Genomic DNA, 230,686 nt, shown 5'->3' with positions numbered 1-230,686 from the left:
CAGCGCCGCGTCCGACAGCGACATGCGGTGGTTGACGCCGCCGCCGCAGCGCACCGCGTACTTCTCCATGGCGCGCAGGCCCGGGGTGGTCTTGCGGGTGTCGCGGACCTTGGCCTTCGTGCCTTCGAGCACATCGGCCCAGGCGCGGGTGGCGGTCGCGATGCCGGAGAGCCTGCACAGCAGGTTGAGTGCGCTGCGCTCGCCGGTGAGCAGGTCGCGGGTGCGAGTGGTGACGGTCAGCAGCTTCTGGCCGGGGGCGACACGGTCGCCGTCCTCGACGTGGCGCTCGACCGCGAACTCGTCCGTGCAGACGATGGACAGGACAGCCTCGGCGACGCGCAGACCGGCCACGACGCCCGCCTCACGGGCGGTGAAGTCGCCGGTGGCCACGGCGTCCTCGGAAACGGTCGCGACAGTGGTGACGTCGACACCGCCGTCGAGGTCCTCCTCGATGGCGACGTGCGCGACGTCCTCGACCTGGACCGGGTCCAGGCCCGCGTCGGCGAGGAGCTGGGCGAGGTCGGGGTCGAGGCCGCACTCCAGGGGGTCGAGCTCGTAGAACTCGTCCCCGCCGCAGCCGCAGCCGTCCCCGCAGCCGCCCGCGGACGGTGCGGGCGCGCCGATCTGGATCAGCGGTACGTCCACGGGTGTGGGGCGCGGATTCTCTTCGGGCGTGCTCACGGTTACGACTCCTCGGTGACGTCGGCGGGGTGAATCAGTGGTGCTGCTGCGCAGTCTGGTGCCTGCGCCGGGCGTACGGGCCCGAATGCCTCGGTCTCCGTCCGACGGAGGACCGGTTGACGCTCCGGGGTGAGCCGGACGACGAGGTGGCGGCGCCAGTTCTCGTCGTCGCGCTCGGGCCGGTCCTCGCGCCAGTGGCAGCCGCGGGTCTCCTCGCGTCGGCGGGCGGCGGCGACCAGGACTCGCGAGACGAGGAGCAGGTTGGTGGCCTCCCACGCCTCGACACCGGGCACCGCGACCTTGGGCTCGGCAGCCCCGGCGGCCTCGGCAGCGCTGTTGTGCAGGGCCTCCAGCTCCTCGGCGGCGACGGCCAGGCTCTCGGCGGAGCGTAGGACTCCGGCGCCCCGGGTCATGATCCGCTGGATCGTGGCGCGTGCCTCGGGGACGAGCAGCGGCGAGGGGGCGGGAAGGGTGCCGGTTGTCGCGGCGCCCGCGCTGGGCCGGTCCTCGACGATGTCCGCCGCGATGCGCTCGGCGAAGACGAGGCCCTCCAGGAGGGAGTTGGACGCCAGCCGGTTCGCGCCGTGCACGCCGGTGCAGGCGACCTCGCCGCAGGCGTACAGGCCGGGCACGGTCGTACGTCCCCGCAGGTCGGTGCGGATGCCGCCGGAGGCGTAGTGCGCGGCGGGGGCGACCGGGACGGGTTCGGTGATCGGGTCGATGCCGTGGGCGCGGCAGGCCGCCAGGATGGTGGGGAAGCGCTGTTCCCACATCCGGGCGCCGAAGTGGCGGGCGTCGAGATACATGTGCTCGGTGCCGTGCAGCTCCATCTGGCGCGTGATGGCCTTGGCGACGATGTCGCGCGGGGCCAGTTCCGCCAGTTCGTGCTGCCCGGCCATGAAGCGCGTACCGGACGCGTCGACGAGATGGGCGCCCTCGCCCCGTACCGCCTCCGACACCAGGGGCTGCTGGCCCTCGGAGTCGGCGCCGAGGAAGAGGACCGTCGGGTGGAACTGGACGAATTCGAGGTCGGAGACCTCCGCACCGGCCCGCAGCGCCAGGGCCACGCCATCGCCCGTGGAGACCGCCGGGTTGGTGGTGGCGGAGAAGACCTGGCCCATGCCGCCGGTGGCGAGGACCACCGCGGGGGCGCGGACCGCGCCGACACCGTCGTGCTGCCCCTCGCCCATGACGTGCAGGGTGACGCCCGCGGTACGGCCTTCGGCATCCGTGAGAAGGTCCAGGACGAGGGCGTTCTCGATAGTGCGCAGGGCGGCTTCGCGGACCGCTTCGACCAGGGCGCGGGAGATCTCGGCACCCGTCGCGTCACCGCCCGCGTGGGCGATACGGCGGCGGTGGTGGCCGCCCTCGCGGGTCAGCGCGATGTCGCCGCTGTCCGTGGTGTCGAAGTGGGCGCCGGTCTCGATCAGCCGACGTACGGCGTCGGGGCCCTCGGTGACCAGGGTCCGTACCGCGGCCTCGTCGCACAGGCCCGCGCCCGCGACCAGGGTGTCGTCCAGATGCTGCTCGGGGGTGTCGCCGTCGCCGAGGGCGGCCGCGATGCCACCCTGCGCCCAGCGGGTGGAGCCGTCGTCGAGGCGGGCCTTGGTGACCACGACGGTGGCGAGGCCCGCGGCTGCGCAGCGCAGCGCGGTGGTGAGACCGGCCACGCCGGAGCCGACCACCACGACGTCGGCGTCGATGGACCAGCCGGGGGCGGGGGCGGTCAGCCGTATTCCGGTCACGTGGTGGCTCCGAAGGTCAGCGGGATGTTGTCGATGAGGCGGGTCTTGCCGACCTTCGCGGCGATGGCGAGGATCGCGTCACCGGTGGTGCGGTCGTCGGGGATCTCGGTGAAGTCGGCCGGGTCCACGAGCGCGAGGTAGTCCAGGGCGAGCGGCGGCTGTTCGGCGGCCGCGTCGTCGAGGATCAACTGCGCCGCGGCGCGTACCGCCGCGGGTCCGTCCACGGGGCGGGCCAGCGCCACCGCCTGGGTGTCGGCGGCCGCGCGGGTCTCACCGAGCGCGGTGAGCGCGGCGGCCCTGCCGGTGGTCGCCGCGGTGGTCTGCGCGCGGGCGTGCAGCGCCTGCTGGGCGGCGAGCCTGTCCCGCGCGGCGAACAGGGCCCGGGACAGGGCGAGGGCGGTGTGCCGTTCCTCGACGTCCAGGAAGCGGTTGCGGCTGGAGAGCGCGAGGCCGTCCGCTTCGCGGACCGTCTCCACGCCGACGATCTCCACGGGGAAGTTCAGATCGCGCACCATGCGGCGGATCAGCGCCAGCTGCTGGGCGTCCTTCTGCCCGTAGAACGCGACGTCGGGGCGGGTGAGGTGCAGGAGCTTGGCGACGACGGTGAGCATCCCGTCGAAGTGCCCGGGGCGACAGGCCCCTTCGAACCGCTCGCCCATGGGGCCCGCCGAGATCCGGACCTGCGGTTCGCCGCCGGGGTAGACCTCGTCGACGGACGGCGCGAAGACCGCGTCCGCCCCGGCGGCGCCGGCCACGGCGAGATCGGCGTCGAGGGTACGGGGGTAGCGCTCCAGGTCGGCGGCCTCGCCGAACTGGAGCGGGTTGACGAAGACGGTGACGACGACCTGGCCGTCCGGGCCCGCGGCCGCACGTGCGGTACGGATCAGGGTGGCGTGGCCCTCGTGCAGGGCGCCCATGGTCATGACCACGGCCCGCTGCCCCTTGAGGGGGGCGACCGCGGCAAGTTCGGCGGCCGTACGGAGAAGGGTGGCCGCGGGGGCGGTGCCGCGCGTGCGGGGCGGGGCGGCGGTGTGGGGCGTACCGGACGTGCCGGGCCTGCCGGTCCTGTTTGTCATCGGGACTCCTGTGATCCGGTGCCGCCCGTGGTGCCGGCGCCGTCGGCCAGGACTCCGAGCAGGTCCTCGGCCAGCTCCGGCTTGAGCATGCCGTGGGCGAGTGCGCGGTCGGCGGTGGCGCGGGCCATCGCGACATAGCCGGCCACGGCCTGCGGAGCGTGCCTGCGCAGCTCGCCGATGTGCGCGGCGACCGTGCCCGCGTCGCCGCGGGCCACGGGGCCGGTCAGCGCGGCATCGCCGGAGCGCAGGGCATTGTCGAGCGCGGCGCCCAGGAGGGGGCCGAGCATCCGGTCGGGGGCGGCGACCCCGGCGGTACGCAACAGCTCCATCGACTGGGCGACCAGGGTGACCAGGTGGTTCGCGCCGAGGGCGAGCGCCGCGTGGTAGAGCGGGCGGGACTCCTCCGCGATCCATTCGGGCTCGCCGCCCATCTCGATGACCAGCGCCTCGGCCGCGAGCCGCAGCTCCTCGGGGGCGGTCACGCCGAAGGAGCAGCCGGCCAGCCGCTGGACGTCGACCGAGGTGCCGGTGAACGTCATCGCCGGGTGCAGGGCGAGCGGCAGGGCGCCGGCCCGCAGAGCCGGGTCCAGCACCTTCGTCCCGTAACGCCCCGACGTGTGGACGATCAGCTGTCCCGGCCGCACGGCGCCGGTCTCGGCGAGGCCCTCGACCAGGCCGGGCAGGGCGTCGTCGGGAACGGTCAGCAGCACCAGCTCGGCGCGCGCGAGGACTTCGGCGGGCGGCACCAGCGGTACGTCGGGGAGCAGGGCGGCCGCCCTGCGCACGGACGCGTCGGAGACGCCCGACACGGCTACCGGTCGGTGCCCGGCGAGCTGCAGGGACGCGGCGAGAGCGGGGCCGACGCGGCCCGCGCCCACGACGCCGACCGTGAGGCGGGCGGGGCGGTCCCTGGCTTCGAGGGGGTCATTGGGGGCTGTTGCATTCACGCGGCAGTGGCCTTCCGTTCCAGTCCGCGGGGGGTACCGGACGATTTCTCTGCATGCTACGCCAGCGTTTCGTCCTGGCTCCTGGCTGTCCACAGCCTGTGGGAAAAGTCCGGGCGGGGGCGCGGCCCGAGGCCCGGGTGAACCCGGAAATCGTTCGGGCCCGAGCTGCGCTCTGCGTGATGATCGTCCCATGACAGACATGGCAGACACCGACGAGCAGGCACGACGGCGGCAGGCGCAGGACGGGCCGCGGAGCGACGCGAACGAGCCGGAGCAACCGCAGGAGTATGCGCAGCGGCTGCGCAGGATAAATGCCTGGCGCGCGGCCGAGCGGGTCCTGATCAGGCCGCCCATGGACCTCTCGCTCGGTGAACGCCTGGCCTCGCTGGCGGCGGGGGCCGGATCGGTCACCGATCTCGACCGCCCTGCGGACATCTACGGCGATGGCGTCGTCGCCGAGCTGGAGGGACGGATCGCGGACCTGCTGGGCATGGAGGCCGCCGCGTTCTTCCCGACGGGGACGATGGCGCAGCAGGTCGCGCTGCGCTGCTGGGCCGGGCGGACCGGCAACTCCACGGTGGCGCTGCACCCTCTGGCCCACCCCGAGGTGCATGAGCGCGGGGCGCTGGGGGCGGTGAGCGGGCTGCGTACCGTCCACCCGACGTCCGAACCCCGGCTGCCCACGGCGCAGGAGATCCGTGACTTCGCCGAGCCGTTCGGCACGATGATGCTGGAGCTGCCGTTGCGCGATGCCGGTTTCGTCCTGCCGACGTGGGAGGAGCTGGAGGCCGTGGTGGCGGCCGCACGGGAACGCGATGCAGTGGTGCACGTCGACGGCGCGCGGCTGTGGGAGTGCGCCCCCCATTTCGGGCGGGAGCTGCCGGAGATCGCGGCGCTCGCGGACAGTGTGTACGTGTCGTTCTACAAGACCCTCGGCGGAATCTCCGGGGCCGCGCTGGCCGGTCCCGAGTCGCTGATCGAGGAGGCCCGCACCTGGCGCCACCGGTACGGCGGGCAGCTCTTCCAGCAGTTCCCTGCGGCGCTCGCCGCCCTGATCGGCCTGGAGCAGGAGCTGCCGCAGCTGCCGTCGTACGTGGCACAGGCGAAGGTGGTGGCCGGGGCGCTGGCCGAGGGCTTCTCGGCGGCCGGCGTCGGGTGGTTCCGGGTGCATCCGGAGCCGCCGCACACGCACCAGTTCCAGGTGTGGCTGCCTTACGAGGCGGATGTCCTGACGGAGGCCTCGGTACGGCAGACGGAGGAGACGGGCGTGGCGCTCTTCCGCGTCTGGCACCCCTCGGCTTCCGGGCCGCCCGGGGTGTCGTTCACCGAGGTCACGGTGGGGCGGGAAGGGCTGGAGTGGACGGCGGGGGATGTACGGGCAGCAGTGGGGGAGTTCGTGAAGCGGCTGGCTTAGACCGACCGGCAAATGGGGGGTGGGAGAAGGAGCGGGGCTGGGTGCGTGCAGCTGCAAGGCGGAGGAGGGAGGCAACGCGAAGGGGGTCCCCCCATGCCTTTAGGGCTATGGGGGAGTTGTCGACTGACGACAACGCCGCAGATGTGCGTGCCCAGCCCCGCGACGCCGCCCCCCCCCCATTTGCCGGTCGGTCTAAGCGGGGGTTGGCCGGGCCGGCCGGGGGTGCCGGACACGTTTGCCCCCGGGGCCCCGCCCGGACGGTTCCGTCCTCAGCCGACGGGCGGGCTGGAATTGCCGGGCCGGGCGGACCATTTGCGGCGGTAGCGGTCACGGATGGCCCGCAGCACGGACCAGTCGTGCCGACCCGGCAGTGGCGGCGGCAGTTCCCCATGCTGAGCTGCGCGATGACTGTCGATCATGTGCTGCTGAATGGCGTCCATGGCCATAGCGTGGGCCGGTCCCGGCGCGTCCGGCCCGTCGATTGACGACCCCCGTCAAACGGCGCGTGGCCTGCTGCGCACACCCCGCACCATGGAGGGGTGAGCGTGCACATCGACATCGCGGGGCTGGCGCCCGAGCGCATCGTTTTCGAGACCTCCCCCCTCGCCGAGCTGGGGCTGGCCCTGCACGCCCTCTCCGAACCGGGGCACCACCCGGGCCTGCACGGCTGGGCGACGGCGACCGCGAGCGCGCTGGAGCCCGATCTCGCCGACCGGCTGCACGAGGCCGACTTCCTGTGGCGCCACACGTTCTCGGACGTCTTCATGCCGTTCGCCGGAGTCCGTGGCGGCAACGGCAGGACGGGGGCGAACCTCGCCGAGGACCTGGACATCCTCGACCGGTTGGACGACGAGCGGTTCGTCTCCGCCGCCCTGGAATTCACCTGCCACAGCCTGTACGGGACGGGCGCGCCCTCGCCGCTCAGCGACGCGACGATGCGCGCCCGCGCCCTGGACATGGCAGCGGCGCGCGGCCCCCGGCAGGTGGAGTTCACCAAGCAGCTGCTGGCCGACCCCGCTTCCGTACGCCGCTGGGTCCGGCGCCTGTTCGAGGACTGCGACCAGGCGTTCTTCGCCGACACCTGGCGGCGGGTGCAGGTCCAGCTGGTCGCCGACGCCCGGCACAAGACGGATCTGCTGCGGCGCAAGGGGCTCGGCGAGGCGGTGGGCGCGGTGTCCCCGGCCCTGTCGCTCGACGAGGCCGAGACCCGGATCAGCGCCGACAAGCTGACCGAGGGCCGGACCGACGCTGCCGACCCCGCCGTCGGCCCCGGGCTCACCCTCATCCCGTCCACCTTCGGTTGGCCGCACCTGAATCTGCTGCACGCGCCGGGCTGGCGTCCGGTGATCCACTACCCGGTGCACCACCCCGAGCTGCCCTCCCCCGCCTCCGTGGAGCTGCTCCAACTGCGCATGGAGGCGCTGGCCCACCCGATGCGGATGCGCCTGTGCCGCCACCTCGCCCGTTCCGCGCACACGACCGGTGAACTCGCCGACACGCACGGCATCACGGCGCCCGAGGTCTCCCGGCATCTCACGGTGCTGAAGAAGGCCGGCCTGGTCACCACGCGGCGGCGCGGCCGGTACGTGCTGCACCAGCTGGACCTGACCGTGGTGGCACGGCTCGGCAGCGACTTCCTGGAGGGCATCCTGCGCTGAGCCGTGGCCGGTTCGCGCGAAGCGGATGTGCTTGATCCCCGTCCAGGTACGCCGCACCCGGTGCCGCAGCGCACTTTCCCTGTCCGGCAGCGCGGTCAGCCCGGCCGATCCCGCGATCCGGTCGGCGACCTGCGGGATCATCAGCCGGTCGGTATGGAGGCGCTCGGCGAACTCCGGCTCCGCGGGCCGCTCAAAGCAGTGATCCAGCTTCCGTACGGCGAAGAAACTCTCCCGCTTGAGCCCACGCCCGAGCCCGCGTTCGCTCAGCCGGCGCAGCACCGTGGCCCGCCCGCCGAGCAGCGCGAAGTGGTGCACCGTGTGCCCGTCGTCGCGCAGCCCGATGATCTCGGCGAAGTAGCGGGGGTCGACGAGCGCCATCGGAACGATCACCGGCCCCGGATGACCCCGCAACGCCAGTTCCAGTACCTCGCGAACGCCGTCGCGCCAGGCCGTCGGATCAGCCCACCCCGCCGCCGGCCCGGACCAGCCCCGTCTCGTACGCGAGGACGACGACCTGCACCCGGTCGCGCAGGCTCAGCTTGGTGAGGATGCGGCCCACGTGCGTCTTCACGGTCGCCTCGGAGAGCACCAGGCGGGCCGCGATCTCGCCGTTCGACAGGCCCTGCGCGACCAGCAGCATCACTTCGCGTTCGCGTTCGGTGAGCCTGCCGATGCCCTTGTGCTGCGGTTCGCTGTTGCCGCTCGGCAGCATCGGTGAGAAGCGGTCGAGCAGCCGGCGGGTGGTGGACGGGGCGACGACGGCGTCGCCGCTGTGCACGGAGCGGATGGCGGCGAGCAGTTCGGCGGGCGGCACATCCTTGAGCATGAAGCCGCTGGCCCCGGCCTTCAGCCCGGAGAAGGCGTACTCGTCGAGGTCGAACGTGGTCAGGATGAGCACCTTGGGCGCATCCGGCTGCGCACAGATGCGGCGGGTGGCCTCGACGCCGTCCAGCCTCGGCATCCGGACATCCATCAGCACCACATCGACGGCGGTGGAGCGCAGGATCTCGATCGCCTCCGCGCCGTCGCCGGCCTCGGCCACGACCTCCATGTCCGGCTGGGCGGCGAGCACCATCCGGAAGCCGGTGCGCAGCAGCACCTGGTCGTCGACGAGCATCACGCGGATGGCCATGAGGTGTCCTGTCTCCTGTCTGTCCTGCAAAAAAATCCGAAGACCTAGTGGGCCGGCTTGAGCGGCAGCAGTGCGCTGATCCGGAACCCGCCGCCGGGCCGCGGCCCGGCGTCCAGCGTGCCGCCGACCATGCCGACCCTCTCGCGCATACCGATCATTCCGTGGCCCGCGCCGTCGGCGCCGCCGTCCTCGTACAGCTCGTGCGCCGCGCCACGCCCGTCGTCCTCGACCAGCAGCCCGAGCCCGTCGTCGAAGTAGACCAGCCGCACACTGGCCCCGACGTCCGGACCACCGTGCTTGCGGGTGTTGGTCAGGGCCTCCTGCACGATGCGGTACGCGGTCAGCTCGACCCCGCTGGGCAGCGGGCGCGGCGTACCCTCGATCTTGAAGTCGACGGCCAGTCCGGTCTGCCTGACCTGCTCGATCAGGTCCTCGATCTGCTCGACATCGGGCTGCGGGACGTACTCCCCGCTCTCCTGGCTGTCGCCGGTCCGCAGCACCCCGAGCAGCCGCCGCATCTCGGCGAGAGCCTGCCTGCCTGTGCTGGAGATGGTCTCCAGGGCCTCCCGTGCCTGGTCGGGGGCCGCGTCCATGACGTACGCGGCACCGTCGGCCTGCACCACCATCACCGAGACATTGTGCGCGACGACGTCGTGGAGTTCGCGGGCGATACGGGCCCGCTCGGCGGCCACCGCGACCTTCGACTGCGCCTCGCGCTCCCGCTCCAGCCGGGCTGCGCGCTCCTCCAGCTGGCTGAAGTAGGCGCGCCGGGTCCGCATCGAGTCGCCGAGCACCCAGGCGAGCACGAACGGAACGGTCATCACGATGACGACGAAGACCTGCTGGGGCCAGCTGGTCTGCGGTACGTCCTGCGGCCAGCGCAGCTGGGAGACACCGGCCGCGCTCAGACTGCAGACCAGTGCGAGCCGGGACGCCCAGCGCTCCCCCACGGTGGCCACGGTGAAGACGATCACCAGCATCGCGAAGTTCGCGATGCCCGGCTTGACTCCGAACACCAACTGCGCGACGCCCATCGCGACGGCGAGCAGCAGCATCCTCTCCGGCGCGAGCCGGCGCAACGCGACGACGGTGCAGAGGCCGATGATGATCGGCACTGCGGGAAGCCGCTCACTGCCGCGGCTCGGGTCCGCCACCATGGACAAGCCGGAGAGCCCGAGGAGGAAGACAGCCCAGAAGCTGTCGACGCCCGTCGGGTGTCTGCGGATGAAGTCGTAGAGGCGCTGCACGTAGCCCAGCGTAGGGACAGGCGGGAGGTGCTTGGGTCAGCCGAAGGGCCGATCCAGTTGCTGGGACCGTACTCCCCAAGGTGGAGACTTGGAAACGTGACGGATGAGTGGCGTGGGTGGCAGGAGGCGGCAGAGACCGCTTTGTACGGAGACGGGGGGTTCTACCGGAGCCCTGAAGGACCGGCGGGCCACTTCCGTACCTCCGTCCACGCATCCCCGCTGTTCGCCTCCGCCGTCGCCCGGCTGCTGGTCAGGACGGCGCGGGAGCTGGGCACGGACTCGATCGACCTGGTGGACATGGGGGCGGGGCGGGGCGAACTGCTGACGGGGGTGCTGGCGGCGCTGCCGACCGTGGGTGCCGACGGTCTCGCCGTACGGGCATACGCCGTGGAGATCACCGCCCGGCCGGCCGGTCTGGACCCCAGGATCGAGTGGTGCGCCGAAGCGCCGCCGGGGACACGCGGTCTGCTGTTCGCCAACGAGTGGCTGGACAACGTCCCGACCGACGTCGCCGAGACCGACGCGGACGGTGTCGACCGGTATGTCCTTGTCCGGACGGCGGACGGTACGGAACGGCTGGGCGAGCCGGTGACCGGGGCGGACGCCGAGTGGCTGCGCCGCTGGTGGCCGTCGGCCGGACCGGGCAGCCGTGCGGAGATCGGCCGGCCGCGCGACGAGGCCTGGGCACGGGCGGTGTCCACGCTGTCCGGGGGGCTCGCGGTGGCGGTGGACTACGCCCACGTAAGGGAGGCACGGCCCCCCTTCGGCACGCTGACCGGCTTCCGGTCCGGCCGCGAGGTGCGGCCGGTGCCGGACGGCAGCTGCGACCTCACCTCACACGTGGCGCTGGACGCGTGCGCGGCGGCGGTGGACGCCGGGGCCGGCGCACCGCCCGAGGTGCTGACGCAACGCGAGGCGCTGCACCACCTCGGCATCAACGGCGAGCGCCCACCACTGACCCTCGCGTCGACCGACCCGGCCGGATACGTACGGGCCCTCGCCTCGGCGGGCGAGGCAGCGGAACTGACGGCCCGGGGCGGCCTGGGCGACTTCGGCTGGCTGCTGCACCGAAGAATCAGCCCCACCGGCGCTTGAGGCGCGGAGCGATATCCAGCCCCTCCGGCGCTTGACGAGCGGGGTCCGTGGCAGCGCCCCGGTCAGAACCGGCCCCGGCGGTGCTTGAGCCGCGGGGCCCGGGGCGGAGCCCCAGACGCTCAGGGAATACTGGCCGTATGACGGAGACGACAGTCGGCATCGGCGGCGCAGCGGAGAGCACCGACATGGTGCTCAACATCGGCCCCCAGCACCCCTCCACCCACGGCGTGCTCCGTCTGCGCATCGTCCTCGACGGCGAACGCATCCAGCACGCCGAACCGGTCATCGGTTACATGCACCGCGGCGCGGAGAAGCTGTTCGAGGCCCGCGACTACCGGCAGATCGTAATGCTCGCCAACCGCCACGACTGGCTGTCGGCGTTCTCCAACGAGCTGGGCGTCGTGATGGCCGTCGAGCGCATGCTCGGCATGGAGGTCCCGGAGCGCGCGGTCTGGACGCGCACCCTCCTCGCCGAGCTGAACCGGGTCCTGAACCATCTGATGTTCCTCGGTTCGTACCCGCTCGAACTCGGCGGGATCACCCCGGTGTTCTACGCCTTCCGCGAGCGCGAGGAGCTCCAGGCCGTGATGGAAGAGGTCTCCGGCGGCCGGATGCACTACATGTTCAACCGGGTCGGCGGCCTCAAGGAGGACCTCCCGGCGGGCTGGCTCGGCCGCGCCCGGGACGCCGTCGCCTCGATCCGGTCCCGGATGGACGTGTACGACGACCTGGTGCTCGGCAACGAGATCTTCCGGGGCCGTACCCGCGGTGTCGGCGTGCTGTCCGCCGACATCGTGCACGCGTACGGGGTGTCCGGGCCGATCGCCCGCGCCTCGGGGGTCGACTTCGATCTGCGCCGCGACGAGCCGTATCTCGCGTACGGGGAGCTCCAGGACACACTCAAGGTCGTCACCCGCACCGAGGGCGACTGCCTGGCCCGCTTCGAGTGCCTGCTGGAGCAGACGCACAACGCCCTGGATCTGGCGGACGCCTGCCTGGACCGGATGGCCGGCCTCGCGCCCGGCCCGATCAACCAGCGACTGCCAAAGGTGCTGAAGGCCCCCGAGGGCCACACCTACGCCTGGACCGAGAACCCGCTCGGCATCAACGGCTACTACCTGGTGTCCAAGGGCGAGAAGACCCCGTACCGGCTGAAGCTCCGATCCGCCTCGTACAACAACATCCAGGCGCTCACCGAGCTCCTGCCGGGCACGCTGGTCGCCGACATGGTGGCGATCCTGGGCTCGCTCTTCTTCGTCGTCGGCGACATCGACAAGTAGGCCGACACCCAGGACGACCCGCGCAGCGCCTGCGCGCCTACGAGATCGCGCCGCGCAGCTCCGCCAGGTCCAGCTGCTCGGTCTCGTCGTGCGCGGTCAGGTCGACGACCTTGCCGACGGCCCGGTTCTCGGCCGTGCCCGTGCGGTGCGCGGCCAGTGCCTCCTCGCCCACCACGTCCGCGAGGTCCTCGTTCTGCACCGACTCGATCGCGGCGCGCGCCTTCTGCGTACCGAAGAAGTCGAAGCTGCCCTGCGGCACCAGATGACGGCGGGACGCCGCGTACGGAGCGACGGCGCTGGCGGCCGGCACGGTGCGCGCCGCGGGCAGCTCGGGAGACGGCCGGGTCGCGGGAAGGGCGGTCGGCGGGCGGAGGTGCTGCGCCCCGGACACGTCCGCGGCCGCCGCGTGCTTCCCCTGCCGCTCCTCCGCCTCCCGTGCCCGCTCCGCGAGATCCCGCTTCCTGGCCTGCCCGGCGGTACGGCGCGCCTCCTGAAGCGCTCCGTTGCGCGAGAGGTCCTCCAGCGCCTGGGCGGCACGCAGATAGGCGGCCGGTGTCGGTGTGCTGCGTGCGGCGGGCAGCTCCCGGGGCGCGGCGGCTTCGAGCGCGAGTTGCCTACGGCCCTCCAGCGCGCTGGCCCGCTCGGTCTCGGCGTTGGCATACCGCCGCAGCAGCGCGGCGTGCTCCCCGCGCAGACCGGCGAGCTCCGCCCGCTTGCGGCGCAGCTTCGTCTCCAGCCGTACGCGCAGCTCCCGCGACTCCTCCAGGTCGGCCTCGAGCTCGGCCACGCGCTCCTCGGCCCGCCATTCGTCGTCGGCACGGGCACGCGTCAACTCCGCGACACGACGGCCCGCTTCCCGGTCCCAGCTGCGCATCAGATACGCACCGGTCACGGCAGCGGCCGCCGCGGCGGCCACCAGACCGCGCAGGACCAGGGGCTCGGCGAGCAGCCAGGCGCCCGCGGCACAGAGGATCGAGACTCCGACGACGGCCGAAGACGGAAGGATTCTGTGCAGAGGTGGCGAATGGCGATGACGTCCACGTGGCATGGCCTGAAATTTACAGTGCGTACGGGGCGCTTGGGGGGCCGCCCGCCAATCTGTTCCCGGCCGGTTACCTGACGGCCCCCGATCCCGCCATTCCCTACTTCTTGATGAGGCCCTTGGACTGCAGATAGTCCTTGGCCACATCGGCGGGCTTTGCGCGCTCGGCGTCGACCTTGCGGTTCAGTTCCGCCAGATCCTCGGTCGTGAGGGCCTTGGTGAGCTTGCCGAGTGCGTCGGCAATGTCCCTCGAACCCGCGTCCTTGGCATTGACGACCGGCAGAATGTTGTCCGCGTTCTGGAGCTTCTTGTCGTCCTCCAGGAACACCAGGCCGTAGCCGTCCAGCACCGCGTCCGTGGTGGTGGTGAGGACCAGTTGGTCCTTGCCGTCCTTCACGGCCTGCTTGGACTGCGGCGTACCGACTCCCTTGGGGTCGATACCGGTGACATCGATGCCGTACGTCTTCTTCAGACCCGGTGCGCAGAACGGCCGCACCTCGCACTCGTCGCCCGCCGCGATCTTAACTCCGGCCTTCGACCTGCCGAGATCCGAAAGGGTCTTGAGCTTGTTCTCGGCGGCGAATTCCTTGGTCACCGCGAAGGCGTTCTGGTCGACGGCCTCGCCGACCGGGAGCACCTTCAGCCCGCGCGGGGTGGCGAGCTTCTCCAGTGCCGCGACCGTGGCGGCCGCGTCACCGGAGGCGACCGGCTTCTTCTCGGCCTCCTTCGCCCCGTTCACCTTGGCATTGAGGAATTCGGCGATCGTCGCGGCATATTCGGGGACGACATCGATCTCGCCCTTCTCCAGGGACGGTTCGTACAGTTCCCGGTTGGCCACCGTGGTGACCGAGGTGCTGTATCCGGCGTCGCCCAGTATCTGTGCGTACAGCTCCGCGAGCACCTTGGACTCGGTGAAGGAGGCCGCGCCGACGACGAGCGAACCCTTCTTGCCGGAGCCGCCTGAGGATGCCGAGCCCCCCTTGTCCTTCTCCAGGCTGTCGCCACCACAGGCGGCGAGCGAGCCGGCCAGCGCGACCATGCCGATGACCGCGCCCGCCATTCGAGAGGTCTTGCTCATGAGTTGTTCTCCGTCCACAGCAACAGGGTCTGTTCGAGATGGGATACGGGGATCGAGGGGTGCGATGAAGTGGGCCCGACGGGCGGTCGTACCGCGCCGTCATGCCGTCCTGCGGCGGCGCAGCGGTGACAGCATCCGGTCCAGGCCCACCAGCACCGCCTCCACCAGCAGGGCGAGCACGGCGACCAGCAGCGCCCCCGCGACCACCTGCGGCGTGTTGTACGTGTTGAACCCGGCGGTGATGATCCGGCCCAGTCCGCCCTGGCCGGCCATCGCGGCGATCGTCGCCGTGGCGACCACCTGGACCGCGGCCGAGCGCAGCCCGGTCATGATCATCGGGTAGGCCAGCGGGAGTTCGACCCGTGCGAAGAGCTGGCCCCCGGACATTCCCATGCCCCGCGCCGCCTCGGTCACCGACCGGTCGACCTCCGTCATCCCGACATAGGCGTTGGTGAGCAGAGGCGGCACGGCGAACAGCACCAACGCAATGATCGTCGGCACATATCCGGCGTTGCGCAGCGGCGAGACCATGAAGAGGGCCAGCACCGCGAAGACCGGGATCGCCCGCCCCACATTGGAGATGTTGACGGCCAGCGCGCCCCCCTTCCCGATGTGTCCGAGGCAGAGCGCGATCGGCAGGGCTATGGCGCAGGCCAGGGCGAGCGCGACACCGCTGACGTACAGATGCTCACCGAGCCGGTGGGCCGCCCCGTTCTCCCCCGACCAGTTGGCGCCGGTGGTGAGCCAGGTCCAGGCCTCGCCGAGAACTCCCATGGTCAGACCGCCTCCGCCGTGGCGCCCGCGACCGCACCCGCGCCTGCGTGAGCGGTGCGTATTCGGGTCCAGGGGGTCAACAGTCGCTGGAGGCCCAGCAGCAGCAGATCGGCGACGACCGCGAGCAGTACGCACAGGACCGAGGCGGTGAGCACCTGGGCCTTGAAGAAGCTGGGCAGAGCGTCCCCTATGAGGTTGCCGAGACCGCCTCTGCCGATGATCGATCCGACCGTAGTCAGCGCGATCGTCGAGACCGTCGCGATCCGCACCCCTGCCATCAACGCGGGCATGGCAAGGGGGAGTTCGACCTCCCACAGCAGCCGGACCGGCCCGTATCCCATTCCCTTGGCGGCTTCCTTCGCCTCCCGCGGGACCGCTTCGAGGCCCTCCAGGATGTTCCGTACGAGAATGGTCAGCGAATACAGCACCAGGCCCGTGACGACCAGCGCCGCGGAAAGCCCGAACAGCGGCAGCAGCAGCGAGAACATGGCGAGCGAAGGCACGGTGTAGAGCACCGTCGTCAGCCCGAGGACCGGTCCGGCGAAGCGGCGGCTGCGGCGGGCGAGCAGCGCCAGCGGAAAGGCCACCAGGAGTCCGATCAGCACCGAGACCGCGGTGATCCAGATGTGCTGGACCGTCGCATCGGTCAACTCCTGGCTGCGGGAACGGAGATACTCCCCACAGATCCAGTCGTTCGTCACCATGCAGTTCTGTGCGGCAGCCATCCGTCCCCCTCCGATTACCGCCTCGTACCGATGTTCTGGTGACCCTATCCTCGACCACTGACAATCGCCGAGGCCGTTGTATCCCAGCAACATGTCCTTCACAGAACACGCGCGACAATGGGGAACCATGATCCGTTTCGAGCATGTCACCAAGCGGTACGCGGACGGCACCACCGCCGTCGACGACCTTTCCTTCGAGGTCGCCGAGGGTGAACTGGTCACGCTCGTCGGACCGTCGGGCTGCGGCAAGACGACCACCATGAAGATGGTGAACCGGTTGATCGAACCGACCGAGGGCCGGATATTCCTCGACGGGGACGACATATCCGCCATCGACCCCGTCCGACTGCGCCGCCGTATCGGCTATGTGATCCAGCAGGTGGGGCTCTTCCCGCATCGTACGGTCCTGGAAAACACCGCGACCGTTCCTCATCTACTCGGCTGGAAAAGGGGAAAGGGCCGTGAGCGCGCGGCGGAACTCCTCGACCTTGTCGGACTTGATCCTTCCGTTTATGGCGACCGCTATCCGGAACAGCTCTCCGGCGGTCAGCGTCAACGCGTGGGCGTGGCGAGGGCACTGGCCGCGGATCCGCCGGTGCTCCTGATGGACGAACCTTTCGGCGCGGTCGACCCGGTCGTACGGGAACGGCTGCAGAACGAATTCCTGAAACTCCAGGCGCAGGTCCGCAAAACCGTGCTGTTCGTCACGCACGACATCGAGGAAGCGGTCCGGCTCGGTGACCGTATCGCCGTCTACGGACAGGGCTCCATCGAGCAGTTCGACTCCCCGGCGACCGTGCTCGGCGCCCCCGCCACCTCCTATGTCGCGGACTTCGTCGGCGCCGACCGCGGCCTCAAGCGGCTCTCCGTGACCCCCATCGAGGAGGGCGACCTCGACCAGCCGCCGGTCGTCCACCTCGACGACTCCCTGGCGAGGGCGACCGAGCGGCTGCGGGCCGAGGGAGCACGCTGGGCCGTCGTGCTGGACGGCGAGGACAATCTGCACGGCTGGATCCCGGCCGACGGCTTCGCCACCGGGACCAAGGACACAGTGCGCGCCCACGCCCGCAGGATGGAGGCGTGGCTGCCCGTCGGCGCCCCGCTCAAGCAGGCGTTCGCCACCATGCTCCAGCACGACGCGGGCTGGATCGCCGTCATCGACAAGGAGAGCAACGGCCGCTTCCTCGGCGTACTCACCCCGGCCCGGCTCCATGAGGCGCTGCGCCGCTCGATCGACGCGGACGCCCAGGACGTCCCGCGCGCCGAGGTGGCCGTCGAGACGGTGGAGAGCGTCACCAAGACCGCCGCACGGTGAGCCGGTGAACGGAAGCCGGGAAGCGGGCCCTGAACCGGGCCCGTCTCAGTTCTCGCTCAGCCGGCTGCTCATCCAGTCCAGCGCCGAAGGAATCTCCCGCCGCCAGGTGTTGAAGTTGTGTCCGCCGCTGTCGAGCACGATCGACGACACCTGGGCGGGCGGCTTCACCTTGGCGATGAACTGCCGCGTGGTGCGGTAGTTCCCCTCGCCGTGCTTGGAGGTCGTGACGAGGAAGGACGAGTCGGGCTGCGGCAGATTGTCCAGGCTCCACATCAGATCGGAGCGGTCGCGCGCCCCCTGGTCGCCGTGGAAGAGATCGCCGGTCGTCGGGTCCTCGGCCGCCTTGTAGTACGCGGAGAGCCCGGCGCTCGCGGCGAACCGGTCCGGATGGTGGAGCCCGATCTTCAGCGCACAGTAGCCGCCGGTCGAATTGCCCATGATGCCCCAGTTACGGGCCAACTTGCCGACCCGGTACGTATCCGAGACCGCCCGCGGCAGATCCTCGGCAAAGAACGTCTCGGTCTTCGGTCCGCCCTTTATGTCCACACACTCGGTGTCCCGCGGCGGCGCCACCGTCGGCCGCAGCATCACCAGGATCATCGGCTGCGACCGGCCGGCCTTCACCCGCTCGTGCGCCGTCCGCGGGTACTGAAGGCCCTTCAGGAGGTTCTCCGAGACACCCGGGTAGCCGGTGAGGACGACGACCGCGGGGAACTTCCGGCGGGCGAAAGCCGCCTGGAAGTACTCCGGCGGGAGGTACACATACGCCGAACTCTCGATCTTCGACTTCCGCCCCGCTATCACGACCTTGTCGATCCGGCCGCCCAGCGTGGGCCGCGAGCCGCCCGGCACGTCCGGCCGCTGTATCCCGACCCGCACGATGTTTTTGGATGCCAGTGTTCCGGCCGCGTGGTCCGTGACCACGCCCAGATCCTGCTTCTGGCCGAACAGATCGGCCCAGGAGCCGTAGAAGAGGAACGAGTTGTTGGCCACCAGACCGACGGAGACGAAGACCGTCACCTGCGTCGCCAGCAGCAGGCCGACCCTGCCGAACACCGCGGACACGCTTCGCCGGGCCAACCGCGGCCAGAGCCAGACCGTGGCGGCGAAGAACACCACGGCCAGCACGATGGCCGTGGCCAGAAGCGTCTTGCTGGTAAGACCCATGGGGGTGAGCTTTCTTGTCGGGAATTTTCCGGCCGGCGGGTGAACCCTCGCCCCGGAAGCCTCGTCCTACAGATCGCACATCGTCCGGAAGGCCTCGGCCGAAGGACTCAAAAATCTCTCGCGGAACTACGGGAAGCGATGTCTGTCACGCTAGATGGGGATAAATCGGGATCGGTTCCGAGTCCTGTACGCAAGTTCGTACGCGGCCCGCGTCCCGAATCGGTACCGACGCTGGTCGGTACCGCCTGCACCGTCGTCGGCCTGATCGATGTCGCCGCAGGAGTCTTCCCGCGCTTCCGGCACAGCCGGATGCACACTCTCGCCGAGGTGCTCCCCGGCGCCCTCGGGCCGTTCGCGGCCGCCCTCTCCCTGAGTGCGGGCGTCCTGCTGCTGCTTCTCGCCCACGGGCTCAAGCGGCACAAGCGGCGGGCCTGGCGGGCGGCCGTCGTGCTGCTGCCCGCCGGTGCGCTGGCGCAGTTCGTCTACCGGCACTCGGTCATCGGCACGCTCGTCTCGCTGGCGCTCTGCCTGCTGCTGGTTCGCCATCGCGGTGAATTCGCCGCGCTCCCCGACCCCAGGAGCCGCTGGCGGGCCCTGGCCAACTTCGTGCTCCTCGGTGCGGGTTCGCTGGGTCTGGGCCTGATCATCGTCAGCGTCCACCCCGGCCGGGTCGTGGGGAGCCCCAGCATCGCCGACCGGCTCCAGCACGTGCTGTACGGGCTGTTCGGCTTCGAGGGCCCAGTCGAGTACGCCGAAGTCACCTCCTGGACCGTGGCGTTCTCGCTCGGCGCCCTCGGTCTGCTGACCGCTGTCACCACCATCTACCTCGCCTTCCGCCCCGAGCACCCGGCCGCCCGCCTCACCGAGGACGACGAGGCCCGGCTGCGCGCCCTGCTGGAGAAGCACGGCGACCGCGACTCGCTCGGCCACTTCGCGCTCCGCCGCGACAAGGGCGTCGTCTTCTCCCCCAGTGGCAAGGCCGCCGTCTGCTACCGCGTCGTGTCCGGGGTGATGCTGGCGAGCGGCGACCCGATAGGCGACGTGGAAGCCTGGCCCGGCGCCATCGAGCGCTTCATGGACGAGGCCAAGGCCCACTCCTGGACCCCCGCCGTGATGGGCTGCAGCGAGACCGGCGGCGAGGTCTGGACCCGCGAGACCGGACTCGACGCACTGGAACTCGGCGACGAGGCGGTGGTGGATGTCGCGGATTTCTCGCTCGCCGGGCGCGCGATGCGCAACGTACGCCAGATGGTGAAGCGCATTGAACGTCTTGGCTACGAGACCCGGGTCCGGCGCATCCGCGACATCGGCGAGGCCGAGCTGGCCCGCATCCGGCGGGCCGCCGACGACTGGCGCGGCACCGACAACGAGCGCGGCTTCTCCATGGCGCTCGGCCGGATAGGCGACCCGGCCGACGGGGACTGCATCATCGCCACCGCCCACAAGACCGACGAGCACACCGCCGACTCCCCGTACGGCGACCTGAAGGCCGTACTCCACTTCGTCCCGTGGGGCAGGGACGGCATGTCCCTCGATCTGATGCGCCGCGACCGCTCCGCCGACCCGGGCATGAACGAGTTGCTGATCGTCGCCGCCCTGCAGGCCGCCTCCCGGCTCTCCGTCGAGCGCGTCTCGCTGAACTTCGCGATGTTCCGCTCGGCACTCGCCCGCGGCGAGAAGCTGGGCGCGGGACCGGTGCTGCGGACCTGGCGCGGATTGCTGATCTTTCTGTCGCGCTGGTTCCAGATCGAGTCGCTGTACAAGTTCAACGCCAAGTTCCGGCCCCGCTGGGAGCCCCGCTTCGTCGTCTACCGCGCCGCCCGTGACCTGCCGCGCATCTCCCTCGCGGCCATGCAGGCCGAGGGCTTCGTGAACCTCGCGCTGCCCCGCCCCCTCGCCCGCCGATTCCCGGGACGTCGGCCGCGCCCCTGCGCCCACACCCGGGCGCCGGGCCAGGAGCACCACGCCCGCGCGGCGTAACAGCACGCCGTACGGGGCCTACGCTGGTCGCATGAGTACCTTGCGTGGACGAGGCACGGTCCAAGGCCTGCCGGAGTGGGACCGCTGTGCGGTCATGGGTGTCGTCAATGTGACCCCGGACTCCTTCTCCGACGGCGGCCACTGGTTCGACACCACGGCCGCGATCAAGCACGGCCTCGACCTGGTCGCCGAGGGCGCCGACCTGATCGATGTCGGCGGCGAGTCGACCCGCCCCGGCGCCAGCCGCGTGGACGCGTCGGAGGAGTTGCGGCGCGTGGTCCCGGTGGTCAAGGGCCTGGCGTCCGAAGGGGTCACGGTCTCCGTGGACACCATGCGGGCCCGTGTCGCCGAGGAGTCGGTCGCGGCCGGAGCCGCCCTGGTCAACGATGTGAGCGGCGGCCTCGCCGACCCGGACATGATCAGGGTCGTCGCCGCGGCCGGCACGCCGTTCGTCGTGATGCACTGGCGCGGCTTCAGCGAGTCCATGAACAGCCGGGCGGTGTACGAGGACGTCGTCGCCGAGGTCGTCGCGGAGCTGCGGGAGCGGATGGACGCCGTGATCGCGGGCGGCGTCGCCCCGGAACGGATCGTGATCGACCCCGGTCTCGGCTTCGCCAAGGACGCCGGCCACGATCTCTCCCTGGTCGCCCACCTCGACGAGCTGCGAGCCCTGGGCCGCCCGCTGCTGGTCGCCGCCTCCCGCAAGCGCTTCCTCGGCCATGTGCTGGCCGGCGAGGGTGCCGCGCCGCCGCCCGCCCGCGAACGCGACGCCGCCACTGCGGCGATCTCCGCGCTCTCCGCCCGCGCCGGTGCCTGGGCCGTCCGTGTCCACGAGGTACGGGCCACGGCCGACGCGGTACGGGTCGCCCGCGCCGTCGAGGGAGCCGCGTGAGCAGGCCCCGCGACGAGCACGCGGAGGCGGCCGCCGACATCGCGGCCGTCGAGCAGGCCAACACCGCCTTCTACGAGGCGATGGAGCGCGGCGACTTCGACGAGCTCTCCGGGCTCTGGCTGCCGGGCGAGGACCTCACCATCTCCTGCGTCCACCCCGGCTGGCCGGTGCTCACCGGCCGCGGCGAGGTGTTGCGCAGTTACGCCCTGATCATGGCGAACACCGAGTACATCCAGTTCTTCCTGACCGATGTCGGGGTCTCGATGACCGGCGACACGGCCCTGGTGACCTGCACGGAGAACATCCTCAGCGGCGGCCCCGCGGAGGACGGCAACGCGCTCGGACCGCTGGTCGGCCAACTCGTCGTGGCCACCAATGTGTTCCGGCGCACGCCGGACGGCTGGAAACTCTGGTCCCACCACGGCTCGCCCGTCCTCACCGAATCCGATGAGGACGAGGACGAGGACACATCCTCCTGACCGAGGCATCCACCCGACAGGGGTTGGAATCCGGAACCGCGGGTAGAAGCGGCTACCAGCCCCGCAAGGTCCTGTCCACAGCCCCCGCGGGCGGGCACTGTCGGTGCTCGCAGGTAGATTCGAAAGAGAGCACCCAGCCGTCAGCACGCGGCCCCGTGTCTCTACGCCCAACGACAGCAGGAGTGATTCGCGTGGATCGTGTCGCGCTGCGCGGCCTCAAGGCCCGTGGACACCATGGCGTCTTCCCCCGAGAACGGGAAGAGGGCCAGACGTTCATCGTCGACCTGGTGCTCGGCCTCGACACCCGCCCCGCGGCAGCCGCCGACGACCTGACGAAGACCGTGCACTACGGCATCGTCGCGGAGGAAGTCGTCGACGTGGTGCAGGGGGAACCGGTCGATCTGATCGAAACGCTCGCGGAGCGCATCGCCCAGAAGTGCCTCAAGCACGAAGGAGTCGAGGAGGTGGAGGTGGTGGTGCACAAGCCGGATGCGCCGATCACCGTCCCCTTCGACGATGTGACCATCACCATCACCCGGAGCCGAGTATGACTGCATTTTCTACCGAGGGGCAGAGCGACCCGACCGTACAGCCGGTTCCCGCCTCCGTGGTCGAGCAGGTGGACGCCGCGGACATCACCCTCTCCAACCCCAAACGCGCTGTGATCTCCCTGGGCTCCAATCTGGGCAACCGCCTGGAGACCCTCCAGAGCGCCATAGACGCCCTGGAGGACACCCCCGGCCTACGGGTCAAAGCGGTCTCCCCGGTGTACGAGACGGAGCCCTGGGGCGTCGCTCCCGGCTCCCAGCCCTCGTACTTCAACGCGGTGATCGTCGTGAAGACGACGCTCCCCCCGTCCTCCCTCCTGGAACGCGGCCAGGCCATCGAAGAGGCCTTCGACCGGGTCCGTGAGGAACGCTGGGGCCCGCGCACCATCGACGTCGACATCGTGGCGTACGCGGACGTCGTCTCCGACGACCCGGTGCTCACCCTCCCCCACCCCCGTGCCCATGAGCGCGCCTTCGTGCTCGCCCCTTGGCACGACGTCGACCCCGAGGCTCAGCTGCCCGGCGCCGGCCCCGTCGCGCAGCTGCTGGCCGGTGTCGGCCGGGAGGGCGTACTGCCCCGGGCCGATCTGGAACTCCGTCTGCCCGAGTAGTCGTTAGGCTCGACGGAAACGGATCACTGGCGACACGGACCACTGGTGACACGCACCACTGGCGGCGAAGGGCGGATCACTCGGTGAAGCAACTACGGCTCGGGGTACTGGTCGGCCTCTTCGCCGCTGCCGGGGTGCTCTCCTGGGGCGGTGCCCGCCTCTGGGACTCCCTGGGCAGTCTGCCGAGCGTTCCCCTCGCCGCGCCGATCGTGCTCGCGGTGATCGCCGCCATCCTGCTCGCGACGGCCCTCTCCATCCGTTCCCGGCTGCGCGCCCAGCGTGAGCGCCGGCCGGGAGCCAAGGGCGTCGAGCCGCTGATGGCGGCCCGCGCAGTCGTCTTCGGCCAGGCCAGCGCGCTGGTCGTCTCCCTGGTCTCCGGCATGTACGGCGGCACGGGCGTCTTCCTGCTCGGCTCCCTCGACATCCCGGCCCGCCGCGACCAGGCGATCTACGCGGGCTTCGCGGTCCTGGCCGGCATCGCGGTGGTTGCCGCGGCCCTCTGGCTGGAGCGCATCTGCAAGCTCCCGGAGGACGAGGACAACGACAAGAGCTCGGCGGCCGCGTAGCGGTCACCGAGCTCTCCCCTCACAGCCGCTCCGGAGCTCAGCGCGCCATGATCAGGCTCATGGCCTCGGCGCGCGTCGCGGGGTCGCGGAGCTGGCCGCGTACCGCCGAGGTCAGCGTCTTCGCACCGGGCTTGCGGATACCGCGCATCGACATGCACATGTGCTCGCACTCGACGACGACAACGACCCCGCGCGGCTCCAGAATCTCCATGAGTGAATCGGCGATCTGCGTGGTGAGCCGCTCCTGGACCTGCGGGCGGCGGGCGAAGACATCGACGAGGCGGGCCAGCTTCGACAAGCCGGTGATCTTGCCGCTGGTCGCCGGGATGTACCCGACATGCGCGACACCCCGGAACGGCACCAGGTGGTGTTCACAGGTGGAGAACACCTCGATGTCCTTGACCAGCACCATCTCGTCGTGGCCGAGGTCGAACGTGGTCGTCAGAACGTCCTCGGGCTCCTGGTAGAGGCCCGCGAATATCTCCTTGTACGCCCGTGCCACCCGCCCCGGCGTCTCGCGCAGCCCCTCACGGTCCGGGTCCTCGCCCACGGCGAAGAGGAGTTCGCGTACGGCCGCCTCGGCCCGCTTCTCGTCGAACTCACCGATCGAACCCTGGCCGTCCAACGTCACCGGGTCGGTCATCTGTGCCTCGTTCCTCTGAGCTGTCACCCGCGCATACCTCCGCACGGGCGTACGAAAAAGCCGCGCCCCCACAGGCTAGAACCTGCGGGGGCACGGCATCCATTCCGGGCCCGGTGCGGCTCCCGTGACAGGGGCCACACCGGGGTCGCGGGACCTCAGCTCTCGGGGCGGTCCTCCGGGAGCACCTCGGTGGCCGGGACGGTGTCCGTGGGGACGACCGAGCCGTTCGCCGTGGTGGCACCGTTGGTGAGGGCGAGCTCCTTCGGCGAGAGCACCGGCGGCCGCGTCGACGGGGTGCGTCGGGCGGAACCGGTCCATGCCGGACGGGACGGGCGCTTCACGATCGGGGCGAAGATCTCGGCGATCTCCTCCTTGCCGAGCGTCTCCTTCTCGAGGAGCTGGAGAACCAGGGCGTCCAGCACGTCGCGGTTCTCGACGAGGATCTCCCACGCGTCGTTGTGCGCGGTCTCGATGAGCTTCTTGACCTCTTCGTCGACGAGGGCCGCGACCTCTTCCGAGTAGTCGCGCTGGTGGCCCATCTCCCGGCCCACGAAGGGCTCGGTGTTGTCGCCGCCGAACTTGATCGCGCCGAGCCGCTCCGTCATGCCGTACTGCGTGACCATCGCGCGGGCCGTTGCGGTGGCCTTCTCGATGTCGTTCGCAGCGCCGGTGGTCGGGTCGTGGAAGACCAGCTCCTCGGCCGCGCGCCCACCCAGCATGTAGGCCAGCTGGTCGAGCATCTCGTTGCGCGTCGTGGAGTACTTGTCCTCCTCCGGGAGCACCATCGTGTAACCGAGGGCGCGGCCGCGGGAGAGGATCGTGATCTTGTGGACCGGGTCCGACTGGGGGGAAGCCGCCGCGACCAGGGCGTGTCCGCCCTCGTGGTACGCGGTGATCTTCTTCTCCTTCTCGGACATGATCCGGGTCCGCTTCTGCGGACCCGCCACGACGCGGTCGATGGCCTCGTCGAGCATCTTGTTGTCGATCAGCTTCAGGTTGCCGCGCGCCGTGAGGAGCGCCGCTTCGTTCAGCACGTTCGACAGGTCGGCACCGGTGAAGCCGGGCGTACGACGGGCAACGGCGCCGAGGTCGACGTCCTTTGCGACCGGCTTGCCCTTCTGGTGCACCTTGAGAATCTCGAGACGGCCCTGCATGTCCGGCCGGTCGACCGCGATCTGCCGGTCGAAACGGCCCGGTCGCAGCAGCGCCGGGTCGAGGATGTCCGGTCGGTTCGTGGCGGCGATCAGGATGACGCCGCCCTTCACGTCGAAGCCGTCCATCTCGACGAGCAGCTGGTTCAGCGTCTGCTCGCGCTCGTCGTGACCGCCGCCCATTCCGGCACCGCGGTGCCGGCCGACGGCGTCGATCTCGTCGACGAAAACAATCGCCGGAGCGTTCGCCTTGGCCTGCTCGAAAAGGTCACGGACCCGGCTGGCACCGACACCGACGAACATCTCGACGAAGTCGGAACCGGAGATCGAGTAGAACGGGACGCCCGCCTCACCCGCGACGGCGCGTGCGAGCAGCGTCTTGCCCGTACCGGGAGGCCCGTAGAGCAGGACACCCTTGGGGATCTTGGCGCCGACGGCCTGGAACTTCGCCGGCTCCTGGAGGAACTCCTTGATCTCCTCGAGCTCCTCGACAGCCTCGTCCGACCCCGCCACATCGGCGAACGTCGTCTTCGGGGTGTCCTTGGTGATCAGCTTCGCCTTGGACTTCCCGAACTGCATGACCCGGGAGCCGCCGCCCTGCATCTGATTCATCAGGAACAGGAAGACGACCACGATCAGGACGAAGGGCAGCAGCGAGAGGAGGATCGAGATGAACGGGGACTGCTTCGACGGCGCGACAGTGTAGCCCTTGTCGATCTTGCCGCTCTCGAACTTCTGCTGCAGCGTGTCGGCCAGCTGGACACCCTGGTCGCCGATATAGCTCGCCTGGAACTTGCTGCCGGACTCGCCCGAAAGCTTCTGGCCCTTGTTCAACTCGATCTTGATGATCTGTTCGTCACCGGTGGTCAGCTTGGCCTGCGCCACCTGGTCCTTGCTGATCGCCTGGATCACCTTGCCGGTGTCCACCGATTTGTAGCCGCCCGACGAGCCGACGACCTGCATCAACACGACCACGGCGAGGACGGCCAGCACGATCCACATGACCGGCCCACGGAAGTATCGCTTCACGTCCATCCATACGGGGCGATGACGCCCCGTCCCTCCTGCCCGTAGGTAAATGCTGCTGTGAGAAAAGACTGTTCTTCGGACGGTACCCCAGCATTGTCGCCTGCGGCTGCCGGGGACGTCTGTCAAAACCCGCCTTCAAGGGCTCAACGGCGGGAATCCGGTAAAAGGTTCCCGCCGTCCGCCCCCGGACGGGCCGGGCGAGAGGTGCCGGGAGGTGGTCAGCCCCCGTAGACGTGCGGAGCGAGCGTGCCGACGAAGGGCAGATTGCGGTACTTCTCCGCGTAATCCAGCCCATATCCGACGACGAACTCGTTGGGGATGTCGAAGCCGACCCACTTGCAGTCGAGCGCGACCTTGGCCGCGTCCGGCTTGCGCAGCAGGGTGCAGATCTCCAGGGACGCCGGCTCACGCGAGCCGAGGTTCGACATCAGCCAGGACAGCGTCAGGCCCGAGTCGATGATGTCCTCGACGATCAGGACGTGCTTGCCCTTGATGTCGGTGTCCAGGTCCTTGAGGATCCGGACCACTCCGGAGGACTGGGTGCCCGCGCCGTACGACGAGACGGCCATCCAGTCCATGGTGACGGGGGTGGACAGCGCGCGCGCCAGGTCCGCCATCACCATCACTGCGCCCTTGAGGACGCCGACGATGAGCAGGTCCTTGCCCGCGTACTCCGCGTCGATCTTCGCGGCCAGCTCGACGAGCTTCGCGTCGATCTCTTCCTTGGTGAGGAGCACCGACTGAAGGTCGGTGCCCATGTCCTTCTCGTTCACCCGCGTCTCTTTCTTTGCCTGCCGGATCCGGGGTATTGGCCCGGACCTGCGCGGCCGCTCGCCTGCATGTCAGCCGCTCGTGCTTCAGCTCTGCCGAATCACCAGTCTGCCACCCTGTCGCATGGCTTCGACCCGGCCGGGCAGGTTGATGGCCCGCTGGCCGCGCCAGCCGGTGATCAGACGGTCGACTTCCTCGATGTGCCGGGCGAAGAGCGAACCGGCCGGGGAGCCCGCCTCCATGGCGGCCCGGCGCAGTACCCGGCGGCGCACGGCGGGCGGCAGCGCGTACAGCTTGGCGCACTCCAGCCGGCCCGCGTCGTCCCGCACGGCGCGGTCGGCCTCGGCGGCCCAGGTGTCCAGGGCGTCGGCGTCGTCGCGGGAGAGCTGCGCCGTACGGGCCAGGGCCTCGACGACCCCTTTGCCCAGGGCCTTCTCCAGGGCGGGCAGGCCCTCGTGACGCAGTCGGGAGCGGGTGTAGGCGGGGTCGATGTTGTGCGGGTCGTCCCAGACGGGCAGCGACTGGACGAGGCAGGCCTTGCGGGCGGTCTGGCGGTCGAGCTGGAGGAAGGGGCGGCGGTAGCGGTCGGCCGGGCCGGATGCGGCGGCCATGCCGGAGAGGGAGCGGATGCCGGAGCCGCGGGCGAGGCCCAGCAGCACCGTCTCCGCCTGGTCGTCACGGGTGTGGCCGAGCAGGACGACGGCGGCGCCGTGCCGCTCGGCCGCCGCATCGAGGGCGGCGTAGCGGGCGTCGCGGGCCGCGGCCTCGGGTCCGCCTTCCTGGCCGACCTGCACGGCGACGGACTCGACCGGGTCGAGGTGCATGGCGGTGAGGCGGTCGACGACCTCGGCGGCCCGGGCGTCGGATCCGTCCTGGAGGCCGTGGTCGACGGTGATGCCGCCGGCCCGGACGTCGAGTTTGCGGGCCTCGAAGGCGAGGGCGGAGGCGAGTGCCATGGAATCGGCGCCGCCGGAGCATGCCACCAGCACCAGTGGGGTATCGGGGCGTTCGGGGAGTGCGGCGCGCTGCCTGCCCGCGCCGGCGTCGGCGAGCTCGGGGTGTGGGGTGCGCCGGGTGTGCTCGGCGGCCCGGGTGTGTTCGGTGAGTACGTCGTGGAGTACGCGGCGGACCGCCAGGCGTATCGCCGCGACCGCAGGATGGGGACCCATGTCCGGTGCCCTTCGTGAAGTTTTGGGAGGTGCCTCGGAGTGGCGGGACGGGAAGAGTGCCGTCACTCAGAGTGCGTCGATGGTGACAGAGGCAAGCCGTCCATCGAGCATTGCACGCCTTCCCATGCCTCTACGGTCCCTCGGATGGGTGAATACCGGCGCGTTCGTGTTCTGTCGTTCGCCGTCGGGCCCGTCGTGATCAGGACTCTGCCTTACGGTGCACCCTCGCGATCCAGTCCGTCGGTTTCGCGATCTCCGCCTTGGTCGGGAGGGTGTTCGGTGAGGTCCAGACCCGGTTGAAGCCGTCCATGCCGACCTCGTCGACCACGGCACGGACGAATCGCTCGCCGTCGCGGTACTGGCGCAGCTTGGCATCGAGCCCGAGAAGCTTGCGCAGCGCCTGGTCGAGACGGCTCGCACCGCGCGCCCTGCGCTGCTGGAACTTCTCCCGGATCTCGCCGACGGAGGAGACGACCTCGGGGCCGACGCCGTCCATCACGTAGTCGGCATGGCCTTCGAGCAGGGACATCACGGCGGTGAGCCGGCCGAGGATCTCGCGCTGGGCGGGTGTCTGGACCAGTTCGACGAGGCTGCGGCCGCCGTCCTCGCCGTCCTCGCCCTCGGGGCGGCCCCCGGCCAGGGACTGGGCTGCCTCGCGGAGCCGTTCCAGCACGGCCATCGGGTCGACGTCGGTCTCTTCGAGGAACGACTGGATCTCGCCCTGCAGATGGTCGCGAAGCCAGGGCACACCGGTGAACTGGGTGCGATGGGTCTCCTCGTGGAGGGCGACCCAGAGCCGGAAGTCGTGCGGGTCGACCTCGAGTTCGCGCTCGACGTGGACGATGTTCGGGGCGACGAGCAGCAGCCTGCCGCCGCCGTCGGCCGAGGCCGGGAGCTCACGGGTGGCGGGGGCGAACGTCTCGTACTGGCCGAGGACCCGGGAGGCCAGGAACGACAGCAGCATCCCCACCTCGACGCCGGTCACCTTGCCGCCGACCGCACCGAGCACGGCGCCGCCCGGGCCGTTGCCACGCCGGTCCTGCATCTTCCCCAGGAGCGGGCGGAGCAGTTCGCGGAAGCCCGCGACATTGGCCTTGATCCAGCCGGCCCGGTCCACGACCAGGACCGGGGTGTCCTCCGGTTCGGTCCCCTCGGGGATCATCCGGGTGAAGGAACGGACGTGCTCCTCCGCAGCCTTGGCATGCCGGCGCAGCTCCGCGACGACCTCGCGGGCGTCCTCGCGGCTGATCTCGGGCCCCGGCCGCACAAGTCGGGTCGCGGTCGCGACCGCGAGATTCCAGTCGACCATCTCGGCACCACCGATGCTCGTCATGCGTCAACCGTACGTGCTCGGGTGCGTCCGCGGTGTGGTGTTGACCGGCTCATCGGGTACGGGCGGCGAGGCTGGTGGCGAGGGCGTCGAGGGAGGACTGGGCCTCGGACGGAGATGTCGTACCGGATGCCAGGAAGGCGAAGGCGAGCAGCCGGCCCTGCGTGTCGACGACCGTCCCGGCGAGGGTGTTCACGCCGGTGAGGGTGCCGGTCTTGGCGCGGATCAGGCCGGTGCCTGCGGACTTCTGGGTGTAGCGGCCGCTGAGGGTGCCGCTGAATCCGGCCACCGGGAGGCCGGTGAGGACGGGGCGCAGTTCGGGGTGGTCGGGGTCGGCGGCGCGGGCGAGGAGGCCGGCCAGCAGTCCGGCGGTGACCTTGTCCTTGCGGTTCAGCCCGCTGCCGTCGGCGAAGTTCGCACCTTTCAGCGGCAGGTGGAGCTTCTTGAGCTGTGCGGTGACGGCCCGTCGGCCGCCGTCGAAGTCGGCCCGTTCGCCCGCGGCCAGGGCGGTCTGCCGGGCGAGTGCCTCGGCGATGTCGTTGTCGCTGTTGGTCAGGGCCCGTTCGACCAGCGCGGAGAGCGGGGCGGAGAGGTGTTCGGCGACCGGCCGGGACTTGGCGGCCGGCCTGCCGGGCGCCGGGCCGGACCGGGTGGCGATCCCGGCGTCGTGGAGCATTTCGCCGAAGGTCCGGGCGGCGTCACCGGCCGGGTCGTCGCTGCGTGGGGCGGGTCCGCTGTCGGTGCTGTCGAGCCTGCCTTCGTCGGTCATCAGGGCGCTGACGGGCGCGATGTTCTCGTTGGGGCCGATCGGGTGCCGGGCCGGGCCGGAGTAGCGGGAGGTGTCGTACGTGAGGCGGACCGTTTTTACGCCCCGGTCCTTCAGGGTGCGGGCGGTGTCGGCGGCCAGTGCGCGCAGAGCGGCCTTGTCGAGGGTGGGGTCGCCGCCGCCGACCAGGGCAATGCTGCGGGAGTCGGGGGACGCCCGGACCGTCGTGGCAATGCGGTGGTCGGGGCCGAGCGCGCTCAGGGCGGCGACCGCGGTGGCGATCTTGACGGTGGAGGCGGGTGTCATGGGCGTGTCGGCGCCCTGGCCGTACAGCCGCTCGCCGGTGGCGGTGTCGATGACGACGGCGGTACGCACGGTGCCCAGGGCGGGGGCCTTCAGCAGCGGGCCCAGGGTGGCACGGAGGGCGGCCGCTGCGCCGTCCGGAGCGTCTCGGGCGTCCGGGGCGGCGTTGTCGACGACGGAGGAGAGGGGCGCGAGGACGGCCGGGGCGCTGGGTGCGGGCTCCGGTCCGGACGGTGCGCCGGGTTCGTGATGTACGCCACCTGTACGGCTCCGGGCGGCTGCCCAGTCCTGCTCGGCCTTACGCTGACCCGAGTCCCAGGGGCCGGCGGCAAGGACGACGCCGGCTGCGAGCGCCAGGCCGAGGCCGGCGGAGACAGCCGTGAACTGCCGATCGTTCAGTCCCTTCAGCCTGACCACGCTGGCCTGCCGGGTGAGCCTGCTCAGCTTGTCGAGCGGATCGACCGACGGTCTTTTCACCGGCTCGTCCACCGTTGACCAGCCCCTTTCGCGAGCACACATCTGCGTGGGGGACACTTAATCACCAGTCGTATGTCTTGATCATGGAGGAGCCACCCGTGGAGTTCGACGTCACCATCGAGATCCCGAAGGGTTCGCGGAACAAGTACGAGGTGGACCACGAGACCGGTCGGATCCGCCTGGACCGTCGACTCTTCACCTCGACCAGCTACCCGGCGGACTACGGCTTCGTCGAGAACACCCTCGGCGAGGACGGTGACCCGCTGGACGCGCTGGTCATCCTGGACGAGCCGACCTTCCCCGGCTGCCTCATCAAGTGCCGCGCCATCGGCATGTTCCGGATGACGGACGAGGCCGGCGGCGACGACAAGCTGCTGTGCGTGCCGGCCTCCGACCCCCGGGTGGAACACCTGCGTGACATCCACCACGTGTCGGAGTTCGACCGCCTGGAGATCCAGCACTTCTTCGAGGTCTACAAGGACCTGGAGCCCGGCAAGTCCGTCGAGGGCGCCGACTGGGTCGGCCGCGCCGAGGCCGAGGCCGAGATCGAGGCCTCCTACAAGCGCCTTGAGGCACAGGGCGGCGCGCACTGACCCAAGGGTCGCGGCCGGATTCCGGCCGGGGTACATCGCACGGTTCCGTTTACGGTTCCGTGCCGGAGACGGGCGGCACTCCTTCCCACGGGGTGCCGCCCGTCTCGTCTGCCCGTCCGCGTGCCCGTCCGGTCCGTGGTTCCGCCCTCCTCGCATCCGCACCCTTGCCCGTGGCCATACTGGGCAGAAGCGCAACCGAAGACGCGCAGCCGATGAGGAGCGAGGTCGAGTGGTGGCGGAACCGGGCGGTCCGGAGGACCAGAAGCCCCAGTCCGACGAGGCGCGCAGCGCCTTCGTCCCGCCGGCCGGGGTGGGGAGGCCCACGTCTGCCTCCGACGACGATCACCCGACGTCGGAATTCGCCATTCCGACCGGTCTGACGACCGAGCCCCAGGGGTCGGGGACAGGCTCCGCTTCGGGCTCCGGACCCGGTTCCGGTCCGGCCTCCGGCTCGGACACGATCGGCTCCGCCTTCGCCCCGCCGCGCACCTACAGCGCCCAGCATCCGCCACCCGCGTTCACTCCGGCGCACGGCAGCCCGATGATCCGGCTGACCAAGGAGGCCCCTTGGCAGGACCGGATGCGCACGATGCTGCGGATGCCGGTCGCCGAGCGCCCGGCACCCGAGCCGGTGCAGAAGTCCGACGAGGCGGGGCCCGCGGTGCCGCGCGTGCTCGACCTGACGCTGCGTATCGGGGAGCTGCTGCTCGCCGGCGGTGAGGGCGCCGAGGACGTCGAGGCGGCGATGTTCGCGGTGACACGCAGCTACGGCCTGGACCGCTGCGAGCCCACGGTCACCTTCACCCTGCTGTCGATCTCGCACCAGCCGTCGCTGGTGGACGACCCGGTGACGGCGAGTCGTACCGTACGCCGTCGTGGCACCGACTACACCCGGCTGGCCGCCGTCTTCCGGCTCATCGACGACATCACCACCGAGGATGTCGAGGTCTCGCTGGAGGAGGCCTACCGGCGCCTGGCCGAGATCCGGCGCAACCGGCACCCGTACTCCGGCTGGGTGCTGACGCTGGCCGCCGGCGGTCTTGCGGGGGCGGCATCGGTGCTGGTCGGCGGTGGTCCACTGGTGTTCCTGGTGGCGGCGATCGGCGCGATGCTCGGCGACCGGCTCGCCTGGCTCTTTGCCGGGCGGGGGCTGCCGGAGTTCTATCAGTTCGTGGTGGCCGCGATGCCGCCCGCCGCGATGGGCGTGGCGCTGACCCTCACCCACTGGTCGGACGTACGGCCGTCCGCGGTCATCACCGGTGGGCTGTTCGCGCTGCTGCCGGGGCGGGCCCTGGTGGCGGGTGTGCAGGACGGGCTGACCGGTTACTACATCACCGCCGCCGCGCGCCTGCTCGAAGTCATGTACCTGTTCATCGGCATCGTCGTCGGTGTGCTCCTGGTCCTGTATCTGGGACTTCAGCTGGGCGCCCAGCTGAACCCCGAGGCCAGGTTCATCGCCAACGACCGGCCGGTGGTGCAGATCCTGGCATCGATGGCGCTCTGTTTCGCCTTCGCGATCCTGCTTCAGCAGGACCGGTCCACGGTGCTGGCGGTGACCCTCAACGGCGCCGTGGCCTGGGTGATCTACGGGGCGATGGCCAGGACCGGCGGTATCTCGCCGGTGGTGGCGACGGCGACAGCGGCCGGTCTGGTGGGCCTGTTCGGGCAGTTGCTCTCGCGCTACCGGTACACCTCGTCGCTGCCGTTCATCACGGCGGCGATCGGCCCGCTGCTGCCCGGCTCGGCCACGTACTTCGGTCTGCTCGGCATGGCACAGGGCAACGTGAACACCGGGCTCGCCTCGCTGTCGACCGCGGTGGCAACGGCGCTGGCCATCGCGATCGGGGTGAATCTGGGAAGCGAGATCTCCCGGCTGTTCATGCGGGTGCCGGGGGCGGTCGGCGGGGCGAATCGCCGCGCGGCCAAGCGGACACGCGGCTTCTGAGGCTGCCGCCGGTACGGCTCCGGGTCAGCGCTTGGCGTGGCGGCCGCGCTGCCCCGTGGCCGGGCTGCCCCCGGTGGACGGGCCGTGGCCCTCGCCGCCACCGGCCGCCGCTTCCTTCTTCGTCCTGGAGCGGGCCCGCAGGAACTCGATCGCGATCGGCACCACCGAGATGAGCACGATCAGGATGAGTATCGCCTCGATGTTCTTGCGGACGAACTCGATCTGCCCGAGCGCGGCCCCGAGCAGCGTGACCCCGACGCCCCAGAGCACACCGCCGATGACGTTGAACGTGATGAACGAGCGGTAGTTCATCCGGCTCACACCGGCGATGATCGGCGTGAACGTACGCACGACGGGCACGAAGCGGGCCAGGATCAGCGACTTCGGTCCGTACTTCTCGAAGAACTCGTGGGCCTTCTCGACGTTCTCCTGCTTGAAGAGGCGGGAGTCCGGGCGCTTGAAGAGCGACGGGCCGACCTTGCGGCCGAAGAGATAGCCCACCTGGTCGCCGATGATCGCCGCCAGCGCCACCAGGACGCAGACCAGCCAGAGCGGATACTTCAGCTGGCCCGTGGTCACCAGCAGACCCGTGGTGAACAGCAGGGAGTCGCCGGGCAGGAAGAAGCCGATCAGCAGTCCGGACTCGGCGAACACGATGAGGAGGACACCGATTAGTCCGAAGGTGCTGATCAGATAGTCCGGGTCCAGCCAGCTCGGTCCGAGCGCAAGCGTATTCAAGGGTCCGGGCTCCTGGATCGATCGATGGCGGCTGCGTGGCCGCCCAAAGCTATCAACGCAGGATGACGCCCCCGGGTTCCAGTGGCCCGCGCGAGGATACATACTCCGGCGAACCGGGGCAAAAGCTTTCCGCAGGAGGTGCCACGCGATGGGCATCGAGGAATACGGCGGCGGACAGACGGCCCAGTCCGACGGTGTGCGCGTACAAAACGGCCGCCGTGATCAGCAGGAGCTGAGCGACGCGGCTACGGGGGTGAGAGCGCCCCACCCCCGTGCCGGTTACGCGAGGCGCTCCGCGTTGGCGTCGATCGCGTCCCGCAGGTGCTCGGCCAGGCCCGGCCGCATCGACTCGTAGTACGCGCGGAACTGCGGGTCGGACACATACATCTCGCCGAGTCCCCGGTGGATCTCGGGGGTGCACTCGTAGAACCACTTGGTGATGTGGAGCCGGTGGGCCTCGGCGAGGTCCATCGCCCGTTCCCCGGTGGCCGGTTCACCGGTCTCCATCAGGGCGTTGTAGGCGGCGCCCCAGTCGGCGACCTCCGCCTGCATCCGCTTCCAGTCGTCCTTGGTGTACCGGGCGACCCGGCGCTGCGACTCGGCGTACGTGGCAGTGCCGCCCCAGCGGCGTTCGGCCTCCTCCGCGTGCTCCTCGGGGTCCTTGCCCCCGAAGACCTCGAACTTCTCCTCGGGCGTGAGGTTGATGCCCATCTTCCGTGCCTCCATGGCTGTTTCGACGGCGGCGGCCATCTTTCGCAGTTCGGCGATCCGGTCGGACAGCAGCCGGTGCCGGCGCCGCAGATGCTCCTGCGGGTCCGCGTCCGGGTCGTCGAGCAGTACCGCGATCTCGTCGAGCGGGAAGCCGAGCTCCCGGTAGAACAGGATCTGCTGCAGCCGGTCGAGGTCACCGTCGTCGTAGCGGCGGTGACCCGCGTGGCTGCGCCCGCCGGGCGAGAGCAGTCCGATGCCGTCGTAGTGATGCAGGGTGCGCACCGTGACTCCGGCGAATCCGGCGACCTGGCCCACGGAATAGTCCACGACTCCCCGCTCCCTTCTCCGTTCCGGGTACGTACTGAGCCTGCGTCCTGACGCGACGCGAGGTGCAAGCCCGAGGCGCCATCGCCGCCGGCGCCATGCGAGGGGAGTTATGCCGCTTGTGCATCGTTATGGTGATCCGATGGTCATAGATTCTCCCGATCCTGTCAGTACCGCTCCTGCCGATGCCGCTCCCGCCAGAGCCGATCCCGTCAGAGCCGATCCCGCCAAAACCGATCCCGCCAAAACCGATCCCGTACGCCGGCTGCTGCCCGTCATCGTGCCCGCACTGGCCGTCGGGGTCGTCTCGGCCCTCGTCCTGCTCGGCGTGAGCCTGCTCGCGGAGAAGCTGCAGGACGTGCTCTGGGGGACGCTCCCCGACGCGCTCTCCATCGGCCGCTACTCCACGCTCTGGATAGTCGTGGTGCTCACCGCGAGCGGGCTGGCGGCCGGGCTGCTCATCCGGGTGATGCCCGGCCATGCCGGTCCCGATCCGGCCACCAGCGGGCTGGTCGATCCGCCGCTCGCGCCGGGCGTGGTTCCGGGTCTGCTGCTCGTCACGGTCGTCACCCTGGCGGGCGGGATCAGCCTCGGTCCGGAGAATCCGATCACGGCCGTCAATATCGCGCTGGCCTTCTGGCTCGGCCGCCGGTTCGCTCCCGGCACGTCGGCGGAGCTGTGGGTCTCCCTCGCCGCGGCCGGCACCATCGGCGCGCTCTTCGGCACCCCGGTCGCCGCCGCACTGATCCTCTCCGAGATCCTCGCCTCCCGCGCCGGACCGGGTGCGCTCTGGGACCGGCTCTTCGGCCCACTCGCGGCGAGCGCCGCCGGTGCGCTCACCATGACGCTGCTGGCCCGCCCCAGCTTCGACCTGTCGCTGCCGCCCTACACCCACCCGCACTGGGGCGATCTGCTCTCCTCGGTCGTCATCGCTGCGGCGGGCGCGCTGCTCGGCCTGGCGGCGGTGTACGCCTTCCCGTACGTGCACCGGGCCTTCCGGGCCCTGAAGCACCCGGTCCTGGCACTGACCCTCGGCGGGCTGCTGCTCGGCCTGCTGGGCGCGCTGGGCGGCCGTCTCACCCTGTTCAAGGGGCTCGACGAGGTGATGGAGCTCGCCGCCGACCCGAGCGGCTGGTCGGCCGGGCAGTTCGCGGTCATGGCCGTGGTGAAGACGGCCGCGCTGCTGATCGCGGCGACCTGCGGCTTCCGGGGCGGGCGGATCTTCCCCGCCGTCTTCGTGGGTGTCGCACTGGGGTTGTGCGCCCATGCCCTGGTCACGTCCGTGCCGGTGACGCTGGCGGTGACCTGTGCGGTACTGGGGGTGCTGCTGGCCGTCACCCGGCAGGGCTGGCTGAGCCTGTTCACCGCGGCGGTGCTGGTCGGCGACACGGCTGTGCTCCCGATGCTGTGCATCGCCTCGTTGCCGGCCTGGCTGCTGGTGACCGGGCGGCCGCAGATGCAGTTGCACGAGGACGGTACGCCGCTGAGGTGAGCCCGGACCGGGCACCTTGCCCGACCCCCTGGTCCCCGCCGCTCGACGCGCCGGATGCCCCTGCTTTCCGTATCGTCACATCCGTATGGATTCGCATGGGTACGTCCCGTAAGGCCCTGTCGGAGGATTCCGCAATGCCCACGTCCGTCAACGTCGCCGTCATCTACTACTCCTCGACCGGCACAATCGCCGCGATGGCCAAGGCCACCGCGCAGGACGCCGAGAAGGCCGGTGCGGAGGTACGGCTGCGCAAGGCCGGCGAGCTCGCCCCGCAGGCGGCCATCGACTCCAACCCGGCCTGGGCCGCCAACGCGAAAGCGACCGCGGACATCGCCGAGGCGTCGAAGGACGACATGCTCTGGGCGGACGCCGTGATCTTCGGTACGCCGACCCGGTTCGGCAATGTCGCCGCCCAGCTCAAGCAGTTCATCGACACCCTCGGCAGCCTCTGGCAGGCAGGCCGTCTCGCCGACAAGGTCTACAGCGGCTTCACCTCCACCAGCACCGCGCACGGCGGCCAGGAGTCCACACTGCTCGCGCTCTACCACACGATCCACCACTTCGGCGGCATCCTGGTCGCCCCCGGCTACACGGACCCGTCGAAGTTCGTCGACGGCAATCCGTACGGCACTTCGCACGTCGCGGGGCAGGGCGACATCCCGGTCGGCGTGCAGACCCTGACCGCCGCCCGGGTCCAGGCCGAACGGGTCGTGAAGTTCACCCGGGCCATCAAGGACGGCCTCGCCGCCGAGAGCTGAACCACCGCACACCGACAGGACCGTCGCGGGTCACGATGACCGCCGAGAGCCGAGAAGGGCTGTCCGCCGATGCCTCTCCACAAAGGTTCGCCCCAGGGCACGGAACCGTCCGAGGAACGCCGCAGGCTGGCCCTCAACCCGTTCTTCGGGGAGGCCGACCCCACCGCCGGAATGGAGTCGGCACCGCCCCGGCACCGGCTGCCCGACGGGCCGATGCCGCCCTCGACCGCGTACGGCCTGGTCCATGACGAGCTGATGCTCGACGGCAATGCGCGGCTCAACCTCGCCACCTTCGTCACCACCTGGATGGAGCCCCAGGCCGGGGTGCTGATGGGCGAGTGCCGCGACAAGAACATGATCGACAAGGACGAGTACCCGCGCACCGCCGAGCTGGAGCGGCGCTGTGTGGCGATGCTCGCCGATCTCTGGAACGCCCCCGACCCTTCGGCCGTCGTGGGCTGTTCGACCACGGGCTCCAGCGAGGCCTGCATGCTCGCCGGCCTGGCGCTCAAACGCCGTTGGGCGGCCAGGAACCCCGACCGCTACCCGGCGACCGCCCGGCCGAACCTGGTCATGGGCATCAATGTGCAGGTCTGCTGGGACAAGTTCTGCAACTTCTGGGAGATCGAACCGCGCCTGGTCCCGATGGAGGGCGAGCGCTTCCACCTCGACCCGCAGGCCGCGGTCGACCTCTGCGACGAGAACACCATCGGCGTCGTCGGCATCCTCGGTTCCACCTTTGACGGTTCGTACGAGCCGGTCGCGGAGCTCTGCGCGGCCCTGGACGCCCTTCAGGAGCGCACCGGCCTCGACGTCCCCGTCCATGTGGACGGGGCGTCCGGCGCGATGGTGGCGCCGTTCCTGGACGAGGACCTGGTGTGGGACTTCCGGCTGCCCCGGGTCTCCTCCATCAACACCTCCGGGCACAAGTACGGCCTGGTCTACCCGGGCGTCGGCTGGGCACTGTGGCGCTCGCCCGCAGAGCTGCCCGAGGAGCTGGTCTTCCGGGTCAACTACCTGGGCGGCGACATGCCGACCTTCGCACTGAACTTCTCCCGGCCCGGCGCACAGGTGGTGGCGCAGTACTACACCTTCCTGCGGCTGGGCCGGGAGGGCTACCGGGCCGTTCAACAGGCGTCCCGGGACGTCGCCGGCGGGCTCGCAAAGCAGATCGAGGAGCTCGGGGACTTCCGGCTCCTCACCCGGGGCGACCAGCTGCCCGTCTTCGCGCTGACGACCGCGCCGGATGTGCAGGCGTACGACGTCTTCGACGTGTCGAGACGGCTGCGCGAGCACGGCTGGCTGGTGCCCGCGTACACCTTCCCCGCCAACCGGCAGGACCTGTCGGTGCTCCGGGTGGTGTGCCGCAACGGCTTCTCGTCGGACCTCGCCGACCTTCTGCTGGAGGACCTCAGGCTGATCCTGCCCGAACTGCGCCGCCAGCCGCACCCGTTGAGCCATGACAAGCAGGCGGCAACGTCCTTCCATCACTGAGAGCCGGGCAGCGGATCTCAGCGGTCGATCCGCCCGAACCTCCTTACCGCCAGCGGGAGGAACACCGCGATCAGCGCCAACGGCCAGGTCACCGCCAGCAGTTCGGCGTGGTCGGACGCCCAGGTGCCGCCGGGCCCGCCCGGGTTGCCGAACAGGCCGCGTACCGCCGTGGCCGTGGCCGACATCGGGTTCCATTCGACGACCGCGCCCAGCCAGCCCGGCATCGAGTCGGGGGTGGCGAAGACGTTGGAGAGGAAGCCGACCGGCCAGACCAGGATCTGCACCGCCTGCACCAGCTCCGGCTTCCCGGCCACCAGCGCCAGCTGGATGCCGATCCACAGCATCGCGAAGCGCAGCAGCAGAAGCAGCCCCAGCGCCCCCAGCGCCGCGGCCGGCCCGTGGTGCCAGCGCCAGCCGACCGCGTATCCGACGCCGGTCATCACGGCGAGCGCGGCGGCCGACTGGAGCATGTCCGCGACGCTGCGGCCGACCAGCACCGAACCGGAGACCATCGGCATGGCACGGAACCGGTCGATGACGCCCTTGTCGAGGTCCTGGGTGACCGCGAGCATGGTCGACTCCAGGCCGAAGGCCATGGTGAGCGCGAGCATGCCGGGCACCAGGAACTCGGTGTTGTCGCCGTCGACGCCCTGCCCGCCGCCGACCAGATAGTTGAACATCAGCAGCAGCATCACGGGGAAGACCAGGCCGACGACGATCCGCACCGGCTGCCGCGCCCAGTGCGCCAGTTCGCGTCGCGTCATCGTCCAGGAATCGGACACCGCCCAGCTCATCGCGCTCATGCCGCCGCCTCCGCGTGCTCCGGCCTCCGGTCGGTCAGCGAGAGGAAGACCTCGTCCAGTGTCGGGCGCCGCACCGCGATGTCCTCCGCCTCGATGCCCGCCTCCTCCAGCGCACGCACGACCCGGGTCAGGGTCGCCATCCGGTCCGGCGCCGGTGCCCCGATCAGCCGCCGGTCCGCGTCGACTACCGCGCCGTCACCCAACAGCAGGGCAGCGGCCGCCAGTTGCGAACCGTCCCGGATCACGACATCGATGCGGTCCCCGGCCACCATCGCCTTCAGCTCGTCGGCCGTCCCCTCGGCGGCCACCCGTCCGGCGTCGATCACCGAGATCCGGTCCGCCAGCTGATCGGCCTCCTCCAGATACTGCGTGGTCAGCAGTACGGTCGTGCCGCCGCCCACCAGTGAGCGCACCGCCGACCACACCTCGGCCCGGCCGCGCGGGTCGAGTCCGGTGGTCGGCTCGTCCAGGAAGAGCACCTCCGGGTCGGTGATCAGCGAGGCGGCAAGATCGAGCCGTCGCCGCATGCCGCCGCTGTACTCCTTGACCGGCCCCCGGCCGGTGTCCGCGAGCCCGAAGCGGGCCAGCAGTTCGTCCGCCCGCGCACCCGCCCGGCGTGCGCCCAGGTGGTACAGACGGCCGAACATCTCCAGGTTCTGCCGGCCACCGAGCTCCTCGTCGACCGCCGCGTACTGCCCGAGCAGTCCGATGCGGCGCCGGACCTCGCCGGCCCGGTCCCGTACGTCGAATCCCGCCACCTCGACCCGCCCCTCGTCGTGCCGCAGCAGCGTCGACAGAATGCGTACGGCCGTGGTCTTGCCCGCGCCGTTGGGGCCGAGCACGGCATGGACGGTGGAACGGCGGACCGTGAGGTCCAGGCCGTCCAGGGCGCGCTTCTCCCCGTATCGCTTGTGCACACCTTCGACAACGATCGCGTCGGTCAAAATCGCCACACCCTCTCGTAGTCAAACTTGACTAGCGGGTCGAAGGTAACCGCACCGACCCCATTCGTCAAACTTGATTACTCGTCGTCGCCCGGATCGTGGACACCCGTCGCGTACGGGTTCTCCTGCCCCTCGGCGAGCACGCCGACGAAGGGTTCACCCTCCCCCGCGAAGGTGTATGCCCCGTCCTCGATGCGGGCGATCAGCCCGCGCGTCCACTCGGCCCCGGCATCCGCCGAGTGGACCCACATGTTCATGATTTCGCCGATGTGACCGATCGACTCGGGCCCGGCCTCCGGCGTGTAGTACTCGGTGACCGAGGCCCGCCAGGCCGCGAGGCCGGCCACTCGCTCCTTGAGCAGCGCGATCGCCTCGGACCTCTCCAGGTCGACGATGCCACCGAGGCCCGCCGACAGCACGTCCAGCTTCTGGTCGTACGAGGTCAGCGCCGCGCGCAGCAGAGTGAGGTACTCCTCGTTGCCCCGATCGGTGATCTCGTACTCGGTACGGGGCGGGCCGCCCGCCGTACTCGGGGCGGTCTCATGGGCGACCAGCAGCCCCTGCTTCGCCATCTGCTTCAGTGCGTGGTACACCGACCCGGGTTTGGCGTTGGACCACTCGTGAGCGCCCCAGTACTCCAGGTCGTTGCGGACCTGATAGCCGTGCGCCCGGCCGTGCTGACGCACGGCACAGAGGACCAGCAGCCGGATCGCGGACATGTCGCGCACCCTTTCTATTCAACTTTGATGAGAGTATCCCCCCGCCTCGGCGACCAGCTCGAACGCGGTTCGGCCGTCCAAGGACTCCCGGATGATGTCGGCGTGCCCGGCGTGCCGGGCATGCTCCTCGACGAGATGGAGCAGCAGCCAGCGCATCGAGACCCGCCCCTCCTTCGGGAACCAGGGCGCGTCGGGCAGCGGGAAGGTGTCGTCCATGCCGGGCACCGAGCGGATGAACTTCTCCACCTCGACCGCGACGCCGTCCCAGAACTCCAGCATCCGCTCCACGGTCTCGTCGCCGACGAGCCGGAAGCTGTCCGCCCAGGTCTCCTCATTGCGGGATGTCTCGCTCGGCCGCTGCTGAGCCATCCGCAGCCAGTTCAGCTCGGTCTCGGCGACGTGCTTGAGCAGCCCGGAGAGGGAGAGCTCACTGGCGCTGGGCCGGCTCGCCGCCTGCTCCTCGGTCAGACCGATGAGCGAGCGCCGGATCGCGCCGCGCTGCGCCTCGACGAAGGAGAGGAGCGCGCCGCGCTCGTCGCCGGAGGCTTCTGCGGGAACGTGAGTGACCATGATGTCCGCCTTGGGGAACCGTGCCGGTTTCTTCCTGACACCGACCACGCTACGGACCCTTGCGGTCAGCTCCTGTCCTCAACCCATCGGTGTCAGAAGGGGAATGCGGTCCGGCCGTGCTGAATGGACATCCACTTCTGGGTGGTGAAGGCGTCCACGGTCGCCTCGCCGTTCAGTCGGCCGATCCCGGAGGACTTCTCGCCCCCGAAGGCCACCAGCGGATCGTCCTGGACAGTGGAGTCGTTGACGTGGAACATCCCGCTGACGACGCGCTGCGCGAACCGCACCCCTCGTTCGGTGCTGCGGGTGTGCACAGCGCCGCTGAGTCCGTACGGGGTGTCGTTGGCGATCCGTACGGCATCGTCCTCGCCGTCGAACGTCACCAGCAGCGCCACCGGGCCGAATATCTCCTGGGACAGCAGCGGGGAGCCCTCGGGGAGCCCGGTGAGCACGGTCGGTTCGACGAGGTTGCCGCGGGTCCGGCCCCGTACGAGCGCGGTGGCCCCCTCGGCGAGTGCCTGATCCACCAGGGCGGTGAGGGCGTCGGCCTGGAAGGTGTTGATGACCGGGCCGATCTGGGTCTCCGGGTCGCGCGGGTCGCCGGTCCGCAGCGCGGCCACCCTGGCGGTGAACTTCTCGGTGAACTCCCGCTCGACGCGGCGGTCGACCAGGATGCGGTTGGCGGCCATGCAGACCTGCCCCTGGTACACGAAGCGGCTGAAGACGGCCGCATCGACCGCGTAGCCGATGTCGGCGTCGTCCAGCACCACCAGGGCGCTGTTGCCGCTGAGTTCGAGGATCGTCCGCTTGAAGTGTCCGGCCGCGATCGCGCCGACGTGGCGGCCGACCCGGTCCGTGCCCGCGAAGGAGATCACCTTGGGCACGGGGTGCTCGATGAACGCGTCCCCTATCTCGGCGACATCGGTGATCAGGATGTTGAGCAGTCCGGCGGGCAGCCCGGCATCCTCGAAGATCTTGGCGATCAGCCCGCCGCCGACGACCGGGGCATTCTGGTTGGGCTTGACGACGACCGCGTTGCCGAGCGCGAGGGCCGGTGCGACGGACTTCATCGTCACCAGGAAAGGGAAGTTGAAGGGGCTGATCACCCCTATGACGCCGACTGGCTGCCGGTGGAGACGGTTCTCCTTGCCGTCCACCGGGGAGGGCAGGATGCGGCCCCGGGGGCGCAGCGCCTGCTGGATCGCGTCGCGCAGGAACTCCTTGGCGACGCGCACCTCGTACTGGGCCTTGAGTCGGGTGCCGCCCAGCTCGTCGACGATCGCCTCGACGATGTCGTCGTGCAGCTCCTCGGTGATGCGCAGGGCGCGCTCCAGGACGCTGCGGCGCTCGTACGGGCCGGTGGTGGCCCAGGACCGCTGGGCGCGCTCGGCGGCGCGGTAGGCCAGGTCGACCTCCTGCGCGGTCGCGATGGTGATCGCGGCGAGTTTCTCCCCGTTGTAGGGATTGAAATCGATGATGTCCCACGAGCCGGTGCCGGTCCGCCACTCACCGTCGATGTACTGGTCGGCCAGCTCGTAGAAGAAGGACATGCGATCCCTTAACTCAGGTGCAGACTCCGTCGAACCGTCATCGTACTTATGAATCAGATGAGTTGGAGTAGACCGCGGAGCAGATCGCGGCTCTCCTCGGGACCTGGGCTGTCCTCGTGCAGTCGCACCATGGCCTTTTCGTACTGAGCGACTTCTTCGGCCTTGTCCAGATAGAGCGCACTTGTCAGCTGCTCCAAATAGACGATGTCCGACAGATCGGATTCCGGGAATCGGAGCATCGTAAAAGAACCACCCTCCCCCGCATGCCCGCCAAAACTGAAGGGCATCACTTGAAGAGTGATGTTGGGCTGTTCCGACATTTCGATCAGATGCCGCAATTGTCCGCGCATCACTTCACGGTCGCCGTACGGCCGGCGCAGCGCCGCCTCGTCCAGCACGGCGTGGAAACGGGGTGAGCGTTCGGAGACGAGGGCCTTCTGGCGCTCCAGCCGCAACGCGACCCGGCGGTCGATCTCGACGGCCGGGGCGTCGCCCATGCCCCGGGTGACGACCGCGTGCGCGTAGGACTCGGTCTGCAACAGACCATGGACGAACTGGACTTCGTACACCCGGATGAGCGATGCCGCTCCCTCCAGACCGATGTACGTCTGGAACCACCCGGGCAGCACATCTCCGTAACTGTGCCACCAGCCCGCCACATTGGCCTCGCGGGCCAGGCCGAGCAGGGCGTCGCGCTCCGCCTCGTCCGTGACGCCGTAGAGCGTGAGCAGGTCCTCGACGTCCCTGGCCTTGAAGCTCACCCGTCCCAACTCCATGCGGCTGATCTTCGATTCGGAAGCCCGGATGGAGTAGCCGGCCGCCTCGCGGGTGATCCCGCGCGAGTCGCGCAGCCGCCTGAGCTGCGAGCCCAGCAGGATGCGCCGCACCACAGATCCACTCGACTCGCCTGCCGCCACCGGCCCGATCCTCCCCATCGCTTCCTGGACACCGGGGCTCCCCCTGAACCCCAAGTGCCGGATTCTGCCATCAAAACGCTTCAGCCCGTACTCGTTCGATTACGGAAATGAGAAGACTCCCAGAAAGCTACGAAAATGCACGCAGGAAGAAATGACCAAGAACCGGCACGGGTTCGGACAGGTCAGGCGCGTGCACGTGCATCTGCCCTTGCATCTGCCCTGCGCATTCGGAACCATGGTCCTCGCGCACCTGCGTGCTCGTTCGTGTTGTGCCGCTGTACCCCGCAGTACCGATACAGCCGCGAATCCCGGGAGTGCCTCGCATGGGGACGAATGGATCGACGATGCTCGAGCCGTTACGGCAGGGGCTTCCCCCCATCGATCCCTCAGCCGTCTCCGGATCGGCCACCTGCACCCTGCCCGCCCGCTACGAAGCCGTAGGCGGTGCACGGCAGTTCACCAGGACGACGCTGAGCGGCTGGGGACTGGACGAGCGCTTCGACGACGTCGCACTGGTCGTCTCCGAACTCGTGACCAACGCTCTGCGGCACGCCCTGCCCGCCGGCACCGCACCGGAGCCTCAGGAGCCGCCCGTACGGCTGCACTTGATGCGCTGGAGCTCGCGCCTGGTGTGCGCCGTGCGCGACCCCAGCCAGGAGAGCCCGGTGGCCTCCGAGGCTCCCGACTCGGCGGAGTCGGGCCGCGGCCTCTTCCTGGTGGAGTCCTTCAGCGACTCCTGGGGCTGGCACCCCTCTCCCGCTCCGGGAGCGGATCACCCGAACACCGCGGCGACACCGCGCGGCAAGGTGGTCTGGGCACTGTTCCGGCTGTCCGACGACGTGTGACCCGCGCGGCGGCCGCGCGGGCTGCCGACGGGTGGTCGGACACCGCCCCGCGGGACGCGGTCAGCCGCCCGCTACGAGGTGGTCGAACTCCCCGTCCTTCACCCCGAGCAGCAGCGCCTCTATCTCAGCCGGCGTATAGACCAGGGCCGGCCCGTCGGGGTGGCGTGAATTCCGCATCGCCACATCCCCGTCGGGCAGTTTCGCGAACTCCACGCAGGATCCCTGGGAGTTGCTGTGTCTGCTCTTCTGCCAGACGACTCCGCGAAGCTCTGTGGCCGCCATGCCGTTGTACACGTGGTGCACAGGACGCTCCCCGAGTTGCAAGGTGCAAGTGTCAACTGTCTCGGATCATAGCTCTGTTCAATTGTCCCCGCATGAGCAGATGCATGAGCGGATGCACGTGCACGCGGGGTGTTCCCGCGATTACAGCCTTGGACGCAGAGATAGACGTACGGGACGCCTGTTTGGCTCCGCCCAACCCGAGTCGGGCAGCCCATCCCCGTGGCACGCGCTGGTAGCTTGGCGCGGTCTTTTGCCAATAAGGGGGAATTCCGCATGCGCAAAGTCGTACGTACCGGCGCCGTGATCATCGCCGGACTCGTCACCGCCGCAGCACTGACCGGCTGCAGCAGCGACGGCAAGAAGAGCGACCCGGACGGCAGCTCCGACGCCGCGAAGTCCAGTCAGGCTCCCGGTGACAGCGGCAGCAGCAGCGACTCCGGGGCCGACGCCGCGGCGCTGGAGGGCGGCTGGGCCGGGAAGACCGATGGCAAGGCCGTGGTCCTGTCCGTCGCGTCCGGGAAGGCCGTGCTCGTCACCGAGCAGCGCGCCTGCACGGGCACCGTGAAGGACATGGGCAAGGTGATGCTGGCGCTGAAGTGCGCCGACGGCGACACCGACCGCACCATCGGGTCCATCGTGTCCAACGACGGCAAGACCGTCGTCGTGTCCTGGGACGGCGGGACGAAGGACACCCTGGCCAAGACCGACCCGGGTGCGATCCCGTCGGGTCTGCCGGACCTGCCGACCCCCTGACGGCAAGCCGTTCCGTCCCCTCAATCGGCTTGATCCGAGGGCGGGTTCGGCTTCGACGTCCCGTCCAGTCCCCGGGAGAACTCCTCCAGGGCTTCGAGGAGGAGGCCGGCCCCGTTCCGTACGAACGGGTCCTCCCCTTCGCCCGTCCGCTGCTGCGCGTCCCACTGCGCCAGCGCCTCGCGCACCTCCGCCCAGTCCGGTACACGCCTCTCCCGCAGTTCCTTCGCGCCCTGTTCGGTGGCCCGGCGCAGCGCTTGCGCCAGACGCGCGGCAGCCGGTACGGGGGTTGCGCTGCCGCACGGGAGGTGGGCCTCCAGCAGCATCGCGACCCGGCCGAGCTGGGCGAGGGCGTGCTGGGTGTCCTCGGCGGCGGCGCGGGAGAGGCCGCGGTTGCGCACCGGTTCGTGCTGGGCGGTGGCAAGCGTCTCCTGCCAGGCGACGCGGGCCTCGCGGGTGTCCAGCAGGGCGGAACGGACGTCGTCCTGGCCGCGCTCGGCCGGTTCGGCGTACTGGTCGACGACCGCGGCCGCGTACCGCCCGTCCGCCTCCAGCCAGTCGCCGAGCCTGCCGCGAAGCCTCGGGGTCTCCCACGCCGGGTAGGCAGCGTACGAGATCATCGCGAGGAGACCGCCGACGAGGGTGAGGACGACCCGTTCGTGTACGGTCTGCGACCAGTTGTCGCCCGCCATGCCGAGCAGAAAGACGACGTACGCGGAGACGCACGCCTGGCCGACCACGTACCCGGTGCGCATCAGCAGATACATCAGCAGGGCGCAGAGCACGGCGAGCAGCGCGGACCCGGTCACACCGGGGTCGGTGGTCCGGCCGATCGCGGTGGCGAGCGAGACGCCGACGATCGTGCCGCCGAAACGGGCCACGGAACGCCCGTACGTCTGGGAAAACTCCGGCCGCATCACCATGACGGCCGCCATGGGTGCCCAGTAGCCGTGGCCGAACGGCAGCGCGGCACCGATGAGATAGCCGACGGCGACGACGACGGAGACCCTCACGGCGTGCCGCAGGATCGGTGAACCGGGGCGCAGTTCGGCGCGCACCGCCCTCCCGACGACAGGGACCAGCCGCAGGAGGGTGGGGCGGCGGCGGTGCGGAGCGCCGGGGGCCCCGTCCCCGGTGGCCCTGATGGTCTCGGCGGCCTCCTCGGCCTCGGCCTGTTCCTCCTTCGTACCCTCGCCCTCGGCCGTCTCGATGACATCGGAGAGCAGCGCGCCGAGCCGGGCGGCGGCGCGGCGGGACGGGCCGGTGAGGAGAGTGCCGGTGTCGGGGGTCTTCAGCGCGGCGACGGCGGACGGGGAGAGCTTCACCGGGTCGCCGTTGCGGATCGCCCACGCCGCCGAATCGAGCACGGATCCGGCGGCGGCGAGGAGTTCGCAGACCCGGTCCCGCTCCGGCCCCTCGGACGGGACGCCCATCGCCGGGTCCGCGAGCGAGGCGAGCACCGGCCTGATCCGTTCGGCAACACCGCGGGAGCCATGCAGCTCGGGCGGCCGGCGGCGGGCCTGCCGCGGGGTGACCGCGGCTGCGCTGCGGGCCGTCATCAGCGGCACCGGATCGAAGGCGGCGAGCGGGTCATGGCGCAATCGGCGGGCGTAGTCGGCCTCGGCGACCAGGGCGTCGGCGAGGGCATCGCGCTGTGCGCCCCATCTCCGTACCGGGAACAGGACGATCAGCGCCGCCTGCACCACACCGCCGAACAGGATCATCACGACATGCACGGCGGAGTTCGCGACGGAGGTGGGCAGGGTGACCGTCACCAGCATGATCGCCACGTTGGACGACGCGATGAGGCCGCCCGTCGGTCCCGCCGCCCAGGCCAGGCCCGCGAGGAACGTCCAGAGCACCAGCAGGGCCAGGAACAGCGGCATTCGGGGGCCGGCGAGATAGCCGAGGAATGTCGATACGGCGAGGCTCGCCCCGGAGACCAGGGCGAGGACGGGCCGGGGACGCCAGCTGCGCTGGAACGTGGCGATGGCCGCCTGGAACGCACCGAACGCGGAGCTCGCGGCGACCACCGGCCCGAAGAGCGCGAGGCCTACCCCGATGACGAGGGCGAGACCGGCCGCACCGCGGATCGCGATGAGCGGTTCGAGACGCCGCCGCTCGATCGTCAGCCCCGAGCGGGCGGTCTCCTTCAGCGCCCGGAACCAGCTCATGCCCAGAGCCTAGCCGGAATGACCGATAAGCCCGAGTTGCCGTAATTCATAAGGCATCTACGGTTTCTACAGGTATCTACGGTTCCTAAGGTATCTACCGGTTCCTACAGGTTCCCGCGCCTGCCGTGGATCTCCGGCCCGCTCCCGCCCATCCTCGCCCGGTCCGCGGCGGCCGTTCCATGGGTCCAACCGTCGAGATCCGTGGCGCCCCGGACGCGCGTGGTCGTGGTCTCGGGGAACATCCGCTCGGCGGTGTCCGTGACGGCCATGTCGCGGGCGGCGAGGACCGGGAGCAGATGGGGTGCTGCCACCCCCGCGGCTTCGGATCCGGTCTCGGTTTCGGCGGCCGCCGTGACGCGGGCGGTGTCGGCGGCGAGCCGGCTGCCCAGGCGCTGGGCGTACGCCATCAGGAAGGACTGCCGGAACGTCTTGGTCCGCTTGCGTCCGCCGGCCCGCTGGCCCGCCTCCGCCTTCGTCATCGCCACCGTGCCCTGGACCAGCAGGGAGGTGTACAGCAGCTCCACGGCCTCCAGGTCCGGCTCGAAGCCGACCACCGTGGAGAAGCCGAGGTCACTGTTCCACACCGCACGGCAGCGGTTCGCGGAGGCGACCGCGTCGAGCAGGATCGCCTTCGCCGTCTCGTACGGGGCATCGACCCCGATCCGGCACGCTCCCGGCGCCTCCTTGCTGTGGGTTCGGGCGGCGAGCAGGGCCTCGTCGATGGAGTGCCGGGCCATCAGCTCCTGCGCCTTGGTGGTGAGGGCTTCCGCCTCCTCGGGGAAGCCGGTCGCCTCCGCCTTGGCGAGCAGGGCACGGATCCGGGTCAGCATCCGGGGTTCGTCGTGCACGGGCGGCAGGTGGAGCCCGTGCGGGGAGGTGCCGGGCGGTGGACCGACCGGTTCGAGGGCGGGGATCCTGAGCAACAGCCGGTACAGGCCGAGGAGCACGGAGGCGTAGGAGAACCGGTCGGGCCGGTTCCGGGGCGGCGCGGCGGGGAGCCCGTCGAGCTGGGACCGCCAGCGGGGCGGCAGCTGCTCGTACCGTCCGGTCTCCGATGCGATCAGCCCGGCGGCGAGGCCGACCGCGGTCTCGTCGAGTTCGCGGCGGACGATGCGTACGACATCGGCGGGCTGCCAGCCGCGCTCCCAGGCACGGCGGACGAACTCCTCGCCGCGCCGGAACAGTTCCGCGTCGGCCGCCGGATCGGCGGCCAGGAGGGAGGCTCCGGTGTCGAGACCGGCGTCGCCCTCGGAGTAGAGGGCTGCCGCGAATGCCTGGTCGATCACCGGTTCCATGAGGCCAGGGTAGGCAGGACGGTGCGACCGGGGTATGCCTGGCCCTACCCCGAGGACGGGCTCTGATGGTCGTGATCGCGGAGCGCGGAAACGGTTCGATCGAGGACATGACTCCCCCGCACGCATCCGCTGCATCCGCGCGTGCCACCGATGCCGTACGGCTCCGCTCCGTACGCCGTACCCATGGAGAGGTCGACGCCCTCGACGGCATCGACCTCACCGTCCGCCCCGGCACCTTCACCGCCGTCATGGGCCCGTCCGGCTCCGGCATGTCCACGCTGCTGCACTGCGCGGCCGGGCTGGACCGGCCGACATCCGGCACCGTCGAGGTGGGCGGGGTGGAGCTGACCGGGTTGAGCGAGCGCCGGCTGACACTGCTGCGCCGGGGCCGGATCGGCTTCGTCTTCCAGGCGTTCAACCTGGTCCCTTCGCTGACCACCGCACAGAATGTCGCGCTGCCGCTGCGGCTCGCGGGCCGCCGCCCGTCCCGTACCGAGGTGCGCGAATCCCTGGCCCGGGTCGGTCTCGCCGACCGGGCGGGGCACCGGCCGGCCGAAATGTCCGGCGGGCAACAGCAGCGGGTGGCCCTGGCGCGGGCCCTGATCACCCGGCCCGCGGTGCTCTTCGGCGACGAGCCGACCGGTGCACTGGACACCGCGACGAGCCAGGAGGTGATGGCGATGCTGCGGGAGCTGGTGGACCGGGAAGGGCAGACCTCACTCATCCACACCCTGTGGATATCGCACTCCTGCGCGACCTCCGGGCGCTCGGCCAGGTGACACGGGACGACGGAAACGGAGCGCACCGCGACCCGGACGCCGTAGGTGTGGACGCGCCCGTCGCCGAGGTGCGCCGCGTCGTCGGCGACCGCGCCCTGGCCGGGGCCACCCGGCCGCGGGTCCTCGCGGTGGTGGCCGGGGAGGCCCTGTTCGCGGTCGGGCTCGGGGCGCTGCTCGGACTGGCCGTGACCGCGGTCGACCTGGCGGGCCTCGCCGCCGCGCCGGCCTCGCTGTCCGCACCGGTGGCGATGTCGGCGCAGTGGCCGCTGACGGTCGGGGCGGCCGGGGTGTGCGCGGTGGTCTCGGTCGGGTCAGCGCTTTTGCCGAGAGCGGTGCGGGGCCGCTCGATGCCGGTGCACCGAAGGTCCGGATGGGCCGTACGGGACCGGGCCGGAGAGCGCGATTGGTCCATCCAGCCCCACCCGTTGACGATGCATTCGTTTTCACCCTTTCATCCAGGTTTCCCGTGGTTTCATCTCGCCATGGAGGCGATCAAGTGATGACCGGAGACCGACAGCAGGACACGAATACACGGGCGATCACGTCGCGGCGACGCGTACTGGCCGCGGCCGCACTCGCGCCGATGCTGACCGCGGCAGGGCCTGCCGCTGCTCGCGCGCTGCCCAACGGGATGCCCGGGCCGGGGCACGGCAGACGGGTCAAGCCGGTGCCGACCGGCCTGGCGGACTGGGCGGGCGTGGCGAAAGCACTGGGCCGCACCGGCGACATGCTGCGCGGAACGACCTACCACACGGCCTTCCCCCGGCGGGATCTTCTGGTGGTCTCCGACGGCGTCGTCGTCACACCGGGGCTCGCGCTGGGCACGCATGTGGCCTTCGTCCGTTACGCCGACGGCAGCACGATGCTGATGGGCGACGTGGTGGTCACCGAGGACGAACTGCAGTGGGTGACCGATGCCTGGCAGGCGCACGGAATCGAGCAGACCGCGCTCCACAAGCACCTGCTCGCCCAGACCCCCGACATCTGGTGGACCCACGTCCACGCACACGGTCACGACGCGGTTGCCCTGGCCCGCGGTCTGCGCGCCGGATTCGACCGCACCGGAACCCCGCCCGCCCTGCCGCCGGGCCCGCCGGCCCCGATCGACCTGGACATCGCCGGAATGGAGGCGGCGCTGGGCGCCAAGGGCGTCAGCGACGGCGAGGTCTACAAGTGCGTCTTCCTCCGCCGCGAGACCATCGCGGACGGCCATCTGGTCCTTCCCCCCGGCCTGGGATCGACCAGCGCGTTCACCTTCCAGCCGCTGGGCGGCGGCCGGGCCGCGCTCGCGGGCGACTGCGCCATGCTCGCCGGCGAGGTCCAGAACACGCTGAAGGCCCTGCGGCGCGGAGGGATCAAGCTCGTCGAGCTGCACAACCACCACCTGGCGGAGGACCCCCGCCTGTTCTTCACCCACTTCTGGGCCGTGGGCGACGCCGTCGAGCTCGCCCGGGCGCTGCGCCCCGCGGTGGAGGCCACCAACGTCGTACCGTCCCTCTGAGAACGGCTGTTCACGCCGAGCGCGCCTGAATCCGCCGAGTTCGTCGGGTCGCACCGGCCGAACAGGGTCGCTGGACCGATTGCGCCGGTCCAGCGACCAGGTCTGTCGAATCCGTTCTGCATATGGACCAATCGGCCCGGAGTGGCGCGTGCCTGTGCGGGTGACCGGGCACCCATGTCCCGTCCAGCCCGCAGATTCCTCGAACCACCCGTCAGATCCCCCCTCTGGAGCTCCGTATGGAACCAGTCGCCGGCGCACGGCACTGCCCGTTCGACTATGCCGAGGCCCTCGAATTCGACCCGGTGCTCAGGCACTTGATGACCGAAGAACCCGTCTCCCGCATCCGGCTGCCGCACGGCGACGGCGAGGCATGGCTCGTCACCGGCTACGACGACGTGCGCACGGTGACCACCGACCGGCGCTTCAGCCGGAGCGCCATCATCGGCCGGAACTTCCCGCGCATGACCCCTGAGCCGATCGTTCAGGACGAAGCGATCAACGTGATGGACCCGCCGGGCAGCAGCCGCCTGCGCAGCCTGATCTCCAAGGGCTTCGCGCCTCGTCACATGGAGCGCATGAAGGTACGTACCCAGCATGTCGTGGACGAGCTGCTGGACCGGATGGAGGAGCACGGAGCCCCCGCCGATCTCTTCGAGCATCTGGCGGCCCCGCTGCCGCTGACCACCATCTGCGAGGTCCTCGACATCCCCGAGGCGGACCGCGCACAGCTGCGCGCCCACGCCCGGACGATGATGGACACGACCGTCGAGAACAAGGACGCCGCGGTACGCGCCAAGGCCGATCTCCGCGCCTACTTCCAGAAGTTGACGGCCGAGCGGCGCGAGAACCCGGGCGACGACCTGATCAGCGCACTGGCCACGGCTCGCGACGGGGACGAGATCCTCAACGAGCAGGAACTGACCGTGATGGCCATGGTGCTGCTCATCACGGGCCAGGACACCACCACGTACGAGATCGGGAACATCGCCTACACGCTGCTCACCAGGCCCGACGAGCTCGCGATGCTGCGCGGTCGCCCCGACATGCTCCCGCAGGCCATCGAGGAGCTGCTGCGCTTCATTCCCTTCCGCAAGGGTGTCGGTATCCCCCGTGTCGCCACCGAGGACGTGGAACTGAGCGGCGTGGCGATCCGGGCGGGGGACATCGTGCATGTCTCCTATCTGACGGCCAACCGCGACGGCCGGAAGTTCGACCGGCCCGACGAGCTGGATCTGGAGCGCGAGGGTCCGTCCCATATGACCTTCGGCTGGGGCGGCCATCACTGTCTGGGTGCCCCGCTCGCAGCGACGGAACTCCAGGTCGCCATCGGAACTCTGCTGAAGCGCTTCCCCGCTCTGAAGCTGGCGACGCCGGCCGAGGAAGTGCGCTGGAACAAGACATCGATCTGGCGCTATCCCCTCGAACTGCCTGTCACCTGGTGACAGGGGTGGTCCGGCAACGCGCCGGGCCTCTGTGCACGGACAGTGATGCTCATTGATGATGCGTCGCACCAGGGCGCCCGGCAACCCGGAACAATCCCGGGGCGCCGGGCGCCTTGCTGTGCCCTGCTGCGCACCGGGCGCCTTGCTGTGCCCTGCTGCGGGCTGTGCGTCGGCTCGACATGCGGCCCCGATCCGCCTGCCGTAGCGTGATGCCGACGGCCACCCACCCAAGCCGTGGCGGATCAGTATCCGCCCACATACGGCTAGAACTTCAGTCTTCGACGGTCGGCCCGTCCGCGCCCGTATCAGGGGTACCGAACCCGGCGCAGGAATCCACCAGAGCTCTGTTTCGCACGGCACCGCGCGTGCGGAGCCGTGGTGGCCAATCCCGCGTCGGCGAACACCCCGTACCGTTCCGGGCCCGGCGGTGTGGACCAAAAGTCCGCTAGGAGGAGTTCCATGGCGGTTCTCTGCAAGCCGGCAATCGAGGTTCCCGAGTATGTCATCACCAACGAGGAAACCTTGGAGCTGGCTCAACGGTTGCACGGCGACCATCCGCAGATCGACCTGGTCCTTCGTCTGATCGAACATACCGGGGTGCAGAAACGGCACCTGATCCAACCGATCGAGAAGGTGCTGCAGCACCCGGGCTTCGACGCCCGCAGCATCACCTACGAACAACAGACCAAGGCCAGGGTGCCGGCGGTAGTACGCCGGGCACTCGATCAGGCCGGACTGGAGCCGCGGCAGATCGACTTGATCGTCTATGTCTCCTGCACCGGCTTCATGATGCCTCCGCCGACCGCGTGGCTCATCGGCAAGATGGGCTTCCGGCCGGAGACACGGCAGATGCCGATCGCCCAGCTCGGCTGCGCCGCGGGCGGCGCAGCCGTCAACCGGGCCCACGACTTCTGCACGGCGTACCCCGACGCCAATGTGCTGATCGTCGCCTGCGAGTTCTGCTCGCTGTGCTACCAGCCCACCGATCTGGGCGTCGGATCCCTGCTGTCCAACGGTCTGTTCGGCGACGGCATAGCCGCCGTCGTGGTCCGGGGCAGCGGTGGCACCGGAGTCCGCCTGGAAAGCAACGGCTCGTACATCATCCCGGACACCGAGGACTGGATCTCCTACGCGGTCCGGTCCACCGGATTCCACTTCCAGCTCGACAAGCGTGTGCCAGGAACCATGGAGCCCCTCGCCCCGGCCCTGAACGCCGTCGCGGAGGAGCACCAATGGAACGCCAGCAAGATGGACTTCTACATCATCCACGCGGGCGGCCCGCGCATCCTGGACGACCTGAGCCGCTTCCTCGACGTGCCACCAGAAGCATTCCGCTTCAGCCGCGCCACGCTCACCGAGTACGGCAACATAGCCAGCGCGGTGGTGCTCGACGCCCTTCGCCGCATGTTCGACGAGGCTTCGGCCCTTGACGGCCACCGCGGCCTGATGGCGGGCTTCGGCCCCGGCATCACCGCCGAAATCTCCCTGGGCACCTGGACGACGGACTCCGATTAGGTTTCGGTCCGTCCGGGGCTTGTGGCCCCCGCCCCCAGCCCGTCCGGCGTTCGAGGACCGGGGTCCGGGGCAGAGCCCCGGTTTCGGGAAGGGACGGGGGTGGGGTGAAATCCCGCGCAGCGGCCCACCCCACCCCCGCGCCCCACGCCCCTGTCAGTGCCGGGTGCCAGACTCGACAACATGACCGAACGTTGGGCTCTGGCCACCACGGAGACCGGCGGCGCCCTCCTCGCCCCGCTGGACTCCACCGGCCTGCCCACCGCCCCGGTCCTGACCGAACCCGACCTCGTGGAGGCGGTCCGCTCCCGCCCGGATGTCACACGCTGGGTCTGGCGGTCCACCGCCGAGATCTACCCGCGCCTGCTCTCGGCCGGCGTCCCCGTGGCCCGTTGTTACGACATCGAGGTCGCCGAGTCCCTTCTCCTCGCCCACGAGGGCCGTCTCGGCGAACCCCGTTCCGCAGCCGCCGCCCACGCCCGCCTGCGCAACGCCCCCGTACCCCCCGATCCTCCACCCCGCTCCGCCGAGCCCGGCTCGCAGTCCTCCCTCTTCGAACCGCAGTCCGGCACGGACCTGCCCTTCGACGACCTGCTCCAGGTGTACGCCGACCAGCTCCGCCGCCACGACGCCACCGCACACCCGGGCAGGATGCGCCTGCTGACGGCCGCCGAATCGGCCGGCATGCTGGTCGCCGCCGAGATGAACCGGTCAGGCCTCCCCTGGCGCGCCGACGTGCACCGGGGCGTGCTCCACGAACTGCTCGGCGAGCGTTACGCGGGCGGCGGCGAGCCCCGCAGGCTGGCCGAGCTGGCCGACGAGGTGTCGGCCGCCTTCGGCAGACGGGTCCGCCCCGACCTCCCCGCCGACGTGGTGAAGGCGTTCGCACAGGCCGGCATCAAGGTGAAGTCCACCCGGCGCTGGGAGCTGGAGGAGCTGGACCATCCGGCGGTGGAACCCCTCATCCAGTACAAGAAGCTGTACCGGATCTGGACGGCGCACGGCTGGAGCTGGCTCCAGGACTGGGTGCGCGACGGCCGCTTCCGCCCCGAGTACCAGCCGGGCGGCACGGTCAGCGGCCGCTGGACGACCAACGGCGGAGGAGCGCTGCAGATCCCCAAGGTGATACGGCAGGCGGTCGTCGCCGACGAAGGCTGGCGCCTCGTCGTCGCGGACGCCGACCAGATGGAGCCCAGAGTGCTGGCCGCGATCTCCCGCGATCGCGGTCTGATGGAGGTGGCGGGCCATGACGGCGATCTCTACACGTCGCTGTCCGACCGGGCCTTCCACGGCGACCGGGACCACGCCAAGCTCGCCCTGCTGGGCGCGATCTACGGCCAGACCTCGGGCGACGGCCTGAAGAACCTGGCAGCCCTGCGCCGGAGATTTCCGCTGGCCGTGGCGTATGTCGACGATGCGGCGAAGGCGGGCGAGGAGGGACGTCTCGTACGGACGTGGCTGGGCCGGACCAGTCCGCCCGCGGCCGGGAGCGGGGACGACGACGAGGCCGGCATCCCGCAGGAGAGCGCGGAACAGCCCACCGCCGACGGAGTGTTCACCCCTGGCTACGCATCGTCGAACGCCCGCGCGCGGGGTCGCTTCACCCGTAACTTCGTGGTGCAGGGCAGCGCAGCGGACTGGGCGCTACTGCTCCTGGCCGCCCTGCGCCAGTCGCTCGGCTCCGCGGGTCTCCGGGCGGAGCTGGTCTTCTTCCAGCATGACGAGGTGATCGTGCACTGCCCGCAGGAGGAGGCCGATGCGGTCGTGGAAGCGATCCGGGCGGCGGGTGATCTGGCCGGGCGGACCGCCTTCGGTGAGACGCCGGTGCGTTTTCCGTTCACGACGGCGGTGGTGGAGCGCTACTCGGACGCGAAGTAGCCCGCCGCCTGCGGATCACCCGCCGGAGCCGGGCGTACCGGACTCTCCGCTCCCCCGCTGTTCACCCGTTTCCGGCCCCGGGGCCGGCCCCGAAGCAGGCCGCGCGCCCGAACCGGGTCCCTCGCCGAACCCCGCCAGCCCGTGGTCGTAGTGCGCGGGGCGCAGATGCTGATGCCGATGCCTGGCATTGAGCATATGGATGACGAACGCCGCGATCGCGATCATCGCGAGGACGACCACGACAGTGACCAGGGTGTCCATGCGATACCGGCCCCCTTCGATGCGCAGGCCGACAACAGCGGCTCACCGGGAGCCGTACGTATTCAGGCTACTCCGCAGACCGGCAGCCGCCCGCCGGACCGGGCGCGGCCGCACCCGTTCGCGGAAGGGTCCGGACCGGTAGGAACGCTCCGGCCCGGACCGGGCGCGGCGCGAGATGCGGTCCGGGTCGATCCCGTGGCCGTCGGCGAGCCGCATGATGACCCTGGTTGGTCAGTGGTGCACGACCAGGTGCACCCACACCTCCTGCCGCACCAGCTCCGGCGTGGCCGACCGCAGGACTTCCTGCCGGCCGCGCTGGAAGGTCTTGATCTGCCGGTACGAAGATTCCGCCTCCTGGCTGCACCCCGGCCAGCCAACCGACCCGAATGGGCGCCGTTAGGGTTGCCCGAGTGACCAAAGACTCAAGAGGAGCACCGGGGCCGACCGGGCGGTCGGACTCGGCGCGGCGAAGCCTCCGGCCCGCCCTTACGACGCTGTGGCTCGGCCTGTTCACCTTATCCGCGCAGCCGGTCGGCCCACTGACGAATTCCCTGGACAAGGTCGCACGGCGACTGTTGGTGGGCGGCGCGGTCCTGATCGTGCTCCTCACGGCCGGGACCTGCACCAGCCTCATCATGGACGCAAGCCACCTCCCGTACGGGATGGCCATCGTCCTCGGTCTCGCCCAGACCACACCCGTCCTGCTCGCGTTGACCCGCCCGGTGACCGCCTGGTGGATCTCGCTGACGGCGGCGGTCGTGATCGCCCTGCTCACCACTCCCACCGAGGGCGGCGCCTGGCCGTGGACCCAGGCCGGTCTGGTGGCGTATCTGGCAGTCCTTCTCATGCTCGCCTGGAGTGCCACGCCGTTGGCGACCGCGGTGGTGTGGGGGGGCACCGTCCTCACCGGGTATCTCCTGGCCCTGCTGGCGGGGCATCTCTCATCCAGTCGCGATCTGCCGCTGGTCGCCGTCCTCTCCGCCTGCGGTCTCGGTCTGGTGGCCGGGCTGCGCGGGCGCAGCGAGGCGCGGCGGGAGTTGAAGCACCAGGAGGTCCTCACCGAGGCGGAACGCTCCCGTAACGCCCTTCTTGAGGAGCGCGCCCGGATCGCCCGGGAGCTGCATGACGTGGTCGCGCACCATATGTCCGTGATCGCCGTCCAGGCGGAGGCCGCTCCCTACCGGGTGGACGAGCCGCCGCAGGAGCTCACCGACAGCTTCGCGACGATCCGCGAGAACGCGCTCACCGCGCTGAACGAGCTGCGCCATCTCCTCGGGATGCTGCGGTCGGAAGAGGCGGGGGCCGGGGACACTACGCCTGATCGCGGTCCGCAGCCCACCATGGCCGACATCGAGCAACTGGTCGAGAACGTGCGTTCCGCCGGATCCGCCGTGGAGTTGACCGTCGAGGGGGCGGCCCGCACGCTGCCCCCGGGCGTGGGCCTCTCCGTCTTCCGCATCGTGCAGGAGGCGTTGAGCAACGCGCTGCGCCACGCGCCGGGTTCCCCGGTCAGCGTCGACATCGACTACCGAGGCGAGGGGATCCACGTGCGCGTGGTCAATGGCCCGTCGACCGAAACCGCCGCCCGGCCCGCCCTGAAGCGCAGTGGTTCGGGTCACGGGGTGCTCGGCATGCGGGAGCGCGCGGCGATGCTGGGCGGTACACTCCGGGCCGGTCCCGGCCCTGACGGACAGTTCGAGGTAGTGGCCCTGCTTCCCATCGGCGAAGGCGCGGACGTATGAGCATCCGAGTAGTGATCGCGGACGACCAGGCCCTGATCCGGGAGGGGTTCTCGGTTCTCCTGAACGCCCAGCCGGACATCGATGTCGTCGCCGAGGCGCAGGACGGTGAGGACGCGCTGGCCAAGGTGGCCGAGTTCGAGCCCGATGTCGTCCTGATGGACATCAGGATGCCGGTGGTGGACGGACTGGAAGCGACCCGACGGATTTCCGCCACCGGAGCCGAGACCAAGATCGTGGTCCTGACGACATTCGACTCCGACGAGTACGTCCATGAGGCGCTGCGGGCCGGGGCGAGCGGCTTCCTGCTCAAGGACACCTCGGCCCGTCAACTGGCGGAGGCCGTACGGACTGTGGCCTCCGGCGGGGCCATGCTGGCACCTGCCGTGACCAAGCGCCTCATCGCGGACTTCTCCCGCTTCGGCTCCCTGCAGGCGCCCCGCGTCCAGCGTCTGGAGAGCCTCACGGAGCGCGAGACGGAGGTCCTCTGTCTGATCGCCCAGGGCCTGTCGAACGCCGAGTTGGCGAACCACCTGGTGGTGGCGGAGCAGACCGTGAAGTCCCACGTCAGCCGCATCCTGGTGAAGCTCCAACTGCGGGACCGCACCCAGGCCGCGATCTACGCGTACGAGGCGGGCCTTGTGCAGCGCGGCAGTTGACGGGTGCGGCCCGGGGAGCCGGCCCTCCGTCGGTGCGGCCGACGGAGGGTGGGGCTCACATCGACCCGGTGCCCACGGCGAGTTCGTCGAGGACGTCGTCGCCGTACAGGCCCCGGACCCAGTCGCTCTGATACAGGGTGTCGAGGTAGCGCTCGCCCAGGTCGGGCGCGATGGCCACCGCCGTGAGCTCATCGCCCGCCGTGTGGTCGGCGAGCCACTTCCCTGCCGCGCCGACCACGGTCCCGGTGGAGCCACCGAAGAGGAAGCCACGCCGGGCCAGTTGGTGGCAGGTCCGCACGGTGTCCGCCTCGGGAACGTGGATCACCTCGTCGACCAGGGACTCATCCAGCAGGGCCGGGCGCACTCCGGTACCAAGGCCCGGGATCATCCGCGTCCCGGACGGGCCACCGAAGGTCACCGAGCCGACGCTGTCCACCGCGACGATGCGCACCCGCTTCTCGTACTCCCGGAAGAAACGGGAGCACCCCATGAGCGTGCCCGTGGTGCCCGCGCCCACGAAGAGGATATCGAGCTTGGGGAACTGCCGGGCGATGGCCGGCGCCGTGGTGCGGTAGTGGGCCACCCAGTTGTTCGGATTGCTGTGCTGGTTGAGCCATACGTAGCGGGGGTCGGAGGCAACCAACTGCCTTACGTAGTCGATGCGGGCGCCGAGGAAGCCGCTCTCGGCATCCGGCCCTGCGATGATGTGGACCTGGCTGCCCAGGGCCTCCATGAGGCGCCGCGTCGACCGGTTGCAGCGCGAGTCGGTGACGCACAGGAACTGGTAGCCCCGGTTGGCGGCGATCACGCTCAGCGCGACACCCAGGTTCCCGGAGGAGGACTCGACGAGGGTCGAACCAGGAGTGAGGATGCCGTCCTTCTCAGCCGCGGAGATCATCTCCTCCGCGGCCTTCAGCTTGACCGAGCCCGCGAAGTTGAACCCCTCGCACTTCAGGTACAGAGGGTGGCCGAGGACGGAGCGCAGGTCCACGTACAGCTCTTCCTCGTTGAACTCCTGCGGGGCAGATATCACGGGCATGGTGCCGTTCCTCCTTCAGAGCGAGCGGTGCGCCTGGACTTCGGCGGGATCATCCGTAGCGGCGCAGCTCGTGGAAGAAGTTGTCGACGGTGGCGAGCGAGCCCTTCCGTGTCACCTCGTCGTACACGTACTTACCGACGGCCAGGTCGAGTACCCCGAGGCCGAACGGCGAGAAGATCACGGTCCGGTCCTCGGGCACGTCCAGGCGGCCTTCGAGTACGTCGGCGAGGGTGCCGTCGAGGAAGTCCCTGTTGCCGGTGAGCTGTTCGGCCAGGTGCGGCGAGGTTTCCGCCTTCAGGCAGTGCTCCACGTCGTCGACGATGTTGACGGCGTCGAGGAGGATCTCCGGCGCCAGGTCGCGCAGCGACACGTGGAGTACGAGGGGGTGGTGGCCGAACCAGGTGGTGTCGGTGATGTGCGGGGTGCCCGCGACGGTCGCGAAGACCACGATGTCGGAGGAGCGGATCAGGCTCTCCGCGCTGTCGTGCACGGTGGTGCGCCCGGTGCGCCCGTCCCGTTCGAGGTAGGAACGGAAGTCGGCGGCGTGCTCGCCGGAGAGGTCGAACACGCCCGTTTCCTCGAACTTCCAGCCGGTACCCACCAGATAGGAGTGGATGAACCGGGCGATGAGGCCCGTGCCGACGAAACCGACACGGGTGGGCCTGCGGGCGCCGCTCAGGCGGTCGGCGGCCAGGGCCGCGGAGGCCGCCGTGCGGGTCGCGCTGATGATGGAGCTCTCCAGGCAGGCGAAGGGGTACCCGGTGAGGCGGTCGTTGAGGATCAGGACGGCCGAGGCGCGCGGAATGCCCGCTTCTACGTTCCCGGGGACACTGGAGATCCACTTCAGACCGTCCACCCCGACCTCGCCGCCGAGGGACGCGGGCAGCGCGATGATGCGGTCCGCCGGGCGGTCGGGGAACTTGAGGAAGTAGGACGGCGGATTGACGGAGTCGCCCGCGCCGTGCAGGCGGTAGGCGGCTTCCACCGCCTCGGTGACCTGGTTCTCCCGGCCGTGCAGTGCTTCGTGCACCTGGGCTCCGGGGATGACGGCGAACGACGGTGCCTCGCGGCGCTGCGACATGTGGGAATCCGTATCTGTGAAGCGAGTCGTGTGTCGTGGAAGGGAGAGCGCGCGGCGGGGCGGCGGCTCACGCACCGGAGGGCAGCGCGGGCAGGGAGACCGGGTCACCCAGTGCGGCGCAGATCTTGCGCGGTCCTTCGTAGGGCTCGCGCATGTGTGCCGTACGGAGGTTGTCGACCACCAAGACGTCGCCGGCCGCCCAGTGGTGATGGATGGTGTTCTCCTCGTACGCCTTGGCGATGACGTCGATGACGTCTTCGCCGATCGGTTCGCCGTCGCCGTAGAAGGTGGTGAAGGGCAGTCCGTCGGCTCCGTAGACGTCCATGAGGTACTCGCGGATCTCAGGGGCCATGGTCCATTCGCTGAGAAACGCGATCTGGTTGAACCAGCCGCGCTCGCCGGTGAGCGGGTGGCGCAGGACGGCGGCACGACGCTGGCGCGTGCGGAGCCGTCCGTCGTCGCTCCAGGCGAACTCGATGCCGTGGTCCCGGCAGTACCGCTCGGCCTCGGCCCGGTCCTCGGTGGCGAAGGCATCCTCCCAGCGCACGCCCAGGTCCTCGCCGTAGGTACGGGCCAGGATCCATCCGTCGCGCTCGAACCGGTCGACGACGTCGGCCGGGAGCGCCTTGAGCACGGCCGCGGAGTCGGCGATGCCGGTGGCTCCGCCGGTGGTGCCCGGGGCGAGGCAGGCGAACAGAACGAGGCCGGGCACCTCGCGCCGGTAGCTCAACTCGTGGTGCATGCACATCGGTTGGTCGGCGGGCCACACCGAGGCGGAGAGCACCCCGGCGGCGTACTCCTGGCGGGGAGCCACCGCCTCCCGTTCGGCCATCGCCTCGTGGCGGAGACGGTCGAGGACCGCGCCCGCCTCCTCGGCGGTGCGCAGGCCAAGCCCCCGGATGAGCAAGGCGCCGTGCCGGGCGACGGCGGCGTGCAGGTGGGCGCGCTGTTCGGCAGCCCAGTCGGCCGGGGAATCGGTGACCGCCCGGACGATGGGGATGGTGCCCACCTCCGCCGCCGGGCCGGGGATTCGAGCGGGTCCGGAGGCGGTCTCCGCCGTGGGGCTGTCCGACCGGCCCGCCATCTCGACAAGCCGCGCGAGGTCGGCCAGTACTGGGACCCGGTTGACGTCTCCGGGGCTGATCAGGCGCTCCAGCCGGATGACCAGACGTACCGAGGAGAGCGATGTGCCGCCCAGGTCGAAGAAGTTGGCGGTGCGGCTGATCTGTGCCACCGGGATGCCGAGCACGTGCGCCCAGTCGGCGGCGAGGCGCTGCTCGGCCGGTGTGTTCGGGGGCTCCCCCTGGCCGTCGGCCGGCTCGAGGTGGGCGGCGAGGCGGGTCAGGGCCTTCTTGTCGATCTTGCCGTTGCCGGTGAGCGGGAGTTCCGTGCGCCAGTGGAAGGACGCGGGGACCATGTACGAGGGCAGGGACTCGCCGAGCAGGGCGCGCAGGGTGTCCTGTGGCACCTCGCCGGCAGCGGAGTAGAAGGCCACCAGGTGCTTGCTGCCATCAGGGCGTGCCGCGACGACAACGGCGGCGTCGCGCACTCCGTCGACCCGCAGCAGGTGGTTGTCGACCTCGCCGACCTCGATGCGGAAGCCTCGGATCTTGACCTGGTCGTCCCTGCGGCCGAGGAACTCCAGCTTGCCGCCGGGCAGCCAGCGGCCGAAGTCGCCCGCGCGGTACAGGCGGTGGCCCGGCCGGTGCGGGTCCTCGCCGAAGGCCGCGCGGGTGCGCTCCTCGTCGTTGATGTAGCCACGGCCGACGCACACCCCGGAAAAGGCGATCTCGCCGGGGGCTCCCAGGGGCACGGGGAGGAGGTTCTCGTCGAGCACATACACCGTGGTGTTGGCGATGGGGCGACCGAGCGGCACCCGCTCCTCGTCCGGTACCCGCACCATGATCTCGTGGTTGGTGTCGTCCGACGTCTCGGTCAGGCCATAGGCGTTGGCGAGGGGAACGTCGGGCAGGGCGGCGAACCAGCGCTGCACGAGCTCCTTCTTGATCGCCTCGCCCGTGACCGACACACAGCGCAGGCGCGGAAGTCGGCGGGGCCGCACGCGCAGCGAGGACAGCACGACGTCCAGGTAGGACGGGACCAGTTGCAGGATCTCCGCCTCCCCTTCGGCGACGGTTTCGATGAACCGGTCGACGTCGAGGATGGCCTCCTGCTCCACGATGAGGGTGCGGCCGCCGACGAGCAGCGCGGACACCAGCTGCCACAGCGAGATATCGAAGCACTGGGGGGCGGTCTGGGCGACCACGGCACCCTCCTCGATCCCCAGGTCCTCGATCTTGGCGTAGAGATGGTTGAGCATCCCCGCCTGCTCGCACATGGCCCCCTTGGGTTCGCCGGTGGAACCGGAGGTGAAGTACACGTAGGCGAGTTGGCCGGCGCCGACCTCGACGGTCGGTGCGCTGTACGGGACGTCGCTCTCGCCGATCGTCTCGAGGGACAGGGTGGCGACCTCGGCTGTGCGGGCCGCCTCAAGGCCCGGGGCGCCGCTGGAGTCGGTGAGCGCATAGCGGCAGCCGCTGCGGGTGAGCATCGCGGCGATCCGGTCGGCCGGGAAGTGCGGTTCGACCGGCAGGTAAGCGCCTCCGGCCTTGAAGACACCGAGCACCGCCGCCATCCAGTCGAGCGTGCGCTCGGTCACTACCGCGACCACATCCTCGCGGCCAAGCCCCTTGTTCAGCAGCGCCCTTGCGACGGCGTTGGCCCGGTCGTCCAGTTCCCGGTACGTCCACTCGGTCGTGCGGTGGACGGCGGCGACGGCGTGCGGGTGTCGTTCGACGCGCTCCTCGAAGAGCTCGTGGAAGCGCCGGTCGGGCCGCTGCCGGTCAGCGCCCGCGAGGCCCTCCAACTGGAATGTCAGCTCCTGCCGCGACAGCAGGCTCTGCCGTCCGTGCGCCGCCTCGGGGTCGGCGGCGAGCAGGTCGAGCGCGGTGAGGTAGTAGCCGGATATGCGGGTGACGGCTTCCTCGTCGAGTGCCGTCGCATCGTATGCGTACCGGATAAGGACATGTCCGCCGTCATCCGCGAAGCTGGTCCGCAGGACGGTGCCCTCGGGCAGCGCGGCGTCCGGGGTGCCCTGTCCGGGCAGCTCGACGACGGTCTCGCAGAGCACATCCGCCGTGGGGTCGCGGAGCTCGGCCAGGGGGACGTCGGCGTACTGGCGCACCAGTCGGGCGCTGCGATCGGCGGCGCGGACGACCCCGCGCCACGAGGCGTCCTCGAGCGTGAGGGGGCACGGCAGGATCTTGCCCTGCCCCGTCGCCATAGCGGTGATCACGTCGGACTCGCTCGCGAGGCCTCCGAGGACCTTGGCGTGCCCGGCGAGCAGGACCGCGTCCAGCGGTACTCCCAGGTCGTCGGCGATGCGCCGCAGCGCCTGAGTCGTCCCGGGCGCGACCGCCCTCTCCAGGACGGCGCTGCCTGGCCGTGCGTCCGCTTCAAGGACGGCGTCACCATGCCGCGCGCCGGATATCCATCTCGGCACGGCGGTGAAGCCCCCGGCCGCGAACACGCCGCGCCAGAATTCCCGGCCGCCGGTCGCCTCAACACGGGCGACAGAGCCTCCAGACGTCTCCATCGAAGTCTCTCTCCCACTCGTTCCTGCGGATCGGGCCACGCCACATCGGCGAGACGCTCTGCGCCGTGAGCGAGTCGACCTTACGAGCGGAAGATTCTTCCCCGTTATCGAAGCATTTTCCCGACCACTGCGGGGCCGGCGAGCAGGGCATTCGCGTGAGGCGACGGGGTCGGCCCAATACGCGGCCAATAATCGATGTCACTAGCATCGGCGCCCGCACGCGGAATCAGGACGAACGACTGCGAGGCCCAATGAGCTCGGCGATTCTGACAGAGGGACTTTCCAAGAGTTTCGGAGATTTCCGAGCGGTGGACGGCGTCGATCTCGACGTGGCGGAGGGAACCGTTCTCGGTCTGCTCGGCCCGAACGGCGCGGGCAAGACCACCACGGTGCGGATTCTGTCGACCCTGCTCCGGCCGGACGGGGGCCGCGCCGAGATCCACGGCGTCGACGTGGTCCGGAATCCGCAACGGGTACGCCAGTTGATCGGTCTGACCGGCCAGTACGCCTCGGTCGACGAGGGCATCTCCGGTGCGGAGAACCTGTACATGATCGGCCGCCTCCTTGAGCTGTCCCGGCGGGACGCCCGCGACCGGGCCAACCAGCTCCTGGAGCGCTTCCGGCTCACCGAAGCGGCCGGACGCCTCGCCAAGACGTACTCCGGAGGCATGCGTCGCCGCCTGGACCTGGCGGCCAGCCTGATCAGCGAGCCCGCCGTCCTGTTCCTCGACGAGCCGACCACCGGCCTCGACCCGCGCAGCCGCAATGAGCTGTGGGACGAGGTGCGCGCCTGCGTCCGCAACGGCACGACGGTCCTTCTCACCACGCAGTACATGGAGGAGGCCGAGGCGCTCGCGGACTCCGTGGTGGTCGTCGACGGCGGCCGGGTGATCGCCTCCGGTTCCACCGCGGAGCTGCGGTCCCGGTTCGGCGGACAGGTACTCCATGTCCGACCGTTGAACCCGACCGACCTGCGGCGCGTTGCCGATGTACTGAGCCTCGCCGGTTCGAGCTCGGCGGACGTGGACGACGCCGACGGCTCGGTGACCCTGGCGATCGGCGATCCCTCCGCACTCACCAGGGCCGTAGGGGCGCTTGGTCAGTCGGAGCTGCCGATCGCCTCGGTCGAGACACGCACGCCGAGCTTGGACGAGACGTTCTTGAAGCTGACGGAACCCGCGACGGCCTGATTTCCGCAACCGGTGGGGCCCCGGCCTGTCAGGACAGGCCGGGGCCCCACCGGCGTTCTCAGCTCCCGGTCGGGGAGACGGCAGGGATCCGGTCGGCCAGGATGCGGGCGATCCGCTCGGCCGGCTCGGGTTCGAGCATCCGGGCGTGCACGCAGTCCACCTCCTCCAGCTCGATCCGGCCGCCGGTGAAGGGCCGCCAGGCCTCCGGGTCCGCCCAGTCCTTGCGGTCGCGGGTCGCCATCACCAGGAGCAGGTCGCCTTCGTGACGCGGAATCGGCTGCGGCACGACGATCTGCACAGTGTTGATCAGGACTTCGAGGACGAGGGCCCGCTGCTCCGCGTCGAGGGAGCCCAGTTCGCTCTCGCTGCGGCCCAGGAAGTGGACGATCCGAGCCAGCATGGCCGCTTCGTCGTCCGGGATCTCGGTGCTCTCACCCTCCTTGCCGTACACCTCGCCGTATCCCTTGCACATCTCGGCGAGCAGCGAGCGGCGGTCGGTGAATCCGGCGCCTTCCTGCGGCTCGCTCGGATAGGCGTCCAGAATGGCCAGCAGGCCCACCTCATCGCCCTGCACGGCGAGTTCGGCGGCGATCGCCTGCGCGATGGTGCCGCCGAGCGACCAGCCCGCCAGGTGGTAGGGCCCTTCGGGCTGCACGTGGCGGAGGTGCTCGATGTAGTCCTTCACCATGACGTCGAGCGACTCCGGGAGGGCCTCGCCGCCGTCGAGTCCCCTGGCCTGCAGGCCGTAGAGGGGGATGTCGGACGGCAGGTGCCGTAGGAGCGCGGAGTACCGCCAGCTGAGCCCCGCCACCGGGTGCACGCAGAAGAGCGGTGGCCGGTCCCCCGCCTTGCGCAGCGGCAGGAGTACGTCGGTGCCTCCGGTCCCACCGTCCATGCGCTCGGCGAGTTCGGCGACGGTCGGGGAGCGGAACAGGTCGCGTACGCCGACTTCGGCGCCCAGGAGCGTACGGATACGGGAGGTCAGGCGGGTGGCGAGCAGAGAGTGGCCGCCCAGTTCGAAGAAGTTGTCGTCGACTCCGACTCCGGCGACGCCGAGCGCCTCGGCGAACAGGCCGCACAGGATCTCCTCGCGAGGCGAACGGGCCGCCTTGCGCACCGCTCCGGCCGCCACCTCCGGTGCGGGCAGGGCGGACCGGTCGACCTTGCCGTTGGGCGTCAGGGGCAGGGTGTCGAGTACGACGAAGGCACTGGGCACCATGTACTCCGGTACCCGCTCGCCCATGAACGCCCGCAACTGACCGGACTCCACACCACCCGCACCGTCCGCGACGACGTAGGCGACGATCCGCCGGTCCCCCGGACGGTCCTCCCGCACCATCACAGCCGCCTGCGCGACCCCGCCATGGCGCGCAAGGACCGATTCGACCTCGCCGAGCTCCACGCGGAAGCCACGAATCTTCACCTGACCGTCGGCACGGCCCACGAACTCCAGCCGACCGTCCGCACGCCACCGCACCAGGTCACCGGTCCGGTACATACGCGTGCCCGCAACCCCGAACGGATCAGCCACAAACCGCTCGGCCGTCAGCGAGGCCCGCCCCAGATAGCCACGGGCAAGACCCGCCCCGGAGACATACAACTCACCCACGACACCCGGCGCCAGCAACTCCAGCCCGGCACCCAGGACATACAGCTCCACACCAGGCAGCGGCCGACCGATCGACACCGGCTCACCGGCGACCAGGGCGCCGCTCGCCGTCACACACACCGTCGCCTCGGTCGGCCCGTACTCGTTCACCAGGAGCCGGCCGGCCGCCCAGTTGCGCACGACATCGAAGGACGGCGTCTCGCCGCCTGTCAGGACCGCGCGCAGGGCGGGGAGGTCGGGGTCCGGGATGCTGGCGAGTACGGCCGACGGCAGGTAGAGGTGGGTGATGGCGTGGTTGGCCAGGAATACGCCCAGCTCCTCGCCCGCCAGCGCCTCCGGCGGCACCACCAGGCACGCACCCGAGAGGAGTGACAGGCACATCTCGGCCACTGACACGTCGAAGCTCAGCGACACGAACTGCATCACGCGGGAGTCGGCATCGGCCCCATACTGGGCTGCCTGATGGAATATCAAGCGCACGAGACCCTCGTGCGTGACGACGACGCCCTTGGGACGGCCCGTCGAACCCGACGTATAGATCACATACGCCGCACTGCCCACCGTGAGCGGACCACGACGCTCGTCCGCCGTGAGATCGCTACCCGGCAGACCTGCCCACTCCGCCTGGACAGCAGGGTCGTCGAGAATCAGCGAGGGCACATCCGCTCTCTCGAAGACACCCGCGACCCGAGAGAGCGTCACGCCGACGACCGGCCGCGCGTCACCCACCATGAAGGCCACCCGCTCCACCGGATACTCCGGGTCCACCGGCAGGAAGGCAGCGCCGGTCTTCGCCACCGCGAGAACCGAAACCACCGAATCAAGGGACCGGGGAACAGCGAGCGCCACGATGTCCTCGACGCCCACTCCCCGCGACACCAACAGCCTCGCAAGCCGGTTCGCCCGTGCGTTCACCTCGGCGAACGAGAACACCTCACCCGCGCACTCCACCGCCGCATGCTCCGGCGACGCCCGCACCTGCTCCTCGAACAGCTCCGGCAGAACCACTCCCGCAGGAGCCGCGCCACCGGACCCCCACCCGTCCGTCAACTCCTGCCGCTCGATGTCGGACATGATGTCCAGGCCGGCCAAGGGGGTGTTCGGCTCGGCGATCGCACTCTTCAGGAGCAAGGCGAGGCGGTCGAGGAGGGAGGCGACGGTGTCCTGGTCGAACAGGTCGGTCGCGTACTCCGCGACGCCGCCGAAGCCCGCCGGGGCGCCGTCCGCGGTGAAGCGCTCCTGCAGGCTCAGCGCGAGGTCGAACTTGGCGACCGCAGTGCCGAGTTGCTCGGACCGAACCCGAAGGCCCGGAAGGCGGAGGTCGCCGCTGGGGGCACTCTGGAGGGCGAGCATCACCTGGAAGAGCGGGTGGTGCGACAGGGAGCGGGTCGGGTTGACGACCTCGACGAGGCGCTCGAACGGCACATCACCGTGCGCGTACGCGGCCAGGTCCGTCTCCCGCACCTGGGCGAGCAGATCACGGAAGGTCGGATTGCCCGAGGTGTCCGCGCGCAGGACGAGTGTGTTGATGAAGAAGCCGATCAGGTCGTCGAGGGCCTCGTCCGTGCGCCCCGCGATCGGCGTGCCGATCGGGATGTCCGTGCCCGCGCCCAGGCGCGTGAGCAGGGCGGCGAAGGCGGCGTGCACGACCATGAAGACCGTGGTTCCGGTCTGCCTGGCCAACTTGACGGCGCCCCGGTGCAGTTCCACGTCCCACTCGATGGGCGCGAGCCCACCCCCGTATCCGGCCCGGGCGGGCCTCGCACGGTCGACGGGCAGCTCGAGCTGGTCCGGGAGTCCCTTCAACTGCTCCTGCCAGTAGGCAAGTTGACCTGCGAGGACACTGGTCGGGTCGTCCTCGGAGCCCAGGAGTTCGCGCTGCCACAGCGTGTAGTCCGCGTACTGCACCGGCAAGGGAGCCCACCCCGGTTCGCGCCCCTCGGCGCGTGCCGTGTAGGCCACCGACAGGTCCCAGGACAGCGGGGCGAGCGACCAGCCGTCACCGGCGATGTGGTGGATCAGGACCAGCATCACATGTTCGTTGGGGCCGACCTCGAACAGCCGGGCTCGCAGGGGAACTTCCGCCGTCAGGTCGAAGGAGTGGCCGACGGCGTCACGGAGCGCCGCGTCGAGTCCGGACTCCGGGACGGTGACGACCGCGAGGACGTCGTTCACGTGCTCCGGGCCGATCACCAGCTGCTCGCCGACCCCGTCCCGGTCGCAGAAGAGGGTGCGCAGCGACTCGTGCCGGGCCACCACGTCCAGGAAGGCCGCCGCCAGAGCCTCACGATCGAGGTCACCGGAGAGGCGCAGGGCGCCCGCCACGTTGTACGTCGCACTGGGGCCCTCAAGGAGATGCATGAACCAGAGCCGCTGCTGGGCGTAGGAGAGCGGGATCCGGTCGGGGCGCCGCGCGGGGAGCAGCGGCGGGCGTGCGCCGGAGGCGGAGCTGACGCGCTCGGCGAGCTGGGCCACGGTCGGCGCGTCGAAGACGGCGCGCACCGGCAGGGACACGCCGAACACCGAGCGGACCCGGCTGAGCAGCCGGACCGCGGCGAGCGAATGGCCGCCGAGATCGAAGAAGTTGTCGTCGACGGCGACCTGCGGCAGGCCGAGCAGTTCGGCGACCAGGCCGCGCAGGATGTCCTCCTGAGGGCTTGCCGTGTGCCGTCCGACGGTACGCGTTTGCGCCTGCGGCACCGGAAGGGCCCAGCGGTCCAGGGTCCCTCTGGTGGTCAGCGCAGGCTTGTCGAGGATCACGAGGTCGTCCGGGACCGCATGGGCGGGCAGCGCGGACGCGACATGCCTGCGCAGCACTTCGGCGCGCGGCGGGGCTTCGGACGCCTCGGGTACGAGGTATCCGATGAGCCGCGACTCGCCGGACACATCGGGGAGCTCGGTGGACAGGAACACGGCGGCGTATGCCACGGAGGGGTGTCCGGCCAGGCAGTCGGCGACGGGACCGAGGTCGATCGTCCGGCCGTCCGGCGCCTTGCGCACGGTGCGCGACAGGTGCTCGATCCGACCGTCGGTACGCCGCAGGGCGCGCAGACCGGTGCGGAACATCCGCCCACCCGCGCCGAGCGGGTCGGCGACGAACTCGGTCGCCGTGGCGGCGGGTCGGTCCAGATAGCCGCGAGCGAGCGCCGGTCCCGCCACATACAGGTCGCCCGGGGCTCCGGCGGGCAGCGGCCGCAGCGCCTGGTCGAGAACGTGAAGGCGCAGACCCGGCAGCGGGCCGGATTCGGCGAGGACCGGCAGGTCGTCCGCGCCGTGCCAGTGGACGAGCCGGGCGTCCGTCGCCGCGGCGAAGCGCCGGCGCAAGGCGTCGGGCAGCGGTTCGCCGCCGCTGAACACTTGGCGAAGGCCGGACAGGGCTCCACTCCCGGGGACACCGAGCAGCGCGGCGATCAGGGTGGGCGGCAGATGCGCGGAAGTCACACGCTCGGCCTGGATGAGGGTTTCCAGTCCTGCGGCCGGGTCGCTGAGCAGGTCCGCGGTCGGTAGCACGAGGGTTGCCCCGGCGGCGAGTGGGCCGTACAGCTCCCAGGCCGCCGCGGCCCCTGGCACGAGGACGCGCTCGCCGGAGGCATGCTGTGCCGCGGCCCATCCGGTGCGCGCGAGGAGGGCGGACCGGGTGAGGACGAGCGTCGTGCCGTCTGCGCGGCGGGTCAGGACTGCGGCACCGTCGGCCGCGTCCAGGCCTGTGGAGCGCACACCGCCCTCCGGTTCGCCGTCGCGCGCGGTGAACGGCAGGCAGGGCAGGTCCGTCGGCAGCACCTCCGTCTCGTCGTCGCAGACCAGGCACACCGGAATCCCGGTGTCGCGGAGCTCATCGCCGGACGACACCGCCAAGTGGGCCGCCCCGGTCCGGTGGACGGCCAGGAGCGCGGTCAGCGCGTCGAGCGGCTTGGCGAGGCGGACGGCGACCGTGCGCTCGGGACCCGCGCCCAGGCGGGTCAGCCGGTCGGCCAGTCGGTCGACAGCCGCGTCGAGTTGCCGGTACGTGAGGTGCGTACCGTCACAGACCACAGCAGTGCTGTCGGGCGCACCGCCGAGGAGACTCGCCGGGACCGGCAGCTCATCGCTCCCGGCGTCCAGCGCGGCGCGCTCTTCGGGCAGCAGCAGATCGACCCGCCCCAGCGGCACCTCCGGCGCGGCCGCGACCGCTGCCAGGCCGTGCGCGAGGCGTTCCGCGACGGTCCGCGCGGCGGCGGGCTCGACCAGGTCGGTGCGGTACTCCAGCTCCATGTGCAGGCGCGCGCCGTCGAGTCCGGCGATGAGCCGGAACGGATAGTGCGCGGCGTCGTGACCGCCCATGGCCGTCAGCCGCAGGCCGTCCTGCGGCTCGTCGCCGTCGCCGCCCGGGTAGTTCTCGACGGTGACGACGGTGTCGAACAGCTCGTCGAATCCGCTGAGTTGCTGCAGTCGGCCAAGGCGGACGTACTGGTGGGCGAGGAGCTCGGTCTGCTCCTCCTGCAGGCGCGCGAGGTTGCCGAGGAAGGAGTCCGCGGGGTCGAGCCGCACCCGTACCGGGATGGTGTTGATGAACATCCCGACCATCGTCTCGATGCCGGGCACCTCCGGTGGACGTCCCGAGGTCACGGCACCGAACACCACATCCTGCCGGCCCGTCACCTGACTGAGAAAGAGCGCCCAGGCGCCCTGCACCAGGGTGTTCGCGGTGATCTTCCGGCCGCGCACGGACTCGGTGAAGGCCAGCGCCACCTCGTCCTGCAGGTCCACGGCGACACGTTCCGGCATCGCCACCTGGGGCTGCGCGCTGCTCGACGCCACGAGAGTCGGCGCGTCGATGCCCTCCAGGGCCAGCTGCCAGGTGCGTTCGGTCTCGGCCTGGTCCTGGCGGCCGAGCCAGGCGAGGTAGTTCTTGAACGGAGTGACCCTCGGCAGGGCCCGGTCGTCGCCACCGCTGCGGTACGCGGTGAGCAGCTCGTTGACCACGACGGGCAACGACCACCCGTCGAGCAGAATGTGATGGTTGGTCACGACCAGGATGTGCCGCTCGGCGGCGAGCCTGATCAGTGCGAACCTCAGGGCAGGTGGCGCGGCCAGGTCGAAGCGGCGGTCGCGGTCCGCGCCGAGGAACTCGGCGAGCACGGCGTCCTGTTCGGCCCCGGCCGTGTGCCCGGCGAGGTCGAGCTCCCGCCACGGCGGGTCGACGTTCCGGTGCACGATCTGGATGGGCTGGCCCGACGCCCGCTGACGGAAGCTGACCCGCAGGTTGGCGTGCCGGCGCAGCAGGGTTCGCACGGATTCCCGGAGGACCGCGCTGTCCAGGGGGCCGTCCAGGTGCAGCAGGATCTGCACGTTGTAGACGTCCACCCCCTCGTTCTCGGACAGGGCGTGGAAAAGCAGTCCTTCCTGCAGCGGCGAAAGGGGCAGGACGTCCTCAAAGGCAGATGACTTCATTCCCAGGTCCTCAGTTCGTCTTCCAGGTCGTCGATCTCGTCCTGGGACAGCTCCAGGGAGAGGTCGGACGGGGTGTGACCGCCGATGCCGGCCTGCTCCGCGAGTCCGGCGAGTGCGTGCAGGGCGCGGAACCAGCCCTCGGCCAGGTCGAGCACCTCCGCCTCGGAGAACAGCTCCTGTGGCCAGGACCAGGTGGCGGCCAGGCGCGGGCCGTCCGCGTGGTCCCGGGTGGTGGCGTTGACCTCCAGGGCGTGCGGCAGCGGCATGTCCGCGTCCATCGGCGCGGGCACGGGCACTCCGGCCGCCGGTGACCAGTCCTCGCTCGCGCCGTCCGTCGCGGAGGCGAACCGGCCGAGGTAGTTGAACCCCAATTGCGGACCCGGCAGTTCGGCCAGGCGCTTTCCGGTGTCCGGGTTGAGGTGGCGGAGCAGTCCGTAACCGATGCCGTTGTCGGGGGTCACCCGCAGCTGCTCCTTGACCAGCTTCACCGCCTGTTCCAGCACGGATCCCACGGTGGCCTGCCGTCCGAGCGCCCCGAGGTCGAGCCGCACCGGGTAGAGGCTGGTGAACCATCCGACGGTGCGCGACAGATCGACCCGGTCGTCCAGCTCCTCACGGCCGTGGCCTTCGAGGTCGACCAGGACACCGCCGTCGGCGTCCCTCCCGCGCGCGCCCTGCCATTCGGCAAGGGCGAGCGCGAGGCCGGTGAGCAGGATGTCGTTGGCCCCGGCGTGGAACAGCGCGGGCACGCTGGTGAGCAGCGGCTCGGTGGCCTCGGGCGGCAGGGTCAGGGACACCTCGCGCCGGGCACTCGCCACATCGCGGGCCGGGTCCAGCTCGCGGCTTCCCAGAGCCCGTTCGCGTACATCGAGTACGTCCTCCCACAGGGCGGCCTCGGCGGCCCGCTCCGGCTTCGCGGCGTGCGTCGCCAGGAGGTGCGACCAATGCCGCATCGAGGTGGGCACCGGGTCGAGCAAGGGGTCGTCCCCGACGGCCAGGGCCTCCCAGGCCGTCCGCAGGTCGGGCAGGAGAACGCGCCAGGAGACCCCGTCCACGACCAGGTGGTGCGCGACCAGGAGCAGCAGCCCGGAGGCATCCTCCCCGGCGTCGAACCAGACGGCCTGCAGCATCGTCCCGTCGACGGGCGAGAGGCGGGTCCGCGCGGCCTCACCGTGCTCGGCGACCGCGGCGTTCACCGCGTCCGCGTCGAGCCCGGCGATGTCGACGGTGCGCAGGAACCGGTCCACGGCCGGTTCACCGGTGGGTGGCACTGTCAGATTCCACTGCCCCTCCGGTGTGACGGACATGCGGGTACGCAGTGCGTCGTGGTGGTCCACGAGCGTGCGCAGGGCGGCGTCCAGGTGGCGGCCGAGTCCGGCGGGCACCCGGAGCACGATCGACTGGTTGAACCCGTCGAAGGGGCCGCCCAGCTCTCGGAGCCAGTGCGTGATCGGCGTAGCCACCAGGTCGCCCACGCCACCGTCCGGCACGCGCTCCGCCGCGTCCGCCGTCTCGCCCGCCACGGAGGCCAGGGCGGCGACGGTCTGGTGCTGGAAAACATCCCGCGCGGTGAGCGCGAGCCCGGCCTTGCGGGCCCGGCTGACGAGTTGCAGCGAGAGGATGCTGTCGCCGCCGAGCGCGAAGAAGCTGTCGTCGATGCCGACGTCGGGCAGTCCGAGCACTTCGGCGATCAGTGCGCACAGGGCTTCCTCGCGCGGGGTGCGCGGGCCTCGGCCCGCCCGCTGCCGGGTGACCTGCGGGGCGGGAAGCGCCTTGCGGTCGAGCTTGCCGTTGACCGTGAGCGGCAGCGCCTCCATGACCACGAGGGCGGTCGGCACCATGTAGGCCGGCAGTTCCGCCGCCAGCCGGGCCCGCACCTCGTCGGTGTCCGGGGCGTTTTCGCGGGCCGGGACGAGATAGCCGACCAGGCGCCGGTCGCCGGGCGCGTCCTCGCGTACGACGACAGCGGCCTCGGCGACCTGCGGCTGCCGCAGGAGCGCCTCCTCGATCTCGCCGAGTTCGATGCGGAAGCCGCGCACCTTGACCTGGTCGTCGGAGCGGCCCAGGTACTCCAGGTGTCCGGCTGCGGTGTGCCGCGCCACGTCGCCGGTGCGGTACATCCGTTCACCGGCGGGCCCGAACGGGTCGGCGACGAACCGCTCGGCGCTCAGGCCCGGCCGGCCCAGGTAGCCGCGTGCCAGGCCGGGCCCCGCGACGTACATCTCGCCGGGCACTCCGGCCGGGACCGGCTCCAGGTTGCCGTCCAGGACGTAGACCCTGAGGTCGGGGATCGGCTCGCCGATGGTGCCGCGGCTCGCGCCCGGCGCGAGCGGGGCGTAGCTGACGTGCACCGTGGTCTCGGTGATGCCGTACATGTTGATCAGGCGCGGGCGGTCCGCGCCGTGCCTGCGGTACCAGTCCTCCAGTCGGGTCGTGTCCAGTGCCTCACCGCCGAACACGACGGTGTGCAGGGCCAGTTCGCAGCGCGGCCCTGTGCTCTCCTGCTCGGTGCGGGACAGCTGGTAGAAGGCCGACGGCGTCTGGTTGAGGACGGTGACGCGCTGCTCGGCAAGCAGGTCGAGGAAGTGCTCCGGGGAGCGGCTCACCTCGAAGGGCACCACGACCAGACGGCCGCCGTGCAGCAGGGCGCCCCACATCTCCCACACCGAGAAGTCGAAGGCGAAGGAGTGGAACAGCGTCCACACGTCGTCCGCCCCGAAGCCGAACCAGTCGCGGGTCGACTCGAAGAGCCGCACCACGTTGCCGTGCGGGACCGGCACGCCCTTGGGGCGGCCGGTGGAACCCGAGGTGTAGATGACGTAGGCCGGGTTGGCCGGGCGCAGCGGAGTCAGTCGCTCACCGTCGGTGATGTCATGACTCGCGTACCCCTCCAGGGACGTCACTGCCTCCGTCCCGTCCACGACCACGGTGGGCCTGTCCTCCACCGACGGCAGCTTGTCGGCGGCCGCCCGTGTGGTCAGTACGCAGACCGGGTCGCCGTCGGCGAACAGGTGGGCGAGCCGCTCGGCCGGGTACTCCGGGTCGACCGGCAGATACGCGGCGCCGGTCTTCAGGACGGCGAGCAGCGCGACGAGCATCTCCGTGGAACGCGGCGTGGCCACGGCCACCAGCTGTTCCGGGCCCGCGCCCTGGGCGATGAGCAGCCGCGCGAGGCGGTTGGCACGCTCATTGAGCTCCCGGTAGGTCGTCTCGGTACCCTCCTCGACCAGGGCTACCGCCTCGGGGGCGCGGGCCGCCTGGGCCTCGAAGAGTTCCGGGATGGTGCCCGTGGCGCCCGTCGGCCGGGCGGCGCTCCAGTCGGCGAGCAGGCGCTGCCGCTCGGCGGCCGCGAGCAGCGGGACCCTGGACACCTGCCGTGCGGGCTCGGCCACCAGCGCGGCAAGCAGGTCGCCGAAGCCGCCGGCGAGCCGCTCGGCGCTGCTCCGGTCGAACAGGTCGGCGGAGTACTCCAGGGAGCCGAGCAGACCGGCGGGCCTGCCCTCCTCGTCCTGGCACTCGCGTAGGCCGAAGGACAGGTCGACCTTGGCGATGTTGCCCCGCACGTCCTCCGGGCGGACCTCAAGTCCCGGGAACGAGACGCTCGGAGCGGCATCGTTGTGGACGTTCAGCATCACCTGGTACAGCGGCGAGTGGGACAGGGAGCGCGCCGGGCTGACCGCGTCCACGATCCGCTCGAAGGGCACGTCTGCGTGCGCGTACGCGGCCAGGTCGGTCTCCCGGACCCGGTCGAGCAGAGTACGGAAATCCGGTGCGCCGGAGACATCCGTGCGCAGGACCAGAGTGTTGACGAAGAACCCGACCAGATCGTCGAGGGCCTCGTCCGTCCGGCCGGCGATGGGAGTGCCGATGGGGATGTCCGTGCCCGCCCCGAGCCGGGACAGGTACGCGGCCACGGCGGCCTGGATCACCATGAAGGTGGTGGTTCGGGTCTCCCTGGCCAGGTTCAGGACGGCCTGGTGCACCTCGGCGCCGACGGACAGGGGGACCTGTCCGCCGCGGTGCGTGGCGACGGCGGGGCGCGGCCGGTCGGCGGGCAGCTCAAGGGCGTCCGGCACGGTGGCAAGGGCGTCCTGCCAGTACCGGATCTGCCCGGCGCTGACGCTGTCCTGGTCGTCCTCGTCGCCGAGCAGGTCGGGCTGCCACAGCGTGTAGTCGACGTACTGGAGCGGCGGCGGCGACCAGTCCGGCTCGCGTCCGGCGCACCGCGCGGCGTAGGCCTGGGACAGGTCGCGGGTCAGCGGGCCCATCGACCAGCCATCGGCCGCGATGTGGTGCACCAGGAGCAGGATGACCTGCTCGGTGGGGCTCGTGCTGAACAGAACGACCCGCAGGGGGAGTTCCTCGACCAGGTCGAAGGGGTACTCGATGGCGTCGTCGAGGATCTGCGGCAAATTCTCCTCGGTGCATTCGGTGTACGTCACCGGGGTGCGCGCCTCGGACGGGTCCAGGATCCGCTGGTAGGGCTGGCCGTCCTCTTCGGCCATGACGGTCCGCAGGGGCTCGTGACGGGCCATGACATCGCCGACGGCCGCCGTCAGGGCGGACCGGTCGAGCCGCCCCGAGAGCCGGAGGGTGAGCGGGATGTTGTACGTCCCGTCGGGGCCCTCGAGACGGTGCAGGAACCACAGGCGGCGCTGGGCGGCCGACAGCGGCGCGCGTTCCGGCCGCTCGGCGGGCACCAGCGGGACGCGGGCCCTTGCCGCACCGTCGAGGCGGCGGGCGAGTCCGGCCACCGTCGGCAGCTCGAAGACCTCACGGACGGACAGCTCCAGTCCGAGCACCGAACGTACCCGGCCGACCAGTTGGATGGCCATCAGGGAGTGTCCGCCGAGGTCGAAGAAGTTGTCGTCGACCCCGATCGCGGGCAGTCCGAGCACCTCGGCGAGCAGACCGCACAGGAGCTCCTCACGCGGCGTGCGCGGCCCGCGTCCGGCCGGCGTCGACTCCGCCTGCGGCACCGGGAGCGCCTTGCGGTCGAGCTTGCCCGCAGGGGTGGACGGCAGCGCGCCGAGGGTCACGAACGCGGCGGGCACCATGTAGTCGGGCAGCTGCTCGGCGACGTACCGGCGCAGCGCAGTCGGGTCCGGGCCGGGTCCGGCAGGCACGACATAGGCGACCAAACGCTTGTCGCCGGGCCGGTCCTCGCGTACGACGACCGCAGCGCCGGCGACCTCGGTGTGCTTGCGGACCACCGCTTCGATCTCGCCGAGTTCGATGCGGAAGCCGCGCACCTTCACCTGGTCGTCGACACGGCCGACGAACTCCAGCTGACCGTCGGAACGCCGGCGCACGGCGTCCCCGGTGCGGTACATGCGCTCGCCCGCGCCGCCGAAGGGGTCGGCCACGAACCGTTCGGCGGTCAGCGCGGCACGGTTGACGTAGCCGCGGGCGAGCCCGGGGCCCGCCGCGTACAGCTCGCCGACCACACCCGTCGGCACGGGGCGCAGAGCGCCGTCGAGGACGTACAGACGTGTGCCGTCGAGCGGGCGGCCGATCGGCGGCTGCCCGTCCCCGGCGAGCGCGCCACTGGTGGAGACCGCGACCGTCGCCTCGGTGGGCCCATAGGCATTGACCATGAGGCGGCCGTCCGACCAGGCGGAGACCAGATCACCGGTCGTGGCGTCGCCGCCGACGACGAGCGTGGCGAAGTCGGGCAGTTCGGCGGGCGGCATGCTCGCCAGGGCCACCGGCGGGATCAGCGCGTGGGTGACGCGTCGTACGGCGATGAGCTCGGCGAGGGCCTCACCCGCGAGGGGGCCGGCCTCCGGCACCACCAGGGCTCCGCCGGACGGCAGGGCCATGCAGAGTTCCAGGACCGACGCGTCGAAGCTCGGTGAGGAGAACTGCAGGACGCGGCTTCCGCCGTCGGCGCGGCACCGCTCGGCGAGCCCGGCCGCGAAGCCGGCGATGCCTTCGTGTGTGACGAGGACGCCCTTCGGCCTGCCGGTCGAGCCCGAGGTGTAGATGGTGTACGCCGGGTGGGCGGTCCGCAGCGGGCTCCTCCGGTCCGCGTCGGTGGGCGCGTCGTCCCGATGTGCGGACAGGTCGTCGCGAACGGCCTCGGTGTCGAGGAGCAGTCGCGGCACCTCAGTGGCAGGCAGCTGCTCGGCCGCCCCGGCATGGGTGAGGACGAGCGCGGGCCTGGCGTCGCTCAGCATGAACGAGATCCGGTCGTGCGGGTAGGCCGGGTCGACCGGCAGATAGGCGGCGCCCGCCTTCTGCACGGCGAGCGAGGCCACCACGATGTCCACGGAGCGCGGCAGGGCGAGCGCGACGATGTCCTCCGCGCCGATGCCGCGTCCGATGAGGAGATGGGCCAGCCGGTTGGCCCGGCGGTCCAGCTCGGCGTAGCTCAGCAGCTGTTGAGGGGCGTCGATGGCAAGCGCGTCCGGGGTGCGCCCGACCTGGGCCTCGAACAGTGCGGGAAGCGTCGCGGCCGGGCCCGCCGTGGCCGTCCCGCCCCACGCGGTGAGCTGTCCGCGCTCGTGCTCCGAAAGGAGGTCGGCGGCGCCGATCGGCTGCTCCGGGTCGCTCACCACGGCCTGCAGGAGGCGCGTGAAGCGCACGCCGATGGCCTGCGCGGTGTCCCGGTCGAAGAGGTCGGTGGCGAACTTGACGACACCGGCCATCCCGGCCGGGGTGCCGTCCTGCGAGAAGAACTCGGTCAGACCGAACCACAGGTCGAACTTGGCCGAGCCGGGGTCCGGACTCTCCACGTCCACGGTCAGGCCCGGCATGTGGATGCCGTCGACGGCCCCGTCCCGCTCCATGGTCAGGGACACCTGGAAGAGGGGCGCGTACGCGGTGGACCTGACGGGGTTGACCGCCTCGACGACCTGCTCGAAGGGCGCGTCGGCGTGGGAGTAGGCCGCGAGGTCCGCCTCCCTCACGCGGTCCAGGAGCTCACGGAATGCGGGGTCGCCCGAGGTGTCGGTACGCAGGGCCAGCATGTTGATGAAGAAGCCGACGACGTCGTCGAGCGCCTCGTCCCCGCGGCCCGCCGTGCCGGTGCCGATGACGATGTCGGTACCGGAGCCGAGCCTGGTCAGGAGGGCGGCGAGCGCGGCGTGCACCACCATGAAGAGCGTGGTGTCGGTGCGGCGTGCCAGGTCCACCAGGTCCCTGTGCAGACCGGCGTCCAGGTCGAAGCCGGTGCGCTCGGCGCAGTCGTCGCGGTGCGCGGTGCGGGGCCGGTCGGTGGGCAGCTGCAGCACGTCGGGGACACCGGCCAGGGCGTCCTTCCAGAACGCCAGCTGCCCGCCCAGGACGCTGCCGGCGTCGTCCGCGCTGCCGAGCAACTCCCGCTGCCACAGCGTGTAGTCGGCGTACTGCACCGGCAGCGGCGTCCACTCGGGGCTCGTACCCGAGCAGTGCGCCGCGTAGGCGCCGGCGAGATCGCGGCTGAGCGGCACCATGGACACGCCGTCGGTGGCGATGTGGTGCACCAGGACGAGCAGCGCGTGCTCGGTCGGCGACGCCGAGTACAGGATCACCCGGAACGGGCGCTCGACAGCCAGGTCGAAGGCGTACCGGGTGCCGTCCTGGAGCGCGTCGTCGAGCTCGCCGGCTGCCACCTCGACCGACTCGAAGTGCGGCGCCTGAACCCCTGGTTCGGCGATGTGCTGGTACGCGTCGCCCTCACTGTCGCGGAAGACCGTACGCAGCGGTTCGTGCCGCGCGACCAGGTCGGCCAGGGCCGCCCGCAGCGCGTCGTTGTCCACCGCGCCGTGCAGGCGCAGCACGAACGGCACGTTGTACGTGGGGCTCGGCCCCTCCAGCTGCTGGAGGAACCACAACCGTTGCTGGGAGTACGACAGCGGAACCCGCTCCGGACGCGGCATGGGCGTGAGCGGCGCCGTCTGCTGCCCGGTCCACGTGTCGAGCCGCTTGGCGAGTTCAGCGACGGTCGGGGCGCGGAACAAGTCGCGTACGCGCACCTGGGTGCCGAGGGCCCTACGGATACGGGAGGTCAGGCGGGTGGCGAGCAGAGAGTGGCCACCCAGTTCGAAGAAGTTGTCGTCGACTCCGACTCCGGCGACGCCGAGCGCCTCGGCGAACAGGCCGCACAGGATCTCCTCGCGAGGCGAACGGGCCGCCTTGCGCACCGCTCCGGCCGCCACCTCCGGTGCGGGCAGGGCGGACCGGTCGACCTTGCCGTTGGGCGTCAGGGGCAGGGCGTCGAGTACGACGAAGGCACTGGGCACCATGTACTCCGGTACCCGCTCGCCCATGAACGCCCGCAACTGACCGGACTCCACACCACCCGCACCGTCCGCGACGACGTAGGCGACGATCCGCCGGTCCCCCGGACGGTCCTCCCGCACCATCACAGCCGCCTGCGCGACCCCGCCATGGCGCGCAAGGACCGATTCGACCTCGCCGAGCTCCACGCGGAAGCCACGAATCTTCACCTGACCGTCGGCACGGCCCACGAACTCCAGCCGACCGTCCGCACGCCACCGCACCAGGTCACCGGTCCGGTACATGCGCGTGCCCGCAACCCCGAACGGATCAGCCACAAACCGCTCGGCCGTCAGCGAGGCCCGCCCCAGATAGCCACGGGCAAGACCCGCCCCGGAGACATACAACTCACCCACGACACCCGGCGCCAGCAACTCCAGCCCGGCACCCAGGACATACAGCTCCACACCAGGCAGCGGCCGACCGATCGACACCGGCTCACCGGCGACCAGGGCGCCGCTCGCCGTCACACACACCGTCGCCTCGGTCGGCCCGTAACCGTTGACGATGCGGCGGCCCCGGCTCCAGTGGTCGATGACCTCGACCGACGGCGACTCGCCACCGACGACAAAGGTCTCCAGGGCAGGCAGTTCCATGCGGGGAAGGCCGGCCAGTACGGCCGACGGCAGGATCGCGTGGGTGATGGCGTGCTCCGAAAGGAACGCGGCCAGCTCCTCGCCTGCCAGAGCCCCTTGCGGCACCACAAGGCAGGCCCCGGAGAGCACCGACAGGCACAGCTCCGAGATGGACACGTCGAAGCTCTGCGACACGAACTGCATGACGCGGGAGCGCCGGTCGGCCCCGTAGGACTCCACCTGATTGGCAAGCAGGCCGGCCAGTCCGGCGTGCGTGACGACGACGCCCTTGGGACGGCCCGTCGAACCCGACGTGTAGATCACGTACGCCGCGCTGCCCACGGTCAGCAGCCCCCGGCGCTCGTCCGCCGTGAGGCCGGAGCCCGACAGACCTGCCAACTCCCCCTTGACGGCCGGCTCGTCAAGGATCAGGGACGGCAGGTCCACGCCCTCGAAGACACCCGCGACGCGCGACAGCGCCACGCCCACGACCGGGCGCGCGTCCCCGACCATGAACGCCACGCGGTCCGCCGGATACTCCGGGTCCACCGGCAGGAAGGCGGCACCGGTCTTCGCGACCGCGAGGACGGAGACCACCATCTCCAGGGACCGCGGCACCGCGAGGGCCACGATGTCCTCCGCCCCCACTCCCCGCGCCACAAGGAGCCTTGCGAGACGGTTGGCCCGTTCGTTCACCTCGGCGTACGAGTACACTTCACCGGCGCACTCCACCGCCACGCTCTCGGGCGCGGTCCGTACCTGCTCCTCGAACAGCTCGGACAGCACGGCGCCTTCGGGAACCGGACCGCCAAAACCCCACACCTGGGTGAGCTCTCGCCGCTCGGCCGGCAGCAGCACGGGCAGCTGGTCCAATGGCGTCTCGATGTCGGCGAGTGCCGTGCCGAGGAGCCGGATGAAGCGCTCCGTGAGGCGCTCGACGGTGTCCCGGTCGAACAGGTCCGTCGCGTACTTGACATCCATCCTGATCCCGGCCGGCGCGCGGTCCGCCGAGTGCTGCTCCTCGAGGAAGAGCATCAGATCGTACTTGGCGGCCGCGAGGTCGACCTCGGGTGTGCCGACCTGGAGGCCGGGCATGGTGACGTCCGCGGTCTCGTAGTTCTGGACGCCCAGCGTCACCTGGAACAGCGGCGAATGAGCGAGCGAGCGAGTCGGGTTGGCGACCTCGACGAGCCGCTCGAACGGCACGTCGCCGTGCGCGTATCCGGCCAGGTCGGCCTCCCGCACACGGGCGAGCAGGTCGCGGAAGGTCGGGTTGCCCGAGGTGTCCGTGCGCAGAACGAGGGTGTTCACGAAGAACCCGACCAGGTCGTCGAGTGCCTCGTCCGTGCGGCCCGCGACCACGGTCCCGATCGGGACGTCCGTGCCCGCGCCGAGGCGGGTGAGCAGGGCGGCGAAGGCCGCGTGCGCGACCATGAACACGGTGACGCCCGCCCGGTGCGCGGCTGCGACCACCGCGCAGTGCAGCTCCGGGTCGATCCGCACGGAGAACATGTCGCCGCGGTGGCTCGCGACGGCGGGACGCGGACGGTCGGTGGGCAGTTCAAGGCACTCGGGGAGACCCTTCAACTGATCTTTCCAGTACGCGAGTTGCCCTGAGAGTGCGCTGCCCGGGTCGTTCTCGGAGCCGAGCAGCTCTCGCTGCCACAGCGTGTAGTCCACGTACTGCACCGGCAGCTGGTCCCAGCCGGGCGCGCCTCCCCGGGTGCGCGCCGAGTAGGCGTGTGCGAGGTCCGCCATCAGCGGGGCCATCGACCAGCCGTCACTGGCGATGTGGTGCACCACGGCGAGGAGTACGTGCTCGGTGGGGCTCGCCGAGAACAGGCAGGCGCGCACCGGCAGCGCATCGGCGAGGCGGAAGGGGCGGTGGCCGAACTCCAGGACAGCTGCTTCGAGTTCACCGGCGGCGATGTCCACGAAGGACAGCACCGGGGCGAGCCCTTCGGCGTCGATTACCTCCTGGTGGGGCTCCCCGTCGTGGAGAGGGAAGCGGGTGCGCAGGACCTCGTGGCGGGCCACCACGTCCTGGAAGGACCGCCACAGGGCGTCCCTGTCGACGGTACCGGAGAGGCGAATCATCGACGGGATGTTGTAGGTGGGGTCCTGCTCATTCAGGCGGTGCAGGAACCACACGCCCTGCTGAGCGTGGGACAGCGGCACCAGGTCGGGGCGCGGCAGCGGCTTCGGCTTCCGGCGGCCGCCGGCGGCGGCGCCGATGCGTTCCGCGATACGCGCAGGGGTCGTCGCCTCGAAGAGATCACGCACACCCATCTCGATGCCGAAGACCGACCGCATCCGGCTGACCAGACGGGTGGCGAGCAGCGAGTGGCCGCCCAGGTCGAAGAAGTTCTCGTCCGCGCCGACCTGCGGCAGGCCCAGCAGCTCGGCGAAGAGACCGCAGACGATCTCCTCCGCGGCGGTGCGCGGCGCGCGGCGCATCTCCGGGGCCGCCCCGTACTCGGGTGCGGGCAGGGACTTGCGGTCCAGCTTCCGGTTAGCGGTCAGCGGCAGTTCGTCCAGGAGCACGAAGGCGTTGGGGGCCATGTACTCGGGGATGCGCTCGGCGGTGTGCGTGCTCAGGACGGCCTCGAGCGGTACGGTGCCGGGCGCGGGCACGACGTACGCCACGATGCGCTTGTCGCCGGGCCGGTCCTCGCGGACGATGACAGCGCACTGCGCGACGTCAGGGTGCCCGCCGACCACTGCCTCGATCTCGCCGAGCTCGATACGGAAGCCGCGGACCTTCACCTGGTCGTCGACGCGGCCGACGAACTCCAACTGCCCGTCGGACCGCCGGCGGCCGAGGTCACCGGAGCGATACATGCGGGATCCGGGGGCGCCGTGCGGATCGGCCACGAAGCGCTGCGCGTTGAGACCCGGACGGTTCAGGTAGCCGCGGGTCACCAGGGACCCCGCGATGTAGAGCTCGCCGACGACGCCCGTCGGAACGGGCTGCAGCGCCCGGTCGAGGACATACATGCGGGTGTTCCAGACGGGGCGCCCGATGGTCACGACACCGGACTGCACAAAGTCCCCGGGGGCGATCCGGTACTCGGTGCAGCCGACCGTCGTCTCGGTCGGCCCGTACTCGTTGATCACGGTCGCACGGGGGTGACGGGCGCGCCACTCGTCGAGGACCTCGCCCATCAACGACTCGCCGCCCAGGACCAGTTCGCCGTCGGGCGAGAATCCGTCGGGCAGCGAGACGAGGAGCGGGAGGTGGCTCGGCGTCGCCTTGACGAAGGCGGGGCGGGGCGGTTCGTCCGCGCCGGTGGCGCCGTCCAGGTCCACCAGGTACGCGGAGCCGCCCGATGTCAGCGGCGCGAACAGGCCCGTCACCGTGAGGTCGAAGGAAACCGGCGAGTGCACGAGCGCGCTGTCCGCGGTGCCGGGGTAGGCGTGCCGGGCCCAGGCCAGGTAGGCGTCGAGCGAGCGGTGCTCGACGACGACGCCCTTGGGCCGGCCGGTGGAACCGGAGGTGTAGATGACGAAAGCCGGGTTGCGGGTGCTGAGGTGCCGCTTGGGCCGGTCGCACGACGCGGCGGCCAGCTCCGCCAGGGTCTCCGGGTCGTCGAGCGCGAGCCGGGGCTCCTCGCCCGGAACGCCGTCCAGGGTGCCGTCGCTGGTGACCGTCAGCACGGGCGCGGTGTCGTCGAGCATGAAGCGGAGGCGGTCGGCCGGGTAGGCCGGGTCGAGCGGCAGATAGGCGCCGCCCGCCTTCACCACGGCGAGCAGCGTGACCACGAGCTCCAGGGACTTCGGGACCGCCACAGCGACGAACCGCTCGGGCTTCACGCCTCGCGCGAGCAGGAGCCGGGCGAGCGCGTTGGCACGCTCGTCGAGCTCCCGATACGTCAGGCTCGCGCCCCCCGCGACCACGGCCACGGCGTCGGGCGTGCGATCCACCTGCAGCTCAAACTGGTCCGGGAGCGAAAGGCCCGGAACAGGGTGATCGGTGGCGTTCCAGTCGTCGAGCAACTGACGGCGCTCGTCGGCGTCGAGCATGTCGAGGCTCGCGATGGGCAGCTCCGGGTCCGCGACGGCCGACGCGAGCAGGCGCACCAGACGGGCGGCCAGAAGCTCGGCGGTCCGCGCGTCGAACAGGTCCTCGGCGTACTCGAGCCGACCGTCCAGACCGGCGGGTTCGGCGTTGTCGTCCTGCTCCTCGCGCAGGAAGAAGCTCAGGTCCACCTTGGCCGCTCCGGTGTGCACGCCCCGGTGGACGGCAACGTCGAGACCGGCGACGTCGTGGTCGACGCGCACGGTGTTCTCGTGCGTGAGCATCACCTGGTAGAGGGGGTGATGGGCCAGCGAGCGCTGAGGGCTGAGTTCCTCCACGAGCCGCTCGAAGGGCAGCTCCGCGTGCGAGTAGGCGGCCAGATTGGACTCGGCAACCCGGGTGAGCAGCGTCGCGAAGCTCGGATCTCCGCCCGTCCGGGTCCGCAGCACGAGGGTGTTGACGAAATTTCCGACCAGGCCGTCGAGCGACTCGTCGATACGTCCGGCGGACGCGGTCCCCATGGGGATGTCGTCGCCCGCGCCCATCCGCTGAAGGAGGGTGGCGATCGCGGCCTGAGCGACCATGAAGACGGTGCTGCCCGTCCGGCGCGCGACCAGCGCCATGTCGCGGTGCAGTTCTGCGGGGACACGGAAGGCGACCCGGGCGCCGCGATGGCCTGCGACGGGGGGACGGGGCCGGTCGGTGGGCAGCTCAAGGAGCCCCGGGGCACCGGCCAACGTCTCACACCAGTAGGCCAGTTGCTCGGCGGAACGGCTGCCTTGCTGCTCAGGGTCACCGAGCCTGCGGCGCTGCTCCAGGACATGGTCCATGTACTGCGCGGGCAGCGCGGCCCACTGCGGGGCCCCGCCTGCGCACCGGGCGCCGTATGCGGTCAACAGGTCGTCGAGCAACGGCTGTTCCGAAAGTCCGTCGGAAGCGATGTGATGCGAGAGGAGCAGGAGTACGGCCTCGTCGGCGCCGGTCGAGAACAGCGTGGCCCTGAAGGGCGGCCGGTCCGTGAAGTCGAAGTGGTGGGCCGCCGCACGCGCGAGGGCGGCGGGCAGTTCCAGCGGCGATACGTTCTCCACGGCCAGGTCGGGCGCCGCCTCGTCCAGGACACGCTGATACGGCTCACCTCCGACCTCGGGGTAGACCGTGCGCAGCGGCTCGTGACGGGCCGACACATCCGCCAGGGCGGCGCGCAGCGCGGGCACCTCCACGCGGCCGGTGAGGCGCAGCGCGAAGGGCAGGTTGTAGGTGGCGCTCGGCCCCTCGAGGCGGCGCAGGAACCACAGTCCACTCTGCCCGCCGGTCAGCGGGATGCGCTCCGGGCGCGGCGCGGGCTCGGCCGGCCCCGGCCACACCCGCTCCCACTGGTCCAGCCGGGCGTCGAGTTCGGCGATTCGGGGCGTCTCGAACAGGGCGCGCAGGGGCACCTCGATGTCCAGCTCGGCACGGATCCTGCCGACGAGCCGGGTCGCGAGCAGGGAGTCGCCGCCCAGCTCGAAGAAGTGGGCGTCGATGGTGACCGAGGGGACGCCGAGCACATCGGCGAACAACCGGCACAAAACCGCCTCGCGCTCGGTGCGCGGGGCCCGCCCGGTGGGGTCGACGGTGGCGACGGGCACCGGAAGGGCACGCCGGTCGAGCTTGCCGTTGGCGGTCAGCGGCAGCGCATCGAGCACCACGAAAGTGCCGGGCACCATGTAGTCGGGCAGCCGGTCCGCCACATGGGCGCGCAGCCCGGACTGTTCGGGCGTGGCCCCCGGGGCGGCCGTCACATAGCCGACGAGCCGCCGGTCGCCGGGCCGGTCCTCGCGCACCACGACGGCGACCGCGGCGACCTCGGGGTGCCCGTCGAGTACGGACTCGATCTCGCCGAGCTCGATGCGGTAGCCGCGCACCTTCACCTGGTCGTCGACCCGGCCCACGAACTCCAGGATCCCCTCGGCCGTCCAGCGGCCCAGGTCGCCGGTGCGGTACATGCGGTCGCCGGGCGCCCCGTACGGGTCGGCGATGAAGCGTCCGGCGGTCAGCGAGGGGCGGTTGATGTAGCCGCGCGCCAGGCAGTCGCCCGCGATGTAGATCTCTCCGGCAGTGCCCGGCACCGCCGGGCGCAGCACCTCATCAAGCACGTGGATACGGGTGTTGTCCATCGGGCGGCCGAGCGGCAGCGTACCTGACGGAATGTGCGCACCGGGCTCGACCCGGTACTCGGCAGCGTTGACGGTCACCTCGGTGGGCCCGTACACGTTCAGGACGGTGACGGAGGGGTGGCGTACACGCCACTCGCGCAGGGCGTCGCCGCGCAGCGCCTCGCCGCCGAACATCAGCTCCTGCGTCGGCGAGAAGCCCTCGGGCAGGGTGCCGAGGAGTGGCAGGTGGCTGGGGGTCGCCTTGAGGAAGGTGCACGAAACACCCTTCGCCCGGCCGTCGGTCATGCTCGCCACATGCACACAGCCACCGGCCGCGAGAGGCGCCCACAGCGACGTCACCGTCATGTCGAAGGAGACGGACGAGTGCCACAGGGACTCGCCGACGATGCTCGGATACGTCCGCAGTGACCAGCCCAGGTAGTCGGCGAGGGAGCGGTGTTCGATGACGACGCCCTTGGGCGTGCCGGTCGAGCCCGAGGTGTAGATGGTGTACGCGGTGTGGCGGCCGTCGAGTCGCACGCCCGGATCGGTGTCGGGGCAGGCGGCGAGCGCGGCCACGGTGTCCGGCGCGTCGAGAACCAGGCGCGGGCAGGAGGCGTCCGCCGGAAGGCGCTCCTCGGTGCTCCGCTCGGTCAGGACCAGGAGGGGTTCCGAGTCGGCCAGCATGAACGCGATGCGCTCACGCGGGTACTCGGTGTCCACCGGCAGATATGCGGCGCCCGCCTTGAGCACCGCGAGCAGCGCGACGACGAGGTCGGTGGAGCGCGGCAGGGCCACGGCGACGATCCGCTCGGGCGCGGCCCCTTGCGCCATCAGGTGCCGGGCGAGCCGGTTGACCCGCCGGTCGAGCTCCGCGTAGTTGAGCTCCTCGGCGCCGAAGCGGACGGCCGGCGCGTGCGGGGCGCGTCGGGCCTGCTCGGCGAAGAGCTCGGGCAGTAGCGGCGCCGGCGCCGTGTGCACGGCACCCTGCCAGTCGGTGGTCAGCTGCCGACGCTCCTCGCCGGAAAGCGCGTCCAGGTCGCCGATGGGGGCGTCCGGTGCGTCGAGCGCCGCCGTGAGCAGCCGCACCCAGCGGTCCACCAGGGTCCTGGCGGTGGCGTGGTCGAACAGGTCGGCGGCGTAACGGACCTGGCCGCTGAGGGCGTCAGCAGTGCGGGACAGCTCCCATCGGAGGCCCTGGGTCTCGCCCCGGGAGCCCTCCCCCGGGGCGAGGACGACCTCGGGTATCCGAAGGCCGCCCTCAGCCGGTTCGGTCAGCTCGCCGCAAGCCACCGGGTCCGCCTCGCCCAGCCGGTCGAGCAGCTCACGGAAGGCGGGGCAACCCGAGGTGTCGGCCCGCACGAACACGGGGTCCCGGCCGCCCTCGGCAGACCCGATGGCCAGGTCGTTGCCTGCGCCAACGCGGTTGAGCAGCACGGCGATCGACGCCACAAGGACCGTGTCGAGGCCGCGGCCGGCCTGCTCGGCAAGTGCGGCCGCGCGGCCCCGCACATCCGCGCCGAGGCTCACCGGGACCGCGCCACCGCACTCGCCGGTCGCCTTCTGCCGCGGCAGTTCGACCTGCGCGGGCTGATTTCCCAGGGCGCCGTTCTCGAACTCGGCGCGCAGGTCGAATACCCCGTCCATGCCACTAACTCCTCACACACGTCCGCCCGGCCCCCGGTCCCGCCTATCCGCCGGACGGAATCCGGCGGATACGGCCGAGGACATGGCGACCGGAGGAGGGGCCACATTTCAAGTAATTTTGGGTGAATTCCCGTCCGACAGGGGTCTGCCGATCGACAGGTCAGCGGGTCAGCCGGGCCGGAATTCCAGGATCGAGAGGTCCGTTTCCGGTGCCCCTTCGACGACGTTGATCTCAAAGCCACACCGGCCGGCCAGAACGCGCCACTCGGTCATGGTGCGTTCCCGTCCGCCAACGGCGGCGAGCATCAACAGATCGTTGTGGACCGCGAGGCCGCCACCCTGCTCCGGAAGCACCCGGTCCACCACAAGGAGCCGGGTCCCCGGACCGCAGACGGCCCGGCAGTTGGTGAGCATCTCCACGGCCTGCGCCTCGGGCCAGTCGTGCAGGACGCTGGCCAGCACGTACACATCCCCGGGCGGTAGCTCCCCGGAGAAGACGTCCCCGGGCGTGAGCCGCACCCTTCCGGCCAGTTGGGGGACGTTCGGCAGGGGCGAGAGCTCAAGGACTTCCGGCAGGTCGTGCAGCACACCCGACAGGCCGGGGCGCTCCGCGAGCAGCTGCTCAAGGAGCCCGCCGGTCCCGCCGCCCAGATCCACGAGGACACCCGTGTCCGGCCAGAGCGCAGATCGCACCAGGGGCGGGTACACCAAGTGAGCGCGTTCGTGCATGTGCTGATGGAAGAGCTGCCGCTCCGCAGGCTTCTCGCTCAGCCGCTCAAACAGAGTGCTGCCGAAGACCTCCTTGTAGCAGGACTCCCCGGTCCGCACGCTGTGCAGAAAGCCCGTCCACAGGGCGAACAGGTCGTTGTCGGCGAACTCGGCGCGCAGCCCGCCCCCCGTGCCGTCGCACAGGAGCCGACCGGCGGGGCGCAGGCCCCACCTGCCGGCCGTCACCTCCTCGACCACGTCGAGCTGCGCGGCGATCCGCAGGACCCGGGTGAGAGCGCCCTCCTCCGCACCCACCATGGCGGCCAGCCGAGCGGCGGTGAACGGCCCGTCGAGCAGGGCGTCGGGCACCCGCAGCTCGGACAGGACGTAAAGGACCCGGCCAGGCACAGGGCTCGCGAGGAGCTGCAACCGCTCGGCCTCGGCGGTCAGGTCCACCGGGTCGGCCGTGGCGTCCGTGGTCATATCGAAGCGCTGTCGTACGCCCGGCGGGCCGCTTCCTCGGCGCTCTCCAGGCGGCTTGGCCAGCTGCCCGTGAGGGTGTCGCCGAACAGCCGCCGGAAATGCTTCAGATACGTCAGCTGCGCCTCGGGATCCACGTGGTCGCCGCTGAGGAAGGCCAGGTCGGTGAGCATCATGTGACGCATGGCCAACAGCGGCAGCGGGCTGTCGAGCGGCCGGAAGGCCTCGTTGTGCAGGCCCGCCACATCGTGCCTGGGCCAGAACTCGCCCAGCATCAGACCCCGTTCGACGAAATCGCCCTTCAACTCGCCGTGCGCGCGTGCGATCAGCGCGACTATCTCGTCGTCCGGCAGGCCGTGCGGCACGATCACCGAGGTGAGGTACGCGCGCCTGTTTCCGGCCGACTCGCCCCGCCGTTCCAGCTCCGAGCGCAGTTCTCCGATTAATGCAAGCAGCGCCGTCAGACCCTCACGGGCGTCGAACGGCAGCAGCTTGGCATGCCCCTCCGAAAGCGACCGGGACATAAACGGGCAGACATCCCCCTCCCGGCCGAGTTCGGGGTGGGGATGTACCAGGAATTCATCCATCCATTTCCGGGCCATGGCAATTCGAATTTCCGACACGCCGCACCTCCCGCAAAACACGGCCAATAATGATCACAGGCTATCGCCCGCATTTATCGGACTCGTATTGGCCGAGTTTTATCGGTGGCCGCCCGGAATGGATGGGCAAATTCCGGGCGGCGCGCTCCTGACCCTGTGTCAGCGGCGGAGTTGCGGAAGGCCCAGGTGGTCGACCACATCGGCCACCAGGGCGCTCTCTTCGGTGACCAGGTAGAAGTGGTCACCAGGGAACACGTGCCGGCGAAATCCGGCTCCGCTTACGTCGGCCCAAGCCGCCAGGTCGGTGGCGGTGACGTCGGGGTCCTTCTCCCCGACGTAGGCGACGACCGGCATGTCCAGGCGCTCCGGCGCCTCGGGCCGGTAGCCCGAAGACAGCTTGAAGTCCGCACGGATGGCCGGGAGCACGAGCTCGCGCACGTCCGGGTCCGCCAGGGCCTCGCCGTCCACTCCCCCGAGGCGGCGGACCTCCTCGACCAGTGCCTCGTCGTCCATCAGGTGCGCAAAGCGGTCGCGCATCCGGTGCGGCGCCGTCTGCGACGACACGAAGAGCCGGACCGGCCCTCGCCCGTGCGCGCGCCACGTCCGCGCAGCGACCTCATAGGCGACCGAGGCACCCATGCTGTGCCCGAAGAAGGCCAACGGCTGCGCGACGTAGGGCTCCAGGGCGGCGGTGATCGCGCCCGCGAGCTCGTCCATCGCATCGACGCAGTCCTCGAGGAACCGGTCCTGCCGCCCGGGGTAGCGCACCGCGAGTACCTCGACATCGGCGGGGACCCTGTCGGGCCACGACCGGAACGCGCTCGCGGCGCCCCCTGCGTGCGGGAAGCACACCAGCCTCAGCGTCGGTCGGTCCACCGGCTTGAACCGCCTGAACCACTTCTGTGCGAGGGCGTTCGCCTCACTGCCCACCCTGTTCACCTCTCTGAAGTCCATTGACCCATCTGATACGTCGCATCGTTCACGCCTAGGCCTGCACGGCGGGGGACAGGCAGGGCGCTTGCTGCCACGGCGCCGCGATGCGGTAGAGGGCGAAGTCCGCGGCGTGGCCGTGCTCTTCACCCGTACCGGCACCCGTACCGGCACCCGCAGCGGTCTGGTCTCCGCCGTCCAGGGGCAGCTCCGGATGCCGGTTCGCCTGCTCCCTTGCGTGCAGCAGACGAAGGCCGAACAGCCGGTAGATAGTCTCCTTGCCCAGGCCGGACGCCGCGACGTCCACCAGACGCGCGTCGACCAGTTCGTCCACGAGCTGTTCCGCACCGATCTGGGTGGTGCGCATCAGGGTCGCCCCCGACTTCACGGAGAAGCACGACATGCGATGCTCCCCAAGTCGCTGGTACAGCAGGGCGGCCCAGGAGCTGAGCCTGCGGTAACTGGCGTCGTAACTGGCCCGCACCCCCTGCTCATCGCGACTGAGCTCGTCGAGCCGACGGTCCTCGTCCGCGAAGCGGTCGACCAGATGCCGGATCGTCCAGTGCGGCCGGGACGCGAGACGCGCTGCGGCGAGGTGCAGGGCGAGGGGCAACCGGTCGCATAGTTCAACGAGTTGCTCGGCGGCGCCCGGCTCCGCGGCCACCCGTTCCTGACCGGCCACCGCGCCCAGGAGTTGGACAGCGGACGACATGTCAAGGGCCTTCAGGGAGAGCTGTAAGGGACCGTACTTGCTGAGCAGTTCACTCAGTTGGCCTCTGCTGGTCACCAGGAGACAGCACTCCCGGTTGCCGGGAAGCAGAGGCTGGATCTGGGCGCTGGACTCGGCGTTGTCGAGCAGCACGAGGACCCGCCGACCGCGCAGAACGCTGCGGAACAGTGCGGCCCGCTCGTTCAGGCCGCTGGGTATCTCTGCGCTCGGCACGCCCAACGCCTGCAGGAATCCGCCGAGTACGTCGCCGGTGCGGACGGGTCCGCTGCCGTTGCCGCTGAGGTCTGCGAAGAGCTGCCCGTCGGGGAAGGAGTCCGCGGTGCGGTCCGCCCAGCGCACCGCGAGGCCGCTCTTCCCGACCCCGGCGGGTCCATGGATGATGCCCACGGCAAGCGACGAGCTCTCCGCGCTGACGTCAAGGAGGCCGTCGAGTAGTTCGAACTCGGCTTCCCGTCCGACGAACGCACTGACATCAGCCGGTAGTTGAGCGGGCGCCACTAGAGAGTTGGCTATGGCCGGCACGGTGTGCACCGGCATGAGCCCAGGGTCGTCCCTCAGGATCCTGTCGTGCAACTCACGTAGTGTGGGCCCCAGTTCCATGCCGAAAGCGTCGACGGAGATGCGCCAGCCCTCGCGGAAGGTCTGCAGGGCATCCGCCCGTCGCCCCAAGCGGTACTGCGCCAGCATCAGATGTGCGCGGGCCTGCTCCCGCAGCGGGTGTTCCCGCACGAGCGCGGACAGTTCACCGATCATGAGCCGGTGCTTTCCCAACTCGAGTTGGAGTCCTGCCTGTTGCTCGTACGCCGCGAGCCGCTGCTCCTCCAGGCGCACCGCCCAGGCCTCCGCCAGATGCCCCGAGACCCCCGCGAGCACCGGTCCGCGCCAGAGGCCCATCGCCTCTTCCAGGAGGGCGGCCGACTCCACGGCGCCCGCTTCCCGCTGAACCTGGGCCACGAGTCGTTCGAACTGGACCACGTCGTTGAGGTGCCCGTCGCCACGCAGGACGTAGCCCGGCGCCTGAGTGGCTATCACCTCGTCGCGGCAGCCGACGGATCTGAAGATCTTCCGCAGGCTCGCGATGCAGATCGCCACCTGGGTCCGGCCCGTGGTCGGCGGCTCACCGTTCCAGAGCGCTTCCATGAGGCTGTCCACGGAGACGATCCGGTCGGGGGAAAGCGCGAGTACGGCAAGCACCGTGCGCTGGCGTGGCCCGCCGACGGCCACCGGCTGGCCATCGGCGAGCACTTCCAACGGACCCAGCAAACGAAATTCCAGCTGAACAGTCATCGTTTCCCCCATGCAATATTTCGTTACTGCCAGTGAACGACTCCCGTGAGTGACCATCCCCGAAGGGGGCGCCTAATTCAGGCCAGATGTCCACCCCGGCGCCGCGTAGGCTAACACGCAGTCAGCCCGCGTTCCGGAGAGAATTTGCGATACCTTGACGGTCCGAATGGAACCCTCTGTGCCGGAGTCCACCAAGGCTCCGCAATTTCCTCACGGCGGGCCGGGCCGGATCGAGGACGATGAGCTTGGAGGATCGGCGCAGGAATAATTGCCTCTGCGGTCCCTAATTCCCCCGCAGGAAGCACTGCCCGTAGGACAAATGGGAAACCCGCACGGCCGCACACCCCCCGCCGAGCACACACGACACAGCCCAGCCGGGAGCTCATCCCGGTTGGGCTCGTCGGCTCGTGCTGCTACGGCAGGTTGAAGAAGATCATCGGGTTGTGCCGGCTGGTCCTGACCGGCGCACCGAGACCGACCCGCTTCTTCACCGCCGAGAGCCTGGCCTCGACCTGCGGGGCCTTGGCCGTCGACGGCGTGAAGAAGTCGACGTTCTGCTCGGCCAGCCACTTGACGAGGACGGATCCCTCGCTGAACGGCTTCGGCCGACGGCCGTGGTACACGTCGTGAACGCTGGTGAAAGTCTTCGGCGGCACCGCGGGGAAGAGGTTCTCGATGTACCAGCGGGCGAACCGCGCCCCGTGGTCCGCGTCGATGAACAGGTAGTCCACGTCCGACGGGATCTTGGGCAGGTTGGTGCGCGCGTCACCCCGGGTGAAGGTCCAGCGGCCCCGGGACAGCTCATCGGGCACATTGTGCACAACGTTGTCGACGATGTCGAAGGAATAGAGGTGCCCGGTGCCATTGTCCCTGAGGGCGCTCAGGATCCACATGGTGGACCACCCGTAGAACGTCCCGATTTCCACGACCTTTTCGGGACGCAGCTCACGCAGCATGAGATACGTTATCTCGGCTTCGAGGTCGTCGAGCTGCGCCTTCATCGAACTCCCGCGCTCCCGGAGGAGGTCGCGCTGAGTGTCACGCACCTTTCCCAGGGAATCTGCGTACTTCTCGTAAAGTTCACCAATGTATTCGATCGGAAATTTTTTCATGTTTCCCCCTGGGAAGATTTCGGCACATGCGCCCACTGCATTGAAATTAGCCAGGAAAAGTCCGTCAGGCATCTTATCCTTGATCGTTTTCAATCCGATATTGGGAATTCGCAACAAAGTGCGAGTTCCTCCTCGGATGCGGTTTCCGCGCCCCGTTGAACAGCGTGAGAAGCGCGACGAGCACGACGGCGAACACCGGGAGCCACGCGGCCCGGGCGAGCAGCCATCCCAGATGTTCCGCCGGGATGTGCAGGCCGGGAAGCAGTCGACCGCTGCCCAGGCCCGCGACGGTGACCAGGAGCAGAGCCGTCTGGTGCCATACCAAGACGGCGATGGCCGAGAAGTTGAGCGTCACGACCACCGTCCACAGCACATTGCCCACGGTGAGGCGCTCGTTGGCGGACAGGGACGGCCGCACCGCCCGGCGCAGCGCGGACCGCAGCACAAGAGCCGCTCCGCACTGGGCCACGCCGAAGGCCACAGCAGGCAGGGCCACCGGGCGGAGAGCGGAGGCGCCCTGGCTCAAGAGGTCCACCGGGTGGGCGGAGTAGGGCCCCCACAGGACCAGGGCGAGTGTGCACAGGCCGCCGCCGACGAGCATCAGGAGCGCGGGGCGCCGCCGGCTGAAGCCTCCGGCCGCCCAGTACACACCGATAGAGAACGGCACCCACCAGCCGACGATCACGTTCAACCCCTGTGCCTGCGCCGGCAGGCCACTGCCCGGGAGCATCGCGTGGGCCGCGTCGAGGGCGGCGACAAGCACGCATCCCGCCACCGCGCCCCACGCCCCGGCACGAAGGGCGAGCGGGGTCGCGGCCGTGAGCAGTCCGAGCACCAGCAGGAACCACAGCGGGGTGAGGGCCACCGTGAGCAGTGTCCGGATCGTCTCGTGGGAGATGTCGAAGGCGAAGAGGCCGACCACCACCAGGGCCCACAGCTGCAGCACGGGGGTCACCGGCCCGAAGCACCGTTTCGTCCGCCCGCTCAGCCAGTCACGGTAGCCGGTCCCACGCGAGCGGGCCGAGTCGTAGGCCTTCGCCGCGACGTACCCGCCGGCCAGGAAGAAGACCGGGAGGGTCGAAAGGGCCCAGGACACCGGGGCGAACACGGACGCTCCACCCTGCGGACTTGCCCCCAGGAGACGGTCGTTGGCGTACCGGACCACGGCGCTCACCAGCCAGTTGCCGACGACCACGCCGAGGACGGCGAGCGCCGCGAGTGCGTCGACGGACCGGTCTCGGTCGGACGGGGTCGTGGCGTCGGTGCGCCGCACCCACTCGCGTATTCGACCGGACTTCCGAGTCGGGACGACGGTGCTCGGGCGGACGGCCTGCTCGTCCGTCCGCGCGGCCCTTGTCCGCAGGTCGAGGTCAGACATGGGCGGCCTTCGGGTCCTTTCCGATTCCGATCAGCGCCAGGTGGCGCAGCGCGGCACTGCCCGGCTTGAAGTAGTCGCTGTGGCCGCCGGCGCCGGCGCCGAAGTCCCGGGCACCGAAGTCGTATGACGTCGGGTCCGTTCCGAGCCCGACCGTCACGCCGAAGGCGGCCACGCTCGTGTGGGGCACCCCCGCGATCCAGTCCTGTGCGCCACGGCCCGCCCACACCCTGGCGGAGGTCCGCAGGTCCGATGCGGATCGTACGATCACGCCCGGACTACCGAGGAAGGCCACGTCCTTCAGGTTCGGCCGGGTCCTGTCGGCCGTGCCGCTCAGCGCAGAAGCGCACACCGCCGTCCCGTAGGAGTGGCACAACATCGCGACCTGGGCCGAGGGGTTGATCTTCCGGACGGAGCCGAGCAGGGACCGGAGCCGGGGGCCGCCGTCCTCCGCGCGGCTCGTGGTCACGATGTCGGTGCTGAGGGTGCGGGGCGCGGGGTAGCCGAACCAGGCGACCACGGCGACCTTGCCGTCGGGGTCAAGTCGGCGTGTTTCGGCGGAGAGCGATTCGGCCGCCCCGTGCAGGGAAGCCCACGGGGCACCGAAGTGATCGTAGGTGTCAAGGGTCGTGTCCGACCCCGGGACCATGACCACCACGTGGTCGGCGCGCGCGAGGTCCCCGAGCACCTCCACCGCCTGCCCGTCGCCGCGCGCGTCGAAGGAGAGGAATTGCCTGCCGGGTGCGTCGAAGGCCGCGAGGCGCTGGGCCCGGCCGTCGTCCCCGAGTTGTCGGGCCGCACGCGCGGCATCCGCGATGTACCGGTGGTTGGCGTCGTAGCGGTCCGCGAGGGTATCGGCCCGGACCGCGTCGAGCCGCGGCGGTTCCGGTATCGGCGAGGAGTCGAGCCGTACCGCGGCGATGGTAAGGAACACGATCAACGCGGCTGCGAGGGCCGCGCGTATGCCTCGACCCGGCCGTAGGGCTCGCATCAGGGATGTTCTCCTTGTCCTCCTCGGGAGTTGAGCACTGAGAAGAACGGTAATGATCCATCCCCGTGGCGTGCGTCCCGCTCAGGAGTGCTCTTGCCCTGTAGCTCTCCAGTACGACGCCGCATCAGACCGCCAGCTGGTCGAGGAGCTCCTCGGTGTAGAAGTCGTCGATCTCGATGGCGCCGGAGAGCGTGGAGAAGTAGCCGTCCACCAGGTCCTGGTCGTGGGCGATGGCCCGCAGCATGGCGAGGTGCTCGGGCGACGTGGAGAGCCCGGCGACGGTGAGAGTGCCCTGGTAGCCGTCGATGAGCTGGTCGTCGCGATCCCGCTCATAGCGCGCGAGGCCCGCGGTGAGCCGCACCTCGTCGTGCAGGTCGGAACCGACGTGTCCGGCGAGCAACTCGGCCTGCAGGAAGGCGTCCATCATGCCGCGGGCGGTGATGGAGTCCTTGTGGTGGCCGGCGTCCCCGACCAGGGCCCAGCCTGCCCCGGCCGCCTTGCGGAAGAAGTTCTGCTGCTCGCCCGTTCCGTACAGGCGCTCCACCTGCCGCCCGGACCGCAGCCGCTCGTACAGGGCGGGCGCGTTCTCCCTAATACTCTCGATGTACGCCGCCGACGCGTCCGCCTTGACCCGGCCGAACTCGGCCTGCGGGAAGTAGGCGCCCACCAGGGTGAGGCCGTCGTTCGTCGGCAGGGTGCCGATCCACCGCGAGGGCGCCTCGGCGAGCTCGAAGTGGGCGGGCACGCCCTCCCAGTAGCTGTAGTAGGCGCAGGAGAGCCGGGGGTCCTCAACCGTCATCGGCGCCCCCACCTTCGCGGCGATGGTGGACCGCATGCCGTCCGCTCCGACGACGAGGCGGGCACGCTCCTCGACCACGCCTCCCCCGGGCGTCCGGTAGCGGACCCCGACGACTCGGTCGTCGGAGGTGAGGACGTCCTCGACCTGGCAGCCCTCCTGGAAGTCCACGCCCGCCCTGATCGCTGCCCCCGTCAGGACCGGATCGAGCAGGTGCCTTCGCGGTGCGTACGCCGCGCGGAAGCCATCCACCGGCTGTGAGCAGCCGGTCAGTTGGATGTCCTCGGTCCGGTAGGTCACACGGTCGACGGGCGGGCACCCGGTGGCCACCACGTCGTCGAGGACGCCCCAGCGGGCCAGGCGCGCCACTCCGGGCTGGTGGATGTAGTGCGTGGACAGCGTGTCCTTGGGCCACCGCGCCTTCTCAAGGAGCAGGACGCGATAGCCGTTGCGGGAGAAGAGCATGGCTGTCGGCGCACCGGCGCAACGGGCGCCGACGACGATGACGTCGTACATGATCGGGGCCTCCTGTACCGGAACTCGGCCGGCCCGACGGGCCTCTCCGCGTCGGACGGCACCGGCGCGCCCGGTCGAGGACCGATGGTAGGCAGCCGGAATATTGCGCCCTTATCGACCCGGTGGGAGCCCCGCACAAATGGATGCGATATGCCACCGATATCTCCGACTCCTATGGTCCGACAGACCAGCCGTCCCCGGCAGGTGCTCAGAGAAAGGCTCGCCATGGGCCGCTCAGGGCGACTTCGGACAGAGAAGAAGATGACGATCACTTCCGTGCCGACGAATGAGCGGAGCGGCGTGGGCGAACGGAGTCGGAAAGTCTCGCCGGTTGCCGCGGCACGCCATTCCCTGGTCATTGCCCGACGGAATCTCGTCAAGGTGATGAACGACCCGGAGCAGCTCGTCGACGCGGTAGTCATGCCGATGGTGCTCACCGTCGTCTTCGTCTACCTGCTCGGCGGCGCCATCGGGAACAACCGCGACGACTACCTGCAGTACCTGATGCCGGGGATCATGGCGCAGGCCATCGGCTTCTCGTCGCAGGCCACGGGCGTCGGCCTGAACGTGGACTTCAGCACGGGCGTGATGGACCGCTTCCGTTCGCTGCCCATCGCGCGCTCCGCGGTCCTGACCGGACGAGTCCTGTCCGACACGGTCCGGCTCCTGATCGGCCAAGTGTTCCTGCTCGCCTTCGCGTTCGCGATCGGCTTCCGCGTGCACACCGGCGTCCTGCCGGCCGCCGCCGCGGTGCTGCTCCTGATGTTCTACGGCATGGCGCTCGGCTGGGTGTCGGCGTACATCGGTCTCGTCCTGCGCAACCCGAGCACCGTGCAGTCGCTCGGCTTCATCTGGATGATGCCGCTGCAGTTCACCAGCTCGCTGTTCGTGCCGACCGACACCCTGCCGAGCTGGCTGCAGGTGGTCGCGGAGGTCAACCCGACGACCTTCGTCATCGACTCCTGCCGGGGTCTCCTCAACGGTGGCCTCTCCACGTCCGACCTGTTCGGCGCGATCGGCTGGCTGACGCTCCTCATAGCGATCTTCGCACCGCTCGCCGTCCGCCAGTACCGCCGCCGCTCCTGACCCCGAACCGGGTGCCCGCAGGGCCCGACGAGCGAGCCTGACCGAAGGATTGATTGACAGATGGCTGCCGTAATGGGTGACCGCGGCGTGTTGGGCGTCCTTGGCGGCATGGGGCCGCTGGCCTCGGCCGAGTTCATCAAGAACATCTACGCGCAACGTCGCGTGGACCGCGAACAGGACATGCCCCGGATCCTGTTGGACTCCGACCCGATGTTCCCCGACCGCACCCGGGCCATCCGGAGCGGCGTCGACGACTACCTCAAGGAACGCCTCTGCGCCCGCCTCGCGGGCCTGACGAGGCAGGGCGCGACCACGACCGTGGTCACCTGCTTCACCGCGCACCACTTCCTGCCCGAGGTCGAACCGGTACTGCGCCGGAACCTGGTGTCCCTCGTCGACGTCACCCTGGACGGACTCGTCTCGGCACCGGGCCGCTTCCTGCTCCTGTGCACATCGGGATCGCGCGAGGCGCGCATCTTCCAGAACGCGCCCTCCTGGCCCGCGGTGGAGAGCCAGATCGTCCTGCCGGACAGCAGGGACCAGGAGTTGGTGCACCAGATGGTGTACCGGATGAAGCTGCACGGGCCGATGCCCGGCATCGTGCCCACCATCGACCTCCTGGTCCAGCGGTACGACTGCACAGGCGTGGTGTGCGGCTGCACGGAGTTCCACCTGGTCTCCGGAGCACTCGCCGCCCGGTACGGCGAGGCCAACGTGATCGACGCGCTGCGCTCCATCGTGATCGGCCTGCCCGAACTGCTCGGCGACCGGCGCTCCCACAGCGGCCCGGAGCATGCCACGACCCGCTGATCGGCTCGGCGATATCGATTCGAAAGTGACACTCACTAACTTCTGCACTGTTACCGCATCACAATTTCTGTGCCATCGGCACCGGGTGCGGCATTCGGTATGGAGACTTTCCCCGGTGGAGGGCGGTTCGGAATGTCAACAACTATTGGAACGGAAGCCGGAGCACCGGCCCTGGTACTTGATCCGGTCGATTCCGCTGCCCTAGGCACATTGGCCGAGCAACTGTGCGGCCTGTCCACGGACCGCATCGACGACCCCGATTGGGTGGCTGCTGCCCGCAACGCCCTGCACGACACACCCGCCGCCTTCCGCAGGTCCCTCAGCAACTTCCGCCGCGACTCCGGCAGCAGCGGCTCGATGCTCCTCGGCGGACTCCCGGTGGACCCGGATACGGTGCCCGAAACGCCGACGGTCCCCGGCTCGGTCCAGCGGACGGCCACCGTCCCTGCGGCCCTGCTCATGCTGACGGCCTGCGCGCTCGGCGACCCGGGCGCGTTCCTGGCCGAGAAGAGCGGCGCGCTCGTCCAGGACGTCGTCCCGGTCCCGGCGCAGGAGGAGTTCCAGGGGAACGCGGGCTCGGTGGAGCTGTCGTTCCACAATGAGAACGCCTTCCACCCGCACCGCCCTGAGTACATCATGCTGCTCTGCCTGCGGGAGGACCACGAGCGCCGGGCGGGACTGCGCACGGTCTGCACCAGGGAGATCCTGCCGCTCCTCGACGACACGACCCGCGCGTGCCTGTCGAGCCCGGAGTTCGAGACGGCGCCCCCGCCGTCGTTCGGCGCCGGCACCGCGAGCGCCCCACCGCACGCGGTGCTCTTCGGCGACCCGTCGGACCCGGACCTGCGGGTCGACCTGGCGGCCACCAAGCCGCTGACCACGCGCGCCGCCGACGCCCTGGGGGAGCTGCAGCGCCTGTTCGCCGCGACCGCGCGCACGGCCTACCTCATGCCCGGCGACCTCGCCATCGTCGACAACCGAGTCACCGTGCACGGACGTACCGCGTTCACACCTCGCTACGACGGCCGGGACCGCTATGTGCAGCGCACGTTCGTTATGACGGATCTGCGCCGGTCCCGCGCCTACCGCCCGGGCGACGGCTACGTACTGGAAAACTGACCCCCTTCCCGACACCTGAGAGGTGCACACAGTGAGCAACCCCTTCGAGGACAATGACGGCCGCTACCTGGTGCTGACCAACGACGAGGGCCAGCACTCGATCTGGCCGGCGTTCGTCGCGGTCCCCGACGGCTGGACCGTGGCCCTGGCCGAGGACACCCGCCAGGCGTGCCTCGACTACGTCGAGCAGAACTGGACGGACATGCGCCCCAAGAGCCTGGCCGCGCAGATGGACGCCGCCGGCGCCTGATCCGGCGCACTCGCCTCAAGACGCCAAGGGCACCGGACGAAACCCCCGTCCGGTGCCCTTGGCGTCTTTTCCCCCGAGAAGCGTCATACGGAAGTATCACGGGACATCTCCCTCCCGCAGGTGATGCCCTGAGAAGGCCGTTTTTCTACCGTGGAGGTGTTGGCAGACCCCAAGCACCGAGGAATCGACATGGCCGGCTTCGCCCACCCCCGCTCTCTCGAGGTCCACGGACTACTGCGCCGGTGGGTGCGCGACCCGGCCACCTTCGGCCTGGCGAGCCTCCCTCTGGCCCTGATCGCCGTGCCGATGGCCCTCATCGGCCTGGGCCGCACCGCCGCGCGCTGGCAAGTGCGTCTGGCCGACCGTCACGCCTTCGCGCACTCCCCGAGGCCCGGCAAGTCCCCCGGCTTCCTGCGCGTGATCGGCCACAGCTTCGCGGTCCTGATCCCGGCGGTGGTGTGCTTCGTCGCCACCGCCATGCTCCTGGTGGGCTTCTACATGGGCTATCTCTACTTCCTGCGCCCCGACGCGATCAGCGCCATCGGCCACCCCTTCAGCGCGGACTCCCTCTTCGACACGTCCTGGGGCGGCCCCACCCTGGCCGGCGCCTGGCTCGCCCACTCCTCGGTTGTCTTCGCGGCCCAGATCGGCGGCTTCCCCCTGATCCGAGGCATCTCGGTCCTCCAGGCCCGGCTGACGCAGCGGATGCTGAACTGGCGCTGGTGATCCGGTCCCGAGATACACGTGCGGTAGCGGCAGATCCGGGCGGTGATCTCGTCGGCGGTTTCGGTTCACCTGAACGGGTGGGCCTCGACGGGCCGTTCCACCAGGAGGCTTAGCCTGCCGACAAAGGGAGCGAGAAAAGCAAAAGCCCCAGGTCACGGCGAGTGAGTCCTGGGGCTTTCACGGAGCCGCCTTCGGGATTCGAACCCGAGACCTACGCATTACGAGTGCGTTGCTCTGGCCAACTGAGCTAAGGCGGCACACCCTGTCGCACCATGGTGCGATCAGCAGCGTCGCCAAGTCTACACAGTTTCCGGGGGTGCTCCGTACCAGCCCGACTCTGGACCGTTTTCGCAGGTCAGTGGCGGGCCGGGTGGGATCAGGAGCACTGCTTGCCGTCGCTCGGCGGGGTGCCGTCCAGGAGGTAGGTGTTGATCGCCGTGTCGATGCAGTCACTGCCGCGGCCGTACGCCGTGTGGCCGTCGCCGCGGTAGGTGAGAAGGGTGCCGGAGGAGAGCTGGCCGGCCAGGGACTCGGCCCACTTGTACGGGGTGGCAGGGTCGCGGGTGGTGCCGACCACCAGGATCGGGTCGGCACCCTTCGCCTCGATGCGGTGGGGGGTGCCGGTGGGCCGAGCCGGCCAGTGGGCGCAGTTCAGGGCGGCCCAGGTAAAGGTCCTGCCGAAGACCGGGGACGCCTTCTCGAAGCCGGGAAGCGCCTGGGCGGCGGCATTGGCGTCGGCGAAGGCGGGCGGCAGGTCCAGGCAGTTCACGGCGGCGTTGGCGGACATCAGGTTCGCGTACGTGCCGTTCGGTTCTCGTTCGTAGTAGCTGTCCGCCAAGGAGAGCAGGCCGGAGCCGTCGCCCTGCTCGGCGCCGGTGAGGGCATCGCGGAGCTGGGGCCAGGCCGACTCGTCGTACATGGCGGCGATGACTCCCGTGGTGGCGAGGGACTCGGTGAGCTCGCGGGAGTCGCCGGTGGGGATCGGCCTGGCGTCGAGCCCGGCGAAGAGCTGCTTCAGGCGGGTGGCCGCGTCGGCGGTGGAGGTGGTGCCGAGCGGGCAGTCCGTGTTCTTCACGCAGTCGGCGGCGAAGGACTGGAACGCGGTCTCGAAGCCCGCGTTCTGGTCGCGGTTCACGTCCACGGCGGGGAGCGACGGATCCATCGCACCGTCCAGGACCAGGCGGCCGACCCGGGCGGGGAAGAGCTCGGCGTACGTCGCGCCGAGGTAGGTGCCGTACGACGCCCCGACGTAGTGCAGCTTCTCGTCACCGAGCAGGGACCGCAGCATGTCCATGTCGCGGGCCGTCTCGACGGTGGAGACATGCGGAAGGATCTCGCCGGAGCGCCGCTCGCAGCCGCTTGCGAACTCCTTGTAGGCGCCGCTCAGCTCGTCGACCTCGGTGGCGTCGTCCGGGGTCTGGTCGACCTGGGTGTAGGCGTCCATCTGCGGACCGGTGAGACATTCGACAGGTTCGCTGCGGGCCACTCCGCGCGGGTCGATGGCGACCATGTCGTAACGGGCCCGGACCTGGGCGGGGTAGCCGATGGCCGCGTAACTCTGGAGATAGCCGATGGCCGAACCGCCGGGGCCGCCCGGATTCACCAGGAGGGAACCGATCCGCTCGCCGGGTCCGGTGGCCTTCGTGCGGGAGACGGCCAGCTTGATGTCGCCGCCGTCCGGCTTCCCGTAGTCCAGGGGCGCCTTCATCGTCGTGCACTGGAATCCCTCGACGCCGCAGTCCCGCCAGTTCAGCTGTTGCGCGTAATACGGCTTGAGCGCGGCGGGGGCCGATGAGACGGACGGCGTGGCGTTCGTCGAACTTCCACTGCTGCAGCCGGAGATGAGGAGGCCGGCAGTGCCGAGCGCGGTGGCAAGGATACGGAGCGAGCGCCTGGTGTCCATCCCCGGAGCGTAGTCGCCGCATGACGGCTCGCCCGCTTCTCTGCTCGTACGGGTGAAAAAGCAGTGACAAGTGGCTTGAGCAGCGGCGATGAGTGACAAGACCAGTGGCGTCAGCCCGCGCGCAGCGCCATCGTCATCGCCTCCACCGCGAGCAGCGGCGCCACATTGCGGTCCAGCGCGCGGCGACAGGCGATCACCGCCTCTATCCGGCGCAGGGTTCGCTCGGGCGTGGAGGAGCGGGCGATGCGGTCGAGGGCGTCCTGTGCGTCCGCATTGGCGATGGCGATCCGCGAGCCCAGCTGGATGGCAAGTACGTCGCGGTAGAAGCCGGTCAGATCGGTGAGAGCGAGATCGAGGCTGTCGCGCTGGGTACGGGTCTTGCGGCGCTTCTGTCTGTCCTCCAGCTCCTTCATCACCCCCGCCGTGCCGCGCGGCATCCGCCCCCCGGCGGCAGCGCCGAGCGCGGCCTTCATCTCTTCCGTCTCCTTGGCGTCGACCTCCTCCGAGACCTGCTTGGCGTCATCGGTGGCGGTGTCGATCAGCTCCTGGGCGGCCTTGAGGCAGCCTCCGATGTCCTCGACCCGCAGCGGGAGCTTGAGCACGGCGACACGACGGGAGCGGGCCCTCTCGTCGGTGGCGAGGCGGCGGGCCCTGCCGATGTGGCCCTGGGTGGCACGGGCGGCGGACGCGGCCCGCTCCGGATCGATGCCGTCGCGCCGGATCAGGACGTCGGCGACAGCGTCGACCGGGGGCGTGCGCAGTGTGAGGTGACGGCAGCGGGAACGGATGGTGGGCAGCACATCTTCGAGGGAGGGTGCGCAGAGCAGCCACACCGTGCGCGGCGCGGGCTCCTCGACAGCCTTCAGCAGGACGTTCCCCGCGCCTTCGGTGAGCCGGTCGGCGTCCTCCAGAACGATGACCTGCCAGCGGCCGACGGCCGGGGAGAGCTGGGCGCGGCGGACCAGCTCGCGGGTCTCCTTCACACCGATGGAGAGCAGATCGGTACGGACCACCTCTACGTCGGCGTGCGTACCGATGAGGCTGGTGTGACAGCCGTCGCAGAAGCCGCAGCCCGGTGCGCCGCCCAGGGCGCGGTCGGGGCTGGTGCACTGGAGGGCGGCGGCGAAGGCCCGGGCGGCGGTGGAACAGCCGGAGCCCGGCGGGCCGGTGAACAGCCAGGCGTGGGTCATCTTCGACCCCGGAGGCACCGGCTCCCCCGCGGAGTGGGCGGTGACCAGCGCATCGGCGTCCCGGGCGGCGGCACCGAGCTGCTCCTGCACCCGATCCTGACCGACCAGGTCGTCCCATACGGTCATGGGTCACCGCCCTTCCGGTGGTGTGCGGCTGCGCGGCTGTCCTGTGATGCGGCCGCGCAGCTGTGATGTCACTGCTTGTCGATCCGGCTTACCCGATCCGACTCCCATTGTGGGGGACGGGTCTGACAATCCCGGCAGCACCGCAGTCCGGCTGCCGGGCAGGCCCGCCCGGCAGCCTCCGCGGATCAGCGGCGCGGGCGCCGTCCCCGGCCCGATGGGCCTGAGCCCTCGTCGTCGCGGTGGTCGCCCAGCAGCTCGTCCGCCAGCGTCGGAAGATCGTCCAGCGGGGTCTCCTCGGCCCAGTCGGGGCGAGGGCGCCGACCCCGGCGCTCCTGGTGTTCCTGACCGTCCCAGTGGTCCTGAACCGGCTGCGGGGCGACCGCATGCGGGTCGCCGATCTGCGGAAGCTCGCGCGTGCGCTCGTTCTCGCTCTCCCGGGCGGAGTCGACCGGGCGCTCGTCACGGAAGATGCCCCGCGGAACCCGGTCTGCCGGATTCGCGTACCGGGCGTCACGAGCAGCCCGGGCGTCGCGCACGTCCTGTACCGGAGGAAGAACCGCCGTCTCATCCGCGGCACCCGCCGCGCCAGGGCGCTCGGACCGGTCGGACCGGTCGGACCGGTCGGACCGGTCGTGGATCTTCGGAATCATCGCCGTCTCGGCCTCGTCGGAGGGCGAGGGCGGGGTGACCGGCGAAGGCACCGGCTGCGTCACATCGTTCGGGTTGACGATCGGTGTCGGCACCGTGATCTCGCTGTCCGGTACGGACGCTGCCGCAGCCGCCTCCGCCCGGGCCGCCTCCGCCTCGGCCTGCCGACGGGCTTCCTCGGCCCGCAGCAGCGCCTCTTCGGCCTTGCGCTGCTTCTCCAGCCGCCGCGCCTCGGCCTCCTTGCGCAGCCGGGCCTCCTCCTCGGCCTGCCTGCGCAGCCGGGCCTGCTCGGCCTCGCGGGCCGCTTCCTCGGCCTCCAGCCTGGCCCTCTCCTCCTCGGCCAGACGCCGGGCTTCCTCGGCCCGCTGCCGGGCCTCCTCCGCCTGGCGTTCGGCCTCACGCCGGCGTGCCTCCTCCAGCTCCCGACGCTTGCGCTCCTCCTCCTCGGCGCGGAGCTTGGCGAGCTGTTCCTGCCGCTCGCGCTCCAGCCGCTCCTCCTCGGCCTTGCGGGCCGCCTCTTCCTCGGCCTTGCGCCTGGCCTCTTCCTCGGCGGCCTTGCGCGCCTCCTCCTGGGCCTTGATCTCGGCCTCGGAGAGCGGGAGGAGCTGGTCGAGCCGGTGGCGTACGACCGTGGTGATCGATTCCGGATCCTGGCCCGCGTCCACCACCAGATAGCGGGTCGGGTCGGCCGCGGCCAGCGTCAGAAAGCCGGACCGCACCCGGGCATGGAACTCGGGCGGCTCGGACTCCAGCCGGTCGGGCGCCTCGGTGAACCGTTCCCGCGCGGTCTCCGGGTCGACGTCCAGCAGCACTGTCAGATGCGGTACGAGTCCACTCGTCGCCCAGCGCGAGATGCGGGCGATCTCGGTCGGGGAGAGGTCACGGCCCGCGCCCTGGTAGGCAACGGACGAGTCGATGTAGCGGTCGGAGATGACGATCGCGCCCCGCTCCAGCGCCGGACGGACGACCGAGTCGACGTGCTCGGCGCGGTCGGCGGCGTACAGCAGTGCCTCGGCCCGGTTGGAGAGCCCGGCCGACGACACATCGAGCAGGATCGAGCGCAGCCGCTTGCCGACCGGGGTCGCGCCCGGCTCGCGGGTGACGACGACCTCGTGGCCCTTGGCGCGGATCCACTCGGCGAGCGCCTCTACCTGGGTGGACTTGCCGGCGCCGTCGCCGCCCTCCAGGACGAGGAAGAAACCGGTCGCGGCGGGGGCGACGGCCGGGTCGCCGCCGCGCAGTGCCTCGCGCAGATCACGGCGCAGCGGCACTCCGGAGCGATCGTCCGTCTTGGCGAGGACGATCACGGCAACGGGCAGCAGCAATGCGCCGATCAGCATCAGCGCGAAGGCCGCTCCACCGTGGGCGAAGACGAAGTCACCGGAGGTCAGCCGGTGCTCGCCGATCGCGGCGGCCAGCAACGGGCCCGCGAGCGCGCCGAGCGCGATGAGGACTCGTACGACGGCCTGGAGGTGTTCGGTGGTCCTGGCTCGGCGGAACTCCTCGGTCTCCTGGTCGACCAGGACATGACCGGTGCCGGCCGCGACACCCGCCGAGTATCCGGCGAGCACCGCGATCATCAGCACGGTCGCCGTGTCCGGCACGAGTCCCATGGCAAGGAGTGCGACGCCCGTGACGGCGGTGGCCAGCGCGAGCAGCCGGCGCCGCGACAGCGCGGGCAGCACCTTCCCCGCGGTTCGGATGCCGACACCCGTGGCTCCGGTCAGGCCGAGGATCAACAGGGCGAAGGTGGCGGGGCCGCCGCCCAGGTCGGCGGCGTGCAGTACGGCGACGGCGGCAGCGGCGGCAATGGCTCCGGCGACTGCGGCAGAGGCGCCGACGATCAGCGGCACGGATCCGGTGCGGCCCTTGTCGGGTCCGCTGCCGGTCGACGGCCGGCGCAGGCCCTCCAGCGGCGAGCGCGGGCGGGGCGTCTGCGAACCGGGCAGTTCCAGGAAGTACAAGGTGGAGATCGAGGCCGAGAAGAGCCCGGCCGCGACGTACGAGCCGAGGGCCGCCTGGTGGAGCGAGAACCACTCCAGGCCCGAGCCCAGCAGGTTGCCGATGAGCGTGGCGATCAGCAGGACAGCGGCGGCGACCGGAATGGCGGCGAAGTCGGTACGGATGGAGAGCCGGCGCAGTGCGTCGAGGTGGTCGGGCAACGGACGTACAGCGGCGCCTTCGGGGGGCGGGGCGGGCAGCAGCGCGGGGGCGGCACCGTCCTTGGCGACCGTCCACAGGCGTTCGGCTGCGCCGACGACGAAGACGGTGATGAGGATCATCATGAGCGCCTTGTCGGGCATCCAGTCGATCCACAGCGGTGCGACGACCAGCAGCGCGAGCCGCAGCCCGTCCGTCCCGATCATCAGCCACCGCCGGTCCAGCGGTCCTCCTGGCGCGGTGAGCGTGGTCAGCGGCCCCAGGAGTACGGCCCCGAAGAGCAGGGTGGCAAGGATCCGGGCGCCGAACACCGCGGCGACGGCAAACGCCGCCCCTCGGTACCCGGCTCCGAATGAGCCCTCGAGGACCGCCGCTTGCAACGACATCAGCACCAGCACGAGAAGGGCGAGTGCATCGCCGATACCGCCGACGAGCTGGGCGCTCCACAACCGCTTCAGCGGGGGAACACGCAACAGGGCTCGTACGGCACGCTCGCGTGAGTCTGCGGCAAGTGTGTCGGAGGTGGGGCTCACGACCGTTGGCTGCTCGGCTCGCGTCATCCGCCCAGCCTATCCGGAGCGGCGGGGTCCCCGGAGGCCCCGCCCGAACATATGGGCGTCCGGGGGCGGGCATCTCCAGCCCCGCCGGCGATTGAGGGGGATTCCCGGCCCCTCCGGCGCTTGAGGAGCGGGGTCCGGGCAGAGCCCCGGTTCCGGGAAGGGGCGGGTAGGGAACCAGCCCCGCCACAGGCGCCCCGCCCTCGCCCACCCGACCCCGGTACGCAAACGCCGGAGGGGCTGGAAAACCCAGCCCCTCCGGCGATCGGTCGTGCGGTCAGTCCTCCACAGACGCCGCAGTCGTCTTCTTCGCCGCAGACGTCTTCTTCGCGGTCGTCGTCTTCTTCGCCGCGGTCTTCTTGGCTGCCGCAGTCGTCTTCTTGGCCGCCGTCTTCTTCGCGGTCGCCTTCTTGGCCGGGGCCTTCTTCGCCGTCTTCTTCTTGGCGGGCCCCTTGGCGCGCTTCTCGGCGAGCAGCTCGTAGCCGCGCTCCGGCGTGATGGTCTCGACGCTGTCGTCGGTCCGCAGCGTGGCGTTGGTCTCGCCGTCGGTGACGTACGCACCGAAGCGCCCGTCCTTGACCACGACCGGAGCCCCGCTCACCGGGTCGGTGCCCAGTTCCTTCAGCGGTGGCTTGGCGGCGGCGCGGCCGCGCTGCTTGGGCTGGGCGTAGATCGCGAGGGCCTCTTCGAGGGTGATGTCGAAGAGCTGTTCCTCGGAGGTCAGCGACCGCGAGTCCGTGCCCTTCTTCAGATACGGGCCGTAGCGGCCGTTCTGCGCGGTGATCTCGACGCCGTCGACGTCCTCACCGACGACACGCGGCAGCGACATCAGCCTGAGCGCGTCGGCCAGCGTCACCGTGTCCAGCGACATGGACTTGAAGAGCGAGGCCGTCCGCGGCTTGACCGCGTTCTTTCCGGTCTTCGGGGTGCCCTCGGGCAGCACCTCGGTGACGTACGGGCCGTAACGCCCGTCCTTGGCGATGATCTGGTGCCCGGTGATCGGGTCCGCACCGAGCTCGAAGTCGCCGCTCGGCTTGGCCAGCAGCTCCTCCGCGTACTCGACGGACAGCTCGTCGGGCGCCAGGTCCTCCGGCACGTCCGCGCGCTGGTGGCCCTCGGAGTCCTTCTCGCCGCGCTCGATGTACGGGCCGTAGCGGCCGACCCGGAGCTTGATGTCGTTGCCGACGGGGAAGGAGGAGATCTCACGCGCGTCGATCGCGCCGAGGTCGGTGACGAGCTCCTTCAGACCGCCGAGGTGGTCGCCGTCGCCGTTGCCCGCGTCGGAGGCCGCCCCCGCTCCGGCCGTGTCGCCGGCGCCCGCACCGAAGTAGAAGCGCTTCAGCCACGGCACGGACTGGGCCTCGCCGCGCGCGATGCGGTCGAGGTCGTCCTCCATCTTCGCGGTGAAGTCGTAGTCGACGAGCCGGCCGAAGTGCTTCTCCAGCAGGTTGACCACGGCGAAGGAGAGGAAGGACGGGACGAGCGCCGTGCCCTTCTTGAAGACGTAGCCGCGGTCCAGGATCGTGCCGATGATCGAGGCGTACGTCGACGGGCGGCCGATCTCGCGCTCTTCGAGCTCCTTGACCAGCGAGGCCTCGGTGTAGCGGGCCGGCGGCTTGGTGGCGTGGCCGTCGACCGAGATCTCCTCGGCGGACAGCGCATCGCCCTCGGCGACCTGCGGGAGGCGCCGCTCGCGGTCGTCGAGCTCGGCGTTCGGGTCGTCGGCGCCCTCGACGTACGCCTTCATGAAGCCGTGGAAGGTGATCGTCTTGCCGGACGCGGAGAACTCGGCGTCCCGGCCGTCGCTCGCCCGGCCACCGATCTTGACGGTGACGGAGTTACCGACCGCGTCCTTCATCTGGGAGGCGACGGTCCGCTTCCAGATCAGCTCGTAGAGCCGGAACTGGTCGCCGGTGAGGCCGGTCTCGGCAGGGGTGCGGAAGCGGTCGCCGGAGGGACGGATCGCCTCGTGCGCCTCCTGCGCGTTCTTGACCTTCCCGGCGTACGTGCGCGGCTTGTCCGGCAGGTAGTCGGCGCCGTACAGCTGCGTGACCTGGGCCCGGGCCGCGGAGACCGCGGTGTCCGAGAGGGTTGTGGAGTCCGTACGCATATAGGTGATGAAGCCGTTCTCATACAGCTTCTGCGCGACCTGCATGGTGGCCTTGGCCCCGAAGCCCAGCTTCCGGCTCGCCTCCTGCTGGAGGGTCGTCGTGCGGAACGGGGCGTACGGGGAGCGGCGGTACGGCTTCGACTCGACGGACCGTACGGCGAACGTGGCGTCGGCGAGCGCGGCGGCCAGGGCGCGGGCGTTCGTCTCGTCCAGGTGCAGCACCTGACCGGAGCCGGACTTCAGCTGCCCGTCCGGACCGAAGTCACGGCCCTGGGCGATGCGGCGGCCGTCGACCGCGCTGAGGCGGGCGGCGAGGGTCGACGGGTCGGAGGCATCACCGGCACGGCCGGTGGCGAACGTGCCGGTCAGGTCCCAGTACTCGGCGGAACGGAAGGCGATGCGCTCACGCTCCCGCTCGACGACGAGACGGGTCGCCACGGACTGGACGCGGCCGGCCGACAGGCGCGGCATGACCTTCTTCCACAGGACCGGCGAGACCTCGTAGCCGTAGAGACGGTCGAGGATTCGGCGGGTCTCCTGGGCGTCGACCATGCGCTGGTTGAGCTCGCGCGGGTTGGCGACGGCCTCCCGGATCGCGTCCTTGGTGATCTCGTGGAAGACCATCCGGTGGACCGGGACCTTGGGCTTCAGAACTTCCTGCAGGTGCCACGCGATGGCTTCGCCCTCGCGGTCCTCATCGGTGGCGAGGAAGAGTTCGTCGGACTCGGCCAGCAGCTGCTTGAGCTTCCTGACCTGCGCCTTCTTGTCCGCGTTGACGACGTAGATGGGCTGGAAGTCATGCTCGACGTCGACGCCGAGCCGACGGACCTCGCCGGTGTACTCGTCCGGGACCTCTGCGGCGCCGTTCGGCAGGTCGCGGATGTGCCCGACGCTCGCCTCGACGACGTATCCGGGGCCGAGGTAGCCCTTGATCGTCTTCGCCTTGGCAGGCGACTCGACGATGACGAGTCGGCGGCCGCCCTGTGCGGTCTCGCTGGTCGGGGACAACTTCGCTCTTCTCTCCGGTCGACACTCAGTGGGCATCCGGGCAGCGCGGTGACGCTGCCGACGGTGCTGTCGCTGCGGAGTGTGACGGTACAACCCGCCCCCGTGTCAAACGGCAAAAGCCCGCAACGGCCACTCGAACGGTAACCCGACTTCCGCCATTCCTGCCGCCCGGACTGCCCGGTCCGCCGCGCGCACGGCCGCTGCCTGCGGGTTTCTGGTTGCTGTGGCGGCGCTGCCGGCACCGGCGGTGAGGGACGGACGGTCCGGGCGTGTTCCCTGCCACTGGCCGCCGTGCCCTGCGGTTCCCGGCCCGGTCCGGCGGGGAGTGGATCAGATGCGGGTGAAGCACCACACACCGAGGACGAGAAAAAGTACGCCGAACACAGTGGCGAGAGCGGCTGAGGCGACGGGGCTCACACCATGCGCCACCGGCGCGCGGTGCAGCACGCGCGCCCCCGTCCACAGCAGCAGCGCGGCGCCGAACAGTGCGAATGCTGTTCCGGCGAAGACCGCAGGTCCGCTCTCCATGTCCGTACGCCTCCCTGTCCCTGCTCGTCCGGGGCCTGTGCCATCCGGTCAGGGGGAGGCTGCCACCCCAGGGCGTCGTGCACGCGAACCCTCGGTGAATGACCGGATTCACACATCCCGGAAGCGCGGGACCGAGGCCCCGGGCGCAGCACCGGTCCCCGAGCCAACCGGAATCCGCAGCCCCCGCGGCGGACTGTCGGCGGTGAGCGTGAAGACGCTGATGGCGGGCCCGTTCATTGCATACGCCAGCGCGCGCCCGAACCGGAACGGAGCCCGGTGCCGGAGACAGCCGCGGTGGCGGAGGAGTCGGCGGCCGCCCCACCCCGGGACCAGGGCCGGGGCTGGGACTGGAACCAGAGCAACGCCATCAACTCGCCGGCGACACCGGCTCCAGGAAGCCCTCCTCCACCAGCAGTCGGATCGCCTGCGGGGTGCGGTCGCGCAGCAGCACGGGGTCCTCGTTCATCAACTGGGCGATCGCGTCCAGGATCCGGCCCGCGGGCAGCGTTCCGTCGCACACGCCCGCGAAGCCCGCGCCGACGGCGTCGACCTTCGTCGCACGCCGCATGCCGCGGTTCTGACGGAGCACCACATGCTCGGGGTCCTCCGCGCCCGGCAGTCCGACCTGCTCCTGCACTACCTCGGCGGCGAGTGCGAAATGGCCGGCCAGGAGCGCCGCGTCGTCCTGTTCGCGGAGGTAGTCCTGGCGGGCGAAGTGGGCCTGGACGGCCGGTCCGAGCGGCTGCTCCACCGCGTGCGGCCACTCCTCGATCACGACGGACGGGTTCCCGGCGGCAGCCGCGGCGGACTTCCGCAGGGTGATCCAGCCGAAGCCGACGCCCTTGGTCTTGCGGGCCTCGAACTCGTCCAGCCAGGCGTCGTACCGTGCGGCGTACTCTGCGGGATCCGTGCGGTGGTCGCCGCTGTCGCGCAGCCACAGCTCCGCGTACTGCGTGACGTCCTGGACCTCGCGCTGCACGATCCAGGCGTCGCAGCCGTGAGGCACCCAGGAACTCAGCCGGTTCTGCCACTCCTCGCCCTCGATGTGCTGCCAGTTGGCGAGAAAGTGGGCGTATCCGCCTTCGTTCAACCGGTCGCCCGACTGCTGCACCAGGGTCCGGCACAGATCGTCGCCGCCCATGCCGCCGTCGCGGTAGGTGAGGCGGGCGCCGGGCGAGATGACGAACGGCGGGTTGGAGACGATCAGGTCGTACGTCTCGGTTCCGACCGGCTCGTACAGGGAACCCTGGCGCAGTTCGGCCGGGGCGGCGCCGGACAGGGCGAGCGTCAGCCGGGTGAAGTCCAGCGCACGCGGGTTGAGGTCGGTGGCCGTGACCCGGGTGGCGTGCTGCGAGGCGTGCAGCGCCTGGATGCCGGAGCCCGTACCGACATCGAGCGCGGAGGCGACAGGCGTACGGACGGTAATCCCGGCGAGCGTGGTGGACGCCCCGCCGACTCCGAGGACCACACCCTCCTCGCGCGAACCGATGCCGCCCGCGCCGCCGACCGCGCAGCCCAGGTCGGAGACGATGTACCAGTCCTGCCCCTCGGGCCCGCTGTACGGGCGTACGTCGACCGTGGCCCGCACCTCGTCGCCGGTTCGGGTCACCCAGCCGTCCTCGATGCACTCGGCCAGTGGGAGCGCGGCGCGGGCCCGCTCGTACGGGACGGGGTACTGGAGCAGGAAGAGACGCACCAGTATTTCGAGCGGCGAGTCCCCCCTGGTGGCACGCAGCGCCGGAACAGTCTCGCTGCGGGCGAGCGCGGCATAGGCCGGTGCACCGAGCAGGTCGAGGAGCCCGTCGGCGGTGAAGGCGGCGGCGAGCAGGGCTTCGCGGAGCCGGGGCGAACGGTCGGGCGCGGGGAGACTGGTCGTACTCACCCACCCATTGTGGCCGCTACCGCCGACAACGGCAGCGGCCCGGCGCCCACTGAGGCCGCCGGGCCGTCCGTACAACAGCTACTTCCGCTCGGTTACGGCTTCTTGCTGGGCGAGGCGGACGGGGAGGCCGACTTCGAGGAAGCGGTATTCGGCGGCACCGAGGCCGTCGGCTTCTGGCAGCCCTTCTGCTTCGCCATCGCGGTGCCGACCTCGCCGGACTGGAGCTTCTTCAGCGCGTCGTCACCGCTGGTGCTGATCTTGTTCAGCTCGTCCGCGATGCCCTTGAGACCGTCGGCGAACTTCGCCTGGTCCTTCGTGTCGAGGGCGTCGACCTTCTTCTGCAGGTTCGCGTACGCCGCGGAGGAGGCGTTGAGCTCCTTCACGGCCTCCTTCTGCGTGGTCTCGCCGCCGTCGACCGGCGGCGCGCCCGCCGAATCGACAGCCACGCCCAGTGCCTTGTACGCCTGCGAGATCTGCTGGAAGGCGACCGAGTCGGTCTTCTGAACGTCGGCGGGCTTGCTGTTGTCGGCGGTCTGCTGCTGGATGGCGGCGTTGGCGTTCGCGATCTTCTGCAGTTGGGGCTGGACCTGGTCGCAGACCTTCTTGGCCCAGGCGTTCACCTTGTCGCTGTTGTCGTCGCTGCTGCAGCCCGACAGCGTAAATACCAGTACCGCACCGCCGGACAGCGCGGCCGCAAGCTTCTTGTTCACCGGATCGGTCCCTTCCAAGGCTCTCGGCCCCGGAACTTACACGTCGAGCGCCCTCCATCCGGGTGCCGGACGTCCGATGAGTAGCCTTTTGTAGCCATTTGCACCAAGGGAAATGAGGGAGATACAACTCACCCACACAGCCCTCCACACGCTGGAACGCCTACACGAGCAAGCACACGGACGGGCGTACCGACCGGCATACCGACACCAGAACACGACCGGGCGAACGACGCACCAGAGTGCGTCGCCCGCCCGGTCGTCGAGCCGGGATCGGCTACATGCCACCGGCCCGTTCCCGTCGCCGTTTCACGAAACAGCCGCCTGGTCGGCCGATTTGGCAGGTCCCCCGCCGCTGTCAGCGGGGTCCTCCTCGTCCCCCACGGCGATCCCGCGCCGTTTGGAGACGTAGACCGCGCCGATGATGACGGCGACGGCGAGCACCGCCACCACCGCTCGTACGCCGACGCTCGCGTCCTGCCCGTAGCTGAACTGCACCACCGCCGGGGCGATGAGCAGCGCGACCAGGTTCATCACCTTGAGCAAGGGGTTGATCGCCGGTCCTGCCGTGTCCTTGAACGGGTCGCCGACCGTGTCCCCGATGACGGTCGCGGCATGGGCCTCGCTGCCCTTGCCGCCGTAATGACCGTCCTCGACGAGCTTCTTGGCGTTGTCCCACGCACCACCGGAGTTGGCCAGGAAGACCGCCATCAGTGTGCCGGTACCGATGGCACCCGCGAGATACGAACCCAGCGCCCCGACGCCGAGCGTGAACCCGACGGCGATCGGCGCCAGGACGGCGAGCAGGCCGGGCGTGGCGAGCTCGCGCAGGGCGTCCTTGGTGCAGATGTCGACGACGCGCCCGTACTCCGGCTTCTCGCTGTAGTCCATGATCCCGGGATGCTCGCGGAACTGCCGCCGCACCTCGTAGACCACGGATCCGGCAGACCGGGACACCGCGTTGATCGCCAGCCCGGAAAAGAGGAAGACGACCGCGGCACCGAGGATCAGGCCCACCAGGTTGTTGGGCTGCGAGATGTCCAGACTGAGTGTCATCTCCCCGGCCTTGGCCCCCACGTCGTCGACCGCCGTGGCGATCGCGTCACGGTACGAACCGAAGAGCGCCGACGCCGCCAGGACGGCCGTGGCGATGGCGATGCCCTTGGTGATGGCCTTCGTGGTGTTGCCGACGGCGTCCAGGTCGGTGAGGACCTGAGCACCGGCGCCCGTGACGTCACCGGACATCTCCGCGATGCCCTGCGCGTTGTCGGAGACCGGGCCGAAAGTGTCCATGGCAACGATGACACCGACGGTGGTGAGCAGCCCGGTCCCCGCCAGGGCCACCGCGAAGAGCGCCAGCATGATCGACGTACCGCCGAGCAGGAACGCCCCGTAGACGCCCAGACCGATCAGTAGTGCCGTGTAGACGGCGGACTCCAGACCGATGGAGATACCGGCGAGTACGACGGTGGCCGGACCGGTCAGCGAGGACTTGCCGATGTCCCTGACGGGCCGCCGGTTGGTCTCGGTGAAGTAGCCGGTCAGCTGCTGGATCAGAGCGGCCAGCACGATGCCGATGGCGACGGCGACCAGGGCGAAGACCTGCGGGTCGCCGCCGTGCGAGGAGATGGCGGTGTCGGTGACGCCGTCCAGATCCGCGTACGAGGACGGCAGGTAGACGAAGACCGCCACGGCCACCAGGGCGAGCGAGATCACCGCGGAGATGAAGAATCCGCGGTTGATGGCGGTCATTCCGCTGCGGTCGGCGCGCCGCGGGGCGACCGCGAAGATCCCGATCATCGCGGTGACCACACCGATCGCCGGAACGATCAGCGGGAAGGCCAGTCCGGAGTCGCCGAAGGCGGCCTTGCCGAGGATGAGCGCCGCGACGAGCGTCACGGCGTACGACTCGAAGAGGTCGGCCGCCATGCCCGCGCAGTCACCGACGTTGTCGCCCACGTTGTCGGCGATGGTGGCGGCATTGCGTGGGTCGTCCTCCGGGATGCCCTGCTCCACCTTGCCGACGAGGTCGGCGCCGACGTCCGCGGCTTTGGTGAAGATACCGCCTCCGACCCTCATGAACATGGCGATCAGCGCGGCACCGAGACCGAAGCCCTCCAGCACCTTGGGCGCGTCGGCGGCATAGACGAGGACGACACAGGAAGCACCGAGCAGCCCGAGGCCCACGGTGATCATGCCGACCACGCCACCGGTACGAAAAGCGATCTTCATCGCCTTGTGCGAAACAGCGGTGAGATCCCTTTCGGGTTCCCCTTCCGCGGGAGTCGCCTCACGCGCAGCGGCAGCCACACGGACATTACTGCGTACGGCAAGCCGCATCCCAATGTATCCGGTGGCCGCCGAGAAAAACGCACCCACCAGGAAGAACAACGAACGGCCCGCGCGCTGCGACCAGTTGTCGGCCGGAAGCAGCAGAAGCAGGAAGAAGACCACGACGGCAAAGGTGCCGACGGTGCGCAGCTGCCGGGCCAGATAGGCATTCGCGCCCTCCTGGACGGCTGCCGCGATCTCCTTCATACGGTCGGTGCCCTCACCGGCCGCCAGTACCTGGCGCACCAGCAGCCGGGCGACGACCAGTGCGGCGATGGCGACGACCGCGACGACGATCACGATGACGCGGTTGTCATCGGTGAGTACCGCGGCCGCCAGAGATGCGGGTCGACCGGAAGGTGTGGAAAGTGCGGAATCTTGCGTCAGTCCTGCCAGTGGGGTGTTGAAGAACTCCGCCATACGTCCTCCTTGACGCTCAGCGCTCAAGACGTGGACGGATTGTAGGGAGCGGAAGCTGATCAAAACAGTGCGCGGTAAATGTAATTGACCTTAACGGCGGATCGGCAAATGATCACGGCCGCGGATCGACCCGAATGCAGTAATGGGGCAGGAACATTTTCCGTAGATCAATGATCACACAGAAATGAAAAAAGGCCCTGCTCAGCAGGGCCCAAAAAGAGGGATCAAGAAATGGATCGGGGGATGGATTCGGGGGAATCAGGACGGCCGGACCGCCCGTGACGCCTGCGGCGCCTCAGGGGAGCACCGTCACGGGCGTCTTCGGCCAGCTCATGCGGATCACTCCGCCGTTGGCCCCCGATCTGACTTCCACATCATCGACGAGGCCGCTGATGACTGCGAGACCCATCTCGTCCTCGCCGTCGGCGTCGGCCTCGGAATCCGGACCATCGAGTCCCACGCCGGGCGTGGCGCCGCGTGTCGCGGAGACTCCGGCGGGTCCGCCGGGAGCAGGCTCGGCACCCGGCCCGGGCACCTCGTCGCCGACCTCGATGGAGAAGGACTTCTCCTCCTCGGTCAGGACGACCGAGACGGGAGCAGTGATGCCATGGCTGCGGTGCAGCCCGACTGCGCGGCTGCAGGCTTCACCGACGGCGAGTCTGACCTCGTCGAGCACGGCTTCATCGACCCCCGCCCGACGCGCCACGGCGGCTGCCACGAGGCGGGCCGTCCTGACGTGTTCGGGCTGGGCGCTGAAGCGGAGTTCAACGGTGGCCATGCGATCCCCCTCAGACGTACGGGCGTGCATCCCAGGGATCCGGGCGGGCTGCCCGACACCCCTGCTCTTCTTCCGGTCTTCATCCGGTCTTGTTCCGGTCTTCTTCCGGAACCGGCGAAGCTGTCGGCCGACCGGCCTGGTCGCCGATTGCGGGCCCACTGACGGACAGCTGCCGACTGACCGGCAGGCGCCCGAACCGGCAGACGGCCCACTCCCAAGCGGCCGAATACCGAACAGCCGACGGCGAGCAGCCGGCCGACAGACCGGACGCCGACCCGTTGCTCAGCGGTCGGGGCACTGGCTACCCAGGTCCCGACCGCTGACTGCCCGACCGGCCGACTACCTGACTGAGGCAGCCGACGGTCAGGCCGCCCGCCGGTCACGGCTAGCACCGGCCGCGCGCCGGACCGGCCGCGGACCGACCGTCAGTCGGTGGCCGCAACTGCCTCGTCGACCGTGGTGTGAATCGGGAACACCTTGGTCAGACCAGTGATCCGGAAGATCTTGAGAATGCGCTCCTGGTTGCAGACCAGGCGCAACGAGCCCTCATGGGCCCGGACACGCTTCAGGCCGCCCACGAGCACGCCGAGGCCGGTGGAGTCGAGAAAGTCGACGCCTTCCATGTCGACAACCAGGTGGTAGCTGCCGTCATTCACCAACTCGACCAACTGCTCGCGCAGCTTGGGCGCGGTATACACATCAATCTCGCCACCGACCTCGACGACCGTACGGTCGCCACCAGGGCCGGACACATTGCGAGTCGACAAGGACAGGTCCACGGATCCTCCAGCACCTTGCTATCGAGCGGTCGCCCCTCGGTCTCCCCGACGGAGCCAGGGGACGGATCGCCAGCCGCCATGGCATTCAATCACTTACCAGCAGCCATGCACGACGCCTTGGGACCATTGTCCGTCACGCCAGTGACACACTCGATGCCGATGGCCAAGAATCACCGCCCCAGTCGACCACCCGAGAACAGGGACTCCCGCCCCTCTCCCGCCATGGTCCTCGACCGGCTCGCCGCAGCGGCGGGCCGGTCCGCGCGCATCACTCATACGGAGCACTTGCCCCCGCGTACGGGAACCCATGCCATCTGGCCCGATCGCATCCGGCCAGAAGTGATCGCCGCGATCCAAAAAGCCGGAATCGACCACCCTTGGGCGCACCAGGCAGCCGCCGCCGAGCACGCCCTGGACGGCGAATCCGTGGTCATCGCCACCGGCACGGCGTCCGGCAAGTCACTCGCCTACCTCGCCCCGGTACTCACCGCACTGCTCGACGGCTCCGAGGCCCCGAACGGCCGTGGCGCGACCGCCCTGTATCTCGCCCCCACCAAGGCCCTGGCCGCCGATCAGAGGCGTGCGGTGAAAGAACTCGCGGCACCGCTCGGCAACGCCATCAGGCCCGCGGTCTACGACGGCGACACCCCGGTCGAGGAACGCGAGTGGGTGCGCCAGTACGCCAACTACGTCCTGACCAACCCCGACATGCTGCACCGCGGGATACTCCCGTCCCACCCCCACTGGTCCTCCTTCCTGCGCGCCCTGCGCTTCGTCGTCATCGACGAGTGCCACACCTACCGGGGTATCTTCGGCTCCCACGTCGCCCAGGTGGTGCGCCGACTACGCCGCCTGTGCGCCCGCTACGGAGCGAATCCGGTATTCCTCCTCGCCTCGGCCACCTCGGCGGAGCCCTCCGTCGCGGCGGGCCGCCTCACCGGTCTCCCGGTCAAGGAGGTCGCCGACGACGCCTCGCCGCGCGGCGAAATGGTCTTCGCCCTGTGGGAGCCGCCCCTCACCGAGTTGCACGGTGAGAAGGGCGCGCCCGTGCGCCGTACCGCCACTGCCGAGACAGCCGACCTCCTCACCGGTCTGACCGTCCAGGGCATCCGCTCGGTCGCCTTCGTACGCTCCCGGCGCGGCGCCGAACTGATCTCCGTCATCGCCAAGGAGCGCCTCGCCGAGGTGGACCGTTCCCTGCCCGCCCGGGTAGCCGCCTACCGCGGGGGTTATCTCCCCGAGGAACGCCGCGCCCTGGAGCGTGCCCTGCACTCCGGTCGGCTGCTCGGCCTTGCCACCACCACCGCTCTCGAACTCGGCGTCGATGTCTCCGGCCTGGACGCCGTCGTCATCGCAGGCTATCCCGGCACCAGGGCGTCGCTGTGGCAGCAGGCAGGCCGCGCCGGACGCTCCGGCCAGGGCGCCCTGGCCATCCTGGTGGCCCGCGACGACCCGCTGGACACCTTCCTCGTCCACCATCCCGAGGCGCTCTTCCAGCAGCCCGTGGAGTCGACCGTCCTCGACCCGGACAACCCGTACGTCCTCGCCCCGCACCTGTGTGCCGCCGCTGCGGAGCTCCCGCTCACCGAGCCCGATCTGGAGCTCTTCGGCCCGGCCGTGGCCGAACTGCTGCCGCAGCTGGAGGCCGCTAAGCTGCTGCGCAAACGCGCATCGGGCTGGCACTGGACCCGCCGCGAGCGCGCCGCCGATCTCACCGACATCCGCGGCGAGGGCGGCCGCCCCGTCCAGATCGTCGAGGAGGGCACCGGCCGACTGCTGGGCACCGTCGACGAATCGGCCGCGCACACCGCCGTCCACGAAGGCGCCGTCCACCTCCACCAGGGCCGCACCTATCTGGTCCGGAAGCTGGATCTGGAGGACTCGGTGGCCCTGGTCGAGGAGGCCAACCCGCCGTACTCGACGACCGCACGCGACACCACCGCCATCGCCGTCCTGGAGACCGACACCGAGATCCCGTGGGGTGACGGGCGGCTCTGCTACGGCTCCGTGGAAGTCACCAACCAGGTCGTCTCCTTCCTGCGTCGCAAACTGATCACCGGCGAGGTCCTCGGCGAGACCAAGCTGGATCTACCGCCCCGCACTCTGCGCACGCGCGCCGTGTGGTGGACGGTCACACAGGACCAACTCGACGCCGCCCGTATCAACCCGGAGATCCTGGGCGGCGCCTTGCACGCCGCGGAGCACGCATCGATCGGGATGCTGCCGCTCTTCGCCACCTGCGACCGATGGGACATCGGTGGCGTCTCCGTGCCGTTGCACCCGGACACCCTGCTGCCCACGGTCTTCGTGTACGACGGTCATCCGGGCGGTGCCGGATTCGCCGAGCGGGCCTTCCACACCGCCCGTACGTGGCTGACCGCGACCCGCCAGGCCATCGCGTCCTGCGAATGCGAGGCGGGCTGCCCGTCCTGCATCCAATCCCCCAAGTGCGGCAACGGCAACGATCCGCTGCACAAGCGGGGCGCCGTGCGCCTCCTCAGCGAACTCCTCCGGTCCGCGCCGCCGGACCCCGGGGAGCCGAGCCGTCCGGAACCGTCGGAGGCGACGGATCCGGAGAGCCGGGAGCAGCCGCCGGAGGGCCGGCCCGGGACCTGACCGCCGGTTCGTACGGCCCGAAACTCACCCGGGCCGTCACATCGGCGATCTCCCCACGCACCGTGCACCGCGCTACCACCGCCCCCTGTGCCGCGGCCACCTCCTCGGCCGCCCCGCACGCCTCCCCGGGCCCTTGCAGGGCCCGGTCGGCCGCGGCCAGGGCTGCCAGGTCCGCCGCACCGCCGGCCCGGTGCCGGACGACCACCACCTGTCCGAACGCCAGCACGACCGCAAACACCGCGCACAACGTGGCCGTGGTCATCGCCACCCACACCGTCGCCAGACCTCTGTCCCGGTCCGGGGCCCGACCTCGACTGCGACCGTGATCCCCGCTCCTGTGCAACCACCCGAGGACGGCCTTCCGGGCTCCCCCTCCTGTCCCGGTCACGGCGTCACCCCCACCGTGTCCTCTGCAAGTGCTGCCGCCTCCGCATGGAGCTTGAGGGCCAGTGGGCCGGGTCCGGGCATCGGCGCCGCCACTCGTACCCGCCACAGCTCCCCGGCCCGCTCCATCGCGACTTCAGCCCCGCCGGGTGCCGCCGAACGAGTGGCTTCCAGCACCTGCGCCTCCGGTTCCGAGCGGGCCGCCGCCCTCGCCCCGGCCCGGGCCGCGTCCACGCAGCGGATCTGGGCGGAGGCGGCCATCAGCGCCCAGACCAGCGCCAGGGCGAACACCACCAGCACCGGAATCGCCATGGCTGCTTCCGCCGTCACCGCCCCCCGGTCTCCGCCCCCGCACACGGTCCTGGAACGACCTCCGGCGCACGCCCCGGAGCTGCTCCTAGAACTTCGCATCGAGCGCGTCCTTGAGCAGTGACTGCAGTGCGGACATGACCGGCTGGCTGGTGACCACTTTGTAGAGCACCGCCGCGAACGCACAGGCCGCGATTGTCCCCACCGCATATTCGGATGTCGTCATTCCGTTGTCCGAGCGGACTCGGCGCACCATGCTCCGCACCCAGCCCCTGATTCGCTGTTCCATTTCAACCCCCGCGAAATTCATAATTCATATCGAATAGATACTCACTAGTACTTTTCTGTCACCCGTTGTGAAACAGGCCGGTCGCCAGACCGATCACCACCGGCGCCACTCCGACCGCCAGGAAAGCGGGCAGAAAGCAGAGCCCGACCGGTGCGGTGATCAGCACGCCTGCCCGCTGGGCACGCGCCACGGCCGCGCTCGCCCGCTCCGCCCGCATCGCCTCGGCCAACCGCGCCACCGGCTCCGCCGCCGGAGCCCCGGTCGATCCCGCCCGGTCCAGGCAGCGGGACAGCGCACCCGCGCCCGGTATCTCCCCGAACCGCCCCCAGGCCACAGCAGGTTCACCACCGAGCCGGATCTCCGCGGCCGTCCGCGCCAGACGCACGCCGACCGGCCCCCCCAGCGACTCCCCCACCGCCTCCGCTGCCTCTCGGGGCCCGGCTCCGGCAGAGATGCAGGCCGCCAAGAGGTCAGCTGCCAACGGGAGTTGCCGTGAGACCTGCGCCGCTTCCACAGCGCCGACCCCCGGTTCGCGGCTGCGCCGGGCCCGCTGCCACCTCCAGGCGCCGTACGCCCCTGCCAGCCCGGCCGCGAACCCCGGCAGGCCGCCGATCAGGACCACGCCTGTCGCCAAAGCCCCCAGTGGCGCAATCCATTCCTTCACCTGGGCGCCGGAAATCGTCCGCCCCCGCTGACGCTTCTCCAGGCCGATGGCCAGCAGCACCGCACCCCGACGGCGTACCGTCCGCCTCCGCCGCCGTCTCGCCAGGGCGAGGGCCAAATACGCGACCGTGCCCAGAACCGCCCACACTGCCGCCGCCCGGTGAACGACTTCGCCGGTGACCCCGTTCACGCCGCCTCCCCCGCCCGCACGATCCGGCCGGCCCAACAAAGCCCGGCCGCCTCCAGAAACCCACCCGCCACCAGACAGACCAGCCCGGCCGGCGTGTGCAGCAGAACCCTCAGCGGATCGGCTCCGAGCGCCGCCCCCAGCCCCAGACCCAGCACCGGCAGCAGCGCCAGCACCGCCACCGTCGACCAGGCTCCGGCCAGTTGGGCCCGTAACTCCTCCCGTCTGCGTCGCTCCGCCCGCAGCGCACCCTCCAGGCGGTCCAGGCCCGCCGCGAGCCCGGTCCCCCCGTCCACCGCCACCCGCCAGCAGGCCGCCACCCCGGCAAGCCCGTCCAGACCCGGCTCCCGAGCCGCCTGCCCCAGCGCCCCCGGCACATCGCCGCCGAACCGCGCCGCAGCGGACACAACAGCCTCCGCCGTTCCCATCGCCCCGGTCCCGCGGACAGCGACGAGCAACGCCTGCCCCGGCTCGTGCCCGGCCCGCAGCTCACCCACGACAGCACCGCACAGCGCCACCACCCCATCGGCCCGGCGTTCGCGCTCCTGCGTCAGGGCCCGTCTCCGCAACCACCGCCGCACCAGCGGCACCGCCACCGCCACCGCCAGCACCGGCAGCACGGATTCCCCCAGCACGGCGATGGCCAGCGCCACCGGCAGACAGAGCCACTCCCGCCGCGCCCGCAACCGCTCCTGGAACCAAGCCCGAATCCGCTCCCAGCGCTCACGCAGCGGCGACTCCACCACCCCGTCGACGAACAACACCCGCGCTCGCCGACGCCCCTGGTCCTGCACCACCACCAGCCAGGCCGCCACCCCGACACACAAGACCGCCGCACAGCTCACGCCGGCCGACAGACCCACCGTCGCGCCACCGCTCACAGCGCACCCCCGATCATCGACCGCAGCCGTTCCCAGCCCCGCTCCTGCACAAATCCGTCGGTGCCCCAGCGCAGTGCCGGCACGGTCACCACCAGCCCAGCCGCATCCCGCTCCAGGACCTGCACCTCGGCGATCCGCCGCTGGCCGGCCCGGTCCCGTACGAGATGGACCACCACCGACAGCGCGGCCGCCAACTGGCTGTGAAGCGCGGTCCGGTCCAGTCCCGCCGCCGTCCCCAACGCCTCGAGGCGGGCCGGGACGTGCTCGGCTGCATTGGCATGCACCGTCCCGCAGCCGCCTTCGTGGCCGGTGTTCAGCGCGGCCAGCAGTTCGGTGACCTCGGCGCCCCGCACCTCCCCGACCACCAGCCGGTCGGGCCGCATCCGCAACGCCTGCCGCACCAGGTCCCTCAGGGTCACTCGCCCCGCCCCCTCCTGGTTGGCAGGGCGCGACTCCAGACGCACCACATGCGGATGGTCCGGCCGCAGCTCCGCCGAGTCCTCGGCGAGCACGATTCGCTCACGCTCCCCGACCGCACCCAGCAGACTCGACAAGAGGGTCGTCTTCCCGGCCCCCGTCCCCCCACTGATCAGATACGAGACCCGGGCTTCCACCAACGCCCGCAGTACCCGGTCACCGCCCGGCGGCACGGTCCCCGCCGCGACCAGCTCCGCCAGCGAGAAGGCCCTGGGCCGCACCACCCGCAGCGACAGGCACGTCGAGCCGACGGACACCGGCGGCAGCACGGCATGCATACGGGTGCCATCCGGCAGCCGCGCGTCCACCCAGGGCCGGGCGTCGTCGAGCCGCCGCCCCGCCACGGCCGCCAGCCGCTGCGCCAGTCTGCGCACTGCGGCGGCGTCCGGAAAGGTCACCCCGGTGAGTTCGAGCCCGCCGCCCCGGTCCACCCACACCCGGTCCGGCGCGGAGACCAGGACATCCGTCACGGCCGCGTCGGCGAGCAGCGGTTCCAGCACCCCGGTGCCGACCAGTTCGCCACGCAACTCATCGGCTGCGCCGAGCACTTCGGCATCGCCGAGGAGCCGTCCCTGGGCCCGAAGAGCTGCCGCGACCCCGGCCGGGGTCGGCGCCGCGCCGCTCTCTGCCAGCCGTTGCCGTACGGCGTCGAGCAGCGTCTCCGTCATGACGCACCCCCACCGGCACGTCCCCCCGCAGCCTCCGGGGCGAGTGCCCGCTCCCAGAACGCCGCGCAGAACCTGGCCAGTGGACTGCGGGCACTGCCGCCGGGCGGTCCGCCGCCGTCCTGGGTGGCCAGCAGCCCGGCGTCGAGCGGGAGTTCACCGGCAAGCGGCAGCCCCAGCGCCTGCGCCACCCACCGTTCGTCGAGGCCTGCCGCGTACGGGCCGCGGGCCACCACTCGCAGGTCGTCCAGCACCATCCCGGCCATCGACGCCACCCGCTTCGCCGCCGCGACTGCGCGAAGCTCTCCGGGGACCACCAACAGCCCGAGGTCCAGCTGTGCGAGTGCCTCGGCCACCGCCTCGTCGACCCGGCGCGGCAGATCGACGACCACCACCCCGCCGAGTCGGCGCGCGGCGGCCAGCACGGCCTGTATGGCCTGTGGCGGGATGACCACCCAGTCGTCGCGGCCCCAGCTGAGCACCCGCAGACCGTGCAGTGCGGGCAGCGACTCCTCCAGTGCGCCTCCGCCGACCCGCCCTTTGGAATGGGCGAAATCCGGCCACCTCATTCCCTCGGCCCGTTCTCCGCCGAGCAGCACATCGATGCCCCCGCCGAGCGGGTCACCGTCGATCAGCATGGTCCGCCGTCCGGCCCTGGCCGCGGTCACCGAGAGGGCGCAGGCCAGCGTGGATGCGCCGGATCCGCCCCGTCCGCCGATCACACCGACGGTGAGTGCCGGCCGGCCCACGCCTTCCGCCGCATTGGCGATCTGATCGACGAGCCAGCCCTCCGAATCGGGCAGCCTCAGCACATATTCGGCCCCGATCTCCACGGCGCGGCGCCAGACATCCGGGGCGTCCTGGTCCCGGCCTACGAGCATCACGCCGCGCCTGCGCGTCGCTCCGCGGCACCGCCGGGCAGCATCGTCCCCCACGAGAACCATCGGGGCCTGCTCCCAGCCACCTCTGCGTTCGGGCAACGAGTGATGAACTTCTGGTTCCGCTCCGGCGGCCGCGCACAGCCGCAGCAGATCGTCGAGGAGTTCCGCATCCTCGGTCACGATCAACGGTCCGCCCCGCTGTACTCCGGCGGTCGGCAGACGATCCCGTGCGATGGATTCAGCCACGATCTCCGCCCCCTTCTCACTGCACCTTCGTCGCGGTTCGCGGTGATCTCGGAGCGTTCCGAGATCGGCGATTCCACAACCCGCGGACTTCGCGGCTGGAATCACCGTGCAGCGCTTCGGAAAATCGTGTGGATCTTGCTCAAAAACTGTGGATAACTCCGCCGTTGTGAATATCTCTGTCGCTCGTACCGGCGACTCCCGGAGAGCAGCACTTCCGCTACGCACCGTGACGAGTCAAGATGGTGAGGGACGGAACGAGAAGCGGGCCATCGCGGCCGAAATGGAGGCAGAATGCTTGATTCCGAACGGCAGAAACGCGTCCGGACATGCGACGACCCCCGCCGGGGGGGAGAGCGGGGGTCGTCCCCACGGCCGACTCGGGGGGGGAGGAGCCGGACCGGGTTAGCACGGTCGCGAACGATCCGTGACTTCCATGGTGTACCCGACAGCCTTCTCAGGCAAACCCACGCGCCAGAGTTTACGCCGAATGGTGGGCCCCTATGCTCAGCCTTGTGGAAAACCGCTTCTTGCCGCGCACAGCAGCCTTCTTTGACCTGGACAAGACGGTCATTGCGAAGTCTTCGACACTGACCTTCAGCAAGTCCTTCTACCAAGGCGGACTGATCAACCGCCGCGCTGTACTGCGCACTGCGTACGCACAGTTCGTGTTCCTTGCCGGGGGTGCAGATCACGACCAGATGGAGCGGATGCGGGAATATCTCTCCGCGCTCTGCAAGGGTTGGAACGTCCAGCAAGTGAAGGAAATCGTCGCCGAGACCCTGCACGATCTGATCGACCCGATCATCTACGACGAAGCGGCGACGCTCATCGAGGAGCATCACGCCGCCGGACGCGATGTGGTGATCGTCTCGACCTCGGGCGCCGAGGTCGTCGAACCGATCGGCGAGCTGCTCGGCGCCGACCGAGTCGTCGCCACCCGGATGGTCGTCGGTGACGACGGCTGCTTCACCGGCGAAGTGGAGTACTACGCGTACGGGCCGACGAAGGCCGAGGCGGTCAAGGCGCTCGCAGTGTCGGAGGGATACGACCTGTCGCGCTGCTACGCCTACAGCGATTCCGCGACCGATGTACCGATGCTCGAGTCGGTCGGCCACCCGTACGCAGTGAATCCGGACCGCGCTCTGCGGCGCGAAGCGACCCTTCGCGAGTGGCCGATTCTCGCCTTTGACCGACCGGTCCGACTCAAGGAACGACTGCCGACGTTCTCGATGCCGCCGCGCCCGGCGTTGGTCGCTGCGGCAGCGCTGGGCGCAGCCGCCGTCACAGCAGGACTGGTCTGGTACACCTCCCGCCGCCGCACCACCACGACCTCCGCCTGATGTATGAGCCGGGCGGCGGCGCCCCTACACACCCCCTGGACCCCGCCGCCCGGCCCGGTCAATGGGATCAAGCAGGGCGGCCGACCAGTCCAATTCATCCGGCCGAACCGAGTTGTCCAACTCACCCGTAATTGAACCTAAAAGTAAAGAAGTGCGGCCAGCACTACCGCTCGCCCCGGCTCTGGAGTACAAAGGACTCAACGGCCCGCGAGACCAAGGACATCCGAGAGGATTACCTGATAACGCAGAGAAGGCCCCACGGACCGAGCATGAAAACCGAGCACCCACGCGACGTCGACCCGTCGATTACGGGCCAGCCGCACCAGGGAACGGGCAAAGCCCCCGACCTGATGGGCACATATCGAGGACGCATGGTAACTGGGTAGACGTGCCAGCGGCGGTACCGAGGACGGTACCGCCGCAACCCTTTTACCGGGCAGTGAAGTTACGGCAGTGGAGTCGCCACGGTGATACCACGGTGAAGTCATCGATTCGCCGCACCCGCTTGCCGCATCCCAGCCCGCGGACCCCACCTTGCTACGCAGCGCCGCGCTGCAGCGCCTCGCACACCGCCGTCGATTCCCTGACGCCCAGCTCCACGGCGCGCCCGCAGTGCGCGATCCAGGCCGCCATCCCCTCCGGCGTCCCCGACAGATAGCCCTCGAACGCAGCGATGTATGCCGCCCGCCCCTGCTCGGCGTGGCCCACCTCGGCGGGGCAGATCGATTTGGGGTCGAGGCCGCTCCCGATCAGCACGATCCGCTCGGCGGTACGCGCGACGAGGCCGTTGTACGAACCGAAGGGACGCAGGGCCAGCAGTTCACCGTGCACGACTGCCGCCGTCACCAGCGCGGGTGCCGCAGTGCCCGAAAGGATCAATCCGGAGAGCCCTTCCAGCCGCCCCGCCACCTCCTCGGCGTCGGGCAGCGGCGCTTCGATCAGCGGCTCGTCCACGGGCTCGCCTGCCAGCCGGGGCCGGCCGACAGCGTCCTCGGGCGCCGCGCCGCCGGCCGCAACCAGATGCAGCCGCGCCAGGACACGCAGCGGCGACTGCCGCCAGATGGAGAGCAGTTGGCCCGCTTCGGCGGTGAGCCTCAGGGCCGCTCCGATCACATGCGCCTCACCGTCACCGCCGAAGTCGGTACGTCGGCGCACCTCCTCCAGATTCCAGTCGGCGCCGGACAGCGCGGCCGAGCCACGGGCACCGCGCAGCGCCGCTTCGGCGGTGACCTCGTTGCTGCGGCGCCGCATGACGCGGTGACCGTAGACCCGGTCGACGGCCTTGCGTACGGAGTCCACCACGTCGGCGACCCCCGGCAGGGTGCCCAGGGTGGCGAGCGGATCAGAGGCAGTCGTACTCATAAGTAGCGAGGCTACGCGCCCCCTACACCGATACCGCCCGGAAGTGGCCTTCTTCACGAAGCATGACAGCAGAACGCAATCACACCGCTACCCTAGGTGAACATGAAGATCGCTTTCGTAGGGAAGGGCGGCAGCGGCAAGACCACGCTGTCCTCGCTCTTCATCCGCCACCTTGCCGCCAATGAAGCCCATGTCGTCGCAGTGGACGCCGACATCAACCAGCACCTCGGGGCCGCGCTCGGCCTCGACGACCAAGAGGCTGCGGCGCTACCCGCCATGGGAGCCCAGCTTCCTCTGATCAAAGAGTATCTGCGCGGCAGCAATCCCCGCATCGCCTCCGTCGAGACGATGATCAAGACGACTCCGCCCGGCGAGGGCTCACGGCTGCTGCGGGTCCGCGAGAACAACCCGATCTACGACGCGTGCGCCCGCACGGTCCGGCTCGACGACGGGGAGATCCAGCTGATGGCCACCGGGCCGTTCACCGAGTCGGATCTGGGTGTGGCCTGCTACCACTCCAAGGTCGGTGCGGTCGAGCTCTGCCTCAACCATCTCGTCGATGGCCTCAACGACTATGTCGTCGTTGACATGACAGCAGGTTCGGACTCCTTCGCTTCCGGGATGTTCACCCGCTTCGACATGACGTTCCTGGTTGCCGAGCCCACTCGTAAGGGCGTCTCGGTCTACCGCCAGTACAAGGAGTACGCCCGGGACTTCGGGGTCGCGCTGAAGGTCATCGGCAACAAGGTGCAGGGCGAGGACGATCTGGACTTCCTGCGTGCCGAGGCGGGCGACGACCTGCTGGTCAGCGTCGGGCACTCCGACTGGGTACGGGCCATGGAGAAGGGCAGGCCGGCCCGCTTCGAGCTGCTGGAGGCGGACAACCGGATGGCCCTGCAGGCGCTGCAGAACGCCGCGGAGGATTCGTACGAGCAGCGGGACTGGCAGCGCTACACGCGGCAGATGGTGCACTTCCATCTGAAGAACGCGGAGAGCTGGGGCAATGAGAAGACGGGCGCCGACCTGGCCGCCCAGGTCGACCCGGCCTTCGTACTCGACGAACGGTACGTGCAGGACGGCGCCGCCCAGCCCGCCTGATCCGTCGGTGCCCGAACCGGGAGGGTGCCCCCGTTCCGGCCGGGGCACCATGGCGCCTTCAAGCGGCAGTCACAGCCGAAGGACGTGCAGCTCGGTGGCCGAGCGCGGTCACCGAGCTAGCGGCCGGCCTGATCCGCGCCGGACCCGGCATGAGCCTTGCCGGCCCCCGATGCCCGGTCCGCGTCCGCCCCCGAGGTCGCGGCTTCGTCGAGGAAGTCCGTCCAGCCCTTCGCCGGGGCCTGGCCGGCATCGAGCGTGCCGAGCTTCGCCAGCTTCTGACCGGGTGCCAGGCGCTGCGCCACGGGCTGCTTCGGCCGGCTGCCCATGAAGGCGGTGGAGCCGTCGCCGATGAGCCGGAACATGCTTTCGGGTGCGGCTCGGGGGACGTTCTTCTTCGCTCCGGCGTCTCGCTTCACGGCAGCGGGGCCGACGACTCCGGTCCTGGAATCCGCACGGGAGGAGCAGCCGACCACTCCCGCGGCCAGCGCAACGGCCATGACACCCGGGGCGCCCCGCTTGGCGGCGATCCTTTTCGCGGCGACTCTCTTCGTGGCGCCCATCATCCGCCCACCTTCTTCCTTGCGGGAAATTTGCGTTGCGGTGCAGACGCGGCGCGGTCAAGGTCACACACAGCAATGCCGGGATTAGCATGACAAGGCGAATGAAAAGCTGCCTATTCACCCGAACAGGTGATTGAATGAGTCATTTGATCTCAAGCATGGACAAAGATCTTTACTCTCCATTACGATCTGTTTACTGAGAGTTGAGAAAATCCCGCCGCTGCACGCCGTGACCCACGGCCGCGTCCCCCACGTTCCGCGACCGCGCTGCCCCGGAGGAGACGGGAACATGTCTGCTTGCGTCCCCACTCGTCATGACCACACATCCCGCAGTTCGCGCCCACCCCGCGCCTCGGGAATCAAACGACCGCACAGCCCGCCACCGCCGCCGCGCGGCGGCCGATTCCGCATCGCGGGCGCCGACCTGTCCGCATCGATCACGGTCTTCCTGCTCGCCGTCCCCATGTCGCTCGGCCTCGCCGTCGCCATGGACGCCCCGCTGGAGGCCGGCCTCATCTCCGCCGCGATCGGCGGAATCGTCGCCGGACTGCTCGGCGGCACACCCCTCCAGGTCAGCGGCCCGTCCGCCGGACTGACCGTGGTCACAGCCGAGTTGATCCAAATCTACGGCTGGCGCACCACCTGCGCGATCACCATCGGCGCGGGACTTCTGCAGATCCTGCTGGGCTCGTTGCGGGCGGCGCGCAGCGCCCTGGCCGTCAGCCCCGCCATCGTGCACGGCACCCTCGCCGGCATCGGCGTGGCCATCGCACTCGCCCAGCTGCACATCGTGCTCGGCGGCTCACCTCAGAGTTCGGCCGTCGCCAACGCCCTCGCCCTCCCGGACCAGTTGGGGCGGGTGAGTCCGGCCGCCCCGCTGGTCGGCTTGCTGACCATCACCATCCTGATCCTGTGGCCGCGGATTCCGGGGCGGATCGGCCGGGTGGTACGGCGGATTCCGGCTGCCCTCGCCGCGGTGGTGACCGCGACGGCGGTGGCCGCGATCACAGCGCCCGGGATCGCCCGGGTCGATCTGCCGTCCTGGCGCTCGCACGCTCTGCCGGAGATACCGCACGGCCCCGTACTCGCTCTGGCCACCGCTGTGTTAACAGTGATGTTGGTGGCCAGTCTGGAGTCGCTGCTCGCCGCGGTCGCCGTGGACAAGCTGTCGGCCGGCCGTGCCGGCGGGCAAGCGGCCGCCCGGTCCAAAGCCGACTTGACGTCGGCCTCTTCCTCGGCCTCGGGTCCGGCTTCGGTTTCGACTTCAGCCTCGGCCCAGGGCCGCCCTGGCGCGGCCTATCCGTCCCCGCCGGGCCCGCCCGTCGGGCGCTCCGATCTCGACCGTGAGCTGCGTGCCCAGGGCATCGCCAACACCCTGTCCGGACTTGTCGGCGGGCTGGCGGTGTCCGGCGGTGCGGTGCGCAGTTCGGCAAATGTGCGGGCCGGAGCGACGGGCCGCGCGTCCACCGTGCTGCACGGCGTCTGGGTGGTGCTCGCCGCAGGGCTGCTGGTCACCGCCCTGGAGCAGATCCCGCTGGCCGCACTCGCCGCGCTGGTCATGATGGTCGGCATCCAGATGGTGAGTTTCGCCCACATCCGCAATGTCCATAAGCACCGAGAATTCCTGGTGTATGGGGCGACAATCACCGGCGTGCTCCTCTTCGGTGTACTCAAGGGTGTAGTGATCGGCATCGCGGTGGCGGTGGCCGTCGCGCTGCACCGGCTGGCCCGGACCAGGATCACCGTGACCGAACAAGGCGGCCAGCATCTGGTGGTCGTACGAGGCCAGTTGACGTTTCTCGCGGTGCCCCGGCTCAGTCGGGCGCTCGCCCGGCTGCCCCAGGACGGGGATGCCGTCGTCGAGCTGGACGGCTTCTTCATGGACCATGCGGCGTACGAGACGATCCAGGACTGGAGCATTGCCCAGACGGCCCACGGCGGCCGGGTCGTCTTCACCGGCAGGTCCGGCGGCCGGATCGCCGAGCCCCCCTCGGCGGCGCATACCTGTTGCCGCCCCTGGACGCCGTGGCGCAACCATCACTGCCACGACCGGCCCGGCCAGACGCCCGAGACCCACCATGCCCGCCTCGACACGGGCCCCGCCCCCGACTCCGGATCCGGTTCCGTCGAGGAACGCTCCCCCGACCACCACACGTCCCACGACGCCCCCGGAGCCCACAGCACCCCCGGCCCGGCCGACTCACCCACCGCCGCCCCGCGCCGGACTGGCGGAAACCGCCTGTTCAGCGGCCTGAGTTCGTTCCAGCGGAACACCGCTCCGCTGGTGCGCGAGGAGCTGGCCCGGTTGGCCCGCGAGGGTCAACGCCCCTCCCAGCTCTTCATCACCTGCGCCGACTCCCGCCTGGTCACCAGCATGATCACGGCGAGCGGCCCGGGTGACCTGTTCACCGTACGGAACATCGGCAATCTGGTGCCCCCGCCGGACGCCGAGTCGAGTGACGACTCGGTGGGCGCCGCGATCGAGTACGCGGTGGATGTGCTGAAGGTGGAGTCCATCACCGTCTGCGGACACTCCGGCTGCGGCGCGATGCAGGCTCTGCTCGGCGCCAAGCCGGACCTGGACACTCCGCTGACGTCCCTGTGGCGCTGGCTGAGACACGGGCTGCCGAGTCTGGAGCGGATGGCGTCCCGGCATCATGCCTGGGCCCGGATCTCCGGCCGCCTTCCGACCGATGCGGTGGAGCAGCTCTGCCTCACCAATGTGGTCCAGCAGTTGGACCATCTGCGGGCCCATGGATCGGTGGCGCGGCGGCTCGCCGAGGGCACGCTCCAACTGCACGGGATGTACTTCCATGTGGGCGAGGCGCAGGCCTATCTGCTGACCGAGGGCGCGAGCGCCGGGCTCGCGCTCGACGAGGTATTCGACCGCGTGGACCCGGGCGACGCCCACGCCTCGTCCGATTCCCACGCCCCGGCTGACTCCCGCTCCCCCGGCTGACTCCCGCTCCCCCGGCGACGCCGACACCCCCAGGCCCGCCGCAGCCCCGGGTGATCCAGCCGTTTCCGGCGAGTTGGAACGTACCGGCGTCTGAACCACATTCGCCCCCGGTCCGTGAGACCTTGTGGTCCCGCCTCCGTGTCGCTCCGTACCGCTCCGTGTCGCTGTGCTCCGCACTGTGGTGCACCGCGCCGCACCGGACCGCGCGTGGAGGCGGGACCGTGTCTCCATACACGAGACACAGGTCTAAACCAATTCCGGGCAGACACTTGTCACCCGGCCTTTGGCCTGATGAGCTATGCCCCGGGACACAACGGACACCCTGGGAATGGGAGATGTCGTGAGCAACGAAAGCCTGGCCAATCTGCTCAAGGAGGAGAGGGGAGCATGAGCGAACCTTCCTCCCTCTCCAACCTGCTCAAGGAGGAGCGGCGGTTTGCACCGCCTGCCGATCTGGCCGCCAATGCCAACGTCAAAGCGGAGGCGTACGAGCAGGCCGAGGCGGACCGGCTGGGCTTCTGGGCCGAGCAGGCCCGTCGCCTGACCTGGGCCACGGAGCCGACCGAGACGCTCGACTGGAGCAACCCGCCCTTCGCGAAGTGGTTCGCGGACGGCAAGCTCAACGTCGCGTACAACTGCGTGGACCGCCATGTCGAGGCCGGCCATGGTGACCGGGTCGCCATCCACTTCGAGGGTGAGCCCGGCGACAGCCGCGCCATCACCTACGCCGACCTGAAGGACGAGGTCTCCCGCGCAGCGAACGCCCTCACCGAGCTCGGTGTCGGCAAGGGCGACCGGGTCGCCGTCTATCTGCCGATGATCCCCGAGGCCGCCATCGCGATGCTGGCCTGCGCCCGCATCGGCGCGGCGCACTCGGTGGTCTTCGGCGGCTTCTCCGCCGACGCCATCGCCGCCCGTATCCAGGACGCGGACGCCAAGGTCGTCATCACCGCCGACGGTGGCTACCGCCGCGGCAAGCCGTCCTCACTCAAGCCCGCCGTGGACGACGCCGTCTCCCGGTTCGACAGCGTCGAGCATGTCCTCGTGGTGCGGCGCACCGGCCAGGACACCGCATGGACCGAGGGCCGCGACGTCTGGTGGCACGAGATCACCGGCCGGCAGTCCGCCGAGCACACCCCCGAGGCGTTCGAGGCGGAGCAGCCGCTCTTCATCCTCTACACCTCTGGCACGACGGGTAAGCCGAAAGGCATCCTGCACACCTCCGGTGGCTACCTCACGCAGGCTGCGTACACCCACAACGCGGTCTTCGACCTCAAGCCGGAAACCGATGTCTTCTGGTGCACCGCCGACATCGGCTGGGTGACCGGCCACTCGTACATCGTCTACGGCCCGCTGGCCAACGGCGCGACGCAGGTCATGTACGAGGGCACGCCCGACTCCCCGCACCAGGGGCGTTTCTGGGAGATCGTGCAGAAGTACGGCGTCACGATCCTGTACACCGCGCCGACCGCGATCCGTACGTTCATGAAGTGGGGTGACGACATCCCCGCCAAGTTCGACCTGAGCAGTCTTCGGGTCCTCGGTTCGGTCGGTGAGCCGATCAACCCCGAGGCGTGGATGTGGTACCGCAAGCACATCGGCGCCGACAAGTGCCCGATCGTGGACACCTGGTGGCAGACCGAGACCGGCGCCATGATGATTTCGCCGCTGCCGGGCGTCACGGAGACCAAGCCGGGAAGCGCCCAGCGCGCCCTGCCCGGTATCTCCGCCACGGTCGTCGACGACGAGGCCAACGAGGTTCCGAACGGCGGGGGCGGTTACCTCGTCCTCACCGAGCCGTGGCCGTCGATGCTCCGCACCATCTGGGGCGACGACCAGCGCTTCATCGACACGTACTGGTCGCGCTTCGAGGGCAAGTACTTCGCGGGCGACGGCGCCAAGAAGGACGAGGACGGCGACATCTGGCTGCTCGGCCGGGTCGACGACGTGATGCTCGTGTCCGGGCACAACATCTCGACCACCGAGATCGAGTCGGCGCTCGTGTCGCACCCCTCGGTCGCCGAGGCTGCCGTGGTCGGCGCCGCCGACGAGACGACCGGCCAGGCCATCGTCGCCTTTGTGATACTGCGCGGTACGGCTGCCGCCTCGGACGAGCTTGTCGTAGAGCTGCGCAACCACGTCGGCGCCACGCTCGGCCCGATCGCCAAGCCGAAGCGGATCCTGCCGGTCGCCGAGCTGCCGAAGACCCGCTCCGGCAAGATCATGCGGCGTCTGCTGCGCGACGTCGCCGAAAACCGCGAGCTGGGCGATGTCACGACGCTCACCGACTCCTCGGTGATGGATCTCATCCAGACCCAGCTGCCGTCCTCCTCCTCATCAGAGGACTGACCGAGGGCGAGTACGTCCCCGAGGGGCATCCGGCAACGCGCCGGGTGCCCCTCGGGCATTTAAGGTGAAGATCACCGGATACCGCCCCGCGCACCCCGGGTACAGTGGCAGCCGCGTCAACAAAGCAATAAGAAATCTCCACAGGGTGTGCCGGGAAGTCTGGTCGGCAAGTGCATCAGCCATGCCATCGCTGCCGTACCGACCCGGAGGTCCTCACCCGTGGCCACCCCCACGTCCTCTTCCTCCCGCCGCACCTTTCTGGCGCGGCTGTCCCTCCCCGAGCGGAACTACCTCGCGGATGCCCTGCGCACCGAGACCGTCGGCGGAGTCATCCTGCTGGTCGCCGCGATAGCCGCCCTGGTGTGGGCCAACACCTTCGGTTCCAGTTACGCGGCCGTCAGCGACTTCCACTTCGGTCCCGGCGCACTTGGCCTCAACCTCTCCGTGGAGCACTGGGCGGCGGACGGGCTGCTCGCAATCTTCTTCTTCGTCGCGGGCGTCGAACTCAAGCGGGAACTGGTCGCGGGCGAACTGCGCGACCCCAGGGCGGCCGCCCTCCCGGTCGTCGCCGCACTGTGCGGAATGGCGGTTCCGGCCGTCGTCTACACACTCGTGGCCGTGACCGGCGGGGGTTCCACGGGCGGCTGGGCCGTCCCCACCGCCACCGATATCGCCTTCGCGCTCGCCGTCCTCGCGGTCATCGGCACCTCGCTGCCGAACGCGCTGCGCGCCTTCCTGCTGACCCTCGCCGTCGTCGACGACCTCTTCGCGATCCTGATCATCGCGGTCTTCTTCACCGAGCAGATCAACTTCATGGCGCTGACCGGCGCCTTCATCGGCCTCGCCGTCTTCTATCTGCTGCTGCGCAGGAATGTGCGCGGCTGGTACATCTACGTACCGCTCGCCCTGGTCATCTGGGGCCTGATGTACAACAGCGGCATCCACGCCACCATCGCCGGTGTCGCCATGGGTCTGATGCTCCGCTGCACCCGGCGGGACGGCGAGACCCACTCCCCCGGCGAGCACATCGAACACCTGATCCGCCCGCTGTCGGCCGGTATCGCCGTGCCGCTGTTCGCCCTCTTCTCAGCAGGTGTCTCCCTCTCCGGCGGCGCGCTGGCGGGCGTCTTCACCCGGCCCGAGACGCTCGGTGTCGTCCTGGGGCTCGTCGTCGGCAAGACGATAGGCATCTTCGGCGGTACCTGGCTGGCCACCCGCTTCACGAAGGCGGAGCTGAACAAGGACCTGGCCTGGGCGGATGTCTTCGCGGTCGCCTCGCTCGCCGGGATCGGCTTCACCGTCTCGCTGCTCATCGGTGAACTCGCCTTCGCCGGCGACGAGGACATGATCAACGAGATCAAGGCCGCCGTGCTGCTCGGCTCACTGACAGCCGCCGTGCTCTCCGGTGTACTGCTCAAACTCCGGGTACGCACATACCGGGCGCTGTACGAGGCGGAGGAGCTCGACGAGGACGAGGACGGCGTACCCGACGTCTACGAGCAGGACGACCCGGAGTACCACCTGCGGATGGCCGCGATCTACGAGAAGAAAGCGGCCGAGCACCGCCGCCTTGCCCAACGGGCGGGGGCGGCGAGCAGCAAGCCGGACAGTCCGGCATGATCTGACACCAGATGTGTTGAGCAGGAGAGCAGGAGAGGGAGTCAGGGATGAGCGACCCCGGCAACAACGCGGGCAGTGCCGACCGCAGTCTCGGGCAGCTGGTCGCCGCGGCGACGGCCGAGATGTCCGCATTGGTGCACGACGAGATCGCCCTGGCCAAGGCCGAGGTGCGGCAGGACGTCAGGCGTGGCGTGACCGGGAGCGTGGCGTTCATCATCGCGGGCGTGCTGGTTGTGTTCGCGATCCCGGTGCTGAGCTTCGCGGCGGCGTACGGAATCCACTACCTGGGGCTCGGCCTCGCCGTGTCGTTCACGATCGTGGGCGTCGCCTTCATCTTGCTGGGGGCGTTGCTCGCGCTGTTCGCCATCGCCAAGTTCAAGAAGGTGAAGCCGCCGGAGAAGTCCATCGCTTCGGCCAAGCAGACGGCGGCCGTGCTGCAGGGCGTCAAGCCGCACCCGCGCCCCGCCGTCACGGCGGGTGCGAGCCGTCCGGCCGCCGTGGGCAGCACGCCGGCGGACAAGGCTCTGGAGAAGTCTTCGGTCCAGGACAAGGCGTCCGGTGTGGCACGCTCGTCCACATGACGGTCCCCGATTCCAGTGCATCCGACCCAGTAGGCCCGGAAGGTCAGGCAGGTCCGGAAGGCCGGGTAAGCCCGAACGGCCAGGCGGGCCCGGACGGCTCCTCGGGCTCGACCGGCCGCTCAGGCCCCTCGGGCCCCTCGGGCCCCTCGGGCCCCTCCGACCTGTCGAGTTCACCCGGCCCGGCCGGCTCCGGTGGGCCTGTACGGCTCGACGGGCCGTGGACCCACCGGGACGTGGCGGCCAACGGCGCCCGCTTCCACATCGCCGAGCTCGGCGAGGGGCCGCTGGTGCTGCTGCTGCACGGCTTCCCGCAGTTCTGGTGGACCTGGCGCCATCAGCTCACCGCACTGGCCGACGCCGGTTTCCGGGCCGTGGCGATGGATCTGCGCGGGGTCGGCGGCAGTGACCGTACGCCCCGGGGATACGACCCCGCCAACCTGGCGCTCGACATCACCGGCGTGATCCGCTCGCTCGGCGAACCGGACGCCGCCCTGGTCGGCCACGACATGGGTGGCTACCTCGCCTGGACGGCCGCGGCGATGCGGCCGAAGCTGGTGCGCCGTCTCGTGGTCTCGTCGATGCCGCATCCGCGCCGCTGGCGTTCCTCGATGCTCTCCGACTTCGCGCAGTCCCGCGCGGGCTCGTACATCTGGGGCTTCCAGCGCCCGTGGGTGCCGGAGCGTCAGCTCGTCGCGGACGACGCGGCGTTGGTGGGCCGGCTGATCCATGACTGGGCAGGCCCCCGGACCCCTGAGTTCCCCGACGATGCGGCGGTCGACGTCTACCGGCGCGCGATGTGCATCCCGTCGACGGCGCACTGCTCGATCGAGCCGTACCGCTGGATGGTGCGCTCCATGGCCCGTCCGGACGGAATCCAGTTCAACCGGCGCATGAAGCGGCCGGTGCGGGTACCCACACTGCATCTTCACGGTTCACTCGATCCGGCGATCCGTACGCGGAGCGCGGCGGGGTCCGGCGAGTACGTCGAAGCGCCGTACCGTTGGCGACTTTTCGACGGCCTGGGGCACTTCCCCCACGAGGAGGATCCGGGCGGGTTCTCGACCGAACTCATCAACTGGCTCAAGGATCCCGAGCCCGACCGGTAGCCGTACGGGCACAGTTGTCCGACGAACAGCCAATTGCCCGGCGCATAGGCCAATTGGCTGACGGATGGGCGGTTACCGACCATGAGGCACGGGCAGACGTCGGGGTATGGGCTGGACGCACGACTTCGGTGACACAGCACGCAACCGGCGCTCGACCGCCACGGCGAGTCCGAGCACTCATGAGGGGGACGGCCCCCAGGGCCGGGTGCACGATATGCATGATCCCCGGCTCGGTATTCCGCGCATTCTGCGCCGTCGGGCCCGCTGGGTCTCGGCGCGGCTGCGCCATCCACGCGGATGATGTCCACCCCGGCCGACCGGTGAGCGTTCACCGGCCGGGCGGGATTTCCACGACTCTCCCGGCTGCCGCGGGGCAGTACGCCCAGGGCCTGTCCGGCGGATCAGGGCCGGAGAGGCTCTAGAGGGCGCACGCCTGACTGTCGACCTGCTGGTTGGCGGTGCGGCCGTGCGTGATGTCCTGGCGGATCTCGTCGGCCGTCAGCGCATAGCCGGTGTCGGGGTCGTCGAGCGACTTCGCGAAGACGACTCCGTACACCTTGCCGTCGGGGGTCAGCAGCGGTCCGCCGGAATTGCCCTGACGGACGGTCGCGAAGAGCGAGTACACATCACGGCGGACAGTGCCCCGGTGGTAGATGTCCGGTCCGTCGGCGTCGATACGGCCCCGGACGCGCGCGGCCCGAACGTCGTACGAGCCGTTCTCCGGGAAGCCCGCGACGATGGCGCTGTTCCCGGTGCCGGCGTCGTGATCGGTGTCGGTGAACTTCAGCGGCTTCGCGTCGAGGTCCGGTACGTCGAGTACCGCGATGTCGCGCTGCCAGTCGTAGAGGACGACCTTCGCGTCGTACACCCGCCCCTGGCCACCGATCTGGACGGTCGGCTCGTCGACGCCGCCGACGACATGGGCGTTGGTCATCACCCGGCGGTCGGAGAAGACGAAACCGGTGCCTTCGAGGACCTTGCCGCAGCTCGGTGCCGTACCGACGACCTTGACGATGGACTTCTTGGCGACGGCTGCCACGGGGCTGCCGACCAGCGCCGGGTCCGGGGCCCGGACCTCGGTGATCGGCTCGTTGGCGAAGGGGCTGAAGACCTGCGGGAAGCCGTTCTGCGCAAGGACCGAGGAGAAGTCCGTGAACCAGGTGGAGGCCTGGGTCGGCATCACCCGGGAGATGCCGAGCAGGACCGACGAGCTACGGACCTCCTTGCCCAGCGTAGGCAGTGAGGTACCGGCCAGTGCGGAGCCGATCAGCCAGGCGACCAGCAGCATCGCGACCACATTGACCAGGGCACCGCCGGTGGCATCGAGAGCGCGCGCGGGCGACCACGTGATGTACCGGCGGAGCTTGTTTCCGAGATGGGTGGTGAACGCCTGGCCCACCGAGGCACAGACGATCACGATGACGACGGCGACGATGGCGGCCGTCGATGAGATTTCGGAGCCGTCCGTCAGCTGGTCCCACAGGATCGGCAGCAGATAGACGGCTACGAGACCGCCGCCCAGGAACCCGATCACCGACAGGATGCCGACGACGAACCCCTGGCGATAGCCGATGACCGCGAACCACACGGCGCCGGCCAGCAGCAGGATGTCCAGCACGTTCACCGTCTATAGCCTCGCAGATTCGTCACCGGGCCTGTTCCTTCGACTGGGTCCGGGCAGGGCCGGACTGCGCAGCACGAGAGGCAGCCTGTCATGCGCGCCAGTCGAGCGGCACCTGCTTGGCGGTGTCCCACGGGCGTTCCCAGCCCGCGAAGTGCAGAATCCGGTCGATCACTCCTGCCGTGAAACCCCAGACCAAGGCGGATTCGACCAGAAATGCCGGGCCTCGGTGACCACTCGGATGGACCGTGGTCGCGCGATTGACCGGGTCCGTGAGATCCGCCACGGGGACGGTGAAGACCCGGGCTGTCTCACCCGGATCGACGACGCCCACCGGGCTCGGCGACCGCCACCAGCCGAGGACCGGTGTCACGACGAAGCCGCTCACGGGGATGTAGAGCCGGGGCAGCACTCCGAAGAGCTGCACTCCTCGCGGATCGAGGCCGGTCTCCTCCCGGGCCTCTCGCAGAGCGGCCCTGAGCGGCCCTGTAGTGGCTTGGTCGCCGTCCTCCGGGTCCAGGGCGCCGCCGGGGAAGGAAGGTTGCCCAGCGTGGGAACGCAGGCTTCCGGATCGCTCCATGAGGAGCAGCTCGGGACCGCGCTCGCCCTCCCCGAACAGTACGAGTACGGCGGACTGCCGCCCGGCGCCGCTCTCCGGCGGCAGAAAGCGGCTGAGCTGGTCCGGCTCGATCGTCCGCGCCGCACGGGCCACGGGGTCGAGCCAGTCCGGCAGGCCCTCGGTCGTGACGGTGATGGCCCCGTCGTGACCTGCGCCTGCCGTGGTGGCGGCGGCCGCTGCGGGGCTCACGGCCGCCGGGTTGACCACAGCGGGGCTGACCGCCGCGGGCGCGGCTGCCGCTTCCGCACTCTGTTCGTGCGTGCTCCCCGTGCTCTGTTCGTGCGTCTTCATAGGCACCCCTCGTCTCACAACGCCTGTCATCACGCATTTCGTTCCGGAGCGAGCGCCGTGCGTCAGTCGGCCCCCAGGGCCGGCGCGGGCTTGCCCGGGTAGTCCGCCGGCGGGCTCAGCCGCTGACCGGGCTGGCCGCCCATCTCGTACTTCAGCAGCTTCCTGGCCTTCTCCGGGTCCGTCTCGCCCTCCCCGTACGCCGGGCAGAGCGGGGCGATCGGACAGGCGCCGCAGGCGGGCTTGCGGGCATGGCAGATGCGGCGGCCGTGGAAGACGACGCGGTGCGAAAGCATCGTCCACTCGCTCTTGGGGAAGATCGCGGCGATCTCCGCCTCGACCTTCTCCGGGTCCTCCTGCTCCGTCCACTTCCAGCGCCGGACCAGTCGGCCGAAGTGGGTGTCGACCGTGATGCCGGGGACGCCGAAGGCATTCCCGAGCACGACATTGGCGGTCTTGCGGCCGACTCCCGGAAGCGTGACGAGATCGGCGAGCCGGCCCGGCACCTCGCCGCCGAACCTGTCCCTGATCGCCACGGAGAGGCCTATCAGCGACTTGGTCTTGGCCCGGAAGAAGCCGGTCGGCCGAATGAGCTCTTCCAATTCCTCCGGGACGGCCGCGGCCATGTCCTCAGGGGTGGGGTAGGCGGCGAAGAGGGCGGGGGTGGTCTGGTTGACCCTCAGATCGGTGGTCTGGGCTGAGAGGACCGTGGCGACGAGAAGCTCGAAGGGATTCCTGAAGTCCAGCTCGGGGTGGGCATACGGGTAGAGCTCGGCGAGCTCACGGTTGATCCTGCGGGCACGGCGGACCATCGCCAGATGCGATTCCGGTTTCACACCGGGCTTTGCTCCGGATTTCGCGGGTTTCGCGGTGGACGTCGACGCGGACTTCGCGGTGGCCTCGACTGCGGCCCGTGCGGCGGACTTCGACGCGGGCTTCGCCGCCGTCTTCACTCCGGCCCTCGGGGCCTGCTCACCCACAGGGCGTTTTGTCGCTTTTTTCGGGCGACTCGCAGCCTGTTCGCCCACAGCGGAATCACGGCCTTCCGACACCCCATCAGCCCCTTTGGCCTGCGCTCTCACCGGCGATTTGGACACCCGGCCAGCCTAGAGCCACACACCGACATCCGCCCCGGTCACCGCGTATCCACCCCCAATCGGCCCCCTGCCTCACGGTTCGGCACGCCCGTGCGTCAAACTGGTTTGTGATTGATCGCACTGTTTTACCGTCCGGCATGATGGGGACCACGGTTCCCTGAACAGGCCGACAAGGAGAGAACTCGTGGACGACGTTCTGCGGCGCGCCCCGCTTTTCGCGGCGCTCGATGATGAGCAGGCCGCGGAGCTCCGCGCCTCGATGAGTGAGGTGACCCTCGCACGCGGCGACGCGCTCTTCCACGAGGGCGACCCGGGCGACCGCCTCTATGTGGTCACCGAGGGCAAGGTGAAGCTCCACCGCACCTCCCCCGACGGGCGCGAGAACATGCTGGCGGTCCTCGGCCCCGGCGAGCTGATCGGCGAGCTGTCGCTCTTCGACCCGGGCCCGCGCACCGCCACCGCGACCGCGCTGACCGAGGTCAAGCTCCTCGGCCTCGGCCACGGCGACCTCCAGCCCTGGCTGAACGCCCGCCCCGAGGTGGCCACGGCCCTGCTGCGCGCCGTAGCGCGCCGACTGCGCAAGACCAACGACCAGATGTCCGATCTGGTCTTCTCGGACGTACCGGGCCGTGTCGCCCGCGCCCTCCTCGACCTGTCGCGCCGCTTCGGCGTCCAGTCCGAGGAAGGCATTCATGTCGTCCACGACCTGACCCAGGAAGAGCTGGCCCAGCTGGTCGGCGCCTCCCGCGAGACGGTCAACAAGGCACTCGCCGACTTCGCCGGACGCGGCTGGCTGCGCCTGGAGGCGCGCGCCGTGATCCTGCTGGACGTGGAGCGCCTGGCCAAGCGGTCCCGCTAGCCGGCCTGCCGGTCGGCCCCGACCGGACTCCATCTGCGTGCGCAAGGCCCTGCCGCACGGCGGGGCCTTGCGCATATCCGTTCCGGCCTAGATCAGCCCGTGCTCGCTCAGGTACTCCAGCTGCGCCAGAACCGAGAGTTCCGCCGCGGGCCACAGGGACCGGTCCACGTCCGCGTACACCTGCGCCACGACCTCCGACGCCGTCCGGTGTCCGGCCTCGACCGCCGTCTCCACCTGGGCCAGCCGGTGCGCGCGGTGTGCGAGGTAGAACTCGACCGCGCCCTGCGCGTCCTCCAGCACCGGGCCGTGCCCCGGCAGCACCGTGTGCACGCCGTCGTCGACCGTCAGTGAACGCAGCCTCCGCAGCGAGTCGAGGTAGTCGCCGAGCCGCCCGTCCGGATGCGCGACGACCGTGGTGCCGCGTCCGAGGATCGTGTCCCCCGTCAGCACCGCACGGTCGGCCGGCAGATGGAAGGAGAGCGAGTCCGCGGTGTGCCCGGGGGTCGGCACGACGTACAGCTCCAGGCCCCCGGTGGTGATCACATCGCCCGTGGTCAGGCCCTCGTCGCCGAGGCGCAGCGCCGGGTCCAGGGCGCGCACCGCGGTACGCGTCAGCTCGGCGAAGCGCGCCGCGCCCTCCGCATGGTCCGGGTGCCCGTGGGTGAGCAGGGTGACCGCGATCCGGCGGCCCGCTCGCTCGGCGGTGTCGATGACGGCCCGCAGGTGTGTGTCGTCCAGCGGGCCCGGGTCGATGACGACCGCGAGGTCGGAGTCGGGCTCGGCGACGATCCAGGTGTTGGTGCCGTCCAGCGTCATCGCCGAGGCGTTGGGGGCGAGGACGTTGACGGTACGGGTGGTGGCGGGGCCGGACAGCACCCCGCCGCGTGGCTGGCCGGGCAGCGCGGCCGCGTCGCTCATACGGCTTCACCTCCCGCGCCACCTGCACCTGTCGGCCCGCTCGGGATGTGCTTGGTGAACTCGTCGTGTCCCGGCCAGCTCAGCACCAACTCGTCACCCTCCAGCCGCGCCTGTGCCAGTACGGGGGTGAGGTCCTGGGAATCCGCCGCCTTCAGGGCCTCGGCGGCTGTCTTGTACGGCCTGAGCGCCCGCAGCGTCGACACGGTCGGCGGCATCATCAGCAGCTCACCCCTGTCGTACCCGTCGACGGCCTCTCCGGGCGCTGTCCACACCGTGCGGTCGGCCTCCGTGGAGGCGTTTCGGGTGCGCTGGCCCTCGGGGAGCGCGGCGACGAAGAACCAGGTGTCGTAGCGGCGCGGTTCGAACCCGGGGGTGATCCAGCGCGCCCACGCACCCAGCAGATCGGAGCGCAGCACCAGACCGCGCCGGTCCAGGAACTCAGCGAAGGAAAGCTCGCGGGCGACCAGTGCCTCGCGGTCGGCCTCCCAGCCGGCGCCGGTGGTGTCGCTGACGACCGTGTCGGCGGTCGGGCCGGCGAGGAGGACACCAGCCTCCTCGTACGTCTCACGGACCGCCGCGCAGACGATGGCCTGCGCCTCGGCCGGTGTATCGACGCCGAGCCGCTCGGCCCAGCTCTCCAGCGCGGGTCCGGCCCAGCCGACGAGCCGGTCGTCGTCACGCGGGTCGACCCCGCCCCCCGGATAGGCGTATGCCCCGCCGGCAAAGGCCATGGAGGCGCGGCGGCGCAGCATGTGGACGGCGGGGCCGCCCTCGGTGTCAGCGGCAGGATCCCGGAGCAGCATCACGGTGGCGGCCCGCTTCGGGGTCACGGCCGTCAGCTCGCCTGCGGCAAGTGCCCGGATCCGGTCGGGCCATTCCGGTGGGTACCACTGACCATTGGACATGGCCGGAGGCTATCCGGAACCGCGACGATGTTCGAGAGGTGCGTTGACCGTTGATCCGTACATGCCTCGTACACACCTGATCCCGCCCGGTCATCACGACCGGACGGGATCAGAGAATCGACAGCGGACGGCAGCGGCCGCCCAAGGACCACGGCGGGCGTACGGCTCAGGCCCTGAGGACCGCAGCGGCCCCCACGCCGGCGACCGCCTGCGACCCGCAGCAGACGCACGGCTCGGGCCCCGACAGACCGCCCGAAGCAGACCTACGGCTCAGGCCCCGACCAGCTCGACCTGCACCTCGACCTCCACCGGCGCGTCCAGCGGCAGCACCGCGACGCCCACCGCGCTGCGCGCGTGCACGCCCTTGTCGCCGAGGACCGCGCCCAGCAGCTCGCTGGCGCCGTTGATCACGGCGGGCTGCCCGGTGAAGTCGGATGCCGAGGCGACGAAGCCCACGACCTTCACGACTCGCGCGATCCGGTCCAGGTCGCCCGCGACGGACTTCACGGCGGCCAGCGCGTTGAGCGCGCAGGTCTTCGCCAGTTCCTTGGCCTCGTCGGGCGTGACCTCCGCACCGACCTTGCCGGTGACGGCGAGCTTGCCGTCCACCATCGGGAGCTGGCCGGAGGTGTACACGTACACCCCCGACTGCACGGCCGGCTGGTACGAGGCCAGCGGCGGCACGACGTCCGGCAGCGTCAGCCCGAGCTCGGCGAGCTTCGCCTCGACGGCGCCCGCCACTACGCCTTCTCCCGCTTCAGGTAGGCCACGAGCTGCTCGGGGTTGTTCGGGCCGGGAACGACCTGGACCAGCTCCCAGCCGTCCTCGCCCCAGGTGTCCAGAATCTGCTTGGTCGCGTGCACGAGAAGAGGCACGGTCGCGTATTCCCACTTGGTCATGGCCCGACTGTAGTGCCTGGCACGCGCAGCCTCGTGCGTAGCCCGCGGCCCGACTGGTTAGGCTCGAATGCGTGAGCAGGTTCCAGGTCGTCAGCGGCAAGGGTGGTACCGGTAAGACCACGGTCGCCGCCGCCCTCGCGCTCGCCCTCGCGACCGAGGGCAGGCGGACCCTCCTCGTGGAGGTCGAGGGCAGGCAGGGCATCGCCCAGCTCTTCGAGACGGAGTCCCTTCCGTATGAGGAGCGCAAGATCGCCGTCGCGCCGGGCGGTGGCGAGGTGTACGCCCTCGCGATCGACGCCGAACGCGCCCTACTCGACTACCTCCAGATGTTCTACAAGCTCGGCAGCGCGGGCCGGGCGCTCAAGAAGCTCGGCGCGATCGACTTCGCCACCACGATCGCGCCCGGTGTACGGGACGTGCTGCTGACCGGCAAGGCCTGCGAAGCCGTGCGCCGCAAGGACAAGCAGAACCGGTACGTCTACGACTACGTGATCATGGACGCCCCGCCCACCGGACGCATCACCCGCTTCCTCAACGTGAACGACGAGGTGGCGGGGCTGGCCCGGATCGGCCCGATACACAATCAGGCGCAGGCCGTGATGCGGGTGCTGAAGTCCCCGGAAACGGCTGTCCATCTGGTGACACTGCTCGAGGAGATGCCGGTCCAGGAGACCGCGGACGGCATCGCGGAGCTGCGGGCCGCCGAACTGCCGGTCGGCCGGGTCATCGTGAACATGGTGCGACCGCATCTGCTGGACGAGGACGCGCTGCGCACCGCCGCGGGCGGCCGCCGCAAGGAGATCGCCAAGGCGCTGACCCGGGCGGGCGTTACCGGCTCCGCGGGGCTCGTACGCCCCCTGGTCGAGCAGGCGGCCGAGCATGCCCAGCGGGTCGAGCTGGAGCGCGAGCAGCGCGAGGTGCTCACGGGCCTGGAGCTGCCGGGGTACGAACTCCCGCTGATCGGCGAGGGCATGGACCCGGCCGGGCTCTACGACCTGGCGACCGAACTCCGCAAGCAGGGCGTGGGTGACGGGGTGGGCGAAGGGGTGGGACAAGGGGTGGGTACATGACACAGGGCACGGACGCGGACGCGGCCACCGACACGGACTCGGCCACAGGCAGGGCCACCGCACCCGCACCCGCGCTGGATACCGACGCACTGCTCGACGACCCCGGCATCCGGATCATCGTGTGCTGCGGTTCGGGCGGGGTCGGCAAGACCACGACCGCCGCGGCGCTGGGCGTACGGGCGGCCGAGCGCGGCCGTAAGGTCGTCGTCCTCACCATCGACCCGGCGCGCAGGCTCGCCCAGTCCATGGGCATCGACTCGCTGGACAACATCCCGCGCCGGGTGTCGGGCATCGACGGCGGGGGCGCCGGGGAACTGCACGCCATGATGCTCGACATGAAGCGGACCTTCGACGAGATCGTCGAGGCGCACGCGGACGGCGAGCGGGCCCGCGCGATCCTGGAGAACCCCTTCTACCAGTCCCTGTCGGCCGGTTTCGCGGGCACACAGGAGTACATGGCGATGGAGAAGCTCGGGCAGCTGCGCGCGCGCAACGAGTGGGACCTGATCATCGTCGACACCCCGCCGTCTCGCTCCGCGCTGGACTTCCTGGACGCACCGAAGCGGCTCGGTTCGTTCCTGGACGGAAAGTTCATCAAGCTGCTGATGGCCCCGGCGAAGATGGGCGGCCGGGCAGGAATGAAGTTCCTCAACGTGGGCATGTCGATGATGACCGGCACCCTCGGCAAGTTGCTCGGCGGTCAGTTTCTGCGCGACGTACAGACCTTCGTGGCGGCGATGGACACCATGTTCGGTGGCTTCCGCACCCGGGCCGACGCCACGTACAAACTGCTGCAGGCGCCCGGTACGGCGTTCCTCGTCGTCGCGACACCGGAGCGGGACGCGCTGCGCGAGGCGGCGTACTTCGTGGAACGGCTGGCCGCGGAGGAAATGCCGCTGGCCGGTCTGGTGCTCAACCGTGTCCATGGCAGCGACGCCGCCCGGCTCTCCGCCGAGCTCGCACTTGCGGCCGCAGAAAATCTTGACGGGGTAGGCATTGTGGATCAGACGGCCGGGAAGGCTGGACTTCGTGACCCGGCCGACTGGTCGGTCGCCTCTCCTGAAGCCGTTGCCGATCCCGATCCCGATCCTTCCGAGCACGAGGACATCGAAGACCGCGAGCCGGATCCCGAACCGGCTCCCGAAGCCGCAACCAGGACCGAGACCGTGACTGAGGCCGCTTCCGTCGAACAGCTGACCGCAGGTCTGTTGCGGCTGCACGCGGAACGGATGCAGGTGGTCGCGCGCGAACAGCGCACACGCGACCGCTTCACCGCGCTGCACCCCGAGGTCGCCGTGACCCAAGTGGCCGCGCTGCCCGGTGACGTACATGACCTCGCGGGGCTTCGGGCCATCGGGGACCGGCTCGCGACCGGTTCCGCCCCGGCCGGAGCTGCGTAGCCGCCCGTCCGCTCTACCCCACCGCGGCGTACCTCTCGTGCAGTTCGTCGTCGTCCAGCCCGATCGCCACGGGCAGGATGCCCGTGGACTGCTCGTACTCGCTGCGCGCGGTCTCCAGCAGTCGGCGCCAGGACGTGACGGTGGGCCGCCTGCGCAGCAGTGCGCGGCGCTCCCGCTCCGTCATTCCGCCCCATACGCCGAATTCGACGCGATTGTCGAGCGCATCGGCCAGGCACTCGGTCCGCACCGGACATCCGGTACACACCGCCTTGGCCCTGTTCTGCGCTGCCCCTTGTACGAACAGTTCATCCGGATCGGTAGTGCGGCAGGCTGCCTGCGCACTCCAGTCGGTTACCCAGCCCATCACGGCGCCGTCCTCTCCCGAATCGAGGCTCCCCCACGGCGGTAGCGGCATATTCACCGCTGCCAGTTGAGGACGTTACGGAAGGCAGCGACAGCACAACACCCCCTTCGGGCCCAATCTTGAATGGCCCGAACGGACTATGCGTATGCGGCAGATCACCCAGGGGAGTGAGGTGAGGACATACCTGAGTGTCCCGGCAGAATCGGGATGGTTCACCCGGACCACAACGGACGTTCGATGACACAGGGGTCGAATTCGGGAGTGCCTGAACTCATGGCCGGATCGTGCACGGGAGTTGATGCGGAACGGGACTGCTGTGACAGTTGTGAGCAGCTTAGGCCAAGGCATATACGTGTGTCCGGCGAATGAGAACGTAGGCTGCCCCCATGCCAAAGAAGCGCTCGGGCGGGGGTCTCACGACGACCCAGCAGGCCGCCAAGTTCCTCGGTGTCGCCGCACTTTCCGGAGTTGTGCTCGCGGGCATCGCGCTGCCGGCCGCCGGAGCACTGGGTCTCGCCACCAAGGGGACGGTCGAGGGATTCGACGAGATCCCGGCCAATCTCCGTACTCCACCACTGAGTCAGCGCACCACGATCCTGGACAGCAAGGGCGGAATGATCGCCTCCGTCTATTCGCGCGACCGCACGGTGGTCGAGCTGAAGGACATCTCGCCGTACATGCAGAAGGCGATCGTGGCGATCGAGGACGCCCGCTTCTACGAGCACGGGGCGATCGACCTCAAGGGCATCCTGCGCGCACTGAACCGCAATGTGCAGGAGGGCGGGACCGCGCAGGGCGCCTCGACCCTCACACAGCAGTACGTCAAGAACGTCTTCGTCGAGGAGGCCGGCGACGACCCGGACAAGGTCGCACAAGCCACTCAGCAGACCATGGGCCGCAAGATCCAGGAGCTGAAGTACGCGATCCAGGTCGAGGAGAAGCTCGGCAAGAAGCGCATCCTGACGAACTACCTGAACATCACCTTCTTCGGGCAGCAGGCGTACGGCGTCGAGGCCGCCTCGCAGCGCTACTTCTCCAAGTCGGCGAAGGACCTGACGCTGGAGGAGTCCGCACTGCTGGCCGGCCTCGTCCAGTCGCCGAGCCGCTACGACCCGGTCAACGACCCCGCCGAGGCGACCAAGCGCCGCAACACCGTGCTCCAGCGCATGGCCGACGTCGGTGACATCTCGCAGGCCGAGGCCGACAAGGCGAAGTCGAACCCGATCAAGCTGAAGGTAAAGAAGCCGCAGAACGGCTGCATCACGGCCGTCAGCGGAGCCGGTTTCTTCTGCGACTACGTACGCCAGGTCTTTCTCTCCGACCCGGTCTTCGGCAAGACCAAGGAGGACCGGGCCAAGATCTGGAACCGGGGCGGTCTGACAGTCCGGACAACGCTCGACCCACAGTCCCAGCAGTCGGTGCAGAGCTCGATCAAGAGCCACGTCTACAAGTCGGACAAGGTCGCGACGGCCGTGACGCTGGTCCAGCCGGGCACCGGCAAGATCATGGGAATGGGCCAGTCCAAGCCGTACGGCTTCGGGTCCAACGAGACCCAGTACAACTACTCGGTCAACAAGAGCATGGGCGGCTCGAACTACGGCTTCCCGACCGGTTCGACGTTCAAGCCGTTCCTTGCCGCCGCGGCCATAGAGGGCGGCAAGCCGGCCACGCAGACCTACCCCTCCCCGTACGAGATGGACTACCCGGACACGGTGCAGTCCTGCGGGAAGCCGTGGGTCAACGACGGCGTGCCGAAGTATCACCTGGAGAACGAGAGCGAGTCCGAGAGGGGGCCGTACCCGCTGAAGGTCGCGATGGAGAAGTCCGTCAACACCTACTTCGTGCAGATGCTCCAGGACATCGGCATGTGTCCGGTCTCGAAGATGACCGACAAGCTGGGCGTGGTGCAGGGCGACGGCACCAAGCTGCCGCAGAACCCGTCCACACTGACCCTCGGTTCCAATGGCCTGTCGCCGCTGACGATGGCCAGTGCCTACGCCGCCTTCGCCAACCGCGGTACGTACTGCACACCGATAGCCATCGAGTCGGTGAAAACGGCGGACGGCACCTCGCTGCCCGTGCCGAAGACCACCTGCTCGCAGGCGATGTCGCAGACGACGGCGGACACCGTCAACACCCTGCTGCGCGGCGTGGTCGACTCCGGTACCGGTCAGGAGGCCGGCCTCCAGAGCCGCGACAACGCGGGCAAGACCGGTACGACCGACGCCCGTAAGAACGCCTGGTTCGTCGGCTATACGCCGAACATGTCCGGCGCGGTCTGGGTCGGCAGCCCGTCCCAGAGCGTCGAGATGGAGCACATCACCATCGGCGGCGTGTACCAGGACAAGGTGTACGGCGGACAGGTCCCCGGACCGATCTGGCGTGACGCGATGACGGGCGCCCTCAACGGAGTGCCCGCCCCCGCCTTCAACACCGTCAACATCCCGGACCCGCCGGAGCAGCACGGCGATGACGAGGACCACGGCAGGCCGGGTCCCGGGGACAAGAGGCCCGGCAAGAAGCCCGGCGACAAGAATCCGTTCCCCGGCATGAGCATCCCGCCGGACCTGATCGGCGGTAACACCGGCGGCCGCGGCGGTCGGACCGACGGCGATACGCAGGGTCCCTGACCCCTACGGTTCACGCACATGAAGGTGGGGCGCCCCGGATCGATCCCGATCCGGGGCGCCCCGCTTCGTACATCCCTGCCCGTGCGTCGCGCGACCTCAGCCCGCCAGGAGCTTCTTCACCGAGGCGGCCACCCGGCCGCCGTCCGCGCGCCCCGCGACCTTCGGGTTCACGATCTTCATGACGGCGCCCATCGCCCGTGGCCCCTCGGCCCCGGCGGCCTTCGCCTCCTCGACGGCGGACGTCACGATCGCACCCAGCTCGTCGTCGCTCAGCTGCTTCGGCAGGTATGCGTCGAGCAGCTCGCCCTCCGCCTTCTCGCGCTCGGCCTGCTCGGTCCGGCCGCCCTGGGCGAAGGCCTCGGCCGCCTCGCGGCGCTTCTTCGCCTCCTTGGCGATCACCTTCTGCACCTCGTCGTCGGAGAGCTCGCGCGCCGTCTTGCCGCTGACCTCCTCCTTCGTGATGGCGGTGAGGGTCAGCCGGAGCGTGGACGAGGTCAGTTCGTCACGCGCCTTCATGGCCGTGGTGAGGTCTTCCTTGAGCTTGGACTTGAGCGTGGTCATGTGCTGATTGTGGCAGGTACGGGGCGCCCACCGCCCGCCGGTTTTCTTCCCGCCGCACCGTGTCTGCGACGATGGGCACATGCGCGCACGCTACGGAGTACCCCTGAAAGTCACGGCAGTCGGCGCAGCGGTCGGCGCTGTCGGCCTCGCCTACGCCGCCGGATTCGAGGCCCGCTCGTTCCGCCTGCGACGGGTCACGATCCCCGTACTCCCGTACGGGGCACGACCGTTGCGCGTGCTCCAGGTCTCCGACATCCACATGGTGAGCGGCCAGCGCAAGAAGCGCGCCTGGCTGCAGTCGCTGGCCGGCCTGCGCCCGGACTTCGTCGTGAACACCGGCGACAACCTCTCGGACCCCGAGGCCGTACCCGAGCTGCTCGACGCGCTCGGTCCGCTGATGCAGTTCCCGGGTGTGTACGTCTTCGGCTCCAACGACTACTACGGCCCCAAGCTCCGCAACCCTGCCCGCTACCTCTTCGAGAAGGCCCAGGGCAAGCACGGCCTCAACGGGAACGCCCCTGCGGTCGGCGTCGTCCACAACCCGTGGGAGCCGATGCGCGACGCCTTCGACGAGGCGGGCTGGCTGGGCCTGTCCAACACCCGCGGCCGCCTCAAGGTCGACGGCCTGGAGATCGCCTTCACCGGCCTGGACGACCCGCACATCAAGCGCGACCGCTACGCGGAGGTGGCGGGCGGCCCCGAGACAGGCGCCGACCTCTCCATCGGCGTGGTCCACGCCCCCTACCTGCGCTCGCTGGACGCCTTCACGGCGGAGGGGTACCCCCTGATCCTGGCCGGTCACACCCACGGCGGCCAGCTCTGCATCCCCTTCTACGGTGCCCTGGTCACCAACTGCGACCTGGACACGGACCGGGTCAAGGGCCTCTCCACCCACTCCGTCGAGGACCACCGCGCCTACCTCCACGTCTCCGCAGGCTGCGGCACCAACCGCTACACCCCGGTCCGCTTCGCCTGCCCGCCCGAGGCGACCCTGCTGACCCTGACGCCCCGGGACTGAGCACCCACAGCCCCCTCGCCCTCAGCAGCACATAAACCGGATTTCGTCTGCGGGCGCGGGTGGGCTAAAGTAATCGATGTCGCCGGGATACCGGCGGCGATCGGGGTGTAGCGCAGCTTGGCAGCGCGCTTCGTTCGGGACGAAGAGGTCGTGGGTTCAAATCCCGCCACCCCGACAGCTGAAACACCAGGTGAGGCACCTACTAAATTTAGTAGGTGCCTCACCTGTTTTCGGATGCGTGACTATCTGCGTCACTACGGTTACGAATCTGCCTTGAAGATCCCGTCCATGGCCACTGCTCCCGTCTGGATCACCGGGCGGATCTGCTTCCGGTAGATCTCCTCGGTGACGGCCGTCCCGGAGTGCCCTACCAACCGCGAGATCTCTTCGAGTGGCACGCCACTGTCCGACAGCAGCGAAACGAAACTGTGCCGGAGTTCCCCCTCATTACGGCTGCTGACGCGCTCGGAGTCGATGTCACCCTGTGTGCCCGGGTCGGCGATTCGCTGACGGACATCCAGGCTGCTCACGCGGTCGGCTGCACTGCGATCGGGTACGCCAACAAGTCACGCAAACGCCAGGCATTCACCGAGGCGGGAGCTGAAGCGATCACTGAGTCCGTGCAGGCCATCGCCGAGGCGATCCGCCCCCAGCCGGACCTCGTCAAGGCACCCGGCTGCGCTCCGCTCCGCCGGGCGCGCTTCCCGGCTCTGGCTGCGCCCGCGCTCCTGTCTTCGGCCCGCTCGGCGCTGCCGCCGCCGACGCGCGCCCGCAGTGGATGGGCCGAAGGGCATGAGTCGAGACCGATCCGCGGGCCAAGGACATGCCTCCGGCGGGGGCGCTCAGACTCCGGGATGGGTCGGGGCGCCGTTCGCGGGTGCCGGCGGATTCGTGGTGAGCGTTGTGGGCTCCCATCCCGACCACCTTCGACCCAGGCAAGCCGAGCAGTCGCGGCCCAGGGCGTCAAGGTCGTTCGTACAGTGGCGCGCTCCACCTTGACGCCCTGAACCGCGACCGCTCCACGGTGTGTGGGTCGAAGGCGGACAGGATGGGAGCTGGGGTGAGTGGTGGGTTGAGGGGGAACTTCCGCAGCCATGATCACGCGCCCATAGCTGTTCCCTCGATCTCGCGGTACCGTGCCGCCGTCATCAGGGAGTGGAGGAGCCCGCCATGGGCGAAGGAACTCGCCAACAGCATTTCCGGATTGGCGACATTCTGCGGGTCAGCTGCCCGTCGGTGCGTGTACGAGTCGTTCAAGCGACTCGGTTCGATGTCGCGATCGAGTGGCCATGGGCCCAGATTGACCCGGAGTCCGAGATCCAGTGGAACGGTCTAAGGGGAATTCCGCGTACCGAGGGCGCCTACGAGTGGAACGGACTCTTTCGAACCGACCCAGAGCCGGGGCGTCTGGAGATCGGCGACTCCTGCCTTGTCGGCATTCCCGAAAGCCTCGTGCGGATCATCGACATCGGTCGCTACGACCCACCGGCGGATGTGGGGTGGTTGCCGCGGCCCCACACCATGCTGGTCGTGTTGCCAGCCGGTCGCCCACATGAACCTCACGCGGAGGAAGAAGGCGACACCATCGACCTCGATTCTGCGGCACCCATCAGGATTGATCTGATCTCCCGGAGCTGACGCGACCCGCGTGCCCCTCGTGTGCCCGATCGAGCGGGGAACCACGGGGAACGCCGGTCGATCACGGAGAGCAGAACGGATCAGCCCCCGACCGTGTTTCCTGGTCAGGGGCCGTTCATCTGCGGTGGGTGTGGGATTTGAACCCACGGTGACGTCGCCGCCACGACGGTTTTCTACTTCGTGTCCACGCAGGGGCACTGCCCCAGTTGGCCCCGCGTGTCCCTGGGCAACCTCAATCCGCACTTCTGACAGTGGGATGTGCCCCTCCGTATGTCACGCGACGGAGGCGTATGAGCCTTACCTTTTGGACGCTCTACGGGATACGACACGACCTGCCCCCCAGTCCTGCCCCGAGACTGCGTCCGTTGGAGTGGCGAAGCGTCAGCAACGAGGCCTATAACCAAAGTTTGGCAGGGCGACGAGCGGCGCGTAAGTAATTGGCAAACACAGAGCACTCCTGCCGCGTTCCAACCGTCTGGCAGGGGCGCGGGCAGGGCGAAGCTCGGTTTCGGGGCCCGGCGGCGACGGCTCTGGCCGACCAGGTCACTACTTCCCCGTGCCACAACCGCGCCAGATGGGGCGGGGACTCACGGGGAACTGGGGCTGCTGGCAGGGACCACAGCAGGCTGACGTCCAAGTCGGTACCCCGCAGGTCAGACCCCAACTCGCCCCACCTCGCTCCTAAAGCGGTGATCGCTCGACCCACCGCTGCAGGCGGGCGCAGGCCAGCAGTGCGCTGCCGTCTTCGGTGAGGTAGAGCAGGAAGGTCCATTTCTGATCGGCAGAATCGATCAGCCCTCCGCGCACCGGCCGGCCATGCTCTCTGAGAAGCTGCACCGCTCGTTCCAGCCCAAGAGGTTCGACTCCGTGCAGCCGCATGCGCCGAAGTCGGCGTGCAAAGACACCGGCATGCTGCTCTGCGGGATGCGTCGTATCCCACACGTGGTAAGTGGCGCCGCTGCGGAGGGCGGCCAGAGCAGCCGCGGACGCCTCGTCGTCACCGGCCAACATCCGCTCCAACGCCCCCACCGGGATCCTGCGGTACAGCAGCCAGGTACCGAAACCATCAACAACCGCCCGCGTCCGGTAGCGTCCCTCCGGGGCCTGGTAGCGGCCGGAATGGCCGTCACTGACCGATACGGCTAGAGCTACGGATCAGAAGGGTCGAGGGATCCCATGGGCTTCGAGCGCATCGGTGTAGCGCTGTAGCTTCGCGCCCAGATCGACATGGAGGAGGTTTGCTACTTGCCGGGCCTCCTCCAAGTCGCCGGCAGCGCACAGCTCGACGAGTTCAGTCACGTCCGTCTGGAGGATGTGGAGGGTGTCTCCTTGGACCAGGAAGCCTGGAGAACGGCGGCCCGGGAGGCGCACCACAGCATCGTTGCCGCCGTCGGTGAACAGCTCGGCCTCTACTCGTTCCATCGGAGCCCCCGTCTCAGTTTCCGTCTTGTTCAGCTCAGTTCAGGGGTGTCCAAGGCGGAACCGAAGCCGGAACCGGCTGAACCACCGAACGTGCGTGAACCCAGGTGGACAGCCTCGTACACGGCGCCGTGCGACGCCAACAGGCTTGGAAAGCGTGTTGGGGGTGCCGTAAGTACCACCTAATCCGCTTGACATGGTTAAACCGTCGTGAGGTGATCCAGCCACGCTGATCCACTGGGGGGAAGTTCTTGTGTCGTACGTAACCGTGACGCTTGCCGGCGCCGACTCACCGAGTGAGCATCTTCAACTCGCCGCCTTCACGGCGATGGCCGCGGTCGTCTTCATATGGTTGGGGCGGAGACAACGCCGCACAGGGCGCAGCCTGATCGCCCCGAACGAGACGGTGAGAGTGGGGAATCGGCTGATTCCACCGCCGCCGCCGAGCCGGGGCCGCCGCGTCGCCGGGACTGGATGGATCGGGGTCGGGAGTATCTTCGTCCTGCCGGCGGTGTTCAACTTCGTGGCGGCGATGCACGCTCTTGTCGGCTAGGGCCGTGCCAGACCCATGCCAGGTCGCTCGCCCGCAGGTCAGGCGCCCAGCCCCCTAGATCACCCGCGCTTCCCAAGCTGATGTCCCACCAGAAAGCAGTGGGACGGTCCGGCCACCGTCAGGGACGATGACGGCATGCGCTACTTCAACAGGACGGGTCGGCTCGCGATCTTCACCGGCACGGAGACGATGATCGGCCGGACCGTGGGCGTGGACGCTTGGGACGCGGCAACAGGCGTTGCCGTTGTCGTCGATCCCCAGCGAGGAACCCGCCGGCCGGTGACCGACTATCCGGACTTCTCACACCTGGAGCAGGCCGACCAGGTCGTGGCCGCCATACCTGGTGGCGGCTGGCGCGCGTACTGGAAAGACGAGGGACCCGACAACGGGCCGTTGACCGAGCAGGTGCTTGCTTGGCTCGTCACTTCCAAGGGACGAGCCACTCCGATCACCGTCGACGCGCGCGGACATGTGGACGACGCAGAGAGCGCCGATCGGCTCATTCCGCCCGGGGAGGAGTGAAGGAGCCCTCTGCCGTGTGAGTGTCTAACTGCGTGACAACGCCGACGAACAACGGCGGACAGGGTCGCATGCTTACGGACGAGCGCAGCGGCCCCGGCGCACACCAACTCAAGGCCGAGCGCCCATCCAAGTTGCTTCGGGACGAAGAGGTCGTGGGTTCGAATCCCGCCACCCCGACAGCTGAAACACCAGGTCAGCGATCCAGCGCACCTTCGGTGCGCGCCGGGGGCGTGGTAAATCCCGTGGCGCGCGCCGAAGGTACTTCTGTCTGCCCTTACGAGGGCTGGTTGCCGTCCGGGACGCTGGAGGAGTTCGTTCCGGCCGAAACCGATGCCTCTGTGATGCCAGTGAGCTCGCAGGTCAGCGTGGTGCTGGGGGCCATCCACGGGAACCGTGGAGTGTTGCTGCGAAGCACGTGCGTCAGAATTCCTGATTCACCCTGGCCCTCCCGGAACGGCATACGACGGTCGGTCCGGGAGGGCCAGGGAGGGAGCAAGGCCGTGGACGTACTGCACGAACGCTGCGCCGGCCTCGACATCAGCAAGAAGGACGCCAAGGTGTGTGTCCGAACCCCGAATACGAAGCGGCGGGGTTCCTTCACGACCGAGACCACGACGTGGGGATCGACCACGAACGCGGTCCTCGACCTGCGGGACCACCTGCTCTCCGCCGAGGTCACCCTGGTGGTGATCGAGGCGACCTCGGACTACTGGAAGCCCTTCTACTACGTGCTGGCCGAGGGCCTGAACGTGATCCTGGTCAACGCGCGGCAGGTCAAGAATCTACCCGGCCGCAAGACGGACGTCTCGGACGCGGCCTGGCTGGCCCAGCTCGGAGCCCACGGCCTGGTCAGGCCCTCCTTCGTGCCGCCCGAGCCGGTGCGCGAACTGCGGGACCTGACCCGCGCCCGGACCACCGCCACCCGTGAACGCGGCCGTGTGGTCCAGCGGGTGGAGAAGTTGCTTGAGGACACCGGCATCAAACTCTCCGCGGTCGCCTCCGACATCATGGGCGTCTCCGGGCGGGCCATGCTCGAAGCCCTCATCCGCGGCGAAGCCGACCCGCACATCCTCGCGGACCTGGCCAAACGCAAGCTCCGCAACAAGATCCCCGAACTTACCGAGGCCCTGACCGGACGCTTCCGCGAACACCACGCGTTCCTGACCCGCCTTCACCTGGACCAGTACGACCAGCTCACAACGGTGATCGACCAGCTCACCGGACGGATCGAAGAGGCGATGGCACCCTTTCGTGACGCCCTCGACCTGCTCGACACCATCCCCGGCATCAACCAGGCCACAGCCGAAGTGATCATCGCGGAGACCGGCGGGGACATGACGCGGTTCGCCACCGCCAAGCACCTCGCGTCCTGGGCCGGGGTCTGCCCCGGCCACCACGAGTCCGCCGGCCGCACCAAGAACACCAAGGTCCGGCCCGGCAACCCCTACCTCAAAGGCGCCCTCGGAATCGCGGCATTCGGCGCGGCTAGAACCAAGGACACCTACCTTGCCGCCCGCTACAAGCGGCTCACCGCACGCCGCGGCCCGCTCAGAGCACTCGTCGCCATCGAGCACTCGATCATCACCGCGATCTGGCACATGCTCACTGACAACGTCGCCTACCAGGAACTCGGCGGCACTTACTTCACCCAACGCGACCCCGAACGCGCCACCCGCCGGGCCATCACCCAACTCAACCAGCTCGGCTACACCGTCACCCTCAACCCGAGGGAGGACGCCGTCTGATCGACAACCCCGGACACCCGGCGGCCTCCGCGACCACCGGGCATCCAGCCATGCCCACACCCACCCTGACCTGCTGCTATTTACGCGTAAGAGGCCCATTCGCTTGATTGCGAATGGGCCTCTTCCGTGCTCGGGGGCCAAACAAGGGGCCACCCGAAACTGATCAAGCCTCGCCGGCGTCTACCTCGCGATCGCCGGCAAGGATCTCGTCCGTGGCCTCAGCGCCCTGAGTGATCACGGGCCGGAGCTGCTTGCGACGGACAGCCTCGGTCGTCGCCCGGCTGCTGTGGCCGACCAAGAGCGCGATGGTCCGGCGACTCTTCAGCGTCCTGGTCTCGCCATGCCTGTGGGCGGAACGCCACACCGCGACGTGCGGCGGAATGCCGTCCCGCGTCGACAGATAGACGTGGTCCCACCTGAGAGGGCGCGCCTCCTCGGTACGGACGCCACTCAGTAGCGAGAGACCCCATGGCAGCTCCCGCCCAAAGCCGCTACGCCGACCTCACGCCCGCCAACCGGTTGATCTCCATGGCGGGTCTCGGATCCGCCCTCCGGGGCGGCTGGGACGATTCGCCCATGGCACCCAGGGCAGGCACTGCTCCGAGTTCGGCAACGGCGCGACTCGTCCTGTTGACGCTCGCTGCCGGTCAGTTCCTGATGGCGCTCGACAGCTCCGTCATGAACGTCTCGATCGCGACTGTGGCCGACGACGTGGGCACAACGGTGACGGGTATCCAAGGGGCCATCACGGCGTACACCCTTGTGATGGCAATGTTCATGATCCCCGGAGGTAAGGTCGGGGCGCTGATCGGCCGCAAACGCGCGTTCGTGATCGGTTGCGGCATCTACGGCTGCGGATCCCTCACCACGGCGCTCGCGCCCAACCTGCCTGTGTTGCTGCTCGGCTGGTCGTTCCTCGAGGGGGTCGGAGCGGCGCTCATCCTCCCCGCGATCGTGGCGCTCGTGGCCGGCAACTTCGCCACGGAACGTCGTCCTGCGGCCTACGGACTCGTCGCGGCAGCAGGGGCCGTGGCGATCGCGCTCGGGCCGCTCATCGGGGGTGTCGCCACGACGTACTTCTCGTGGCGGTGGGTCTTCGCCGGGGAGGTCCTGGTGGTCCTCGGCATCCTGGTGCTTGCCCGTCGCATCGCTGACGCCGCGAGCGACGAACGTCCGCGCATCGATCTCGTCGGCGCCGTGCTCTCCGCGCTCGGGCTCGGGATCTTCGTCTACGGGGTGCTCCGCTCGGACGAATGGGGCTGGTTCAGGCCGAAGCCCGACGCGCCTTCGTGGCTCGGGGTTTCCCTGGTCGTGTGGTCGGTGCTGGCAGGGCTGCTTCTGGTCTGGCTCTTCCTCCGCTGGGAGGCCCGGCTCGTGCAGCGGCGCAGGGAGCCGCTCATTCACCCATCCATGTTGGAGAACAAACAGCTCACCGGCGGGCTGACGATGTTCTTCTTCCAGTACCTCGTGCAGATGGGCGTGTTCTTCGTCGTACCGCTCTATCTGTCGGTTGCCCTGGGCCTGTCCGCACTCACGACCGGTGCCCGCCTCCTGCCGCTCTCGATCACGCTGCTGGCTGCCGCGGTCCTGATCCCACGCTTCTTCCCCGACGTCTCGCCGCGGCGCGTGGTGCGGCTCGGGGTGCTCGCGTTGCTCACGGGCGCAGTCGCCCTGATGGCCGCGCTCGATGCGGACGCCGGTGCGGAAATCGTCACCATCCCACTCCTGTTGATCGGGCTCGGCATGGGATCGCTGGCGTCCCAGCTCGGGTCGGTCACCGTGTCCGCAGTGCCGGAGCAACAGAGCGCAGAAGTCGGCGGGGTCCAGAACGCCGTCACCAACCTCGGCGCCTCGATCGGAACCGCACTCGCCGGGTCGATCATGATCGCCGCGCTCACGTCTTCGTTCCTGACCAGCGTCGAGCAGAATCCGGCGGTCCCGGCCGGCGTCAAGAGCCAGACGACCGTCGAGCTCCGAAGCGGAGCGCCCTTCCTGTCGGACGCCCAGCTCAAGACCGCCCTCCAAGAGGCCGGCACAAGCACGGAGGTGGCTCGGGCGACGCTCGACGCGAACGCCGAAGCGAGACTCGACGGCCTGCGCGCCGCACTCGCCATCCTCGCCCTCGCCGCTCTCCTCGCGTTGTTCTTCACCCACCGGATCCCGACATCCCAGCCCCGGTCGACGGAGCCGGCAGCTGAAACACCAGGCCCCTGAGTGGCTTCCGAGGGCCGGCTCCTCGCCGTACGGAGGCTCCCTCAACGACGCCGGAGCTGAAGGAACCAACGGTCCTCGGCCTGCCACGAACCGTCCGCCGTCCAGCCCGCGGCCTCCGTGTACGCCGACAGGGCCCGTATCCCTACGCGGGCCCAGGGAAACGCGGCTCCCCGCGCTCCCCGGCCGTCGACGACCCGTACGTCGACCCGCTCGTCCACATCGGGGGCGGCGGCCTCCACGATGGCCACGCCGTCGGGGCCCACCAGCTCGCCCGTTCGCGCGAGCAGAGCCTCGGGGTCACCACCGATGCCGATGTTGCCGTCGACGAGCAGCACCGTCCCCCACCGTCCCTCGCTGGGCAGTGGATCGAAGACGGAGCGGCACAGCGCCGTCCCGCCGCCCCGGACCGTACGGTCGACCGCCTCCTGACTCACATCGATGCCGAGCGCTGGACGGCCGAGCGCGGCCAGAGCCGTCACCAGCCGCCCCGGCCCGCACCCGATGTCGAGCACCGGGCCCCTGCACCGCGCCAGCACGGTGCTGTCGGCGCTGTCCGCCGCCGCACACCAGCGCTCGATCTCCAGCGGCAGCAACCAGCCGTCACCGCGCCGCAGGAAGAGTGGTCCACGCCCGGAACGGAGGGCGTCGGTGTACGGGTCGGCCCGCCAGGCCCGAAGCGAATCCAAGGACCGCCCGGATGCCAGGGACCCGACGGGCTCGACGGATTCCACCGGCCGCGCCGACTCCAGGGCGCTCACCTGACACCTGTCCCCGTCAGTGCCACGTGCAGCACGGCGAAACGGCTGCCCGGGACCTTCCCGGCCACCGCCAGGGCGTCGGCGGCGGTATCCACGTCCCGCAGCGTCGGCAGGTCCCGGACGGTGAGGCCGGCCTCCGTCAGCCGCCGGCGCTGCACCCTCCCGGTCTCCGGTACGGACATGGGGACGCCGCGCAGCAGTTCCGGGTCCGGCGCGGCGAGCCCGAGGGCCCAGAATCCGCCGTCGTCCGCCGGCCCGAACCAGGCGTCGCAACGACCGAATTCCAGTCCGGTGGCCAGGAGTGCCGGAGTCACCTGCGGGGTGTCCATGCCGATCAGCAGTGTCGGCCCGGTACATCGGGCGAAGGCCGCGGCCAGCCGTTCGTCCAGCCCGCCCGGACACTGCGGCACCACCTCGAAGCCGACGGGCAGCCAGGCTCCGGGATTCCCCGCCAGGACCAGGACTCGGCGGTCGGCGGGCGTGGCGAGCACCGCCTCCAGAGTGTCGGCGAGCGCGGCCTCGGCGAGCCGGGCCGCCTCCGAGGGGCTGAAGGGCGGAGTGAGCCGGGTCTTCACCCGGCCCGGCACCGGCTCCTTGGCGATGACCAGCAAGGTGCTCACCGGGCCGCCTCCAGCGGCTCCTCGCCCAGCACCTTCCGCATGTCCTGTACCGCGTGCCAGGTGCCCCGCCACGTTCCGGTGACCTTCGACTTCCCCGTGCGTGGCAGATACGGGACGTCCCTCTCCCGCACCCGCCAGCCGGCGTCGGCGGCGCGCACCACCATCTGGAGCGGGTAGCCACTGCGACGGTCGGTGAGGCCGAGGGAAAGCAGCGCCTCGCGGCGTGCGGCGCGCATCGGGCCGAGGTCGTGCAGGCGCAGACCGGTGCGACGGCGCAGCATCCGGGCGAGAGCGAGGTTGCCCGCGCGGGCGTGCGGAGGCCAGGCCCCGCGAGACTGCGGACGCCGCCGCCCCAGAACCAGGTCGGCTTCTCCCGAGGCCACTTGGGCCGCGAAGGAGGTGAGCAGGCCGGGGTCGAGCGAGGCGTCGCAGTCACAGAAGCAGACGATGTCCGCGTCCGCCGCGAGCAGACCCGCATGGCAGGCGGCGCCGAAGCCCTGCCTCGGCTCGCTCACCACGGTGGCGCCGAGAGAACGGGCGATCTCCGGGGATCCGTCGGTCGATCCGTTGTCGACGACGATCGGCCGCCAGCCGGGCGGGATCCGTTCCAGGACCCAAGGCAGGGCTCCTGCCTCGTCCAGACAGGGCAGGACAACGTTCACCGCGTACGGGGCCGCGGAATTCGAGTCGGTCACGGATTTCACCGTACGAACCCGAACCGGGCATAAGGGATCCGAAGTCCTTGCGAAACGCGGACATCGCTCCCCTGCGCCACTTCGGGGCGCCCGTCGGCCGGAGCCCGGTGCGCGGCCGGCCCCATGCACACAGCGCAGCGCGTCCTGGTCGTGGACGACGGTCCGACCGTCGCCGAAGTGGTGACCGGCTGTCCGGAGCGCGCGGGCTTCACCGTGGACCGGGCCGCCGACGGCCCGGCCGCGCCGGCGGCGGCCGGCGCACGGTGGCCGGACCTGGTGGTCCTCGACCCGATGCTGCCCGGCACGGACGGCCTGGAGGCCTGCCGCGAGTTGCGCGGCCACGGACCGGTACCCGTGATCACGCTGACGGCCGCCGTCGCGAACTCGTCGCCTGGATCTCCCACGATCTGCGCACCCCGCTCGCCGGTCTGCGCGCCATGTCCGAGGCCCTGGAGGACGGCGTGGTCAGCGACCCGGCCCGCTGCCACCGCCGGATCGAGGCCCACGCGGGCCGCGCCGACCTGCGAAACGGGACGGACGGCTGCCGCTTCGAGGTCACGCTCCCCGCAGCCGGCTCGTAGCGAACTCGGCCATGCCCTCGGCGAATCCGACCTCGGGCCGCCAGCCCAGCTCCGACTTCAGACGACTGGAGTCGGCCGTGATGTGCCGTACGTCCCCGAGCCGGAACTCCCCGGTCACCACCGGGGACGGCCCGCCGTGCCCGGCCGCCAGGGCCGCCGCCATCTCTCCCACCGTGTGCGGCTCGCCGCTGCCGGTGTTGTACGAGGTCAGGGCTCCGGGCGCCCGGACGTCGAAGGCTTCGAGCACCACCGCGTTGGCTGCGGCCACGTCCCGGACATGGACGAAGTCCCGGCGCTGTCCGCCGTCCTCGAAGACCCTGGGCGCCTCCCCCCGCGCGAGTGCCGAACGGAAGAGGGAAGCCACTCCGGCGTAGGGGGTGTCGCGGGGCATCCGAGGGCCGTACACGTTGTGGTAGCGCAAGGACACCGCACGACCGCCGGTGGTACGGGCCCATGCGGCCGCCAGGTGTTCCTGGGCCAGCTTGGTCGTCGCGTAGACATTGCGCGGATCAGCCGGCGCGTCCTCCCCCACCAGCCCGGGCGACAGCTCCGCACCGCACTGTGGGCACAGAGGCTCGAACCGCCCCGACACCAGATCCTGCTCGGCGCGCGGACCGGGCCGCACCCACCCGTGGTTCGGGCACTCGTAGCGCCCCTCGCCGTACACGACCATCGACCCGGCGAACACCAGCCGCTCCACCCTCGTCTCCGCCATCGCGGCGAGCAGCACGGCGGTCCCGAGATCGTTGCAACCCACGTAGTCGGGCGCGTCCGCGAAGTCCTTTCCGAGACCGACCATCGCGGCCTGATGGCACACCGCGTCCACCCCGCTCAACGCCTGCCGCACCACGTCCCGGTCTCGTACGTCCCCGCGCACCCACGCGGCACCGCCCAGCTCCGGCGGCCCGGTCACGCTCCGGTGCGCGGTCGGGAGCAGACTGTCCAGCACGACCGGTTCGTGCCCACGGGAGATCAGGGCCTCGACGATGTGCGAGCCGATGAACCCCGCGCCGCCCGTCACAAGTACACGCATGCGCCCCACCGTACGGACCGGGCGGCGCCGCGTCCCGGTACGCGCGCACATCGGAGAGCCGTAAGAAAGCGGGCCGTCACGACCCCGGCCCCGGCTCGCTGCGGCCCGGTCGGGACGGGCCACCCCCTCCCCCGTCGGACGTTTCTGCTTCCTTGCGGGGTGACGGGCTGTGCTCGTGAGGGCTTACGCCGCGGCGACCTTGGCCGCGAAGGCATCCAGGTTGCCCGACATGCGCGCGAGGCGCTCATCCAGCGTCAGGGACTCCTCGTACCGCCCGGAACGCAGCTTCGGCTGCCGCTTGCCCCGCACATACAGGGGGCAGGCGAGGTCCGCGCAGATGTAGATACCGACCGTGTTGCCCTCGCGGCCCCGGGCACCCGCCAAGGGGGCAGCGAGCAGGCTGACCCCGGAGGAGGCGTGACCTGTCAGGCAGATCTGGCACATGCTGGACTTCACGGCGCTGGTACGCCTCACGGAGGGTATACGCAGAGATATCCCCAGCGGACCCTGTGCGCGGGACACCACGAGGTGTGCCTGCAGCGGCGCTCCAGGATCCACCCATCCCAAGAAGTCCAGGTCCTCCCAGGGCAGTTCGGCGAAGTCGAGCGGCAGCCGGAGCCGCGCCGCCGCACCCTTGGTGCAATTCACGAAGGATGAGCGGATCTGTTTCTCACTGAGCGGTTCCACGGGCATCGACCCTATGTCCGCCCCGACCGGCCCGCATCTCAATATTCGAGCGATCCGCCGGACAGGACCTGCATCGCCCATGGGCTCCCGGTCGAGGAAGCGGTCGGCTTCCTCCTGGGCGGTGCCCCGCCGACGCATGCCCCTGCGACGCGGATCGGATCCGTGAAGGGGCGGACACCCGGCCTGCGGCCAGTCCCTGCCTCCTGCCTCGGCATAAGCGCACTCGACAGCGAGAGCCTGAGATGCACCATTCGCACTCAAATGCGAATCTGGTACTGGCCCATCGTCCGATATCCGCTACAGGAGGCACGATCGTGGGCAAGAAGCAGAGTCGGCAGAACCGAGGTGCCCGCACCGGCGGCCACGAACGCAGCGCTGCTCCGGAGACGAAGGAACAGCCGACGCGGCCAACGGCTGCCCAGGACACGGTGCACTCGATCTCGGAACAGGTCTCCCACCGGAAGCAGCGGAGGTTCGGCCACAACTGACCCTCGTAGATCTACGACAACCGCCCCCTGTGGTGGCAACCCCGCGTCGGGGTTGCCACCACAGAGGGCGGCTGTCGTCAGGGCCTACGGTGTGGCCGTCCGCCGGCCCGGAGCGGTTCCGGAAGAGTTCTTGATGGCTTCTTCATAGGTCCTTCATGGGCGCGGTCCTACATTCGTCGCCGTCCGGCCGGAGCGGGAGCCGGGCGACGGCCAATGTGCGAGGAGCCCATGAGCATGAGTCCGCGTCGGTGGTACGGGGAAAGGCTGCTGATCGGGATGGTGTCGGTGGTGACGTTGACCGTGACCGGCTGCGGAGGCGGCGGAAACAGCGGGAACGAGGTCGCCTCGGCGTCGAACGGCAAGACCGGCGCTACGGCCTCCAAGAGCAGTTCGAGCGAGCTGGCCGACTACGTCGAGGGGCAGCGGAAGTGGGTCGAATGCCTGCGTGACGAGGGGTTCGACACCCCCGATCCCGACTCCAGGGGCAAGGTCGAATTCGGCGACAATTCCAAGTGGAAGCGTGATCCGAAAGCCCTCAGGGCTCAGGAGAAGTGCGCAAGCCTCAGCCTGCCCATCCCTGAGAGCGTCCTCAAGGAGCAGCGGCCCGAACTCTCCGAGGAGGAGATCGGGAAGAACCGGCGGTACGCGAAGTGCATGCAGGAGCACGGGGCGCCCGACTTCCCCGACACCGTTGCCGACGGCCACTTCCAGGAATCCCCCTGGGACTCGGCGTCGGCGGGTGCCAAGCGGGCCGCGCGCGTGTGCGCCCCGATCATCGGTATCCCGGACGACGCACTCACGCCCGAGGGCTGATGGAACCGGGCGCCGTGAACGTCGTGAAGGGAACTGGCAATCAGCCGACAGCGGTGGGGAAAGACGTGACGGAGAGGGGCGCGGACGGCCGGGGGGTCGGACGGCGCGGGCGCGGACCCGTCATCCTGGGGTCCGGGATTCTGCTGGTCGCCGCGGTCGGCGTGGTCGGAGCCCTGGGGCTGGGCGGGGGCGGCGCGGGCGGTCGGGGGACCGGCGGCCAGGCGGTACGGGTCGCTCGGGGCACGCTGACCGACCAGACCGAGATCGACGGCCGCCTCGGGCACGGGCCTGAAGTTCCGTTCCAGATCAAGACGAGCGGAACGGTGACCTGGCTGCCCGAATCGGACAAGATCGTGCGGCGCGGCGAGACGGTGCTGCGTGTCGACGACCGCCCGGTGGTGCTGCTGTACGGCAGTCTGCCCATGTATCGCGGCCTGGGCATGACGGAAGCCGAAGGTGCGGCCGCCGGAAGCGGCGACAGCGGGGGCGACGGCGGCGCCCCGGGCAGCGAGACCGCTGAGAGCCGTGGCGCAGACGGCCGACGCTCAAATGGTGCCGGCGGTGCCGCAGCCGGTCGGGGCGGCGACGCGCAGCAGCAGCCCGGGCCGCTGCACGGTATGGACGTCAACCAGTTCGAGACCAACCTCAGCGCCCTCGGCTACTCGGGCTTCACCGTGGACGAGACGTACTCCTCGCTGACCGCTGCCGCAGTCAAGCGCTGGCAGAAGGATCTCGGCCTGCCGCAGACCGGCAAGGTCGACGCCGGGGACGTCGTCTACGCACCCGGTCCGGTCCGTATCGCGAGCACCGGTGTGCGGGTCGGGGCCGATGCCGTCGGCAATCCGCTGAGTTACACGAGCACCTCGCGCATGGTCGACGTGGATGCCCCCGCCTCCGACATGAACTGGGCGCGGCGGGGCAGCGAGGTCACGGTGGAGCTCCCCGACGGGCGTTCGGTCAAGGGGAAGGTCACCCGCGTGGGCAAGGACGCGTCCGCGCCCGGTGGCGGGGGCGCGGACGGTTCGGGCGGCACGGACGGAGGCGGGGGCGGCGGCTCCGGCGCGAAGGCGGCCACCGTATCCGTCGTGATCGCCTTCGACGACCAGAGCTCTCTGGGCAGGCTGGAGAGCGGGCCTGTCACGGTCCGCCATGTGGTCACCCAGCACAAGGACGTGCTCACCGTTCCCGTCGCCGCCCTGGTGGCCCTGGCCGAGGGCGGCTACGGACTGGAACTCGCCGAAGGCAGCGAGGGCGGCGATACCGGCCGCTTCGTACCGGTCAAGACCGGTCTGTTCGCCAACGGCCGGGTCGAGGTGAGCGGCCCCCAGGTCCACGAGGGCATGAAGGTGAGGATCCCCAGGTGACCTCGGCAAGACCGTCCCGCCCATCCAGCCCGCTCTCCGGCACACCCGTCGTCGAGTTCGCGGCCGTGTCGAAGACCTACCCCGGCCACGTCACCGCGGTCAGCGAGGTCGACCTCGTCATTACGTACGGAGAACTCGTCGCCGTCGTCGGCCACTCCGGTTCGGGGAAGTCGACCGTGCTCCATCTGATGGGCACCCTCGACCGGCCGTCGAGCGGCCGGGTGGCCGTGGACGGCTACGACATCGCCGGGCTGTCCGACGGTGAAATCTCCGCACTGCGGGCGCAGCGGATCGGCTTTGTGTTCCAGCAGTTCCACCTGGCCGTGGGGGTGCCCGTGCTCGACACCGTCGCCGACGGCCTGCTGTACGCAGGCGTGCCGTTGCGGGAGCGCCGGCGCAAGGCGGCTCAGGCGCTGGCCCGTGTGGGGCTCGACCACCGGATCGGCCACCTCCCCCACCAGCTCTCCGGTGGCGAACGGCAGCGGGCCGCAGTCGCCCGGGCAGTGATCGGCGAGCCGGCCCTTCTGCTCGCCGACGAGCCCACCGGCAACCTCGACTCCGCCTCCGGTGTGGCGGTGCTGGAGCTCCTGTGCGAGCTGCACGCGGCCGGCACCACGGTGGTGGTCATCACGCACGACCGGGAGATGGCCGCGGTGTTCGACCGGCGGGTGGAGATGCGCGACGGCCGGATAGTCGCCGACAGCGGTCTCGTCCTGACCCGCCTGCCCCGTACGGGAGCTGAGCGATGAGCCGCCCGAGGCACGTCACCACGCTGCGCCCCGCCCGGCTGCGCCCCGCCGACATCTTCCGGCTCGGCGGAACCGGTCTGCGTACCCGCCCCCTGCGGGTGTTCCTTTCAGCGCTGGGCATTGCGATCGGTGTCGCCGCGATGGTCGCCGTCGTCGGTATCTCCAGCTCCAGCCGGGCCGAGGTCGACCGCAGACTCGACAAGCTGGGGACCAATCTGTTGCGGGTCGCCCCCGGGCAGACTCCCGATGGCAGGAAGGGCAGCCTCCCCAAGGAGGCGGTGCCCATGATCGGGCGCATCGGACCGGTGCAGCAGGTGGCGGCGGTCGGGCGATCGAGGACGCTGCGGTCTACCGCAATGAGCATGTGCCGGTCGGACGCACCAGCAGTGTTCAGGTGGCCGCGGCCGGGCCGCGGCTCCTGCCCGCGATCGGCGGACACGTCGACAGGGGCAGATGGCTCGAGTCGGCAACCGAGGACTACCCGGCTGTGGTCCTCGGCTCCCGGGCGGCCCGGCGGCTGGACGCGTACACGCCCGGGATGCGCCTGTGGCTGGGCGGGAAGTGGTTCTCCCTGGTCGGTGTGCTCGATCCGGTGCCGCTGGCGCCGGAGATCGACAGCTCGGCGCTGGTCGGCTGGCGGGCCGCTCAGACGTATCTGCGCTTCGACGGTCACCCGTCGAACATCTACATACGCGCCCGGAACAACCAGGTGACGGCCGTGCGCGATGTGCTCGCGGCGACGGCGAATCCGGCCGGGCCGAACGAGGTGATGGTCTCCCGGCCCTCCGATGCGCTGGCCGCACGGGAGGCCACCGAGTCCGCGCTGACCGGGCTGCTGCTGGGCCTCGGCGGGGTCGCGCTGCTGGTGGGCGGGGTCGGCGTGGGCAACACCATGATCATTTCCGTGCTGGAGAGGCGTCCGGAGATCGGTCTGCGCAGGGCGCTGGGCGCCACCGGCGGCCAGATCCGGGGCCAGTTCGTCACCGAGTCGCTGCTGCTGTCCGTGCTGGGCGGGCTCGGCGGCATGGTGCTGGGTACTGTCATCACCGCCGGGTACGCGTATGCCCGGGGCTGGCCGACCGAGGTGCCGATGTGGTCCGCGGCGGCGGGCATCGGCGTCACACTGGTGATCGGGGGGATCGCGGGCCTCTACCCGGCGGTGCGGGCCGGACGTCTCGCCCCCACCGAGGCGCTCGCGGGGGTGTGACGGGCCCGGGCCGGCCGTGCAGCTGCGGCGGCGTCTCCGGCCGTCCGCCCGGTGCCGGTCAGCCTGTGCCCGCCGCGTGCCGATTGGCCGCCTCCGCTCACCCCGCAATACCCCCCGGGCCCGTGGAGAGCACGACGCTGAACGTCGTGCCGACCCCCACCGTGCTCTCCACATCGATCGTCCCCCGGTGGTCGGTCACGATCTGGCGGGCGATGGACAGCCCCAGGCCACTGCCACCCGTGGCGCGGCCCCGTGCCGCGTCCGCGCGCCAGAAGCGGTCGAAGAGGTACGGCAGGTCCTCGGGAGGTATCCCCCTCCCGGTGTCCCGCACCTGAATGATCGCCAGGTTGCCGTGCCGGGCCAGCGCAAGGGTCACGACGCCACCCGGTGCCGTGACCCTTACCGCGTTCACGACCAGGTTGCCGACGACCTGGCGCAGCCGGTCGGCGTCGGCGAACACACGTACCGACTGCGGTACATCGAGTTCCAACACGACGCCGGACGTCTCGGCCCGGGCGCGATGGGCGGTGCGGCAGGTCTCCAGCACTTCGCCCAGATCCACATCGGCGCGGTGGTAGGTGAGCGTACCTGCCTCGGCCAGGGCCAGATCCTGCAGATCGTCCACGATCCGCTGCTGCAGCATCGCCTCCTCGTGGAGGGATTCCAGCAGTTCGGGGGTCGGCTCGACGTAGCCGTCCTGCAGCGCCTCCAGATAGCCGCGCAGATTGGCCAGCGGGGTGCGCAGCTCATGTGCGATGTCGCCGGTGAGGCGGCGCTGGCGGTCCTCGCCCGCCTGGATGGAGTCGGCCATCCGGTTGAAGGCACCACCGAGTTCGGCGATCTCGTCCCGGCCGGAGACGACGACCCTCCGCCCCAGGTCGCCTTCTTCCAGCCCCCGCGCCGCCATGGTCAGGGCCCGGATCGGGCGCAGTACGGCCCTGGACAGGAGCAGGGCGCCGAGTACGGCCGCGAGAAAGACGCCCGACGCGACGGCAATCGTGGGTGCGGCGGCCAGGGTGGGTGGGGATTCGTCCTCGGCCCCGAGACGGACCTGGAGTCGGGGTGGCGCAGCGGCCGCGATCTGCTCGTTGAAGGCTCGCTGGAGACAGGCGGCGAGCCGCGGATCGGACTCGCACGTCTGCACCGCTTCGTGATCCTGGGTGATCCGAGGATCCGAGTCGGCTGACGGCTCCCTGCACTGAGAGGACCGGCGCTCCGTGCTGATCACGGGGATGCCGATACCGTTGGGCCGGGCCGTCACCGCGACCCCCGCACGTGTCAGGCATGCGGCGTACGTCGCGGCAGCCCGGTACTCGGCGATCGCGGTCACTGTGAGCTTGGCCGAGACCCGCGGCACTTTCTCCGTGGGCAACCGCAGGGTGGGGCGCGGATCGACCAGGACCGGGGGCCGACTGCCGGCCGTGCGGGGTTCGCGACCCGCAAGGGCGTCGGAGTCGACGACCAGAACATCGGCCTCCGTGGCGACGCGGATGCGCTGGCCGGTGTCCTTCGCCAGCGCGCCCACCGTCGGCGAGACGCCGTCCCAAGTGCCGTGCGCGAAGCCGTACGCGTACAGTTCGCCGGTGATCCGGGAGACCTCCTGCTGCCCGGCGGCGACGGAATCGCGGACCTGGAGGTTCGCCTGCCGCAAAGTCAGCCAGGCAGTCGCCGCCGTGGCGGCCATCGCAACAAGCATCAGCAGGCCGAGCACCCGCAGTCTGAAGCTCACTGCCCCGCACCGGGCCCGTTCGCCAATCGGTATCCCCGGCCGTAGACGGTCTCCACGTACCTCCGGTCCGCTCGCCCCCGCTCCAGCTTCCGTCGCAGGTTCATCACGTGGGCATCGACGGTGCGTTCCAGTACGTTCTGGTCGAACCCGAAGACCTGGTCGATGATCTGTGCCCGGGTGAAGGCCCGTCCGGGCTCCCCCGCGAGCACGGTCAGGATGGCGAACTCCTTGCCGGTCAACACCACCGGCGCCCCGGCCACCCGTACCTCGAAACGGGCGGTGTCGATCTCCAGGTCGCCGACCGTCAGCACCGCTGGACCGGTACGCCCGGCCGCCTTCGACCGGCGCAGCAGCGCCCTGACCCGAGCTGTCAGCTCCCTGGGGCTGTACGGCTTGGCCATGTAGTCGTCGGCCCCCAGGTCCAGCCCCAGAAGCATGTCCTCCTCCGTGGTGCGTGCCGTGAGCAGCAGGATGGGGACCTGGGATTCGGCGCGCAGGATCCGGCATACGTCGAGGCCGTCGACGTTCGGCATCATCACATCGAGCACGATGAGGTCGGCCCGGGAGGACCTTGCCCGGTCGATCGCCGAGCGGCCGTCGGCGACGATCTGGACCTCGTTCCCCTCACGCTCCAGATAGATGCCTATCAACCGCGCCTGCTTCACGTCGTCCTCGGCAACCAGTATGCGTGCGCTCAACGAGACTCCTCGTCCGGGCTCCGTCGTGACAGGGGTACCAGTATCCGTATGAGCCGCTGACGCGGAGCCGGACTCCGGAAGCAGAAACCGGATCACTCAAGGTGACTGATGGCCCGCCATACAGCAGCCCTCGTCGGCCCGTTCAGGCGTCGGCGACCGGCCACGCGGGGCCGGCTCCCGCACCACAGGGGCCGTAGCGCAGGACCTCGCCGCCGCCCGAACACGCAGGCCCCACAAGGAGATTCAGGTATCCCGAGAGGTTTATCTACGCGCGGAGCTATCGCGGCCGAACGATCATTCGGGCATATCAGACCAGTTCTCACCCAGCTATTACCGGCGAGTACCAACAGCTGCTAGAAACGTGGCGCTCCAACACCCCCCACCCACCCCCCACACTTCGGAGGGCTGACAGCCATGTCAGTACGGAGATTCTGGGCGTCCGCATCCACTCTGGTCCTCGCCGCCGTGGCCGCTCTGGGCGTCGCCCAGCCGGCCTCGGCATCCTCGGCCGCCGCCGGCGGGTACGTCGCGCTCGGCGACTCGTACTCGTCCGGCGTCGGCGCGGGGAGCTATCTCTCCGACAGCGGCGACTGCCGCCGCAGCACCAACGCCTACCCCTACCTCTGGGCAGCTGCGAACTCACCTTCCTCTTTCGCCTTCGTCGCCTGTTCGGGCGCCACGACGAGTTCGGTGGCCGGCGGCCAGCTGGGCGCACTGAGCTCGTCCACCGGCCTGGTCAGCGTCACGGCCGGCGGCAACGACGTCGGCTTCGCCGATGTCATGCAGGACTGCGTGCTGTCCGGCGAGGCCACCTGCCTGAGCAGCGTGAGCTCGGCCGTTTCACAGATGCAGAACTCACTTCCGTCCGGCCTGAGTTCGCTCTACGGCTCCATCCGGTCACGGGCCCCGCAGGCACATGTCGTGGTGCTGGGATACCCGCGCTTCTACCAGCTGAGCGGCAGCTGTGTCGCCGGGCTCTCGGAGAAGGAGCGGGCGGCCATCAACAACGCGTCCGACGTCCTGAACGGTGTCATCGCCAATCAGGCGGCCGACGCCGGGTTCACGTTCTCCAGCGTGGTGGACGAGTTCACGGGGCATGAGCTGTGCTCCGGTGCCGCATGGCTCAACAGTGTGACGCTCCCCGTCTACAACTCGTACCACCCCAAGGCCGCCGGGCAGTCGGGCGGCTATCTTCCGGCCTTCCGCTCGGCCGCGTAGGACGCGGACGACGGAGGTACAGAAGCGCGGCGGGCCGCCGGGGGTGTTCCGGCCACCCACCGCGCTTCTGTTGCGTTCAGGCACGGGCATATTGCCTCAGACGCAGGCGACGTTGCTTCACGCGCGGGCGTCTCGCTTCAGGCGCGGGCAGCGGCGTCCCGCCGATGCAGGGCGAGGGCGGTCGCAGCGGCGACTACGGCGGTGGCTGCGGCCGCCCACCAGCCGTGCCGGAATGCGTCGAGCGCCTCGGCCGGTCCGTCAGGGGCGCCGAGCAGCGTGACCATCAGGGCGACACCCAGCACCGAACCCGTCTGGCAGGCCATTGTGGCGACCGCTGATCCGGTGGCGGAACGAGTGGGCGGGAGAGCCGCAGCGGCCGCGCCCACCAAGGTGGGGAGGGCGAAGCCGACGCCGATGCCGGTGATCACCATGCCGGGGAGGAAACCGCTCGCGTAGTGCGGAGCCGTATCGAGTGCGACGGCCCACCAGGCCAGCCCGACAGCGAACAGCAGGCAGCCGAGTGCGGCGGTGCGGCCCGCTCCGACGCGCCTGACGACCGGACCCGAGAGAACGGCGAGCGCGGGTACGACCAACGGCCCCGGGGCGATGGCGAGTCCGGTACGGATCGCCGAGTATCCCCACACCTGCTGGCACCGGAGCACCGACGTCAGCAGCATCGCCGCGAACGCGACGGTGAAGAGCAGAGCTGCGAGAGTGGCCGCCGCGAAGGCCCGGGTACGCAGCATCGGCAGTTCGACGACCGGGGCCGGGTGCCGGGCGGAGCGCAGCCAGAAGCCCGCGGCGAGGACGGCAGTCGCGACCAGAGGGCCGAGGACACCCGGCGAACTCCAGCCCCAGGCATCGGTCTTGACCAGGGCGAGCGCCGGTGCGCCGGGGTGGTCGAGCGGCGGCCCTACAACGAACGGCCGCCGCGCTACGAGTACCACCTGACCGAGTCCGGTCGTGATCTCGCGCCGGTGATCCGGGCCCTGCTGGACTGGGGCGACCGGTGGGTGCTGGAGGAGCAGCCGGTGGTCATGATCCATGAACCGGCGGCGGAGGCCGGTCGCGAGGACTCGCACGCGCACGATCTCGATGCGGCGTGGATCTGCCGCACGTGCGGCGAAGAGGTCGTGATGAACACGCTGACGGTCGATGTCCGCGCCCCGGGGCGGGACTGCGCGGGGCACAAGGAATCAAGCCCGTCCGGCAATTGAGGGCGAGGGAGTCGAAAGCAGGGGTCAGGCAAGGGCAAGGAAGAAGGCAGAGGCGAGAGGGCGACCGGAGCACCCGCGGCCCGGCTGACGCCCACCGCCGCCACGGCCTTCGGTCAGGAGCCGGCCGGGCGCGACGCCTTGACCGAGTACATCAGCGGGATGCGCGGACGCTCGGCGGGGAAGCGGTAGAAGCCGTCGCCGTGCCGCTCCAGCGCCGAGAAGCGGGCGAAGAGCGAGACGTCGTGCTCGTGCAGGAACTCGATCCGCAGCCCGGCGGCGGCCAGCGCCGACACCACGTCGCCGATCGGGTGCTGCCATTCGACGCTGCGGTTGTGGACGGTCGGTGCGTCGAAGTCCGCGTAAGTGCCCGGCGTCTCGTCCACCCATGCGTCCCGGCTGAAGTAGTCGTGGACGACCTTCGCGCCGGTCGAGTCGTCGAGGCAGTCCGTGAGCGGATGGAACTCCGCGAGGTAGAGGAAGCCGCCGGGCGCCACGAGCGATGCGGCGGTCTCGGCCCAGCGCCGGGTGTCGGGCAGCCAGTTCAGCGCGCCGACGCCGGTGTAGACGATGTCGTACGACGAGTCCGGGACGGCCTGCGCGGCGTCATGGACATCGGCGGCGACGAACGCTGCCCGGTCCTGGGTGAACCCCAGCTCGCGGGCCAGCCCGCGCGCGGTCTCCACGGCCGGTTCGGAGAAGTCCAGACCGACGACGTGTGCGGCGCCGTGCCGGGCCCAGGAGAGGGTGTCGACCCCGATGTGGCACTGCAGATGCAGCAGCGACTTGCCCGTGACGTCCCCGACCTCGGCGAGTTCGAAGTCGCGCAGGGCGTCCTTGCCGGCGCGGAAGGAATCCAGGTCGTAGAAGTCGCTCCCGGCGTGGATGGGGACCCGCTCGTCCCAGTGCGCGCGGTTGGCCTCGCGCCAGTCGGCAGGGCTCGGTGCATTCATGCCCGGGAGGTTATCCACAGGCTGCGGGCGACGCGAACGAATTGTTGGCGTTCCGGCGCAGAATGGGGGACATGACTGAGATCACTGGCTCGACGGCCCCCACCGCATTGGCGACCGGTTCCGCTCCGGCGACCGCTTCCGTCCCGGAGTGGGAGCAGCGTTTCCGGGCGCCTCGGGTGTCGTTGCCCGACTGGGCGGAAGATGCGCCGGACCGCGCGCTGTTCGTCTCCAATGCCACGGGGACGTACGAGCTGTATGCATGGGACCGCGCGACCGGCAAGCAGCGTCAGGTGACCGACCGGCCGAACGGGACGACTGACGGCGTGGTGACACCGGACGGCGAGTCGATCTGGTGGTTCAGCGACACCGACGGGGACGAGTTCGGGGTGTGGATGCGCCAGCCGTTCCACGGCGGCGAGGGCGAGGAGGCGGTGGACGAGCCGGCGGCACCCGGTCTCGGTGCCTCGTACCCGGCCGGGCTCGCGATCGGGCGTGACGGTACGGCGGTGGTCGGCCGTTCGACCGACGAGGACGGGACGACGATCCATGTCGTACGGCCCGGGGCCGCGCCCGTCGAGATCTACCGCCACCGCGAGTCGGCGGGCGTCGGTGACCTGTCGTACGACGGGACGCTGATCGCCCTGGAGCACACCGAGCACGGCGATGCGATGCACTCCGCGCTGCGCGTGGTGCGGCCCGACGGGTCGACGGTCGCCGAGCTGGACGACACCGAGGGCGGTACGAAGGAGCTGGGCCTGTCCGTGCTGGGCTTCGCCCCCGTCGCCGGGGACACGAGGCTGCTGGTCGGGCATCAGCGGCGGGGCCACTGGGAGCCGATGATCTGGGATCCGATGACGGGCACGGAGACGGACCTCGCGATCGACCTGCCCGGTGATGTGGGCGCCGAGTGGTATCCGGACGCCTCCGCGCTGCTGATCGTGCACGGCTTCGAGGCCCGCAGCGACCTGTGGCGGTACGAGCCGGGGGCGGGCGGCGCTCCCGTCCGGGTGGACACCCCCGCGGGTTCGGTGTCGGGAGCGACGGCCCGGCCCGACGGCACGGTGGAGTACCAGTGGTCGTCGGCCGCGCAGCCGCCCGTCATCCGGTCCACCTCGGGTGCGGTGGTGCTCGATCCGCCCGGCTTGGAGGCTCCGGCGTCCGTGCCGGTGGAGGACGTGTGGGTGGACGGGCCCGGGGGCCGCGTCCACGCTCTCGTGCAGCGGCCCGCCGCCCCGGCAAAGGGCCCGTTTCCCACCGTCTTCGAGATCCACGGCGGCCCGACCTGGCACGACAGCGACGCCTTCGCCTCCGGCCCCGCCGCCTGGGTGGACCACGGCTACGCGGTCGTCCGGGTCAACTACCGCGGCTCCACCGGATACGGCCGCGCCTGGACGGACGCGCTCAAGCACCGGGTCGGTCTGATCGAGCTGGAGGACATCGCCGCGGTACGGGAGTGGGCGGTGAAGTCCGGGCTCGCGGACCCGGCGAAGCTGGTCCTGGCGGGTGGCTCCTGGGGCGGCTATCTGACCCTGCTCGGCCTCGGTACGCAGCCGGACGACTGGGCCCTGGGCCTGGCGGCGGTCCCGGTCGCCGACTACGTCACGGCGTATCACGACGAGATGGAGGACCTGAAGGCGATGGACCGCACACTGCTGGGCGGCACGCCGGAGGAGGTTCCCGAGCGCTTCGAGGCCTCGTCCCCGCTGACGTACGTCGACGCCGTACGGGCGCCGGTCTACATCTCGGCGGGCGTCAACGACCCGCGCTGCCCGATCCGCCAGGTCGAGAATTACGTGGACCGGCTGAAGGGCCGTGACGCGGTGCACGAGGTCTACCGGTACGACGCGGGACACGGTTCGCTCGTCGTGGAGGAGCGGATCAAACAGTTCCGGCTGGAACTCGACTTCGCCCAGCGCCACCTGGCCACGGGTAGCGCCCCCGCCTCTTCGAGCCTGTCCGGCGAATAGGAGCGTCTGCCCCCTCCTGCACGAATCCCGCGCGAAACCACCGCCACCGGCTGTCGTGAGCCTTTCCGGCGATCGAGGACGGAACCGCCGACCCCGTCGGCACCGCGGGCGCGCCCCACCCGGCACCCCGCTCCGGGCGACCGGAGCGGGGACCGTACCGTGGAGGGGTGTACCGGTTCCTGCTGACCCCGCGATGGTGGGGGATCAACCTCTTCGTCGTGCTGGCCATCCCGTTCTGCATCTTCATGGGCACTTGGCAGCTCGGCCGCTTCGAGGATCGCGTGCAGACGCACGCCGCCGCCGAGAAGCAGCCCGCCCCGGGCACGAGGGCCGCCAAGCCGATCGACGACCTCCTGCCCGTCGACACGGTGACCTCGGGCCGCCCCGCCACCGCCACCGGCCGGTACGCCGACCAGTTCCTGGTACCCGGCAGGGAGTTGGACGACAAGAGCGGCTTCTATGTCCTGAACATGCTCCGCACGGACAGCGGCAAGGCCCTGCCGGTGGTACGCGGCTGGCTGCCCGGCAAGCCCGGCCACACCGCCGTGCCCGCCGCACCGACGGGCGAGGTCACGGTGACCGGCGACCTCCAGGCGTCCGAGAACGCCGGCACCGCGGGCGTCGACACGGCGGGTGGGCTCCCGGACGGTCAGCTCGGCATGATCAGCGCCGCGTCCCTGGTCAACCTCGTCCCGTACGACGTCTACGACGCGTGGGTGACGCTCCAGGACACCGGTTCCAGCGGCGCGCTGCGTCCCGTACCGGCCGCCGTACCGCAGGGCACCGGGCTCGATCTGAAGGCCTTCCAGAACCTCGGCTACACCGGCGAGTGGTTCGTCTTCGCCGGGTTCGTGCTCTTCATGTGGTTCCGGCTGGTCCGCCGCGAGGCCGAAGCAGCGCGGGACCTGAAGCTGGGCCTCGTCGACGGCACGGATGCGAATGCGGACACGAATGCAGATGCGGATGCGGGCGCGAACACCGGCCCCACCGATCCCGCCGACTCCAACGTGAGCGCCGGCACGGCCTGAGACAGACATATGTGAGGGGGCCTGCCGAATCGACCGGCGGGCCCCCTCACGTATGCGTCGTACGCCGCCGCCCCTGCGTCACATCGCGGGGGCCAGCACCCCGGTCCGGTAGATCGTGCCCGCGCAGGCGTTGGCGATCTTCGTCTCCGCTACCGGCGACCCCGCCTCCGGCGTGTGCGTCACGGCGACGCTGCCGTCCGGCGCCCCGCCGCCGTCCTCGCTGCCGAGCTGCGCAGCCGTATCCGAAATCCCGTCAGTGGTACTCGTACCGGTACCGGCGGCAGCGGCGCCGCCCGCGCCGCCCACGCCGTCCGTGCCGCCCGTCGGTGTCGGGCTCGGTGAACCTCCGGAGATCGGACATGTGTCCTTCGGCACCCAGGCGAACTTCACCTCGTACGCCATGGATGGTTTCAGCAGCACCGTCCCCTGCTCCTGCGAGGGGTCGGGCAGTCCGGCCGCCGCGTCACCCGCGGTGTGCTGGACGACCGTGATCTGGGCCGGGTCGGCCGCGCCCATCGCCTGGAAGCCCACGCTGCCGCTGCCGGCCACCGAACAGTCCGTGCCGGAGACATTGGCGATCCGGAACGTGCCGTACACCGTGCCGTCTGCACCCGCCGCGCCCGTCTCGGCCGAGGCGACACCGAGCTGCCCCGGATCGCAGGTCGGCACGGAGGCCGCCGCGGAGTTGGCCGGGTCGGCGCCCCCGCCGACCCGGTTGCCGTCGGCGCCCTGGCCACGGCTGTCGGACGGGCTGCTCGTGCTCTCCGGCTGGTTCCGGCCGCCGTCGCCCTGCCCGTCGGTGCTGCCGCCGCTGTTCTTCCCGCCGGTTCCCGAGCCGTTGTCGGTGCCGCTGCCGCCCTGCGCCTGCTCGCCGTGTCCGGCTATCGCTGGGTTGGCGGTGCTCGAACCGTCGGAGTTCGCGACATGGACAAAGGCGGGGACCGCGGTACCGATGAGCAGCGCCGCTGCCGCCATACCGACGACGGCCTGCCGCCGCCTGGCGCGCCGGGCGGGCACCGCGCGGTACAGATGGTCGAGGGTGCCGTCGCGGGGTTCGATGTGCTGGACAGCCCCGCGCAGCATGCTGCGCAGCACGACCTCGTCCACGTCCGGGCCGCCACCGCCCCCCGAACCGGAACCCGCGCCCGGGCCCTCGCCGAAGAGGCTGCTCAGCCCCCCGAGCTCGGCCGTCTCAGCGGCTGCGTCGCCCTCACAGGGGCCGCCCGCACCTCCCACGGACGCGAGTTCCCGATCCGCGAGATCCCGATCCGCGAGGTCCCGATCCGCGTGATCCGTATCCGTATCCGTATCCGGGTTCGCGTCCGACTTCACGTCCGGGTTCACATGCGAGGCGCTCTCCGGCCCGTCGTTCACAGTTCCGTTTCCAGTCCGGTCAATCCAATGCTCACGCTCGTGGCTGTTCTCGTTCCTGCGGTAGTGCCGGCTCATCCCTGCGCCTCCATCACGACGCGCAGCGCCGCGATCCCACGGGAGCCGTAGGCCTTGACCGAGCCCAGGGATATGCCCAGCGTCTCGGCCACCTGGGCCTCCGTCATGTCCGCGAAGTAACGCAGCACCAGCACCTCCCGCTGGCGCCGTTGCAGCCCCCGCATCGCTTTGATCAGCGCGTCCCGCTCCAGCTGGTCGTACGCGCCCTCTTCCGCGCTCGCCATGTCCGGCATGGGTTTGGAGAGCAGCTTCAGCCCGAGGATGCGGCGGCGCAGCGCGGAGCGCGACAGGTTGACGACGGTCTGACGCAGATACGCGAGTGTCTTCTCGGGGTCCCGTACCCGGCTGCGCGCCGAGTGCACGCGGATGAACGCCTCCTGCACGACGTCCTCGCATGAAGCGGTGTCGTCCAGGAGCAGAGCCGCGAGGCCCAGCAGCGAACGGTAGTGGGCCCGATAGGTCTCGGTGAGATGGTCGACCGTGGTTCCGGCCGCCACGCTCACCTCAGCGCCCTCGCGCTGCGACGGCAGCCGTGCGGGACGTGCAGCGGGCATGGGCGCAATCACCGGCATACCGCCGGGTGCGCGGGGCCGTCTGAGCGGACGCACCGAAGCGCCGCGCAAGGGGCCCACCACTGTGATATCGAGAACCTCTGCCACGCCAGTTGGACACGCTTCCCCCCGTCAGGGTTGTACGCGCGCGGCACCGCGTTCGTCGCAGTGCGACATGCCCTCATACGTACCTGCTCTTCCCCAAATGCCCCGACTGTGCGCCCCGCCGCGCAAGAAGTGACCGCAAAGACGCGTACTCTCCGGCCGACGGTTGCACCAGGCCGGAAAGGTCATCGTCGGTTACCCGACACCCCAGCTCAAGAGGTTCAGACCTTCAACTTGCTCACAGGGGATTCACAGAAAGTGCAAAACAGGTTCGAATCAGACCCGGGGAAATTCGGCAGCCACCGATTCGGCGATCTGCGCCACGTTCAACGCCGCTCCCTTGCGGAGATTGTCGCCGCAGACGAACAGTTCCAGGCTCCGGGGATCGTCCAGAGACCTGCGCACCCGTCCGACCCAGGTCGGATCGGTGCCGACGACATCGGAGGGCGTCGGGAAGTCCCCCGCCGCCGGGTTGTCGTACAGCACCACGGCCGGTGCCGTCGCCAGGATCTCGTGGGCCCGGTCGACCGCGATCTCGTTCTCGAACCGTGCGTGCACGGACATCGAGTGCGTCGCGATGACGGGTACGTAGACACAGGTCGCCGCCACCCGCAGGCTCGGCAGGTCCAGGACCTTGCGGCATTCCTCGCGGATCGCCAGCTCCTCCGACGACCAGCCGTCCCCGGCCTCGGTCCCGGCCCAGGGCACCACATTGAGGGCCACCGGCGCGGCAAAGGGGCTGCCTTCCGTGTCTCCCAGGGCCCGTCGTACGTCCCCGGGCTTCGTACCCAGTTCCGTACCGGCCACCATCGACAGCTGTTCGCGCAGCGCCGCGACACCGTCCCGGCCCGCCCCGCTCACCGCCTGGTACGACGAGACGACCAGTTCCCGTACCCCGTATTCGGCATGGAGCGCGCCGACCGCGACGATCAGCGAGAGTGTCGTGCAGTTCGGGCTCGCGACGATGCCGCGCGGCCTGATCCGCGCGGCATGCGGATTGATCTCGGGCACGACCAGCGGAACGTCCGGGTCCAGCCGGAACGCGGCGGAGTCGTCGATGACGACCGTGCCCTTGGCGGCAGCGATCGGCGCCCACTGCGCGGAAACGGCGTCGGGCACCAGGAACAGCGCCACGTCGACGTCGTCGAAGACTTCCTCGGCGAGTTCGAGGACTTCGCTCTCCTCGCCGCGCACGATCAGCTTGCGGCCGGCCGAACGCGGCGAGGCGATCAGCTTCACCTCGCCCCAGACATCCGCGTGCTGCGAAAGGATCTGGAGCATGACGCCGCCGATCACCCCGGTCGCTCCGACGACCGCGAGCGAAGGACGGCGGGCGGTCATCGGCCGGTGCCCCCGTAGACGACGGCCTCGTCGGAATCGCTGTCGAGACCGAAGGCGGTGTGCACGGCACGCACGGCCTCGTTGACGTCGTCGGCGCGGGTGACCACCGAGATGCGGATCTCGGATGTCGAGATGAGCTCGATGTTCACACCGGCGTCCGACAGCGCCTCGAAGAAGCCCGCCGTAACACCCGGGTTGGTCTTCATACCGGCGCCGACCAGGGAGATCTTCGCGATCTGGTCGTCGTAGCGCAGCGACTCGAAGCCGATGGTGCCGCGGTTGCGCTCCAGGGCGTCGATGGCCTTGCGGCCCTCGGACTTCGGCAGCGTGAACGAGATGTCGGTCAGACCGGTCGACGCGGCGGAGACGTTCTGCACCACCATGTCGATATTGATTTCCGCGTTCGCGATGGTGCGGAAGATCGCGGCGGCCTCACCCGGCTTGTCGGGCACGCCGACGACGGTGATCTTGGCCTCGGAGACGTCATGGGCGACTCCGGAGATGATCGCGTGCTCCACCTTCTGGTCCCCTTGCGGCTCGTTGCTGACCCAGGTTCCGCGCAGTCCGGAGAAGGACGAGCGGACGTGGATCGGGATGTTGTAGCGGCGTGCGTACTCCACGCACCGGTGCAGCAGCACCTTGGAGCCGGACGCGGCCAGCTCCAGCATGTCCTCGAAGGAGATCCAGTCGATCTTCCGGGCCTTCTTCACGACCCGCGGGTCGGCGGTGAAGACACCGTCCACATCGGTGTAGATCTCACAGACCTCGGCATCCAGCGCGGCCGCGAGCGCGACCGCAGTGGTGTCGGACCCGCCGCGACCGAGGGTGGTGATGTCCTTCTTGTCCTGGGACACGCCCTGGAACCCCGCGACGATCGCGATGTTCCCCTCGTCCAGCGCCGTACGGATACGGCCCGGCGTCACATCGATGATGCGCGCTTTGTTGTGGACCGAGTCGGTGATGACGCCTGCCTGGCTACCTGTGAACGACTGGGCCTCGTGGCCCAGGTTTTTGATCGCCATCGCCAGCAGGGCCATGGAGATCCGCTCTCCGGCGGTCAGCAGCATGTCGAACTCACGCCCGGCAGGTATCGGGGATACCTGCTCGGCGAGATCGATCAACTCGTCCGTCGTGTCGCCCATCGCCGACACCACGACAACCACCTGGTTGCCGTTCTTCTTGGCATCGACGATTCGCTTGGCGACGCGCTTGATGCCCTCGGCATCGGCTACGGAGGAGCCTCCGTACTTCTGCACGACAAGGCCCACGTGCGCTCCTCGCTCAGTCCATTACTGCGGTCGACTCAGTTTAACGAGCAGTCCGGAAACGCCCCGCCGATACCACATGGTGAGATGTCCCGCTCAGCACGTGATCATCGGTGTGTCGCCCCGAACTGCTCGTACGGGGCTGCTGCCCGCCGATCGGGCCCTTACTCCCGTATGTGGCCCGGCCCACACGCGCCGCGAGCCGAGTCCACGATTCATGGCCCACCCACCTCTAGCGTGAACCGGAACCCCGCGGTCCGCTCTTCGGAGGCCCCCGCCATGCGTAAGCCGCTCCGCGTGCTCCCCGTACTCCTGGTCCTGTCCGCCGTCCCCCTGGCCGCCGCCCCCGCCCACGCGGACCGACATCGTCGGCTACCTGGACCCGGGCACCCCGGTGAACGGCACCTGCCAGGGCGCGGACGAACTGTGGCGCGTGTCGCGCACGGACAACGATGCGCAGCTGGGGTTCATGCGGGCGGGTGATCTGCGGTGCGACGAGGGGTGAGGGCGGGGAGGTGCGGGCGAGGAGGTGAGGGCGGGCTACTCGGTCCGGTCCGCCATTCCGGGTTCGACGACCCAGCGGCTCGGATGCCCGGTGATCTCGGCGATCCGGTCGTAGTCCTCGTCGTAGTACAGGACGGTGTCGCCGTGCCGCTGTGCGGTCGACGCGATCAGCAGGTCCGCGAGCGAGAACGCCGCTCATAGCTCGCCCACCATCCGCTCGATGAAGTCGGTCGACTCCCTCACCCCAAGAGCCGACGACACCGAATGTGGATGTGGAACAGCTCCAGAAGGCCCTGGAAGCAGCGCGACTTGGCTGTGCGCACCAGCGCCCCTCACCCGATCGCCCCACAACGTGACACCCACCCCCTCACTCGCCTCCCGGCTGCGCCCGCTACCCCAGCATGCTGACCTCCCTTTCGCTGAGCGCACCGGAGAAGGCCCGGACCTGGTCGACGGCCCCGTGCAGGAACTCGCCCCACCCGTCGGCCGTACGTCCGCGGCCGACCTGGAGGCCGCCGCCACTCGTCCAGCTGTCATGGAACTCGGCGATACCCGCGGTCCCGGCATAGCCGTCCACGAAGAGCGAGATCCGGTCCGTCGCATCGTCGTAGACGACAGCGATCAGGTGCCCCGTGCCCTGGCCGCCGTCCGGCCACTCGATCCGGGCGACCACCGTCTCGGCAGCTCCCGGCTCGTCCGCGTGGGACATCACCAGTTCCCAGCTGTGTGTCGAGGGCGCATAGCGAACCTTGAAGGCGTCACCGTGTACGCCGCCCTGGGAGAGGGCCGTCATCGGATGGTCCGGCTCCTGGTCGGCCAGCCGCACCCTCGCGCTCACGCTGAAGCTGTCGCCGGTGTCGACGACCGGCTTCTCCGTGGCCGCGTAGCCCGAGACGCCGTCCAGGTTCAGGTGGCCCTCGCCGTCGAGCACCAGGTCCGAAGGTGGGACGCACTCCGGGTCCGCCGCCGGGTCGCACGCGTCGTCGGTCCGGTGGATCGACGCGCCCGGACCGAGCGTCAGCGGCTGCCCGCCGCTCGACTCGGCGCTGACACCTTCCGGGGCGGTCTCCAGCGCCCAGTGGCCCAGCAGTTGCGCCTTCCGGATGCCGAGCTCCGCGATCTCGGACGTCGAGTGTCACGTTGCCGCGAGGGGCAGGTGGGCGCCGGGCGCTACTGCACCGGTCGCAGCCCCAGCGGTCCCGCGATCTCCTCAGCCATCACCCGGCCCGCCTCCTCGGCCAGCTCGTCGTCGGCCGTCTCCGAGTCCGTGTCCAGGCCGTCCAGCTCCTGGAGGGGCTGGTTGAGGCGGATGTGGGCGATGAGGGACTGGAGGGCGCGCAGGGTGGCGGATGCGGTGGAGCCCCAGTTGGAGAAGTAGGAGAACTGCCACCACCACAGGGCCTCGGTCGTGCGGTCCTCTTCGTAGTGGGCCAGACCGTGGCGCAGGTCGGTGACCAGGTCGGCCAGGTCGTCGGAGATACGGGCCGGCACCGGGGCCTTGCGGGGCTCGTACGGGTCGAAGACCTCGGAGTAGACGTCGATCGGCTCCAGCAGGGCGGCGAACCGCTCGCGCAGGCCGTCGGCGTCCGGCTCGGCGCCCAGATCCGGCTCGTAGCGCTCGTCGGGGACGATGTCCTCGTACGCACCGAGCCTGCCGCCCGCAAGCAGCAGCTGAGAGATCTGGAGCAGCAGGACGGGGACGGCCTCCTCGGGCTCCTCGACCTTGGACACCTCGGTGACCGCGACGATGAACGTCTTGATCTGGTCGGCGATCTGGACGGCGAAGTCGTCCGGGTCCTGCGTGACGGAGTTCAGCGTGGCGTCAGACATCGAGGGGACCTCCCGTGGGCACGGTCGCGAACGGTGAGTAGAACATAGCGTCGCTGAACGTAAAGCCGTCGTGAGCCGATGCAAGAACATCGGACGTCGTCATCATGAAGGCATCAGACATCGAGCAGGCGCCTCCCCTCGAAGGCGCGGCCCAGGGTGACCTCGTCCGCGTACTCCAGGTCGCCGCCCACCGGCAGGCCGCTGGCCAGCCTGGTGACCCGCAGGCCCATCGGCTTGACCATCCGCGCCAGGTACGTCGCGGTGGCCTCGCCCTCCAGGTTGGGGTCGGTCGCCAGGATCAGCTCCGTGATCGAGCCGTCGGCAAGACGGGCGAGCAGTTCGCGGATGCGCAGATCGTCGGGGCCGACGCCCTCGATCGGGCTGATCGCGCCGCCGAGCACGTGGTACCGGCCCCGGAACTCACGGGTCCGCTCGATCGCGACGACATCCTTCGGCTCCTCGACCACACAGATGACCGTCTGGTCGCGGCGCGCGTCGCGGCAGATGTTGCACTGTTCCTGCTGGGCGACATTGCCGCAGACCGAACAGAACCGGACCTTGTCCTTGACCTCCAGGAGGGCATGGGCAAGGCGGCGCACATCGGTCGGCTCGGCCTGCAGGATGTGGAAAGCGATCCGCTGCGCGCTCTTGGGACCGACGCCGGGCAGCCTGCCCAACTCGTCGATGAGGTCCTGAACCACGCCTTCGTACAACGGAACGCCTTCCTGGAACGAGCTATGAATACAACTTACGAGTTCGGATCGCAGGTCAGAAGAGATCTGAAGGATCAGAAGCGTCAGAAGGGGAGGCCGGGCATGCCGCCCAGACCCTGGGCCAGCGGGCCCAGCTTCTGCTGCTGGAGCTGCTGCGCGTTCTCGTTCGCCGCCTGGACTGCGGCGACGACGAGGTCCGCGAGCGTCTCGGTGTCCTCCGGGTCGACGGCCTTGGGGTCGATCACCAGACCACGGAGCTCGCCGGAGCCGGTCACGGTCGCTTTCACCAGACCGCCACCCGCCTGACCCTCGACCTCGGTCCTGGCCAATTCCTCCTGGGCCGCGGCGAGATCCTGCTGCATCTTCTGGGCCTGCTGCAGCAACTGCTGCATATTGGGCTGACCACCACCGGGAATCACGGTCACTCCTGGCAATTCGACGACAAAATGTTTCGGTACGCCGAGCCTACGTGGTCGCCGTGCAGCGCGCCCCACCCACTGGCGAGCAACTCTTTCGAGTGAGTTCCAGGCAGCGTCGGCGAGACTCCTATACCTGATCACAGACCCTGTACACCCGGGAATACCGCGATTTCGACCCCACGGCCCACCATTCGGCGGTAGGAAGGGCATGCGCTCAGGACACACAGGTGCACCGCTCGTCACGCAAGGTTACGTACGCGGGACAGTCGGCCACGCCGGAGAGCAGTGATCAGCCCACCGTCGAACACACCGCCACACATCAGGCGTCGCTACGCAGAATGCAGAGGAGTACCCCGGTGAGTCAGCCGGAGATGCAGCCCGAAGGGCCGCCCCGCAACGAGCCCGGCTCGGCCGGCTCGGGCTCCGGCGCACGCGGCCGGGATGCGGGGGGCCGGGATCTGACCGGTACGCCGTTCCCGCTCGGCGACTGGGGCGAACCCGCCGAACGCCTCGACGAGCTGTACCGCTGGGTCGAGGCCAATGCGCTGCACACCGCCCGCTGGTATCTGCGCGACCGGATGTGGAAGCGGCGCGGGGCCAGGGCGCTGCGGATCGGTACGGCGGCCGGGGCGGTGGCGGGCGCCGCGCTGCCGCTGCTCGATCTCACCGGGGCGCTGGGCGGGGCGGCGGGCTGGGGCTATCTGTCGCTGCTGCTGGGCGCCGCGTGCATGGCGTGCGACCGGTACTTCGGCCTGACCTCGGGCTGGATAAGAAACCTCGCCACCGCCCAGGCCGTGCAGCGGCGCCTTCAGGTGCTGCAGTTCGACTGGGCGTCGGAGTGTGTGCGGGAGGTGCTCGGCCCGACCGAGGGGACGGCCAGCGAGGCCGCCGAGCGGTGTCTGGGGGTGCTGCGGCGGTTCTCGGAGGACATCACGGAACTCGTACGGACCGAGACCGCGGACTGGATGGTGGAGTTCCGGGCCGGGCCCGCACCGATGGGCATGCAGGCGCTGTCGTCGGGCAGCGGGGGCGGCGGCCGTACGGACCAGGGCGCGCCGCCGGGACGGTTCCCGATGCAGACGATGGCCCGGCCGAACATGCCGCGGCAGCGGCCCCCGGAGTCCCCCCGGTGATCCCACCGCGGTGACACCGGGGGCGCGTGACTGCCTTGATGCCGGTACTCGTACCTGTACCGGCACCTGCACCCTGTACCGGTATCTGCTCAGCTGAAGATGATCATGGAGCCTTGGGCGAGGCTGCGGGTGGCCGCCGCGTGCAGGCCCAGCCAGACGTGCCGCTCACGGGCGAACGGACTGCCGTCGTACGGAATCGGGCCCGCCGGCTCCTCCAGGGAGGTCGGTGCGGCAGGCGGCAGCGGGGCGGCCGGCGGGTTCGCCGGATCGATGCCGATGGACGGGGCGACGAACGCCAGCTCCCGCAGCAGCCCGTGCGCCGAGCCGAGCGGGCCGCCGCCCCCCAGCAGGTCGTCGTTGGAGAGCGGGAAGGCAAAGTCCAGCGGAACGTACGCCCCCGCATGGTCGTAGTGCCAGACCAGGTGGGATTGCTGGGCTGTAGCCCCGAACATCTCCAGCAACTGCTCGTAGTCCCCGCCCAGTTCGTCGACGGGCGTGACGGCGAGGCCGCTGAGCTGGAGCAGATGAGCGCGGCGCAGAAAGTGCAGTGCGTCGTAGTCGAAGCCCGCAACCGGGGCGACTTCGCCGGTCAGGCCCGGCATATAGGCGTACACGGGGACGGGCGGCAGTCCGGCCTCGCCCAGTGCCTTGTCGTAGACGGCAATCTCTTCGGCGAACGGGTTGTCGGGGCTGTGGCACAGCACATCGACGAGGGGGACCAGCCACAGGTCACAGGCCACGAAGTCTCGCTCTCCCACAGGTGCGCATCGGAATATTCACAACGGTCGGGACAGCGTAATGCGGTGGGCTCGTCGCGCACAGTGGCCGAGGGTCACGGGTAGGGGCCGGTCGTGGCCCGTGGCCCCGGCCGACGCGGTCGGCGCGTGGGGGCTGCGGCTCCTGACGTGCGGTCAGCGTATCGGGGGCATCGGCTCCTGACGTGCGGTCAGCGTATCGGGGCGGCGGCTCCTGACGCGCGGTCAGCGTATCGGGGCCGACGGCTTCTGACGTGCGGTCAGCGCGTCGGGGGCTCTGGCTCCGGTGACCCGGGGGGCGGTGCCTGCCCGGTCGGCTGCGGGTCGTGGCCCGGGTGCGTGGGGTTTCCGGCCGCGAGCCGGTCCGCCCAGCTCAGCGCGTGTGCGTTGAAGTCGTCAATCACCGCACGCACCGCGTCGTGGCTGCCGAGCGTGATCGCCGCGACCAGTTCCGGATGGCCGTGCCAGAGCCAGTCCCGGGCGCCCGCGTCATGGCGCAGGTACGGCACCGCGAACACCCAGGCCTGGACGCGCAGCCGGTGCAGGAAATCGTTGATGTACGTGTTGCCCACGAGCGCGCCTAGCTCGCGCCAGAAACGCAGGTCGTAGCCGATGAGGATGTCGAGGTCGCCGCCCTGCGCCGCCCGTGCGGCCTCCTGGGCCCTGCGGCGTACGGAGACCAGGCAGTCCGGGTACGTCGCCGTCTGCGCGGACGACAGCGCGGACCCGTGGAAGATGCCGCGGATGACTCCGTCCATGACCAGGGTGCGGGCCTCGACCATCGACCGGTAGCCGGCGACGGTGAACTCACGCACCCGGAAACCGCGGTGCTGATCCGATTCGAGCAGGCCCTGCGCGGAGAGATCGAAGAGCGCCTCACGTACCGGAGTCGCCGAGACACCGTACTGCTCGGCGATCTGCTTGACGGTGAACTCCCGTCCCGGTTGCAAACGCCCGGCAAGCACTTCGTCACGCAGCGCGTCCGCGATCTGCTGCCGCAGCGTACTGCGGGTTACAGCTCCGCTCGCGCGCATGGCGCCCCTTCCCCATTTTTCGGCTTGGGTCACCTTAAGCCAGGGTCGCCGTGCCCGGATCCGGGCAGGGGAGGGGCGCCGTACTGCTGGGTAGCGCGGGCCCGCGCTACACGGTGTACTCGTCCGCGACCGACAGCGCCACGTCGAGAGCGGCGAGGCCCTCCTTGGCCTCGGCCTCGGTGACGTTGCAGGCCGGAACGGCGTGGGTGCGGTTCATGTTGATGAAGGGCCACAGGCCGTTCTTCTTCGCCGCCGCGCCGAAGGCCGCCATGGCCGCGTTGGCCTCGCCCGCAGCGTTGTACGGGACCAGCGGCTCGCGGGTCTCCTTGTTGCGGACCAGGTCCAGCGCCCAGAAGGCACCGAGGCCGCGGACCTCGCCGACCGACGGGTGGCGTTCGGCGAGTTCGCGCAGGCCGGGGCCGAGGACCGTCTCGCCGATGTGGGCGGCGTTCTCGATGACCTTCTCGTCCTCCATCACATGAATGGTGGCAACAGCGGCGGCGCAGGCCAGCGGGTGACCGGAGTAGGTCAGTCCGCCCGGGTAGGGGCGGGTCTCGAAAGTGGCGGCGATCTCGGCGGAGATGGCGACACCGCCGAGCGGTACGTAACCGGAGTTGACGCCCTTGGCGAACGTCATCAGGTCCGGCACCACGTCGAAGTGGTCGGCGGCGAACCACTTGCCGGTGCGCCCGAAGCCGGCCATCACCTCGTCGAGGATGAAGACGATTCCGTACCGGTCGCAGATCTCGCGTACGCCCGCGAGATAGCCGGGCGGCGGCGTCATGATGCCCGCCGTGCCGGGGATCGTCTCCAGAATGATCGCGGCGATGGTGGCAGGGCCCTCGAAGGCGAGGGTGTCCTCCAGGTGTTGGAGCGCGCGGGCGCACTCCTCGGCCTCGGTCTCGGCGTGGAACGGCGAGCGGTAGAGGAACGGGGCCCAGAAGCGGACGACGCCCGCCGAGCCGTTGTCGGACGGCCAGCGGCGCGGGTCACCGGTCAGGTTGATCGCGGTGGAGGTGGCACCGTGGTACGAGCGGTAGGCGGAGAGCACCTTCGTACGGCCGGTGTGCAGCCGGGCCATCCGGACGGCGTTCTCGACGGCCTCCGCGCCGCCGTTGGTGAAGAAGATCTTGTCCAGGTCACCGGGGGTGCGCTCGGCGATGAGGCGTGCGGCCTCGGAACGCGCCTCGATCGCGAACGCGGGGGCGAAGGTGGCGAGCTTGCCCGCCTGCTCCTGGATCGCGGCGACGACGGTGGGGTGCTGGTAGCCGATGTTGGTGTAGACGAGGCCGCTGGTGAAGTCCAGGTAGCGGTTGCCGTCGTAGTCCCAGAAGTACGCCCCCTCGGCGCCGGCGACGGCGAGCGGGTCGATCAGGCCCTGGGCGGACCAGGAGTGGAACACGTGCGCGCGGTCGGCGGCCTTCACGGCCGCACCGGCAGCGGGGTCGACATGCGGGGCATGCGGGGCATGAGGGGTCATGCGGTGAGCGTAGGTCGCGCCGGGAGCGGCTCGACATGGCCACCTTGTATGGCGTGGGGCGCTTTGGTGGGCAGGGTGTCGGGTCGGGCGCGGTGGGTGGCGGCGGGGCGGGCAGCGGGAACCGGGGGCCGTCCGGTGACCGTCTCTGTGACGGGCGCCGAATCAAGCTTGTCCGGCGATTGAGGACAGAGCAGGAGGCAGGACCGGGGGCACCCCACGGACGGGCCTGAAAACCACGCCCGCCGGGGCACACCACGCGCCGCTATTCTCAACGCGTTCCGGCGTATCGCCGCGCGGGGGAGGACGCACACCATGGAAAAGCTCGGGCCCACCGACCCACAACGCATCGGCGCCTACCGCCTGCTGGGCCGGCTCGGCGCAGGCGGCATGGGCCAGGTCTATCTGGCCCGCTCCGACCGCGGCCGCACCGTGGCGATCAAGCTGGTACGCGGTGAGCTAGCCGAACAGCAGGAATTCCACGACCGCTTCCGCCAGGAAGTGCACGCCGCCCGCCAGGTCGGCTCCGCCTGGACCGCCCCCGTGCTGGACGCCGACACCGAGGCCGCCGTGCCCTGGGTCGCGACCGGATACGTCGCCGGGCCCTCCCTCCAGGCCACCGTCGCCGGCCGCGCGGGCACCCCCGTGGGACCGGCTTCCGGCGCGTACGGCCCCCTGCCCGAGCGTTCGGTTCACATCCTGGGTGCCGGTCTCACCCACGCCCTCCAGGCCATCCACGCCGCCGGGCTCATCCATCGCGACCTCAAGCCCTCCAACATCCTGCTGACGATCGACGGACCGCGCGTCATCGACTTCGGTATAGCCCGGGCACTCGACACCGTCGCCGAAGGCGGCGGCCTCACCCGCACCGGGGCACTGGTCGGTTCGCCCGGCTTCATGGCGCCCGAGCAGGTGCGGGGCGAGCGGGTGACCCCGGCGTGCGACGTGTTCTGTCTCGGCTCGGTACTGGCGTACGCGTCGACAGGCCGGCTTCCGTTCGGGGCGTCCGACAGCGGCGTGCACGCGCAGATGTTCCGGATCGCGCAGGAGGACCCGGACCTGACCGGTGTCCCGGTGGACCTCGTCGAACTGGTCAGGGACTGCCTGCACAAGGACCCGGCCGCCCGTCCGACGACGGACGCGATCCTGGAACGCCTGGCCGACGGCGACACGACGGAGCCCTGGCTCCCGGGCGCACTCATCGCCCAACTCGGCCGCCACGCCGTGGAACTGCTGGACTCCGAGGACCCGGAGGAAGCCACCGAGGCGGCGGGCGCGGCACCGGCAATACCCGCAGCGCCCCCAGCACCCGAGGCGCCCGAAGCACCCACGGACCGCCCCGCCCCGCAGACGCCCGGCGCCGGGCACACGCTCTCCCCGATGGCCGGCACCCCGACGACACCCGCCCCCGCGCCCGCCCCGCCCCACGGGCCGTCCTCCCCCGCGTACGGCTATCCACAGCTGCCCGCCCAGCCGCACCCCGGCCAGGCCTTCGGCACCCAGCAGAACTACGCCGGATACGGATATCCGCAGCAGCAACAACCCGTCTTCGGCGCCACACCCCCGTACGGCCCCGGCTACCCCGCCGTCCCGCAGCCCGGCCCCGAACCCGCCCGCCGCGGAAGGGGTTCGACCATCGCCCTCGTCGCGGTCGCCGTGCTTGTCGCCATCGGTGCGGGCGGCTCCGTCTACGCGCTCATGAACGAAAAGGGGCCGACGCACAACCCGTCCCCCACCGCCTCGCCGTCCCCTTCCCCCTCGAACTCCCCCGTCACCGACGATCCGTCGTCCCCGGAGGCGGACCCCTCCCCCTCCGACGAAAAGAAGAACAGCGACGGCCCCATACCCGCCGGCTACCTGGGCACCTGGTCGGGCTCCATCGACAACCGTTCCTAGCCAGTGTGCATGAGTGAGTCCTGGACCCACCGATGTGTACTGGGTGCATCCCGAACGGTGTTGGATGCACTGGGTTGCCGCTTTCGCGTCCCGTTCGGTGGCACGTCTCTGGGGGCGTGATCCGTTGCGGGTGGGCGGGTTCCCTCACGCCCCCGGTCACCTGGTCCGGCCTGGACGGTCCGATGCCCCGCACGATCACTCCGGTCGTGTGGGGGCGGTGCCGTCCGACGCCGGACCGGGTGCCCGAGGGCGCGTCGTCCGATCGCGATACCAGCGGCATCATGACGGGACATCTTTCGCTTGGGGGTGGCCAGTGGTTTCTGCCAGTGCTGGGCACCCCACATCGAGGTGTAGGCGGGGTCGACCGCGACAATGCTCAGGCCCTGTTCGGCGGCCATGGAGACCAGCCGGGCCTTGAGCCTGCCGGTCGGAATACCGGAGATCAGCTGCCGGAACCGCTTCCTGCGGCCGTGCTTCTCCCGGGTCTTCTCGGCGGTGAAGTCGAGGTCCTCGATGCCGATCGCGGCGACACCGGCCTGCTTGGCCCAGTGGATCAGCCGGGTCAGTGCGTGGCGGATCTGTGCGTCTCGGTGAGCGGTGGTGCCGGAGAGGTCGTAGGGGAAGCGGTGCGGGTCACCGACCGGGTTGCCGTGCGGGTCGAGGTGGTAGGCGGCGAAGTGGTCGGCGTTGGTGTCGACGCCGATCATGCCTCGGGCGCGGGCGGCCTCCAGCGGGATGGTCTGGACGGCGGGGCGTTGCCAGAAGGCGGTGAGGTACCAGCGGCTGCGGTCGGTGTCAAGGTGGATGCGGTAGGCGACGGCCCGGTTCGCTTCGGTGCGGTCGGCCCACTCCACGCCCCGGTGCGCGAACGCCACGGTCGAGGTGAGGGTGTACCGGCCGTGCTTGGCGTTGGCCAGGTGCGCGAGCGGAGCAGGCAGTCTGATCGATACTTCGCCGTCCGGGGTGACGCGGATGGTCTCGTTCCCGAACCGTTTCCCGGACTCGCCGTCGGCGGCGATGAACCAGCGTTCCGCCTCCCAGCGCTCCCGCCACCGCTCCTCGGTCAGCCGGGCCCGGGTGAGGTGGTGGCGGGTGTTGAGGAGGCGTTTACCGCCCCGCACGACCCGGACGCGTCCGGCCTGCCGGTCACGGACCGCGGCATCATGCCGGGCTTCCAGCGCCACGAGACGGCGGGACTTGTGGAACCACTCACCCTTGGAACGGTAGCCACCGGCTGCCCGCTTCGTTCCCGGCGCGCCGATGGGGAGGGACAGGCGGTGCCGCAGCGTCCCGATCCCGGCTTCCAGATTCCGGATGTGCGCCGCCTGACAACGGCGCGCCAGCGCCCACTGATCGTGCGTGGCCTTCGTGATCGCACCCGCGATCCGCGACGACGACAGCGCGGTCAGGTCCCGCTTGCGCGACGCCCACGTGTCCGCACTGTGCTCCAGACCATCCGCACAACGGGCCCTGAGATCACGCGAAGCCAGCGCACCCTGATGCTCACCGACCGCACGCAGGACCATCTCGTCCTGGGGCGTGAGGTGCTTCAGACGGTCCCGGGCCGCCACCCCGCACGGCCCGGGCACCACGAAGGGCGCCGCCAACTCCCGCACACCACCCACCACAACACCCCTTCCCCAAGACTGGAAACCTGCCACCTGCCCAACGAGCAGCAGACGCCAAGGTCACCCATTCGACCCCAGAACTTCCGTTCCCACTCGGTGAACCCGCCGACAGGACTCACTCCTGCTCACTCCAACGCACTTCAACACAGCAAACCGACAGCAGCTCACAACCCCTCGGGCCACTCCACCCGGGAACTCGTGATCCAGCAGGGCACGGTCGGCCAGACCGTCCTCACCCTCACCGCGGACGGCCCGCTCGACAGCGGCGGCTCCTACCACTGCGTCTTCCGGGCGGACCTGACCGCGGAGCCGTCCCCGAACGGCCCCGTGGAGGCCGGCCCCTCCACAGTCGTCGTCGGCGAACCCATGTCGTCCTGCACCGCGGGCAAACCCACCACGCTCACCCTGCTCTTGGACGGCTCCCTGCGCCGCGAGAACACGGACACCGGCGAGCAGCTCACGTACACCAAGGCCGACTGATCAGCCCAGCAGAGCGGATGCCGCGTTCAGCAGCAGCAGGGTGTGGACGAACCGGTCCGGCGCGGTCGGCGGGAAGTGCCACACCAGCGGCCAGGTACGGCCGGTCAGGGCGGGGATGGGCACGTAACTGATCCGGCCCACCGCCGCGTTCAACGGAGTCGCCCCGGTCGGCCAGGACTTGCGTACGGTGCTTCCGGCCGGGACCAGGAAGTACACCGCCCGCCGCCCGTTCGCCTCGGTGACGACGGGGCCCGGCTCGCCGCCGGTGATCGCCTCCATCAGGAGAGCGAGCTGCCGCCCCTCGTCGCCGTCCACACGTACGGCGTCGAATTGCACGCCCGCCTTGCGGAGTTGAAATCCGGAGGCCGGAATCCATTCAAATTTCAGTTCACTTTTCGGCGCATTCACGGGACCAGTCTGCCCCCGGTTGACTAGCGTTTCCCTTAACTGACGAGGGGCGTCGCAAACCCGTTGACCTGCGCGAACTCCCCTGACCCTCAGTTGAGTTCGGTCGGGCCGGGTAGTGACCGGTTGAGACCGGTTGAGTCGAAAAGGGATCGCAATGGCGCGAGCGGAAAACAAGGAAATGGCGAGTCCGACGGCGCAGATGATGGCCGAGGTGGCCCGCACAATGCGTATCAAGCGAAAGTGGACACAGGAACACCTGGGCAACGAAATCGGCTACTCGGCGGCGGCGGTGAGCGCGATGGAAACCTGCGCGCAGCCCGCGAGCGACGACATGCTGGCGGCGTTGGAACGGGTACTCGGCGACGGCATGGGGATCTTCGAGAGCGCACGCCGATACACGCGGATGGAGAAGTACCCCGAACAGTTCAAGAACTACGCGCTGCTGGAGCAGGACGCGGTGGGGCTCCAGTTGTACGCGACGTTCGTCGTCCATGGCCTCTTCCAGACAGAGGCGTACGCGCGGGCGCTGATCGGAGGCGGATATCCACCGCTGTCCGACGCGCGAGTGGAGGAACTGGTCGAGGCGCGGATGGCGCGGAAGGCACTCTTCGACCGGGAGCTGGTGGCGCTGATCGAGCTGGTCCTGGAGGAGTCCGTACTCACCCGGGGAATCGGCAGCCAGGAGATCATGCGGGACCAGATGCGGTACCTCGCGGAGTGCGCGCGGCGGCGCAACGTCACCCTTCAGGTACTCCCGCTGGACTGCGGTCTGGGCGGAGAGCACGCGGGTGACCGTGGAGACATCAATCTGGTGGAAAGGCCTGCCCACGACCGCCTCCTGTTCCTGGAAGTGCAGGATGAAAGCCTGCTGATCAGCGATCCTGCCGAGGTGAGCACACGAGCCCAGCGATATGCGAAGATCCGAGCACAGGCCCTGGATCCTCGTAAATCGCTGGGCCTCATCGAGCGGTTGGCAGGAGACGAGGAATGAGCAACACCCTGCGGTGGTTCAAGTCCAGCTACAGCGACAGCGGCGGCGGCAACTGCATCGAAGTGGCCTTCGACTGGCGCAAGTCCTCGTACAGCAGCGACAGCGGCGGCGAATGCATCGAGGTCGCCACCTGCCCCCACGCCGTCCACGTCCGGGACTCCAAGGTGCCCGAAGGGCCCACCTTCGCGGTCGCTCCCGACGCCTGGTCGGCGTTCCTCACCTGGGCGAACTGACGGTTCACGGGGCCGGGCACACCCCGGCCCCGCGCCCCTGTCAGGGACGGCGGTTGTGGGTTCCGGGGGTGTAGCCGAAGGCTCGGCGGAAGACGTCGATGAAGGCGCTGCTGGAGGACCAGCCGCAGCGATGGGCGACCGTGGTGACCGGCATGTCCTCGGCCAGCATGCGCAGGGCGTGGTAGAGGCGTAGCTGGGTGCGCCACTGGGGGAAGGTCATGCCCAGCTCGCGTCGGAAGAGGCGGCTGAGGGTGCGTTCGCCGGCTCCCGCCGTGGTTGCCAGGGCGGCCAGAGGGCGCGGGTCTGCGGGGTCGTGGTGCAGGAGTTCACAGACGGCCGCGAGACGGGCGTCCGTGGGCGCGGGCAACTGGACGGGCTGCTGGGGCGACGCGCGCAACTGATCGAGAAGGACAGCGCGCAGGCGGCATCGTTCGGGGGTGTCGTCGTGTGGGCTGCGTGTGGAGGCGAGGATCAGTTCGCGCAGCAGGGGGCTGACGGCAAGGACGGATGGGTCGTCGAGGCCCAGGGGGTTGGTGCCGGCGGGCAGGCCGAGCAGGTGCAGATCGAGGCGGCCGTGGGCGCGGTGGGCGCGGACACATCCTGCGGGCACCCAGATGGCGCGCGTCCCGGGGGCGAACCAGGTGCCGGCGGCGGTTGTCACGGCCAGGACACCGGAGCCCGCGTAGATGATCTGGTGGTCGTCGTGGCGGTGCTTGAAACGGCCACCGACCGCCCGTCGGCCACGGCGCGTCCGGAACCCACCGCCGACACCGCGTCCTAGACCAGCGGCTTGGCCGACATCAGCAGGTGCTGGTGAGCGGGGTGCGACGCATCGTCCGCCGCGTCCTCCCGGGACGCCCGGCCGGTGACCATGGCGCGCTGGCCGGGGCCCATCAGGTCGAACCGCACCACGGGTGCGTCGAACGAGGCCAGGGCGTCCATCAGGTACGAGGGGTTGAAGGCGACCGTCAGCTCATCGGTGCCCTCGAGGACGGCAGGCAGACGCTGGGAGGCGACGTCGTCCTCGTAACCCGCCTGCAACAGCACCGAGCCACCGGAGAAAGTCAGTTGGAGCGGGCTGCCGCCCTCCGCGACCACGGCGACGCGCTTGACGGCCTCGACCAGGGGTGCCCGGTCCGTCACCGCGGAGACGGGATCCACCATGGCGAACAGCTTGTCGTGGCGCGGCAGTCGACCGTCGAGCAGACGCACCGTGGTGCGCATCCCGGCCAGTTCGAAACCGGCCGAACCACCGTCCAGCGCGAGTTGGACCATTCCGGCCCGGCCGAAGGAGCGGGCGATCTCGGTCAGCCTGCGGGCGGAGACCACGACGTCGGCCGAGACGCCGTCCTTCCCGGGCTTCCAGAGGAGCGTGCGTACCGCGAACCGGTAGCGGTCCGTGGCGGCGAGCGTCATCGTGTCGCCGTCGAGCGCCAGCCGGATACCGGTCAGAATCGGCAGCGTTTCGTCCCGGCCCGCCGCCACCGACACATGGGCGACGGCCGCGGCGAACTCCTCCGCGTCCACCGCGCCGAGCACCTCCGGCAGCGAGGGCAGCGCCGGATAGTCGTCGAACGGCAGCACCGACAGTCCGAACCGGGCACTGTCGCTCGTCAGCGAGAACCGCGAACCCTCGACCGCGCACTGCACCGCACCCTCGGGCAGCACGCGGCAGACATCGAGCAGCCGACGGCCCATGACCAGCACCTTCCCGGCCCGTACGGTCTCCGCCTCCACCTCGATGCACGCGGACGCCTCGTAATCGAGGCCCGAGATGCGCAGCCGGCCGTCGGAAGCCTCCAACAGCAGCCCGCCCAGCACAGGAACGGGCGAGCGCGTGGGCAGCACCCGGGCCGCCCAGGCCACGGCGTCGGTCAGTGCGCTGCGCTCAATGCGGAACTCCATGGCGGCGGCCTCTCCCGGTCGTCTCTGATCGTGGTCGTGATCGTGAGCCGACACTAGGGGCCACCACTGACAACGGGAGAAAGAAGGACGGTCGCGGCCGGCGACAGCGGCCACCCCCGTGAGCCGCTGCCGCCGTCCCCGTGCCCCTCCCCCGAGGGGCCCCGCAACCGTGTTCGGACTCTAGGACTTCGGGGTACGCGACAGAAAGATTCAGTTCGCACTGTGTGGGCCGTCAGGGGTATCAGTCCGCACAGCCGGACCAGTACGCTGCACACCGGTCTTTGACAGGAGCGCAGGAGCGCCGGGACACAGAAGCAGAGGACGCGTGCACGCGCGGGAACGGGCCGACGACGTACTGCGGATGTACCGGCTGGCCCGATCCGGCGGATCGCAGGAGCTCCTGCGCTGGGTGTCCGGCCGGGCGGAGGGCTGGGCCGGGCTGCTCGACGGTGACGGCACCGTTCTGCACGGCGTGACCCGGACCCCGGACCGTACGGGCGTCGAGGCCGCCGCGCTGGCCACCGAGGGCGTGAGGGAACTGGCGTCACTCGGCGCACACTCCTTCTCTTTCGACAGGGGGCCGCACACCGCGTTGTTGTTCCCGCTGGACGGCACGCCGAGCGCCTCTCCCCCGGTCCTTGCCGTCGTCGCCCCTCGCCCGCTGCCGGACGGACTCGTCACGCTTCTCTCCGACGTGGCGTTGCCTCTCGCCATGTGCTGGGCCGCGGAGACCGTGGAACGCAAGCGCCGCCGGGTGGACCTCGCGGAGTCCCGCAGCCGGGAAGCGGTGCTGCATCTGCTCATGACCGGCCAGCTGTCCATCGCCCATCAGGTGGCGGGCGCGCTGAAGCCCACGCTCCCCGACCCCGTCCGGGTGTGCGTCGTGGAGTGCCCGGGCGGGCGCCGGGACGAGGTGGCACGGATCTGCGCGGAACTCTCCGGCGGCCGGTCCTGGATCGTGCGGTGTCCGGTGTACGCACGCCACCTGATCCTCGTCGTGCCGGCGGACCCGGACGTGGCCGAACAGCAGCTCGGGCGCCGGGTCGCCGACGTGGTGGACGAGTGTGTCGTGGGGGCGAGCGAGGACGTACCGCTGTCCGACACGGCGACCGGGTACCGCCAGGCGTTCCATGCCCTGGCCGTGGCCCGCGGGCTGCCCGCCCGGCATGCCCGCTTCGGCTCGGCGCCGGAGGCCGCCCTGGTCGTCGGCGCGGCCGGCGCGCAGTGGGCGGATGCGCTGCTGAACCCGTTGCTCACGCATCTGCCGCGGCGCAGCCATGACCCGGGCAGCCAGGAGCTCGCGGCGACCCTCTCCTCCTGGCTCGCGTTCTCCTCGCACGCGACCCAGCATCTGAAGATCCACCGGAACACGCTGGCCGCACGGCTCCGGCTGATCGGCGAACTGCTCGGTCGCGACCTGAACCGGCTCGCCGACCAGGCCGCCCTCGACCTGGCCCTGCGCATCCGCGCCACGCCCACCGTGCCCCGGACGGTCGGCCCGGCCGGGGCAACGCCTGCGCCGCCCCACCGGCTGGACGACATCCTGCGCGGCCCGGCCGTCCAGGAATGGGCGGCCCAGCAGCTGCGCCCGCTCACCGCGTCCAGCTCTTCCCGGACCGCCGCCGACCCGCGGGCAACGCTCCGCACCTGGCTGGAGCACGAGGCCCAACTTGGCCCGACGGCCGCCGCGTTGGGCATTTCGGTGCCGGGGGCCCGTAAACGCCTCGCGCGGCTTGAGTCGATTCTTCAGCGCTCGCTGCTGCAGGCGCCGAGTGCTCGTTACGACCTGTGGCTGGCCTTCCGGGCCCTGGACGTCGCGGGAGCGGACGCCGCCCGGTGAACCGAAACGGGGGGCGTGTCCGGCCGGGGCCGGGCACGCCGCCGGCTCGACGGCGCGATCGGCTACAGCGAACTGCGCACCGGAACCAAGCTGTCGGGAGCGCACCAGCTCGCCATCGACTCCACCGTCCCGGCCGTCGACACGATCGGCTCCAGCACGTACCCGTACCGGGAGATCGAGTACGCCTACACCTACGGCCGGCCGCCCGCCGACTCCCTGGCCTCCAGCTTCCTGGGCCATCTGAGCCGGGGGGAACGGCCAGGACGTGATCCGTACGCACGGACATCTGTCGTGCGCGACGCCGAAGGGGCTGCGGGTCTGCGGCGAGGACTGACCGGATGCCGAGAGGGCCGGGACTCAACGTCCCGGCCCTCTCGGCGCGTTCGCAGCTCCTGCGGAAACTCCTACAGGAAGGAGTTGATCTCGATGGTCTCGGTGCGGCCGGGGCCGACACCGATCGCGGAGATCGGGGCGCCGGACATCTCCTCCAGCGCCTTCACGTACGCCTGCGCGTTCTTCGGCAGATCAGCGAAGGTCTTGGCCTTCGTGATGTCCTCGGACCAGCCCGGCAGCATCTCGTAGACCGGCTTCGCGTGGTGGAAGTCGGTCTGGCTGTACGGGAGCTCCTCGACGCGCTTGCCGTCGATCTCGTACGCGACGCACACCGGGATCTGCTCCCAGCCGGTCAGCACGTCCAGCTTGGTGAGGAAGAAGTCGGTGAGACCGTTGACCCGGGTCGCGTACCGCGCGATCACCGCGTCGAACCAGCCGCAGCGACGGTCGCGGCCGGTGGTGACACCGCGCTCGCCACCGATCCGGCGCAGCGCCTCGCCGTCCTCGTCGAGCAGCTCCGTCGGGAACGGGCCGGCGCCGACGCGGGTGGTGTACGCCTTGAGGATGCCGATGACCCGGCTGATCTTCGTCGGTCCCACGCCGGCACCGGTGCAGGCGCCGCCCGCGGTCGGGTTCGACGAGGTGACGAAGGGGTACGTGCCGTGGTCGACGTCGAGCAGCGTGCCCTGACCGCCCTCGAAGAGGACGACCTTGCCCGCGTCGATGGCGTTGTTCAGGACCAGCGTCGTGTCGGCGACGTACGGCTTGATCTGCTCCGCGTACTGGAGCATCTCCTCGACGATCTTGCCGGACTCGATGGCGCGGCGGTTGAAGACCTTGGCGAGGAGCTGGTTCTTCTGCTCCAGGGCCGCCTCGACCTTCTGCTCCAGGATCGACTCGTCGTAGAGGTCCTGGACGCGGATGCCCACACGGTTGATCTTGTCGGCGTACGTCGGGCCGATACCCCGGCCGGTCGTGCCGATCTTGCGCTTGCCGAGGAACCGTTCCGTCACCTTGTCGATCGTGACGTTGTACGGAGTGATCAAATGGGCATTACCGCTGATCAGCAGCTTGGACGTGTCCACGCCGCGATCGTTCAGCCCACTCAGCTCGGAGAGCAGGACGGCCGGGTCGACGACGACACCGTTTCCGATGACCGGGGTACACCCCGGCGAAAGGATTCCGGAGGGGAGGAGATGAAGTGCGTACTTCTGGTCACCGACGACCACCGTGTGGCCGGCATTGTTGCCGCCTTGGTAGCGCACCACATAGTCCACGGATCCACCGAGGAGGTCGGTGGCCTTTCCCTTGCCCTCGTCACCCCACTGAGCACCGAGCAGCACAAGTGCGGGCACAGGCGTACACCCCTTCCGGGCGGGGCATGTCCAAGGTCAGGGGGCGTACGTAAACGTCGTACATGCCGTACGACGATGTACGACAAGGCCTGAACCGTCGAACCGGGTGCCCCGGAATAGACGAAGCCCCTGGCGCAATAGCGCAAGGGGCTCTTGCACCAAGATGCTACCCGAGGAAGGACCGAGGTGTCGGCTGCCCAGCCCCCCGGCGACGATGCGCACCAGCTGCTGGTGGTCATCGACCCGGTAGCCCGCCGGACCGACGGCGAGTCCGTCCGTATCGCGAAGGACGTGCTCAGCGCCGGTTCGCACGCCAAGATCTGTCTGCCCGACGGGCCCGAGGAGTTCGCGCGGGCCTTGTCCCGCCGGGGCAGTCGGCGGCCGGTGGTGGTCGGCGACGACCGGGCGCTGCGGCGGGCGGTGTCCCTGCTGCACCGGGAGCGGGAGCCGGCCCAGGCCGCACTCTCGCTGATCCCGGTCGGCGCCGCGGCCGCGCTGGAACTCGCCCATTCGCTCGGCGTGCCCCTTGGCGCGGTGGCGGCGGCGCGCACCGCGCTGGACGGCGCCGTGCGCAGGCTCGACCTGCTGGTCGACGACAGCGACGGCGTCGTCCTGGGCGCGCTGCACATCCCGGCCCTGGGTGCTCTGCCGGGCGCGGTGGCCGCCCATACGGGGGTCACGGCGGTCTGGGACACCTGCCGCACCCTGGTCCGCACCCTGGTGCACCCCACCCCGCCGACGCCCCCCGCCCCGCCGCGCACGCACCGGCTGCGGGTCGAGGCGGACGGCGTCCTGCTGAACGATCTGGACTGCCCGGTCGAGTCGGTGACGGTGACCTCGCAGGGCGGCGACGGGGGCCTCGCGGAGGTGGTGATCCGCACTCCGGCGTCCGAACCGGTCACGGCGGAGGCGAAGGCCGTCACGGTCTCGGGCGCGGACTTCCGCTACCGCGCGGACATACAGGTCGGCGGCCCGGTCCGGACAAGGACCTGGACGGTACGGGCGGGGGCCTGGGGGCTGATGCTGCCGGTGGGCAAGGGGTAGCCTCCGAGCGGGCTGGGCGGGGCCGCGCGGAAGGGCGGGGCCGGAGATGTCCGACAGTTGACGACCGGCCCGTCACGGAGTCCGTGCAGCCCGCACCCGCCACCTGCACCGCGTTCGCCGCCGTGGCGGAACGGCAGGCCGGGCTGCGGGGCCCGGACCCGGTGAAGCCGCGGGCGGCGGGCGATGTGCTGGTGGGGCGGGAGGTGATCTGGTGGCGGGTGCCCATGCTGCGGTACGTCGCCGGAGCCGCGGGGACCCTGTGGTCACTGGGGTACGCGAGCGCCATCGCCGCGCTGTGCTGGGTTCTGGGCGCCGACATGGTCCCGGACCTGTTGCAGGGCCTCGCCGCCCGGGCCGGTGCGACGGGCGTCGTGCGGGGCCGTCAGGCGTGGCTGCGGCCGTCGGCCATCGGCAGGTCGAGCGTCTTGCGGTGCTCGCGCCAGCGGTCCATCATGCCGCTCAGCTCCGACTGCACGAACTCGAAGAACGCCGCGGTCTCGGCGAGCCGGGCGCCGGCCGGGGTGTGCTCGCCCAGGGTGCGGGCGCCGTCCTTGAGGGTGTTCTCCCAGCGGGTGATCACCCGGTCGCGCTGGGTGAAGGTGGTGTACCAGACCTCGTCGTGCAGGCGGTAGCGGTCCCGGCGCGAGCCGGGGTCGCGCTCGCGGCCGATCATGCTGACCTGCGTGAGGTAATTGACCGCACCGGACACGGCCGCCGGGCTGATCTGCAGCGCCACGGCGAGCTCGGCGGAGGTCATCGACCCTTCGTCGTCCGCGAGAAGCGCGGCGAAGACACGGGATGCCATCCGCTGCATCCCCGCCTCGGTCATGTCGGACGCGAACCGCTCCACGAACCGCGACACGGCCTCCGCGTCCCGCTCGTCGCGCATGCTCTGTTCGGTTTCGCTGGTCATGACCCGATCGTCTCCCCTGATTCCCCGGCCCCCGCCGCGCCCCCAACTTTATACGCTTCCTTAACTTCACAAGTTTATGAAAGTAGCGTACCTTCAAAAACATGACGAAGGCAATCACGGTGGCCGGGCTGCACAAGTCGTTCGGCCGGACGCATGCGCTGGACGGCCTCGACCTCACGGTCGAGACCGGTGAGGTCCACGGCTTCCTGGGACCCAACGGGTCCGGGAAGTCCACCACCATCCGGGTGCTGCTGGGGCTGCTGCGGGCCGATTCCGGCGCCGCACAGCTGCTCGGCCGCGACCCGTGGAACGACGCGGTCGAGCTCCACCGGCGGGTGGCGTACGTCCCGGGTGACGTCACGCTGTGGCGCAACCTCTCCGGCGGCGAGGTGATCGATCTGTACGGGCGGCTGCGCGGCGGCCTCGACCGGACCCGGCGCGCCGACCTCGTCGAACGGTTCGAGCTCGACCCGACGAAGAAGGGCCGTACGTACTCCAAGGGAAACCGGCAGAAGGTCGCCCTCGTCGCCGCGTTCGCCTCCGATGTGGATCTGCTGATCCTGGACGAGCCGACGAGCGGTCTCGATCCGCTGATGGAGGAGGTCTTCCAGGACTGCGTCGCCGAGGAGCGTGCGCGCGGGCGGACGATCCTGCTGTCCAGCCACATCCTCAGCGAGGTCGAATCGCTCTGCGACCGGGTCAGCATCATCCGCCAGGGGCAGACGGTGGAGACGGGTTCGCTGGCGGACATGCGCCATCTGACCCGTACGAACATCAGCGCCGAGCTGGCCGGTGCCCCCAACGGGCTCGCGCAGCTGCCCGGCGTCCATGACCTCGACGTCCAGGGCCTGCGGGTCACGCTCCAGGTCGACACGGACAGGCTGGACGCGGTCCTCAAGTCGCTCTCCGCATCGGGGGTACGGACGCTGACCAGCACCCCGCCCACGCTGGAGGAGCTCTTCCTGCGTCACTACGCGGCCGACGCAACGGGCGCGACCGGCACGACGGACAGCGGCGAGGGTGTGGGGGTGGCGGCGCGATGACCGCCGTGACCATGACCGCACCGGTCGGCGCGGGACGCCGGACCGGGTCCGCTACCGGGCAGCTCGCCGGCACCCGGCCCCTGCTGAGGCTCGCGCTGCGGCGCGACCGGATCATGATGCCGATCTGGGTGATCGTGCTCGGCGCTTCCTTCTCCTCCGTCGGGAAGTCCTTCTCCTCGCTGTACGACACGGCCGCCCAGCGCGCCGAGCTCGCCGCTTCTATGAACGCCAACAGCTCGCTCCGGGCGCTGTACGGACCGGTCTTCAACGACTCCGTCGGCGGGCTCGTCAGCTGGCGGATGGTCGGCTTCGGCGGAGCGCTGGCAGCCGTGATGAGCCTGATCGTCGTCATCCGGCACACCCGGGAGGAAGAGGAGACCGGCCGTCAGGAGATGCTCTCCTCCGCCATGGTGGGCCGCCGTGCCCCGCTGACCGCCGCACTCCTCGCCGCGCTGATCGCCAACGCCGCGCTGGCTCTGATGATCGCGGCAGGTATGGCCGGGTCCGGCGGGGGCGGCGCGGGAGCGGTGGCGCTCGCGCTGGCGATCGCCGGGATCGGCATGCTGTTCGCCTGCACCGCCGCGATCGCCGCACAGTTCACCGAGAGCGCACGGCTCGCGAAGGGACTCACAGCGGCAGTGATCGGTGCCGCTTTCGTACTGAAGGCGGCGGGCGACTCGGCGACGGACGACGGCTCGTCCGTACTGACCTGGCTCTCCCCCATCGGCTGGGCGGAGAACGTGCGCGCGTACGCGGACGAGCGCTGGTGGGTGCTGCTCGTCATCGCGGCGGCCGTCGCGGTCCAGGCCGCCCTCGCGTACACCCTGGCGGGTCGGCGCGATGTCGGCATGAGCTTCCTGGCGACCCGGCCCGGGCCCGCGCAGGGGCGGATCTCCACGGCGTTCGGTCTTGCGCTGCGGCTCCAGCGCGGTTCGCTGATCGGGTGGACGCTGTCCTTCGCCGTGGTCGGTGTCGTCTTCGGCGGGCTGACCGGCGGGGCGGCGGATCTCGTCGGCGACAACGCGAAGACGCAGGAGATCTTCGAGCGGATGGGCGGACAGTCCGGGCTGACCGACGCGTTCCTCGCGGCGATGGTCTCGATGCTCGGGATGGTCACGGCGCTGTACATCGTCGCGACGGTGCTGCGGCTGCACGGCGAGGAGACCGCCGGGCGCGCCGAACCGGTGCTGGCGGGCGGGGTGAGCCGGATCGGGTGGGCGGCCGGTCATCTGGCCATCGCCTTCGGCGGCGCCGCCCTGATCATGGCGGTCGGCGGCCTCGGCCTGGCCGTCGGCTACGGCCACGAGCTCCCGGCCGTGCTGGGTGCGTCGCTGGTGCAGTTGCCTGCGATCTGGCTCCTGGGCGGAGTGGCGGTCCTGCTGTACGGGGCGCTCCCGAAGGCGGCGGTGGCGTCCTGGGGCGTGGCCGGGATCTGCCTGGCACTGGGGTGGATCGGGCCCGCCATCGATCTGCCGCAGCCGGTGATGGACGTATCACCGTTCACGCATCTGCCGAAGCTGCCGGGTGGTACGGGGATGGAATGGGGCCCGGTGCTGGCGCTCACCGCGACCGCGGTGGTGCTGGTGGGAGCCGGGGTGGCGGCGCTGCGGCGACGCGATGTCCTGACGTGACGCGAGGGCGGGGCCGCCCCGGGTGCAACCTCCCCCTGGTGCACCCGCGTCACCCTGACCATGGAGAACCGAAGCGAAGCCATCCGCGGGGTCGCCGGATGCATGGTCGCCGCCGCCGGCGGGGCCACCGGGATGCTCGCCTGGGCCCCCTACGGCCGGCGCGGGATCTTCGGTGGCTTCGAGGGCGAGTCGGAGTGGAACGTGCTCCTGCTCGGCCTGCCGGTCATGACTCTCGGCGGCATCGCGGCCGGGCTCGCGCTCTTCGCCCTCGTACAGGGGAAGTGGCGGCAGGCGCTCGGGGCGGCGGCGTTCCTGACGGCCCTTGCCGGCTTCGGGGTGGCGTTCGACGTACTGGAAGGACCGCCGCTGAACTGCGGGCCGGGGTGCTGACTCCCGGCCCGCACCGTGCCCGGCGCGTCGGCCCGCACCGTGCCCGACCCGCCCCCCTGCTCACCCCGTCACAGCTCGACGCGCAGTTCCTTCAGGCCCCTGATCACATAACCCGGGTTCCACTCCGGCTCGGCCGCCAGTCTCAGGTTCGGGGCGCGGCGCAGCAACTCACCGAAGGAAGCGGCCAGTTCGACCCGGGCCAGCGGGGCGCCCAGGCAGAAGTGGATGCCGGCGCCGAAGGTGATGTGGGGGTTCTCCCGGCGGGCCAGGTCCAGGGTGTCCGGGGCCGGGAAGCGGGCCGGGTCGCGGTTGGCGGAGCCGAAGAGCAGGGCCACCTCGGAGCCGCGCGGAATGACTGTGCCGTCGATCTCGATGTCGTCGAGGACCCAGCGCTCGAACATCTGCAGCGGAGTGTCGTACCGCATCAGTTCCTCGATCGCCGTCGGCAGCAGCCCGTGGTCGGTGCGCAGGGCGGCCAACTGCTCGGGGTGGCGCAGCAGCGTCCACCAGCCGTTCACCGTGGTGTTGACGGTCGCCTCATGGCCCGCGTTGAGCAGCAGCACACAGGTGGAGATCATCTCCTGCTCGCTCAGCCGCTCCCCCTCGTCGTGGGCGGCGATGAGCGCGGAGATCAGATCCGTACCGGGGTTCTTGCGCCGCTCCTTGATCAGCTCGCGCAGATACGCGGAGAAGTCGAGCGAGGCGCGGACGGCGGCACGGGCGGTGTCGTCGGACGGATTCAGTTCAAACATTCCGCAGATCGCCGCCGACCAGGGCCGTAGCGGGGCACGGTCGGACTCCGGGATGCCGAGCATCTCGGCGATGACGGCCACGGGCAGCGGTTCGGCGACGGCCGTCAGCAGATCGCCGCCGCCCGCCTCGACGAACGAGTCGACCAGCCCGGCGGCCAGCCGCCGCACGGTCGGGACGAGCTGCTCGACCGTACGCGGAGTGAACGCCTTGGAGACCAGGCGCCGGATCCGGGTGTGGTCGGGGGCCTCCAGGTCGAGGAGCCCCTGCCCGTTGAGGGTGTGGAAGGGCTCGTGCTCGGCGGGCGGCGGCGTACGGCCGAACTCCTCGTGGGTGAAGCGGTGGAGATACGTACGGCCCAGGCGGCGGTCGCGCAGCAGCGCGGACACATCGAAGTGGTGCGGGACGAGCCACTGGTCGGTCGGCTCGAAGTAGTGCACCCGGCCGGCTGCACGCAGCGCGGCGTAGGCCGGGTACGGGTCGGCGACGAACGCCGGGGACCAGGGGTCGAAGAGGGCGAAGGGGGCGTCGGCCCCGGAACGTGAGGACGGGTGCATATAGGGACGCTAACCGGACGCGACGGCCGCCGACCACCCACCCCTGGGTCCCGGCAGCCGCCTGCCCCGGGCCCCGTCGCCGACCAGCGACCCCGAACTCCCCGGGCTTCTCAGGACGGCGTGACCAGCCGGGCCTCGTACGCGAAGACCGCCGCCTGCGTGCGGTCGCGCAGCCCCAGCTTCACCAGGATGCGGCTCACATGCGTCTTGATGGTGGACTCGGCAACCACCAGATGCGAGGCGATCTCGGCGTTGGACCGGCCCTGCGCAATGAGGACGAGCACCTCCGTCTCGCGCTCCGTGAGGTCGCCGATCCGGGCGAAGGCGGGCAGGCGCGGGGTCTCGGCGAGCTTCGAGAACTCATTGATCAGCCGCTTGGTGACGGTCGGGGCGAGCAGCGCCTCGCCGGCGGCCACCACCCGTACTCCGTCGGCGAGTTGGCGGGCGGAGGCGTCCTTGAGGAGGAAGCCGGACGCCCCGGCGCGCAGCGCCTGGTACACGTACTCGTCGAGGTCGAAGGTGGTCAGTACCAGCACCTTGGCGTCCGCGTCGGCGGCGACGATCTCGCGGGTGGCCTCGATGCCATTGAGCTCCGGCATCCGGATGTCCATCAGCACCACGTCGGGGCGCAGCGCCGCGACCTGCGCGATGGCCTGTCGGCCGTCGACGGCCTCGCCGACGACCTCGATCCCCGGCATGGCGTTGAGCAGCACCGAGAAGCCCTCGCGGACCATCATCTGGTCGTCGACGATCAGCACCCGGATGGCGGGGGCGGTGGGGATGGTCATGCCTTCTCTCCCTGTTCCGCCTGCGCCTTGTGCGACTCGTGCGACTTGTGCGTCCCGTTCGGCTCGTCCGTGTCGCAGGTGAGTTGGACGGGGATGAACGCGGTGATCTCGTAACCGCCCTCCTCCGTCGCCTCGGCCGTCATGTCGCCGTTCAGCATCGCGACCCGCTCCCGCATCCCCGTGATCCCGTGACCGGCCCCCGGCGAGGGCTTGACCGGACCGGTCGGCGGCCCGTTGACGACGCGCAGACCGAGTCCGCCCAGCACATAGCCGATCTCCACCTTGGCGGTGGCGCCCGGTGCGTGCCGCAGCGTGTTGCTGAGGGCCTCCTGAATGATCCGGTACGCCGACAGCTCGACGCCCTGCGGCAGTTCACGTACCGCGCCGGTGACCGTCTTCTCCGTCTCCAGACCGGCCTCGCGCACATTGGCGAGGAGCCCGTCGAGCTGGGCGAGGGTGGGCTGCGGGGCGTCCGGCGCCTGGTAGTCCTCGGCCCGTACGACGCCGAGGACCCGGCGCAGTTCGGTGAGGGCGGCGACCGCGTTCTCCCGGATCGTGACGAAGGCCTGCTCCAGCTCGGGCGGCGGATTCTCCACCCGGTACGGGGCGGCCTCGGCCTGGATCGCGACGACCGACATGTGGTGGGCGACCACGTCGTGCAGCTCACGGGCGATGGTGGTGCGCTCCTCGAGCAGTGTGCGCCGGTCGCGTTCGACAGCGGTCACGGTGCGCTGCACGGTGACCTCGCGCTCCGCGTCGCGACGGATCTGCACCACGGCCACCACCAGCAGCGCGAACGCGGAGGCCATGGCAAAGGCGGCGGTGGTCGAGGTGGAGCGCCAGCCGCCGAAGTTCTCCAGCACGGTGCCGAACACCACGGTGAAGCCCCACATCCAGGCGGCGGTACGGGGCCGGGTCCGGGCCGCGACCACGACCAGCACCGTCAGATGCGAGACGAAGGTGCTCGGCGCCCATGGCCAGTAACCACCGCTGGCGACCGCCGCGAACGGGGTGAGCGCCATCGAAATCCAGAACGCGCCGACCGGCCTGACCAGCGTCATCAGTACGGAGACCACAGGGAGCAGCACGATCAGGACGAGGTCGACCACGGAACGCAGACCGAAGGAGTCCGACGAGACGAGGCCTATGAAGGCCGTGAGCAGTGCGGCGGCCCCGACCAGCGCGTGAGGTGTCCGGGCGGCACGCTCACGCATCCGCTCCGGCAGCTGTCGCAGCAGCGGCCCGTCGGTCCGTATCCGCTCCAACGGACGGTATTCGAAGGCGTTGCGGAAAAGGTCCTGCCGCAGGCCGCCCAACGCCCCTGCGGCCAGTCGGAACTCGGGGCTTCTGCTCTTGGTCTCGGTCACGTTTCCAAAGGTAGGGGCCGGTGCGGCCCGGGTCGTCAGCAGTGATACGGATCCTGCGCCGTCCGTCGCAAGTACTACGGGGCCCCACCGGCGCCGGACCGCCCGCTCACCAGGCGAGCTGGGCGAGCTCCTCCGCCACCACCGCGCACGCGTCGCTGGCCGGGTCGATCAGCGGGTAGTGACCGACGTCGGGCAGCAGGGTCAGGCCCACCGTCTCCCCCGCCTTCGCCGCCGCGTCGACGAACGCCTCCGAGACGGCCTGCGGCACATCGATGTCGGTGGTGCCCTGCACCACCGTGGTCGCGATCCCGGTGGGCAGCAGCACGGCCGGGTCGGCGTGCGGGGCCCGCTCCTCGAAGTCCTCCTCGCGGCCGAGGAATTGACCGACCGCCCCCGAGCACACGTCCAGCTCTACGGCCGTGGTGAAGTCGGCGATCGGCGCGAGGGCGACGACACCCCGCAGCGGCGGCGGCGCGGGCAGCCGCCACGGCGAGCCCTCGGCCAGTACGTGCCGGGCGGCGGCCCACAGGGCGAGCTGCCCGCCGGCGGAGTGCCCGGTGACGACGATCCGCCGGGCGTCGGCCTGCGGAAGTTCCCGGGCCAGCAGGGCCGGCAGCGCGTCCATCGCCGCGGCGACGTCGTCGAAGGTCTCCGGCCAACGGCCCGCGACCGGACCGGAACCCCGCTGCTGCGGGATCTCGCTGCCGCACCGGTACTCGACGCTGGCGACGGCGAACCCGCGCCGGGCCAGGAAGTCCGCGAACGGCGACACGTGCTGCCGGTCGTACGGCGCCCGCCACGCCCCGCCGTGCATGACGACCACGACGGGCGCACCGGTCCGGCCGTCGCGCGGGGCGTAGAAGTCGATCACCTGGTCGGGATGGTTGCCGTAGGCGGCCGATGCATCGGGAGCGACCGGTGGATGCGAGAGTGCCGACTCGGTCTCGGCTGCGTCACGATCACGCGCGGCAGAATCCGACATGCTGCTCCAACCGTCCTGTATCCGAGCCCAACAGCTCAACAACCCAACAGCCCAACTGGCCTGACCTGCGGGGACGGTACCAGTACGGAAGGTTCCCGTCCCCGCCGACGGATCACGCGGGGGCCCCTGGGTCCCAGCTGCTAGGGCTTCAGCACCTCACCCAGTACGCGCGCCGCCCGTTCCACGTCCGCGAACCCCACGTACAGCGGCGTGAACCCGAACCGCAGCACGTCCGGTCGCCGCAGATCCCCGACGACACCCCGCGCGATGAGCGCGCTCATCACCGGTTCCGCGTCCTCGCAGCGCAGCGCGACCTGGCTGCCGCGCTCCGCGTGCGCGGTCGGGGTGACGGAGGTGACCCGGCCCTCGGACACATGCTCGGCGACGCACTCCAGGAAGAAGTCCGTCAGCGCCAGGGACTTGGCCCGTACCGCCTCGATCGACACCCCGTTCCACACGTCCAGCGACGCTTCGAGCGCCAGCATGGAGAGGATGTCGGGGGTGCCGACCCTGCCCCGTACGGCACCGTCCGCCGGGGCGTACCCCGGTGTCATGCCGAACGGGTCGGCGTGCGACGTCCACCCCGGCAGGGGCGAGTCGAAGGCTGCCTGGTGGCGCTCGGCGACGTACAGGTAGGCGGGCGAACCGGGGCCGCCGTTCAGGTACTTGTACGTGCAGCCGACCGCGAGGTCCACGCCGTGCGCGTCGAGGCCGACGGGCAGGGCGCCCGCGCTGTGGCACAGGTCCCAGACGGCGAGGCCGCCCGCCGCGTGCACGGCGGCGGTGAGTCCGGGCAGGTCGTGGAGCCTGCCGGTGCGGTAGTCGACATGGTTGAGCAGAACGGCCGCGGTACGGGGGCCGAGGGCGTCCGGCACCTCGGCGGGGACGACCGGGACGAGCCGGTGGCCGGTCATCCGGGCCGCGGATGCGGCGATGTATCCGTCCGTGGGAAATGTCGTCGCGTCGACGAGGATCTCGTCGCGGCCCTCCGCCGCCAGCCGGCTCGCGGCGACGACGGCCTTGAAGACGTTCACACTGGTCGAGTCGCCGACGACGATCTGCCCGGCGGCGGCCCCGACGAGCGGGGCGATGCGGTCGCCGATCCGCTCGGGCGCGGTCCACCAGCCGCTCTCGCCCCAGGACCGGATGCGTAGCTCGCCCCACTCGCGGGTGAGGACCTCCTGCACCCGGGCGGGTACATGAGCGGGCAGCGCACCGAGCGAGTTGCCGTCGAGGTAGACGGTGTCGTCGAGGGTGAACAGCTTGCGCAGATCGGCGAGCCGGTCGGCGGCGTCGAGTGCCGCGGCCCGCGCGGCGAAGGTCTCAGACATGGCTGCGCGCCGTCCACAGCTCGGGGAAGACGTTCTTCGTGGCCCGTTTCTCCAGCCACGCGACCCCGGCGGAACCGCCGGTCCCGGTCTTCGAGCCCATCGCGCGCCGGGTGGCGACGAGATGGTCGTTGCGCCAGCGCCACACCAGTTCACCGACGTCGGTGAGCGCCTCGCCGAGCCGGACCAGCTCGTCGTGCTGGTCGGGGTTGGCGTAGATCTCCGCCCAGACGGCCTCGACCTCGGGGGACGACTCGTACTTCTGTGTCAGGTCCCGGCCGAGCACGGCCTGCGGCACGGCGTGGCCGCGCCGGGCGAGCAGGGCGAGCGTCTCGTCGTACAGACTCGGTTCGCCGAGCGCCTTCTCCAGCTCGGCGTGGACGCGGGGCGCGCCCCGGTGCGGCACGAGCATGGACGCGGACTTGTCGCCGAGCAGGAACTCCATCCGCCGGTACATCGCCGACTGGAAGCCGGATCCCTCACCGAGGGCGGCACGGTAGGAGTTGAACTGGGCGGGGGTGAGCTGGGCGAGCGGCGTCCAGGAGGCGTTGAGCGCCTCCAGTTCCCGCACCGACCGCTTGAGCGCGTCGCGTGCGACGGGCAGCCGGTCCTCGCGCAGGGCGTGCGCGGCGGTCTCCCACTCGTGGACGATGACGGTGAACCACAGTTCCATGACCTGGGTGGTGACCAGGAAGACCATTTCGCCCGGATCGTCGGAGCGAAGGTGCTGGAGATGGGTCAGGACATCCGCCTGGACATAGTCCTCGTACGGAGTCGTTCCCGCGAAGTCGAGGTGCGGGGTCTGCGCACCGGTGGCTTCGGGGTCGGGGTGGATCGTCGACATTGCTGTCTCCTCGACACAAGCTTCCGGGTAGCGGTCCGCCCCTTCCGTGAGGTGGTGGAGCTCCGGTCCCCTGCCCGCATCCTAAACGGAGCCCGCAGGAGCGCGCAGACCCCGCAGATACCGGTACATCTGCGGGGTCCGGAACGTCACAAGGTGTACGTGTACGTCTGGCCGAGGGGCTCGGTCGCCCCCGGCCGAGGGCCTCGGTCGCCTCTAGCCGAGCGTCTCGGCGGCGGTCGGCGAGGAGTCGCGCAGAAACGTCGAGCAGCGCTCGTACTCCTCCTGCTCGCCGATCGCCTGGGCGGCCCGCGCCAGGGCGTGCAGGGCGCGCAGGAAGCCGCGGTTCGGCTCGTGCTCGAACGGTACGGGGCCGTGGCCCTTCCAGCCGGCCCTGCGCAGCGCGTCGAGGCCGCGGTGGTAGCCGGTGCGGGCGTAGGCGTACGACTCGATGACGCGGCCGCCCTCGAACGCCTCGTCGGCGAGCTGTGCCCAGGCCAGGGAGGAGGTCGGGTACTTCGCGGCGACGTCGGCGGGGGCCGTGCCGTTCGCGAGCAGCTCGCGCGGCTCCGGGTCGTCGGGCAGGTGGGTCGGGGGAGGCCCCCCGAGCAGGTTCTCGTGGATCGACATGGGTTCAAGTGTGCCTGGCAGATGCGCGCCGGGGGTACTCGGACGCCGTGCGGTGGGTCAGTTCGCGCCGGGAGTACCCGGGCGCCCCGGGGAGGGCCGGTTCGCGCCCGGCTTCCCCGCCTCCTCGTGCGTGGGTTCCAGGGGCGGCGCGACGACACCGCAGTGCACCGTGCACTCGGGGCGCGCCTTCTCCTTCTCGTCCGCCGTGACGGGGGGCTTGCGTACGGTCGCCCAGGCGATCAACGAGCCCAGCACGAGCAGCCCGGCACACATCGGCATGGCCCGCCGGAACGTCGCGGCGAACTCGTCGGCGTTCCGGTAGGCCTCCGGGCCCATCCCGGCGAGCAGCGGCAGCGCGGCCACCGCGATCAGCCCGGCGGCGCGGGCGGCCGCATTGTTGATCCCGCTGGCGAGGCCGGCCCGTGCGGTGTCCACGGAGGCCAGGACGGTCGCGGTGAGCGGTGCCACCAGGGTGACGAGTCCGACGCCGAGCACACCGACCGCGGGGAGCACATCGGTGAGGTAGGCGGAGACGGAGTTCGACCCCGGCCCGACCCGCAGCATCAGGAGCATCCCGGTGGCGGCCACCAGTGGGCCGACGGTGAGCGGAATGCGGGGCCCGATGCGCTGCCCGAGTTCGCCCGAGGAGGCCGAGAAGAGCAGCATCAGCACGGTCGTGGGCAGCAGGGCCGTGCCGGCGCCGAGGGCCGAGTACCCGGCCACGACCTGGAGCTGGATCGCGGAGAGGAAGAAGTAACCGCCGAGCGCCGCGTACACACAGAGGGTGATGATGTTGACGACGGTGAACTGCCGGGAAGCGAACACCGAAGGCGGCAGCATCGGGTCCGCCCGCCTCCGCTCCACCTGCACGAACACCACCCCGAGGACGATCCCGCCGACGGCCGCCCCGATCACCACCGCGGACGCCCCCTGTCCCGGCGCCTCGATCAGCGCATAGGTCACCAGGGCGAGGGCGAGCGCGCCGAGCACGGCGCCCAGCACGTCGAAGCGCCCGTGTGCGTCGGGGTCGCGCGATTCCGGTACGTGGCGCAGCGCCACCGGCAGACAGACCGCGGCGACCGGTATGTTGAGCAGGAAAACCCATCGCCAGCCGGGCCCGTCGACGAGCCAGCCGCCGACGAACGGCCCGATGGCGGCGCCGACCCCGCCGAGCCCCGACCACAGTCCGACCGCGCGGGCCCGGTCGTCCGGATGGAAGCTCGCCTGGATCAGTGCCAGCGAACCGGGTGTGAGGAGAGCCCCGCCGATGCCCTGGAGGGCGCGGGCGGCGATCAGGACGGCGGAGTTCGGCGCGATGCCGCAGATCACGGACGCGGCGGCGAACCAGACGACTCCGACGACGAAGACCCGCCGCCGGCCGTACCGGTCGCCGAGGGCGCCACCGAGAAGGATCAGCCCGGCGAGGGTCAGCATGTAGGCGTTGACGGTCCACTGGAGGGCGGCCAGATCGGTGCCGAGGTCCTTGCCGATGCGGGGCAGGGCGACGTTGATGACGGTGGAGTCGAGCAGGGCCATGCTGGAGCCGAGGACGGTGGTGAGGATGACCCAGCGTCCGAGTGCGGAGGCGGCACGAATCTCACCGGCGGGTGTCTCGCCCATACGAGCAGCATCCTCGCTCCCCGTCCGCGAGGCCAGTCCGGATCCGGTGCCGCGTCGGGCAGCGTCTGCCTGTCCCGGCACGCTGCCCGGATGAACGTCGGACCCGCGCGCGCGAAACCTCCTCGGCTTCCTCGGCCTGTCGGCCCAGGTCCGGAACCTGTCCGGCCCGATGGCCGAGGAGTCAGAGCGCTACCGCCCGCACCGCCCGGATCAGTGCCTCCACGCCTGCCTCCGCCTTGGACCGCGGACACCCGACGTTCAGCCGCACAAAGCCCTCCGCCCCGTACACCGCCCCCGGCATCACCGCGACCTTCTCGCGCTCGATCAGCACCCGCTGCAACGCCTCGTCGTCGCCGACGCCCGCCGGGCGCAGATCGATCCACGCCAGATAGCCGGCCTGTGGCGGCCGCCATCCCAGTTCCGGAAACGCCTCGTTCAGCCGTTCCGCGACCAGCGCCAGATTCCCGGCGACATACGAGCGGACCTCGTCCAGCCACGCCCCGGCCTCCCGGTACGCGGCGATGTGCGCGGTCAGTGACAGCACCGCCGGGGAGGCGAGCCCCTCTGCCGTCTCCATCCGGCGCAGGAACTCCGCCCGGTCGGCCGGATCGCCGATCAGCCCGTACGAGCCGGTCAACGCCGGGAAGTTGAACGCCTTCGACGCGGAGGAGATCACCGCCCAGCGCCCGTCGCCCCCGACCCGCGTCCACGGCACATGCACATGCCCCTCGTGCACGAAGTCCGCATGGATCTCGTCGCTGATCACCGCGACCCCGTACCGCGCGGCGAGCGCCGACATCTCGCTCAGTTCGGCCTCCGTCCATACCCGGCCCGTCGGGTTGTGCGGCGAACACACGAGAAGGACCTTGCTGTCGGGGCGGGCGAGTTCGCGTTCCAGCGCGACCGCGTCTCCCACCGGCACGCCCCGCAGATCGCGCCCGAGCCCGGTGATCGCCTTGCGGAAACCGTCGTACGTCGGGGCGTGGACGACCACGCCCTCGCCCTCGGCCGTCCACATCTGCAGCAGCTGCGAGAGCTGGCTGAGCACGGACGGCCCGTACACCAGCTGCCCGGTGTCGATCCGTGTCCCGTACCGGGTCGCGTACCAGTGGGCTATCGCCGAGCGGAAGTCGTCCTGCTGCCAGGTCGTGTAGCCGAACACCCCGTGGTCCAGACGGGCCCGAAGCGCGCTCAGCACCTCCGGTGCGGTCTCGAAGTCCATGTCGGAGATGGTGAACGGCAGCAGCCCGTCCACCCCGAACCGGTCCGCGACCCCGTCCCACTGGACGCACCAGGTGCCCCGGCGGTCGACGACGGTGTCGAAGTCATAGCGGGCGCTGGAACTCACAGGGATCCCTCACTTCTTCTCTCGGACATGCCGTGGGCCCGGCACCCCAAGGGGTACCGGGCCCACGGCCACACTTCGTACCGGCTGCTACTTCAGCTTGGTGCCGGTGGAACGCAGGTTGGCGCAGGCCTCCGTGACGCGCTTGGCCATGCCCGCCTCGGCGGACTTGCCCCAGCTGCGCGGGTCGTAGACCTTCTTGTTGCCGACCTCGCCGTCGACCTTCAGCACACCGTCGTAGTTGCGGAACACGTGGTCCACGATCGGGCGGGTGAAGGCGTACTGGGTGTCGGTGTCGAGGTTCATCTTCACGACGCCGTTCTCCAGCGCCGTGGCGATCTCCTGCTCGGTGGAGCCGGAGCCGCCGTGGAAGACGAAGTCGAAGGGCGACGACTTGCCGTACTTGGCGGCGACGCCCTCCTGGAGGTCCTTCAGCAGCTCGGGACGGAGCACGACGTTGCCCGGCTTGTAGACGCCGTGGACGTTGCCGAAGGACGCGGCCAGCAGGTAGCGGCCCTTCTCGCCCAGGCCGAGCGCCTCGGCGGTACGCAGCGCGTCGTCGACGGTCGTGTACAGCTCGTCGTTGATCTCGTGCGTGACGCCGTCCTCCTCGCCACCGGTCGGGGTGATCTCGACCTCAAGAATGATCTTGGCGGCGGCGGCCTTGGCGAGCAGTTCCTGGCCGATGGCCAGGTTGTCGGCGAGGGTCTCGGCCGAGCCGTCCCACATGTGGGACTGGAACAGCGGGTTCTGTCCCTTGGCGACGCGCTCGGCGGAGATGTCGAGCAGCGGACGTACGTAACCGTCCAGCTTGTCCTTCGGGCAGTGGTCGGTGTGCAGCGCGACCGTGACGTCGTACTTGGCGGCGACGATGTGCGCGAACTCGGCGAGGGCGACGGCGCCCGTGACCATGTCCTTGTTGTGCTGGCCGCCCAGGAACTCCGCCCCACCGGTGGAGATCTGGACGATGCCGTCGCTCTCCGCCTCCGCGAAGCCGCGCAGTGCAGCGTGCAGGGTCTGGGTCGACGTCACATTGATGGCCGGGTAGGCGAACTTGCCTGCCTTCGCCCGGTCGAGCATCTCGGCGTAGACCTCGGGGGTTGCGATGGGCATCTGTCCGCTCCTTGGGATGTGCGGGTGTGCGTTGCTGGTTCCCTGACCTGGGGGCGACGTCATCGTCGCCCCCATCTTCCCAGACTCTCGCTCCGGCTCCACCCGGCCTGGTCCCTCAACGTTCGGACCGGGGAGCGGAAGGCATACGACAAGGGTGGACGGTTTCACGTGAAACCATCCACCCTTGAAGAAAATCGCAGGTCAGACCAGCAATCAGGCCAGGTCGAGGTCCGCCACCGTGTAGGCGTGGACGTACGGGAGACCGGCCTCGGCGATGGCCGGAGCCGCACCCCGCTCCACGATCGTGGCGACGGCGACGACCTCGCCACCGGCCTCGCGCACCGCCTCGACGGCCGTCAGCGGCGAACCGCCGGTCGTCGAGGTGTCCTCGACGACCAGGCAGCGGCGACCCTTCACGTCCGTGCCCTCGATGCGGCGCTGCATCCCGTGCGCCTTCTGCGCCTTGCGGACGACGAACGCGTCCAGCTCCTGCCCACGCGCAGCGGAGGCGTGCAGCATCGAGGTGGCGACCGGGTCGGCGCCCAGCGTCAGCCCGCCCACGCAGTCGTAGTCCAGCTCGGCGGTGGCATCGAGCATGACCTGACCGACCATCGGAGCGGCCTTGCCATCCAGCGTGATGCGGCGCAGGTCGATGTACCAGTCGGCCTCAAGACCCGAGGAGAGGGTCACCTTGCCGTGTACCACGGCCTTGTCCTTGATCTGCTGGAGCAGCTCAGCACGTACGTCAGTCATGGCTACGAGCTTAAGGTGCCCGTGTCGGGGCCCGCGCCGCTGCCGTGTCGGGGCCCGCGCCGGCAACGGGTCACGGCCTGCATGGGTACCGGGTCGAAGCGCGCACCGCTGTCGGGTCAGAGCCTGCGCCAGTTCCAGGTCGTCGCGATCTCCAGCGGCTCGATCGGCGTGACATACCGGGGCGCGGTGTTCAGCCCGTTCGGCGGGCCGGACTGCGGCTCCACACAGACCGCCTCGGCCTGCTCGTCGTAGATCACGACCCACTCGGCCCGGCTCTTCACGGTCAGTTGCAGCTGCTCCGGCCAGGTGAGCGTCACGTCGACGCCGTCCGGCATCCCGAAGCAGTCGTCCCACGGGCCGGGCAGGGGCGGGATGCGGCGGCCGGTCGGCAGATGGTTCTCGCCACGTTCCTCCTGCCAGGCCGCATCGAAGGCGATCTCCACGTTCTTGCCGCCGCCGAGATCCCGCAGGAACCAGGGGTGCCAGCCGGCCTGCGCCGGGAACGAATCCCCGTACGTCTCGATGCCGAACGCAAGCGTGAGCGAGTCCTCGGACAACTCGAAGGTCTGGGTCACCCGGCCCGGATACGGCCAGGGATCGGCAAGGTCGTAGTAGAACGCGGCCTCCCGCTCGCCCACCCGGGCGGTGCGCCAGGCGGTGTCCCTGCCGGTGCCGTGGATGGCGTGCGGCGGGGAGTTCAGCGGCAACCGGTGCGGGACGTCGCCGTTGTGGAAGAGCCCGTTCTCGGTGCGCCCGCACCACGGCACCATCGGGAAGCAGCCGTACTGCTCCCCCTGCCGCAGCACCTCGGTGCCACCGATCCGCAGACTGCTGATGCGACAGCCGTCGGCGGGGCTCACGGTCAACTCTGCATCGCCGACGGACAGCCGGACGTCCTTCTCGCTGCTACTCACCCGACCGACATTACTGGCGCTGCTACCTCTGCCGACATTACCGGCGCTGCTACCTCCGCCGCCTCAGCGCTCTGCTCACCACGACGGCGGAGGCGAGCGCGAGCGCGGCGGCGGGAGCGACCCAGCGGAGTGTGGCGCCCGCGGTGGTCGAATCGGGTGACGGCACGGGGGCGTACCTGCCGCGTGGCGGCGCGTGGTCGACCTCCTCGGCGCTGCGGCCGATCATGGTGCGCCTGGCTTGCGCGGCCTCGGCCGGGGGGCCGTCGGGGACGGTGAACTCCACCTCCGCCACGGGGTCGAGCGACGGCGGGGGCACGGGGGCGTCGAAGGCGGAGTCCGTGCCCGGGGGGTTCTCGGTGGAGGATGCCTCGTCCGCGGTGGCGCCGTCGCCGGTGTCGTCGCCGGTGTCGTCGCCGGCTTCCGGAGCAGTACTCCGGGTGGTGGCCGCGCCGGTCGTGTCGGCCTCCTCGGCCGCGTCCTCGATGGCCTGTTCCACGGCTTCCCCGACGGACCGCTCGGCCTCGCCGAGGTCCTCGCCCGCCAGCGTCTCCGTCACCAGCTGCTGCACAAAGCGGTCCAGCAGTCGGTGGGCCGTCGCGAGCGCCGCCGCCGGGTCCAGCTCCAGGAGGCGGCCGTCGCCGCTCGCCGTACCCGCGAACCCGATCGCCGTACCACCATCCTTCTGCGTCAGGCTGATCGTCAGAGCCAGCTTCACCGAGCCGGTCCCCCGGGCCTCGACGCCCTCGCCCGCCACCAGGATCCCGTCGTCCCCGTCCGGGCCGTCCTGCGGGGAAACGGTGAGCCGCAGCGCACCGCGGTACGTGATCGTGTGGCCGTCGACCCGGACCTTGAGCCGGCCGGACAGCGGGCCCGCGGACGCGTCGGCGTCCTGCTGGAGCCCCGGTACGCAGCGCGCGACGCGGGCAGGATCGCCCAGCGTCCGCCGAAGGGACGGGACCGGAACCGGAACGAACACCTCATGCTCCATGGAAACCGAGCCTACTCAGCCCCGGCCATCACGTCAGCGGTTCCGCGTCGCAAAGCCGCCGGGCGTACGGCGTACGGCGTCCGGCTCACCGGCCCTCCCAGTACCGCGGATGCACCAGCGTCGACGGCAGCAGCCCGCGCAGCCGTCCGCTCTCTGCCTCCCGCCCCGCGCGCATCAGCGAGGCCTGTGTCAGCGACCGCAGCTTCGGCGCCCCCGGGGCAAGGCGGAGCACCGGCGCCCCGACCGGCCGGGCGAGGACGAAACCCCAGCCCTGCTCGGCCTGCGCCCGGTGCGTGGCCCTGTCGGGGCCCGCCGCGAAATCGGAGAGCCTGCCGCTGATCCGGTACGGGCGGGTGTGCAGGCCCGCCGCCCTCATCGACGCCTCCACCGTCCAGTACGTACGCGGCCGGTTCACCGGCGGGCCCCCGTGCACCACCAGCCGGCCGCCCGGTGCGAGGGCCTCGGCGACCAGGCCGTAGAACTCCGCCGAGTAGAGCTTCGTGCCGACAGAGATCCCGGGGTCGGGCAGATCGGAGATCACCACGTCGTAGCTGCCGTGCGCGGCCCGCAGCCAGTTGAAGGCGTCGGCGTTGACGGCCGCCAGCCGCGGATCGCGGTACGCGTGGGCGTTCAGCGCGGAGAGCGCACGGTCGGTACGGGCCAACCGGGTGACGCCGGGATCGAGCTCGACGAGGGTGACGCTGCGTACGTCCGGGTAGCGCAGCACCTCCCGGGCGGCGAGACCGTCACCACCGCCCAGGATCAGGACACGGGCGCGTGGCCCGTTCATCGCCGGGTGCACCAGCGCCTCGTGGTAGCGGTACTCGTCGCGCGCGCTGACCCGCAGCCGCCCGTCCAGATACAGGTCCAGGGAGCTGCGGCCCGCCCCCGTCAGCACCACCTCCTGGACCCCGGTCTGCACCGCGACCCGCACCCCGTCCCCGTACACCGCACGCCGCGCCGCCCGCTCGAAGTCACCGACCAGCGCGGTGGCGGTGGCGAGTACGGCGATCACGGCCACATTGACGAGGATCAGCAGCCACCGGGAGCACGGGGTGAGGTCCCGTCGGAACACCCACAGCACCAGCGCCCCGCCCGCCGCCGCGTTGACCGCGCCGGTGAACAGCGCCCCGGTGAGCTGTCCCAGCACCGGCAGCAGCAGAAAGGGGAACGCGAGCCCGCCGACCAGCGCACCCACGTAGTCGGCGGCGAACAGATCCGCGACGGTCCCGCCCGCGTCCTGCCGGTCGACGCGCTGGATCAGCGTCATCAGCAGCGGGATCTCCGCCCCGATCAGGACGCCGATCGTGAGCGAGAACCCGACCAGGGCGTACCGCGACTCCCCGATCCAGGCGAACGACGCGTACAGCACGACCGCCGAGGAGCCGCCGACGAGTGCGAGCGCCGCCTCGATCAGCCCGAAACCGACTGCTGCACGGCTGCGTAAACGTTTCGCGAGGAGCGAGCCGACGCCCATCGCGAACACCATCACGGAGAGCACGACGGACGCCTGGGTGACGGAATCCCCGATCAAGTAGGAGGCCAGCGCCACCAGTTCGAGCTCGTAGACCAGACCGCAGGCAGCACAGACGAAGACAGCGGCCAGCACGAGACACCGACCGGTCCTCGGCCGCACGGGAAGACGCGCCGCGCCCCCTCGCAGCGACACCTGCTGATCGATCATGATGCGAACGCTACGTCACGACGCGGTGGCCGCCTGTCACCCACAAGGGTGTAAGTGGCGCGCCCACAACGGAGTTGGGCCGCGTCAGAGCGCTGCCGCCGGCATCCGCACTCCCACTCGGGTGCGCGTCACCACCAGCTGCCCTTCCTGCGGGTACGCATGCCAGGTGCGCCACCGCACCTGGCGCTCGGTCCGCTGGGCGAGCATGGCGGTGAAGGCGTGCGGGCTGCCGGGGAACGTCCCCGCGAGACCGTGGGGGTGGTCGGTCACGAGCGCGAGGAGCTCCTGCGCACGCCCCGCGAACGAGCCCGCCGAGAGCGTCTCGACGCGCGCCGCGAATTCGTACTCCCACTCCCCGAGCCGCTTGGAGACACCGAGCGGCAGCGGTGTGCTGCCGCCCGGGATGCACGCGACGGTTTCGGAACAGGTGCCCCGGTTCTCCTCCAGGAGCACCTGGTGGGAGGCGCCGAGCAGGCGCAGTTGGAGTCGGGCACCGGCGAGATCGAGGTCGAGCACGGCCAGGGCGGGGAGCGGTTCGCGCCCCAGCGCCCAGGCCAGGTCGGCAGCACGGGTGTCGGAATAGGCCGTCTGGAGGGTCGTGAGCATGGGTCGGCTCCGCAAACAAGCGTGGACACATGGACAGGGGACGCCTCCGACGTGATGCACGTGGGAGGTGGGAAGCGCCCGATCAGGTCCAACTCGGGTCCGAGGGCTGGATGTTCTCTCAACCGAGGGAATCACGAAGTAAGCCGCGTCCACAGCGTTTTTGCCCAACTTGACGCGGTTTCCATCCCCTCGGGGGCCTCTCGGTTCATCTGTTCACCGGTATCTCGCAAAAAGCCCCAACAAAAAGGTGCCCGGCGGGAGTTCATCCGCCGGGCACCTGTGGGGCACCGGAACCGCACGGGCCCGGCACCGGGCGTGTGGCCCTGCCCGGTCACGGATCAGCTGCCCCGTGTCAGCTGCCTCCGCCGCATCCGCCCCCGCCGCCGCCGCCGCACGAGGAGCCGCCACCGCACGAGGAGTGACCGCCGCCGCACGAATGCCCCCCGGAGTGACCGCTGCTGCTTCCGCAGGACGAGCCACCGCCACCGTCACCTCCCGCCCACCAGCTGCCACCCGCGGCGCTGCCGCCGCTCCCACCCCGGCGCACAGCCCGCCCGCTCTTCTTCTTCCGGTTGCCGGCCCCCACCAGCGAGATGACCAACCCGATCACGGCAAACGCGATCACCGCTGTGACAAAGGTTCCCACCGACCTCACGTCCTTCTGTTCCCCCGAAGCGAGGTCCCTCGCTTCCGTCCGCTTCCTGCGTGAGTGGGGGATGCCCCCGGCCCCGTACGGCCAAAGCAGACTTGAGCAACTCCAGAGCTTGCGCGCAGGATGGCGGCCATGACACAGGGACGACCGCTGCTCAACCGCCGCCTCGCCGAGTTCGGCACGACGATCTTCGCGGAGATGTCGGCGCTTGCCGTACGGACCGGCTCCATCAACCTCGGCCAGGGCTTCCCCGACACCGACGGCCCCGAAGAGATCAGAGAGGCCGCGGTACGGGCACTGCGCGCCGGGCACGGCAACCAGTACCCGCCGGGCCCCGGCGTCCCCGAACTGCGCACCGCGATCGCCGACCACCAGCAACGGCGCTACGGAATCGGCCACGACCCCGACACCGAGGTCCTGGTCACCGCGGGCGCCACCGAGGCCATCGCCGCGGCCCTGCTGGCGCTGCTGGAGCCCGGCGACGAGGTCATCGCCCTGGAGCCGTACTACGACTCGTACGCCGCCTGCATCGCCATGGCGGGCGGCAGCCGCGTCCCCGTCACCCTCCACCCCGACGCGACCACCGGCACCTACCGCCTCGACCTCGACGAACTGCGCGCCGCCGTCACCCCCCCCGCACCCGGCTGATCCTGCTCAACACCCCGCACAACCCCACCGGCACCGTCCTCACCCGCGAGGAACTCGGCACGATCGCCGCACTGGCCTGCGAGCGCGACCTCCTCGTTGTCACCGACGAGGTCTACGAGCACCTGGTCTTCGAGGGCGAGCACCTGCCGCTCGCCGGCTTCCCCGGCATGCGCGAGCGCACCGTCACCATCGGCTCCGCCGGCAAGACGTTCTCCTTCACGGGCTGGAAGGTCGGCTGAGTCAAGGCTTTTTCGCCTGCCTATTCAGATTGTGGGGCGGAAGCCCGAACACTCCCTCTCGCCGACGCACTATTTTGAATCCCAAACGACGTGCACTTGCTGAAAGTGCTTCATGACCGGGCGCGCGCCTTAGGAAAACCCAAACAGCGTGCACCCATGGGTGCGTGGCGTACGTCTTCTACTGTCCTACCTGAAACCGGGGATCACGCGGCTCACTCGCCCGCTTGGAGATCCCCCCGACCTCAGGGAGGAACCACGTGCAGCAGACGCTGATGTACGTGATCATCGCGGTCCTCGCGGCGCTTGTCGCAGCTCTTGCCGGCAGCTTCGTGACCGTCGTCGAAGGAGGGCGTCCCACGACAGCCTTCAAAGCCGGAGCATTCACCTTCGCCGGCTCCCTGACGCTCCTTATCGTGGTCATGGACGCCCTGGGGGTGGTGGGCTCATGAGCGATGCAGGTGCCCTTCGAAGGCGCATGCAGGCCGACGATCTCCTCTCCCTCGACGAGGTGCTCCTGAAGGTGCAGGTACACCGCAAGCACCTCTCGCGGCTGATGAACGCCCACGACGCGACTCGCCTGGTCCTCGGGCTGCTGTTCCTGAGCCGGAAGGCGCACGCCGCTCCCGGCACCGGCGTACCGACATGGTCGTGGTTGCTGGGTCAGCCGGCAGCGGGCGGTTCGGGAGTTCGCGCTGCCGTGAGCAAGTGTCTGGCCCACTGGCTCCCCACAACCGACGCTCTCGACGCGGGCACGAGGAGCCTGATGCCCATTCCGCCCCCTCATTCCGATGAACACCTGCACGCTCTCATCCAGGCCATCGGATCCACCCAGCGGGTCGGCCCCCTGCTCGACCAGTGCCTGCGGGACCTCTCGGCGGACCAGGCAGGCGGCAGCCACTACTTCACGCCCGTTGACATGGCGCGTCTCATGGTCGGCGCAGCCGTGCCCCGCGACAGGCACAGAGTGCTGGACCCTGTCTGCGGTTCAGGGGGTCTGCTCGTCGAGAGTCACCGCTACGTCCACGACCGCGTCGAGGTGGACCCGGCCATGTCGTTGCAGGGAAGGGAACAGCACGCCTACACCTCGCAGGTGGCTCGCATGAACTTCGCCGTGCGGGGGATCAGCGCCGACGTCTCCCCGCCCGGGGACAGCCTCGCGGAGCCCGAACGCGAGCCCCACGACATCATCCTGGCCAACCTCCCCTTCAACCAGCGCGACTGGGCGCCGGAGGACAGGACGGAGCAGAGCACCCGGCGGCCAGCTTCCCGGGTCCCTGCCGATCCCCGGTGGCCGGAGGAACCGCCGTCCCGAGGATCCGCCAACTCCGCGTGGATTCAGCACATCGCGCACGCACTCGCTCCGGCCGGACGCGCCGCCTTCCTGATGGCCGACACCGTGGCAAACACCCAACAGCTCATCACCCGAAGGCTCCGCGAACGCCTCCTGCGAGACGACCTCGTCGAGTGCGTGATCGCCCTGCCGCCCCGCGTGTTCGGGCACACCCAGACCACCGCCTGCCTGTGGGTGCTCAACAAGGACAAGAGGGCGCGTCCCGGCTGGGGCGTCCGGGACCGCCGCCGGCAGGTGCTATTCATCAACGCGCGGCGAGCCTTCGAGCTGGTCCCGGACTCAAGAGCGCGCAGGCTGGGCGAGAAGAACGCTGCACTGATTTTGCAGACCCTCGCAGCGTGGCGTGGCCTTTCCGAGGACGGCGTCGCGATCACCCCGTACAAAGACGAGACCGGATGGTCCCGAAGCTGCTCCACCGAGGAGATCGCCGGCCACGAGTACAGCCTGATGCCAACTTCGTACGCCACGGAGCCTCCCAGCCCCGAACGCGACACACGAAGCAGGATCGACCAGCTCAAGCTCGAACTGGTCGATTCGTTGGACATGATGCGCGATCTGGAACTCCGGCTGCTGGACGTCTTGGAGGAGATCTGATGGAAGCCGACACTCACCAGACCGACTCGGATACGGCGGCTTGGCCAACCACCTCCATCGCGATGGAGCAAGTCCGCAGGGATATCTACACGACCTGTGGCGTCGTCGACGACAAGGCATCCGATCAAGCGCCAGGAGTGGTCGGCTCCGAGTTCGTCCGGGACGGCAGGATCCTCTCACCCCGCATGAATGAGTACGTGTCGGGCGGTCCTCCGGCCACCCGCGCCCTCAGGCAGGGCGACTTGGCCGTCGTACTCGTCAGGAGGGTGGGCGAGTCCGCGCTGGTCACCTCCGAGCACGCAGGATGGCCGGCGACCAGGTCGATCGGCATCATCCGCGCTGAGCCGCACATCGTGCGGTGGCTGCGCATCTGGCTGCAGACGCCCACGGCGAAGGCCCGGATCGACGAGGACGTGACGGCACACGTCGAGCCCACCATCAGCCTCGACACCCTCCGCCGCATGCTGTTTCCGCTACCCCCGCCGGACATCATCGCCGCATACGACCGGGCCTTCGGCCTCATCGAGGAGATGACCTCCCTCTACGAGAAGAGCGCGCGACAG

The 230,686-nt window shown here is 70.2% G+C and carries 188 protein-coding genes, 2 tRNA genes and 8 pseudogenes (2 of these 198 cut by a window edge); 79 read left to right on the top strand and 119 right to left on the bottom strand.

The window, feature by feature from the left end; translation table 11 throughout:
* The 4 genes in view from nadC to OG953_RS24195 are tightly spaced (at most 2 nt apart) and all read right to left on the bottom strand, a layout consistent with a single transcriptional unit that may run on beyond the window.
* Positions 1–681, bottom strand: partial view of a carboxylating nicotinate-nucleotide diphosphorylase gene (gene nadC, locus OG953_RS24210; protein ID WP_405686811.1) — the 5' portion only. The gene continues 363 nt to the left of window position 1, outside the view; the window shows 681 of its 1,044 coding nt (coding positions 1–681); it begins with the start codon at positions 679–681; the stop codon falls past the left edge of the window.
* Positions 682–683: 2 nt separating this feature from the next.
* Positions 684–2,426: an L-aspartate oxidase gene (locus OG953_RS24205; RefSeq protein WP_405686809.1), complete on the bottom strand. Its 1,743-nt coding sequence runs from the start codon at positions 2,424–2,426 to the stop codon at positions 684–686.
* On the bottom strand, positions 2,423–3,502 hold the full coding sequence (panC, locus tag OG953_RS24200; RefSeq protein WP_405686808.1) for a pantoate--beta-alanine ligase: 1,080 nt from the start codon (positions 3,500–3,502) through the stop codon (positions 2,423–2,425). Before panC ends, OG953_RS24205 begins: the two co-directional genes overlap by 4 nt.
* Complete coding sequence (locus OG953_RS24195; protein WP_405686806.1) at positions 3,499–4,449, bottom strand: Rossmann-like and DUF2520 domain-containing protein; 951 nt, start codon at positions 4,447–4,449, stop codon at positions 3,499–3,501. Before OG953_RS24195 ends, panC begins: the two co-directional genes overlap by 4 nt.
* Positions 4,450–4,648: 199 nt before the next feature.
* Here OG953_RS24195 and OG953_RS24190 point away from each other — a divergent pair, with 199 nt between their 5' ends.
* The gene (locus tag OG953_RS24190; protein WP_405692029.1) at positions 4,649–5,863 is read left to right on the top strand and encodes a threonine aldolase family protein; all 1,215 of its coding nucleotides are present in this window, start codon (positions 4,649–4,651) and stop codon (positions 5,861–5,863) included.
* A 269-nt stretch (positions 5,864–6,132) separates the two neighbouring features.
* Here the strand turns inward: OG953_RS24190 and OG953_RS24185 are convergent, their stop codons facing one another.
* On the bottom strand, positions 6,133–6,303 hold the full coding sequence (locus OG953_RS24185; protein ID WP_405686804.1) for a hypothetical protein: 171 nt from the start codon (positions 6,301–6,303) through the stop codon (positions 6,133–6,135).
* A 105-nt stretch (positions 6,304–6,408) separates the two neighbouring features.
* Between OG953_RS24185 and OG953_RS24180 the strand changes: the two genes are divergently transcribed.
* Complete coding sequence (locus OG953_RS24180) at positions 6,409–7,521, top strand: DUF5937 family protein (protein WP_405692028.1); 1,113 nt, start codon at positions 6,409–6,411, stop codon at positions 7,519–7,521.
* An 18-nt stretch (positions 7,522–7,539) separates the two neighbouring features.
* Here the strand turns inward: OG953_RS24180 and OG953_RS24175 are convergent.
* The 3 genes and pseudogenes from OG953_RS24175 to OG953_RS24165 form a co-directional block, all read right to left on the bottom strand.
* A pseudogene (locus OG953_RS24175) lies at positions 7,540–7,980 on the bottom strand (ATP-binding protein); the annotation flags it as partial.
* The gene (locus OG953_RS24170; RefSeq protein WP_405686802.1) at positions 7,979–8,653 is read right to left on the bottom strand and encodes a response regulator; all 675 of its coding nucleotides are present in this window, start codon (positions 8,651–8,653) and stop codon (positions 7,979–7,981) included. The gene OG953_RS24170 and the pseudogene OG953_RS24175, both read right to left, overlap by 2 nt.
* A gap of 44 nt (positions 8,654–8,697) precedes the next feature.
* Positions 8,698–9,900, bottom strand: coding sequence for a sensor histidine kinase (locus OG953_RS24165; protein WP_405686800.1), 1,203 nt, complete (start codon positions 9,898–9,900; stop codon positions 8,698–8,700).
* A 96-nt stretch (positions 9,901–9,996) separates the two neighbouring features.
* Here OG953_RS24165 and OG953_RS24160 point away from each other — a divergent pair, with 96 nt between their 5' ends.
* Entirely contained in the window at positions 9,997–10,995 is a 999-nt protein-coding gene (locus tag OG953_RS24160) for an SAM-dependent methyltransferase (RefSeq protein WP_405686799.1), read from the top strand.
* A gap of 137 nt (positions 10,996–11,132) precedes the next feature.
* A complete protein-coding gene (locus OG953_RS24155) occupies positions 11,133–12,275 on the top strand; it encodes an NADH-quinone oxidoreductase subunit D (RefSeq protein ID WP_405686798.1) in 1,143 nt (380 codons plus the stop codon).
* 37 nt (positions 12,276–12,312) lie between these two features.
* Here the strand turns inward: OG953_RS24155 and OG953_RS24150 are convergent, their stop codons facing one another.
* The 4 genes from OG953_RS24150 to OG953_RS24135 all read right to left on the bottom strand — a co-directional run bounded on the left by OG953_RS24150 (position 12,313) and on the right by OG953_RS24135 (position 15,894).
* Positions 12,313–13,323, bottom strand: coding sequence for a hypothetical protein (locus tag OG953_RS24150; protein WP_405686796.1), 1,011 nt, complete (start codon positions 13,321–13,323; stop codon positions 12,313–12,315).
* A gap of 94 nt (positions 13,324–13,417) precedes the next feature.
* Positions 13,418–14,395, bottom strand: a complete 978-nt coding sequence (locus OG953_RS24145) for an ABC transporter substrate-binding protein (protein WP_405686795.1) — start codon at positions 14,393–14,395, stop codon at positions 13,418–13,420.
* Positions 14,396–14,494: 99 nt separating this feature from the next.
* Complete coding sequence (locus tag OG953_RS24140) at positions 14,495–15,169, bottom strand: ABC transporter permease (RefSeq protein ID WP_405686794.1); 675 nt, start codon at positions 15,167–15,169, stop codon at positions 14,495–14,497.
* Between the two features lie 2 nt (positions 15,170–15,171).
* On the bottom strand, positions 15,172–15,894 hold the full coding sequence (locus tag OG953_RS24135) for an ABC transporter permease (protein WP_405686792.1): 723 nt from the start codon (positions 15,892–15,894) through the stop codon (positions 15,172–15,174).
* 127 nt (positions 15,895–16,021) lie between these two features.
* On the opposite strand from OG953_RS24135, the gene OG953_RS24130 reads away from it, so the two are divergent.
* On the top strand, positions 16,022–17,209 hold the full coding sequence (locus tag OG953_RS24130) for an ABC transporter ATP-binding protein (RefSeq protein ID WP_405686791.1): 1,188 nt from the start codon (positions 16,022–16,024) through the stop codon (positions 17,207–17,209).
* Positions 17,210–17,254: 45 nt separating this feature from the next.
* Here OG953_RS24130 and OG953_RS24125 read toward each other — a convergent pair whose 3' ends face one another.
* Positions 17,255–18,376, bottom strand: coding sequence for an alpha/beta hydrolase (locus OG953_RS24125; protein ID WP_405686789.1), 1,122 nt, complete (start codon positions 18,374–18,376; stop codon positions 17,255–17,257).
* Between the two features lie 138 nt (positions 18,377–18,514).
* On the opposite strand from OG953_RS24125, the gene OG953_RS24120 reads away from it, so the two are divergent.
* The 6 genes from OG953_RS24120 to OG953_RS24095 all read left to right on the top strand — a co-directional run bounded on the left by OG953_RS24120 (position 18,515) and on the right by OG953_RS24095 (position 23,452).
* Positions 18,515–20,356 carry a phosphatidylglycerol lysyltransferase domain-containing protein gene (locus OG953_RS24120; protein WP_405686788.1) on the top strand — a complete coding sequence of 614 codons (1,842 nt, stop codon included), beginning with the start codon at positions 18,515–18,517 and terminating at the stop codon, positions 20,354–20,356.
* Between the two features lie 94 nt (positions 20,357–20,450).
* On the top strand, positions 20,451–21,248 hold the full coding sequence (folP, locus tag OG953_RS24115; protein ID WP_405692026.1) for a dihydropteroate synthase: 798 nt from the start codon (positions 20,451–20,453) through the stop codon (positions 21,246–21,248).
* Positions 21,245–21,727: a nuclear transport factor 2 family protein gene (locus tag OG953_RS24110; protein ID WP_405686787.1), complete on the top strand. Its 483-nt coding sequence runs from the start codon at positions 21,245–21,247 to the stop codon at positions 21,725–21,727. The genes folP and OG953_RS24110 overlap by 4 nt, the downstream gene beginning before the upstream one ends.
* Positions 21,728–21,918: 191 nt before the next feature.
* Complete coding sequence (gene folB / locus OG953_RS24105; protein ID WP_189546133.1) at positions 21,919–22,278, top strand: dihydroneopterin aldolase; 360 nt, start codon at positions 21,919–21,921, stop codon at positions 22,276–22,278.
* Positions 22,275–22,886, top strand: a complete 612-nt coding sequence (folK, locus tag OG953_RS24100; RefSeq protein ID WP_405686785.1) for a 2-amino-4-hydroxy-6-hydroxymethyldihydropteridine diphosphokinase — start codon at positions 22,275–22,277, stop codon at positions 22,884–22,886. The genes folB and folK overlap by 4 nt, the downstream gene beginning before the upstream one ends.
* 83 nt (positions 22,887–22,969) lie before the next feature.
* Positions 22,970–23,452, top strand: a complete 483-nt coding sequence (locus tag OG953_RS24095; RefSeq protein ID WP_093893743.1) for a DUF3180 domain-containing protein — start codon at positions 22,970–22,972, stop codon at positions 23,450–23,452.
* 37 nt (positions 23,453–23,489) lie between these two features.
* On the opposite strand, the gene folE is transcribed toward OG953_RS24095, so the two are convergent.
* The 6 genes from folE to dacB form a co-directional block, all read right to left on the bottom strand.
* The gene (gene folE, locus OG953_RS24090) at positions 23,490–24,095 is read right to left on the bottom strand and encodes a GTP cyclohydrolase I FolE (protein ID WP_114245223.1); all 606 of its coding nucleotides are present in this window, start codon (positions 24,093–24,095) and stop codon (positions 23,490–23,492) included.
* A 155-nt stretch (positions 24,096–24,250) separates the two neighbouring features.
* On the bottom strand, positions 24,251–26,281 hold the full coding sequence (gene ftsH / locus OG953_RS24085) for an ATP-dependent zinc metalloprotease FtsH (protein ID WP_405686784.1): 2,031 nt from the start codon (positions 26,279–26,281) through the stop codon (positions 24,251–24,253).
* 212 nt (positions 26,282–26,493) lie between these two features.
* Positions 26,494–27,033: a hypoxanthine phosphoribosyltransferase gene (gene hpt / locus OG953_RS24080; protein WP_072487175.1), complete on the bottom strand. Its 540-nt coding sequence runs from the start codon at positions 27,031–27,033 to the stop codon at positions 26,494–26,496.
* Positions 27,034–27,132: 99 nt separating this feature from the next.
* Positions 27,133–28,215 (bottom strand): tRNA lysidine(34) synthetase TilS, encoded by a 1,083-nt coding sequence (tilS, locus tag OG953_RS24075; RefSeq protein ID WP_405686783.1) that lies wholly within the window; start codon positions 28,213–28,215, stop codon positions 27,133–27,135.
* Positions 28,216–28,414: 199 nt separating this feature from the next.
* Positions 28,415–29,548 (bottom strand): zinc-dependent metalloprotease, encoded by a 1,134-nt coding sequence (locus OG953_RS24070; protein WP_405686781.1) that lies wholly within the window; start codon positions 29,546–29,548, stop codon positions 28,415–28,417.
* A 49-nt stretch (positions 29,549–29,597) separates the two neighbouring features.
* Entirely contained in the window at positions 29,598–31,103 is a 1,506-nt protein-coding gene (gene dacB, locus OG953_RS24065) for a D-alanyl-D-alanine carboxypeptidase/D-alanyl-D-alanine-endopeptidase (protein ID WP_405686780.1), read from the bottom strand.
* A gap of 86 nt (positions 31,104–31,189) precedes the next feature.
* Here dacB and OG953_RS24060 point away from each other — a divergent pair, with 86 nt between their 5' ends.
* Entirely contained in the window at positions 31,190–31,684 is a 495-nt protein-coding gene (locus OG953_RS24060) for an inorganic diphosphatase (RefSeq protein ID WP_003968257.1), read from the top strand.
* 229 nt (positions 31,685–31,913) lie between these two features.
* Complete coding sequence (locus OG953_RS24055; protein ID WP_405686778.1) at positions 31,914–33,629, top strand: threonine/serine exporter ThrE family protein; 1,716 nt, start codon at positions 31,914–31,916, stop codon at positions 33,627–33,629.
* Positions 33,630–33,653: 24 nt separating this feature from the next.
* Here OG953_RS24055 and OG953_RS24050 read toward each other — a convergent pair whose 3' ends face one another.
* Both OG953_RS24050 and OG953_RS24045 read right to left on the bottom strand, forming a co-directional pair.
* Positions 33,654–34,367, bottom strand: a complete 714-nt coding sequence (locus OG953_RS24050; RefSeq protein WP_405686777.1) for a DedA family protein — start codon at positions 34,365–34,367, stop codon at positions 33,654–33,656.
* 279 nt (positions 34,368–34,646) lie between these two features.
* A complete protein-coding gene (locus OG953_RS24045) occupies positions 34,647–35,405 on the bottom strand; it encodes a MerR family transcriptional regulator (protein WP_405686776.1) in 759 nt (252 codons plus the stop codon).
* A gap of 139 nt (positions 35,406–35,544) precedes the next feature.
* Here OG953_RS24045 and OG953_RS24040 point away from each other — a divergent pair, with 139 nt between their 5' ends.
* From OG953_RS24040 to OG953_RS24030, 3 genes are all read left to right on the top strand, one after another.
* Positions 35,545–36,894, top strand: coding sequence for an ion channel protein (locus OG953_RS24040; RefSeq protein ID WP_405686775.1), 1,350 nt, complete (start codon positions 35,545–35,547; stop codon positions 36,892–36,894).
* A gap of 134 nt (positions 36,895–37,028) precedes the next feature.
* Positions 37,029–37,652 (top strand): NAD(P)H:quinone oxidoreductase, encoded by a 624-nt coding sequence (gene wrbA, locus OG953_RS24035; protein WP_405686774.1) that lies wholly within the window; start codon positions 37,029–37,031, stop codon positions 37,650–37,652.
* Positions 37,653–37,721: 69 nt separating this feature from the next.
* Positions 37,722–39,146, top strand: coding sequence for a glutamate decarboxylase (locus OG953_RS24030; protein WP_405686773.1), 1,425 nt, complete (start codon positions 37,722–37,724; stop codon positions 39,144–39,146).
* 17 nt (positions 39,147–39,163) lie between these two features.
* On the opposite strand, the gene OG953_RS24025 is transcribed toward OG953_RS24030, so the two are convergent.
* The 6 genes from OG953_RS24025 to OG953_RS24000 form a co-directional block, all read right to left on the bottom strand.
* The gene (locus OG953_RS24025; protein ID WP_405686771.1) at positions 39,164–39,949 is read right to left on the bottom strand and encodes an ABC transporter permease; all 786 of its coding nucleotides are present in this window, start codon (positions 39,947–39,949) and stop codon (positions 39,164–39,166) included.
* Positions 39,946–40,893, bottom strand: a complete 948-nt coding sequence (locus OG953_RS24020; RefSeq protein ID WP_405686769.1) for an ATP-binding cassette domain-containing protein — start codon at positions 40,891–40,893, stop codon at positions 39,946–39,948. The genes OG953_RS24025 and OG953_RS24020 overlap by 4 nt, the downstream gene beginning before the upstream one ends.
* A gap of 77 nt (positions 40,894–40,970) precedes the next feature.
* A complete protein-coding gene (locus tag OG953_RS24015) occupies positions 40,971–41,612 on the bottom strand; it encodes a PadR family transcriptional regulator (RefSeq protein WP_405686767.1) in 642 nt (213 codons plus the stop codon).
* An 18-nt stretch (positions 41,613–41,630) separates the two neighbouring features.
* The gene (locus tag OG953_RS24010) at positions 41,631–42,182 is read right to left on the bottom strand and encodes a DinB family protein (protein ID WP_405686766.1); all 552 of its coding nucleotides are present in this window, start codon (positions 42,180–42,182) and stop codon (positions 41,631–41,633) included.
* Between the two features lie 92 nt (positions 42,183–42,274).
* Positions 42,275–43,732, bottom strand: coding sequence for an aldehyde dehydrogenase family protein (locus OG953_RS24005; protein ID WP_405686765.1), 1,458 nt, complete (start codon positions 43,730–43,732; stop codon positions 42,275–42,277).
* A gap of 53 nt (positions 43,733–43,785) precedes the next feature.
* The gene (locus tag OG953_RS24000) at positions 43,786–44,667 is read right to left on the bottom strand and encodes a helix-turn-helix domain-containing protein (protein WP_405686763.1); all 882 of its coding nucleotides are present in this window, start codon (positions 44,665–44,667) and stop codon (positions 43,786–43,788) included.
* A 326-nt stretch (positions 44,668–44,993) separates the two neighbouring features.
* Between OG953_RS24000 and OG953_RS23995 the strand changes: the two genes are divergently transcribed.
* Entirely contained in the window at positions 44,994–45,494 is a 501-nt protein-coding gene (locus OG953_RS23995; protein ID WP_405686761.1) for an ATP-binding protein, read from the top strand.
* Positions 45,495–45,554: 60 nt separating this feature from the next.
* Here OG953_RS23995 and OG953_RS23990 read toward each other — a convergent pair whose 3' ends face one another.
* Positions 45,555–45,797 (bottom strand): DUF397 domain-containing protein, encoded by a 243-nt coding sequence (locus tag OG953_RS23990; protein ID WP_266690134.1) that lies wholly within the window; start codon positions 45,795–45,797, stop codon positions 45,555–45,557.
* A gap of 252 nt (positions 45,798–46,049) precedes the next feature.
* On the opposite strand from OG953_RS23990, the gene OG953_RS23985 reads away from it, so the two are divergent.
* Positions 46,050–46,529, top strand: coding sequence for a hypothetical protein (locus OG953_RS23985; RefSeq protein ID WP_405686759.1), 480 nt, complete (start codon positions 46,050–46,052; stop codon positions 46,527–46,529).
* A 20-nt stretch (positions 46,530–46,549) separates the two neighbouring features.
* Here the strand turns inward: OG953_RS23985 and OG953_RS23980 are convergent, their stop codons facing one another.
* Positions 46,550–48,700 (bottom strand): FUSC family protein, encoded by a 2,151-nt coding sequence (locus OG953_RS23980; protein WP_405686757.1) that lies wholly within the window; start codon positions 48,698–48,700, stop codon positions 46,550–46,552.
* Between the two features lie 104 nt (positions 48,701–48,804).
* Positions 48,805–49,995 carry a DUF2786 domain-containing protein gene (locus OG953_RS23975; protein WP_405686755.1) on the bottom strand — a complete coding sequence of 397 codons (1,191 nt, stop codon included), beginning with the start codon at positions 49,993–49,995 and terminating at the stop codon, positions 48,805–48,807.
* A gap of 107 nt (positions 49,996–50,102) precedes the next feature.
* Here OG953_RS23975 and OG953_RS23970 point away from each other — a divergent pair, with 107 nt between their 5' ends.
* The 6 genes from OG953_RS23970 (at position 50,103) to OG953_RS23945 (ending at position 57,107) form a co-directional block, all read left to right on the top strand.
* Positions 50,103–50,774, top strand: a complete 672-nt coding sequence (locus OG953_RS23970; RefSeq protein WP_405692024.1) for an ABC transporter ATP-binding protein — start codon at positions 50,103–50,105, stop codon at positions 50,772–50,774.
* Entirely contained in the window at positions 50,729–51,274 is a 546-nt protein-coding gene (locus OG953_RS23965; protein WP_405686753.1) for a hypothetical protein, read from the top strand. The genes OG953_RS23970 and OG953_RS23965 overlap by 46 nt, the downstream gene beginning before the upstream one ends.
* Positions 51,274–52,275 carry a DUF1259 domain-containing protein gene (locus OG953_RS23960; RefSeq protein WP_405686752.1) on the top strand — a complete coding sequence of 334 codons (1,002 nt, stop codon included), beginning with the start codon at positions 51,274–51,276 and terminating at the stop codon, positions 52,273–52,275. Before OG953_RS23965 ends, OG953_RS23960 begins: the two co-directional genes overlap by 1 nt.
* Before the next feature lie 236 nt (positions 52,276–52,511).
* Positions 52,512–53,717: a cytochrome P450 gene (locus tag OG953_RS23955; RefSeq protein WP_405686751.1), complete on the top strand. Its 1,206-nt coding sequence runs from the start codon at positions 52,512–52,514 to the stop codon at positions 53,715–53,717.
* Positions 53,718–54,176: 459 nt separating this feature from the next.
* Entirely contained in the window at positions 54,177–55,232 is a 1,056-nt protein-coding gene (locus OG953_RS23950; RefSeq protein ID WP_405686749.1) for a type III polyketide synthase, read from the top strand.
* Positions 55,233–55,412: 180 nt separating this feature from the next.
* Complete coding sequence (locus OG953_RS23945; protein WP_405686748.1) at positions 55,413–57,107, top strand: bifunctional 3'-5' exonuclease/DNA polymerase; 1,695 nt, start codon at positions 55,413–55,415, stop codon at positions 57,105–57,107.
* 15 nt (positions 57,108–57,122) lie between these two features.
* Here the strand turns inward: OG953_RS23945 and OG953_RS23940 are convergent, their stop codons facing one another.
* Complete coding sequence (locus OG953_RS23940; RefSeq protein ID WP_405686747.1) at positions 57,123–57,368, bottom strand: hypothetical protein; 246 nt, start codon at positions 57,366–57,368, stop codon at positions 57,123–57,125.
* Positions 57,369–57,778: 410 nt separating this feature from the next.
* Between OG953_RS23940 and OG953_RS23935 the strand changes: the two genes are divergently transcribed.
* Positions 57,779–59,110 carry a sensor histidine kinase gene (locus OG953_RS23935; protein WP_405686745.1) on the top strand — a complete coding sequence of 444 codons (1,332 nt, stop codon included), beginning with the start codon at positions 57,779–57,781 and terminating at the stop codon, positions 59,108–59,110.
* Positions 59,107–59,766 (top strand): response regulator, encoded by a 660-nt coding sequence (locus tag OG953_RS23930; protein ID WP_405686744.1) that lies wholly within the window; start codon positions 59,107–59,109, stop codon positions 59,764–59,766. The genes OG953_RS23935 and OG953_RS23930 overlap by 4 nt, the downstream gene beginning before the upstream one ends.
* Before the next feature lie 55 nt (positions 59,767–59,821).
* Here OG953_RS23930 and sbnA read toward each other — a convergent pair whose 3' ends face one another.
* The 3 genes from sbnA to OG953_RS23915 all read right to left on the bottom strand — a co-directional run bounded on the left by sbnA (position 59,822) and on the right by OG953_RS23915 (position 65,481).
* Positions 59,822–60,805 (bottom strand): 2,3-diaminopropionate biosynthesis protein SbnA, encoded by a 984-nt coding sequence (sbnA, locus tag OG953_RS23925; RefSeq protein WP_405686743.1) that lies wholly within the window; start codon positions 60,803–60,805, stop codon positions 59,822–59,824.
* Positions 60,806–60,854: 49 nt separating this feature from the next.
* Entirely contained in the window at positions 60,855–61,886 is a 1,032-nt protein-coding gene (gene sbnB, locus OG953_RS23920) for a 2,3-diaminopropionate biosynthesis protein SbnB (RefSeq protein ID WP_405686742.1), read from the bottom strand.
* 67 nt (positions 61,887–61,953) lie between these two features.
* Positions 61,954–65,481, bottom strand: a complete 3,528-nt coding sequence (locus tag OG953_RS23915; RefSeq protein ID WP_405686740.1) for a non-ribosomal peptide synthetase — start codon at positions 65,479–65,481, stop codon at positions 61,954–61,956.
* Between the two features lie 251 nt (positions 65,482–65,732).
* On the opposite strand from OG953_RS23915, the gene OG953_RS23910 reads away from it, so the two are divergent.
* Positions 65,733–66,671, top strand: a complete 939-nt coding sequence (locus tag OG953_RS23910; RefSeq protein WP_405686738.1) for an ATP-binding cassette domain-containing protein — start codon at positions 65,733–65,735, stop codon at positions 66,669–66,671.
* A gap of 58 nt (positions 66,672–66,729) precedes the next feature.
* Here OG953_RS23910 and OG953_RS23905 read toward each other — a convergent pair whose 3' ends face one another.
* The 10 genes from OG953_RS23905 to OG953_RS23860 form a co-directional block, all read right to left on the bottom strand.
* Positions 66,730–73,710: an amino acid adenylation domain-containing protein gene (locus OG953_RS23905; protein WP_405686737.1), complete on the bottom strand. Its 6,981-nt coding sequence runs from the start codon at positions 73,708–73,710 to the stop codon at positions 66,730–66,732.
* Positions 73,707–90,347, bottom strand: a complete 16,641-nt coding sequence (locus OG953_RS23900; protein WP_405686736.1) for an amino acid adenylation domain-containing protein — start codon at positions 90,345–90,347, stop codon at positions 73,707–73,709. The genes OG953_RS23905 and OG953_RS23900 overlap by 4 nt, the downstream gene beginning before the upstream one ends.
* Positions 90,348–90,515: 168 nt before the next feature.
* A complete protein-coding gene (locus tag OG953_RS23895; protein WP_405686734.1) occupies positions 90,516–91,538 on the bottom strand; it encodes a methyltransferase in 1,023 nt (340 codons plus the stop codon).
* Positions 91,535–92,179, bottom strand: coding sequence for a DUF6875 domain-containing protein (locus OG953_RS23890; RefSeq protein ID WP_405692022.1), 645 nt, complete (start codon positions 92,177–92,179; stop codon positions 91,535–91,537). The genes OG953_RS23895 and OG953_RS23890 overlap by 4 nt, the downstream gene beginning before the upstream one ends.
* A gap of 117 nt (positions 92,180–92,296) precedes the next feature.
* Positions 92,297–93,067 (bottom strand): thioesterase II family protein, encoded by a 771-nt coding sequence (locus OG953_RS23885; RefSeq protein ID WP_405686733.1) that lies wholly within the window; start codon positions 93,065–93,067, stop codon positions 92,297–92,299.
* 55 nt (positions 93,068–93,122) lie between these two features.
* Positions 93,123–95,084, bottom strand: a complete 1,962-nt coding sequence (locus tag OG953_RS23880) for a BTAD domain-containing putative transcriptional regulator (protein ID WP_405686731.1) — start codon at positions 95,082–95,084, stop codon at positions 93,123–93,125.
* Between the two features lie 413 nt (positions 95,085–95,497).
* Positions 95,498–96,313 (bottom strand): class I SAM-dependent methyltransferase, encoded by an 816-nt coding sequence (locus OG953_RS23875; protein ID WP_405686729.1) that lies wholly within the window; start codon positions 96,311–96,313, stop codon positions 95,498–95,500.
* Positions 96,270–97,574 (bottom strand): acyltransferase, encoded by a 1,305-nt coding sequence (locus OG953_RS23870; protein ID WP_405686728.1) that lies wholly within the window; start codon positions 97,572–97,574, stop codon positions 96,270–96,272. Before OG953_RS23870 ends, OG953_RS23875 begins: the two co-directional genes overlap by 44 nt.
* The gene (locus OG953_RS23865) at positions 97,567–98,505 is read right to left on the bottom strand and encodes an alpha/beta hydrolase (RefSeq protein WP_405692020.1); all 939 of its coding nucleotides are present in this window, start codon (positions 98,503–98,505) and stop codon (positions 97,567–97,569) included. The genes OG953_RS23870 and OG953_RS23865 overlap by 8 nt, the downstream gene beginning before the upstream one ends.
* A gap of 181 nt (positions 98,506–98,686) precedes the next feature.
* Positions 98,687–99,874, bottom strand: coding sequence for an NAD(P)/FAD-dependent oxidoreductase (locus tag OG953_RS23860; protein ID WP_405686726.1), 1,188 nt, complete (start codon positions 99,872–99,874; stop codon positions 98,687–98,689).
* 225 nt (positions 99,875–100,099) lie between these two features.
* On the opposite strand from OG953_RS23860, the gene OG953_RS23855 reads away from it, so the two are divergent.
* The 5 genes from OG953_RS23855 (at position 100,100) to OG953_RS23835 (ending at position 103,865) form a co-directional block, all read left to right on the top strand.
* Positions 100,100–100,960, top strand: a complete 861-nt coding sequence (locus OG953_RS23855) for an ABC transporter permease (protein ID WP_405686725.1) — start codon at positions 100,100–100,102, stop codon at positions 100,958–100,960.
* Positions 100,961–101,020: 60 nt separating this feature from the next.
* Positions 101,021–101,770 carry an aspartate/glutamate racemase family protein gene (locus tag OG953_RS23850; RefSeq protein ID WP_405686724.1) on the top strand — a complete coding sequence of 250 codons (750 nt, stop codon included), beginning with the start codon at positions 101,021–101,023 and terminating at the stop codon, positions 101,768–101,770.
* A 132-nt stretch (positions 101,771–101,902) separates the two neighbouring features.
* Positions 101,903–102,889: a TauD/TfdA family dioxygenase gene (locus OG953_RS23845; protein WP_405686723.1), complete on the top strand. Its 987-nt coding sequence runs from the start codon at positions 101,903–101,905 to the stop codon at positions 102,887–102,889.
* Positions 102,890–102,920: 31 nt separating this feature from the next.
* Positions 102,921–103,139 carry an MbtH family protein gene (locus OG953_RS23840; RefSeq protein WP_405686722.1) on the top strand — a complete coding sequence of 73 codons (219 nt, stop codon included), beginning with the start codon at positions 102,921–102,923 and terminating at the stop codon, positions 103,137–103,139.
* A gap of 159 nt (positions 103,140–103,298) precedes the next feature.
* Positions 103,299–103,865: a hypothetical protein gene (locus tag OG953_RS23835; RefSeq protein WP_405686721.1), complete on the top strand. Its 567-nt coding sequence runs from the start codon at positions 103,299–103,301 to the stop codon at positions 103,863–103,865.
* A gap of 183 nt (positions 103,866–104,048) precedes the next feature.
* On the opposite strand, the gene OG953_RS23830 is transcribed toward OG953_RS23835, so the two are convergent.
* The 11 genes from OG953_RS23830 to OG953_RS23780 all read right to left on the bottom strand — a co-directional run bounded on the left by OG953_RS23830 (position 104,049) and on the right by OG953_RS23780 (position 120,992).
* Positions 104,049–104,122: transfer RNA gene (locus OG953_RS23830), tRNA-Thr, on the bottom strand.
* A gap of 119 nt (positions 104,123–104,241) precedes the next feature.
* The gene (locus OG953_RS23825) at positions 104,242–105,768 is read right to left on the bottom strand and encodes an alpha/beta hydrolase (RefSeq protein ID WP_405686720.1); all 1,527 of its coding nucleotides are present in this window, start codon (positions 105,766–105,768) and stop codon (positions 104,242–104,244) included.
* 110 nt (positions 105,769–105,878) lie between these two features.
* Positions 105,879–107,084, bottom strand: a complete 1,206-nt coding sequence (locus OG953_RS23820; protein WP_405686719.1) for a DNA polymerase III subunit delta' — start codon at positions 107,082–107,084, stop codon at positions 105,879–105,881.
* A 185-nt stretch (positions 107,085–107,269) separates the two neighbouring features.
* Positions 107,270–110,452, bottom strand: coding sequence for a dTMP kinase (gene tmk, locus OG953_RS23815; protein ID WP_405686717.1), 3,183 nt, complete (start codon positions 110,450–110,452; stop codon positions 107,270–107,272).
* 274 nt (positions 110,453–110,726) lie between these two features.
* Entirely contained in the window at positions 110,727–113,567 is a 2,841-nt protein-coding gene (gene topA / locus OG953_RS23810) for a type I DNA topoisomerase (RefSeq protein ID WP_405686715.1), read from the bottom strand.
* A 330-nt stretch (positions 113,568–113,897) separates the two neighbouring features.
* The gene (locus tag OG953_RS23805; protein ID WP_093893721.1) at positions 113,898–114,095 is read right to left on the bottom strand and encodes a hypothetical protein; all 198 of its coding nucleotides are present in this window, start codon (positions 114,093–114,095) and stop codon (positions 113,898–113,900) included.
* Positions 114,096–114,462: 367 nt separating this feature from the next.
* Complete coding sequence (locus OG953_RS23800; protein ID WP_405686714.1) at positions 114,463–115,977, bottom strand: methyltransferase; 1,515 nt, start codon at positions 115,975–115,977, stop codon at positions 114,463–114,465.
* A 92-nt stretch (positions 115,978–116,069) separates the two neighbouring features.
* Entirely contained in the window at positions 116,070–116,687 is a 618-nt protein-coding gene (locus tag OG953_RS23795; RefSeq protein WP_405686713.1) for a small secreted protein, read from the bottom strand.
* Positions 116,688–116,993: 306 nt separating this feature from the next.
* Positions 116,994–119,435, bottom strand: coding sequence for a sodium-translocating pyrophosphatase (locus OG953_RS23790; protein WP_405686711.1), 2,442 nt, complete (start codon positions 119,433–119,435; stop codon positions 116,994–116,996).
* A gap of 295 nt (positions 119,436–119,730) precedes the next feature.
* Positions 119,731–120,213 carry an ATP-binding protein gene (locus OG953_RS23785; RefSeq protein ID WP_405686710.1) on the bottom strand — a complete coding sequence of 161 codons (483 nt, stop codon included), beginning with the start codon at positions 120,211–120,213 and terminating at the stop codon, positions 119,731–119,733.
* Positions 120,214–120,638: 425 nt separating this feature from the next.
* A complete protein-coding gene (locus tag OG953_RS23780) occupies positions 120,639–120,992 on the bottom strand; it encodes an STAS domain-containing protein (protein ID WP_003967428.1) in 354 nt (117 codons plus the stop codon).
* Between the two features lie 78 nt (positions 120,993–121,070).
* On the opposite strand from OG953_RS23780, the gene OG953_RS23775 reads away from it, so the two are divergent.
* A complete protein-coding gene (locus OG953_RS23775) occupies positions 121,071–123,608 on the top strand; it encodes a DEAD/DEAH box helicase (RefSeq protein ID WP_405686708.1) in 2,538 nt (845 codons plus the stop codon).
* Here the strand turns inward: OG953_RS23775 and OG953_RS23770 are convergent.
* The 7 genes from OG953_RS23770 to ssd form a co-directional block, all read right to left on the bottom strand.
* Positions 123,490–123,882 carry an Rv3654c family TadE-like protein gene (locus tag OG953_RS23770; RefSeq protein ID WP_405686706.1) on the bottom strand — a complete coding sequence of 131 codons (393 nt, stop codon included), beginning with the start codon at positions 123,880–123,882 and terminating at the stop codon, positions 123,490–123,492. The genes OG953_RS23775 and OG953_RS23770 overlap by 119 nt on opposite strands.
* Positions 123,883–123,992: 110 nt before the next feature.
* A complete protein-coding gene (locus tag OG953_RS23765; protein ID WP_405686704.1) occupies positions 123,993–124,403 on the bottom strand; it encodes a TadE family type IV pilus minor pilin in 411 nt (136 codons plus the stop codon).
* The gene (locus OG953_RS23760; RefSeq protein WP_398628122.1) at positions 124,390–124,590 is read right to left on the bottom strand and encodes a DUF4244 domain-containing protein; all 201 of its coding nucleotides are present in this window, start codon (positions 124,588–124,590) and stop codon (positions 124,390–124,392) included. The genes OG953_RS23765 and OG953_RS23760 overlap by 14 nt, the downstream gene beginning before the upstream one ends.
* Positions 124,591–124,648: 58 nt before the next feature.
* Complete coding sequence (locus OG953_RS23755) at positions 124,649–125,443, bottom strand: type II secretion system F family protein (RefSeq protein ID WP_405686702.1); 795 nt, start codon at positions 125,441–125,443, stop codon at positions 124,649–124,651.
* Entirely contained in the window at positions 125,440–126,255 is an 816-nt protein-coding gene (locus tag OG953_RS23750; RefSeq protein WP_405686701.1) for a type II secretion system F family protein, read from the bottom strand. Before OG953_RS23750 ends, OG953_RS23755 begins: the two co-directional genes overlap by 4 nt.
* 62 nt (positions 126,256–126,317) lie before the next feature.
* Complete coding sequence (locus OG953_RS23745) at positions 126,318–127,466, bottom strand: TadA family conjugal transfer-associated ATPase (protein WP_405686699.1); 1,149 nt, start codon at positions 127,464–127,466, stop codon at positions 126,318–126,320.
* A complete protein-coding gene (ssd, locus tag OG953_RS23740; RefSeq protein WP_405692018.1) occupies positions 127,463–128,524 on the bottom strand; it encodes a septum site-determining protein Ssd in 1,062 nt (353 codons plus the stop codon). Before ssd ends, OG953_RS23745 begins: the two co-directional genes overlap by 4 nt.
* Before the next feature lie 566 nt (positions 128,525–129,090).
* Here ssd and OG953_RS23735 point away from each other — a divergent pair.
* Entirely contained in the window at positions 129,091–129,930 is an 840-nt protein-coding gene (locus OG953_RS23735) for an HAD family hydrolase (protein ID WP_405686698.1), read from the top strand.
* 537 nt (positions 129,931–130,467) lie between these two features.
* Here OG953_RS23735 and OG953_RS23730 read toward each other — a convergent pair.
* Complete coding sequence (locus OG953_RS23730) at positions 130,468–131,292, bottom strand: oxidoreductase (protein WP_405686697.1); 825 nt, start codon at positions 131,290–131,292, stop codon at positions 130,468–130,470.
* 102 nt (positions 131,293–131,394) lie between these two features.
* Between OG953_RS23730 and OG953_RS23725 the strand changes: the two genes are divergently transcribed.
* Entirely contained in the window at positions 131,395–132,390 is a 996-nt protein-coding gene (locus OG953_RS23725; protein WP_405686695.1) for an ATP-binding protein, read from the top strand.
* 116 nt (positions 132,391–132,506) lie between these two features.
* Here OG953_RS23725 and OG953_RS23720 read toward each other — a convergent pair whose 3' ends face one another.
* Positions 132,507–132,953: a hypothetical protein gene (locus OG953_RS23720; RefSeq protein ID WP_405686693.1), complete on the bottom strand. Its 447-nt coding sequence runs from the start codon at positions 132,951–132,953 to the stop codon at positions 132,507–132,509.
* A gap of 286 nt (positions 132,954–133,239) precedes the next feature.
* Here OG953_RS23720 and OG953_RS23715 point away from each other — a divergent pair, with 286 nt between their 5' ends.
* The 6 genes from OG953_RS23715 (at position 133,240) to OG953_RS23690 (ending at position 141,866) form a co-directional block, all read left to right on the top strand.
* Positions 133,240–135,909 carry a bifunctional SulP family inorganic anion transporter/carbonic anhydrase gene (locus OG953_RS23715; protein WP_405686691.1) on the top strand — a complete coding sequence of 890 codons (2,670 nt, stop codon included), beginning with the start codon at positions 133,240–133,242 and terminating at the stop codon, positions 135,907–135,909.
* 387 nt (positions 135,910–136,296) lie between these two features.
* Positions 136,297–138,258, top strand: coding sequence for an acetate--CoA ligase (gene acs, locus OG953_RS23710; protein ID WP_405686689.1), 1,962 nt, complete (start codon positions 136,297–136,299; stop codon positions 138,256–138,258).
* 219 nt (positions 138,259–138,477) lie between these two features.
* The gene (nhaA, locus tag OG953_RS23705; protein WP_405686687.1) at positions 138,478–139,878 is read left to right on the top strand and encodes a Na+/H+ antiporter NhaA; all 1,401 of its coding nucleotides are present in this window, start codon (positions 138,478–138,480) and stop codon (positions 139,876–139,878) included.
* 47 nt (positions 139,879–139,925) lie between these two features.
* Positions 139,926–140,459, top strand: a complete 534-nt coding sequence (locus OG953_RS23700) for a phage holin family protein (RefSeq protein WP_405686685.1) — start codon at positions 139,926–139,928, stop codon at positions 140,457–140,459.
* On the top strand, positions 140,456–141,565 hold the full coding sequence (locus OG953_RS23695) for an alpha/beta fold hydrolase (RefSeq protein WP_405686684.1): 1,110 nt from the start codon (positions 140,456–140,458) through the stop codon (positions 141,563–141,565). The genes OG953_RS23700 and OG953_RS23695 overlap by 4 nt, the downstream gene beginning before the upstream one ends.
* A 106-nt stretch (positions 141,566–141,671) precedes the next feature.
* A complete protein-coding gene (locus OG953_RS23690) occupies positions 141,672–141,866 on the top strand; it encodes a hypothetical protein (RefSeq protein WP_405686682.1) in 195 nt (64 codons plus the stop codon).
* 117 nt (positions 141,867–141,983) lie between these two features.
* Here OG953_RS23690 and OG953_RS23685 read toward each other — a convergent pair whose 3' ends face one another.
* The 3 genes from OG953_RS23685 to nth form a co-directional block, all read right to left on the bottom strand.
* On the bottom strand, positions 141,984–143,189 hold the full coding sequence (locus OG953_RS23685; protein WP_405686680.1) for a MarP family serine protease: 1,206 nt from the start codon (positions 143,187–143,189) through the stop codon (positions 141,984–141,986).
* An 88-nt stretch (positions 143,190–143,277) separates the two neighbouring features.
* Positions 143,278–144,096: an NUDIX hydrolase gene (locus OG953_RS23680; protein WP_405686678.1), complete on the bottom strand. Its 819-nt coding sequence runs from the start codon at positions 144,094–144,096 to the stop codon at positions 143,278–143,280.
* A 62-nt stretch (positions 144,097–144,158) separates the two neighbouring features.
* Positions 144,159–145,073 carry an endonuclease III gene (nth, locus tag OG953_RS23675; RefSeq protein WP_405686676.1) on the bottom strand — a complete coding sequence of 305 codons (915 nt, stop codon included), beginning with the start codon at positions 145,071–145,073 and terminating at the stop codon, positions 144,159–144,161.
* A gap of 301 nt (positions 145,074–145,374) precedes the next feature.
* Between nth and OG953_RS23670 the strand changes: the two genes are divergently transcribed.
* Complete coding sequence (locus tag OG953_RS23670; protein WP_014046869.1) at positions 145,375–146,049, top strand: Crp/Fnr family transcriptional regulator; 675 nt, start codon at positions 145,375–145,377, stop codon at positions 146,047–146,049.
* A gap of 87 nt (positions 146,050–146,136) precedes the next feature.
* Here OG953_RS23670 and OG953_RS23665 read toward each other — a convergent pair whose 3' ends face one another.
* The 4 genes from OG953_RS23665 to OG953_RS23650 form a co-directional block, all read right to left on the bottom strand.
* A complete protein-coding gene (locus OG953_RS23665; protein WP_405686674.1) occupies positions 146,137–146,967 on the bottom strand; it encodes an MBL fold metallo-hydrolase in 831 nt (276 codons plus the stop codon).
* Positions 146,964–147,872, bottom strand: coding sequence for an NUDIX hydrolase (locus OG953_RS23660; protein ID WP_405686673.1), 909 nt, complete (start codon positions 147,870–147,872; stop codon positions 146,964–146,966). The genes OG953_RS23665 and OG953_RS23660 overlap by 4 nt, the downstream gene beginning before the upstream one ends.
* A gap of 270 nt (positions 147,873–148,142) precedes the next feature.
* Positions 148,143–148,613, bottom strand: coding sequence for a RidA family protein (locus OG953_RS23655; RefSeq protein ID WP_114245273.1), 471 nt, complete (start codon positions 148,611–148,613; stop codon positions 148,143–148,145).
* A complete protein-coding gene (locus tag OG953_RS23650; RefSeq protein WP_003967454.1) occupies positions 148,613–148,771 on the bottom strand; it encodes a DUF4177 domain-containing protein in 159 nt (52 codons plus the stop codon). Before OG953_RS23650 ends, OG953_RS23655 begins: the two co-directional genes overlap by 1 nt.
* 71 nt (positions 148,772–148,842) lie before the next feature.
* Between OG953_RS23650 and OG953_RS23645 the strand changes: the two genes are divergently transcribed.
* Both OG953_RS23645 and OG953_RS23640 read left to right on the top strand, forming a co-directional pair.
* Positions 148,843–149,841, top strand: coding sequence for an ArsA family ATPase (locus OG953_RS23645; protein ID WP_405686670.1), 999 nt, complete (start codon positions 148,843–148,845; stop codon positions 149,839–149,841).
* A complete protein-coding gene (locus OG953_RS23640; RefSeq protein WP_405686669.1) occupies positions 149,838–151,241 on the top strand; it encodes an ArsA family ATPase in 1,404 nt (467 codons plus the stop codon). The genes OG953_RS23645 and OG953_RS23640 overlap by 4 nt, the downstream gene beginning before the upstream one ends.
* Positions 151,242–151,254: 13 nt before the next feature.
* Here OG953_RS23640 and OG953_RS23635 read toward each other — a convergent pair whose 3' ends face one another.
* Positions 151,255–151,605, bottom strand: coding sequence for a WhiB family transcriptional regulator (locus OG953_RS23635; protein ID WP_176740522.1), 351 nt, complete (start codon positions 151,603–151,605; stop codon positions 151,255–151,257).
* A gap of 386 nt (positions 151,606–151,991) precedes the next feature.
* On the opposite strand from OG953_RS23635, the gene OG953_RS23630 reads away from it, so the two are divergent.
* On the top strand, positions 151,992–154,235 hold the full coding sequence (locus OG953_RS23630) for a transglycosylase domain-containing protein (RefSeq protein ID WP_405686667.1): 2,244 nt from the start codon (positions 151,992–151,994) through the stop codon (positions 154,233–154,235).
* A gap of 96 nt (positions 154,236–154,331) precedes the next feature.
* Here the strand turns inward: OG953_RS23630 and OG953_RS23625 are convergent, their stop codons facing one another.
* Entirely contained in the window at positions 154,332–154,796 is a 465-nt protein-coding gene (locus tag OG953_RS23625; protein ID WP_405686666.1) for a GatB/YqeY domain-containing protein, read from the bottom strand.
* A gap of 79 nt (positions 154,797–154,875) precedes the next feature.
* Between OG953_RS23625 and OG953_RS23620 the strand changes: the two genes are divergently transcribed.
* Both OG953_RS23620 and OG953_RS23615 read left to right on the top strand, forming a co-directional pair.
* Positions 154,876–155,814 carry a metallophosphoesterase gene (locus tag OG953_RS23620; protein ID WP_189278718.1) on the top strand — a complete coding sequence of 313 codons (939 nt, stop codon included), beginning with the start codon at positions 154,876–154,878 and terminating at the stop codon, positions 155,812–155,814.
* Positions 155,815–155,915: 101 nt separating this feature from the next.
* Positions 155,916–155,989, top strand: a tRNA-Pro gene (locus tag OG953_RS23615).
* An 85-nt stretch (positions 155,990–156,074) separates the two neighbouring features.
* Here OG953_RS23615 and OG953_RS23610 read toward each other — a convergent pair.
* Positions 156,075–156,257: pseudogene (locus OG953_RS23610) on the bottom strand (site-specific integrase); the annotation flags it as partial.
* Here OG953_RS23610 and OG953_RS23605 point away from each other — a divergent pair.
* Positions 156,177–156,821, top strand: coding sequence for an HAD family hydrolase (locus OG953_RS23605; protein WP_405692016.1), 645 nt, complete (start codon positions 156,177–156,179; stop codon positions 156,819–156,821). The pseudogene OG953_RS23610 and the gene OG953_RS23605 overlap by 81 nt on opposite strands.
* Before the next feature lie 163 nt (positions 156,822–156,984).
* A complete protein-coding gene (locus tag OG953_RS23600; RefSeq protein WP_405686664.1) occupies positions 156,985–157,452 on the top strand; it encodes a hypothetical protein in 468 nt (155 codons plus the stop codon).
* A 681-nt stretch (positions 157,453–158,133) separates the two neighbouring features.
* Here OG953_RS23600 and OG953_RS23595 read toward each other — a convergent pair.
* Positions 158,134–158,481: a hypothetical protein gene (locus tag OG953_RS23595; RefSeq protein WP_405686663.1), complete on the bottom strand. Its 348-nt coding sequence runs from the start codon at positions 158,479–158,481 to the stop codon at positions 158,134–158,136.
* Positions 158,482–158,607: 126 nt separating this feature from the next.
* Positions 158,608–158,874 carry a DUF6959 family protein gene (locus OG953_RS23590; RefSeq protein WP_405686662.1) on the bottom strand — a complete coding sequence of 89 codons (267 nt, stop codon included), beginning with the start codon at positions 158,872–158,874 and terminating at the stop codon, positions 158,608–158,610.
* 685 nt (positions 158,875–159,559) lie between these two features.
* On the opposite strand from OG953_RS23590, the gene OG953_RS23585 reads away from it, so the two are divergent.
* Together OG953_RS23585 and OG953_RS23580 are read left to right on the top strand one after the other, a co-directional pair.
* A complete protein-coding gene (locus tag OG953_RS23585) occupies positions 159,560–159,946 on the top strand; it encodes a hypothetical protein (protein ID WP_405686661.1) in 387 nt (128 codons plus the stop codon).
* A gap of 500 nt (positions 159,947–160,446) precedes the next feature.
* Positions 160,447–161,691 carry an IS110 family transposase gene (locus tag OG953_RS23580; protein ID WP_405686659.1) on the top strand — a complete coding sequence of 415 codons (1,245 nt, stop codon included), beginning with the start codon at positions 160,447–160,449 and terminating at the stop codon, positions 161,689–161,691.
* Positions 161,692–161,854: 163 nt separating this feature from the next.
* On the opposite strand, the pseudogene OG953_RS23575 reads toward OG953_RS23580, so the two are convergent.
* Positions 161,855–162,154: pseudogene (locus tag OG953_RS23575) on the bottom strand (hypothetical protein); the annotation flags it as partial.
* 113 nt (positions 162,155–162,267) lie between these two features.
* On the opposite strand from OG953_RS23575, the gene OG953_RS23570 reads away from it, so the two are divergent.
* Complete coding sequence (locus OG953_RS23570) at positions 162,268–163,905, top strand: MFS transporter (RefSeq protein WP_405686657.1); 1,638 nt, start codon at positions 162,268–162,270, stop codon at positions 163,903–163,905.
* Positions 163,906–163,946: 41 nt separating this feature from the next.
* On the opposite strand, the gene OG953_RS23565 is transcribed toward OG953_RS23570, so the two are convergent.
* The 3 genes from OG953_RS23565 to OG953_RS23555 form a co-directional block, all read right to left on the bottom strand.
* Positions 163,947–164,591, bottom strand: coding sequence for a methyltransferase domain-containing protein (locus OG953_RS23565; RefSeq protein ID WP_405692014.1), 645 nt, complete (start codon positions 164,589–164,591; stop codon positions 163,947–163,949).
* A 68-nt stretch (positions 164,592–164,659) separates the two neighbouring features.
* Complete coding sequence (locus OG953_RS23560; protein ID WP_405686656.1) at positions 164,660–165,283, bottom strand: DUF2064 domain-containing protein; 624 nt, start codon at positions 165,281–165,283, stop codon at positions 164,660–164,662.
* Positions 165,280–165,987 carry a glycosyltransferase family 2 protein gene (locus OG953_RS23555; RefSeq protein WP_405686655.1) on the bottom strand — a complete coding sequence of 236 codons (708 nt, stop codon included), beginning with the start codon at positions 165,985–165,987 and terminating at the stop codon, positions 165,280–165,282. The genes OG953_RS23560 and OG953_RS23555 overlap by 4 nt, the downstream gene beginning before the upstream one ends.
* A gap of 114 nt (positions 165,988–166,101) precedes the next feature.
* On the opposite strand from OG953_RS23555, the pseudogene OG953_RS23550 reads away from it, so the two are divergent.
* Together OG953_RS23550 and OG953_RS23545 are read left to right on the top strand one after the other, a co-directional pair.
* Positions 166,102–166,350: pseudogene (locus OG953_RS23550) on the top strand (response regulator); the annotation flags it as partial.
* The gene (locus OG953_RS23545; protein WP_405686654.1) at positions 166,242–166,559 is read left to right on the top strand and encodes a histidine kinase dimerization/phospho-acceptor domain-containing protein; all 318 of its coding nucleotides are present in this window, start codon (positions 166,242–166,244) and stop codon (positions 166,557–166,559) included. The pseudogene OG953_RS23550 and the gene OG953_RS23545, both read left to right, overlap by 109 nt.
* On the opposite strand, the gene OG953_RS23540 is transcribed toward OG953_RS23545, so the two are convergent.
* Together OG953_RS23540 and OG953_RS23535 are read right to left on the bottom strand one after the other, a co-directional pair.
* A complete protein-coding gene (locus tag OG953_RS23540) occupies positions 166,534–167,592 on the bottom strand; it encodes an NAD-dependent epimerase/dehydratase family protein (RefSeq protein WP_405686652.1) in 1,059 nt (352 codons plus the stop codon). The genes OG953_RS23545 and OG953_RS23540 overlap by 26 nt on opposite strands.
* Positions 167,593–167,775: 183 nt before the next feature.
* Entirely contained in the window at positions 167,776–168,279 is a 504-nt protein-coding gene (locus tag OG953_RS23535) for an FBP domain-containing protein (protein WP_405686650.1), read from the bottom strand.
* 314 nt (positions 168,280–168,593) lie between these two features.
* Here OG953_RS23535 and OG953_RS23530 point away from each other — a divergent pair, with 314 nt between their 5' ends.
* The 6 genes and pseudogenes from OG953_RS23530 (at position 168,594) to OG953_RS23505 (ending at position 172,900) form a co-directional block, all read left to right on the top strand.
* Positions 168,594–168,767 carry a hypothetical protein gene (locus tag OG953_RS23530; RefSeq protein WP_383072438.1) on the top strand — a complete coding sequence of 58 codons (174 nt, stop codon included), beginning with the start codon at positions 168,594–168,596 and terminating at the stop codon, positions 168,765–168,767.
* Positions 168,768–169,001: 234 nt separating this feature from the next.
* Positions 169,002–169,580, top strand: coding sequence for a hypothetical protein (locus OG953_RS23525; RefSeq protein ID WP_405686648.1), 579 nt, complete (start codon positions 169,002–169,004; stop codon positions 169,578–169,580).
* A 65-nt stretch (positions 169,581–169,645) separates the two neighbouring features.
* Positions 169,646–170,944: a peptidoglycan-binding protein gene (locus OG953_RS23520; RefSeq protein ID WP_405686647.1), complete on the top strand. Its 1,299-nt coding sequence runs from the start codon at positions 169,646–169,648 to the stop codon at positions 170,942–170,944.
* Positions 170,941–171,693 (top strand): ABC transporter ATP-binding protein, encoded by a 753-nt coding sequence (locus OG953_RS23515; RefSeq protein WP_405686646.1) that lies wholly within the window; start codon positions 170,941–170,943, stop codon positions 171,691–171,693. The genes OG953_RS23520 and OG953_RS23515 overlap by 4 nt, the downstream gene beginning before the upstream one ends.
* Positions 171,690–172,049 (top strand): annotated as a pseudogene (locus OG953_RS23510) (ABC transporter permease); the annotation flags it as partial. The gene OG953_RS23515 and the pseudogene OG953_RS23510, both read left to right, overlap by 4 nt.
* Before the next feature lie 8 nt (positions 172,050–172,057).
* A complete protein-coding gene (locus OG953_RS23505; RefSeq protein WP_405686645.1) occupies positions 172,058–172,900 on the top strand; it encodes an ABC transporter permease in 843 nt (280 codons plus the stop codon).
* 97 nt (positions 172,901–172,997) lie between these two features.
* Here OG953_RS23505 and OG953_RS23500 read toward each other — a convergent pair whose 3' ends face one another.
* Both OG953_RS23500 and OG953_RS23495 read right to left on the bottom strand, forming a co-directional pair.
* A complete protein-coding gene (locus OG953_RS23500; protein ID WP_405686644.1) occupies positions 172,998–174,629 on the bottom strand; it encodes a sensor histidine kinase in 1,632 nt (543 codons plus the stop codon).
* Positions 174,626–175,327 carry a response regulator transcription factor gene (locus OG953_RS23495; RefSeq protein ID WP_405686643.1) on the bottom strand — a complete coding sequence of 234 codons (702 nt, stop codon included), beginning with the start codon at positions 175,325–175,327 and terminating at the stop codon, positions 174,626–174,628. The genes OG953_RS23500 and OG953_RS23495 overlap by 4 nt, the downstream gene beginning before the upstream one ends.
* Before the next feature lie 414 nt (positions 175,328–175,741).
* Here OG953_RS23495 and OG953_RS23490 point away from each other — a divergent pair, with 414 nt between their 5' ends.
* Positions 175,742–176,545: an SGNH/GDSL hydrolase family protein gene (locus OG953_RS23490; protein WP_405686642.1), complete on the top strand. Its 804-nt coding sequence runs from the start codon at positions 175,742–175,744 to the stop codon at positions 176,543–176,545.
* Positions 176,546–176,682: 137 nt separating this feature from the next.
* On the opposite strand, the gene OG953_RS23485 is transcribed toward OG953_RS23490, so the two are convergent.
* Positions 176,683–177,591: an MFS transporter gene (locus OG953_RS23485; RefSeq protein ID WP_405686640.1), complete on the bottom strand. Its 909-nt coding sequence runs from the start codon at positions 177,589–177,591 to the stop codon at positions 176,683–176,685.
* Here OG953_RS23485 and OG953_RS23480 point away from each other — a divergent pair.
* The gene (locus tag OG953_RS23480) at positions 177,493–177,762 is read left to right on the top strand and encodes a hypothetical protein (protein WP_405692012.1); all 270 of its coding nucleotides are present in this window, start codon (positions 177,493–177,495) and stop codon (positions 177,760–177,762) included. The genes OG953_RS23485 and OG953_RS23480 overlap by 99 nt on opposite strands.
* Positions 177,763–177,875: 113 nt before the next feature.
* Here the strand turns inward: OG953_RS23480 and OG953_RS23475 are convergent, their stop codons facing one another.
* A complete protein-coding gene (locus OG953_RS23475; protein ID WP_405686639.1) occupies positions 177,876–178,712 on the bottom strand; it encodes a class I SAM-dependent methyltransferase in 837 nt (278 codons plus the stop codon).
* Between the two features lie 71 nt (positions 178,713–178,783).
* Between OG953_RS23475 and OG953_RS23470 the strand changes: the two genes are divergently transcribed.
* Positions 178,784–180,679, top strand: coding sequence for a S9 family peptidase (locus OG953_RS23470; RefSeq protein ID WP_405686638.1), 1,896 nt, complete (start codon positions 178,784–178,786; stop codon positions 180,677–180,679).
* A 167-nt stretch (positions 180,680–180,846) separates the two neighbouring features.
* The gene (locus OG953_RS23465) at positions 180,847–181,707 is read left to right on the top strand and encodes an SURF1 family protein (RefSeq protein ID WP_405686637.1); all 861 of its coding nucleotides are present in this window, start codon (positions 180,847–180,849) and stop codon (positions 181,705–181,707) included.
* Between the two features lie 78 nt (positions 181,708–181,785).
* Here OG953_RS23465 and OG953_RS23460 read toward each other — a convergent pair whose 3' ends face one another.
* From OG953_RS23460 to OG953_RS23420, 9 genes are all read right to left on the bottom strand, one after another.
* On the bottom strand, positions 181,786–183,081 hold the full coding sequence (locus tag OG953_RS23460; RefSeq protein ID WP_405686636.1) for a hypothetical protein: 1,296 nt from the start codon (positions 183,079–183,081) through the stop codon (positions 181,786–181,788).
* A gap of 71 nt (positions 183,082–183,152) precedes the next feature.
* Entirely contained in the window at positions 183,153–183,728 is a 576-nt protein-coding gene (locus OG953_RS23455) for a SigE family RNA polymerase sigma factor (protein WP_405686635.1), read from the bottom strand.
* Between the two features lie 360 nt (positions 183,729–184,088).
* Positions 184,089–185,153 (bottom strand): aspartate-semialdehyde dehydrogenase, encoded by a 1,065-nt coding sequence (locus OG953_RS23450; RefSeq protein WP_405686634.1) that lies wholly within the window; start codon positions 185,151–185,153, stop codon positions 184,089–184,091.
* Entirely contained in the window at positions 185,150–186,421 is a 1,272-nt protein-coding gene (locus OG953_RS23445) for an aspartate kinase (RefSeq protein ID WP_405686632.1), read from the bottom strand. The genes OG953_RS23450 and OG953_RS23445 overlap by 4 nt, the downstream gene beginning before the upstream one ends.
* Positions 186,422–186,958: 537 nt before the next feature.
* A complete protein-coding gene (locus OG953_RS23440) occupies positions 186,959–187,096 on the bottom strand; it encodes a hypothetical protein (protein ID WP_405692010.1) in 138 nt (45 codons plus the stop codon).
* Between the two features lie 217 nt (positions 187,097–187,313).
* Positions 187,314–187,853, bottom strand: coding sequence for a LamG-like jellyroll fold domain-containing protein (locus OG953_RS23435; protein WP_405686631.1), 540 nt, complete (start codon positions 187,851–187,853; stop codon positions 187,314–187,316).
* A 239-nt stretch (positions 187,854–188,092) separates the two neighbouring features.
* Entirely contained in the window at positions 188,093–188,752 is a 660-nt protein-coding gene (locus tag OG953_RS23430; RefSeq protein ID WP_093899341.1) for a DUF5063 domain-containing protein, read from the bottom strand.
* A 113-nt stretch (positions 188,753–188,865) separates the two neighbouring features.
* Complete coding sequence (recR, locus tag OG953_RS23425) at positions 188,866–189,465, bottom strand: recombination mediator RecR (protein WP_093899342.1); 600 nt, start codon at positions 189,463–189,465, stop codon at positions 188,866–188,868.
* 83 nt (positions 189,466–189,548) lie between these two features.
* Entirely contained in the window at positions 189,549–189,884 is a 336-nt protein-coding gene (locus tag OG953_RS23420; RefSeq protein ID WP_405686629.1) for a YbaB/EbfC family nucleoid-associated protein, read from the bottom strand.
* 356 nt (positions 189,885–190,240) lie between these two features.
* Between OG953_RS23420 and OG953_RS23415 the strand changes: the two genes are divergently transcribed.
* Positions 190,241–191,017, top strand: a complete 777-nt coding sequence (locus OG953_RS23415) for an SLATT domain-containing protein (protein WP_405686628.1) — start codon at positions 190,241–190,243, stop codon at positions 191,015–191,017.
* An 89-nt stretch (positions 191,018–191,106) separates the two neighbouring features.
* Here the strand turns inward: OG953_RS23415 and OG953_RS23410 are convergent, their stop codons facing one another.
* The 3 genes from OG953_RS23410 to OG953_RS23400 all read right to left on the bottom strand — a co-directional run bounded on the left by OG953_RS23410 (position 191,107) and on the right by OG953_RS23400 (position 194,286).
* A complete protein-coding gene (locus tag OG953_RS23410) occupies positions 191,107–191,757 on the bottom strand; it encodes a hypothetical protein (RefSeq protein WP_405692008.1) in 651 nt (216 codons plus the stop codon).
* A 275-nt stretch (positions 191,758–192,032) separates the two neighbouring features.
* Positions 192,033–192,806 (bottom strand): GntR family transcriptional regulator, encoded by a 774-nt coding sequence (locus OG953_RS23405; RefSeq protein ID WP_405686626.1) that lies wholly within the window; start codon positions 192,804–192,806, stop codon positions 192,033–192,035.
* Between the two features lie 106 nt (positions 192,807–192,912).
* Complete coding sequence (locus tag OG953_RS23400) at positions 192,913–194,286, bottom strand: aspartate aminotransferase family protein (protein WP_405686625.1); 1,374 nt, start codon at positions 194,284–194,286, stop codon at positions 192,913–192,915.
* Positions 194,287–194,598: 312 nt separating this feature from the next.
* Between OG953_RS23400 and OG953_RS23395 the strand changes: the two genes are divergently transcribed.
* On the top strand, positions 194,599–196,179 hold the full coding sequence (locus tag OG953_RS23395) for a serine/threonine-protein kinase (RefSeq protein WP_405686624.1): 1,581 nt from the start codon (positions 194,599–194,601) through the stop codon (positions 196,177–196,179).
* Here OG953_RS23395 and OG953_RS23390 read toward each other — a convergent pair.
* The gene (locus tag OG953_RS23390) at positions 196,176–197,804 is read right to left on the bottom strand and encodes an IS200/IS605 family accessory protein TnpB-related protein (protein WP_405686622.1); all 1,629 of its coding nucleotides are present in this window, start codon (positions 197,802–197,804) and stop codon (positions 196,176–196,178) included. The genes OG953_RS23395 and OG953_RS23390 overlap by 4 nt on opposite strands.
* A gap of 201 nt (positions 197,805–198,005) precedes the next feature.
* Between OG953_RS23390 and OG953_RS23385 the strand changes: the two genes are divergently transcribed.
* Entirely contained in the window at positions 198,006–198,287 is a 282-nt protein-coding gene (locus OG953_RS23385) for a hypothetical protein (protein WP_405686621.1), read from the top strand.
* On the opposite strand, the gene OG953_RS23380 is transcribed toward OG953_RS23385, so the two are convergent.
* Positions 198,288–198,674: a hypothetical protein gene (locus OG953_RS23380; protein ID WP_405692006.1), complete on the bottom strand. Its 387-nt coding sequence runs from the start codon at positions 198,672–198,674 to the stop codon at positions 198,288–198,290.
* 175 nt (positions 198,675–198,849) lie between these two features.
* Between OG953_RS23380 and OG953_RS23375 the strand changes: the two genes are divergently transcribed.
* Both OG953_RS23375 and OG953_RS23370 read left to right on the top strand, forming a co-directional pair.
* Positions 198,850–199,686, top strand: coding sequence for a Scr1 family TA system antitoxin-like transcriptional regulator (locus OG953_RS23375; protein WP_405686620.1), 837 nt, complete (start codon positions 198,850–198,852; stop codon positions 199,684–199,686).
* Positions 199,683–199,919 carry a DUF397 domain-containing protein gene (locus OG953_RS23370; RefSeq protein ID WP_405686619.1) on the top strand — a complete coding sequence of 79 codons (237 nt, stop codon included), beginning with the start codon at positions 199,683–199,685 and terminating at the stop codon, positions 199,917–199,919. Before OG953_RS23375 ends, OG953_RS23370 begins: the two co-directional genes overlap by 4 nt.
* A gap of 40 nt (positions 199,920–199,959) precedes the next feature.
* Here OG953_RS23370 and OG953_RS23365 read toward each other — a convergent pair.
* A pseudogene (locus OG953_RS23365) lies at positions 199,960–200,640 on the bottom strand (AraC family transcriptional regulator); the annotation flags it as partial.
* A gap of 56 nt (positions 200,641–200,696) precedes the next feature.
* Positions 200,697–201,824: a DNA polymerase III subunit beta gene (gene dnaN, locus OG953_RS23360; RefSeq protein WP_405686618.1), complete on the bottom strand. Its 1,128-nt coding sequence runs from the start codon at positions 201,822–201,824 to the stop codon at positions 200,697–200,699.
* Positions 201,825–202,185: 361 nt separating this feature from the next.
* Between dnaN and OG953_RS23355 the strand changes: the two genes are divergently transcribed.
* Positions 202,186–203,664, top strand: coding sequence for a helix-turn-helix domain-containing protein (locus OG953_RS23355; RefSeq protein WP_405692004.1), 1,479 nt, complete (start codon positions 202,186–202,188; stop codon positions 203,662–203,664).
* Between the two features lie 42 nt (positions 203,665–203,706).
* Positions 203,707–203,998: pseudogene (locus OG953_RS23350) on the top strand (phosphate ABC transporter substrate-binding protein); the annotation flags it as partial.
* A 70-nt stretch (positions 203,999–204,068) separates the two neighbouring features.
* Here the strand turns inward: OG953_RS23350 and OG953_RS23345 are convergent.
* Positions 204,069–205,352, bottom strand: coding sequence for an adenylosuccinate synthase (locus OG953_RS23345; RefSeq protein WP_405686616.1), 1,284 nt, complete (start codon positions 205,350–205,352; stop codon positions 204,069–204,071).
* A gap of 186 nt (positions 205,353–205,538) precedes the next feature.
* Here OG953_RS23345 and OG953_RS23340 point away from each other — a divergent pair, with 186 nt between their 5' ends.
* Entirely contained in the window at positions 205,539–206,396 is an 858-nt protein-coding gene (locus OG953_RS23340; RefSeq protein ID WP_405686615.1) for a diacylglycerol kinase, read from the top strand.
* Between the two features lie 382 nt (positions 206,397–206,778).
* Here OG953_RS23340 and OG953_RS23335 read toward each other — a convergent pair whose 3' ends face one another.
* The gene (locus OG953_RS23335; protein WP_405686614.1) at positions 206,779–207,309 is read right to left on the bottom strand and encodes a GbsR/MarR family transcriptional regulator; all 531 of its coding nucleotides are present in this window, start codon (positions 207,307–207,309) and stop codon (positions 206,779–206,781) included.
* Between the two features lie 101 nt (positions 207,310–207,410).
* On the opposite strand from OG953_RS23335, the gene OG953_RS23330 reads away from it, so the two are divergent.
* The 3 genes from OG953_RS23330 to OG953_RS23320 are packed head-to-tail and all read left to right on the top strand — an operon-like array spanning position 207,411 to position 210,373.
* A complete protein-coding gene (locus OG953_RS23330; RefSeq protein WP_405686613.1) occupies positions 207,411–208,352 on the top strand; it encodes an ATP-binding cassette domain-containing protein in 942 nt (313 codons plus the stop codon).
* Positions 208,349–209,983, top strand: coding sequence for an ABC transporter permease (locus tag OG953_RS23325; protein WP_405686611.1), 1,635 nt, complete (start codon positions 208,349–208,351; stop codon positions 209,981–209,983). Before OG953_RS23330 ends, OG953_RS23325 begins: the two co-directional genes overlap by 4 nt.
* A 60-nt stretch (positions 209,984–210,043) precedes the next feature.
* Positions 210,044–210,373, top strand: a complete 330-nt coding sequence (locus OG953_RS23320; RefSeq protein ID WP_405686610.1) for a hypothetical protein — start codon at positions 210,044–210,046, stop codon at positions 210,371–210,373.
* A gap of 68 nt (positions 210,374–210,441) precedes the next feature.
* Here the strand turns inward: OG953_RS23320 and OG953_RS23315 are convergent, their stop codons facing one another.
* From OG953_RS23315 to OG953_RS23245, 15 genes are all read right to left on the bottom strand, one after another.
* Positions 210,442–211,680 carry a cytochrome P450 gene (locus OG953_RS23315; RefSeq protein ID WP_405686609.1) on the bottom strand — a complete coding sequence of 413 codons (1,239 nt, stop codon included), beginning with the start codon at positions 211,678–211,680 and terminating at the stop codon, positions 210,442–210,444.
* Between the two features lie 110 nt (positions 211,681–211,790).
* Complete coding sequence (locus OG953_RS23310) at positions 211,791–212,468, bottom strand: response regulator (RefSeq protein WP_405686608.1); 678 nt, start codon at positions 212,466–212,468, stop codon at positions 211,791–211,793.
* Positions 212,465–213,835, bottom strand: coding sequence for a sensor histidine kinase (locus OG953_RS23305; RefSeq protein WP_405686607.1), 1,371 nt, complete (start codon positions 213,833–213,835; stop codon positions 212,465–212,467). Before OG953_RS23305 ends, OG953_RS23310 begins: the two co-directional genes overlap by 4 nt.
* A 106-nt stretch (positions 213,836–213,941) precedes the next feature.
* Positions 213,942–214,817 (bottom strand): alpha/beta hydrolase family protein, encoded by an 876-nt coding sequence (locus tag OG953_RS23300; RefSeq protein ID WP_405686606.1) that lies wholly within the window; start codon positions 214,815–214,817, stop codon positions 213,942–213,944.
* Between the two features lie 140 nt (positions 214,818–214,957).
* Positions 214,958–216,148 carry a kynureninase gene (kynU, locus tag OG953_RS23295; protein ID WP_405686605.1) on the bottom strand — a complete coding sequence of 397 codons (1,191 nt, stop codon included), beginning with the start codon at positions 216,146–216,148 and terminating at the stop codon, positions 214,958–214,960.
* Complete coding sequence (locus OG953_RS23290) at positions 216,141–216,989, bottom strand: tryptophan 2,3-dioxygenase family protein (RefSeq protein WP_405686604.1); 849 nt, start codon at positions 216,987–216,989, stop codon at positions 216,141–216,143. The genes kynU and OG953_RS23290 overlap by 8 nt, the downstream gene beginning before the upstream one ends.
* A 213-nt stretch (positions 216,990–217,202) precedes the next feature.
* The gene (locus OG953_RS23285; RefSeq protein ID WP_093899369.1) at positions 217,203–217,616 is read right to left on the bottom strand and encodes a DUF3151 domain-containing protein; all 414 of its coding nucleotides are present in this window, start codon (positions 217,614–217,616) and stop codon (positions 217,203–217,205) included.
* 57 nt (positions 217,617–217,673) lie between these two features.
* The gene (locus OG953_RS23280) at positions 217,674–219,236 is read right to left on the bottom strand and encodes an MFS transporter (protein ID WP_405686602.1); all 1,563 of its coding nucleotides are present in this window, start codon (positions 219,234–219,236) and stop codon (positions 217,674–217,676) included.
* A 181-nt stretch (positions 219,237–219,417) separates the two neighbouring features.
* Positions 219,418–220,584, bottom strand: a complete 1,167-nt coding sequence (locus OG953_RS23275) for a MalY/PatB family protein (protein ID WP_405686601.1) — start codon at positions 220,582–220,584, stop codon at positions 219,418–219,420.
* A gap of 87 nt (positions 220,585–220,671) precedes the next feature.
* Positions 220,672–221,694, bottom strand: coding sequence for a class II fructose-bisphosphate aldolase (gene fbaA / locus OG953_RS23270; RefSeq protein ID WP_327368332.1), 1,023 nt, complete (start codon positions 221,692–221,694; stop codon positions 220,672–220,674).
* A gap of 213 nt (positions 221,695–221,907) precedes the next feature.
* Positions 221,908–222,447, bottom strand: coding sequence for an orotate phosphoribosyltransferase (gene pyrE / locus OG953_RS23265; RefSeq protein WP_266747121.1), 540 nt, complete (start codon positions 222,445–222,447; stop codon positions 221,908–221,910).
* Positions 222,448–222,563: 116 nt separating this feature from the next.
* On the bottom strand, positions 222,564–223,361 hold the full coding sequence (locus OG953_RS23260; RefSeq protein ID WP_405686599.1) for an aldose 1-epimerase: 798 nt from the start codon (positions 223,359–223,361) through the stop codon (positions 222,564–222,566).
* A gap of 49 nt (positions 223,362–223,410) precedes the next feature.
* Positions 223,411–224,349 (bottom strand): carbon monoxide dehydrogenase, encoded by a 939-nt coding sequence (locus tag OG953_RS23255; protein ID WP_405686598.1) that lies wholly within the window; start codon positions 224,347–224,349, stop codon positions 223,411–223,413.
* Positions 224,350–224,434: 85 nt separating this feature from the next.
* Positions 224,435–226,033 carry a polyamine aminopropyltransferase gene (locus OG953_RS23250; protein ID WP_405686597.1) on the bottom strand — a complete coding sequence of 533 codons (1,599 nt, stop codon included), beginning with the start codon at positions 226,031–226,033 and terminating at the stop codon, positions 224,435–224,437.
* A gap of 84 nt (positions 226,034–226,117) precedes the next feature.
* Positions 226,118–226,639, bottom strand: coding sequence for a DUF2617 family protein (locus tag OG953_RS23245; RefSeq protein ID WP_405686596.1), 522 nt, complete (start codon positions 226,637–226,639; stop codon positions 226,118–226,120).
* Positions 226,640–227,423: 784 nt separating this feature from the next.
* On the opposite strand from OG953_RS23245, the pseudogene OG953_RS23240 reads away from it, so the two are divergent.
* The 4 genes and pseudogenes from OG953_RS23240 to OG953_RS23225 form a co-directional block, all read left to right on the top strand.
* Positions 227,424–228,175: pseudogene (locus tag OG953_RS23240) on the top strand (aminotransferase class I/II-fold pyridoxal phosphate-dependent enzyme); the annotation flags it as partial.
* A gap of 260 nt (positions 228,176–228,435) precedes the next feature.
* Complete coding sequence (locus tag OG953_RS23235) at positions 228,436–228,627, top strand: hypothetical protein (protein WP_399656368.1); 192 nt, start codon at positions 228,436–228,438, stop codon at positions 228,625–228,627.
* Complete coding sequence (locus OG953_RS23230) at positions 228,624–230,123, top strand: N-6 DNA methylase (RefSeq protein WP_405686595.1); 1,500 nt, start codon at positions 228,624–228,626, stop codon at positions 230,121–230,123. Before OG953_RS23235 ends, OG953_RS23230 begins: the two co-directional genes overlap by 4 nt.
* Positions 230,123–230,686, top strand: partial view of a hypothetical protein gene (locus tag OG953_RS23225; RefSeq protein WP_405686594.1) — the start only. Its footprint extends 750 nt past the window's final position; the window shows 564 of its 1,314 coding nt (coding positions 1–564); it begins with the start codon at positions 230,123–230,125; the stop codon falls past the right edge of the window. Before OG953_RS23230 ends, OG953_RS23225 begins: the two co-directional genes overlap by 1 nt.

This window comes from Streptomyces sp. NBC_00057, from assembly GCF_045041165.1.
Classification (GTDB): Bacteria; Actinomycetota; Actinomycetes; order Streptomycetales; family Streptomycetaceae; genus Streptomyces.
This window is presented reverse-complemented; position numbering and strand designations above follow the sequence as displayed.

Coding starts and splice junctions, on each gene's coding strand:
- panC (WP_405686808.1), bottom strand. CDS start 3,502: ATGACAAACAGGACCGGCAGGCCCGGCACGTCCGGTACGCCCCACACC.
- OG953_RS24190 (WP_405692029.1), top strand. CDS start 4,649: ATGGCAGACACCGACGAGCAGGCACGACGGCGGCAGGCGCAGGACGGG.
- OG953_RS24185 (WP_405686804.1), bottom strand. CDS start 6,303: ATGGACGCCATTCAGCAGCACATGATCGACAGTCATCGCGCAGCTCAG.
- OG953_RS24170 (WP_405686802.1), bottom strand. CDS start 8,653: ATGGCCATCCGCGTGATGCTCGTCGACGACCAGGTGCTGCTGCGCACC.
- OG953_RS24155 (WP_405686798.1), top strand. CDS start 11,133: ATGACGGAGACGACAGTCGGCATCGGCGGCGCAGCGGAGAGCACCGAC.
- OG953_RS24150 (WP_405686796.1), bottom strand. CDS start 13,323: ATGCCACGTGGACGTCATCGCCATTCGCCACCTCTGCACAGAATCCTT.
- OG953_RS24145 (WP_405686795.1), bottom strand. CDS start 14,395: ATGAGCAAGACCTCTCGAATGGCGGGCGCGGTCATCGGCATGGTCGCG.
- OG953_RS24140 (WP_405686794.1), bottom strand. CDS start 15,169: ATGGGAGTTCTCGGCGAGGCCTGGACCTGGCTCACCACCGGCGCCAAC.
- OG953_RS24135 (WP_405686792.1), bottom strand. CDS start 15,894: ATGGCTGCCGCACAGAACTGCATGGTGACGAACGACTGGATCTGTGGG.
- OG953_RS24130 (WP_405686791.1), top strand. CDS start 16,022: ATGATCCGTTTCGAGCATGTCACCAAGCGGTACGCGGACGGCACCACC.
- OG953_RS24125 (WP_405686789.1), bottom strand. CDS start 18,376: ATGGGTCTTACCAGCAAGACGCTTCTGGCCACGGCCATCGTGCTGGCC.
- OG953_RS24120 (WP_405686788.1), top strand. CDS start 18,515: ATGTCTGTCACGCTAGATGGGGATAAATCGGGATCGGTTCCGAGTCCT.
- folP (WP_405692026.1), top strand. CDS start 20,451: ATGGGTGTCGTCAATGTGACCCCGGACTCCTTCTCCGACGGCGGCCAC.
- folK (WP_405686785.1), top strand. CDS start 22,275: ATGACTGCATTTTCTACCGAGGGGCAGAGCGACCCGACCGTACAGCCG.
- folE (WP_114245223.1), bottom strand. CDS start 24,095: ATGACCGACCCGGTGACGTTGGACGGCCAGGGTTCGATCGGTGAGTTC.
- ftsH (WP_405686784.1), bottom strand. CDS start 26,281: ATGGACGTGAAGCGATACTTCCGTGGGCCGGTCATGTGGATCGTGCTG.
- hpt (WP_072487175.1), bottom strand. CDS start 27,033: ATGGGCACCGACCTTCAGTCGGTGCTCCTCACCAAGGAAGAGATCGAC.
- tilS (WP_405686783.1), bottom strand. CDS start 28,215: ATGGGTCCCCATCCTGCGGTCGCGGCGATACGCCTGGCGGTCCGCCGC.
- OG953_RS24070 (WP_405686781.1), bottom strand. CDS start 29,548: ATGACGAGCATCGGTGGTGCCGAGATGGTCGACTGGAATCTCGCGGTC.
- OG953_RS24040 (WP_405686775.1), top strand. CDS start 35,545: ATGGTCATAGATTCTCCCGATCCTGTCAGTACCGCTCCTGCCGATGCC.
- wrbA (WP_405686774.1), top strand. CDS start 37,029: ATGCCCACGTCCGTCAACGTCGCCGTCATCTACTACTCCTCGACCGGC.
- OG953_RS24030 (WP_405686773.1), top strand. CDS start 37,722: ATGCCTCTCCACAAAGGTTCGCCCCAGGGCACGGAACCGTCCGAGGAA.
- OG953_RS24025 (WP_405686771.1), bottom strand. CDS start 39,949: ATGAGCGCGATGAGCTGGGCGGTGTCCGATTCCTGGACGATGACGCGA.
- OG953_RS24015 (WP_405686767.1), bottom strand. CDS start 41,612: ATGTCCGCGATCCGGCTGCTGGTCCTCTGTGCCGTGCGTCAGCACGGC.
- OG953_RS24010 (WP_405686766.1), bottom strand. CDS start 42,182: ATGGTCACTCACGTTCCCGCAGAAGCCTCCGGCGACGAGCGCGGCGCG.
- OG953_RS24005 (WP_405686765.1), bottom strand. CDS start 43,732: ATGTCCTTCTTCTACGAGCTGGCCGACCAGTACATCGACGGTGAGTGG.
- OG953_RS24000 (WP_405686763.1), bottom strand. CDS start 44,667: ATGGGGAGGATCGGGCCGGTGGCGGCAGGCGAGTCGAGTGGATCTGTG.
- OG953_RS23995 (WP_405686761.1), top strand. CDS start 44,994: ATGCTCGAGCCGTTACGGCAGGGGCTTCCCCCCATCGATCCCTCAGCC.
- OG953_RS23985 (WP_405686759.1), top strand. CDS start 46,050: ATGCGCAAAGTCGTACGTACCGGCGCCGTGATCATCGCCGGACTCGTC.
- OG953_RS23980 (WP_405686757.1), bottom strand. CDS start 48,700: ATGAGCTGGTTCCGGGCGCTGAAGGAGACCGCCCGCTCGGGGCTGACG.
- OG953_RS23975 (WP_405686755.1), bottom strand. CDS start 49,995: ATGGAACCGGTGATCGACCAGGCATTCGCGGCAGCCCTCTACTCCGAG.
- OG953_RS23970 (WP_405692024.1), top strand. CDS start 50,103: ATGACTCCCCCGCACGCATCCGCTGCATCCGCGCGTGCCACCGATGCC.
- OG953_RS23960 (WP_405686752.1), top strand. CDS start 51,274: ATGACCGGAGACCGACAGCAGGACACGAATACACGGGCGATCACGTCG.
- OG953_RS23955 (WP_405686751.1), top strand. CDS start 52,512: ATGGAACCAGTCGCCGGCGCACGGCACTGCCCGTTCGACTATGCCGAG.
- OG953_RS23950 (WP_405686749.1), top strand. CDS start 54,177: ATGGCGGTTCTCTGCAAGCCGGCAATCGAGGTTCCCGAGTATGTCATC.
- OG953_RS23945 (WP_405686748.1), top strand. CDS start 55,413: ATGACCGAACGTTGGGCTCTGGCCACCACGGAGACCGGCGGCGCCCTC.
- OG953_RS23940 (WP_405686747.1), bottom strand. CDS start 57,368: ATGGACACCCTGGTCACTGTCGTGGTCGTCCTCGCGATGATCGCGATC.
- OG953_RS23930 (WP_405686744.1), top strand. CDS start 59,107: ATGAGCATCCGAGTAGTGATCGCGGACGACCAGGCCCTGATCCGGGAG.
- sbnA (WP_405686743.1), bottom strand. CDS start 60,805: ATGCCCGTGATATCTGCCCCGCAGGAGTTCAACGAGGAAGAGCTGTAC.
- sbnB (WP_405686742.1), bottom strand. CDS start 61,886: ATGTCGCAGCGCCGCGAGGCACCGTCGTTCGCCGTCATCCCCGGAGCC.
- OG953_RS23915 (WP_405686740.1), bottom strand. CDS start 65,481: ATGGAGACGTCTGGAGGCTCTGTCGCCCGTGTTGAGGCGACCGGCGGC.
- OG953_RS23910 (WP_405686738.1), top strand. CDS start 65,733: ATGAGCTCGGCGATTCTGACAGAGGGACTTTCCAAGAGTTTCGGAGAT.
- OG953_RS23905 (WP_405686737.1), bottom strand. CDS start 73,710: ATGAAGTCATCTGCCTTTGAGGACGTCCTGCCCCTTTCGCCGCTGCAG.
- OG953_RS23900 (WP_405686736.1), bottom strand. CDS start 90,347: ATGGACGGGGTATTCGACCTGCGCGCCGAGTTCGAGAACGGCGCCCTG.
- OG953_RS23895 (WP_405686734.1), bottom strand. CDS start 91,538: ATGACCACGGACGCCACGGCCGACCCGGTGGACCTGACCGCCGAGGCC.
- OG953_RS23880 (WP_405686731.1), bottom strand. CDS start 95,084: ATGACTGTTCAGCTGGAATTTCGTTTGCTGGGTCCGTTGGAAGTGCTC.
- OG953_RS23870 (WP_405686728.1), bottom strand. CDS start 97,574: ATGTCTGACCTCGACCTGCGGACAAGGGCCGCGCGGACGGACGAGCAG.
- OG953_RS23860 (WP_405686726.1), bottom strand. CDS start 99,874: ATGTACGACGTCATCGTCGTCGGCGCCCGTTGCGCCGGTGCGCCGACA.
- OG953_RS23855 (WP_405686725.1), top strand. CDS start 100,100: ATGGGCCGCTCAGGGCGACTTCGGACAGAGAAGAAGATGACGATCACT.
- OG953_RS23850 (WP_405686724.1), top strand. CDS start 101,021: ATGGCTGCCGTAATGGGTGACCGCGGCGTGTTGGGCGTCCTTGGCGGC.
- OG953_RS23845 (WP_405686723.1), top strand. CDS start 101,903: ATGTCAACAACTATTGGAACGGAAGCCGGAGCACCGGCCCTGGTACTT.
- OG953_RS23825 (WP_405686720.1), bottom strand. CDS start 105,768: ATGGACACCAGGCGCTCGCTCCGTATCCTTGCCACCGCGCTCGGCACT.
- OG953_RS23820 (WP_405686719.1), bottom strand. CDS start 107,084: ATGACCGTATGGGACGACCTGGTCGGTCAGGATCGGGTGCAGGAGCAG.
- tmk (WP_405686717.1), bottom strand. CDS start 110,452: ATGACGCGAGCCGAGCAGCCAACGGTCGTGAGCCCCACCTCCGACACA.
- OG953_RS23805 (WP_093893721.1), bottom strand. CDS start 114,095: ATGGAGAGCGGACCTGCGGTCTTCGCCGGAACAGCATTCGCACTGTTC.
- OG953_RS23790 (WP_405686711.1), bottom strand. CDS start 119,435: ATGGCGGAGTTCTTCAACACCCCACTGGCAGGACTGACGCAAGATTCC.
- OG953_RS23785 (WP_405686710.1), bottom strand. CDS start 120,213: ATGGCCACCGTTGAACTCCGCTTCAGCGCCCAGCCCGAACACGTCAGG.
- OG953_RS23775 (WP_405686708.1), top strand. CDS start 121,071: ATGGCATTCAATCACTTACCAGCAGCCATGCACGACGCCTTGGGACCA.
- OG953_RS23765 (WP_405686704.1), bottom strand. CDS start 124,403: ATGCGAAGTTCTAGGAGCAGCTCCGGGGCGTGCGCCGGAGGTCGTTCC.
- OG953_RS23760 (WP_398628122.1), bottom strand. CDS start 124,590: ATGGAACAGCGAATCAGGGGCTGGGTGCGGAGCATGGTGCGCCGAGTC.
- OG953_RS23745 (WP_405686699.1), bottom strand. CDS start 127,466: ATGACGGAGACGCTGCTCGACGCCGTACGGCAACGGCTGGCAGAGAGC.
- OG953_RS23735 (WP_405686698.1), top strand. CDS start 129,091: ATGCTCAGCCTTGTGGAAAACCGCTTCTTGCCGCGCACAGCAGCCTTC.
- OG953_RS23730 (WP_405686697.1), bottom strand. CDS start 131,292: ATGAGTACGACTGCCTCTGATCCGCTCGCCACCCTGGGCACCCTGCCG.
- OG953_RS23725 (WP_405686695.1), top strand. CDS start 131,395: ATGAAGATCGCTTTCGTAGGGAAGGGCGGCAGCGGCAAGACCACGCTG.
- OG953_RS23720 (WP_405686693.1), bottom strand. CDS start 132,953: ATGATGGGCGCCACGAAGAGAGTCGCCGCGAAAAGGATCGCCGCCAAG.
- OG953_RS23715 (WP_405686691.1), top strand. CDS start 133,240: ATGTCTGCTTGCGTCCCCACTCGTCATGACCACACATCCCGCAGTTCG.
- acs (WP_405686689.1), top strand. CDS start 136,297: ATGAGCGAACCTTCCTCCCTCTCCAACCTGCTCAAGGAGGAGCGGCGG.
- OG953_RS23700 (WP_405686685.1), top strand. CDS start 139,926: ATGAGCGACCCCGGCAACAACGCGGGCAGTGCCGACCGCAGTCTCGGG.
- OG953_RS23695 (WP_405686684.1), top strand. CDS start 140,456: ATGACGGTCCCCGATTCCAGTGCATCCGACCCAGTAGGCCCGGAAGGT.
- OG953_RS23690 (WP_405686682.1), top strand. CDS start 141,672: ATGGGCTGGACGCACGACTTCGGTGACACAGCACGCAACCGGCGCTCG.
- OG953_RS23680 (WP_405686678.1), bottom strand. CDS start 144,096: ATGAAGACGCACGAACAGAGCACGGGGAGCACGCACGAACAGAGTGCG.
- OG953_RS23665 (WP_405686674.1), bottom strand. CDS start 146,967: ATGAGCGACGCGGCCGCGCTGCCCGGCCAGCCACGCGGCGGGGTGCTG.
- OG953_RS23660 (WP_405686673.1), bottom strand. CDS start 147,872: ATGTCCAATGGTCAGTGGTACCCACCGGAATGGCCCGACCGGATCCGG.
- OG953_RS23650 (WP_003967454.1), bottom strand. CDS start 148,771: ATGACCAAGTGGGAATACGCGACCGTGCCTCTTCTCGTGCACGCGACC.
- OG953_RS23640 (WP_405686669.1), top strand. CDS start 149,838: ATGACACAGGGCACGGACGCGGACGCGGCCACCGACACGGACTCGGCC.
- OG953_RS23635 (WP_176740522.1), bottom strand. CDS start 151,605: ATGGGCTGGGTAACCGACTGGAGTGCGCAGGCAGCCTGCCGCACTACC.
- OG953_RS23630 (WP_405686667.1), top strand. CDS start 151,992: ATGCCAAAGAAGCGCTCGGGCGGGGGTCTCACGACGACCCAGCAGGCC.
- OG953_RS23625 (WP_405686666.1), bottom strand. CDS start 154,796: ATGACCACGCTCAAGTCCAAGCTCAAGGAAGACCTCACCACGGCCATG.
- OG953_RS23620 (WP_189278718.1), top strand. CDS start 154,876: ATGCGCGCACGCTACGGAGTACCCCTGAAAGTCACGGCAGTCGGCGCA.
- OG953_RS23600 (WP_405686664.1), top strand. CDS start 156,985: ATGGGCGAAGGAACTCGCCAACAGCATTTCCGGATTGGCGACATTCTG.
- OG953_RS23590 (WP_405686662.1), bottom strand. CDS start 158,874: ATGGAACGAGTAGAGGCCGAGCTGTTCACCGACGGCGGCAACGATGCT.
- OG953_RS23585 (WP_405686661.1), top strand. CDS start 159,560: ATGCGCTACTTCAACAGGACGGGTCGGCTCGCGATCTTCACCGGCACG.
- OG953_RS23570 (WP_405686657.1), top strand. CDS start 162,268: ATGGCACCCAGGGCAGGCACTGCTCCGAGTTCGGCAACGGCGCGACTC.
- OG953_RS23540 (WP_405686652.1), bottom strand. CDS start 167,592: ATGCGTGTACTTGTGACGGGCGGCGCGGGGTTCATCGGCTCGCACATC.
- OG953_RS23525 (WP_405686648.1), top strand. CDS start 169,002: ATGAGTCCGCGTCGGTGGTACGGGGAAAGGCTGCTGATCGGGATGGTG.
- OG953_RS23490 (WP_405686642.1), top strand. CDS start 175,742: ATGTCAGTACGGAGATTCTGGGCGTCCGCATCCACTCTGGTCCTCGCC.
- OG953_RS23485 (WP_405686640.1), bottom strand. CDS start 177,591: ATGGATCATGACCACCGGCTGCTCCTCCAGCACCCACCGGTCGCCCCA.
- OG953_RS23475 (WP_405686639.1), bottom strand. CDS start 178,712: ATGAATGCACCGAGCCCTGCCGACTGGCGCGAGGCCAACCGCGCGCAC.
- OG953_RS23470 (WP_405686638.1), top strand. CDS start 178,784: ATGACTGAGATCACTGGCTCGACGGCCCCCACCGCATTGGCGACCGGT.
- OG953_RS23455 (WP_405686635.1), bottom strand. CDS start 183,728: ATGCCGGTGATTGCGCCCATGCCCGCTGCACGTCCCGCACGGCTGCCG.
- OG953_RS23450 (WP_405686634.1), bottom strand. CDS start 185,153: ATGACCGCCCGCCGTCCTTCGCTCGCGGTCGTCGGAGCGACCGGGGTG.
- OG953_RS23430 (WP_093899341.1), bottom strand. CDS start 188,752: ATGTCTGACGCCACGCTGAACTCCGTCACGCAGGACCCGGACGACTTC.
- OG953_RS23405 (WP_405686626.1), bottom strand. CDS start 192,806: ATGCGCGCGAGCGGAGCTGTAACCCGCAGTACGCTGCGGCAGCAGATC.
- OG953_RS23400 (WP_405686625.1), bottom strand. CDS start 194,286: ATGACCCCTCATGCCCCGCATGCCCCGCATGTCGACCCCGCTGCCGGT.
- OG953_RS23395 (WP_405686624.1), top strand. CDS start 194,599: ATGGAAAAGCTCGGGCCCACCGACCCACAACGCATCGGCGCCTACCGC.
- OG953_RS23375 (WP_405686620.1), top strand. CDS start 198,850: ATGGCGCGAGCGGAAAACAAGGAAATGGCGAGTCCGACGGCGCAGATG.
- OG953_RS23370 (WP_405686619.1), top strand. CDS start 199,683: ATGAGCAACACCCTGCGGTGGTTCAAGTCCAGCTACAGCGACAGCGGC.
- dnaN (WP_405686618.1), bottom strand. CDS start 201,824: ATGGAGTTCCGCATTGAGCGCAGCGCACTGACCGACGCCGTGGCCTGG.
- OG953_RS23355 (WP_405692004.1), top strand. CDS start 202,186: ATGTACCGGCTGGCCCGATCCGGCGGATCGCAGGAGCTCCTGCGCTGG.
- OG953_RS23335 (WP_405686614.1), bottom strand. CDS start 207,309: ATGACCAGCGAAACCGAACAGAGCATGCGCGACGAGCGGGACGCGGAG.
- OG953_RS23330 (WP_405686613.1), top strand. CDS start 207,411: ATGACGAAGGCAATCACGGTGGCCGGGCTGCACAAGTCGTTCGGCCGG.
- OG953_RS23325 (WP_405686611.1), top strand. CDS start 208,349: ATGACCGCCGTGACCATGACCGCACCGGTCGGCGCGGGACGCCGGACC.
- OG953_RS23320 (WP_405686610.1), top strand. CDS start 210,044: ATGGAGAACCGAAGCGAAGCCATCCGCGGGGTCGCCGGATGCATGGTC.
- OG953_RS23315 (WP_405686609.1), bottom strand. CDS start 211,680: ATGCACCCGTCCTCACGTTCCGGGGCCGACGCCCCCTTCGCCCTCTTC.
- OG953_RS23310 (WP_405686608.1), bottom strand. CDS start 212,468: ATGACCATCCCCACCGCCCCCGCCATCCGGGTGCTGATCGTCGACGAC.
- OG953_RS23300 (WP_405686606.1), bottom strand. CDS start 214,817: ATGTCGGATTCTGCCGCGCGTGATCGTGACGCAGCCGAGACCGAGTCG.
- kynU (WP_405686605.1), bottom strand. CDS start 216,148: ATGTCTGAGACCTTCGCCGCGCGGGCCGCGGCACTCGACGCCGCCGAC.
- OG953_RS23290 (WP_405686604.1), bottom strand. CDS start 216,989: ATGTCGACGATCCACCCCGACCCCGAAGCCACCGGTGCGCAGACCCCG.
- OG953_RS23285 (WP_093899369.1), bottom strand. CDS start 217,616: ATGTCGATCCACGAGAACCTGCTCGGGGGGCCTCCCCCGACCCACCTG.
- OG953_RS23280 (WP_405686602.1), bottom strand. CDS start 219,236: ATGGGCGAGACACCCGCCGGTGAGATTCGTGCCGCCTCCGCACTCGGA.
- fbaA (WP_327368332.1), bottom strand. CDS start 221,694: ATGCCCATCGCAACCCCCGAGGTCTACGCCGAGATGCTCGACCGGGCG.
- pyrE (WP_266747121.1), bottom strand. CDS start 222,447: ATGACTGACGTACGTGCTGAGCTGCTCCAGCAGATCAAGGACAAGGCC.
- OG953_RS23255 (WP_405686598.1), bottom strand. CDS start 224,349: ATGGAGCATGAGGTGTTCGTTCCGGTTCCGGTCCCGTCCCTTCGGCGG.
- OG953_RS23250 (WP_405686597.1), bottom strand. CDS start 226,033: ATGATCGATCAGCAGGTGTCGCTGCGAGGGGGCGCGGCGCGTCTTCCC.
- OG953_RS23245 (WP_405686596.1), bottom strand. CDS start 226,639: ATGCTCACGACCCTCCAGACGGCCTATTCCGACACCCGTGCTGCCGAC.
- OG953_RS23230 (WP_405686595.1), top strand. CDS start 228,624: ATGAGCGATGCAGGTGCCCTTCGAAGGCGCATGCAGGCCGACGATCTC.